The organism is Cryobacterium sp. Y11 (assembly GCF_002929535.1).
Classification (GTDB): Bacteria; Actinomycetota; Actinomycetes; order Actinomycetales; family Microbacteriaceae; genus Cryobacterium.
Genome location: NZ_PJJO01000061.1, coordinates 172,782 through 400,054, shown reverse-complemented (window position 1 = coordinate 400,054; position 227,273 = coordinate 172,782). Strand labels below are relative to the sequence as shown.

Here is a 227,273-nt window from a genome sequence, read left to right as displayed (position 1 = left end):
GGGTTGTGGCGGCACACGTTATAGCTCCGGCGCGTAGACGATTTGCTCGAGGGCATTGCCCGAGAGATCGACCACATTAAGTTCGATCACGCCCTTTTCCTTCAGTGCGTTCAGTACGCGCCATTGGATCGCAGTCAGCCGGCGCGCATCACCGTTGCCACTCACGCCCCAGACATCCGCGAATTCGATGCCGGCGATGGTGCGATAGCCGGTCCAGATGCGATTGATACCGTCCGGTAGCGGTGAACTGTTTTCGGTGGGCTTGAGATAGATAGTCATGGCGTCATCCTTCGGAACTATGGGCGGTGTTGCCCGAACTGCAATGGGAACTGTGGAGGCGGTGTCGCTGCCGAGGTATTTGAGCGGGTCGAGTTGCAGCCCGCCAGGAGACCAGAGCTCCTGGTGACTGTGCACATATTTGGTGCCGCTATTGCCCATGACGGCGATAAGTTCGGCCTGCGTGAGGATCTGCCCAACCGTGACCATTTGCGCGTCGTGATGAGCGAGCAGGGTGCGGCATCCGTCTGTGTGACGAATGACGATGCGGTAACCGTAGGACCCCTGACGCCCGACTGCCGTGACGACCCCGGCAGCAGGTGCCATGATTTGCAAGTCGTAAGCGGTGCCGTTGCTATGGCCTTGGTCAATGCCGTTGTGCAGGAATCCGCGACCGATGTCCTGCTGGTAGTAGGTGGTGATGCGACCGTGAGCGGCGAGGATGATGCTGGGCATGGGGTCTCTTTCGGGTCAGCCTGACCGGAGCGCTAGGCTTTCGGGGTGCGGCGCGTGCCGTTCAGGGGGATGGGTGAAATGACACAGGACACGACGCGTCGCATTGACGCGCTTAGCGGCGCACGTTCAATATCGATGGCGCTGGCTGGCGGCCGGAAGTCGTGGCTACTCGCCGGGTTGGCGGCATTCCTTATCGCGCTGTCGGGCGGACGCGCTGAAGCATTCGAATGGGACGCGGCTGTGTACTGGGGTGGCGCGGGGGCGCTCGTCACTGGCGGCGACTTCTTCACGGCCGGGGGGATGGACGTCCGCGGAGTCCTATCGTCGGTTCCGTACGCCCCGGCTGCCCTTCTCGCCAATCTCACGGACACGGGCGGGCGAGCTTTCGTCTTAGTTGAGAACGCACTGCTGATCGCTTTCATGGGTGCGGTCATCATCCCGGCCCTACTCCGCCGCCTGGTGCCTGTTACGCCAGCACATATCTGGTTGTCCGCAGTCCTGACCGCCGTCCTGCTGGCCGGGTTCGCTCCCTATCCGTTGATGGACCTCTGGGCGGCTAGTTTCGCATTGGGGGGCTTAGCGATCCTGCTCAACAGCCGGTGGTGGTGGGCGCTAATGGGAGGCGTCTCTTTCGGAATCGCGGTCAATCTGCGACCCGCCTACCTTCTCGCGATTGCCAGCGGTTACGTGATTTGGGCGTGCTTCAACTGGCGGAGGGCATATTGGCCGGCAGTGGGAGCTGCCGTAGCAACTGTCCCGCAATTGATCCTCAACTTGCTGCACCATGGGGTTTGGTCAGCTAGCCCTGTCCTGGTGGGTGTTGTCACCAATATTCAGTTGCAGTTCGCGGCTTACGTGGTGAGGTACGACACGGTTGCGTTCGTCGGTGCGAAGGTGCCGCAACAGTTCTACTGTAGCCCCGGGGCCGCTGAGGCATCCCTTCAGAGTACCCCCGCAAGTGTCGGCGAACTCGCACTCCACTTCATCAACAACTTCCCCACATCGCTGGCACTTCTCGCCCAGAAAACGGGAGCATCGCTTCAATGGGACACGCACACACCGTACGCAGCCGAGCCGTCCCAAGGAATCAGCGCCATGACGGTTCTCGTTGTGCTGGTGAGCGCGGCGGGGCTGCTTGCACTGGTCAAGCTCTGGGTCGAGCGGAAGGCGAACGCCCTCCCGATCGCTGTCGTGCTCGTTTTCTGGTTGGGCTCGCTGCTCACGATCCTCGGCTCAACACCAGAGGCTCGCTTCGCCCTGCCGCTCCTGCTGATTGGCATCGTTGGTTGCCTCGTGGCAATGCCCACTAACCTGCGATGGAGGCCCCGGCGCTCGCACGCCGCGGGCTGGGGCGTTGGCGTAGTGGTGCTTGCGGTGGCGTTGGTCGCATTGGGCTTAGCTGGTACGACAAGCCCAGCCCTAGCGGGCGCGGTCGATGCTTCGATCTGTGCCGCAGTCTAAGCGAGCCCAGGCCCCTTGCGTCCAGTTCGCAAGGGGCGCAACCCTCGGAGGTTACCGGTGGTCGGGGAAAGCTTTGAATGCGTCAATGAGGTATTGGCGCGGCACCTTGTCGACAGTCCACAGCCCGTAGTACTGTGACGGGTCCGGGTCTTGGTCGCGAATGGCCCACACCAATGCACCAGCGATATGACGGCCATCCTCCCTGACCAGAGCAACGGCGTTCCTGACGGCAGTGAAGCGGGCGAGTTGTGCAGGCTCTCCTGCCGCCGCCCCCAGCCCGAATTCCCCAATGAGGAAAGGCTTCGATTCGTTCGCGCGATTCCAGTAATCCTGAATGTCATTCACCGATACGTCGTAGTAGACGTGAAAGTCGTAGAAGTCAACCCACGGCCTGAACTGGTTGCGAGCGGCCACGCTGTTATCGTCCCAGGGTGCACCGGTCGGGATGGAGAACGTGAGCTTCCGATCACAAACGGCCCGGATCGACGGCACGAGGGTTTCCATGTTTGTGATCGCGAACGCGTACGACTCCTGCATGATGTCAAGGCCGATGACACGCTCGTCCCCGTTGATCTCTTTACCCAGCTCGACTAGCACCTGAGTGACAGCCGTGATGTCGTAGTTCGCATCAGGGATGCCGCCGCCGCACGCGTAAACGTACATATCCAGCGAGGCGCAGTAGTCGATGAGCTGCCGCCACCGCGCTCGGTACTCCGTGATGGTCATTATTGCGTACCGGGTGATTGCCATGACGTCGCCGATCACCCGGATAGTGTTTGCGCCGGCAGATTTGGCGTAATCGATCTGCCACTTGATGTCGGTCTCCCAAGCCCAGTTCGCCCAGAACAGATCCCAGCCCTGGTTGTACAGCACCACATTGGCACCCTTGACGACCTGCCTATTCGGGAGCATGAACAGAGAGTCGAGCGCCGGGTTATTGACAGCCCAGTCCAGAAGGACGCCATGGACGGCCCCATTCACCCCAGTTGACGCGATGGTCCAATGCACGGCAGGTTCGGGCAGGTCGACGGTGTACGGGGTGGACACTTCGAAGAACTCGGAGATCGCCGCGCTGGGGACGCTGTTTGCAAACGACGGCCCGCCGAAGTATCCGCGGAGGGTCATGGCCCGCTCTGCTGAAACCGCAAGCAGGTAGCGGCCCTTTGGCAGTTCTGTAGGCATAGCAAAGCCCGCGTCTGCAACCCCCACGCCCGTGACAGCGACGGTTAGCTGCTGAATGAGTTCCATGGGCTGCCAGAAGGCATCTACCGAATAGATGCCGACCGTCATGTAACAGGCGATGTCCGGCGATGTGGTCACCTCGAACTTTGCCCTCATCACGGTGAGTGACGCATCAACTTCGAACGGGTGGTAACGAACGGTGTTCGGCGAGAAGCCGAGGGTGGTGACGCCTCGCAGTTGCGCGTTGGGGATGCCCGACATGGCGACCCCAGACAAGTTTCGAGGCGTGCCCGAACTGGTAGTCGCTGATTCGAAAGCCGCCGACGCCACCCCCCTATCCGACAAGGATTGCGCGAGAACAGCTTTCGCAGCAAGGGCGGTCACAGCGGTGTTCGTAGCCGATACACCACTGACCGCTGAGGCGAATGCAACATCGTTGGCGACAGCTACAGGGCCCGCGAGACCCGGATCTCCCTGGTCTCCTTTGCGCCCTTTGAGGTTGGCGATAAATTCGTAGTCATCGTAAATGGTCATATTCAGGCCTTCTTTCGGAAGAGCTCGCCGGTGAATGGGTCGAGCACGTATGCGGTCTTCTGTTCAGGAATGCCCGAGGTTATGGAGACGGCGAGAGGGCTGCTCCAATCGCGCACCAGATCGGTGAACTTCCAGATGCCTTCTGGAATGCGTATCTTCCACGGGAAGTAATCGACTCGGGGCATTCCCAGCTCAGAGTCAAGCGATGTGCCCATGACCGTGTAATAGCGGTCTTGCCTCATGCCTTCGGTGGAGATGATAGGCATCGCCCATTCACCCGTAGCGGAATCCACAATGGCGCTGTGCGTGCGAGCCGACGACACAAGCGACTTGTCTGCTTGATCATGGGTCGCCGGCGCTGAAAGTTCGAACGTGATGGTCGACATCCAGATGCCCATGCTAAAGCCGCCAAGATCGAAGTAATTGCCGGAAACGACTGACATGTGCCCTCCAAGGGTCAGGGTGAAAAGGTTTGGTGCGGGTGCATGTCGCGGCGGTACACTGCGGGCATGGGGAAAATGGGAATCGTGCTAGCCGTCGCCGCCGTGCTTGCGATGGGTGGATGCAGTGCAGCCGTGGTTGAGCCGGTTGCGGAGAGTGAGCCGAGCGAGGTTGCGGTGAGCGCGACTCCCGAGCCGGTGGCTGCGCCGATTGAGATGAAGGCAGCGCCGACCGCTGATCCGACAACGCCGTGGGGTGAAGCCGGATTCGAGAGCGCCGACGCTTGGTACCTTGCATCGATGGATGCCGTGTGGACCGGAGAGCGCCCCAGCGACGCGCAGCTGCTCGGTGCTGCCATGCTCGTGTGCGAGCAGATAGCGGCAGGCACCGAACGACAGGACGTGACCGCCGTTAGCGGTGACGACCCGGACGACAACAATCAGAAGATCGTCACCTACGCGATAATCACGCTCTGCACGTAACTAGCTGGTACGCCATAATTTCCCGTTACCATCGACGTGCACATTCACGGCTGCGCCTGATTTCAACGGCAAAGTGACAGTAACGCCGCCGCCGCCGAGAGTTAGGATGGCCGACAGGTCAGGTGACACCAGGGTGAACTTTCCGAGGCCGGCGCTTATGCTGCCGCTTGGCAGAAAGTTGATCGCACCGCCACCAGCGCCGAGCGGCTCCAAGGTGAGGCCAGATCCAACCTTGATAATGCCGCCCGCCACGATGGATAGATCCGCGGATACTTCCGTCGCGCCCTTCACTGCGAGCGTGCCCGTGATGTCTTGGTTGCCCTGCACGTGGTGAGCGCCGACTTGCGTAGTGTCGCCCTCGAATCGGGTAGTGCCGCGCGCGGTGAATAACCCCGTGAATAGCGCCGTGCCGCTCGACGTGAGCGCGCCAGTTATAGTGGTGACGCCCTCAAGCAGGAATGCGCCCACGACCTTGAGCGTGCCCGTGACGATGAGCCATCCAGTGACTTTTTGCGAGCCCTCGACTAGCAAGGACTCGTTGCCGATGAACCGGGTGCGGCCTTCGACTGACGAGTTGTCCAGCGGAGACATGGTGCCCAGTTTGCGAACCGCAGCCCATAGGTTCTGACGGTCACGTTTTCCCGAAGCATCATCGATGTAACCCATTAGGCAACCTCCCCAATCATTTGCACGGTCGGTGTGACCCATTCGCCCTCGTCGCCCGTGAGCGTGACCACCCTCAGGGAATGCCAGCCGACCGGAATGTACGGGCTCGATTCGACGTAGACGCGGAGGATGTCGCCGAGCTCGATCGACTCAACGGGGGCCGCCTCAGTGGACGCCTGCAAAGTAAATGCCCACTGGAACGTCGGACTGTACCGGACCCGCGCAGCCTCCAATGACATGCCGGCAAGCACGTTTTGGTTCGCCTCGTTGTCGATTTTCTGCTGCGTATCACGCGCCGGAATTACCGGGGGCAGACCTGCACCAGATGGAATGCCGCCCACTGACATGTCAGCGCCGGACCCTTGCCCAATTGAGAACATGCCCGTGAACTGCTTCACACCATCGCGGCCAAACTTCACGTTTGACAGCACGGGCTGCTCCGCGTTCAAGTAGAAGTCGGCTGTCTTGCCGATGAGCAGAGGATCCGAATCTGAACCGGCAACCACCACCCACTCGAATGCGGTATCTGACTTCCACCGGGGCTTGAAGTAGAAGTCGACACCGCTCTCCACTTTGCGCCGGTCAGAGATCAGATCCGAGCACGTCTGGAAGTTGAAGTTCTCAGCAGTCAACGACTGCGAACCAGACTCGGTAAGCCAAGGCAGAACCACTGGCAGCGCGTAGTTTGACGTTGGACCGACCAAACCAGCGGCAATGACATTGCAGATGATCGAGCGGTGAGAACGTCCGGAGAGTTCAATCTTCCCTGGCCGGTGCGCAACCTCATCAGCCCAATACGAACCAATGCCGAATGGGTAACGCTCACTGAAGAACGACTCGAGATCAACATGCGCGACCGTGAGACGCCCAGTATCATGGTCGAAATCCGGGTCTGCGTTGATAATCCCCGCATACCGGATTACCTTGTTGCGCTCCACGATCAGTGTGCGTGAATGAGGGGCCGTAAAATCCCACCATTGCGCCTGCGTGAAGTCATCAGCGCCAAGCTGAAATACCGTACTCCCGTAATCGCCTCCGTCCAATGAGCACGACCATGGCCCAGAAACAGGGTCAGGGAGACGTTGAATCTTATCCCCGGTCTGCGTGTCGCAAATCCAATACCACCACATGGCTACTCCCTACATGAACGTGTCGAGCAGAAGCACCGACAGGGAAGCCGTGCCAGAAACAGGCGTCACAGAAACCGCCACCGACGCGCCGCCCGGAATGGCGAGCAGGTCAGCCCGACCCACCGAGTTCGAAACGATCAAGCCGTTGATGCGCAGATACCCGTCCGCCATGTCGATGACGTGCGGGACACCTGATGCCAACGGGACGGTCACCGTGTATTGCTTCCCGGCCGAAAGGTTGATCGTGTAGCCAGCCGGAGCAGAACCCGTCACAGTAAAGACCGGCGTCGCCGGAAAGTTACCGTAATGGAACGCGACAGGGGCGGCGCCAGTGAAGACTCGAGACTCGCCGAACTTGCGGGGGTTGGGGAAAAACAATTCCATCGATGCTCGGGCTAAGTCCACGCCACCGGGAGCACGTCGCCATCGCGGCGCTGCATTACCTCTGCGTGCCATTCCCCACAGGGTTTGACCATCCAGCTCAATGGTCACCATTCTTGAGGTGCCCTGTGCCAGCAACGCAGTGAACCCATGGCCTCGATGCGCGAGCTCCATTGGATTGCGAGCATACGCATCCGCCGTGAAATTGACGGTCCGCCCCTCCATGAAAGTGGGCACATCGAAATCGCCGTGGTTCTGCGGAATCGGCTGAGAGGAACGCCGCATAGAGACGCCGTCCTCCCAGCCATCCAGTGTGACCAAATACTCGCCATTGCCAAAACGCTCGCGAGTACCCTTGAAATGGAAATCATCGATGCTGAGAAGCGTCATGAGTACTGCCTGCTTTCCGCGTTGATTCTCGCCATGACACGGTTGACCAGTGATTCCACGGACTCGTTGGGAACACCGGTGATGTCGATCTGATACGAGTTGCCCGTCGATGCGGCCGGCCCGGGAGTGATACCGCCCGAAGCCATCGGCATTACGCCCATGCGGCGCATCGTCTCAAGAAGAATCGACATTGACCGAGCGGACCCATCGATGGGGATGAATGACTCGGGGACGTCGCCGCGGTCGCCAACAACCCGCCACGTCGACGGCGGCACAACCTGGGCGGTGTGCGACATCGGGGTGAGACCGCGCATGCCACCCTGCGCCATGAACTCGACGATGTTTCCCTGCGCCTGGTAGGCGGCGGCAACTTCCCCACGAGCTGCGCCCGTCTGCTGCACGACCTGGTTGATGATCACGTCGCGACGGCCGGGAATATTGTTTAGATCCAACAGGAACTGGGCGAGCTTCTCCTGGGCGGTCGCGATGTCTGCATTGATCACGACCGATCCATCGGGCAGAGTCGAGATGCGGTCCGCGAGACCCTGAACTTTCGTCTGCTGATCCTCGACATTCGATCCGAACTCGGTCGTCGCCGACACTGGAGTCTCCAATACCGTGTTGATCAGTGACCGCGCCTGATCCTCTGTCAGCCCCATTTGCGTGAGCTGACCCATGAGAGCATCCGTCGACGTGCGGTACCGCGCGGCGAGTTCGTCTTGACTCTCACCGGCTATTGCAGCCGCAGTCGCCTCTTCTCCCATGGCCGCTAGCGAGTTGCGCACCTGGTCCTCAAGTAACTTGCCCGAGTTCGACGCGCGAATTTGAGCCAGGTCGATTCCGTCTAGGCCATACTCTGCGCCCTCAGCATTGACGCCGACCTCGTCGATGGCGCCGGCAAGACGCAGTGTCGCGTCGTTGAGGAATCCCATGGCGACGGCGCCATCACCGAACTCATTGAGCTTGGTGCGGCTGTCGTCGAGCCCGTCATGCAGGCTGCGGATGGTGTCTGCGGCATCCGCCGAGGTGTCATCGAATCCGCGCATGCTGGCAGCGAGGCCGTCGAGTTCTTTCGGCCGGCCTGCGAAGCCGTTCATGACGTCGATGGCGCCGGCAATGCCGTCGACCAGGTCCGCGAGAGGCCCAGCAACGAATTCACCGAAGGCCTCGGCCCCGTCCGCCGCCGCGTCGATCGAGGCATCGCCGAAGTCGAGTGCCCCGTTTGCGAGGTCGAGGAAGAATTGCAGCATGGGGCCGCGGTTTGACGAGATCCACTCAGCCGCTTCTCCCAGGGGATCAGAGAAGGCCGCAGCGAGGGCGCCCTTCATGCCATCCGTCGCGACCTCGATATTCCGGGATGCCTGCTCAAGCTTGGTCGCGTCGTTGTCCGCGAGGGTGTCGAACATCGCCTGCGCTGCACCCGTCACTCCGTTGAGCTGATCGACGGCGGTAGACAGGTCCAGAGCAAATAGGGCTGCGCCCATATCCTCAGCCTTCGTACCAAACAGGCCCACGGCCGCCGCATTGCGAAGCACCGGGTCCTCGGTCTCGCGCAGCTTGATCAGTACCTCATCGAGCCCGTCTCGTGCATCAGCACCACCGCGGGAAATCTTTGCGGTCATCTCTTCCGCGTTGAAGCCAAGAGACTCGAAGGCGATAGTTGAAGCCTTCGACGCATCAGTGGCACGAATCTGGAACTCTTTCAATGCATCGGCGGCGATGTCGCTGTTGCGCGCACCCGCGTCTAGTCCCTGATTTATCAGACCGAGAGCTTCCTCGCCAGACAGGCCAAGTCGGGCGAACACTGCCGGGTATTCCGTGAAGGTATCGATTAGATCCTCACCACGATTTACACCCTCACGGGCACCGGTCGCGAGCAAATCAAAAGCGTTCTGCGCAGACTTCGCGATACCGGAACTGAGCAGCGTGGTGACCGCCGCAGCGATCGGGCGTACCTCCTCACCGAGAACATGAGAGATACCCGATAGACCCTCGACTACCTTCTGAGCACTCTTTGTGGAAGCGTCCTCGTCGATCAGGTCGAACTGCAGCGCCAGACGTGTCGTGTCCATGTTCGCTTCTATAGACTCGCCGAACACGTTCGCATACGCCTCGCCGGCGGCGCGCCCGAGACGGAGTGCGTCAGCCTCGCTGATGCCGGTCAGGGCTTGCAGCCGGTCGTACGAGGACTCCTGCGCCAACCCATCATTGAACGCGCCGACGAGCGCTTTCCCAGCCGCAACGCCGATACCAACAACAGCTCCGGCGATCGGGATCGAGACGAGCGCGGCAATGATGTTCCTTCCGAACTCATCGCCCGCTTCATCGCCAGCCTTACCGGCATCGCCTGAGACGCCGTCAAGAGCTCCCTCAGCCTGCGACGTGTCCGCCTCAACCACGATCTGAGTCCTGGACGTACGCAACCCGGTAAGGTTGCGCTCTACCTTCGACAGGGCAGCCTCAGCGCGGCGCACATCCGCCGTCACGTCCAGCCCGCCGAGCGCGCGCACCTCAAGATCCGCCAGACGCTGCGTCGCCCGGGCGAAACTCTTCTCGGCCCGAGTGATGTCCGCGTCCAGCCTCAGCGACGTGTCCTGCGATACCAGCTTCTTCGCGGCCGCCTCGACCCGGTCCATGCCGGCAAGCGCGCCCTTTTCGTCTGCGTTGATCTTCTGCGTGATCGGTTTCGACTCGACCTTGCGTCCGATCGTCTGGACGTCTTTATCGGCCTTCTCGATCTGCTTAGTGTCCGCAGTGAAAAGTACTTCCAACTCGGCAGCTCGGAGAGTAGCCATGGATCACCTCCGGGTAAGAACCGCACGCAACCGTGTCGGCGAATCGATCAGACTGAATATCACCGCCCGGATTCCGGGCCATGGTCGTGCAAGGACTTCGGGGGCATAGAGGTCAATGCCGCGCTCGGCGAGCTCAGCGACGACCAGCCGCCAGTTGGTGACCAGGGCCAGCAGCGACCCGTCGATATCAGCCGCCGGCGTCTTGGCTGCCAGGGCGTTGGGCGCCTCAGGTTTTAGATGTTGGGGCACCGGTCGATAGTCGGGGAACCACCCTTCGGCATCGGGGTCGCCGATACCAAAGGGTGCCCAATCTTCGGCGGTGCTCAGCCTTTTGGGGCCGCACCACCTGCAGTGCTGGGCGTGAGTTTGCGTGGCGTCCACAGAAGCGCCGCGAGAGTGTCGGCGTATTCTTTGCCACGCGCCCAGTAGAAGACCGCGTAGTAGGCCACACGGTCGATGGTCGCGGCAGATACCTTGTCGGCTACCATCGCTGCGTGAGCATCGCCCAGGGCTGGATGCTCGTCGCCGATACTGTCGAGCATTGCTTGTATCTCAGCGGGGATCTCATCTTTGACGAGACCTAGATTCACTTCGCCGCGCACCGCCGCCGCGAGGATCATCTTCGCGGCCTCGACCGTGGGAGGACGCACCGTATAAGTGCGTCCATCCAGCTCGAGTTTGAGGTCGGGCGCCACCCACTCGCCGAAGTCGATAGCACCCACGGGTTACGACACCACGGTGTAGTTGACCGCAGACGAGACACCCGTCGCATTGGTGATGGTGACGGGCTCGATCCCGGCAGAAAGCGGCGGGATCGTCGCGATGATCGTCGCGGCGCTCACCACGGTGTACGTGTCGACATCGAGGACAATCGCGTCGAACTTGAGCTGCGTGACTCCGATGAATCCCGTACCGGTGATGGTGACCTGATCGCCGATCGACTTGCCACTTGGGGTGATGGAGGTGAGAGTCGGTACTGTTGCTGCCGCCGCGGGGTACGGGTTGGTGATCTTCTCGTACTCGCCCTTACCGGTAAGGGCGATCGCGATGACCTCGATCTCACCGGCTGGCCCCGAGTTCTGACGGGTCGGAATAACGGTGAAGAATCCCTGCCCAGCGTCGGTCGGGTTTGGGGTCCCGACTGCAGGCTTGTGGTACCAGCGGGCTTCGAGGACGGCGGACTCACCGATCGCATCGGGACCGGTGCGGGCGAGCACAGCCTCGATCTCGGGCAGGTAAAGACCGGTGGACACGTTGCGGTTCACCTGAGCGTTGAATGCGAGGTTCATGCTCCATGCTGTGACGTCAGAGTTCGGCGTGCCGCGGTCGTCGTAGGTCTGAGAGTCCTGCGCGACTGGTGTCGGGCTCGGCAGGAATCCGCTGATGCGACGGAACGGCTGCCAGACAGGCGCGGATGACGTGCCAACGTTGATGTCACAGCCGTACTCGAAGCTCTTACCGAGCGTCGAGCCAGCGGGAAGGGTAACTGTATTGCTCATGTGAGAGCCTCCAAATTATCGAGAATGATGAGGTAGTTTTCGGTGCGTTCTTCACGACGGTTGTCGTCGGCACCAGCTGGTGCTATTGATAGACGGCTAATGCCGCTGATCCCTCCCACGCGGGAAAGTCCTTGAAGGGCCGCGAACGCCAAGGCCGCGAGAACGTCGGCACCATCGGGGCGGCCCTGCGCGCCGCGTACGCGGATCTGCACGCGTCGCCAGGCGACGTCAAGATCTTGGCCGGCGGCGTAAACCCGAACGCCGACCGCAGTATCTGGTGTGGTGCCCAGCGCACCGTAGAAGATGATCACGGGGTCCGACGAATAGACGTAGTCAGGGTCGCCGGGGTTCCAGTCCCAGCCGGGGATCTCGCCGAGGATAGAGCAGATCAGGATGGTGAGTGTGCGGTCATCCAAGGGCGGCACGCACCCTCGCAGCGATGATTGCGCCCGTGTCGACCTCGTCGGCGGCAGCCTCCAGGAACTTGGCCTGCTCGCCCGGCTGGTGCTGGTAGTCAAGGTTCTCGTGCTGCATGCGCGAGATGTGCGACCTGAACCCGACCTGAAGGGTGAGGTCGTCGACGCGGACGAACCCGGACTTATCCGAGCCGCCCTCGTCGGTCGGACTCAGTTCACGGGCACGCTTCAACACCGCACGACCAGCCTCACGTAGGCCGTCCTGCGCGGCCTTCTCAATGACGGAGACGGTCGGTACAAGTATTCGCATTGCGGTTTCCTTCCGGTGATACCTGAGGGCCGCACAGTTCTAGACCAGCGACAGAACCAGGAACGAATCGAGATCGGTGTCGCCGTTGTCGTCGGCGCTGACGGCGAGTACTTCCGCCTCACGCTCCCGGCTGGTACCGGGCCACACTGTGACGAGCGAACCGACCGGGACGTGCTCACTAATCGGCACGGTCACCGAGGACGACGACACCACCTCAGCCCCGGCAGAGTTGCGGACGAGGCGTTGCTCGTCCTTCACCTCCGCCCGGATAGTGCGTGGGTCGGAGTAACCTGCGCCCATGCCGCCGGACGGTAGTTTGTTTCGGACGCTCACCGTGTGCGGGTACCAGAACGGGTCATCCCAGCTCACGAGTACTCACCCTCGGCCCACTCGCGTCCGAAAGCTCGCGCCTTCGGAAAGCTGCCGACCGGGAGGCCGGCCGATGCCACGTCACACAGCGAGCGGAGACTCATGATGTCGTCGTCGCTGAACGCCCCACCCGGATCGTTGTAGCTGATCGACGTGCCATTGCGTCCCCGAGACTTCACTCGGCGGGCACCGGGCGCCGGCACCTCAGCAACGACACCCTTGAGGATCGCGATCGCGTCGAGTTTGCGTTCGTCGTCGTCGGGAATGGAACTGAGGCCGGGGGCGATGGAGCGCGCGCGCACCAGGATGCGTCGCGCGAGATCTTCGTCACTGCTAATTTCCCCTGGGTAGATCATCTCCACCGCCCCCTCTCACTATTTGTTGGCTTCGGCTGCGGCCTTGTCGGCTGCGGCCTTGTCGGCTGCGGCCTTGTCGGCTGCGGCCTTGTCGGCTGCGGCCTTGTCGGCCGCGGCCTGATCTGCTGCGGCCTGCTCTGCTGCCGACTTCTCAGCGGCCGTGGGTGCCTTGACTTTCTCGATCAGGCCCAGCGCGAGAGCGTGCTTGATGCCCTTGATGGTGAAACCGTCGCCAACCTGCGCGCCGCGGTACAGGTACCGCTCAGTGCCGCCCTCGATGGGGAGCACGACGGCTGCGCCCTTGACGACGTAACGATCAGCCATCAGAGAGTCGTTCCGGTGATGTGCAGACCGGCGTGCGACTCAAGCACGACGGGCACCACGACGCGGCGTGCACGGACGGTGTAGCTGTCCGTCTTGTTGCGCTGCGAGTAGGTCTCCACGTTGAAGTCGCCGGAGCGCGTGTAGTCGGGCGAGCCGAGGTCCTCGTCGGCCATGCCGCCGAGCTGCACACGGTCGACCAGCAGCGGGTTGGACCCGATGATGTGCGGCGAGGTCACCCACGTGTAGCCGAGCAGGTTCATCGGGAACTGGCCGCTGACGATGGGGTTACCATCCTCGCGAGGCAGCACGCCGGCGGAGGCGAACAGGCCCATGACCTTCGCCCACTGCGCGCCGCTGAGCGCAATCGTGTCGAGGTCGAGGCCGAGGGCCAGATCCTCACGTTCGGCCTTGGCCGCAGCAAGAGCCTTGACCACGTTGTCGATCGAGGTCCACGCGCTGGAAGCGAACGTGTCGGTGACCTTCGACGCGATGACGCTCATCGCAATGCCGTCGACATCGCGGATGACGCCGTTGACGATCTTGGTCAGGGCGCGGTCGACAGCACCGATGGCGCCGCGCTTGATGCGCTCGTCCGTGATGTCGGTCTCAAGGCCGCGCTTGTCGGTCTTAGCCGAAGCCATGCCACCATCGGTGATGACGGTCTTCGGGTACTCGCCACCGGGCGCGACGGACTGCGAGTTGTCGGTCGGGAAGATCTCTTCGCCGGTCTCGTAGAAGATGCCGCCACCCTCAGCGGTGTAGCGGCCCGAGAGCAGGAAGTCGGAGATGAAGCGCTGGTCGGTGAGCGTCGAAACGCGCTTTGCGATCAGCAGCGGATTGCGGAGCAGAAGGTGGATCTGCTCGGTGGTCAGCGCGCCCGAGGGTCGCGCAACCGGGTAGGTGTAAGACGCCATGTCTTCTTTGCTCCTTAGATGAACAGGACGTCGATGACGTCCAGGTCGGCGGCGGCAGCCTCAAGGGCGATACCGATCGGGTTGGCGCCAGCGCCCAGGGTGGCGATCTTTCCGGCAGTGGCCGAGATGACCTTCGCGCCGGCGGCGATGGCGCCGCTGGCAACGAGTCGCTGCACGCCGGAGGGCCGGGTGTAGACGGTGACGGCATCGCCCACGATGGTGTCGACTGAGGCGACACCCACCACGGCGGCAGAGTCGGCGCCCGCGGGACCCACGGTGAGATCGCCGGTCACAGCGACCAGGCGGCCACCGATGACGGCAGCGGAGGTGTTGAAAGTCACGGCCTTGCCAGCGGTGAACTTGGGGAGGTAGTCAGCCATGGTTAGGCCTCCTTCGTGTCGTTGCCCCACGCGGCGGCGTAGAGACTGGATGCGGCGGTCGGCTCGTCGGCGGTGCCGATCTCGGTGACCGGGACGGTGTTCTTCGACAGCGAGGCGATGACGGCAGTGGTGCCCTCTTCGCTAGCGGCGAGGTTGGTCAGCCACAGATCGCGCGAGGCGGGAGCGATGCGACCGTCTGCAACAGCGCTGTCGACGATCGCGGCGCGGCGAGCGCTGTCCTGTGCCTCGCTGGCCTTGCGGCCCAGCGCGGCCGAGGCCTGCAGGTCGCTGAGCACAGCAGAGTCGATCAGGACCGTGCCAGCAGGGACGGCGGAGACGGTGGGTGCAGTGGCCTGGTCGAGTACCACGTCGACGGCCGCAAGAAGCGACTCGTCGGTGATTGCGGAATCGGTAACGCCGAGCCGCTCGAGGAGGCCAGCCTTGAGAATGTCACTCATGTCGAGTGGGTCCTTTCGGTTGGGTATTCCCGGCTCGGACGAGCTCGGGAGATTAAGGGAGGCGATCGACGGAATCGCCGTTCGCGCTCGCGCAGAGAACCGCGCGCGGTCCACAGGCTGAGATGCGGGAGTGTCGACCCATTCGTCGGCGAGGCCAGCAGCGACGGCTTCCTCAGCCGTGTACCAGGTCTCGGCCTTCATGGCGTCGCGCCACCCGGCCCGGTCGGTGCCGGTGCGGCCCGCGTAGACATCCGCGAGGGAATCGGACAGCTTCTGCAGGATCACCGCTGTCTCTTCCATGTCCGTCGCGTTGCCGTAGACACCGCCGGATGCATCATGGATCATCAGCTGCGAGCCGCGATTCATGATGATCTTGTCGCCCGCCATGGCGATGATCGACGCGGCGGATGCTGCGAGGCCGTCGACGTACACCGTGACGAACGCGCGGTGCCGGCGGATCGCGTTCATGATCGCGATGCCGTCCCACGCTGCGCCACCCGGGGAGTTGATGTAGACGGCCAGGTTGTCGACGTCGAGCGCGGCGAGTTCAGTCGCCATGCTCGACGCGGATACGCCGCCTCCCCAAAAGCTCTCGCCGATCTCGTCGTAGATGAACACGTCGGCCGAGGTCACCTCATCGACTGCGGCTCGGGGTTCGATGCGGAACCAGTCCCGTGCCTTCGGTTTGATAGTCATGCCGCCTCCTCAGGCTGGTCGGTGTCGTTCGCTGCGTCGAGGTCAGCCCCGGAACGACGAACGATGTCGCGCGCCTCGGCCTTCGAGAGCACGGTGCCTACCCCGAGGTAGACCTTCTGGACCACCTCGGCGGCAGCCCGCGCCGACTCTGCATCGGTCGCAGACTCGGCGGTGTCTTCGCTCGGTTCGGCGATGTCCTTCACGGGCAAGCTGAACGCTGCCCGCATGAATGCTTCGAGCGTCTCGTCGGGCTTGATCACGCCCGCGTCGATGAGGCTCTTGAGCGCCTCCGCAGTGAGTCCGCCGGCACCGATGGGCTTGAACACAAGCCGCGGTGCAGGTTCGGTCTCGCCCCAGTTCCAGTCGACGAGGTCCTCGACCACGTGCGCTTGGGTGACGTCGCGGACGTGCTCAGCTACTGCGTTGAGGGACCCGGTGAAGAAGTCAGCCAGTGTTGAGCCAAGCGCCCATGATCCTGTTTGAGTACCGAGATTCAGGAAGTGGGCGAGCCCGCCGCGGGCGATCTGCTCGTCGTGGTACCGGATCGGCGCGTCCGTGTCGGGGAGTTTGCCGGTGACGCCCATCAGGACAAGGCCCGACGTGTTCGGGATCGACGCTCCCGCCGCTTCGCCACCGCGGAAACCCTTAGCGAGCTTGAGGCCAGCTTCCTTCTCTGACTTCTGCCACGCATCGCGCTCGGTAGCGTCCGCACCCTCGGGAACTTCAGCGGCCGTGTAGACCGGCACGCCGAGGCCGTTGCGCTCGACCGTCAAAGCCTGAGCGCGCAGCATGCGGTCCTTGAGCAGCCAGTTCTTGTAGACCGTACGCAGCAGCGACTCGCCGATCCAGTTGCCGCCCGCACGATCGTTCACATACGCCACGAGCCGGTCGACGGGAATGGGCGCCGTGAGTCCATGCTGATTGATCGAGACAAGGCCGCCGTCGCGTGCGACCTTGATGTTAGAGATGCTGCGAGGGGGACGCCATGCGAGCTTCTTGAGCCGCAGCTTCCCACCTTCCGGCTGGTAGACCTGCTCGAAATACGAGTGGCCATAGACCAGCTCCAGCAGCGCCAGCCGCAGGTGCTCGCCCCACTGGAAACGGCCCTTCGTGCGCAGCGGGGCGACCGGCTCTCTGCCCTTCACGGGCAGCCCGAGGTCCGTCGCCACCAGGTCAATGACCTCGTCGCGCGCGCCGGCCGGATCGATCATCCATTCCGCGCCACGAATCGGGAGCGTCACGGCGCGCATCACCGACGCAACCTGCGCGTCCTCGCGGCGCATCTTGTCGAACACCTCGACCGAAAACGGCCAGAACAAATCCGGGTTCGTCTCATGCGACTCCGCGGCCATGCTCGCCCACGACGACAGGCCGCTGACCTGATAACCCTGTTCGTCGGGCATGCGGTACCTACTTTCAGAATTGGGCTAAAAAGCCGCCGTCGCGAGGTTCACGTCGGTCGGTGCGACGTCGTCGCGGGTGACCATCTCGGCCTGCGGCGGAGGTGGCGGTGTAGCTTCGACAGGCTCGGGTTTGAGAAGTTCGAGCGCGTACAGCGCGATCGTCTCCGCGATGAGGCCAGAGATATCGATGGGCAGGGACTTCGGCCGCGACCACGCCATGTTGTCGGCGTACGGAACGACGACGCCGCCCTGCACCGCAAGGTCAATGTCAGGCTGAGCGCTGACGACGAGCTTCTCGTCGCGCACCGCGTCACGGTATCGGCCGGTGGCGATCGCATACTTCGGGCCATCGAACTCGTGCACGATGAGACCGAGCTTCTTGAGAGGCTCGATGAACTCCATCGCAGGGCAGCCCTTGGCATTCACTGCTACCTCGCGTTGCCCGGACGCCTCGGCCAGTTCGGCGAGGTAGTCAGGCAGCCACATCATGCCGGCGCGCGAGAGGCGCACCGTCACGAACGGGTCGCCGTCCTCGGTGAACACAGCAGCGGAGAGCCACGTCGTCTTGCGGTCATGCGAAACGTCGACGCCCCACACCGTGCGGGAGCCCTTCGGGATCACGATCTCATCGCCGGGCAGAACCCGAAGACGGTACTCCTTGACATCGATGAACGAATCCACATCGGCAACAACCCACTGGCACAAAACCTCAGTGCGATATCCAGCCTCAGTCATACCCCGGATATCCGAGAGCGCCGACTGCACCGTCATCGCACCGAAGCCAATGGAAGGGTTCGCCTGAAGGATTGCCTCGACGTCATCGAGCGCGCACCCATCGGGCGCCGACCACTCGAACAGGCCGAGTGTGACATCGTGCCCGTTAGCGAATTCCTCCGCCGATATAATGCCGGCCTCGACGTACTCTTCCCACTCAGCTATCGACTCGAGGCCCGCTGTCCGCTGCGTGCGGAGGACTACCGCCGACGAGTCGCCAGCGTTCGAGATGCCCCACATCTGTCCGGACCAGAACGACTTCAGAGTCTGAGAGACGGCGTTCCACGCGGTCCACGTCTTCTGCTCGCGCATCTCATCCATGAGCACCCGCGCGGCGGGCTTGCCTCGGGCATTCGCGGCGGCGCGGATCTCGTAGTGAGCACGCGACCGGGCGTAGATGCCCTCCTTGCCGTTCGTATCCGACACCTTCGCAGTCGCGTTCTGCAGGGCCGGCAGTGCGAGCTCCATCTCCTCGTCCGTGTTCGGCTCCGGATCGCACCACATCTTCACCGCGGCCCACGGCTCACGGGCGATGTCAAGGTTCTGCGCGACGCCGACAACCTTGAACTTCACCGGCGGAACCATGTCAGGGTGACGCTTCGAGTCAACGAACAGCCACCACGCGGCAAGAACAGAGGCGATAGTGGTCTTGCCTTGCTGCCTGGCGACCAAAACGATGACGCGCTTGAACCGGTACTGCCCATCAGGCATGATCTCTAACGCGTGAATCAGCAGGAATTTCTGCCACGGATAAAGATGGACGCCGAGAATTACCAGCGCAAACTTGATCACCTCGAACCCGCGCGACGTTTCCGGGGTCAATTCCCGCAGCGGCTTCGTGAAAATACGAGGCTCAGTACGGCCGAGAAGCTTCGCAGCCACGTGCACCTCCGCGAAAACTAACCGATACCGTGCTCCTCCTGGAAGGCAGAGAGCTCATCTTTGGGCGCAGGGGCCGGCTTCTTGCCAGCGACCAGCTCGCCACGGCCGCCAGGGGTCAAGCCGAGGGACTCGCAGTACTTCAAATAGGTGGGAAGAGAGACATTGTCCGATGCCGGCGGACGAACCTTCGACTCAGGGTCGCTCTCGATCTGATCAAGAATGTGATCGAGGATCGTGTCGTAGTCGTCGATCTTGTGCGCCAAGGCGAGCAGAGCCGCGATCGCGCCGGCGTCTTTGCCCTCACGGTCAAGGTGAGAAGCGGCAGCGACCGAAACGACAGTTCCCTCAACGACTGCACCCATTTTGGACCCCTTCTACGCGTGTGCGCGTGTGCGACCCCCGGTCAGAGGGTCGGGGAGAGAGGAAAGGTCCCCTTGGCTCTGTCCACCCCCCAACCCGGAGGCTGGATTTTATGGCGATTCCCCCTATTGAGGGCCATTCGGTGGTAAGTATCGGTGGTTCTCGATGTGTCCGCCGTTGAGTCCGTGCTCAATGGTGATCGTTGTGTCCATCACTCCGAGCTCGGCGCTACAGGTCGGGCAGACGGCGATGGTCTCGACGGTGGCAGGCGGGATGGTGGCGAGCAGTTCGTCTGCAGCTCCCATGAGTGCGGCGACCATGGCCGAGATGACCGAGGCGTTGGTCGCGCCTTCAAGGTGGACTGTGCCGGTCTGGCCGTCCATGGTCATGTGAACTGGGATGCTGAACGATCCGAGAGTCCGAGTCTCCGAGCCGTCGAATCCGATGCTCACGGTTCCGGTGATGGGTAGCATTGCGGCCATGGTCACTGTCCTGTCATTGGGTGGCGAATCGCTGCTCGTGCGGCCTTGCGGGCGTGCCCTCGGCGCTTCTCAGCCTGTTGTGCTGCCGTTCGTGCGTGTGCGCGAACCAACTCGTCCCAGATGGCTCTGGAGCGTGGGTTGTAGCGCGCCGGTATGTAGGCCTCGCTGCCTTCGGGTGTTCCCATCCACGGGTTGCCTGCGTTCGCCATTGTGTCCTCCCTTCGTTAGTAGCGGATGATCTCGCCGTGCGGGCTGGTTGCGATGACAGCGCGCACCTCGTCGGAGTGAGTGCGGCCGGCGTAGTCGTCTTCGACCAGGACGATGTCGGCGATGGTTCCGCGTAGACGGTCGCGCAGGCCGCGGTTATCCGAGAGGAACCGGATCGATCCACCTGACGGGAGTGTGACTCGCTGGTCGCCGTTGGTGAGTCGCCACTCGAGGTCGGGTGCCGAGGTGCGCATCTCATCGAACGCATCCCTGCGTGCCCGGGCGTGAGGTGACAGCACGATGATGCGCTTGCCCTCGGCGGCTGCGCTGAGTAGGCCGATTGCCGTGTACTTGTTCATGAGTGCTCCTGTCATCGTGTTCACCACCAGTCAGCGACAGCGTCACCGAGTCCGAGGCTTGGCGCCCGTGTGCCGCGGTTCAAGTTACAGAGTCGGTGGCTATGCCTGAAGTTGTCGACGTCTTCCTCAAGTTCGGGGTAGTCACGAACGATGTAGTAATGGTCGAGGTTGTGTGAGTCGTCGGTGCTGTGCGGTTCGGCTATGTAGTCGACGGGTGCCTTGCATAACCAGCAGTTGGATAACGCCCGGGTGTCGGGATCGTCGGAGGTTGACTGCGCTTTGCCCTGGTCAAAGAAGTCGGCGCGAAGTGTGTTCATGCGTCTCGTGTTCGTCCTGGCCATCGTGCTACCTCCGTGACTTCCGCGTCTTTCCGGGGTTGCTCCCCGAACGGGGAAGTCAAACCCCGTGTTTTCGGAGACCTTACGGCCTGTTATTGCTCGTCCACCAGGTGTTCGTCATCGAACTGCACGGCGTATGCTTCCTCAATCTCAGCGTCCGTCACGGCTGACCTCTCAGGTGTGGCCCCACCCATCCGTGCAGGTGCCCCAGCTGCAGAGAGTCAGCCTGTGGGGGTCCTTTGCCGCCAATGCAAACGGCGTTGACACGATGGGTGGGAAGCGTTGGGGGCGACTCAGGTGCGGCGCTTGCGCGGCTTGCGCTTCTGCTGAATCCGGCCCTTGGCTTTTTTGGAGGGCGGGGCGCTGACGTTGCCGCTGTACGAGTGCCAGATCATCAGGCTCGCTCAGGCCAGCGCCACTTGCCGTACTGGCCAATTGGTAGCTCGGCATCCTCGTGGTTGGCGCTGCACACCCAGAGAGTGTCATTGCCGTCGAGGAAAAGCTGCCCGTTCACTGACTCACCTGCCCACACGCGCACGACGATCAGTGGAAAGCTGTCGCCCTCGCGAGCGACGTTCCCGGTCTTGGTGGCGTGTCCTGCCTGGGTGCGCTGAGAGTTGATCTGTTTTGCCTGCTGCTCAGTGATGGTGAACTGGACGATGCGGCCGGGGGTTATGGCGGTCATGGTTACTCCTTGGTGTCGGTAACTGCTGGGTGATATTTGGTTGATCGGCAAATCACGATTCGCCACTAAGTGCCGCGCATCCCAATGGATCAGGGCGCGATTTGGTTGACGGGCGCGTTCGCGAGGCCGGTGGGTATACCGCCCGGCCCCGCTCTGCGCTCGATGTTGCCCGCTCTGTTGCCGCCGCTGGGCACCGCGGTGTACGGCCGTTCCGTTGGGGTTCGGTGGCAAGTTGTTCCCAGCCGAAGCACTCGACCGTGTTGGCCTATGACGAGGCTGCTAGGTGTCGGCGGTGCTCGACTGGGAAGTGTGAGGGTTGTCCCGTTGGGACACCTACGGGACATGCCCGGGTGTCCCAACGGGACAGGTAAAGCCCCGGTCACATCCGCTGTTCATGCGGGAAAGACGAGGGCTTGTTGAGCAGTTGATTCAGCTATGCTGCTGTCATCGATTGTAACATGAAGTGAAACATTTCCACCTATTTGCAAGCGAACTTGCTGGGTGGGTTTCGATCAGGTGCGTTTCGCGGGGATCTCGCCGTCGAATAGCACCCTCTCCGTCTCGGTGATGTCGGACCTCCGCACGAGCACTCGGTGGCTGCCGGGCGTCGTGAGCGTTCTCACGTACCCGGCTTCGACCCACCGCCAGATGGTCATGCGATGGCGCTTCGTGACTGCCGCGGCTTCCTTGATGCTCATCCACTGGGCTGAGGTGGTCACGCGGCCCCGCGGGCTTCGATCGCGGCATCCTCTGCGGCTCTCTCCACCGCCTTCCCGGCCGCAGTGATGCGCCGCTTCTCAATGGCCCGCGCCGCCCGCGCCTCGGCGAGCTCAGCGGCTTTCGTCTCCTTCATGGCCGACGTGACCTTCTCCAACTGCGACGCCGCGAGAACGGCGTAGAGCGTGTCGTCCACCACGAACCCGCACTCCGGGGTTGAGCACACGATGTGGATCGGCCCGTCGAAGTCGAGCGGCGGCTTCCACACGAGGTTCAACTGCCGGCACTCATGGCACCTGACGTTCTTCACCTTGTGCTCGACGTCGGCCATGGGGTGCTGAGCCATGGCGTTCTGCATGATGCGGAAGAATCGCACGGCAGCTTCGGCGCCGTCCTGGCGTGCGACCCACTCGTCGACGTCGATCGCGTCGAGGTAGCGCTCGGTGATCGCTTCGATCTCCCACACGACGGCATCGCTCGGGAATCCCGGCGCCGGATGCCCGAGCAGCATGATCAGCTCGTCGGCGGTGCGCCAGGTGTTGGGCACGGGGAGGATCCATGTTGCGGATGCGCGCACCCCGTTGTTGTCGAGTTGCTGGGCCCGAGAGATTGAACATAGGTGGGTGATCATGTCCAGGGCGATTTTCAGTGCATCCCGAGTCTTGGCGTAGCAGGACCAGCAGAGCATGCCGTGCTCGGCGGGCGCCGGCAAGCATCCGCCGCATTCGTTGTTCGTCGGGTAGGAGCATTCGGCCTCACGGTCGTACTGCCATTCCCGTCCGTCGCAGTTGCTGGCGTGCTGGCCGTTGACGACGCATGATCTGACGTCGTCTAGATCGTTCGTAATGCAGGTCAAGTAGCTCATTCTTCATCTCCATTCGTGATGGGGATCACCCATCGGTGTGGGTGGAATTTCTCGATAGATGGGCCGAGGTCATCGGGCCCGATGCGTCTGCCTCCGATGCGCAGGGCGCTGATCGCCGCGGTGAGTTCGCTCATGGTCAACCCGTCGATCTCGGATTGCCGGACGCGGATCTCGTGGCCGCCGCCGACCAGGGCGGTGATCTTCAACCGTGGGATGGGCGCCGGCGGCTGGCCGGATTCGATCGCGCGTGCCAGCTCATCCCGTGCGGCGGTCATGACTGCACCACCCACGGAGTCACTGTGCGCTTAGCGGCACTACGACTCTTGAGCCCGCGAGCCTCCTTCTCGCTCGAGGCCGCCTGGTAGTAGTTCGATCCGTCCGGGTAAAGTCCGACTTGCACCCCCCACTCAACAGTGGTCGGCGACTCAGGCTCATTCTCGACAGCAAGCTCGAGTGCATCCCTGATGAAGGTTCGAACGTCTGAGGCCGTCCACCCCTGAGCGCTGTCCTCGATGTTGTCGAGCGTCTTTTCGAGGTACGCTCGCACGTCGTAGAGCCGGGCCGTGCCATGCCCGTCGAGAGGAGTGGTCGGCGACTCAGCGGCAGCCTTGAGACTGGCAATCTCGGCGAGCAACGCTCGGACAACCTCAGCCGACCGTTCCGCGTTCTTCTGGATCGTGTCAGCGCCGCTCGTGCCGCCCACCAGCCCCGGTCGACCATCGGCGTAGTAGTCGTTCTCTTCACTCCAGCTTTCCGTGTGGTGCGATCCCTTCCCGGCGACCGCAACCGCCGACAGAATCGCGTCAACAATGCCGATTCCCGTCGGGTCGAATCCGAAGTAGTACCCGTCGAACCGTGCGTCGTCGGGCAGGGGCGCGATCAGTTCCGTGTGCTTGCTCACAGCGCCACCCCGTGCAGGTCGAATCGGTCTTCCCATGTCTCATCGATGTGCTCGCGGTATCCCTCGATCTCGCCGGTGCAGTTCTCCACGATGGGCAGCCACTCATCGCTCAACATTCCGTCCGGCAGAAGCTGGTCAAGCTCTGCAAAATACTTGCCCTGCGCAACCTCGATGGCCGCGTTCAGTTCGTTATCGCCCATGGTTCAAATCTCGTCTCTGGCCTCTATGGCCGTTGTTTGGGTTGGTGGGACCGGTTGTGCTGTGGTCTCGATTGGTTCAGCACGGGCGAGTATCGTCCGGCACAGAACGCATGTGACATTCGCGGGTTCACGCGCTGTGCGGTTGAACGAGGTCGCGCCGTTACCATGCAGGCTCGTCGGCGCGTCCCCGACCCAGTGGATTGGGTCAAGCACTAGCTGCGGGCTCACGACTCCTCCAGCAGGTCGAATAGCCCGCCACTCCATTCGCGTTCGATTGGACGTTCTGAGCCCTGAGGCCCGTAGTCTTCCGGGCCGAGCGTCCACCACTCATCCGTTCGCATGTCCCACACGCCGTCGGCTTTGCAGTCCGGGCAACGGAATGCGAACAGATCACGCAAGGGCCACGCAGGGACGAGCGTTGGACGTTCCAGCCAGCGCCCAAATCGGCCCATCACGCGTTTCGTGGATGCGAACATCTCGCCGGGTTTAGGTTCGCGGGCACCGGAAGCGAGCAGGGGTGCATTGCCGCTGCCACAGTCGCACCGGCTGGGCGGAGGTGGCGGGCAGATGAACGTTTTGGGCGAGGGCTCAAACTTGTCCCACTTGACGCGCTGCCCATCCCAAACGGGCGGCAGGCGATGCTTCACGAGCACCAGGCTCACGACTCGCCCCCTGACGTTGCGGGCGACTCAGGGGCCGGGAGCGGCCACAGGTTGCCAGCTTTGGTGCGCCACTGCTTGCGGAATCCGGCCATGTCGCGGGCCTCGCTCAGGTCGCGTGCGTCGCCGTCGCTTGCCCAGTCCTCGAACGAATCTGCGTTGTACTCGCCGTCCCCGAGGCCGTAGATCCGCAGCACCGCCTCACAGTGCAGGCACTCTTTCCATGACCACGCGGTGCCATCGAAGCCAGCGCCGCGCTTATAGACCTCGCCCGCGCCAATGACCCGACGGCACATTTCGCAGCGGTGAGCCTTGCGGGCGCGCGGGTGGCTGATCGACCAGTCGGCCACTACTCCACCGCCCGGTACTCGGCAGCACTAGCGCGGAGCCAATCGCCCGCGAACTGTGACGCGGCCATACGATCAGCAATGCGATCCGCACGACGCGGAGTCTTGCCCCACGCGCCATGCAGCCATGAGTCAGCCGCCACGTCCAGCGCCTTCGCAGCTACCTTCCGGTCATGCCCGGCCAGGGCTTCGGCGGGTGACTGCGCAAGAATCGGGGCCAAATCCTCAACCATGACCCACGAGTCGCCGTGAACCTCGTCAGGCATCGCCTCGTTGTTGACTACCTCCTGAACTGCCTCGATTACCGCATAGGCCGCGTCGCGTTCGCTCTCGATCCGGGTCATGTACCTCGTGTCCTCGGCAAGCGTCAGCTTGAGCGCCGCGACCTCCCGTTCCAGCCGCCCGCATTCTTCCTTGGCGACTTCCAGCATCTCGCGATCGTCGTTCATGCCCATCAGTTGCCCTCTCCGTCGTTTTTTTTCGTTCATGTCGTCTCCTTGGGGTACAGGAAAGGCACCGGCCAGACGGCGGGTGCCTTGTGAATAGGTGGTGAAAGCTAAACGGCTACGGGCTCAGCTTCCATCGCGAGGTCGATCAGGTCGAACAGCGTGGGCATGTCCTGCTTGGCCGATTCAGCCTCGAGGTACTTCACGCCGTCGTAGTAGCTGACCGGGTTGAGCTCGGCAGCACGGCCGCGGCGCCCCAGCTTGAGCGCGCGGAGCACGACCGTCCCCAGCCCGCCAAACGGGTCATAGATCAGGTCGCCCGGGTTGCTCTTCTCGGTGATCAAGCGGTCCACGATGTCGAACTGCAAGGGACACGTGTGCATCACGAGGTTTCGCCGCGACTGCTCACCGTTCAAGGTCAGCATCCGGTTCACGTCGTGCCACACGTCGGGGTGCCAGGACGCCGGCGCCAGGGACATGAACGTGGACGGGAGGCGCTTTCGACCTGCGAGCAGCTCGCCCGTTTTCACGTGGCTCTCGTAGTCGTAAACGCTCGTGGCCGTCTGCGCAGTGAACAGCCGCGACATGTCCTCAGGCTTGAGCTGCGACAGCTCCTCAGGGGTGAGGTGGCGGTCACCAGACGAACGCCAGAATGCGTGCGCGTCGATCTGCCAGCGTGCCAACGAGTAACCGTCGACTGGGTTGTTCGGCGCGGCAGGTTCGGCCTTCACTGGTCGCTCGTATTCCTCTTCCGCGTATTCTTCGTCGTCCTCATCCCTTGCGTAGACGAGCGGCTTTGTCGGGTCGTAAATGTCCTTCGTTACCCGCTCGTCGCCCCAGCCCTTCGACCGGTCTGTTTGCGGCTTGCGGAACAGCAGCACGTATTCCGGCATCCCCATACCCATGCTCGATGCGTCAGCGCGCATCTTCGTGTAGCCGAGGCGGTACGTCTGGTTGTTCTCGCGTACGACATCGGTGACGATCGTGTGCATGCCGAGGTAGTCGAACCCGTGCTTCCGGAAGTGGGCCAGCGTCTCCGCGTGGAACGGCTCCACGGTCGAGTTACCGGTACCCATGACGTTGCCGAACAGGATTCGGTCCTTCACGTGAATGGCGGCGACTCGGCCCGGCTTGAGTACCCGTAGTAGGTTCGGCGTCAGGTAGTCCATCTGCTCCCAGAAGTGCACGTTGTCGTCGGTGTGGCCGAAGTCGTTGTAGCTCGGGGAGTACTCATACTGCGTGCCGAACGGGATGGACGACAGGATCATGTCCACCGAATCAGTCGCCATGTGATCGCGAGTTTCCAGAACGCAATCGTTGAGCGCGAACTGCCAGTTCTCGCCGCTCACCTCGACGCGTTCAACGCCCATCGAACGGGTCAGCGCCTGCGAGATCGCGCCGGCATCCAGACCGAACTCACGGATGATGTCCGACATGCTTGCCGTCAGCTTCTTGTGCTGGTCCCACTTGGCCAGAAGGATCTCGATTACTGACTCTTCGGACTCGGCCAGGATCACATCGATCTCCACCCGCTCGGTCTGTAGGAATCGGTGCAGTCGGTGAACGGACTGGATGAAGTCGTTGAACTTGAAGTCGATGCCCGCGTAAATCGCCCGATGGCAATGCCGCTGAAAGTTCGACCCCGACCCGGAAAGGCTCGGCTTTGTGGCGAGGATCCGTGTCTCACCGTCAGCGAACTTCACCGCGCGATCCTCCCGTTCGTCGAGGTCGAGGCTGCCAAAGATTTCCATCGCCTCAGGCAGTGCCTTCTTGATCGCTTTTCGTTCGTCCTCCAGCGTGTGCCAGAGAATGAAGTGATCTGCAGGTGCTTCGTTGACCAGCTCGGTTAGCTTCTCGATTCGAGCGGAGAGGCTGTTGCGTTTCTCGACCGCGGCGCCGGACAGGCCGAGAGCGCCGTTTGCGAAGAGGACCGCTTGCCCGTCGCCGTCCATACGAACCTCACCGTCTTTCACCTCGACGCGATGGAACCGCACGTCGAGTTCGGGGAGGTCGTAGCCTTCGTCCGAATAGCCGAGGTCCGACGGCTTCTGGATGAAGCACGCCCAGGTGTTCAGCCATAGCCAGAATTCGCGCTCCTTGTGGGGATGCAGGGTGAGGTTGCCGGCCGACGATGAATCGCGTTGGAAGAACCGGGTGAGGATCTGCCCTGAGTCCATGATTCCGAGGTAGGCCGCGTAGTGCGACAGCTCCTTGAAACGGTTCGGCGATGGTGTCGCCGTAGCCACGAACCGAAACGCGATGTCCTTGAACAGGTGCAGGAAGGTCTGGAAGGTCTTCGATCCGTAGTCGCGCAACACGCTCGCCTCGTCCAAGCTGGTGGCCGTGAACAAATTCGGGTCGATCTTGCCGTCCCGCACGCTCTCGTAGTTCGTGACGAACATGCCCGTCTCGGGCAGCCCGAAAGCCGCCGTCTTGATGAACGTCACCTCGACGCCGAGACGGGCCCCGGATGAAATGAAGTCGTGCCGCATGCCTAGTGGAGCGACGATCAGCGAGCGCCCGCCCTTGTGCTCGGTGATCAGCCGCAGGGTTTCAATCTGTATGAACGTCTTGCCCAGACCGAACGCGGCGAACCATGCACGCCGCCCGCCTTTCACTCCCCACTGAACCATGTCCTTTTGGTGATCCTTGAGCAGCGGGTGGATCTCTGCGCGGTCGATCTCGAAGCCGAACGACTTATCGAAATTGACTTTCTCGCGCAGGAATGAATCGTAATCAGGTCTTGCTTCGGTCAATGTCATGGTGTCCCTTTCGTCTGCGTGGTGGTGGGTGAGCAACTGCTCAAAACGGGGTCTCGTCGCTGAAGTTGCCCGGGGAATTCCAGACGTCGCCGCCAGTTGCCGCTGCGCTCGTTGGCGCGGTCGGCGCCCACGGCTCGTCGTTGCCCTGCGCAGCTGGAGCGGGAGCATGCCCGCTGGACTGCGCGCGGGTCAGGCTCGCCGTCGCGTAGCGGAGGCTGGGGCCTATCTCGTCGATCTCCAACTCCATCGACGTGCGCTTCTCGCCTTCTTTGGTCTGGTACGACCGCTGCTTGAGGCGACCCGAGGCGATTACCCGGCTGCCCTTCGTCAGGCTGCCGGCCACATGCTCAGCGAACTCACGCCAGACGGATGCCCGAAGGAACAGAGCGTCGCCGTCGACCCATTCGTTCTTGGCCCGGTCGAAGGTACGCGGCGTGCTCGCGATGGTGAAGTTCGCGACTGCCAGGCCGTTCTGTGTGTACCGCAACTCGGGATCACTGGTCAGGTTGCCGACGACGGTGATTACAGTCTCGCCAGCCATGGTCAGTTGCTCATTTCTTCGAGGATTCCCGCAGCGTCCGCGGCTTCGGCGATTGTCTTGGCCCATACGCCGGGAGCCGGACTGACGCTGATTGTCACGCCCATGTCTTTCATCTTCTGCATCTGGTATTCCAGTTCCTGCTGTGGTGTTCTGCGTGCCATGTCGGTGCTCATTTCTTGGATCGGTTGGCGCTCTGTGCGCCCCTGTGAAGTCCGTAGATCGTTTGGACCTACGCCTGTGTGTATTTCGCCTGTAATCGCGTGAGGCGGCGACAAGCGCGTGATGAGTGGGTGAATGGGGATTACGCTCGCCCGGATTCGATCGCTCGTTTGCGGTCATTGAAGGCGAGCCACTCGGCAGTGGCCGCAGCCAGACGCTGATCGCCGTTCGCGTCGCCAGCAATCGACCGGTCCCGATCGCGGGTGTTGAACCTCGACACACGAATGTCATGCGCCATGACCATCAGCTCGTGATCCGGCGAGCCGAACGACTCGCGCAGTACCACGGACAGCGGCGGGAAACGTTCGGCCTCGATCTTCACCACGTCCGGGAATTCGAGGTAGCGGGCGAGCGTGAAGTCGGGGGCTACTGCGCCGGCGTCCATGGCCAATCGCCGCCCTTGTACATCCGGTTCGGCCAGTCCCGCTCATCACGGTCACCGCGCCACCGTACGACGTCGACCAGCTTCGGGTCGTCGGGGTTGTGACGCAGCCCGAGCCCGAACTCAGGCCAGCCCATGAGCGCAGCTGATCCACGCGGCGCCAGGTTGCGCTCACCGTCCGAACCGTTCGCCTTGCCCGCGTGGGCTTCCATGATCAAAGCCAGCCCGCGTTCACGCAGCGAGTCGAGTGCGACGATCAGCGGCGAGGCGTCGTCGTCGTTCGTGATCGCCTTCGGCACGAGCTTGTACAGCGGCCCGATAAAGAGAACATCCGGCTTGTGCAGATCGACCAGCCGGTGAATCTCCCCGAGGTGAGAACCCCGCGTCACGTCGATGCGTTTGCCCGCCGTGATGTGCATGCTCAGCCGAGGATCAGCCGCGCCAATCTCAGCCGCACGAGACGACATCCACCGCACTGCACGCCGCCACTGCCGTTCGGTGTTCTCGGCATCGACCACGAGCACGTTGACCGGATCGATCGGCGCGAACGTCGTCGGGTGAATCCCGGCCGCCGAAAGCACCGCCATCTGCCGAACCCACGTGGTTTTGCCCGCGCCCTCAGCGCCGGTGAGTACCAGACGATCCTGACGCTCAAGCAACCCCGGGATGATCCAGTCGTAAGCATCCTCACCGGCCAGGATCTCGGCCAGCGGTTTCGCCACGAGCGTGCCCGACGTTGACCCGGCCCGAAGTCCTTCCAGCGCCGTCGCCGCCATCGCTGCGATATCCAGCGGTGATGCTCCCGAGTCTGAAACGCCCGTCATCACGAGCCCGACAATGGACTTCAATCCACGCCGCACCGACGCGTCACGAACCGAGTGCGCGTACTCTGTCGCCGCTTGGGTGTAGACCTCGGCGCCGGTCCACTCGAAGACCTCGTTGGACTCGATACCGCGGATGCCCCACACCGGCCACTGATTCACAACCGTGATGTGATCCACCGGCAGGCCACGAGCAACCATGTCTCCAATGCCCGCGAAGACATCGCCCATGTTCGGATTCTCAAAGTCGGCACCCGAGACCAGATCGCGGACCGAACGGAACTGGCGCGGATCAAGAATCACCGCACCAATCAGATTCCGCTCAGCAGGTGAGCCGGTCACTTCTGCATCCAAGCGTCACGGTTGGACTTCGCCGGCCCCGGCGTGGCCTTGTTCAGCCACATCGTGAACGCCGCGCCCCATCGAACCGCTCGCCGATCGTGAGTCTCGGCATGCAGTCTGAAGTTCTCAGCCTCGGCCGTGATGTTTAGGTTTCGTTCTTTGGCTCGGTCGAAGTGAGCTTTGGATGGAACCCAGTCGGCAGGTATTCGAGTTTCGTTTCCCTTCGCGCCATCATCAAGGAACGAAGTTCCTGTAGCTGTAGTAGTAGCTGTTAATGTAGGCAACCCTTGAGCCTGCCCAGAGCTAGGGGTTAGCTCTGGGGTAACGTCTGGGGTAAACGCTGGGGTTAGCTCTGGGGTTAGCTCTGGGGTAAACAGTGGGGTTAGCCCCGGTGAAATCTCCCGAATGTCCTTCGCCTCGGCCCGAAGAATTGTCTCGGTCTGCGTGACCTTCCACGCGGCCATATTCGGATCTCGGTCGCGCATCTTCTGCACCTCGAAAGCGATCACATTCCGAATCAGCTTCGACGCGATCGCCGCGTAAGCATTGGTCATGGAGACAACCAGTTTTGGCTGCTTCAATATGCCGTCATGCTTCACATAGGAGCGCACGAGAACCTCCTCGGTCTGCTCGTCGACGACAATGAAAAATCGTTCCCCGAGCAATTGGCCAGCCCGCTCGATGCTGCCGGCGGTGAGGTCGCAAGCCATCGCAGCAAGTCGCCCAGGTCTCCACTCGGCCACGCCCGCATAGTTCAGAGTCGGATGCGATGTGAGCTGGAAGTAGAGCCGCTGTGCCTCGCCGGTCAGATCGCGGAAGTCCTGATCTGCCCAGATGTCGACGCGCACGTTCGCGCGGTCGCGGGCCACTACGGCACCTCGTCGAAGTCGCCGCGCTTGATACGCATCACGAGGCCCGAGTAGATCGCGAACACCACGACGTTCTCTGAGTTACCACGAGCTGAAAGCCAGGCGATTAGCTTGTCCCGATCGACGCCCATTAGGTGCCAACCAGAATGCTTTGCACGGCGGTCACGGTCAGCCCGGACCGCTGGGCAATCTCCGGGACCGTGACGCCGTACTTGAAAGCGAGATCGACGTAATAGCGGTCTTGCCGTGCGAGCGTGGCCCGTTCTTGACGGAGCAAATTCAGGTGGGTTTCGGCCGCGGCCGTCAGCCCGTTGTTAGACTTTTGCAAAGTCCCTCCAATGGTGTGATCCAGAGAGCGGATGAGAAGCGGCCTTCGTGTTAGAGCACAGGGCCGCTTCGCCTTTTCAGGCGCAGTCCAATATTCGTTTGATCGAACGCCTGTCCACAAATCGCCCTGTGGATAACCCTGTGGATAACTCTGTGGATAAAATGTGGAAACGCCGACAGCACTGTTGATAATCTGTGGAACGGGCTGTGGATAACTATTCAATTTTGCCTCCGATCCCTTGTGGATACAGGCCAAAACGACCTGTGTATGAATTAGTGAAAAAAAGATTCAAGTCAGTTCTGAATGTTCGAGTCAGAAAACGATGCCGTCACCGTTTCGAGCCGCTTTCGCCCGAGCCTCCGTGATGAACGCCCAGCCGCCGGCGTCGTCCAGTAGTACGTCCTGCCACACCCCGCCGACCCGCCTAGGGATAGGCCACTTAGCCGGATCTGCCCAGCGTGGGACACCCCATCCGGTGCGATAGGCCCACTCGGGATGCTCGGTCTTGTACAGGTGGCAGTCGAGGCATAGGCAGACCAGGTTCGACGTGACCGTGTTGCCCTGCTGCCTGTTCTGCCTGTGATCCCGCTGGATTTCACCGGGCCTCTTGCACATTTGGCACGTGGCGTTATCTCGCAGCGTGGCGAGTTCGTACGCCGTTGTCTCGTCGGCCTTCGAGGGCTTGGCGACCTTCGGGAGGATCATTCGATCCGCTCCACTCGCAGCGTCATGTGCGCGACGTGCCCGAGCTTCTTGTCGAGCCAGACGATCTCGGGCATGAGCTTGGTCATGTAGGCCGGCCGGTCGTCAACCACGACGCCGGCGTCGACGAGCCCATCGCATAGTGCTTTGAGCGTCGGGACTGGGTTCTCCTCGTCGCGTACCGTCTTCGTTACGACGTACCAGGTGAGCGTCACGCGACACTTCCCGAGCGCTGGGATCCGGTGCGCCATGAGCTTGCCAGCGAGTCGCGTCTCGGCCACGATGCGGTCGTGAGCATGATTGTTCATTCGCTGGTTGAGGTGCAGCGGCGGGGTCTTCCAATCGAATGTGAGCGTCTGCTCGAAGGGGATGAACCCGCCTTCAACGCCTGTCGTCGTCGGCGTCAGACCTTTGTCCATGCTGATCATGGGGTGCTCCTGTCCTGCGAGTAAATCTGAGCCTCGGCGCGTTCAGTGGACACCTCAGAGCGGAGCGCATCAGCGACCGCCTGGCACCAACGCAACCGCGCCTTGATCGCCTCGACAGTGGCCTCTGATCCCCGATACTCAAGATGCAAGGTGTTCGCCTCTGGGTCGGCATCTGCAAGAGTCTCAAGCCATGCCACGGCCACCTTCTCCACAGAGTTCTTTGCCGTGATCTTCACGATTGCCACGCGTTGCTCATAGCCAGCTTTTGACGTGCCGTAGTCGTGCACGGCTGCGTCGAACCGACGAATCTCTGCGTCCCATTTAGCAAGGTGTTCGTTGAGTCGTAGCTGCGCGCTAAGCACCGGTCACGGCTCGCTCTGCGGCGTACTCTTCGGCGCTCTCGCGCTCGTACCGCTGCAGCTCCGTCTCTTCGTCGTCGGGCTCGGTGGCGGGCACTGGGGCTTCGGGTGCCTCAGTGTGTTCGTCGTCGGGCACGATCACGGCGTCGACGACATCCTCGTCCGGGTCAACGGGGAGCGCGGTTTCCTCGGCCCGGCTGAGTTCGCCCTGCCTTGCGAGGAACATCGCCCGGTTGGCCGTGTATTCGTCGGCAGCGACCGCCCGATCCCTTATGTCCTTGAGGTCGGCGATTGTTGTCGCAGTGGCCACGAGTGCAGGCCAGTCCTCGGCAGGTTCGGCGGGCGCGGCATCCTTGTCCGGCGTGGACTGCAGCTCGCCTGCGTCGGTGACCAGCGCACCCATTTCCTCGGGGGTGTAGCTGACACCCATCAGCACATCCTCGCCGCCTTCGCGCACGACCTCGCCGATTGCACGGGCCTTGCACAACCCCTCGCTGTACGCCTCCCACGGGAGCGGATTGCCACTCTTCGAGCGGGCCGTTACCACCCACTTGCCATTCTTGACCTCGTACTTGCACAGCCCAGCGCGGGCGGCGCGGCTCGGCGTCCAGGTTGCCGAGTACGTGAAGTCTGGATCGTCTGAGCGGGTGATCGTGGCCGTGGCAGCGAAGTCGCCGCCCTCGATCGTTCCCTTCGTGGTCACCCGCAGCTTGTGGCCGGCCTTCCGCACGAGACCAGACATGAGGCCGGGTGAGATCGTCGGCTTGCCCTCGATCACATGGATGCCGCCGAGCGCCGCGATCGGGTGAATCCCGAGCATGGAACCGGTCTCGAAGACCAGCAGCACCTTGCCGGGGGACGGGGCGCCGCGGTCCCACAGCCCCTTGGGGATCAGATCACCGGCGGAGGCGAGCGTCTGCACGTAGCGCATCTTCTCGTCCAGCCCGGCGGCTTCGTACTGAGTTACTTCCTTGCTCATTACATGCCTCTTTCAAATTCGATTGCGGCGCGGAGCCGCTTGGATAGTTCAATGGCGATCGGCAGCATGGCGGCCAGCACGTCGGCGACGTCGGCGGGGTAGATGCGCAAGCTCTTGGGAACCTCGGTGCGCATCTCGCCGTTCACGATCTCGGCCCAGATGAACTCCGTGTAAAGGACGTCGGGACCAACGCAGTACTGCTGGAATGCGACCTGTCGGAATTCGCCCGGCGTAGGGCCGTAGACGATGCGATCGTGTTTGGCTTTTACCTCAGAAAGCACGATGCCCTCAGGCTTCACGAGCAGCCCGTCAGGGGTGGCCGCAAGTCCCGGGTGCTCTGCGGAATGAATCAGCAGGGTGTTCTGAGGGATGCCTGCCCAGGCGAGCATGATCGGCTCCCACTCGTTGCCGGATTCTGTGTACCGGTTGCCCGAGAACGCCGAGGGCTTGAGCTTCGCGGCAAGGTACGTCGGAACCGACGACATCTTTACGAGCTTTGCCGCGTCGCTCGCCCCGATGATTGGCTCTCGCGCAGTGAGCCACGCAGGCCGGTCGAGCGAGTCGGCCATGACGCGGTCCACGTAGCTCATGCCGCCGCCAGGATTCCCTCTTCGAAGACGAACCCGAAGTCAGCCGAGTTATCGCGGCCCCGGTCGGCGATGATCGTCCACTTGTTCTCAGCGGCGTACGCCTGGACCTTCGCAAGAGTCTTGTCGTCGAACGCGTCGCCATTCTTGAGGAAGATCAGCTTGAGCTTCGGGTTGCCGGCGGTCGCGATGCGGAGGGCAACCCACAGCTGCTCGCTCTCACTCAGCGACAGGAACGACAGGCCATTGACGGTGATGCCCTCGTCGCTCACGTTCAGGCCCTCGACAGGGAACTTGGCGGCGGCGAGGCCGTCAGCCTTGCGCTTGTCGATCGCGGCAATGCTCGCGGTCAGCGCGGCCTCTTCGGCGGTGCGATCCTCAAGCTCGGCGGCGAGGGCGGCCCGGGTGAGCTGCGCGCGCACCTTCACATTGGTCTCATCGATACTGGCCAGCCGTGCGGCGACGGCATCCGGCGATTTGATCTCACCTACTGCGGCGTCGGCGGCGATCTTCTCGGCAGCCGCGGCCGCTTTGTGGTCGGCACGTGCCTTATCGAACGCAGCGGCGGCCGCCCGCGCCGTCTGATCTGCCACGATTCGGGCGTTCATCGCGTCTATGTGTGCGTCGGTCAGTCGATCGACCTCCACGTTGTGCTTGCGTATCGCGTCCATCTCCTCGTACAGCGATGCGGCCGACACCTCGGCATCCGGCACGCGCGCGTCGGCCGGCGCGCATCCGTCGAGCTGTGCGGCCAGGCGCTTTACCTCGCGTGTCTTGTCGGTGCGGCCGTCGAAGATGCCCTTGCGCTCGGCGGCGAGCTTGTCGATGTCGAAGGGCAATTCCACCTGACGCAGCAGCTCGTCACGCTGCTTCTTCTCGTCGAAACCCACGAACTCGCTGGGGTCGATCAGATTGCCACCCATGAGTTCAGCGACCAGCGCGACAGCTGAGGGGTACTTGGCGCCGTCGAGAGCGTAAGCGCTGAACGTCGAGGTGATCGTGCCGTCTGCCTTGCGCTTCCACACCCGCAGGAGTCTCACGCCCAACTCGGTGTCAATGAACTCGGCGCGAGATTCCGTCTCGCCTTCGTGGATCGGATCGGGGATCAGCTTGGACGCGTACTTGAGGAGCGATTGCATCGCCTGGCGAAAGCTCGACTTACCCGATCTGTTTTCCCCGGCGAGCACGACGAGCTCGTTGCCGGATGGGGTGATAGTCGCCTCGCCAATGAGACGCTTGAAGTTCGTGGCGGTAAATGTCTGTGTCATTACATGTCCTTTATCTGTATGAAAGCGAGTACGACCATCGGCGCCATGAAGGCAAAGCCGAGGCAGATGATGGGGAGCGGCCAGAGCAGCCAGCTACCGGTAAAGATGAAGATGGCGCCGATGACCGCGAGGACGATGACCCAGTGCGTCGCGGTCATACGAACACGCACGGACGCCGTTGGATCAGGACGACACGGACTTCGCCGGCGCGATACGTAGCGCGCCACCAGTCCTCCGGCTTGTCTAGCCGGTTGTCGTCGACGGCCTCCGCGGCCACGCGGACAAAGCCGGGCGGCGCGGGCAGTTGGTATCCGATGATCCCGTCGCCATCGCTGTTCCTCGGAATCACCCGGACCCGGTCACCGTCGACAGCGACGGCCGGCGGGATGAAGCCCGGCGATGTCAGCACGGTCATGCGATGATTTCCCACTCGCGCCACCGCTGCAACTCCATCGGCTCATCGCGACTCGGCCCACGCTTATCGTCGCTGAGGGTCTTCGCTCTGATCTCGAACGTGCCGATCCAAGTAATCTCGATGGACACGTCACAGTGCTTGGTGCTGCTGGCAAGCTGCGAGCCGACCACGGGGCCATTAGCCCGGCAGGTTGCAGCGGAGGTGGATTCGATCTTGATGCTCATGCGATCCACCACACAACTAAAGTGGCAAAGCTGATAATGCATGCCCAGGCGATCGCAGCGAGAAGGAACGCGAGCAACCAGTCTCTGAGCCTGTTTATCATCTTGCGGCGGGCAACTCGCCGGCTGCGGGCAGATGCGATGAAGTGTGAGCCGTGCGGGGGTTCAGATGGGTACGGGGATGAAGGGCGGCGACCGTCGAATAGGTCGAGGTGGCTGAGGTCGTCGTCCATCCAGTGCGGATTAGGGTATTTGTTGTAGCCGGTAGTCTGTTTGGGCATGTGAATCTCGTTTCCGTGTCATGGCCCCCGACTGAACCTCGGGGGCCGTTCTCGTTTGTGGCCTATACAGTGCGAGCGGCCAACGCCCGGGCGACCTTCTTGGCGCTGCGCGGGCGGTACTCGCCGGAGCGTGAATTGAAGATCGGGAGCGCGAACCACGAGCGCTCGGCGACCGGAGTGGCTACCTTCACGGCCTTCTCGAACTTGATCCCGGCGATCTTGCGTGCCTTGCGTGCTGCAGTGCTCATGACGTTCTCTTTTCTGTGGGTGATACCTGTTGTTGAGTGGACGGTGCCGGGATCGAACCGGCATATCGGGTGGGGAAACCCGCGCTCTTCCAGTTGAGCTACCCGCCCATGTGCCCGTCGTGATGACCGAGCTACGCACCCCGGACCGAACCGGAATGGTGCGCGTTGCCGCAGTCGTCCGCCCTTGCGAGGGGTCGGTCAACGACTGCGGTGGCGTTCATACGCAGCGAATGGCTGCGCCTCTCCGGCCGGGTGCTAAACCGTGCGGAGGCTGGCCCCTTCTCATTTCGTTCGGGTGCCGCGCTGTGGAGTTATTAAGGAACGTGCTCCCCCTCCTATGCGCGGCCTTTGACAGCGGCGCACGGCCAGGGGAATGTGGTGCAGTTGCCGGATGCCCGAGGGCACGCCAGCGGATTCCCAGTCAGAGACCGGGAAAGAATGAAGGGGTTAGGTGCTGAGCCCTCGAGCTGCGCACCACTTCACGAGCAGCAACTCAGGCTCGCCGGGAATCACGCGCACGTGTTCGCGCCGGATCTTGTCTCGGTCGAGTTCAGAGTGCAGGTAAAAGAACGCCTTGCCCTGATAGGTAGGGTGGCGGTGCTGCTTGCCGTTGATGATCTTGCCCTTGGCGTTGCGCCCGCGTTGTCCGGTCTGATCGATCAGGAGACGGTGACGGTACAGGGCAGCGCTGAATTGGGTTTCTGTCACTCCGGGCAGATACTTCTTGTGGAAGTCGCGCGGGGTGATGCCGTCGTTCAGTTCGATGGCCTCTTTGAACTCTTCGGCAACCTCCGCACGAGCGGTCGCTGCAATCGCTCTCTGCTCCGACTCCATCGCAAGCTCGAGTATCTGCAAGCGAGTGAGTTCAGCCGGCGCCGGCGTTACCTGGCGTGCCATGTCGAAAAACGCCCGGACAAGAGCCTTCTTGAATGCCCTAATGCGATCCATGTTCCGCATGTAGGTCAGGATCAAGGTGGCCTGTGGCTCATTCAGGAAGAACACCTCGCGGACCTGCGACCCTCCGGATGTTTCGAAGGGTCGCGTTTCCGATTCCACCCTTCCAAATTCCTCAAGATCCTCGCGGTATGTGCGGATGAGCTGGAGCACATTCTTGTGTTGGTTCTCGGTGCCTTCAGCGATCGTCTCGGACGAGATGACGAGAGCGCCCGAGCGGGTGAAGATGTCGAGGGCGGTCATGCTGCCACGGCCACTTCTTGCGACTTCATGTAGGCGTCGACAGTTCCCTCGTCGTACCGAACGAGACGCCCAATCTTGGAGAACGGGATGTGCTTTTTTGTCCGGCGCCACACGCGGAGAGTTTCGACATTGATTCCCGTTTTGGATGCAACGGCATGCTCATTGAGCCAGTTGGCGGGGAGGGTGCACATCAGACGGCCAGTGCCGTGGTGTTGCCGATTAGGATTTCATCGAAATCGCAGTTGAGAACCCGGGCGATTGCACTTAGTTCCGCCAGGGTGAATTGTTCTGGAGCGGCGAACCGGCGGCTCAGGGTCTTCTCGGAAATCCCTGAGTTCATGGAGAGCCAAATTCCGGTTCGGTCAGCATCTTTTCGGGCCTTCGTGATGCGTGCTGCCACATCTGCCGCGGTGTTCTGAATGGTCATATGACAAGGATATGTGGTCGTATGACCAACCGCAAGCCTAAAAAACGGCCAATTTCATATAGACAATTGGTCAATTAGTCCATATGATGAGGCGCATGACCAAAGAAGATGACGCGCTCCAGTCCGCAATCATTGACCAGATCAATGCCGAACTCGGAGCATCTGGCATCAACATGAAACAGTTTGCCGCGATACTCGGCAAGCCCTATGACTCGACTCGGAACTACTTGAGGAAAGAGCGTTCCATGCCGCTCGGATTCTTTTTGGAGATCGCCGGAGCACTGAACGTAGATGTCACGGTCATCGTTGAGCGAGCGAAGCAGCGACTCGAGCGATGATTATTTCTAGTCTCACCCCGCTCTGGCGCGCCTCTGCGATCGCTTCTTTCAACGTCGAATCCGCATTCATCACCACGTCATACCCCCGCCTGATATCGAATATATCTTCGAGGTTATCGGGTGCCACTGACACTGTCCACCCAATAATCGAAGCGACTCATGCCTAGACCGCCCCTTGACCTCGATGCGTGGGGAAAGATTACACGCAGCACCGTCAACGGTCAGGCTCAGGCGTCCGCCTACTATCGCAATTCCAGTGGTCACCGGAGTCGCATGCAGCGGAACGGTAGAACTGAGCCCGAGGCCGCGCGCATTCTCGAGAAAGCACTCAAAGCGAAGATCGCAGAGCAAACGGGAGGCGACCTCCTGTCCCCCGAATCGACAATCGAGGAACTGGCCGGGAAATGGCTCGAAGAGCTCAAGATCAAGGAGACCGTAGCTGGAACGCTAACCACCTACCGCAGTAGCATCCGAAGCAAGATCATTCCCGGCATCGGCGAGGTTCGCCTGAGAGAGGCATCGATCCCCCGGCTCGACCGATTCCTCAAAGGACTTATGGTTACGCCTACGGCAGCGCGCACGGCGCGTACGGTCCTGCTCCAGATGTTCGCATTGGCTACTCGCCAAGGTGCAGTCAATCGCAATCCAGTAAAAGAGACGATGTCGATCAGCCCAAAGAAACGCGAAGTGAAGGTGATCGCGCTTTCAGATATCCACGCCATGCGGTCATTGTTCGTTGCCTATGATGAAGGCCACACGTCAGAGCTGCACGAGCTCAGCATGCTCTTGATGGCTACCGGATGCCGTCAGGGTGAGGCGCTCGCGATCCGGTGGGAAGACCTTGAGGTAGATACGGGCGTGCTCAGGATCACAGGGACGCTTGTGGTGGACGACGTGACCGGAAAGTTGCAGCGTCAGGCACACCCAAAATCCGAAGCGGGCCACCGCGGATTGACGTTGCCGGCGAGCGTGCTGGGCATGCTCACGCAGCGCCGTGTTGAATCCGTTTACCCTATGGTTTTCCCGTCGAGCACGGGTACCTATCGCTGGCCCAACAACTCGCGGCGACAGTGGCGTCAGGCAATCGACGGGACCGTCTATGAGGGCAAGACTCCCAGGGATTTCCGCAAGGCAGTAGCAACCCATTTGGACAAGCTGGTCGGTATCGAGGCGGCTCAGGCGCAGCTAGGTCACGGCTCGTCGGACATTACTGTGAAGTATTACGTGGAGCGCCAGCGGGAGGTTGCGGACTTCGCAGGAGTCATTGAAGGCATGTTTGAAAGTAGCGAGTAAGTCGCAGATTTCGCATCGCGACTGACTCAAAAGGGCATAAAAAAAAGACCCGATCAACTATCTGATCAGGTCTTTTGCAGTGCACCCCCCCGGACTTGAACCGGGAACCCACTGATTAAGAGTCAGTTGCTCTGCCAATTGAGCTAGAGGTGCATGTGAGGCAGCGGAACAACCCGCGGCAACGTGTAACCCTAACACCCCGAGAGGGCATGATGCCAATCGAGGCCGAAAGGGAGCGGTGACCGGCATCCGCTCACGGAATTACTATCCTTGAAACCGTGACTGAACCGCGAAATTACGCCCTGTCCGATGACCTCCAGCTGGCTCTCGCCCTCGCCGATGCCGCCGACGCTATTTCCCGTGCGCGTTTCACCGCGCTCGACCTCGTCGTGACGACCAAACCCGACCGCACCCCGGTGACTGATGCCGACCAGGCGGTCGAGTCCGCCATCCGCGGTCTGCTCGCCGAAAAGCGCCCCGAGGACGGCATTCTGGGTGAAGAGTTCGGCACGGCCGGGTCGACCACTCGCCAATGGATCATCGACCCGATCGACGGCACGGCCGGCTTCCTCCGCGGCATCCCGATCTGGGCCACCCTCATCTCGCTCGCCATCGACGGCGTTCCCGTGCTCGGCGTGGTCAGCGCGCCAGCCCTCGGCAAACGCTGGTGGGCCGCACTAGGCAGCGGTGCCTGGTCGAGCAATACGAGCACAGTACGTGCCAGCCAAGCGGATGCCGCCCCCACCCGCCTGCGCGTCTCCGGCATCGAGACCCTCGCCGAGGCATCCATCAGCTACGGCAGTCTGCAACAGTGGGACGCGGCCGGGCACCTCGACGAGCTCATCACGCTCTCGCGCCAGGTGTGGCGCACCCGCGCCTACGGCGACATGTGGTCATACATGCTGCTCGCCGAGGGTCACCTGGACGTGGCCGGCGAATTCGACTTGCAGCCCTACGACATGGCGGCCCTGGCGCCGATCGTGCAAGAGGCTGGCGGCACATTTACCTCGGTCGACGGCCAGAGCGGGCCGTGGCACGGCAGCGCACTGGCCACCAACGGCCTCCTGCACGCGGTGACGCTCGCCGTACTGAACCCGGCTTGACGGTCTGGCCCAGTAGCGCCCGGACCCCCACAGCCCGCGTCTGCGGTGTCGCTGCCGGTGGCTGCGAAACTAGACGCTGGCACCCGGATCGTCGGGATTCACACCGTTGCGGGCATTGCGGGCATCGAGACGGCGCTGCCGCCACGCCACGGGGTTCAGCAGCAAAATCGGCTTCGGAATGCGCAGCGCATAGCCGGTCGGCAGAATCCAGCCGTACCGTTTGGCCAGCAGCGACAGGGCGGCGCCGCTGAGAATGGCCACGCCGGTGCCGATTGCGACGAACCCGAGCTTGCTCAAAATAACCATTTCGCTGCTCGCGAGCAGCGCGCTCGTGGCATAGAGGGTATTGCCGCCAAAGATGGTCGGAACCTTGAGCAGCATGATGTCGCGCACCATGCCACCACCGACCGCGGTGATCATGCCCAGCAGAATGGCCGGAAGCCAGCCGAGACCGGCATCGAGCGCCTTTTGCACCCCCACCGCCGCCCAGCACCCCACGGCGAGCGCGTCAAGCAGCAACAGCACCCGTCGGGTCCACCGGCCGTTGAATGTGACGAAGAAGGCGATGACCCCACCGAGGATGGCAACGATCAGATAGGCCGGGTCGAGCAGTGCCGCCGGGCTGCCCTGCTGCAACAGCGTGTCTCGGATCATGCCGCCGCCGAGCCCGCTCATAATGGCAAGCACAACGAAGCCGACAATATCGAGGCGTGCGGTGCGCGCGGCGACGCCGCCAAGAATGGCGTTGGCGAGCACGCCCGCCAGGTCCACGAAGCGGATTACCTCAAACAGCGTCTCCGACTCAGTGTTCACTTGCCCCATTCTCTCTTACTCTCGCGGTGCGACCGGCGCATCTACAGTTAGAAGATGAGGATTAACGTTTTCTCCGACGTGTGTCTGCGGGTGCTCATGCTGCTGGGCGAAGCACCGGAGAGCGTCACGTTCACCTCGCGGGTCATCGCCGGCGACGTCGGCACGCCATACAACCACGTCAGTAAGGCCATCATGCGACTGCGCGAGCTCGGCTTGGTCGAGGTCATTCGCGGGCGCAGCGGCGGAGTGCGCATCAGCGACCTCGGTCGCTCTGCCACCGTCGGTGCCCTGCTGCGCCAGCTCGACACCCGCACCGATCTCGCGGCCTGCGACTCACCCAACGGACCCTGCCCGCTGATAAACGGATGCGGCCTCCGCGGCGCACTGCGCCGGGCCCGGGAATCCTTTTACCGCGAGCTTGACGGCATCATCATCGCGGCTCTCCCGCACGGAAAGTCCGCCACACCGGTTCTGGTGGAGCTCGGATTGGTGCGGTAGGACTAAAGTCCCTAATTTCTACGACTTGTAGAAAGCATCCGTTTATTTGGTATACGAAATGCTACTTTTGATGAAGGCCCCACAAACGGGTGCCGACACGCAGAAGGAGTATTCATGCTTTCGCCCCAGTCCCTCCCCCTCATCGAAGCAACCCTGCCGCTGGTCGGCGAGCGGATGCCCCAGATCGCGAGAAACTTCTACAAGCGCATGCTCACCGCTCACCCCGAATTGTTCGACGGCTTGTTCAGCCGGTCCAATCAGAAGAACGGCACGCAGCAGCAGGCCCTCGCCGGCAGCATCGCTGTCTTCGCAACCCACATGGTGCAAAACCCCGACATCACTCCGGAGGCCATGCTCTCCCGCATCGCCCACAAGCACGTCTCCCTCGATATTCAGCCCGAGCAGTATGACATCGTCTACAAGTACCTGTTCGAGGGCATCGCCGACGAACTCAGCGACGTCATCACCGCCGAAATCGCCGCCGCCTGGACCGAGGTTTACTGGCTGATGGCCCACGCGCTGATCAAGATGGAGAAGGGCCTCTACGCGGGACTTGCCAGCGACAAGCCGCTCGCCCCATGGACCGTTGTGAAGAAGGAAGCGGCGGGAACCGACGCCGTCACGTTCACCCTCGAACCGGCCGACGACACCCCCGTAACGCCAGCCCTGCCGGGCCAGTACGTCAGCGTCACCGCCGTCATGCCCGACGGCATCCGCCAAGTGCGTCAGTACTCCCTCTCAGCCGGCACGGCCACAACGCGAGTCTTCACCACCAAGCTCGACGCCGACGGCGAGGTCTCCCCCGTGCTGCACCGCGACGTACAGGTCGGCGACACGCTCATCCTCTCCGTGCCGTGCGGCGATATCACCCTAGATAATGGCACCGGCCCGCTGATCCTGGCCTCGGCCGGAATCGGCTGCACACCCAGCGCCTCCATCCTGCGTTCCCTGGTGGACACCGGCTCCACGCGTGAGGTGCTCGTACTCCACGCCGAAAGCAACCTCGAGCGCTGGGCGCTACGCGACCAGATGAACGAAGACGTTGCCCTGCTGGAAGCGGCCGAACTCGAACTCTGGCTGGAGATTCCGAGCGTGGGCCACCACGAGGGCTTCATGTCGCTCAAGAACGTGACGATCCCGGAGGATGCCTCGGTGTACCTCTGCGGTCCGCTCCCGTTCATGCGCAGCCTCCGCGCCCAGGCGCTGCAGTCCGGCGTGCCGGCCGATCGCATCCACTATGAGATCTTCGGCCCCGACCTCTGGCTCGCGGGCGTCTAACCCCGGCAGCCTGGCGCGGGTCCCGCGCTAGGCTGAATCGTGGACACTAACGGCGGCATCGAGACAGAACTCAAGTTTGACGTCGACGAAGCGGCGCTGCTGCCCCGGTTGACCGATATCCCCGGGGTGCAGACGATCGCTGCCCTGGTCACCCACGATCTTGAGGCCGTCTACTTCGACACGGCCGATCTCGTGCTCACCGCCGCGCACATCACCCTGCGTCGTCGCACCGGAGGCGACGACGCCGGGTGGCACCTGAAATTGCCACTGGCGGCCGGCCGCCGACACGAAATACATGCACCGCTGGGCAAGCACGTATTCGATAAAGCGGATGCCGTTCCCGAGTCGCTGACGCAGCTCGTGCGGTTTCACATACGGGACACCCAGCTCGTTCCCGTGGCCCAACTGCACACCCATCGGGTCGTCCATTCCCTGATTGGTGTGGATGGTGAGACCCTCGCTGTGCTCTGCGACGACCATGTACGGTCCGAGCGCCTCGTTCACGATCCGACGAACGCTGCCTGGCGTGAATGGGAGATCGAACTCGTCGATGGCCCCGACGACCTGCTCGACGCCGCTCGGTCCGTGCTCGCGTCCGGCGGCATCCTGGTATCGGTGCACGCCTCCAAACTGGCCCGCGCTCTCGGCGACCGGTTTCCCGGCCAGGCCGCTCAGCCCGGCCAGCTACGTGCAGCGCCCCGTCGACCTCGCCCCTCCGGCTGGGCTGGCGATGTACTGGTGCTCAGCCTGCACGAACAATTTGAGGTGCTGCGCGCGCAGGACCCCCAGGTGCGGCAAGCCACGGCAGGCGCCGTGCACGCGATGCGCGTCGCCACCCGCCGGCTGCGCTCGGTACTCGCCACGTACCACTCACTGCTCGACGCGACGGTGGTGCTGCATTTGCGCAGCGAACTCGTCTGGCTCGGGACCGTCCTCGGCGGCTCGCGCGACGAAGAGGTGCTGCAACGCCGCCTCATCGGTCACCTCGATCGCGAGCCCGATGGGCTGCTGCTCGGTCCGATTCGCGAGCGTCTGGGCAGTCGTTCCGATACCGATTCCGACGCGGCGCACCAGGCTCTGCTGACCGCCCTCGACACCCCCCGCTACTTTCGGCTGCTCGACGCCCTGTCGGCGCTCGTGGCCTCTGCGCCATTCACCGACGTGGCCCGCTCCGAGGCGCGCACGGTCGTGCCGAAGCTGATCAACAAAGAGTGGAAGAAGCTGCGCCGTGCGGTGCGAGCGGCCACCAAGACCACGCCGGGTGCCGAGCGTGACCTCGCCCTGCACGAGGCACGCAAACGCGCCAAGCGACTGCGCTATGCGGCCGAGACGGCGCATCCACTGCGCCCTAAGCGCGCCGCAGCGGTGAGCCGATTCGCGCAAAAGTTGCAGACCATTCTCGGTGACCAGCACGACAGCGTCATCGCCCGCCACCGCCTGCTTCAGCGCGGCGGCGTCGACGCATACCTCCGCGGCGAGAACACCTTCAGCTACGGTCGTCTGCACGCACTGGAACAGCAGAAGGCTGCTCACGCCGAGGCCCGCTTCTGGCGTGCCTGGAGTCGTCGCCCCTAGCTGCCAGCTACCCGAGTGCAGGTGAAAGCGTTAGTGTATGCCAAACGCAAGCCGCCACGTCACCGGACTGGGCTAGGCTCACTGCCACCACCTTAGGAAAGCAGACTTCATGACTGTTTCACCCCTCATCTGGGGCGCCACCATCGTTGTCATTGTGGCATTGCTCGCCTTTGACTACTTCTTCCACATCCGCAAGGCGCACGTTCCGTCGCTGAAGGAAGCGGCCGTGTGGTCCTCCATCTACGTGGGCCTCGCTATTCTCTTTGGCATTTTGGTGCTTATCTTCGGCGGTACCACGATGGGGTCGGAGTACTTCGCCGGCTACATCACGGAGAAGGCCCTGTCAGTGGACAACCTGTTTGTCTTCCTGATTATCATGGCAAGCTTCCGGGTTCCCCGCGAGGACCAGCAAAAGGTATTGCTGTTCGGCATCGTCTTCTCCCTGATCGCTCGAACCGGGTTCATTTTTATCGGCGCGGCGCTGATCAATTCCTTCGCCTGGGTGTTCTACATCTTCGGCTTGATCCTGCTGATCACCGCGGGCAATCTGCTCAAGCCCGAAGGCGACGGAGACAACCGGGCCGACAACCTGATGATCCGCTTGGCCAAGAGAAGCTTCCACACCACCGAGCATTACGACGGCGACAAGCTGTTCACCATGCACAATGGCAAGAAGGCGCTCACGCCCATGCTCTTGGTCATGGTCGCGATCGGCGGCACCGACATCCTGTTCGCGCTCGATTCCATACCTGCGATCTTTGGGCTGACCCAGAATGTCTACATCGTCTTCACCGCTACCGCGTTCTCACTGATGGGACTGCGCCAGCTGTACTTCCTGATCGACGGGCTGCTGGACCGGCTTATTTACCTCTCGTACGGCCTCGCGACCGTTCTGGCCTTCATCGGCGTCAAGCTGGTGCTTCATGCCCTCCATGAGAACAACCTGCCGTTCATTAACGGCGGTGAACCGGTTCCGGTCGTGGAAATCAGCACGGGCCTCTCCCTCAGCGTCATCATCGGGGTGCTCACCATTACCGTTGTGGCCTCGCTGCTCAGCAGGGCGGGCAAAGCCCAGACCGCCATCAACAATGCACGCCGCCATGCTGTCAGCTACCTGGATCTTGACTACACCGCTGACCTCGCCGAGCGTGAGCGGATCTACCGACTGCTGGCGGCTGAGGAAGCACAGGTTTCGGCCATGGACCTGAAATACCGCGACAAGGCCAAGGACGTCGACCGGATCCGTGAGCAGGTGGCGGAAGCGCACCGGCAGCATGATGCGTACTTGGCCCGGTAGAGCCGGTCGCGCACCAGTACGGTCCCTCATCGGCGGCAGGTGTCCTGCAGCGATGGAATGAGATCGCTCAACACGTCAGGCCGCCCACTGGGCGGCCTGACGTGAGCGAGAACAAAACAGCGTGTGACAAAACCGATGGTGGAGATGCGGGGAATTGAACCCCGGTCCACTGCTGTGGTCATATGCCTTCTACGGGTGTATCCAGTGAAGTCGCTTTCTCGGCCCCGGAATTTGCCACTGGCATCTACTCCGACAGGCCCAGCCTTCGTTTAAGTCCCTCTACGCCCCGTGGCTCAATGTAGAAGCAAGCTCTCTAAATGACGTCAGGATCCGGGTAGAGAGCATTCCCGGTCTGGCGGACTTCTTTAGTGCTTTCGCTTAGGCAGCGAGAGCGAAGTCAGTGCGGTTTGATTTGGCACTTATTGTTTTGCAGAGATCGTTTACGAGATAACCCTGCATCCTCGACCCGCTTCTCACAATTGCGCAAACAATGTCGAAACCGATCATCCCCATACACATCGCGCCCCGCGTCTTAATCAACACCGGGGCCGTCGATGGGTTCGTGTCACACGCTGTTGAGTTACCAAGCTGCACCAGTTTCGGTGCAGCCCTCTACACTACTACAAAAGTGACTTAGTCGCCGAGGTGTCGCTGCGCCGACATCGCGCGGTCCGATTCACGCTTGTCGGTGCGTTCCCGCAGCGTCTGACGCTTGTCGTACTCTTTCTTACCCTTGGCTACGGCGATCTCCACCTTGGCCCGACCATCCGCGAAGTAAATCCGCAACGGAATGAGCGTGTAACCGCCCTCCTTGGTCTTGTGGCTGATCTTGATAATCTCCTTCTTGTGCAACAGGAGCTTGCGCTTCCTCCGCGGCGGGTGGTTGGTCCACGAGCCGCCGGAATACTCCGGAATGTGCACCGCATCCAGCCACGCCTCGCCACCCTCAACGAAGGCGTATCCATCGACCAGGGTCGCCCTTCCGGCACGGAGCGACTTAACCTCGGTGCCACTCAAGACCATACCGGCCTCGTAGGTGTCACTGATGAGGTAGTCATGTCGGGCCTTGCGATTGGTTGCCACGACCTTTTCGCCACGTTCCCTGGGCATGTACCTCACCTCAATTCATATTGATCAGAGCGGATGCTGCCGGTCGATCCGGTAGACAGCCCACTAGTCTAGCCGCATCGGCGGCCCCCACCCACTGCATCCGTGTGCGGGCTAAACCTTGAGGTAGCGCGTGATCGCAAAGTTGGCCGAGAACGCGGCCAAGACCGCGCCAACGACCAACAAAATGGGCACCACAACGAGGGCATCGTCCATGCCGACCAGGGCGAAGCCGGTCAGCCTCGCGCCGAGATAGCCCTGCACGAAGAAGTACACCAGGGCCACGATTGCGCCGCCGGCCAGCAGCGAGCCCAGCAACGCCGCAAACACGCCCTCGAGAATGAACGGCGTCTGAATGAAGCGGTTGCTCGCACCCACCAACCGCATAATGCCCAGTTCCCGGCGCCTGGAGAAAGCTGACAAACGGATGGTCGTGGCAATCAACAGCGCGGCCGCGATCAACATCAACCCGGCAATACCGATGGCCGTGTAGCTCGCGACGTTGAGCACCGAGAAGATCTGGTCAAGGTATTTACGCTGGTCAGTGACATTTTCGACGCCAGCGATTCCCGACAGGCTCTCCACCAACACGGCCGATTTCGAGGGGTCCTTCAGGTTGACCCAGAAAGTCTGATTCAACTGGTCCGCGGTCACATAGTCGGCGACCGGGTTGCCGGCGAACTGCTTCTTGAAGTTCTCGAAGGCTTGCTCGTGCGTCTCGAAATAATAGGTATCGATGAATTGTGCAAGCGTTGGCCCCTCGAGCTGCGCCTCGACCGCTGCGATCTGCTCGGGTGAGGCGTCGCCGCCGGTGCAGGTTTCACCCGGCGAGATATCGGAGCACAGGTAGATGCCAACCTGCGCCTTGTCGTACCAGAAATTCTTCATCTGGCCGATCTGCATCTGCATGAGTATTGCCGCGCCGACGAAGGTGAGCGAGATGAATGTCACGAGCACGACGGACACGACCATCGACGCATTGCGCCGAAGGCCATTCGCGACCTCGGACAGCACCAGACCGAGCCTCATCGGGTTGGCCCCACATTCTGCTCGCCGGTATGGTCGGGTTTCTCTCCCGGTGCCCGCAGCCCGAGTTTCTCGGCCAGTGTGAGCTGTTCTGGGTCGTCGTTAGCGGTGACCGGAAGTACCGGACGGGTCATCGGCGGCGAGGCCGGGATCTGATCATGATCGACCTCGTCAGTCTGCGACGCTGCCACTGGTGCCGGCGCGGCCGGAGCCGCAGCCGGAGTCTGTACAGCCGGAGCCTGTACAGCCGGAGCCGGAGCCTCGACCTCAGTCGGCGCCTTGGCTGCCGCGACCGCTGCCGCAGCTGCGTGATGCAGCGACACCGACGTTTCTGGCACCGGCGCCGACGGATGGGTCAGCGACGGTCGAACAACGGCCGGCTGTGACACCGGAAGCTGAGAAACCGGCAGCTCAGAAACCGGCAGCTCAGAAACAGCTGGCTGGGCCAGCGCTTTGGCGGGCCGGGCATAGATCGACGCGACGGGCGGCGCCTCGTTGGTGGGGGCATCCGCCGCAGAACTATTCACGATGGTCGGGATGGATGCCGTGGCGTACCCGCCCTGACGTTCGTCGCGCACAATCTCGCCATGGACGAGTTCGATCACGCGACGCTGCATCTGGTCGACGATGCCGGCCTCGTGGGTAGCCATGATCACGGTGGTCCCGCCGGCGTTGATACTCGCGAGCAGGGACATGATCTCAGCGCTCGTGGTGGGGTCGAGGTTTCCGGTTGGCTCATCGGCCAGCAGAATCTGCGGCTTGTTCACGATGGCGCGGGCAATGGCCACGCGCTGCTGCTCCCCACCGGAGAGTTCGTGCGGCAGGCGCTGCGCCTTTTCGGCCAAACCGACCATCTTGAGGGTGTCCGGCACGGCTTCCTGAATGAAGCCACGGCTCTTGCCGATGACCTGCAGGCTGAAGGCGACGTTGTCGAACACGGTCTTGTTCGGCAGCAGGCGAAAGTCCTGAAAGACAACGCCCATGTTGCGGCGAAAATAGGGCACCTTGCGGTTGGAGATCGACCGCAAGTCCTGGCCGAGCACGTGAATGCTGCCGCTGGTCGGCTTCTCTTCCTTGAGCACGAGCCGCAGGCAGCTCGATTTGCCCGATCCGGAGGCGCCGACCAGAAAGACGAATTCGCCTCGCAAAATCTCGACGTCGATCGAGTTCAATGCCGGCCGAGTGGTGCCGGGATACTTCTTGGATATGTGATCAAAGCGGATCATAGCTCTTAGAGCCTAGGCATTCAGCAGCGTTTTCCCTACAGCGACATGCCCCGAGGGTGCCAAGCCTCAGTAACCGTTTAAGCGTCCGGCGCTTTCTTGCGCCAACGGATGCCGGCCGAGATGAATCCGTCCAGGTCACCATCGAAGACGTTGCTGGGGTTGTTCACTTCATACTCGGTGCGCAGATCCTTGACCATTTGGTAGGGCGCGAGCACGTAGCTGCGCATCTGGTCACCCCAGCTCGCGGTGATGTTGCCGGCGAGCTCTTTCTTGGTCGCGGCCTCTTTCTCGCGTTCCAGCACCAGCAAGCGCGACTGCAGCACGCGCATGGCGGCGGCGCGGTTTTGAATCTGGCTCTTTTCGTTCTGGCAGCTCACCACCGTGCCGGTGGGTAGGTGGGTGATGCGCACGGCCGAGTCGGTGGTGTTGACGGATTGGCCACCCGGGCCGCTGGAGCGGAAAACATCCACTCGAATGTCGCCGTCGGGTACCTCGATCGATTCGGTCTGTTCGATCAAGGGAACCACCTCGACCGCCGCGAACGAGGTCTGGCGTTTGCCGGCCGAGTTGAACGGACTCATGCGCACCAGGCGGTGGGTGCCGGCTTCGACGCTGAGCGTGCCGAAAGCGTAGGCCGCGTCAACCTCGAAGGTCGCGCTCTTGATACCGGCTTCTTCGGCGTAGCTGATGTCGAGCACGGTGGTGCGGTAGTCGTGTTGTTCCGCGTAGCGCAAATACATGCGCAGCAGCATCTCGGCGAAGTCGGCGGCATCCACCCCCCCGGCGCCGGCGCGAATGGTGATGACGGCGTTGCGTTCGTCGAACTCGCCGTTGAGCAGGGTCTGCACCTCGAGCTCGCCGAGTAGTTTCTGCAGGTTCGCGAGCTCTAGCGTTGCTTCGTCGGCCAGTTCCTGGTCGCCTTGGCCGTCATTGGCCATGTCCACGAGCACAACGAGGTCGTCGAGCCGGGCTCCGATGCTCTCGATGCGGGCCAGCTGGGATTGCCGGTGACTGAGGTCGCTCGTCACCTTCTGTGCGTGCTCGGTGTCGTCCCACAAATCGGGCATGCCGGCCTCGCCGCTGAGGTCGTCGATCTCCGCGCGCAGTCGATCAATGTCGATCACCGAGCGGATGTCGCCAAACGTGGTCCGCAGCGCGGCGATCTGTACTGAGAAATCCAAGTCAATCATGGTCCGTTCAGCCTACCGGGCGAAATTTGCGATGGGGCCGGGCGAGTGGCAACACCGGTCGACGATCACGGGCGGAATAGCCGAGGCCGGATAGCACGGGTGGAATGGCACTTCGAGTAGCATCGAAACCGATGAGCAACGCCGATAGCCCCTTCAGCCTGCGCTCGGTCGCACTGGTTGCGTTTCTGCCGACCCTGCTGTTTTCGATTGGCGAGGGCGCCATTATCCCCTTGATTCCGGTGGTCGCGAGCGACCTTGGCGCCTCCCTCGCCATTGCCGGCGTTATCGCCGCGATGGTCATGCTCGGCGAGCTGGTCGGCGATATTCCCAGCGGTTGGATCGTCTCGCGTATCGGGGAGCGCAACGCGATGATCTGGGCATCCGCTCTCACCATCGGTGCCGTGATCGTGTGCATGGCCGCGCCCAATCCGTTCGTGCTCGGCCTCGGCATTTTTCTGGTTGGGCTCGCCACGGCCATCTTTGCCCTCGCCAGGCACGCCTTCATGACCAACTATGTGCCGCTGGTCTACCGAGCCCGCGCGCTGTCAACGCTCGGCGGTGTGTTTCGAGCCGGCTGGTTCGTGGGCCCCTTTCTCTCGGCCGGACTTATCCACCTCACCGGCGGCACCCAGGCCGTGTTCTGGGTGTTCATCGTCTGCTGTGTCGGCGCGTCGGTCTTGCTGCTGCTCTTAGCCGACCCGTCAAAAACCTTCACCACTCCTTCCGCTGATAAGACCGTATTCGACACCACTGACACGAGCACGGGAGCGATCAGCAGCACCGGAACGGCGCGGCCGGCCGTAGCCGTGCAGGGGCTGTTCCAGACCATTTGGAGTCACCGCGAAGTACTCCTGCGGCTGGGCTCCGGCGCGGGACTGATCGGTGCGATGCGCGCCAGCCGCACGGTAATGCTGCCGCTCTGGGCGGTCAGCATCGGCATCAGCGCCCCCGATACCGCGCTCATCATCGGCATCGCCGGCGGCATCGACTTCGCCCTCTTCTATGTCAGCGGCCAGATCATGGACAGGTTCGGCCGCATCTGGAGCGCCCTTCCCTCGATGATCGGCCTCGGCGCTGGCCACCTGGCGCTCGCGTTCACCCACGACCTGCCGAGCAATGTGGAGTGGTTCATCGGCGTGGCCATGTTTCTCTCGCTCGCCAACGGTATCGGCAGCGGATTGCTGATGACGCTCGGCGCCGATCTGGCTCCGCGGCCGAATCCGGCGCCGTTCCTCGGTGCCTGGCGTTTCACGGCCGACTTCGGCAGCGCCGCAGCGCCCCTGGTCGTCGCCGGCATCACCGCTCTGGTCTCGCTCTCCGTGGCGAGCGGGGTGATGGGGGCGATCGGCCTCTGCGGTGCGGTTCTGCTGCGCCGCTACATTCCCCGGTACGCGCCGCACCGTCCGGGCCGTCTGCTCTAGCCGCACGAAAGCGACGCGAAGTTTTCCGCCCTCGACCAATGTTTTTCGTGCGCGGCAACTGGTCAGGTCTCGCCCGTGGCGAATTCAGGAAATTCACCGCGTGCGGGGTCCCGGGGCCCGGAATCGCACGGCTCGGGTTGACCAGGAAGTCGGATTTCCTGAATTAGCCACCAGGGTTGCTGGGCTACTCGCGACGCGTCGGTGCTGTCCGGGTGGAATGTTCCCAGCGGCCACGACGTTGTGGCAGGCATGCCCCTCATCGGAGAATACGAACCAAGCACCGCCCAGTGGGTGCGCGACCAGGTCGATCAGTACGAGAAGTCCGGTGGTACGGAGGGCACGACCCTGCGCGGCATGCCCGTCATCGTGCTGACGACGCTCGGTGTGAAAAGCGGCAAGTTACGCAAGGCGCCGCTCATGCGCGTCGAACACGAGGGCCACTATGCCGTCGTCGCCTCGCTCGGTGGCAGCCCGAAGAATCCGGTCTGGTACGCCAACGTCATCGCCCACCCCGAGGTTGAGCTGCAGGACGGCACGCAGAAGTGGGACATGCGCGCCCGGGAGGTCACCGGCTACGACAAGGCCATCTGGTGGGCGCGCGCCGTGGCGGCGTTCCCCGATTATGCCGATTACCAGGTCAAAACCGACCGCGAAATTCCGGTGTTCGTGCTCGAACCCATTACATAGGGGTGGCAAAACCTAGCACTCGAACCGGGTCCGGCACCCGCAAGGCGTCGATCGACCGCATCACGTTGCCCGAACTCGCCGACGACGGTGCGCGACTGCGCCCCGGTGACATCCGCGACACCGAACGCTACACAGGCGCGAACCTCGACGGCCGGGACCTGACCGGTATTTCGTTCCGGGAGTGTGAATTCGTGGGGGTATCCCTGCATGAGACCAAGCTGCGCGGGGCATCCTTTTCGGAGTGCCTGGCCACCGACCTGCACGCGCCGGTGTTCAGCGCGCCGCGATCCAACTGGCGTGACGTGCGCATCGACCATGCCCGACTCGGCTCGGTCGAGGCCTACGAGGCAATCATGCACTCGGTACACATCGACGGCTCCAAGCTCGATTTCGTGAACCTGCGAAACGCCACCCTGACCGACGTACTGCTCAGCAACTGCATCATCGACGAGCTCGACCTTGGAAGTGCCACCGTGCAGCGCCTCGAACTGCCGAACTGCCGCATCACCACGCTCGATGTTGGCGGCGCCAAGCTCAAGGACGTTGACCTGCGCGGGAGCGATTTCTCGGCTATCCACGGCCTCGATGGTCTGCGCGGGGCGACGATCGACGACGCTCAGCTCAGCCTGCTGGCGCCGCTACTCGCCGCCCACCTCGGACTGCGCGTCGAATAAAGCACCGTTTTCCCAGCGGATGCCCGGGGTCTCGACGTGCCCGCTCAGGGAATCGCGGTCGCGGTCAGCTCGAGGTCGGACGTTGGGCGATCGCGCTGGGTCGCGATCGCGGCCCCTGCGGCAACGCAGACCACGACGATGGCGATCTGTTGCAGCAGGGTGAACGTCTCTCCAAGCACGAGAACGCCGAAACCGGCCGCGATCACCGGGCCGAAGCTCGTAATGATCGCGTACAGGCGCGGGCTGATCCGCCGCAAGATATAGGTATCGAGCGTGTAGGGAAAGGCCGAGGAGACGACGCCGACGAGCAGGAGCAGTCCGACAACGCCCCAGGTGAAAGCCGACAGGTCGAGGGTGAACAACGCGATGGGAACCACGATCACGAGGCTGACCAGGCTCGCGATGGAAATGCCCTCGAGCCCGGGGAATTTGGTGGCCACCCGTCGGGTGAGCAGAATGTAGCATAACCAGGCGGCCGCCGCGGTGAGCGCGAGAGCAATACCGAGCAGGTTGAGCGTGCCGTCCGACCAGGTCAGCAGAAACACGCCGGCGGCCGCCGCCGCGGCGCAGATGAAGTCCAGAATGCGACGGCTGGTGACGAGGGCGAGAGCAAACGGTCCGAGAAATTCAATGGTCGCAGCAACGCCGAGCCCGAGCAGGCTAACGGCCTGGTAAAAACTGAGATTCATCACGGCGAGTACCATGCCCAGCGCCAGCGGCGGCCAGATCCGGCCCCAACTGAGATCCTTCAGTTGAGGCCTGGCCAGCGGCAGTACGACGATGACCATGACGATCTGCCGCGCCGCGACGACGACGGGCGAGCCGACCAACGGAATGAGTAGGCCGGCCACTGACGACCCGAAATTGATGCTGATCTCGGTGGCGACCTGAGCTCCCGCACCGCTCAGTTGGTCTCTCCTGGTACGCACACTGCTCCTGTCGGCGCCGTAATGGCACCTACAGAGGCTATCGCGCGCGGCATCCGCTCGTGGCCTGTGAACGCACAATGCATACGCGAGCGGTACCTACAGCTGCAGCGGAATGAACTGGTATTCGCTGGTCAAATGCTCATGCCGACAGGCGCCGCAATACAGCACGCCGAAGACGCGCATGGCGTCGACCCGCGAGGAACACTGAATCACCTTGGGGCCGCAGCAGGGCGATATCACCATGAACCCGCCTGATTCGGCCGGATCATGACCGCTCAATCCACGGTCGTGATGCACACCCTCGCACGGAAGTAGGGATTCAAAGTCAAGTTGCTCCAAGCTGCACTCATCAACGTCGTGTTCGTGCAGTAATGCATCCATGATTTCACAACCGTTCTTCGGTGGTGCTCAGCCGCCATATGAGCCACGTCAACCGGTGGCGACCTCCCGACTGAACGACGACCACAGGTCGCCGGCACTACCAACCGGGACCGGGGCTGGCACCTGTCGACTGCCGTACAAAGCGTGAAGCCCCCTACGAGGTAGGAGGCTTCCGTTGTCGACTACGTGTCTGTGCATCGTACGCTCCTAATCTGAAATTACCCGTGCGACTTTGCGGGGCTACCGGCCGCCTCACGCGAGAGCGGGATAAGTGTTGCTTCACGGGTGCTGAAGCACCACGTATCCCGCTCTCGCGGCCAGGGAAGAGTTAGTGGAATACCGCCCGGGAGACCACCGTGACCTCGAGCGGTACACCATCGGGGACCACGAGGGTGAGCACCGGCGGGCGCCACCACGATCGCAGGGTCACCGATGCGCTCAGCCCATCAACGGATGCCGCGCTCGTCACGACCAGGTCCTCGAACGACGCGTGCGGCACCAGAGCCAGATACTCGTCCACCGCCGCCGACACGTCGCCGGAACGCAGCAGCGGCCGCGGTCCGACGACGCCGACCTGCACCGCGTCGAGGGTGAACGCCTCCGATCCGGCGAGCACCGCACCATCGGCCAGGCTCAGCAGTCGTTTGTGGTCGAGGTAGAGCGACGTCGCGGACAGCGCCACGAGCACGAGGCTCAGGGCCAGAAAGCCGTAGAAGATGATCAGGAGTAGGGTCGAGCCGTCGTCATTTGCAGCGTGCATTCTGCTCATCCGGTGTTCCTAAACCGGGATACGATCTGCGTCGACGCCGCCTCTAGTGGCACGCTCGCACTCTGGCGGAGTGCCAGCAGGTCGGGAACGAGCGGCAGAGCAATGCCGATCCGCACAGTCACCGTCACCAGCCCGCGCGGGGCCAGACAGTGACTCGACCCGCCGGCGCACGTGATCCCGATCTCAGCGTCGCCCGCGTTCAGCCCGTAGTCCGCCAGCGCAAACGCGACGGCCCGCTGGGCCCGCGCGGTGGCCGTTACGCCATCCGGGGATTGCACGTACACCCGTGCCGCCTGCCGGGCTGCACCCTCTACAGCGAGCGCACCACCCTGCAGGGCCGACAGCGCGAGCACCAGATAGAAGAGGGGAACCAGCAAAATCATGCCGGCCGTGATGAACTCGAGCGAGGCCGAGCCGGCCTCCCGTACGCGCAGTACAGGCGCAAGCCACGAGCCAGGATCGACTTTCCTCAGCCTGTCACAGCGTTCACTCCAGCGATTCGACCGCTGCATGAGCGATCACCTCCAAGCCGCGCGGCGCACCGAGCAGTCCCATCAGCGGCAGCGGTGCGATCACGCGCACTTCGACGCTGGGGTACCCAGCACTCTCGCCGTACCGGGCCACGACATCGCTGGCATAGGTCGCTCCGACGGCCGTCGTAATCAGGTCCCGTGTTCGTTGCGCCCCCGCCGGCAGGCTGCTGTCGGCGAGGGTGGCGAAGCGTGCACCCTCGGCCGCGGCATCGAGCACGGTATTGCGAATGTGCAAGGCGAGGGCCAGCTGCATCACCATCAACGTCAGAAACGTCAGCAGTGACACCACCATGACGAACTCGGCCACAGCGGAACCCGCCTCGTCTCGCATCGAGTCGAGGCGCAGCATCCGCTTGCGGCGTGCGTACATGAACGGTCAGAAGCTGCTGACGCGATCCATGGCTTGCTGGAACACCCCGCTCAGGGCAGGGCCTGCGAGCCCCCAGATGATGATGACGAGCCCGGCCGTCATTAACGTAATCAGCACCCAGCCGGGAACATCACCGGTTTCGTCGCGGATGACACCCTTGAGGCGAAGCAGGATTCGGGACATGGCATTCTCTTTTCTCATAGTGGTGAGCGTGGTGCGTTTAGAATCCGGTCTGCAGAACCATCAGCCCGGGAAAAATAGCGAATAGTACGGTCATGGGCAAAATGAGAAAGACGAGCGGCACGAGCATCGCGACTTCTTTCTTGCCGGCTATCTCGAGCAGCGACCGCTTGGTCTGCTCGCGGGAATCCTGCGCTTGGGCGCGCAACACCTCGGCGAGCGGCGAGCCCCGATCCAGGGCACCGGTGACCTGATCAACGAACCGGGTCACTTCCGGCAACGCGATGGCGCGCGACAGTCCCTGCAGCGCGACCCCGATCGGCACGCCGGTGTGTACCTCGGCGATGACGCCACCGAATTCGCGGGACAGCTCCCCCGAACTCGTGCGGGAGACTCGTCGGATCGAATCGAGGATGCCTTCCCCGGCTGACAGGGACAGCGTGAGAAATTCGAGAATGGTCGGCAGCTCACTGCGCATGCGCGCCAACCGGGCGGTCGCCGCACGCTGCAGTAGCCAATCGCACAGTACCGCGCCGCCGATTCCGGCCAGGAACGGCACCACGAGTCGGGCTGGCAAGGGAAGCTGGGCCAGCACCGCGATGGTGATTACCGTTCCCGCGGCGAAGGCCAACAGGGCCCACACAAGTTGCCCCGAACGAAACTCATCCACCGTTTTGTGTGACCCGGACTGGTGCAGGCGCCGCGCGATGGTCTCGCTGCCGCCGAGCAGACTCGACAGGCCGCGGGTGAGCGCACCGAAGATCGGCCCGAACAGGCTCCCGAACACGGGGATCGGATTGACCGTTCGGCGGGCGGCGATGCTGCGTGCTTCGACGGAGACATCGAGAATATAGGGCACCACGCGATCGATCAGGCGCGGGCGGGTCAGGCGCGGCATCAGGCTCACCAGGGACCATAAACCAACGCCGAGGCAGCTGCCGCACAGCACGGCCCAGCCCAGCGCAGTTGAACTCAGCGCGGCGCTCATCGGGTGCGCCAGCCTTCTACGAAAACCATCGGCGTTCCTCCGGTAAGCGGCCGAGCGCGATCATGATGCGGTAGGCAATGACCGACAGGGCCAGGCCGCTCGCGATCACGGCAACGCCGGCCGAGGAGTTATAGGCGACGGCAGCTTCGGGCCGAGAGGCGAGCAGAACGAGGATGATCCAGGGCGCCGCCACTCCCAGTCTGGCAGCGCTCACCACCCAGGATTGGCGGGCTTCCACCTCGAGCCGCACCGCGGCATCCTGGCGCAGCCAGGCCGCGAGGCTGCGCAGCACCACCGTGAGGTCGGTGCCGCCGACCTCACGCGCCATGCGCAGGGTCTCTAAAATACGATCCGCCACCGGGTCGGCAAGGGAACGTTTGAGCTCGTCGACGCAGTAGCTGAAGTTGCCGGTCGCCCGGTATTCGCGCTCGAACTGGATAAAAGCGCTGCGGGTGGCGACCGGCCCGGCCTGCGCGAGGCTGCTCACGCTGTCTGGCAGAGCCAGGCCAGAGCGCAACGCCGAGACCAGATGGTCGACGACGTCTGGCCAGACCGTGCGGTTGGCCCGACGCCGGGCAGCTGCCCGCCAGGAGACAATCAACCACGGCAGCAGCAGCCCAACGAGGCCAGCGACCATGCTCAGGGCCCGCACCGCGAACAATCCATGTGCCAGGGCAGCGGATGCGACCCCCACGATGGCAGACACCGCTAGAAACGCCGATACCGGCACAGATCCGAGGCCACCCTGAACCAGGCGCACGCGCATCCGCTCGCCGACCCCGGTACGTTCGCCCGCGGGCGCTTTACCGCCCGGCCAGAGGAACGGCCCGAGCAGCAGCACCAGACCAGATCCGAGCAGGCACCCCAGCACGAGCGTCATGCGGCCCCCTGCCGCAGCACCAGTGCCGGGTCGACGCCGGCGGCACGAAACTTGGCGAGTTTGGTCGGGTGTGAGCCGGTCGGTTCCAGGTGGCCGTGCGGCGATAGAAACAGCGGACTCGCTTCGATCGTCGAACCGGCCAGCTGGCCGCTCGGCGCGATGATCTCGCTGACGCGACGGTGTCCGTACCGGTCGATCTCGCAGTGCACCACGATGTCGATGCAGCCAGCCACGGTCGGCAGCACGAACGACGAGTCGATATTGCGGCCGGCCAACAGCGGCAGCGTCGACAGCTTGGCGAGCGCATCCCTGGCGCTGTTGGCGTGAATGGAGCACATGCCGGGAAGTCCACTATTCAGAGCTATGAGCAGGTCGAGGCTTTCCGCCTCGCGCACCTCGCCGACCACGAGTCGGTCTGGCCGCATGCGCAGCGACTCCTTGATCAGTCGGCGCAGGGTGATCTCGCCGGTTCCCTCGAGGCTCGGTTGCCGGCACTGCATCGCCACGACGTCACGGGCCGACAGATCAAGTTCGAAGGTCTCCTCGACGGTCACGATGCGCTCACCGGGCCGAGTCGATGAGAGCAGGGCGTTCAGCATGGTCGTTTTGCCGGTCTGAGTGGCCCCGGAGACCAGAATGTTCTGCCCGCCCAGCACGCACACCCGCAGAAAATCGGCCGCCTGCTGGGTGAGCGCGCCGAGCCCGACCAACTGGTTTAGATCGCGGATGCGCCGGGTGAACTTGCGAATGTTCACCGCCCAATGTTTGCGCGTGATATCCGGAATCACGACGTGCAGCCTTGAGCCGTCAGGCAGCGATGCATCCACGAACGGCGACGAGAGATCCACCCTTCGGCCGGATGTCTGCAGCATCCGCTCGACCAGGTCGCGCACGTCTTGCTCGCCGAGCAGCAGCGTGGTCAGTTCAGACACCCCGTCGCGGGCGACAAACACCCGGCCGGGGCCGTTGATCCAGATTTCCTCAATATCAGGATCGTCGAGGAAGGGCTGCAGCACACCAAAGCCGGTCAGCACCGCCACGACTTCGCGAGCTGCCTGATGCTCGTCGGCGATCATCGGCGCGTGTCCGCTGAGGGCGCGCTCGCTGTAGCGGCGCACTTCGTCGCGCACATACTGCTCAGCGAGCGCGTTATTGGACGCGAGGTCGACGCCTTCGCGGCGCACTCGCAGCCGCACTTGCTCTGTGATGATACGAACGGCTTCGGTCATCCCAGCATGATGGCCTCATTTTCAATTCTTCGTAAAAGTTATCCACAGGGCTTGTTTTTCCGTATCGCGAGCACCAAAAATGGTCGCAACGGATGCCGCGGCATCCGTTGCGACCATCCGTCGCGATCAGAGCCGCGCGGTTAGTACACCGTTAGCGGGCCGACCAGCCGCCGTCCATCGTGTAACTTGACCCGGTGACCATCGCGGCCGCGTCTGAGGCCAGCCAGGCCACGAGCGAGCCCACCTCGTTCGGCTCGACCAAGCGCTTGATCGCACTCTCGGTGAGCATGATCTTGCTCAGCACCTCGGACTCCGGTATGCCGTGCACGAGAGCCTGGTCGGTGATCTGCTTCTCGACCAGGGGCGTACGCACATAGCCGGGAGCCACACAATTGCTAGTGACCCCGTGCGCGCCGCCCTCCAGGGCGGTCACCTTCGAGAGCCCCTCGAGACCGTGTTTGGCCGACACGTATGCACTCTTGAAGGGCGACGCGCGAATGCCATGGACAGACGACACGTTGATGATGCGCCCGAAATTCGCCGCATACATCTGCGGCAGTACCGCCCGAATCAGCAGAAACGGCGCCTCGAGCAGGAGCGTGAGAATGTTGTGAAAATCGGCCGGCTTGAAGTCCTGAATGGGGTTGATGCGCTGAATTCCGGCGTTGTTGACCAGAATGTCAACACCGGCCAGGGCTGGTGCCAAAACTTCGTCGGTGAGGGCATCGGTGTCCATGAGGTTGACGGTCCAGATCGACCCGCCTACCTCCTCGGCCAGGGCCGTGGCGCCTGTCTTATCAATGTCGGCGACGACAACATGGGCACCAGCGGCGGCGAGCGTCCGAACAACGGCGGCGCCAATTCCACTGGCACCGCCGGTGACGACGGCGCGCCGCCCTGCGAGGGGTTGTGTCGCGGCATTGGCGGCATCGGTGAGTTCAGTCATGATGTTCCTTTGATTGCGCGGGGCAGGTCGGAGAGAGTCGGGCACCATTGGCATCCCGCCCCTCCGGCTTGCAATGAGTTGAGCCGGGTTATTTTCCGGTGTTGACCGGATCGAGCCCGTGCTTGCGAGCATCCACGGCGTCGACCTCGCGCAGTGACACTCCCGCAGTCTCCTTGAGGGTGACCACGGCGACCACCGTAATGGCGCAGGCGATCATGATGTAGATCGCAACCGGAACCCAGGACTCATACCGCTGCAGCAACGCGGCTGCGATGATCGGCGCCATGGAGCCGGCCAGAATGGACGTGACCTGGTAGCCGAGCGACACTCCCGAATAGCGCATGCGAGTCGGGAACATTTCGCTCATGATCGCCGGCTGTCCCGCGTACATCAGGGCGTGGAAGCAGAGCCCGACCGTGACGGCGACAATAATGAGCAACGGGTTCAGGGTGTCGAACAGGGGGAAGGCGAAGAATGCCCAGCTGGCGCCGAGCACAGCTCCGGCGAGGTAGACGGGCTTTCGCCCCAAACGGTCGGAGAGGCGACCGACCTGCGGAATCACAATGAAGTGCACGAGGTGCGCGACCAGCAGGGCGATCAACAACTGGCCGGTGTCATACTCGTGCACCGTCTTCAGGTAGACGATCGTGAAGCTCACGATGATGTAGTACAGAATGTTTTCGGCAAAGCGCAGGCCCATGGCTCCGAGGATGCCCTTGGGGTACTTGCGCACGACCTCCAGCACGCCGTAATTGACGGCCTTTTCGGCCTCGACCTTCTCGCGGGCTTCGAGAAAGATGGGAGCTTCACTGACGTGGGTGCGAATGTAGTAGCCGATCACGACGATGATCGCGGAGAGCCAGAACGCCACGCGCCAGCCCCAGCTGAGAAACTGCTCTGGCGGAAGGAGCCAGGTCATGGTGAGCAGCACGATCGTGGCGAGCAGGTTACCAACCGGAACGGCGGCTTGCGGCCAGCTCGACCAGAAGCCACGGGACTGGTTCGGGCTGTGCTCGGCGACGAGAAGAACCGCGCCACCCCATTCACCACCGACGGCGAAGCCCTGGATGAAGCGCAGGGCCACGAGTAGCGCTGGCGCCCAGTAGCCGATGGTGTCGAATCCGGGCAGACAGCCCATCAGAAAGGTGGCGGCACCAACCATGATGATGGTCACCTGCAGCGTGTGCTTGCGGCCGAGTTTGTCACCGATTTGACCGAAGACGATGCCGCCAAGAGGCCGGGCGATGAAGCCGACCGCGTAGGTGAGGAAGGCGGCGATGATGCCGTCAAGCTCGCTGCCGGCGTTGGGAAAGAAAACCGTGCCGAAGACCAGACTGGCTGCCGTGGCGTACAAGAAGAACTCGTACCATTCCACGACCGTACCCACCATGGAAGCGGCGACGATCTTCTTCAGGCCGGACTTTTCAGTTTCGCTGGCAGCGTTGCGCGTGGCTTTGCCGGAACCGGCAGCCCCCACGCGTTGATTGACACTCATTGTCTGTCTCCTCTGTGTCGTCGATGACACGTAGTTGCGGTGAGATGGTGCGGGACGATTGCGGTCGTCTGAACAGAATCCCGACCTGACTGAGTATTCCCGCACAACGGGCCGGCCATCAAGGGCCAAAAAGACAGAGCCGATGTGCATAATTGCAGATCGCGCACCGCGGCGGGATGCCCGCCCCAAATTCACACAGGCGTTGCACGGCCAATTCATATCCGGTTCCTAAGAGTTCACTCACTGTTTACTCATCCGTACCTCACGGGCAAGCCGGAATCTGATTTTACGACCACGAGGGTCGACAGCCGGGAGGAATGCCATGGTCACCAGGATTGCTTTGTATTCGCACGATTCGATCGGACTGGGACACGTGCGGCGGAACCTCGCCATCGCGCACGCACTGTCGTTACACCTTCCGTCCATCACCGACGAACCGGTGAGCGGACTTCTGGTCACCGGACAGAGTGCCGCAACGTCCTTCCCCACTCCCGCCGGTTGGGACTGGTTGGTGCTGCCCGGCATCACCACCGGTGTTGACGGCTACCGCCCGCGTCATCTCACACTGGGCATCGACACGATGACGTCGATTCGCGCCAGCATTCTGCGCGTCGCCCTGCGCGAGTTCGCCCCCGACCTGTTGATTGTTGATCGGCACGCACTCGGCGCCCGCCGAGAACTCGAAAGCGCCCTGGTGAGCCTGCGCTCAACCCGGCCCGAGTGCGCCATCGTGCTTGGCCTTCGGGAAGTGCTCGACCGTCCCGCCGTCGCCCTCGCCGAGTGGCGGGCCATCGGCGGCGCCAGCGCCATCCGACGGTTGTTCGACGCGCTCTGGGTGTACGGCGACCCGCGCGTGCACAATGCGTTCGAGACCGGGGAAATCCCGTCCTCGCTACTCAACCTCGCGGTGCATACCGGCTACCTCGCCAACGGTCGGCCGATCGGGCACGCGCCGAGCGACAGCGAGCCCTTCATACTCACCACCGTTGGCGGCGGTTCCGACGGTCATCGTCTCGCCTCGGCTGCGGCCCGTGCGACCGCGCCACCCGGGTATCGACATTTGGTCGTGACCGGCCCACAGATGCCCGACGCCCATCATGCCGAGATCACGTCCGTGGCACGCGAGGGCACGAGCATCCTGCGTTCGGTTCCGGATGCCCTCGCCTTACTCCGCCGCGCAGCCGCCGTCGTGTGTATGGGCGGATACAACTCGATCAGCGAAGTGATGACGACCGCTGCGCCCACCCTGGTCGTACCGCGCGAGGCCCGACGGCAGGAGCAGACGATTCGCGCCGCAGCACTGGCCCGCCGCGGACTCGTCGAGACCGTGACGACAGACACCGCGACTCCGGCCTTCCTGTCGGCCTGGTTCGCTGCGAACGTCGGCCGGGTCGTTCCGCGCAGCGCGGTGAACCTCGACGGCCTCGAGACAGTCGCCGTGCTCGCGGCGGCACTACTCAATTCCAAACAGCGGGTTCGCGAACCCGCGGAGGTGCAACATGCTGTCTGACCATTCCGGATCCCCTCGGATCGGCTACGTGCTCAAAATGTATCCCCGGCTCTCGGAGACGTTCGTCGTGTCCGAGATCCTCGCCCGCGAAGCCGCCGGTGAGAATCTGGTCATCTTCTCCCTGCGGCCGCCGGTCGATTCGCGCTTTCATGCGGAACTGGCCCGCGTCGCTGCGCCGGTCGTCTATATCGACCGGCCGTGGAAGACCTCCCTGCTCTGGGCGGAATTCCAGTCCACAGCCAAGACCGGCGTCGGGTCGGCAATGTCCGCCTGTCTTGACGAGCTGCTGCTAGCCGACGTCGACGACGCGGTGCAGGCCGTCAGCCTGGCCCGAGCCGTCAGGGAACACGGCATCACCCATCTGCACGCCCACTTCGCCTCGGTCGCCACAACGGTGGCCCGCCTGGCGTCGCTGCTCACGGGGGTGCCGTACTCCTTCACGGCTCACGCCAAAGATCTCTTCCACGAGTCGGTGGACCCGGCGGACCTGGCTGTGAAGCTGGCCGGGGCCCATCATGCCGTCACGGTGAGCGAGTACAACTTCGACTACCTGTGTCGCCGGTTCCCGGCCGAGACCGTACGATTGCACCGGGTTTACAACGGACTGGAACTCGCCCGCTTTCCATTCACCGAGCACCGACCACGCAGTGGGCCACTCGCGGTGGTCGCTGTTGGTCGCCTGGTCGAGAAAAAGGGCTTCAGCCTGTTGGTCGATGCGGCGCACGCACTGCATCACAGCGGCGTCGCGCTGACCGTGGACATTGTGGGCGGGGGCGAACTAACCGGGGCTTTGAGCGAGCAGATCCATCGTCTCGGACTGTTCGGTATCGTGCGGCTGCTCGGCCCGGTCTCGCAGAACGAGGTGGTCGTGCGGCTGGCCACCGCTGACCTGTTTGTCGCGCCCTGCATCGTCGGCGGCGACGGAAACGCCGATGGGCTCCCCACCTCCATCCTCGAGGCGATGGCCCTCGGCGTTCCCTGCATTTCAACGGATGTGACGGGTATCCCCGAGATCGTCCGCGCGGGAGAGACCGGCATCCTGTGTCGCTCCGGCAGTCTTGACGACCTGGTGGCTGCCATGCGCGGGGCCGCCGATCCCGCCGCGAACCTCGGCCGGCTCGCCCGAAACGCCCGCCGGGTGGTCGAGGAGTCGTTCGATTCTGCCCGCCAGGCCCGAGCACTGGGCACGTTGTGTACCCGCACCGACTCCGATGCGAGCCAACCGGCGCATCAACCGGCGCCACTCGAACCGATGGCGGTGGCCTGATGCGCGTCGCCTATCTGTGCGTCGACCCCGGTGTTCCCGTCTTCGGCACGAAGGGCTCCTCGGTGCACGTGCAGGAAGTGGTGCGCACCTTCCGGGAACGCAATATGCCCGTGACCGTGTACTGCACCCGGCGTGGCAGCGACATACCGGCTGACCTGCATGACCTCCCCATCGTTGTGCGCACGGTAGCGGCCAGTCAGTCACCAGCCGAACGGGAACGCGCCATCGCCAGCGCCGCGCAGAGCCTCGCCGACGCCGCGATCGAAGACGGATGCGACCTCGTCTACGAGCGCTACTCCTTGTTCAGCACGGCCTCGGCCGTCATCGCCCGCGCGACGGGGTCCCCGGTGATCCTCGAAGTCAACGCCCCGCTCATCGATGAACAGCGCACGCATCGCACCCTCGTCGATGAGGCCGGCGCCCGTGCCGACACCAGGCGGGTGGTGACGGCCGCAGCCGTGGTCGTGTGCGTCTCCGAGCCCGTCGCCGCCTGGATTCGACCCTTCACACCATCGCCCGGTCGTATCACGGTCGTCCCAAATGGTGTGAATACCCGGCGTATCGTGCCCCGAGCGCACTCGTCGGTGACGACCGGGTTCACCGTCGGCTTCATCGGCACCTTGAAACCGTGGCACGGCGTCGATATATTGATCCGCGCCACGGCCCGGGCTGAATCTGCCGCACGCGAGCACTCCGGTCGGCTCGCCGCCGAACCGCCCTGGCGCCTGCGCATCGTGGGTGATGGGCCAGAACGAGCAGCGCTGCGCCAGTTGGCTTCGAAATACCCACTCGACGTGGAGTTCACCGGGGCTGTGGCTCCGGAACGGGTGCCCGAACTGCTGGCCGGCTTCGACGTGGCCGCCGCACCGTATCCGGTCGGCCACGATCAGTACTTCTCCCCCCTCAAACTCTACGAGTACCTCTCCGCGGGACTCCCCGTGATCGCTTCGGCGGTGGGCCAGATTCCCACTGTCGTCGTCGACGACTGCACCGGGCTGCTCGTGCCGCCCGGCGATGAGGTGGCCTTGGCGGGTGCACTCGGCCGGCTGAACGACGATCGTGCCCTGCGAGTGCGACTGGGCCGCGCCGCACGCACACTCGCCGTCGAGCGGCATGACTGGTGGGCAGTAGTAGGCCGGATCCTCGACCACCTCAGCGCGGCCGACCAGGCGCAACGGAAGACCGGGCCCGCCGCCGCGTTCGCGCCGCAACCCGCGCCGATGATCGGCGGCCGACGATGACGCGCTCACGCGAGCCCAGTGCCCTGCGCCAAAGCCTGCACATCGTCCGCCCCCATATCGGACGGCACTGGAAACTGGTCACCGGCGGCCTCATCGCGCTGCTTCTCGAGGTCGCGCTGTGCGTTCTCGAACCGTGGCCGGTGAAATTCGTGATCGATTCGGTCACGGCCAGTCTCGGCGCCACCCTGCCGGCCGGCTCAACCACGCCGCCGGCGACCATCGGGCTGCTACTCGCCTGCGGAGGACTTCTGGTCGCACTGACGGCGGGGCGCGCCGCGACCAGCTATCTGAGCACGGTGGCATTCGCCCTCGTCGGATCTCGCGTCGCGACCGACCTGCGCACGCGGGTGTTCGCCCACGTCCAGGAGCTCTCCCTGCGCTACCACGCGGCGACCAGGTCCGGCGATACCGTGCAACGCCTGGTCGGAGACATCGGCCGGCTGCAGGAAGTCGCCGTCACAGCCGGGCTTCCGCTGGTCGGCAACGTGCTGACGTTCTTCGTCCTCGCGATCGTCATGGTCGTGTTGGATCCGCTCCTCGCCCTCGTCGTTGTGGGCGCGGCGGTCGCGTACCTGTTGTCGTCGCGACGCAGTTCACGTGCCATCACCTCCGCCTCCCGCACTACCAGGAAGGGCGAGGGGTCGCTCGCTAATACCGCGGCCGAAACGCTCGATGCTATCCGGGTGGTCCAGGCATACGGTCTAGAGCACACCGTCTCCGGAGCCTTCCGCAGCGGCAATGAGACCGCGCTGCGCGAGGGGATCAAAAGTCGTCGTCTGGCTGCCGGGCTCGAACGCCGAACCGACATCATCGTCGGAGTCGCGACCGCGCTCGTGCTCGCCGGAGGCGGATGGCGCGTCATCGACGTGCAGATGACTCTCGGCGAACTGGTCATGTTCCTGATGTATCTCAAGATCGCCATGAAGCCGCTGCGCGACCTGGCCAAGTACACCGGGCGTATCGCGCGGGCCACGGCCTCGGGCGAACGCATCGCCGACCTCCTCGACGAACCCATCGAGGTATTCGATTCGCCGACCGCGCGGCCACTCGGCCACAGCGACGGACGGTTGACGTTCCATGACGTGCACGCTCCAGACGGCTACGGCCGGCCGTTGTTCGCCGGGCTGTCGCTCGAGATTCCGGCGGGGCAAAACGTGTGCCTGCTCGGTCCGTCCGGCTCAGGCAAGTCCACCCTGGTCGGACTGATCCTACGCATGGTCGACCCGACCTCCGGCAGCGTACGCATTGACGGCACCGACGTGCGTGAGGTGACGCTGAGCAGCCTGCGCGGGCAGGTGTCGATCCTGCTACAGGACTCCGTGCTGTTCGCCACGACCGTGCGGGAGAACATCCGCTATGGCCGCCTGGACGCGACCAACGCCGACGTCGAGGATGCGGCCCGGATTGCCAATGCCGAGGAATTCATCACGGCCCTTCCCAGCGGCTTCGAGACGGTACTCGGCGGCCGTGGCAACACCCTGTCGGGCGGCCAGCGTCAGCGCATCGCCATCGCCCGTGCAGTCCTGCGCGATGCCCCCATCGTCATCCTCGACGAGGCCACGACCGGGCTCGACCCCAGCGGTCGCAGCGTCGTCGAAGCCTCGATGGACACCCTCATTCGGGGTCGAACGGTCATCACGATCACCCACGCCTCCCACGCCGTGCATCGCGCGGACCGGGTGCTGTGGCTTGAAGACGGTCGGATCGTCGAGGATGGGTCCCCGACAGAACTTCTCAAGTCACCCAGCAGCCGGCTGTCCCAATGGCTGGCCGAGCAGGAGACGACCGATCGGATCCGGTCATGACGATCGCGGCCGGAACCGGCCCGCTGCCGAACGGCCGCGCCACAGCGCGGTCTCGCGCCGCTGAACAGGATCTGATCACGCGGGATCCCCGCGTGGCGGCGCTCCGAGTGGTTTTCAACGACGACGAGGAGCTGTCCGCCGCACTGAGCCACCCGGCACACGTCACCCGCATCCGCTACAAGCCGGCATCGAGCGTGGTGATCACCTATTCCAGCGACAGCACCGCCGACCCGCACGACCGGTGGGGTGACCACGGCTGGCTCGCCAGCTATGTCGACGACAGGAAGGTGAGCAAGAGTCTGGTGGCCGCGCGACGCGGCAACGCCGCTGCCGCGCGAGTGGAGGGCATCCAGGGAACCGTGCACGGCACGGCATCGGCTGACCGCAGGCTCGCCGGCACTCTCGCCCGGCTTGATCAGGCATGCCCTGAACTGACCGCAGCATCGACCCTGCTCCGGCACAACCCGCACCGGCGGTTGCTGCTGCGCACGACGGGGGCGACCGATCTCGTCGTCAAGGTCACGCCGCGCACCCACCGCGCAAGTACCGACCTGCAATTTCGTCAGATCGAATTTCTCGATCACCTCCTTTCCGAGGGGATTCCGGTCGTTGGGTTATGGCATCCCGGAGGCCTGCGTGATGTCGTCGCCGGGCAGTGGTGGGGTACCGGTGACCTCGCCGCCGTCCAAAGCACGGATGCGGCGGGTGCGGCCGGGCAGGCGCTGGCAGCGCTGCATTCCCTCCGCCTGGCACCCGGCCAGTTTGCGATCGGCGCCCGCATCGTCGACCCGGCGCTGGCGCGATCCGAATCCGTGCGCGCGGCCGGCGCCATCGCGGTCGTTCTGCCCGAATTCGCCCAACGCGCGCACCGACTGGCCGACGCGATCAACGATCGCCGTTCCGCATCGGACCGGCCCAGCGATCCAGTTCTCACTCACGGGGACTTCTCGCCCGATCAGGTGCTCGTCGGACCCGGCGAGATCCGTCTGGTTGATTTCGATCGGGCGGGCTGGTCGGATCCGGAACGCGACCTTGGTTCGTTCGCCGCGGCCGCCATCATGCTCAGGAGCCCGGACCTCGCTGTGGCCCTGTTTGACGGCTACGCCGGCGCGGGCGGCGAACTGCACCCGGATGCGATCCACGACTGGCTGGCTCACGCGCTGCTCAGCCGCGCCATCGATCCATTCCGATACCGGGCCCCGGACTGGGTCGGTGACGTCGAACGCATTCTCGCCGCTGCCGAACAGGTGCTGGAATGATGATGTCCTCACTCCCCCCCAGCGCCGACGACGACGGAACCACCTGGCAGATTGAACGCGCCTGGCCCGATCGTCATAGCGGAGCGACCTTCGAGGCGCGGGCCGCACACAACGGTCAGGTACGCGGCGGCCGTTGGACACCGTCCGGCGGCGCCGTCCTCGGCCGTTTCGGCCACGACGACCAGCTCCCTGACCTCGCCGCTGCCGCCCGATCGGGTTGGATTCTGGTGCACCGCCCCGGCCGTCGCGCCGTCGTGCGTTCCGCAGATGGCTCGAGCTACGCCAAGGTCTTTCGGCCGGGGCGCGCTGCAGCTGCAGTGGCGGCAATGCAGAACGTCGAGGGGCTGGCATCCGCTTTCCGACGGCCGCGCATCGTGGCGGTGACGAGAGATGTCGTCACCTGCTCCGCCGTTCCCGGACGCTCACTGCATGATCTCGGAGCGGATCCGGCCGCTGGCCACGAGTGGGGTCACGCCTGGCAAGCCTGGCGCAGCGCATGGGTGGATTCGATCGGCTCCGCGCCGGCAGATCCGTCACTTCCGGCGCACGATGCGTGCGCTGAAGCAGCCATCGTCCGGTCGTGGGCGTTGAACCTGACCAACCTCGACCCGTCACCCGCGTCGTCTCGCCTCGTGCAGGTCGCAGATCGAGTTGCCGCCGGGTTAATCGCTGGAACAGCCGACGCATTGCGCCCGGCCCATCGAGACCTGCACGACAAGCAGATTCTGTGGGATCCCTCGCACGGTATCGGTCTGATCGACTTCGACACCGCGGCGAATGCGGAGCCTGCTCTCGACCTGGGTAATTTGCGCGCGCACCTGGCGCTTCGCGAGCGGCAGGGACTTCTCAGCTCCGAACGCCGCAGGTACGCCACACGCCTGATCGATTCGGTCGCCGACGAGCTTCACGTCTCCCCCGAACGCGTGAACGCATACGAAACTGCGGCTTGGTTTCGTCTCGGCTGCCTCTATGCCTTCCGACCCCGATGGGCCGCCCTCGCCGCGGTACTGCGTGCCGAAGCCTGCCGACAGCCGAGTGCTTGTGCATAATTGCGTATGACCTTTCCGCCGGCTGGCACCGCTCCCAACCCCGATGATCTCCTCATCTTTCTCGCGGTCGCCCGCACCGGCCGATTCACGACCGCGGCTGAGACCCTGGGCCTGAACCACACCACGGTGTCTCGGCGCATCAGCGCCCTAGAAAGGGCCCTCGACGGCCGTCTGTTGGCCCGCGCGGTGGGTGGTTGGGAACTGACCGAGCTCGGAGAACGCGCCCGCACCGCGGCCGAGGGGGTGGAATCGGCCGTCAGCCTGCTGCGTGGTTCCGACGCCGAAGCCCAACAGATCTCCGGGGTGGTGCGCATGTCGGCGACGGACGGTTTCAGCGCCTATATAGCTGCCCCGGCCGTGGCCGTACTGCAGCGCCGGCATCCGCTATTGCGAGTCGAAATCGTCACCGTCACCCGCCGCGCCCTACAGCACCGTTCGGGGCTGGATATCGAAGTCGTGGTGGGTGAGCCGCAGGTGCATCGGGCCGAGTCGATCCTGCTCGGCTATTACAGCCTCGGGATGTACGCCTCACGGCGCTACCTCGAGGCCCACGGCACACCGGTCAGCATTGCCGAGCTGACCGAGCATCCGCTCGTCTATTTCGTGGATTCCATGCTTCAGGTCGACGACCTCGACGCCCCCCGGAGGCTTGTGCCGCAGATGCGGGAGTCGCTCAGCTCCACCAATGTGTTCGTGCACGTCGAGGGAACCCGGGCTGGAGCCGGAATTGGATTTCTGCCCTGCTTCATGGCCGATCAACATGCAGACCTGGTGCGCCTCCTTCCGGATGATTTTCAGGAACGACTGCCGTACTGGATGGTCTTACGCACCGAATCATTGCGGCTGCCGGCGGTCGCAGCGCTCGTAGCGGCGCTCCGCGCACAAATGGAGTCCTATGCGTCGGCACTGCTCGGCCGTAACGCACTGCAGGGACAGACCCAGCCAACTAGACCCCACCAACTAGATCCCGGCGCGCGGCTGGCCAACTAGACTAGGAAGGCACCAGCGGGAGTGGTGGAATTGGCAGACACGCAGGATTTAGGTTCCTGTGCTTTCGAGCGTGGGGGTTCAAGTCCCCTCTCCCGCACATGGTTCGCATTTCAGCACTGGACGGCAGGTTGAACGACGTCCTCTCCCGGAGGAGGGGCGCCGTCGCCTGCTTATTTGGAGCCTGGTCGTCGCCAAAACGACGCTTTTTCTCGGGCGTTCATCACGGGTGACTCGCTGCGGATGTCGCAGCCCACGGCCCTGGGACCAGCCCACAACGCCTGTCGTGCCCCCTGTTTCCACGGGTCGGCAGCCCGACGTTCTCTCACCATTGGGCGATACCCTGTGTCTCGGTATCCGCCGTCGTTACCCAAACGTCTACCCGTCGCCGACTGGAGTTCACCCGCGTGATTCACACCGCTTTGATTCCTTGGCTCGACCCGACCCAGATCATCGAATCCGCCGGGCCGTGGGCGTTACTCGTCGTCTGTGCGATCGTCTTTGCCGAGACCGGCCTGTTGGTCGGTTTTCTGCTGCCGGGCGATACCCTGCTCGTCATCACCGGCCTGCTCGCGTTCCCCGCCGCCGGAGTCATCCAAATCGACATCTGGTGGGTGGCATTGGCTATCGGGTTTGCTGCTTTTCTCGGCGGTGAAGTCGGCTACCTCATCGGACATAAATTCGGTCCGCGCGTTTTTGAACGCAAGGAATCCGGACTGTTCAGCATCAAGAACGTCGATCGCACCAACGCCTTCTTCGTTCGATTCGGCGGCGTCGCCGTCATCGTCGCCCGGTTCGTCCCGATCGTACGCACCTTTGCGCCGGTTGCCGCCGGCGTCGGGCATATGAACTACCGCAAGTACACGCTGTACAACCTGATCGGAGCACTGTTATGGGGCACCGGGCTAACCTTCGGCGGGTATTTTCTCGGGTACATTCCGCCGGTGGCCGACTTCGTCACGGCGTACATTGACCTCATTCTGCTCGGCGCGGTCGTCGTCACCCTGATTCCTACGGTGTATCACTACTTACAGTCGGTCCTGAAGGCCCGCCGCCTGCGCGATCAGGCCAGGGACGCGACCAGCAGCGCGCGACTGGCTTCCGACACATTCAACACGAACCACACTGGTCGTCACGAAGGCTAGGTCGTGAGCTGCGCGTCAGCGGTGCTGCGTATCTTCGTGCTCGGCGTGCTCGGCCGGTTCCAGCTGAAAGGTCGAGTGGGCGACGTCGAAGTGCCGGCTCAGGCATCCAGACAATTCGTCGAGCAGGGCGTCGGTGCCCGCAGCGAGCACCGTCGGCTCCACGACGATGTGCGCGGTGAACACGTGCGCTCCGCTCGTGATCGCCCAGACGTGCACGTCGTGCACGTCCACGACGCCGCTCGTGCCGAGCAGATGGCGCCGAATCTCGGAAACATCGGTGTCGGCCGGCGTTGACTGGCTGAATACGCGCACCACGTCTCGCAACAGCAGATAGGCTCGCGGCACGATCATGGCGGCGATGACCAGCGAGGCGATGGCATCCGCTTGACCAAACCCGGTTGAGAGGATGACGATGGCCGCGACGATCACGGCGACCGACCCCAGTGCGTCGCCGAGCACCTCGAGGTACGCGCCGCGCATATTGATCGACCCGGCTGCGGCGGGGCGCAACAATACCAATCCGGCGATGTTCGCCGCCAGGCCGACGATGGCGACGATGAGCATGGGCGTTGGCAGCACGGCGCTGTCGCTCGGGCCGATCAGGCGGCCGATCGCCGCGACCGAAACGCCACCGGCCACGGCAAGCAGAATCAGCCCGTTGACGAGGGCGCCGAATACCTCGGCCCGCGCAAACCCAAAGGTAGCCCGGTCGGTCGCCGGGCGCGCCGCCACCACCGTGGCGGTCAGGGCGACGATGAGTCCGAACAGGTCGGACAGCATGTGACCGGCATCGGCCAGGAGGGCGAGCGATCCGGTCAGCCACGCGCCGACCACCTCGAGCAGCAGCACGGCGGCCACGATACCGATGGCGAGGGTCAGTCGCCTCCGGTTCGAGCCGGTTCCGTGCGCGTGATCGTGGCCCATGGCTCAACGTTAGGGCCGCGCGGCTCCACTGGCCAGCTGGCAGGCTAGTTGGGAATGAATGCCGTTCTCAGCGCCAGCACGTGCTGGCCGCTTGATCAGGCGCCCAGCACCTCGCGGAGCACCGGAACGAGACCCTCGAAGGCGATAGCTCGGTGACTGACCTGATTTTTCACGTGCGCCGAGAGCTCGGCGGCCGAGATGGCGTAGCCCTCGGGCAGAAAAATCGGGTCGTAGCCGAAACCGTTCTCACCGGCCGGCTCGAACAGAAGCTGACCGGGCCATTCGCCGACCACGGTGCGCTCGGTACCGTCCGGCAGGGCCAGGGCGGCGACACAGGTGAAATGGGCGTCTCGGTGCTCCTCTGCAACATCACTCAGCTGCCAGAGCAGCAGGCGTAGGTTTTCGCCGTCGTCTTTGGCCGGGCCAGACCAGCGCGCCGAGAAGATGCCCGGCGCTCCACCGAGAATGTCGACGCAGATGCCGGAGTCGTCGGCAATGGCGGGCAGCCCGGTGTGGGCGGCGGCGGCGCGAGCCTTGATCAGGGCGTTTTCGGTGAAACTGACGCCGTCTTCGACCGGCTCAGGACCGTCATAGGCAATCACGTCGACGCCGGGTAGTTGTGGGGCCAGGATACGCCGCAACTCCTCGACCTTGTGGGTGTTGTGCGTGGCAAGAACAATCTGCACGTTTCAGCGCTCCAGCGCGTTGGTCTGAAACTCCGTCAGGGTGACGGCACCATTCAGGGCGAGGTCGAGCAGCGTGTCAAGCTCGCTGCGGTCGAACGGCGCGGCTTCGGCGGTGCCCTGCACCTCGACGAACTTGCCACGCCCGGTCACGACGACGTTCATGTCCGTATCGGCGCGCACGTCTTCCGTGTAGGCCAGGTCAAGCATGGGAACCCCACCGATGATGCCCACGGATACGGCCGAGACGCTGTCGATCAGCGGCTGCGCCTTCTGCGAGATGAACTTCTTGCTGCGCCCCCACTCCAGGGCGTCGGCGAGGGCCACGTAGGCGCCGGTGATGGCCGCTGTGCGGGTGCCACCGTCGGCCTGCAGCACGTCGCAGTCGAGCACGAGCGTGTTCTCGCCGAGCGCCTTCATGTCGACGACGGCGCGGAGGCTGCGACCGATCAGGCGGCTGATCTCGTGGGTGCGGCCGCCGATCTTCCCCTTGACCGATTCGCGGTCCATCCGGCTGTTGGTCGAGCGCGGCAGCATCGAGTATTCAGCGGTGACCCAGCCCTTGCCCTTGCCGCTCATCCAGCGCGGAACACCATTGGTGAACGATGCCGTGCAGAGTACCTTGGTGCGGCCGTAGGAAATCAGTGCCGACCCTTCGGCCTGATCGCTCCAGCCGCGCTCAATCGTGATCGGGCGCAGTTCGTCATTGGTGCGCCCATCGGCGCGCAGGGTCTCGGTCACGGTGTACTCCTAGAGGTTCGGGTGCAGGTGGGAATGGGTGGGTGTCGACAGTTCGTTCAGCTTGATCGCGCCGGTCTCGATCAGGTCGACCCTGCTGACCGCTGGACCGATCAGGCGATGAGCGAGGGCCAGAAAGTCCTCGGCGCTGTCGCCGGTGGCCTCGTAGCGGTAACTGGGCGGGGTCGAACGGTTGCGTTCGAGGCCCTGGCTTACCAGAACCCGGTACACATCATTGGCGGTCTCAGTGTCGCTGGAGACCAGGGTCACGCCCTCTCCGCAGACGTACGAGATGGCGCCACGCAGAAAGGGATAGTGGGTGCAGCCGAGTACTAGGGTGTCGATGTCCGCATCGCGCAGCGGCGCGAGGTATTCCTCGGCAACGGCGAGCACCTCGGTGCCGCTTGTGACGCCGGCCTCGACAAACTCCACAAAGCGGGGACAAGCCTGGCTGAACAGGGTGATCTGCGGCGCAGCAGCGAAGGCATCGTTGTAGGCGCGCGAGTTGATGGTGCCCAGGGTGCCGATCACGCCCACCCTCTGGTTGCGGGTGGTCGAAACGGCGCGGCGTACGGCCGGTTGGATCACCTCGATCACGGGCACGCTGTAGCGTTCGCGGGCGTCTCGCAGCATGGCGGCCGACGCCGTATTGCAGGCGATGACAAGCATTTTAACGCCTTGGGCAACGAGATCGTCGAGAACGTCGAGGGCGAAGCCACGCACGTCGGCAATCTTCTTCGGCCCATATGGCGAGTGCGCCGTGTCGCCGATGTAGAGAATAGATTCGCCCGGCAACTGGTCCTTGATCGCCCGGGCGACGGTCAGGCCGCCCACTCCGGAATCGAAAATACCAATCGGTGCATCTGTCACGGAGACCAAGCCTAGCCGGAGCGAGCGGATAAGCTGTGCCGGGTGACCCAGTCCCCCACCTTCCCCGTGCCAGCACACCGTGGCCTCACCGCCCGCACCCCCGCCTTTCGCACCGACCGGTACGAGCTCACCATGGTGGATGCCGCCATTCAGAGTGGAACCGCCGATCGGGAGTGCATGTTCGAGGCGTTTGCCCGCCGGCTACCGGCTGGCCGTCGCTACGGTATCGTCGCCGGAACCGGCCGTCTGCTGGAATTGATTCGACAATTTCGCTTCGAGACCGAGGAACTGACCTGGTTGGCTGAGAATTCGGTCGTGCGCACATCGACCCTGGACTATCTGGCCGACTATTCCTTCGGCGGCAACGTCTGGGGCTATCAAGAGGGCGAAGCCTACTTTCCTGGGTCGCCGCTGTTGTTGGTGGAGAGCACCTTCGCCGAGGGCGTCATTTTGGAGACGCTCATTCTCAGCGTGCTCAACTACGACATCTCGGTCGCCAGCGCCGCCGCTCGCATGGTCTCGGTGAGCCTCGGCCGCCCGATCGCCGAAATGGGATCCCGCCGCACCAACGAACATTCAGCGGTCGCCGCCGCTCGAGCCGCGTTCATCGCCGGCTTTGCATCGACCAGCAACCTCGAAGCCGGTCGCCAGTGGGGCCTGCCGACCATGGGGACCGCTGCGCACTCCTTCATATTGCTGCACGACAGTGAAGAAGAGGCGTTCCAGGCTCAAGTGGATGCCTTCGGCGCAGCCACAACGCTGCTCGTAGACACCTACGACGTACCGGCCGGCATCGCCCTGGCGGTCAAGGTCGCCGGCACCGAACTCGGCTCCATTCGCATCGATTCCGGCGATCTGCCCACCGTCGTCGCCGCTGCGCGGGCGCAGCTCGACTCGCTCGGCGCTGTGAACACAAAGATCACCGTCACGAGCGACCTCGACGAGTTCGCCATCGCTGCGCTCTCGGCCAGCCCGGTCGACGCCTTCGGAATTGGCACCTCGGTGGTCACCGGATCGGGCGAGCCAGCTGCCGGCCTGGTCTACAAGCTCGTCGCCCACAAGGGCCACGGCGACGACTGGATCTCCGTCGCCAAAACGTCGACCGCCAAGCTATCCGTTGGCGGTCGCAAGAACGCGCTACGCCGAGTGAATGCCGTCGGCACCGCCCAGGAAGAGATCGTGCTGCTGAACGCTGGCCCGGGGGGCGAGTTCGATTCGCGCAACGGGCTGGAACGCGCGCTGTTGATTCCGCTGATCGAGGGCGGTATCGTCGACGAACGATATCTGGGATCGGCCGGGACCCTGCGTGCACGCGCGCACAACGCATCCGTTATGCAGGAACTGCCCATTGAAGCGTTCAGACTCGGGCGCGGCGAGGCCGTCATCCCCACTACCTATCGATAGGTAGCGTCGAACTGCCTGCTACTTGGCCTTCATCTTTTCGTAGATAGCCTTGCAGGTCGGACACACCGGAAACTTCTCCGGGTCGCGGCCCGGCAACCACTTCTTGCCGCACAAGGCCTTGACCGGCTTGCCCGACATGGCCGATTCGAGAATCTTGTCTTTGGGAACGTAGTGCGAAAAGCGTTCATGGTCGCCCGGTTCGAGCTGCTCCTGCTCGATGAGTTCTTCGAGCTCACGGTCAAGCGTTGAGGTACCGCCACCGGGCTGGCCGGGCTCTGCGATGCTCGCGCGAATGATTTCAGTCATGAAACTAGTCTATGCAAAAGACGACGACCACGCCCGATCGGCCTCAGGCGCGCAGCGCGGAGGCGAGCATCTCTGGCCCGCTCCGGTCGAACCGGCGCGCGCCGAACCAGATGCCAACGACGACCGCGAGCAGACCGATGCCGATGCCGGCACCGAGGGCATGCAGGTGCCAGATCGGATCGTCGGTCATGCCGAGGTAAGCGAGGAAAAATACCGGCAGCGCCACCACGATGGATCCGACGAAGGTGAGGGATTGCACGAGCGCCGAGGCGGTGTCTGAGGCTTGCGGCTGCGCAAAGGGGCTATCACCGGGCTTGGTGACCGGGTATGGGAACCGGGTCGACGTATAGCTGGAGAAACCCAATCCAGCCAAGAGGATGCAGGTGCTCACCCCGAGCATGGACGGCAGCACGGTCCAGTCTCCGTAGACGGAGATGCTGACAGCTGAACCAATACCGATGATCGGAATCCCCATGACGGCTGCGGGGATGAGCCGGCCAACACGGTCAGCCAGCCCCCGCGTACCCGAGGCAACGTGCAGCCAGATCGCGGTGCTGTCGTAGGCAACGTCGTTGTGCATGGTCCAGCCAAGGAACACACACATGAGCGGCACAGGAACGAGAGCCAGGTAGTGCAACGGAACGCCCGCAATGCTCAGCGGCAGAATGGCGAGGATCGGCACGATCGGGATCATGATGAGCGACACCCAGTAACGCGAGTCGCGCGCCCAATAGGTAAAGGTGCGTGCGGCGATGGCGCCAACGGTGTTGTGCGGCATACGGTCGAACCAGCCAAGCCCCGAATACTGCTTGGCCGCGGCCTCCCGGCCGGGCGACACGAGCATGCGGGCCACGACCACCTCCCAGATCAGCCACAGCAGGTAGACCGACGCTGCGGCGATGACGAGCTTGAGAATAGCCGTGCCCCAGGCCCCGGTGGAGGCGTCTCCGGGCGCCGCCAAGGCAGCTCCGAGCGGCGTCCAGCCCAGAATCGAAGCCACGGTACCGAGCAGGGCTCGGCCGTGGCGTCCCCAGTCCGTGCCGAGCAGCACCACGACTACCGGCGACAGCATGACCAGCACAACGACACCGATCAGCCCGGTGAACTCGCGTGAGCGCCTGGTGGAGAGCAGAAAGGCGGCGAGGGATGCGCTCACCCGGGACAGCAGAATGCAGGTCACGAGCACGAGTACAGCCGAGACCAGGGCGAGCAGGGTCTCCACCACGCCGCGGGACCATGTGATGACCGTGCCCAGGAGCATGATGCTCAACGTCAGTGCTGGAACACCGATGAGCGCCGAACCGGCCAGGCCGAGTGACAGGGACCGGTTGGGAATGCCGAGGAACGCGAATTTGCGCGGGTCCATGGTGTCGTCAATGCCGACCACTATAGGGATAAGCAGAAATCCCAGCACCACCAGTGACCCGGCTACGACGAGGCTGTCACGAATCAGTGAAACGTCACCGACAAATCGCAGGGTGATCAGGGCGACCAGAATCGTGATGGCAACGCCGAGACCGTAGAGCAGACCGACGACCAGGCCGACGACTTGCCACGGGCTCCGTCGAAACAAATTAGCGAGAAGCCGAAGCTTCAGTCCGAAAAATTGTGTAACCACTCCATCCCCTCCGCTACTTTGCGCCCACCCGCGAGCTCAATGAACCGGTCTTCAAGCGTGTTCTGCCCGCGCACCTCGTCAACGGTTCCTGCCGCTAGGACGCGGCCCTGCACGATGATGGCCACGTGATCACAGACGCGCTGGATCAGGTCCATGCCGTGGCTGGAGAGCACGACGGTGCCGCCGGCTGCGACGTATTTCTGCAAAATTTCGGTGACGTTCACCGCAGACACCGGGTCGACCGATTCAAAGGGCTCGTCGAGCACCAGCACCCGGGGGGAATGAATCATCGCGCAGGCGAGAGCGATCTTCTTGGTCATGCCGGCGGAATAGTCAGCGACGAGGCGATTCAGCGCATCGTCGAGACCGAAGGCCGCGGCCAGATCGGCAGACCTGGCGCGCACGGTGTCGTTGTCGAGCCCTCGCAGAGTGCCGGCGTAGTAGAGCAATTGTGCGCCGGTCAGGCGATCAAAGAGGCGCAGCCGATCGGGCAGCACCCCGATGACGCGCTTGGCCTCATTAGGACGCTTCCAGACATCGATGCCATGCACGGTAACGGTTCCGGCTGCGGGTCGAAGCAATCCGGTGATCATCGATAAAGTCGTGGTTTTGCCAGCCCCATTCGGTCCGACGATTCCGTAGAACGAGCCGGCGCGCACGGTCAGGCTCAGGTCGGAGACGGCAACCTTGTGCCCGAACCGCTTAATCAGGCCTCGCGCCTCGATAACGATCGGGGCGGGCTCCGCTGCCGAAACGGGCACAACGGATGCCGTCGCGGCAGTAGTCGGTACGGCCTTCGGCGCCGCCTTCGCGGGAGTTGTCTGTACTACCTTCGGTACTGCTGTGGACGGTGTTCGCGGCGGCGTCTGGGGCTCGGCCTCGGTCTGCTGTTCCACTTCGGTCTGAGCGTCAGCTGGGACCTGTGATGCGATCTTCGCTGTGCGCGCAGCGGCCTGAAGTCCGCCCTCGAGCGCATCGCGGGTTGCATAGGGTCTGGTCGTCTCGTCGGTGGCGCTGTTGGCAAGCGACGACGCAAAGGCGGATGATGGTTTCACGGTGGTCGGCGCGGCAACTGTCGGTTTACGAACTCCTGGCTTACGAACGGCCGGCTTGCGAGCCGGGGGCTTTCGCGCGGTCGGCTTGGCGAGTGTGGCCGGTGCAACTGCCGTTTCAGGCGGCGTTACCGCCGCGGTTTCCTCGGTTGTTTGGGGCGCGACGATTTTGGGCACGGTCGTGCGTGCCGCGGCCGTTTTGGCCCCGGAGGTTTTTGAGGCCGCGGCCTTGGCGACCGCCGCTGTGCCCACGGATCCGGCGACTGGCTTGCGCGCGGCCGGCTTTCGAACAGCAGGCTTGCGAACGGTCGGCGTCGACGCGGCCGGTTTGATGGTCGCTGGCTGACCTTCGGGCTGGTCCACGACGTTGGGGTGCACGTCGCGCGCCGCTTTCGACTCAGTAGAACGGTCGGCGACAGATTCGTCGTCAGATTCGGAGTCGAGCGGCACAAATGTCACCTCGCTAACCTATCAAGGACCACCGACGCGAGGGTGCGGACGGCCAGCTGCCGGCCATTTCAACCTGTGAGTACGCTCCACACCGGGTCACGAATTGGACACGTGCTGCGCCGTTTTTTCCCGTGGAAGGACCCAACGGGTTATGGTGAGATTGACATAACGGTGTGTCTTGACGTGAACATGTGGGTGAATCCTTCGTAAACTCTTCTCATTGGAATGGGTTTTCAGGCCGAGCCTCAACCATTCTTGAGGAGATAATCGTGACGACGCAAGCACTTAAAGTGCAGGTAGTCATACTGGCAGCCGGTATGGGCAGTCGTCTTGGGCGCTCCCTACCGAAGCCGCTCACTGAGCTGAGCGACGGCCGCACAATCATGCAGCAGCAGTTCGACAACATCGCACACGCCTTCGGCAAGGCCGCCAAGGTGACGGTTGTCGTCGGATACAAGCTCGAGCACATCATCGAAGCGTTCCCGCAGGCATCCTTTGTTTATAACGAAGAGTACGACCAGACCAACACGTCCAAAAGCTTGCTGCGAGCCTTGCAGGCCTCGAAGCCGGGCGGCGTTTTGTGGATGAACGGCGACGTCGTCTTCGACCCCGCCATTCTTGACCGTGCAGCGACCATGATGGCCCGCGATCAGTCCTTCGTCACCGTAAACACTGACAAGGTGTCCGATGAAGAGGTCAAGTACACGACGAGCGCCGAGGGCTATATCAAGGAGTTGTCCAAAACCGTCAAGGGCGGCCTCGGTGAAGCCGTCGGCATCAACTACGTATCGAGCGCCGACAAGGCAACCCTGATCCGCCAACTGAGCAAAGTTGCCGACCAGGACTACTTCGAACGCGGCATTGAACTCGCCATCGAACAGAACCGCATGCTGGTCGAGCCGGTGAACATCTCCGACTTCTACGCCGTCGAGGTGGACTTCGCCGAAGACCTCGAGCGCGCCAACCTGTTCGTCTAGCTGACACACGCGCTCTCCACTGAAAAACCCCCGCGCCTCGGCGTGGGGGTTTTCTCGTACCTGGCGGGTGGCCGGAGCGCACGTGCGCCTCGGCCACCTTTGGTGATCGTGGTTAGTCTTTCGTGCCGTCTTCGACGGCGACGCCATTCATATCGTCGCTCGTGTTTTCGGTGCCAGATTCGGTGCCAGACTCCGTCGTGGACTTGGTGCCGGTTTCGTCGGCGGCCTCGCCGTCATCGGTGCCGTCTTCAACCTCGTTCTGTACGTTGTCGGTGTCGGCGGACGTTGCGCCGGATTCAACACTCGAGGATGACGAGGTGGCCGGGGACTCCTGGGCTCCGGCGGTGAGGGTGATGCCGCCGTCGTGTGCCTGAATGATCTGCTTCACCAAACTGAGGCCGAACCCATGTCCGGGATGTGACCTCGCTTGGTCGGATCGCCAGAACCGGTCGAAAACGTGCTGCAGGTCGTCGTCGGCTATGCCGATTCCGATGTCACGTACGGTGATACTGCAGATGCCGTTCTGGGTGCCGGTGCCGGTGCCGGTGCCGGTGCCGGTGCCGGTGCCGGTGCCGGTGCCCACGGTGACGGTGCCCGGCACCGGTGTCAACTTCAGATGATATTGGCGATGGCTCGAGCGAGCAACGCCGGGGAGCCCAGAACGACCGTGGCTTGCCCCAGGTGAATGTCCAGCCGAGCGGCTTCCACCGGGTTGCTGGCACGCGCGTCGATGTCGAGCCGGATGAGCTCGTTCAAGTCGACGACCTGATAGGTTCTTTTCAGGTCGGTTCCGGCGCCGCGCCGGGTCTCGACGATCTCGGTCTCGCCCGGCAGGGTGAGTTTTTGTCGCAGGTAACGGATGTAGGTTTGCATGACGTTGCTGAACCCCTCATGGTTACTGTCCCACGAATGATCGATCAGTTCGGTGGCGCTGATAATGGTGCCCGCGTTGCGCATCAAATATTCCAGCACGGCGAATTCCTTCGCCGTCAACTCGATGGTGCGTCCCGCACGCAGCGCGGTGCGGCTGGCTGGATCGCGGCTGACTCCCTGCGCCTATAGCACGGGTGCGTGGGCGCGCGGCGACCGTCGGAGCAGTGCACGCACACGGGCCAGTAGCTCGACCAGGTGGAACGGTTTGACGATGTAGTCGTCGGCGCCAGCATCGAGCCCCTCCACCTTGGTGTGCATCGAATCCAGTGCGGTGAGCATCAGCACCGGTACGTCGTTATTGAACGAACGGATGCGTCGGCACGCGTCCATCCCGCCTCCCGGCATTGAGGTGGAAGACAAAGTACGCCACGGCGACCAGGGCGATGGCTGCGGCGAAAACGAGAAGAGCCACGAAGAAGCCGAGATTCAGTCCCTCGGTGACGAGGTCGCCTGCCGCTGTGCCGCGGGCGAACGTGAACAGCACGGCCAGCCAATAGACGGCCGGGGTGTACTGCTGGAGTTTAAATTGCGCGATCAGTGCAGCGGTGAGGAGTGCGGCCATGATAATCGAGGTGATCGTGAGGCCCATTCCCAGGTTGACGTTCAAGAAGTCTGCTGCGGTCTCACCCACCGTGGTCGCGAGCACCTTGATCACCCAGAAGATAAGGGTCACCTCTGGAACCTTGATCAGTATGTGCCGTACCGGTGAAACGGTGGTCGAAAGGGTTGCGGTCGTGGACAAGAGTTTCTCCTTCGATGGGGTCGGTAGCACTAGCGAACATGGGGGCGTCTAAGACTTTTCACAGAAGGGATCTACTGGCGCACGAGATTCACGAATTCGCAGCTAAGAATCAGGCTCGCTTCGCTCGTAGAATGACCAACCGGATTACCGTGCCCGCGTCGGAACTATCGACGACGTTCACGGACCCGCACGGCATTGTCTAACAGAGCCACAACGCATCAGGTCAGGCTGGCCGCTGGCACGCGGGTGAACGCTGGCTCCAGAGCAGTGAGTTCAATGCTGAGGTGTTCTTCGACAGCGATGAGCACCATCGACTGCACGGCGGAATCACCGCAGCAGGCACATCGGTAATGACAGTGTCTTTCGCCGCCGCGCCGCCGATCTCCGCCGATTCGAGGAGGTCATGGATGATGTGGATGAGCTCCTTTGCATCGCTGCGCAGCTCAGTCACGATCGCGGAGGACGGGTCATCCGCTGGCGGAACTCGTTGCAGAATGTGCAGGCGGGCGTCGAACACCGCAGCAGCGCGCAGAAGCCCGACAGCGCCAACTCGCGAGTTATCGGCATCCGGCACCGGTTCAAACAGCTCACCGGCGGGGACCTCGGACAGGATATAGACGAAGACGGCAACGATGCCGACCACGACAACGGCGGCGCACGCTGTCGCGATTCGGATGCCGACGATTCGTGAGGCCCGAGGGACGGCGAGGCTATCGCTGTCGACGATGGAAAGTTTCTGGCGGGTCGTGAGTGGCCATCAACTGGCAAGTGCAGGTGGTACCCGACGCCGATGCGGCAGCCGTGCGAAACCAGGTACGCACCGCGGCCGGTGTCACCACGGCGCTGCCGGTGACCTTTGCCCACACGACCGGCCTGACCGCCACGACACAGGGCGCGACCCAGGCCACGGACCCGGGCGCCGTGCTCGGCCTCCCGGACGGCTATCTGAAGGCGATTCCGGGCGAGATCCGGCAGCTGACCGGAACGAGAACCGGCGTGCTCATCGCCCAGCAAACGGCAGCGAACCCGCACGTCGCTCCTGGCGACACCATCATGATCGGCCTCGCGGGAACTCAGCCGGTCGAGATGACCATCAGCGGTGTCGTCGACCTTCCTCAAGCCAATTCCCTATTTCAGACCGTCGGCGCGCCGGCCCAGTCTTAACCCACCGCCCCGCCAGACAATGTAGTACTCCTGCCCGAGTCCCAGTTTCGCAGCGTCACCGCCGGCCTCGCCGCCGCACGACCCAACCTCGTGGCCACCCAAATTCATGTCGACCACTCGCACGACCTCGCGACAGGCCCGGCCGTGTCGTTTGTCGATGTCATCGCCGCCGCCCACAACCTCGAGGCGACACTCGCCAACCAAACCGATGCCATTCTGGTCAGCGCCGAGACCGTCGCCGATTTTCAGCTGAACCCGGGCGACCTGATCCCGCTGCGATTACAGCAGGCCGACACGAAAACTCTCGTTACCGTGCCGTTTCAGTATGTGGGGGTGGCGAATGAGTTTTCGACCGCGCTCAAGAACAGTTTCTCCATCGCTAACGCCGACTACGTTGCGACGGCATCCCATGACACCGCCGCCAATGTGTTTCTGATCGACACGCAGGGGCAGAACACGTCGGCCACGGTCGCGCGCTTGCGCTCCGCCCTCGGCACGGGTCTCCCGCCAGCCGGCCATTGAATCGCTGCGGGACCTTTAAACCGCCGCGACTTGTTCCTACGCGGCAAGTCGCTGGTCCAACCAGCCACAAAGCATCCTCAATCGGAATTATCTCGCCGCAACACGAGCCTGTGATTCCGGGATAAAGGTGCCATCGGCTGAGCAACGAAGTTGCCGCCGCCTCGGGCTGGGCCGCACCGAAGTGGCATTACAACCGCTGCACTCGAGTTCGTATCGGGGTGAGGACGCCCCGTCAGGTGTAGCCGGATTTGGTCTCAGCTGGGCCTCAGAATGGCAGTACGGGCAAGTTATTCTCATGGAATGAACTCCTTCGTTCGGTCCCGCCCCACCGAATCTGAAGTTTGCAACATTTGACGGAACCGTCCACTAAGTGTGTTCCCCTTCGGCTAGCAACCGCTACCCCTTTCGTTCCTCGTACCACCCCCCGAAAGGGGTGCGATGCGTTCGTGCCCGGTGAGGCGTCAGCGTGTGCCTCCAGTTGCCATTTGCTCGCCGCCGCGCGAGGATCTCTGCGCTGGCGTAGATTTGAACCAGAGAACTTTCAGAGGATGGGCAGACGTGACGCAAGATAGCTTGGCCGAAGAACGCGACACTCTAGAGGTCGAGACCGTTGTGCTCGTCGCCGAGGATGGCACGCCGATCGGCACGGCAGCCAAGGTGATCGTGCACGATTTTGACACCGCCCTGCACCTGGCCTTCTCCTGCCATGTTTTTGATCAAAATGGGCGCATCCTGGTTACCCGCCGAGCCCTGACCAAGAAGGCTTGGCCGGGCGTGTGGACAAACTCGTTCTGTGGCCACCCGGCCCCGGGGGAAACACTCGTGCATGCTGTATCACGTCGTGCCGGGTATGAACTCGGCATCGACCTGACCGAGCTGACCCTGGCTCTGCCCGATTTTCGCTACCGCGCCATCGACGCGTCAGGAATTGTGGAGAACGAAATCTGCCCCGTCTTCACGGCGATTACGAACTCGTCGGTAGTGCCGCGCAACGACGAGGTCATGGAATGGCGCTGGGTTCCCCTGGCCGATCTCGTCACGGCTGTGCGCGCCACCCCGTGGGCGTTTAGCCCCTGGCTGACCCTGCAACTCCCCCTCCTCTTCCCCCAGCTCTAGGTTGACCCCGGCAAATTAAGCCGGAAATCCATGACCCGCTCGTTCCAAACCGGGCCTAGTATGACCTCGTGAACCCTGCATCGGTATCAGGAGTCGCCCGTAAGGCGGAGGGCAGCGCGCCACTGCGAGCGTTGGCTCGATTGGGGTTCGCGGTCAATGGGTTATTGCATATACTGATCGGTTTTCTCGCCATCAGCGTGGTATTCGGTGCTGCGAACGGCTCAGCCGACCAGTCCGGCGCTCTCGCCCAGCTCGCTTCCACGCCCGGTGGGGCATTTGTGCTGTGGGTCGTCGTGCTCGGCTTGTTCGCCCTCGGTCTGTGGCTGCTGATCTCGGCTTTTCTTGTGCAGGGTGACCCGAAACACAAATGGAGTCAGCGCGCTGCAAACATCGGCAAGGCAGCAGCCTACTTCTTGCTGGCCGGCACCTCCCTCACCTTTGCGCGGGGCGGCGCGACCAATTCAGCCAGCAGCACGAGTGACGCCAGCGCGAAACTGCTCTCCTCACCGGGCGGCGTGTTCATTTTGTTCGTCCTGGGACTGATCGTGCTCGCGATCGGCGCTTACTTTGTTTACACGGGTGCCACCAAGAAATTCACCGCCGACCTCGCCGTTCCAAGCGGCACGGCAGGCCGGGCCGTCATCACCCTCGGCGTCGTTGGTTACATCGCCAAGGGCATTGTGCTGGGCGTTGTCGCTATTCTCATTATGATCGCCGCTCTCACCGTCGACCCGAGCAAAAGCACCGGCCTCGACGGGGCCCTGAAAACGCTCGCTGGGCTGCCGTTTGGGAGCATTATTTTGATCGCCATCGGCATCGGCCTGATCGCCTACGGTGTCTACTGTTTCGCGCGGGCTTGGCGCGCCCAGCTCTAACTCGTATCTAGGTTCGGGCTCTTGTCGAGTACCTGAACGGTGTGTCTGGTGTCGAAGGCGATCACACAACCGACAATAATCAGCGAGAGCGACACGGATACCAGGGCATCGGTAGCCCAGTGGTAGCCCAGCTCTATGCGACTGAGCGCCGCAGTACTGATGCAGAAGGCTGCTAAGACACCAGCCAGCGCGGCTCCGAGAGCACCCTGACGACGTTATAACACCAGATAGACGATTGACAACAGGAAGTCTGATGCTCCCAGTACGTGGCCAGATGGAAATGAAAACGACGGGTCCGACCCGAACAGCCTGAGCTCAGTGGGTGGCCGGCTGCGATCGACCAGGCGTCCGATGACCTGCGCCAGCTCGACGCCGATCAGCATCGCGGCTGCCAGCGCCAACGGCCGCCACGCGTGTTTGACAGCATCGTCGCGTTGAGCCCGAGCCCGGCTATGACGAGAAAAGCGTTCCGCGAAACCGACTGATCAGCGCGTCGAATATCGATCAGGGGCAGGTGGATCCGGCGTTCCAGACCAGAGAAAGCCGTGTGCGCGGAGCCCGTCAGGTCATCCAGAGAAAGATCCAGATTTCGAGCCAACAGATTGCCGGTTCCCGACGGCAACCGCGCCAAGGATGCGGCGCTGTCGTACATCGCCTCGAGGAAGTGCCGGACGTGGCTAGATGCTTGGTCATGAGTGCTGCCTGAGGCCAGGAGGTTGGCCGCCTGGCCTCGATCGGATCAGGCCCGCGGATGAGAAATCGACGAAATGCAGAGAGTGTACTCGCGATACCCCGTGTGGGCTGGGTTCACGAAGCGGCGCGGCGGGGCCACAGCGGGCGATACACCTACCGAATCTCGGTCAAGAACGAGGCGTAGCCGGCCCGGCGCAGGGCTGTGCGGAGTGATTCGGTGCCGGCTGGCCCGGCCAGGGCGATCATCGCGCCGCCGCCGCCGCCGCCGGTCAGCTTTGCTCCGAGCGCCCCGGCCCGCCGGGCGATGGCGACCATCTGTTCAAGCTCGGGGCTCGACACCTGCAGGGCATTGAGCAGACCCTGGTTGATGTTCATCAGCTCGCCGAGTTCGGTCGTGTCGCCACGGCGCAGGGCGTCGACTCCGTCGACGACCAGGGCGTCAATCTGATCGAAGATCGCGTCGTAGCGTGCGGGATTCTTCTGCCACGCCGCCCGAACTGTAGCAACGGTATGCGCGGTGAGTGCGTGCACGCCCGTGAGGCCGATGACGATCGGGATCGGATTCGGTGTGAAAATGTCGCGAATTTCGTGTCCAGCCGGCGCATCCGTTTTTCGGAACAGGATCGGCCGACCGAAGGTGGCAACGGTGTTATCGATGCCCGACGGCGTGCCGTGCACGATTTGCTCGCACTCGAACGCCAGACTCGACACCTCCTCGTCACTGAGCGCAATGTCGAAGCAGTCGGCCGTTGCGCGGATGAGCGCGACCGCAAACGCGGCCGATGCGCCCAGGCCGCTCGCCCGTGGCAGGTGCGAGAACACGTCAACGCGCACGCCGGACGTCGGCAGGCCCAGTCGCTCGGCGATCAATGCGGCGACTCGATGCGAGATGTCTGCACTGATCGGTTCGTGCACAGAACCGTCCACATCCCAGTCCGTAATAACCGGATTCTGCCCTGACGGTCCCCGGCTCACTTCGGCACGGACCGTGAGTCCAATGGGCGCGGCAATGGCGTGCCGGCCATACACCACGGAGTGCTCACCCAGCAGGATGATTTTGCCGTAGCCGACATTACGATCTGCATCGACCTTGCTAACTGGATGCGGTGACAGTGCAGGCAGCACGTTATCGCTGCTGGCAACTACCCCGACACCCTCGAGGTTTGCCACAATTTGCCGAGCCTTCCACACCTTGATCTCGCCGTCGGCGACGAGTTTCTCGACGACCTCGTCGAACCGAGCACCGCTGGCACCGGCAGCAACAGCCACGGCGCGGGCATGCAAACGCATATGGCCATGCTGGATTCCGTTCGTCGACAGCGCTTTGAGCGCCGCCAGGTTTTGGGCCAACCCGACCGCAGCCATGACCTCGGCCAATTCCGGCGCCGAGCCGATGCCCAGGATTGTGTGTGCGATGCGCACGGCGGGATTTGACTCCACCTGGCCCCCGACCGTGCCTACCTTGAGCGGCATGGTCAATTCGCCGACCAGATCGCCGGCCTCGTTGGCACGCCAAGTTGCCAGTGGTGCGTAGCGATCGCCACGCGCAGCGTACGCGTGGGCAGCCGCTTCGATTGCACGCCAGTCATTGCCGGTCGCGATCGCGACGGCGTCGATGCCATTCATGATGCCCTTGTTGTGCGTGGTCGCCCGGTACCGATCCATCGCGGCGAACTCGGAGGCGAGAATGATTCCATCGCGAACTGTTTCGCCGGAAAATTCTCCGGTTTCCAGCAGGCCGTGCGGGACAACTGCGTTGGAACGCACCAGAGCCTGATCGGCCAGGTTCGACAAAATGCGCAGGACAACCCGGCCGGTGCTGATCTGCTCAATCAGGGACGCGATGCGTTCGCACATGGAGTTGACCAGGTTCGCGCCCATCGCGTCGCGGGTATCCACCAGCAGATGCACGACCAAGAGCTCACCGTTCTGGGCCGTCGCACCGCGCAGGAATACCTCGACACCGCGTGCGCCGCCGCCGCGAGCGACCATATTCGCGTGGCCACTGTTGGCCAGCTCCAGAATCTGCTCGGTCTGTGCGAGCAGGGCGCGGCGTGCCAGCGCCGGGTCGGCGACATCGACCACCTGCACTTGGCCAATCAGCAGCTGCTCATCGGAGGTGCTGCTAAAACCGCCAGCCTGCCGCACCAGAAGAGCGGTGGAACTAACCGCCGCGACAATGGACGGCTCTTCCACCACCATGGGAACCAGATAATCCCGACCGTTGATCTGAAAGTTCAGCCCGAGCCCCAGCGGCAGGGAGAACACGCCAATCACGTTTTCGGTGAGTCGATCAGCGGTGTCAGCGTCGAGCAGGCCGATCCCCGGCTGTAGCACGGCATAGTCGGCATCGTTCAACGTGCCGCGTTCGTGCAAAACCTTCAGTCGCTGCTGAACCGACAACTGGTAGAACTTCGCGATGCGGGAGCCGCTCATGACCGGGCCCCGGCTACCCCAAATTCAAGCGCCACAACGGATGCCCCGGCGTCGGCCAGGGCCGCCGCGAGTCGTTCCGCAGGCTCCCCGCTGGTACTAAAGGCGAGCCCGACATCTCCGCCACCGGCACCGGAGGTCTTAAACACTCCGCCAGCCCGCTCGGCCACCACGCGCAGCTCCCGGTGGCGCTCGGTCACGATGCCGGCCTCGGCGTGGTCGTCAAGCAGGGCCAGCGCTACGAAGTAATCGTCGACCAGTCGCAGAAAAGTGGCACGCTCGGTGAGCGCCGATTGCGCCTGGTGGGCGAGCCTGATCAGCCTGGCGAGATCCTGTTCGTGCTGCGCCGGACGCTGCGCGGCAAAGTCGTTGACCCGGCCGACCAGGTCGGTTGTCACCGAGCCCTCCCCGGTGACTACGGCCATGACGGTGAGATCGTTCGGCCAGTTCAGGGGTACCGGCGGACTGCCGACGGTGTAGGAAAGCACGCCGCCGTAGACGCTCGCGGCAACATCCCCGCCGCTACCCGTACCGTTTTGTGCGGCACGGTGGGCCGACTGGGCCAGCGTGAACAGTGCCTCCGGGTCGAGCTGAAGCCCGGAGGCCTCGGCTAGGCCTGCCGTGAGTGCGCTGGCCACGGCAGCGCTCGATCCGAGCCCCAATTTGTGGCCGTCGCGGGAGAAATCTGCGCTGTCGATGCTGATCTCGAACGGGCCGCCGCCTGCCCGCGCTTTCAGCACCGCGCGCACCGCGTCAAACAGACGCAGAGTTGATCGGGTCTGGGCATCGAGAGTGGCCGGCAGTCGCCCCTCATCGTCGAGGTCGAGGTGATGGATGCCAATGCTCGGGGCATGCAGGCGCCAAGACCGACCCGGTGCCACCGTCACGGTGACCCGGCGATCGACGGCCGCCAGCAGCGCCGGTGCGCCGTGCAGAACCGCGTATTCACCGAGCAGAAATAGTTTTCCCGGTGCCGACGACGTTACGGATGTCACGTCAGTCCAACCGGTAGGCGTCGGGGCCGAGCGCGCTGTGGCGTACCTCGAGCACTCCGGACACGTTCAACAGCGCGGCGTGCACCTTGGCCGAATCCGCCGGCAGGCAGAGCACCTTCACCTGTGGCCCGGCATCGATGGTGAAGTAGGCCGGCACTCCGGACGCGCGTAGGTCGCGAACGGCATGCATGGTCGCGACCGTCGCCGCATTCCAGTAGATCAGCGCCGGGCGAGTGGTGAGCATGAGCGCATGCAGTTTCAGGCAGTTGTACTCGGCGAGTTCGCCGAGGCGCTCGAAGTCTCGGGCGGCGATGGCAGCGGCTAGATCGGTGAGGTCTCCGGGGGCAGTCGCCAGCCAAGCCGGATAGAACGGCGAGCTGGCCGCAGAGGATCCCATGCCAACGGTGGAATTGATCGACTTGGCACCGTGCTCGGTGATGGCGATAACGATGGTGAGTGGCCAGTCGCCGCCGGCAAGCAGTTGTTCGGCGTAGGAATCCGAGCCATCGGCAGCGGTGCCGGCGTGCATCTTCGCGAAACCACCGAAAATGGATCTGGCGGCCGATCCGGAGCCGTGCCGAGCCAGAATCGACAGCTCGCGCTGGGTCAGTGTGAGTCCGGCCGCGGCGGTGGCGGCGAGCGCGAGGGCGGCAAAACCGGAGGCGGACGAGGCCAGCCCGGCTCCGGTGGGGAAGTTATTTGCAGACTCCACGGCGGCGAACAGTGTGGTTGCACTGGCGTTACGCACCAGGTCGAGAACGCGAGTGACCGTGTCGGCGTTTTCGCGGCATCCGTTTAGTTGTAGCTCATCGGAGGTGAGACCCGAACGAAAGGTGACCCTGGTATCGGTGTAGAGGGCATCGAGGGTGATCGAGATCGACCCGACCGCTGGGGTGTTGAGGACGGCATCGTTCTTGCCCCAATATTTGACCAGCGCAATATTGCTGTGTGCGCGGGCGCGCGCCGTGGCGCCGGCCTCGATGGTCTGTGACACAGGACTACTCCGATCGGTTCAGCCTCCATTTTAGCCGGGGCACCGAGGCCATCCGGCCGCAGCAGCCCACGCTGGTGACTCGCAGCCTCCCGGACTAAAATATGGTACGTGTGACCACTGCGGCCCCGCACATACCGGAAAAATTTTTCACCTGAAAGTTAAGTAGACACAGTTGGCTCCTGGAATTAGTGGTTTCTCCCTGTACCTCCCGCCGTACCGCGTGCAGCTCGAATCGTGGTGTGAATGGAATAACCAGTCGTGGGACAAATTCCGTTCGGTCGTCGGGCGAAGTTTTCGCATGCGCGCACCCCGGCAAAGCATCTATACTTTTGCCGCGAATGCCGTGTGGCGACTGATTCGGGACTACGACATCGACCCGACCCAGGTGGGGCTGCTCGCCCTCGGAACCGAATCGAGCACCGACAATTCGGCCGGGGCAGTCATCGTCAAGGGCATGGTCAATGATGCTCTCGCCGCGGCCGGCCTTCCCCTCTTGGCCAGGGACTGCGAAGTTCCAGAATTCAAGCAGGCCTGCCTTGGCGGCGTCTACGGCGTGAAGGCTGCGCTGCGCTATCTGGCAACGGATGGCCGTGGTCGCCAGGCCATCGTGGTGTGCGCCGACATCGCCGAGTACGCCCGCGGTGGCAGCGGTGAGCCCACGCAGGGCGCTGGGGCCGTTGCCATGCTGCTGGAGAGCGATGCCCGGCTGCTCGAAGTGGACCTCGCCGGGGCCGGCAGCGACTCCGACTACCGCGTGGCCGACTTTCGCAAGCCCTTTGCACGTTTCCGCAACCAGCCTGCGCGCGACGACGGCCAGGTGCAGGACCTGCCGATGTTCAATGGGCACTACTCCACGAGCTGCTACATCGACGCCACTCATCACGCTGTGACCTCGATGCTCGACAAGCGTCCCGGTCGAAACCTCGACTATTTTCACGAGGTCGACGCGGTCTTCATGCACCGTCCGTATCACCAGATGCCAACGACCGGGTGGGTCATGGCCTACCTGTTTGCTCTGGCGCACGACGACGAGGGTCGCGACCAACTGCGCGCACTGTGCGCGGACGCTGGTGTCGACGCCACCCAACTTATCGATGAGCTGCTCGCACCATCACCATTCCATGGCAACGGCGCCCATCTCTTTGAAAACACCGGTGACGTTTTTCCCCTGTCCCGCCGGGTGCGCAACCAGCTGCGCACAACACCACTCTGGGACACGCTCGTAGAGGGCAAGCTCGGACTCGGCTCCGAAGCCATGCGCGACCTGGGCAATCTCTACACCGCTGCCCTCCCGGCGTGGCTCGCCTCCGGCCTGCACGAGGCCGTCACCGACGGACTAGAACTGGCCGGCCAGGAGTGGCTGGCTCTGGGTTACGGCAGCGGCGACGCTGCGGAGGCCCTACCAATGCGGGTCGTGGCTGGCTGGGAAGAAGCGGCGGCGCGGATCAATTTTGAGACGGCACTGCTCGGCGCGACTGATCTGACCCAAGCACAATACATTGATGTGCACGAGGGACGTTTTACCGCAATAGCCGTGCAGCCCGCCCGGGCTGAGTTCATCGTCGATCATGTTGGCACGTCGAACGGGCCCGATTTCTTTGACGAGGGCGTCGAGTATTACCGCTTCGTCGGTGCCGAATAGACCACACTGCGCTGAATAGAGCGCACGGGGCCGCACCTCACCGGCCCCGTGCGAATGTGCTGTTACTCCGCTTCGCCGATCGCGGGCTCTCCTTGGGAATGCCGGGCACGCAACCACGGAATAAGGCCACCGACCAACAGCATCTCAATCTGGCGGGTGGAGAGTTCGTGCCGCACGGCGTAGACCTCGTCGCGAGTCGTGTTGCGAACGATAATCTCGGTGCCGTTCGTGAGGGCCTCCCGAATGCCGTCGAGTACCAGGACATCGTCACGCGCGATGCGATCGTGATCGGCGGCATCCGTGAATTGCAGCGCCAGCGCGCCGAAGTTCGCCAGGTTCTGCCAGTGGATGCGCGCAAACGACACCGCCAGCACCACCCGCAGACCGAGAAACCGGGGGGTGATCGCGGCGTGCTCGCGGGAGGATCCCTGCCCGTAGTTCGCACCGGCAACAATCATGTGCCCGGTCGTGTCGCGGCTGAGCGCGGCACGCGTCGGGTAGGTCGGGTCGACCTGATCAAAGGTGAACTCCGCCAGCTTGGGCACGTTGCTGCGAAAAGGCAAGACACGCGCGCCAGCCGGCAGAATCTCATCCGTTGAAATATCGTCTCCGACAATCAGGGCAACGGGCGCCTCAATACGCTCGGCGAGCGGCCCGAACACCGGCAGGGACGAAATATTCTCTCCCTTGACCAGGGCAATGCCGAGGGATTTCGCCGCCGGTAGCGGTGCCTCAAGCATGGTCAGGTTCACGCTGGAGAACTCGGGCAGGGTGATCTCGGGATAGTCCATGCCGAACAGGTCGGGGAGGTCCCTGGGATCGGTAATTTTTCCGGTCAGCGCGGCCGCAGCCCCGGTTTCGGGCGAACAGAGGTAGACGGAGTCTTCCTGGGTGCCGGAGCGGCCCGGAAAGTTGCGCGGCATGGTGCGCAGGCTGATGCTGCCGTTGGCTGGTGCCTGCCCCATGCCGATGCAGCCCATGCAGCCGGACTGGTGCAGCCGCGCGCCGGCGCCGATCAGGTCTAGGGTGGCGCCCATCTTGGTCAGATCCTGCAAAATTTGACGGGAGCTCGGGTTGACGTCGAGGGACAACCCAGGAAACGACTGCCGACCCTTGGTGATCGCCGCGACGATGGCGAAGTCGCGAAGCCCCGGGTTAGCGGATGATCCGATCACCACCTGCTCGACCGGCCGCCCGGCGACCTCACTGACCGGAACGACATTGCCGGGCGAACTCGGCAGTGCGATCAACGGCACGATCGTTGCGAGGTCGATCTCTTCGGTCACATCGTAGGTCGCATCCGCATCGGCAAGTAGTTCGACGAAGTCCTCCTCACGCGCCTCTGCGCGCAGGAACGTGCGAACCTGATCATCGGCGGGGAACACCGTCGTGGTGGCTCCGAGCTCTGCGCCCATATTGGCAATCACGTGCCGGTCCATCGCGGTCAGCGATGCCAGTCCCGGACCGTAGTACTCGACGACCCGGTTGACGCCGCCCTTCACACCGTGGCGGCGGAGCATTTCCAGGATGACGTCCTTGGCGCTCGTCCACGGCGGCAGTTGTCCGATGAGACGAACCCCCCAAATTTCGGGCATGCGAATGTAGAGGGGTTCGCCGGCGATGGCTAGCGCGACCTCGGTGCCACCGACGCCAATGGCGAGCATGCCGAGGGAACCGGCCGCCGGGGTGTGACTGTCCGAGCCAACCATGGTCTTACCCGGAATGCCAAAGCGCTGCATGTGCGTCGGGTGCGATACCCCGTTGCCAGCCTTGGAAAACCAGAGGCCGAAGCGCTGGCAGGCTGAACGGAGAAAGTCGTGGTCTTCGGCATTTTTGCTGTCGGCCTGGAGCAGGTTGTGGTCGACATACTGCACCGACACCTCAGTGCGCGCGTAGTCAAGGCCGAGCGCTTCCAGCTCCAGCATGACCAGGGTGCCCGTCGCATCCTGGGTGAGGGTCTGGTCGATGCGGATGCCGATTTCGGTACCCGGTTTCATCTCCCCCACTACCAGATGCGAGGCGATCAGTTTCTGGGCGACGTTATAGGCCACGCGGGCTCCCTTGCTCGTGTGCGGATGGCCGCATCGACAAGAACCCATCGACGTCGTCCGCAGGCATTAAATCTAATCCTTTGATGACTTGACGGCCACCATTTGAGGGTGTCTGGGCCAGAGACCAGTAGCCTGCGTTGGCCCGGGACGAAGTCAGGCTCCCATACGATAGACGGCGTGAGTAGTTACGCGCTGGTGCGCCCCGAACAGCGCACGCCGATCGCCCGCTATCGGCATTCGCTCTGGCTGCTGACGCAGCGCGACCTCCGGGTGCGCTATTCCACCTCGGTGCTTGGCTACTTCTGGTCCATCCTCGATCCGCTCGTGATGGCCGGGATTTACTGGTTTGTTTTCACCCAGGTCTTCGACCGCAGCGTCGGCAACGAGCCGTATATCGTCTTCCTGCTGGCCGGTCTGCTGCCCTGGATGTGGTTCAACGGCGCGGTCTCTGACTGCACCCGCGCTTTTTTGCGCGAGGCAAAACTCATCCGCTCCACCCGCATCCCCCGCACCATTTGGGTGAACCGACTGGTGCTGTCCAAGGGCATCGAATTTCTCGCATCGATTCCGGTGCTCGTCTTGTTCGCCATTGTGTACGGCGCCGAAGCCAACATCAACGCGCTATTTTTTCCCCTAGCCATTGTGATTCAGGCTGCCCTGACCGCTGGCGTCGGCCTGCTCGTCGCCCCGCTCGTCGTCTTTTTTCGCGATCTAGAACGGGCCGTCAAGCTCATCCTGCGGTTTCTGTTCTATGCCTCCCCCATTATCTATAGCACCGCCGACCTACCGTCTGACTTGCATTTCTGGGCCGCTTTCAACCCCCTCACCGGCATCTTCAGCCTTTATCGGGCTGCGTTTTTTCCGGAACAACTTGACTGGTTCACCGTGGCGATCAGTGCGGTCATGTCCGTGGCGTTTCTCGGCCTGGGCCTGCTCGTCTTTCGCCGCACCGAACGCGCCGTTCTGAAGGAGATCTAGTGCCGAACCTGGTAACCGGGGTGCAGCCGGTGATCTCGCTCGTGGATGTCGGCATCCGCTTTCGCAGGAATCGCCGCGGACGGCGCAATTTTAAGGACCTCTTTGGCGCCAAAAAGCGGCGCAACCGGCCCGGCGAATTTTGGGCCCTGCAGCACGTGAGCTTTACCGTGCAGCCGGGGGAAGCCATCGGCGTCGTCGGACGCAACGGTCAGGGCAAATCCACCCTGCTCAAACTCGTCACCGGCGTTGTACTGCCCGATACCGGAACGGTGCACGTGAGCGAGGGTGTTGCGCCGCTGATTGAGATCACCGGCGGGTTTGTGGACGACCTCAGCGTGCGCGATAACGTGTATCTCACCGCTGGCCTGCACGGCATGACCCGCAAGCAGATCGCCGCACGCTTTGATGAGATCATTGAATTCGCCGAGATCGCCGACTTCATCGACACGCCGTACAAGCATTTGTCGAGCGGAATGAAGGTGCGCATCGCGTTTGCGGTGATCTCCCGGCTTGAAGAGCCGATTTTGCTGGTTGATGAGGTTCTGGCCGTTGGCGACAAGGCGTTTCGGGAGAAATGCTATCGCCGCATCGAAGAGCTGTTGGCTGGCGGCCGCACCCTGTTTATCGTCTCGCATAATGAACGAGACCTGCGGCGTTTTTGCACGCGCGGCCTCTACCTTGACAAGGGCGATCTGGTCCTCGATGCACCGATCGAGGACGTACTCGCACGGTACAACGCCGATTACGGGGTCAAGCCCGCACCCTAACCGGGCGTGCAACTTCTGGGCTCAGCCGATCAGGCTGCACCATCGGCTCGGATGCACGCCGAAAATCGATGGCCATGTAGGTATCACGCGTTGGCGGCAGCTGCTCGACGGCCAGGCCGATCACGAGCTCGCTGAATTCCAGCTGCAGTACTGCGGCCAGACGAATGAGCGTGTACATGGTTGGGTTGCCGCAGCCTCGGTCGATTCGGGCATAGTTCGACACGTTGAGACCGGCCAGCAGGGCAACTGACTCCTGATTGAATCCGAGCAGTAGTCGGCGCTCGCGGAGGCGGAGTCCGAGGAGTCTGGATGCTTCTGATTTCGGCGCTGGCATTCCTCAGTTGTAACGGGACCGGCCAATCTTGACTAGCGGCTGGACATTTGAGGAAATCTAGTTTTTTTTCGTCGTTCGCTACCTCTGGTCGTACGATTCGAGTGTCCAGCCGCCACTCTGGTGCAGCACGTAAACTCGACCAGACCGGCGCGAGGAAGGCAATCAATGGCCAGGAAAAGCATCCCGATGCTGTCATCGACGGGCGGTTCGCCACAGGGCGGCGCCTTGCCGACCGGGTTCGTCAAAAGCTTCGATCGGGTGCTGGCCATCCACCGGCCCGTAGTTCTGGCCCATATTCGGAGCATCCGCCGCCGCAACCCCAACGCCTCGCCCGAGCAGATCGTGCGGATATTGGAGAAACGCTACCTCGCGGCGGTGACCGCTGGCGGCGCGGCTGTCGGGGCGACAGCGGTCATTCCCGGCGTCGGAACCGGAATCACCCTGGCACTGTCGGGAGTCGAGACGGCCGGTTTTCTCGAGGCAACGGCGCTGTTCGCCCAGTCGGTCAGCGAAGTGCACGGCATCGCCGTTGACGATCCGGAGCGGGCCCGCGCACTCGTCATGACCATGATGCTTGGCCGTGAGGGCAGCGATCTGGTGCGCCAGCTCGCCGGCCAGGCCACCGGCGCGGGAACGGCACGCACCACCTATTGGGGCGAACTCATCACCAACAGCCTGCCACGGGCCATTCTCCGCCCACTCACTGACCGGCTCAAAAGCACATTTTTGCGTCAGTTCGCCACCCGCGGCGGCGCCAGCCTGCTGGGCAAGGCCCTGCCTTTCGGCATCGGAGCGGTCATTGGTGGCGCCGGAAACCACATTCTCGGCAATAAGGTGCGGCACGCTTCGAGGCTCGCCTTCGGTCCGGTACCGACCTACTTTCAGCCAGAACTAGAGCCGCGCCCGCGGGCCAGCACAAGTGGGCACAGTACCGTGAGGGAAGCGCGGCGAGGCAACACCGCGGCACCGGCCGAGCCGCCCGCATCCGCTTCGCCGGACGCTGCCCCGTCGCCGCCGCTCGAATCACGACCGAACCCAGCTCCGGAGTAACGTGTCGGCGGGCAGCCGCTGCCTGCGCTACAGTAACCTGCGCGCGCGTGGCCTGCCGGGCGCGCAAGCAGCACATGGCCGCGTCGACGGACTACTCGTCGCCGCGGCTGGTCGCGGGATCGGGCATGATCGGGGCGTCGGCGTCGTGTACGGCGGCGAACCGGTCCCACTCGTCCATGAGGTGCTGCACAGCCTCGTGCAGGCGAGCTGTGGCGACGCCGTGGGTCGTGTCGCCAAAGTAGAGCTGAACCCAGCCCTGCAGCCGCCCCACTGCCTGGTCGTCGTGGGTGAGCCGGTCAACGTGGACGACGATGTCGGAGGTTTGGTCGGCCGACAGCCATTCGCAGTCGGAGAGGTAACCGCTGGTGTCGATCACGGCCGTGGGGTTTACGGGCCTGGTGATCATGAGCGGTTTGCCCGTGGCGAGCCGGTCGTAGACCATGGCGGAAATATCGACGATGGCCACATCCGCTGCGGCTAATTGCCAGCCGAGATCGGGGCTGAAGTCGTACACGTGCTGGGCGTGGGGATCACGAGCGTTGGCCGCAGCGATGGCAGCGATGATGGTCTTGTTGGCCGCCCCGTAGGCGTGATCGACGACGCCGCTGCGCGGGTGTGGGCGGTAGATCACGCGGTGGGTACCAGAGGCGAGAAGTGCGGTGACGAGAGCGACGCCGTGCGACGCGATCGAGCCGTACGCTGCGGCCGCGCGGTCGCCCTCCCAGGTGGGGGCGTAGAGCACGACCTGGCGTTCGTCGGGGGTGTATGGCAGCTCGCCGCTAAAGTAGTCGGCCTGCGGGCGCCCGATCGTGATGGCGCGCTTGTCGAAATCGTAGTCCCAGAGCACCCGGTCTAGTCGGGCCAGGGCTGCATCTCCGGCCACGAACGAATAGTCATAGGCCTTGAACTGATTGGTGATCATGTACATTTTGTCGCTTTCACCGTGGTTGATGAAAACGTGCCAGCACCGTCCATAGCGCATCATTTGAAAGTTACGCGGGTTCTGGTTGACGTAGAACACGATGCGGATGTCCTGCTCGGCAACGATCTGCTCGAGCTGCGGCACCGTGCGCGCATAGGCCACCGGAACCGGGGACTCTTTCATGAGTTTGAGGGTGCCACCGCCGGTGCGGCTCAGGACGAGCACAGGCCAGGTCTTCGCGAGGGTGGCCAGCGGCTGGAACCACTGCCGCATCTGATACATGTTGACCGGCCCGTCAGCAAAATAGACGGCGATCTTAAAGTGGTTATCTTCTCGTAATTCCCGCGACTTCAGTGGGCCTCGAAGCGCGCGCTGTGCCTTGCGGGATGCGATAACATCCTTGACCAGCTTGAGGGCACGTCTGACGTCTTTGCGAATTACCACCAAACCAGCCTACCCGTCAGACAATCGGTGGTCGCCCGGCGACGCTCATGCGCAAGACCGTGCGTGCTCGAAGCGGATGCCGCGCGCCCGGATCGCTGCGCCACCCTTCGCGCCAGCCGCCGAACCAGGCGCGCAGCGCTGGGCGATTGCGCAGGCCCCAACGCAGAACCTGAATTGCGGTCCAGGAACCCACGTACAGCGGCACGAACAGCGCCGGCAGGTTGCGGCGCGCCAACCAAACCCGATTGCGCGCGTTCAGCCGGTAGTAGTCGGCGTGCCGAGTCGGCAGGATCACCGGATGGTTGGCGACGAGGTCGCCCGCGTACCACGCGACTAAGCCCTGGTCCCAGACGCGCCAGGCCAGCTCGACACCCTCGTGGGCGTAGAAAAACGGTTCTGCCCACCCGCCGGTCGCGTCAAAGACCGCGCGCGGCAGCAGGACGGCGCCCTCCCAGACGGAGAACACTGGGCCGGGCTCTGTCGCTTCGCCCTTGCGAATTCGCGGGATCCACCGCCGGGGTGATTCGATTCCTGCCGGGTCTTCGACCCGGGGCTGCAGTAAGCCGATTGTGGGGTCGGCGCGCATCTTGCCGATCGCCTCGATGAGAAAATACGGGTCTGGAATGCTGGCATCGTCATCGAGAAAGAACAGGTACTCGCCGGTGACGAGCGACACCCCGCGGTTGCGCCCAGCCGGAATACCGAGATTCGTCGGCAGGGCGAGCGAATGCACACCGGTCGGAAGACCGGTCGGCTCCCAGCCATTGCCGACACAAACCACGTCGAGCGTGACGCCCTGCTGGGCTAGGACAGAGCGGATGCCCCGATCGAGATCTTCCGCCCGGGTGCCCTGGGTGAGCACCACGACACCGACAGTCGGCTGGGCAGTGCGCTCGTTAGGAACGGACACGTTTGGACGCCATGATGGCTACGAAGTGGCCGATGAGAGACAGAAACGCGAGCGGTACCAGAATGACAAGCACGGCCCGGTCGACGACTGGTTGGCCGAGGAACAGCCCGATCACGGCCGCGACGAAGATCACCATGGTCAGTTCGACCGAGTGATACAACCGGTGGAACGGCACGAAACGCACGAGGCGGCGAATCCGGGCGATCACGCTCGAGGTCGGGGTCTTCTCCCCGTGGGTGTCGGCCAGTTTCGTCAAACCGGCATTGGCCCGAGCGACATGCACCATATCGTTGAGCGCCTTGTTCAGCACAATAATAAGTGCAAGCAGCAGCGCCAGGCTGGTCCACAAGAAATCTTCCGGCGACTCGAACGGGTAGGACGCCGCTCGAATGCCCAGGGCAATGGGAATGAGCGACTCGGTCGAATAGTGGCCGACCTTGTCGAGAAAAACTCCAGCGGGCGACGAGCTACCGCGCCAGCGCGCCACTTCTCCGTCGCAGCAGTCGATCAGCATTTGCACCTGGCTCAGCACGAGCGCGAGCACGGCGCCCCAGATTCCCGGGATCAGCAGGGCTGCCGCAGTGGACCAGCCGGCCAGAATCATCAGTGCGGTCACGCCGTTGGCCGAGATGCGAGTCTTTAGGAGCATCCAGGTCAGGTACGGCGACAGATCGCGCAGGTACAGGCTCGCGGTCCAATGCTCGGCGTTGGCGCGCAGGCGCACCTCGGGCGGCTGTGCCACCGCGCGCAACTGGGCGATCGACTCCGGTCGGGCCCGCCCGTGATGTGCGGTACTGGACGAACTGGTCATCCGCTCACCTTCCCGTGTGTGCCGTGATGTTGCTGGTGAGTTTCAGGTAGCCGAGCACAAACCCGACCCCCCAGCAGAAGTGAATGCACGGCAAGACTACGAGAAAATTCACGGCGGCACGAAATCCGTCTGGTCTGGCCACCGTGAGTGTCGCGACGACGACGATGAGTAGATACCCGGCCGGAACGATCAGGCCCAGCAGCAGCCACGGCGCTTCGCCGAGCGCCAACTGCACGATTCCGCCCACTCCGAGGAGCAGTCCAATGGCCACGCCGAGCACCATGGCCGGTGGCACAAAATAGCGGATGCCGTTGGCCGCCGGGTAGCGCCGGGCCAGCTCGCCGCGCCAGAGGCCGGTCGACAGCATCTGCCTGGCCAGCTGAGCCAGGTTTGGGCGGGGCCGGTAGAGCACCCGGAGCTTCGGGGTGAACCAGACCAGGCCTCCAGCTTCCCGGAGGCGTCGGTTGAGATCCCAGTCCTGGCCGCGTTTCACTCCCTCGTCGAAGAGGCCGACGTTGATAATGCTCTCGGTGCGAAAACAGCCGAGGTACACCGTGTCGGCTGAGCCTTCCGCCCCGCCAACGTGGTGTGGCGTGCCGCCCAGGCCAATGCGGGTGCCGTAGGCACGAGCAACGGCCCGCTCGAAAGAGCTGATGCCGCGCGCATCCATGATGCCGCCGGCATTGTCGGCTCCGGTGCGTTCGAGGGTCTCCACTGCGATGCGGGCGTAGTCGGGCGGCAGTACCGAGTGCGCGTCAACGCGAATGACCACGGCGTAGTGCGAGGCTCTGATGGCGATGTTTAGGCCGGCCGGCGTCGAACCGATCTCGTTGGCCATGACGCGAATGCGCGCGTCAACGGCGGCCATCTCTTCGACCAGTTCGGTGGTGCCGTCGATGCTGGGGCCGAGGGCCAGGGTGACCTCGAAGGGGCCCTGATAGTCCTGCGCCAGCAGGCTCTCAACGGCGGCCCGTACGTGGGTCGCCTCGTTGAGCACGGGCATCACGTACGAGACCCCGGGCAGAAATCCCGTACTACCTTGGTGCACCTGGCTGGCCAGCTTTCCGATTATGGGGTAGGACGATCGAGCCTACCAGCCCGGCAAATGGCGAAATGCCGGGTTCGGGAAAGCGCGTACTGACAAACACATAGCGCCGCCGGAGTACCGGCGACGCTATGGCAGGGGCGGAGCGTGCCTTAGCTCGTGAGTTCGCCAACCGTGACGGAGATGGTTATTGACTTGCCGTCCCGCACGTAGGTGAGGTCGGCCGTTCCGCCGGCCGGGAGGACGCGCACCTGAGCGGTGAGGTCGATCGAATCCGTGATGGGAACACCGTTGAAGTTGGTGATCACGTCATCGGCCTTCAGACCAGCCTTGTCGGCCGCGCCACCCGAGCTGACCGTGCTGATCAGCGCGCCGACCGTGCTGCTGGTCGAGCTCGAGGCGTCTTTCACGCTCGCTCCAAGCAAGCCATGGGTGGCCGTGCCGTTGGCGATAATCTCGTCGGAGATGCGCTTGGCGAAGTTCGACGGAATCGAGAACCCGACTCCGATGCTGCCAGCAGCTGAGGAGGCCGTCGTGCTACCGGCGCTGGCGATGGCGACGTTGATGCCGATCAGTTCACCGCTGCCGTTGAGCAGGGCGCCACCGGAGTTTCCCGGGTTGATGGCGGCATCCGTTTGAATCACCGGGAGGGCGATGCTGGCGGTGGCCGTCTGACCGCCCTGGGATGGGGTGCCATCGGGGTTCGGAAAGTCGAAGAAGAAGGGGTTCTGCGATCCGCCGTTGTCGGGTGTCGTGGTGTCAGGTGAGGATGGTGCTGCCGAACTCGCGACGGTAATGCTGCGGTTGAGAGCGCTGACGATGCCGTCGGTGACCGTGCCGGAGAGGCCGAGCGGGGCGCCGATGGCGATGGCGCTGTCACCGACGTTGAGCTTGGACGAATCGCCCCAGGTGATCGGGGTCAGGCCGCTGGCGTCGGTCAGTTTGATGACAGCGAGGTCGGAGATGGGGTCTGTACCAACCAGGGTGGCCGTGTAGAGCTTACCGTCGCTGCTCTTCACCTCGATTTTCACATCGGAGGCTGCACCATCGAGGGTGACGACGTGGGTGTTGGTAAGCACATAGCCGTCGTCGGTGAGGATGACGCCAGAGCCGGTGCCGCCGGCCGAGCTGCCGGCTACCTCGATGGTCACAACGCTCGGCGAGGCCTTGGCCGCGACGGCGGTGATCTGGTTGACGCTCGCAGTGTTGTTGACGACAACGGTACTCGGGCCGGCAGCCTGGCTGACCGGCACTGCGTTATTCTGGTTGCTCATCATGAGGGCCGTAATGCCGGCACCGGAGGATCCGCCGACAAGCGCACCAATGGCGAGGGCAGCTACGAGGGCGACACTGCTCTTTCGACGACCGGATCCCTTATTCTTGCCGGCGAGAAACGGTTGCGCGGGGTAGGTATCCGCCGTGGCGTAGGCCTCCGGGGCGACGCTCGGTTCGTAGGTAGAGGTCGACGCGGTGGGGGTCTCGATGGGGCGACCGAAAGCATCCGTCGGGTAGGCAGCGGTCTGACTCGTGCTGGGGTAGCTGGGCTGGGTCGCGGCGGGCTCGTTCGCAGCGGACTCCGGTGAAACGGATGCTGCGTGCACGACCGGCACGGCGGGCTCGGAATTGGCCGGCGGTGCGACCTGCGGCGCCGTCGGTACAGGGGGCGTGGCCGGGGCGTCAGTGAGCGGCACGGTCGGTGGGGTTGTCTCGCCGGACTGATTCACGGCAAAGGTTGCGGCGTCATGGGGCCGGTCGGGGGTTGTGCCGGAATCTTTACTGTTGTCGGTCATCGGGTGCTCCTTCCAAGCAAATCCAGCTTTGCGCCCAAACCTGAACGTTCGATATGTACGCCCTGAGAGCATCCAATGATCGAGCCGAGACCTTGCCGGGGCGATAGTTTGGAGACCATGCAGGATTCTACTCAGAGACGTCAGGCTCAGGCACGACACACCGTACCCATTTCCGGCGCGTGGCGGCGCACAGCCCGCGGGGCCGGACTCCTCGACGACGACGGCAACGTTGCCGCAAGTATCTTCGCGGAAATGAGTGCCCTAGCGGTGCGCACACACGCCATCAACCTCGGCCAGGGTTTTCCGGATGAAGACGGCCCCGCCGAGGTGCTCGAGGCAGCTCACCAGGCTATCAGCGCCGGGGTGAATCAGTACCCGCCGGGCCGCGGGATGCCGGTGCTCTTGGAGGCAATCGCTCGGCACCAACAACGGTTCTACGGGCTGACGCTCGACCCGGAGACCGAAATTCTGGTCACGGCCGGTGCGACCGAGGCGCTCGCGGCAACCATTCTGGCGCTCATCGAGCCGGGTGACGAGGTTGTCACGTTTGAACCGTTCTACGATGCCTATGGCGGCGTGATCGGCCTGGGTGGCGGCATCCATCGCACCGTTCCGCTGCGGGCCCCGGATTTTCAACCGGACCTCGATGCCCTGTGTGCTGCCGTCACCGACCGTACCCGGCTGATTATCGTGAACGATCCACACAACCCGACCGGCGCGGTTTTTCCCCGGCACACCCTGGAGCTGATCGTCGAGCTCGCGCACCGGCACGACGCGATCATCGTCACCGACGAGGTCTACGAGCACCTCACGTTCGGGGCGCCGCATATTCCAATCGCGACGCTGCCGGGGGCGTGGGAACGCACGGTCACTATTTCGTCCGGCGGTAAAACGTTCAGCCTCACCGGCTGGAAGGTGGGCTGGCTCAGTGCGCCGGCGGCGATCGTCACGGCGATTCTCGCGGTGAAGCAATTTCTTACCTATGTTAATGGGGCGCCGTTTCAACCGGCCATCGCCGTCGGGCTGGACCTGCCGGACTCGTATTTTTCCAGCATCGCCACCGTAATGAAGGGCAAGCGAGACCTGTTGGCCGCCGGGCTGCGGGCGGCCGGCTTCGCCATCAGCGTTCCGCAGGGTTCGTATTTCATCGTGGCGGATGCGACGCCGCTCGGCTTCTCCGATGGCGCCGAGCTCTGCCGCCGGTTGCCGGCGCTGACCGGAATCGTCGCCGTGCCGATTCAGGCGTTCTGTTCCCGCGCGAACCGGGCCGAGTATGCGCCCCTCGTGCGTTTCGCCTACTGCAAAAAGGTCGAACTCTTGGAGCAAGCCTCCGCGCAGCTAGCGGCTCTGAGCTCTCGGTAGGTTTAGCGAGAGCGCAAAAAGTGCCCGATTGAGGTCGTCAATCGGGCACTTTTTGCGCTCTCGCGGGGTAGTTAGAACGTTACGAGGCTAGGGCTGGGTAGTCGGTGTAGCCTTCGGCGCCGTCGGCGTAGTAGGTGAGGGGGTTTGGCTCGTTGACGGGGAGGTCGTTCTGCCAGCGGCGCACCAGGTCGGGGTTGGCGATGGCCGCACGACCGACCACGACGGCATCGGCGAAGCCGTCGCGAACAAAAGCGAGGGCCTCGTCACGCGTGGTAATCACGCCGAATCCGCTGTTGACCAAGAAATTGCCACCGAAGCGGACACGCAGGTGCTGCACGAACTCCCCGGCCGGGTCGGCGTGAAGCACGCTCAGGTAGGCCAATTCGAGCGGGGCGATCCCGGTAACGAGGGCGCCGTAGGTGGCCGCGAGGTCGTCGGCATCCGTTTCGAGGGCATCCTGAATGTTGTGCGCCGGCGAAATGCGCAGGCCAACCTTGCCAGCACCGATTGCCGCAGCGACCGCGGTAACGACGTCGATGACGAAGCGGGCGCGATTCTCGGGCGACCCACCGAAGGAATCGTCGCGCACGTTAGAGGTCGGCGAAAGGAATTCGTGCAGCAGGTAGCCGTTAGCACCGTGCACCTCCACTCCGTCGAATCCGGCCGCGATGGCATTCTGCGCAGCGCGCACAAACTCGGCGATAATGCCGGGCAGTTCGTCTTCGCTCAGGGCGTGCGGAACCGGAAGCTCCTTCTTACCGTCGTAGGTGCGGGTTTGGCCGCTGATGGCGATCGCGCTCGGTCCGACAACCTGGTATCCGCCGGTGGTGGCCTCGTGGGTGACCCGGCCGGCGTGCATGATCTGCGCGACGATGCGACCGCCGGCAGCGTGCACCGAATCGGTCACTGCTTGCCAGCCAGCGAGCTGCTCCGGCTCAACCAGGCCGGGCTGGCCCGGAAAACCTTGTCCAGCATGGCTCGGGTAGGTTCCCTCGCTCACAATCAGGCCGAGCGTTGCGCGCTGGGAGTAGTGCAGGGCAACCAACTCGCCGGGAACACCAGACTGCCCAGAGCGGATGCGGGTCAGCGGCGCCATCACGAGGCGGTTGGGCAGATCGAGATCGCCCAGGGTCAACGGGGAAAAGAGGTTCACGGGTACTTCTTTCTAAAATATGACGTCACTCGGCCGGTGAGACCAAACAGGTTCGGGAAGCACGCGGCTACGATCGTCGCGTTTCGTACCTACGCGCCAACGGTCGCGGCGTACTCGATATTCCTGCCTGTTAATCGGCTCAACGTGAGGTTCGTGTGCGTTCTACCTGCGTCTTACATCTTTTGTGACCCCGCGGAGCAATCCGGCGCGGCCCCGGCACCGAACTATTCACATGAGCATCGTGATGACCCGACGAACGAGCAGAGACCTCTCCGTGGTGAGCGCCCTCGAGACCCCGCCTCAACGACCGAAGCCCGGCCCACTGCCTTCCCCCCAGCCGGCTCCGGCATCCCGCCCTCGGCCGGCCCCGCCGGCAACCGTGCTTGGCTACAGTCCCTTTGCCCTCGACTCTGATGCCCTCCACTTTGGTCTGACCACGAGTTCGATGCGCCTGCGTGGCGGTCCGGTTGTGGTGCGGCACGGTCGCCGCACCAACAGTGCGACCGCGACCATTCTGTTGCACGGCGCGGCCGGCTCGTGGACCACCTGGACCCCCCTGCTGCAAGCGGCCCACGCGACCGAACGCGACCTGGACGACCTGATCATTCCCGACCTTCCGGGCTGGGGCGACACCCCCCTTCCCGCCGACGAATCGACCCTCACCGTCGAGTCGATGGCGGAGACCGTCGCCGAAATGGCCCGCGCCCTCGGCTACGAACGGTGGAACGTCGTTGGTCATTCCATGGGCGGCTTCGTCGCGCTGCAGCTGGCGGCGAGCGAGACGCGGGCGACAGCATCCGTCGGCCTGGTCTCGGCCACATCGTTTTCGATCCAAGACAGCGTGCGTCACCCCATTCGTCATTTCTCGGTGTTGCCCGCGTTCTCCGCGCTGCTGCTGACAATGCGGCTGCTGCGGCTGGTGCGGCTCGGCGGCGGCGCGAGCTCTGGCCTGATCAGGGTCCTGGCACGGCTCAATCTGATGCGCGGCCTCGTTGCGCCGCTGTTTCGCCGTCCAGGAGTCATCGATTCGACCGTGGTCGTCGCCCTCGGCACCGAGGTACGCCCGGCCGGGTTCGTTCTCGCGGCCGTTCGCGCCGGTGCGTACGACGCACCAGGGCGTTGGGCCCAGATCGTCTGCCCGGTTCGCGCTGTGCACGGCGACAACGACGTGTTCGTCACGGCCGACGACGACGTGCGGTTGCGGGCTGCCGTGCCGCAGTGCGTGATCAGTACCATCGCGGGATCCGGGCACTTCGGGCAGATCGAGCGTCCCCTCGAAGTTCTGCTCCGGCTTGAATTCGCGGCTCCACTACCGGTCATCCCCTGCAGCACTGTGACGATCCCCTGAGCGCTTACTGAATCGCTTGTGTTTGCCCCCCGAACGGAGGACAGTGGTTAGTAGTACCCGGTTCCACAAACAAGTGCAAGCTTCGCTTTCGTTCCGGCTCCAGTGTTTCCATACCCTCCGTGTCTCGCTGAGGGCAGCACGTCCGACCGAAGGTAGCAGTTATGGGCTCGCTCACATATGATCGTGTCGTCGTGGAATTCGATGACCGGATGCTGGCCCATCTGCAGCTCGTCATTATTCAAAAACTGCGCCGCGGCGAAAGCTTTGTGCTCTCCTGGCGGGATGCGGCCGTGGTCGGCGACGGGCGCAGTTCGGCGTGGCTGCACCCGGCCATTCCGCTTTACTTCAAGTTTTCCGGCGGGCATGCCCCCACCATTAATCCGAATTGGGTTGCTCAGCTCACCCGTTCGGCCAACAGTTCCCAGGGGCTCGTCGTCACCGCGGAAGAGAGTGCGGCCCTTGACGCCCACCAGACGCCCAGGGTCGAACCGGCCATTGGCATTCGCGCGGCCACCCAAACCCACAAGACCAAGGCGAGCGTCAGCGAACACTAGATCCGGCGCAGCGCCAGCGACTGAATGGTTCGAGGCTGAACGGTTCAGCGCTCAATCACGGCAAACCGGCGCAGCGCCAGGGCCGGGTTGATCGCACGCACCGCTCTCACGCGGGCCGGCGCCAGGTAGGCGACCGCGACATCCGCTGCCTCACCGAGACTGGCCAGCGCAATGCCCATCGGATCAATGATCATGCTCGTGCCAACACCGATCGGCGGTGTGTGATCGGCGGCGGCAACAAAAATGGTGTTCTCGAGCGCCCTGGCCGTCAGCAGGGTGCGCCAGTGGTGTTCCTTGAGCGGGCCGCGCACCCACTCAGCCGGTACGACGGTCAGGGTAACCCCGGCATCGACGAGTCGACGGGTGACCTCGGGAAAGCGGATGTCGTAACAGGTTTGCAGTCCGACGCACAGGCCCTCGACCTCGAATGTTTCCGGCGCGTCGATGTCGCCCGGCAGCACCCAGTCGGATTCGCGGTCGCCGAAAGCATCGTAGAGATGCAGCTTGCGATAGGTCGCCACCAGGCTCCCGGTTGGATCGACGGCGACCAGGGTGTTGGAGAACCGTTCCGAGTCTTTGGTCGTTTCGATCATGCCTGCCACAATGTGTATTCCGAGCTCGGCGGCGAGCGCCGCGAGCGACGTCACGAAGTGCCCGGTGAGCGGCTCGGCGGCGGCCACGAACGCCGGCCCGAGTTTCGGTTCGAAGAAGGCGGAGTATTCGGGGAAGACGACGATGCGCGCGCCGCGCCGTGCTGCGGTCGTGGCGAGCTGACGTATCACCGCCCGGTTCTGTGCGCGATCGGGTCCCGGTGCAAACTGAGCGACCGCAACGCCAATCGCTGCGGGATCATCGGTCTGCGCGATAGGGTTCATGGCGATAGCCTAGCTGGCGGCGCTATGCCGAAGCCGGATGCTCATCGGATTGGTGTTTGCAGGGAACTCGGGGCCATTCGGAGGCTGCCATCAACCATTGCTGGGTAGGTTGACAGGGTGACCTCCGCTATCGCGCCCCACTCCGTGGTTTCTCGCGCGCTATACCCACGTCATTTCACGCTTCCGTCAACCAGATGGTCGACTTTTTTCGTGGGCCTGGTGGCTTTCGTGGTGTCGGTCGCCTGGTCGTGGCAGCCGTCGCATTGGGGCGATGAAGCGGCTAGCGTGATGTCGGCCGAGCGGTCAATCGCCTCGCTGTTTGGCATGCTCGGCAACATCGACGCTGTGCACGGCGCCTACTACCTGTTTCTGCACGGTTGGATTGACCTGTTCGGCGCTACCGAACTCTCCACCCGCTTGCCGAGCGCGATCGCCATCGGTGTCGCTGCCGCCGGCACCGTCGTACTGGCCGAAAAATTCGTGCCCCGACGCGTGAGTGTTGGTGCCGGCCTGATCTTCGCCATTCTCCCTCGGGTGACCTACATGGGGTCAGAGGCGCGATCGGCGGCAATCGCGACGGCCATGGGCGTGTGGCTCACCGTGCTGCTCGTGCACGCTGTGCGCAGCCGCACCGCGAGTCACCGCCGGCAGATCGCCCTATGGGGCGGCTACGCCGTTCTGCTCGCGGCCGGAATGTATGTCTTTCTCTACCTGGCCCTGCTGCTTCCGGTGCATGCCGTTGCAGTCCTGGCGCTGGCCCGCCAGCATCCGCTTCGCCAACCCACCGCACAACTGTGGCAGAGTCTGGTGTTCTGGCTGGGCGCGAGCATGCTCGGGCTACTGCTGGCCGTGCCCATCCTTCTCACCGGCGCAGCGCAGCGTGAGCAAATCGCGTTCATCGGCCGGCGGCCGCGGGTCACGGTCTTAGAAGCTGCGGTGATGCAGTGGTTTGACACCGTTCCGGTGGCGATCATGGCCTGGTCGCTCATCATCGTGGCCATCCTGGCCGTGTTCCTGCGGCGCCGCGGAACACATCGACGGGCCGGGCTGCCAAGCCGCAGCGCACTTTGCATCTTTGTGGCCTGGATGGTGCTGCCAAGCGGCATTCTGCTGATCGGAACCGCGCTGGTCACCCCGATGTACTCACTGCGTTACCTCTCGATCTGCGCGCCGGCGGTGGGAATCGTGATTGCCGTGGGAGTTTCAGCCCTGGCCAATAATTGGCTGCGGGCCGTCAGCATCGCCCTGATCGTGGCCGCCATCCTGCCGGCATACGCCGTGCAGCGCGGTGACTACGGCAAGAACGAGGGCAGCGACTGGCGGCAAGCGGCTGCGGTGCTGGCCGCCGCGGCCCGGCCAGGCGACGGCGTCGTCTTCGACCAGAGCGTGCGCCCGTCACGCATTCCGCGGCTGGCCATGCATCTCTACCCTGCCGCGTTCGCCGGCTTGCAGGACGTGACCCTGACTCGTTCCTACGGAGACACCGCCTGGCTGTGGGACGAAGTGGCCCCGCTGACCGACGTTCTGCCGGCCGTCGCAAACCTCAACACGGTCTGGCTGCTGCAATACTTTGGGAGTGCGGAATGGAAGAAACAAACGGATGTCCACACGCTGCAATTGCAAGGATTCCGCGTCGAACACACGACGCTGGTCAACCGCACCATCATTATTGAAATGACGAGGTAAGCCAGTGCCTATCAGATCAGCACCGACCACCCTGGTGATCATCCCTACCTACAACGAGGCCGAGAACGTGGCCAACATTGTCGCCCGGGTGCGTTCGAGCGTTCCGGCGTGCCATGTACTCGTCGTCGATGACGCCTCCCCCGACGGCACCGGCGCTCTTGCCGACGACATCGCTGGTTCGGATTCGGCCGTGCACGTTTTGCACCGCACCGACAAAACCGGCCTCGGTGCCGCGTACCTCGAGGGGTTTGACTGGGGCCTCGGCCACGGCTACACCCAGCTCGTTCAGCTCGACGCCGACGGATCCCACCAGCCAGAACAGCTCGCGAGCCTGCTGACGGCTGCCGAAACGGCCGACGTCGTGATGGGCTCACGCTGGGTGCCTGGCGGAGCCATCGAGAACTGGCCCTGGCATCGCCGGGCGCTCTCGCGCGGCGGATCACTCTACTCGCGGATGCTGCTGCGGCTGCCCCAGCGCGACGCCACCGGCGGTTACCGGGTCTATTCGGCCCGCGCGCTGGCGCGAATGGACCTCTCCAGCGTCGACAGCCTCGGCTACTGCTTTCAGATCGAGATGCTACTGCACGCCGTGCGCGCCAACCTGCGCGTGGTCGAGGTTCCAATCACCTTCGTCGAACGCGTGCGCGGCTCGTCGAAGATGAGCCCGCGCATCGCCATCGAGGCAATGATTCGGGTGACACTGTGGGGCATGACGGGCATGGGCATCAGTCGAGCCGGCGCGCGCGCCGCCGCGGCAGCCCGCGGAGCCTGACACCCCGCAAATGCGGCCCGTTGGTCGATCAGCAGGGGACGACCGCAGGTGAATGAGTTGTGCAATCGAGCACGGAGAACAACAAGGTTCTCGTCACATTCGGGGTTTGAGTCAGTTTGACTATATGATGGTTCCAGCAGTTAAAGTCAACCAGACCTTTACGACTGGATTCCCACGTGCTGGAAGATACCGCGCAGACACTACCGATCGCGAAGCAGAACCCGCTCGCCGTCGGAGGCGCCGCGGCGAGCGCTGCCGCGTCCAGCCTGGCCGTGTCGACCGTGATCTTCGCGCTCCGGCCCGACGAAGAATCCCACCTGAAGACCCTGTGGCTCCCTCTGGTGCGGCGCACACGTGACCCGCACCGGGATCTGTGGGCGCTGCCCGGCGGGTGGCTGCCGGCCGGCGAAGAGCTCGCCGCCGCCGCCGGGCGCACACTGCGCGAGACCACGGATCTGTCCCCGCGCTACCTGGAACAGCTGTATACCTTTGGCGACATCGATCGCTCCCCGGGACTGCGAGTGGTCTCCGTCGTGTACTGGGCGCTGGTGCGCTCGGAGGTCGCGGAGCGGGCATCCGTTGGTGACAACGTGCGCTGGTTTGCCGCCGACCAGCTGCCCCCACTGGCTTTTGACCACAACCGCATCGTGGAATACGCGCTCTGGCGACTGCGCACCAAGGTCGAATACGCCCGCATCGCTCATGCCTTTCTCGGTGACACGTTCACCCTCGCCCAGCTGCGCGAGGTGCATGAGGCCGTGCTGCAGAAGGCGCTCGACCCGGCCAATTTTCGTCGGTCGATCGAGGCGAGCGGCAACCTGATCAGCACCGATCAGCACGTGGCCGGGGCCAGGCATCGGCCGGCCCGGCTGTACCGCTACGACGATCGGGCCAATGACCACGACCCACCGGGGCCGGCGCTCTAGCCTTCGCACCCCTGACCCCATTACTTTTCAAGGAGCACGTTCATGACGATTCCCTCGGTCGAGACCACCATTCGTCTCATCAGCACCGGCACAGCCGCCGGCAGCACGTGCAGCCCCGACCTGGCGACGGCGCCGTGGGAATTCGATGCTGGCACGCCCGGCTACGGCCCCGGCTCGTCGATGGGCGACGTGATTCCCGCTGGTTCGCCGCGGCAGGGCGCCCTGCCGGAACGCTACCGCACCGCGTCACCCGAAGAACTCAGCGCCCGCATCGTCGAGGCCAAGAACGCGCTCGGCGACTCGGTGGTCATTCTCGGCCATTTCTACCAGCGCGATGAGGTGCTACGCCACGCCGATTTCGTCGGCGACAGCTTTCAGCTCGCCCGGGCCACCCAGAGCCGCCCCGACGCCGCAGCGATCGTGTTTTGCGGCGTGCATTTCATGGCCGAAACCGCCGATCTGCTCTCCGGCCCCGACCAGGCCGTGATTCTGCCGAACCTCGCCGCCGGCTGCTCGATGGCCGATATGGCCGACATCGATTCGGTGACCGAGTGCTGGGAGCAGCTCGAAGAGCTGTACGGCACCGAAGCGGATGCCTCTGGCCGGGTTCCGGTGATTCCGGTCACCTACATGAATTCCTCCGCCGCGCTCAAGGGCTTCTGCGGCGAGCACGGCGGCATCGTCTGCACCTCGTCGAACGCGCAAGCCGTGCTCACGTGGGCGTTCGAACGCGGTCAGCGGGTCTTGTTCTTTCCCGACCAGCACCTCGGCCGCAACACCGCCAAGGCCATGGGCGTTCCGCTCGATGCGATGCCGATGTGGAACCCGACCAAGCCGCTTGGCGGCAACACTGCCGAGCAACTGGATTCCGCCCGGGTGGTGCTCTGGCACGGATTTTGCAGCGTGCACCGCCGCTTCACCGTGCCGCAGATCGATGCCGCCCGGGCCGAGCACCCCGGCGTGCAGGTTATCGTGCACCCGGAATGCCCGATGGAGGTCGTCGACGCCGCTGACTCGGCCGGATCGACCGACTTCATCGCCAAGGCCATCGCCGCAGCTCCGGCCGGCACCACCTTCGCCATCGGCACCGAGATCAACCTGGTCAACCGGCTCGCCGCCCAGCACCCCGAGCACAAGATTTTCTGCCTCGACCCGGTGATCTGCCCGTGTTCGACCATGTACCGCATCCACGCCGGCTACCTGGCCTGGGTGCTCGAAGCGCTCGTCGGTGGCGGCGAACAACCCGGCGAGGTGCTCAATCAGATTACGGTGTCGGCCGACGTTGCCGGGTACGCCAGGGTCGCCCTCGAGCGGATGCTGGCAGCCCGGCCACCGGCATCCGCTGTGCCAGTAACCACTGCGCCGGTCTTGAGTGCCGTCGGCGCCTGACATGGCCTCAATACTCGTCATCGGCAGCGGTCTCGGCGGCCTGCTGGCCGCGGTGCGGGCAGCGGATGCCGGCCACCGGGTCGTGCTCGTGACCAAGTCGGTGCTGCCGGAGAGCAATACCCGCTACGCCCAGGGCGGCATCGCCGCTGCCCTGTTTCGCGACGACTCGGTCGACGCGCACGTGCTCGACACGCTGCGCGCCGGCGCCGGACTCTGCGACCCGGCCGCCGTGCGAGTGCTGTGCGAGGAAGGCCCGGCGCGGGTACGCGACCTCATCCGTTTCGGCGTGGACTTTGACCGGGACGAATCGGGCGTTGCCCGGGGGCTCGAAGCCGCCCACTCCCGCTCGCGGGTCGTGCACGCCGGCGGCGATGCGACCGGAGCCGCGGTCGAAGCCGCGCTCGTAGCCACAGTTCGACGCCGAGCTGCCATCGAGGTGCGGGAGCACACCATGCTGGTCGACCTGATTCTTGACCGGGGCGAAGTTGTCGGCGCCCGGGTGCTCGGTCCGAACGGCGGACAGCTCTCGCTGGCTGCCGATGCCGTGATCCTCGCCACCGGCGGCGCCGGCGCGCTATACACGCACACCACCAATCCCTCGGTAGCGACCGGGGACGGGGTGGCTGCGGCGTGGCGAGCCGGGGCATCCGTCGCTGATTTGGAGTTTTACCAGTTTCACCCGACCGCCCTCGCGGTGCCGGGCACTCCGCTGGTGTCGGAGGCGGTGCGCGGCGAAGGCGCCGTGCTGCGCGATCAACTAGGCGAACGCTTCATGCAGGGCGAGCATCCCGACGCCGAGCTCGCGCCACGAGACGTCGTTGCCCGCGCCATCGCCAGCCAGATGCAGCGGCAGGGCGGCGCTCCGGCGCTGCTCGACGCAACCGCGCTCGGGCGCGAATTGCTCGAAACACGGTTTCCGACCATCACCGCCGCCTGCCGCGCGGCTGGCCTCGACTGGGCGGTCGATCCGATTCCGGTAGCCCCGGCCGCGCACTATTGGATGGGCGGCATCGAAACGGATGACTGGGGTCGCACCAGCCTGCCCGGCCTCTTCGCCGTCGGCGAGGTCGCCCGCACCGGAGCGCACGGCGCCAACCGGCTCGCCTCCAACTCGCTGCTCGAGGCCGCCGTGTTCGCCGACCGCGCCGTGCGCGCGCTGGGGCAGCCCTGGCGTGCCAGCGCGACCCTCGACAACGCGACCCGACCCCACCCGCTGGTCGAGCCTGCCGTGACCGCCATCGGAACATCGTCAGCCAATCTGGGCACGCTGGTCAACCGCGAGACGCTCCAGCAGCTCCTCTGGGACCACGCCGGAGTACACCGCTCCGGCGTCGGCCTCAAGCACGCCGCCAGCACTCTCGCCACCTGGTCAGCTCCCGACCCCACCAGCCTCGACGTCGCCGCCGTCGAAGATCGAAACCTGCTCGACCTCGCCCGCCTGCTGGTCACCGCCGCTCTGGCGCGCGAGGAGTCCCGCGGCGCGCATTACCGCTCGGACTTCGCCGCCACCCGGCCAGAGCTCGCACGCTCAGTCTCGCAAGTACGTCGCTCACACTCACTCACTCTCGTTCCGGCCAAGGAGGCCATCGCATGCTGACCGCTCACTCCATTACCGTTGTCGTCCAAGCCGCCCTCGACGAAGACGCCCCCTGGGGCGACCTCACCTCGGCAGTACTCATTCCCGAAGACGCCGTCGCCACCGCCAGACTCGAAGCGCGCGAACCCGGCGTGTACAGCGGTAGCGCCGTGTTCACCGCAGCCTTTGCCCTCACCGATCCCCGCATCGAGGTACGCCAGTTCGTCACCGACGGCGACCGGTTTGAGATCGGCGCAACGCTAGCCGAGGTGACCGGCCCGGCCCGCGGCATCCTGCAGGCGGAGCGTATCGGTCTCAACTTTGTGCAGCGGATGAGTGGAATCGCCACCCTCACCGCCCAGTATGTCGCCGAAACGGCTGGCACCAGAGCCCGCATCGTCGACACCCGGAAGACCACCCCCGGCCTGCGCGCCCTCGAGCGCCAAGCCGTGCGGGACGGCGGCGGCCACAACCACCGGTTCAGCCTCTCCGACACCGTGATGGCCAAGGACAACCACCTCGCCGTGCTCGCGGCCGGACCGCTCGGCCTCACCGAGGCGCTGCGTGACGTGCGCGCGCGCCTCTCGCACACCACCCACTTCGAGGTGGAGGTTGACCGACTCGACCAGATCGACGACGTGCTCGCGGCGGGCATCGACACGATCATGCTCGACAATTTCAGCCCGGACGACCTACTTAAAGGCGTGCAGCAGGTTGCCGGCCGGGCGATCGTCGAGGCCAGTGGTGGTGTGTCGCTCGCTACGGTACGCGACATTGCGGCATCCGGCGTCGACGTCATCTCGGTCGGGGCACTGACTCATAGCGTGCAGTCGCTCGACCTCGGGTTGGACATCGCCATCAGGGTGAACGCGCCGGCCGGGTTCGCGCTTTGAACCCATGATCTACCTGGACAATGCCGCGACCACCCCGGTGCGCCGGGAAGCGCTCGAGGCGATGTGGCCGCACCTGACTAGCAGCTTCGGCAACCCGTCAAGCCACCACCAGGTCGGTGAGGCCGCAGCAGCAGCCCTGCGAGAGGCGCGGCAGAGCGTCGCCCGGTCGCTCGGCTGCCGCCCCGGCGAGGTCACATTCACCAGCGGCGGCACCGAAAGTGACAACCTCGCCATCAAGGGAATCGCCCTCGGCGCCCCACGCGGCCGCCACATCGTGACCACCCCGATCGAACACGAGGCCGTGCTAGAGTCCTGCGACTACCTACGCCGGCTGCACGGTTTTACGATCACCCTGCTGCCAGTGGATGCTGCCGGCCGGGTCGACCCCGATTCTCTCGCCCGCGCGCTCCGCCCAGACACCACCCTCGTCTCGGTGCACTACGCCAACAACGAGGTCGGCACCGTGCAGCCCGTCGCCGATCTCGCGGCCGTGGCTCGCGCGGCCGGCGTGCCGTTTCATACCGACGCTGTCCAGGCCGGCGGCTGGCTCGATCTCAACGTGACAACGCTCGGCGTTGACGCGCTGAGCCTCTCCGGCCACAAACTCGGCGCTCCCCCCGGAATCGGCGCGGTCTTTCTGCGCGGCCGCCTCGTAATCGAACCGCTGCTGCACGGCGGCGGCCAGGAGCGCGGCAAACGCAGCGGCACCGAGAACGTCGCTGGTGTGGTTGCCCTGGCCGTGGCGCTACGCCTGGCGGCCGAGGAACGCGAACTGACGGCCACCCGCACGAGCGCGCTCCGCGACGAATTCATCAGTACGGTGCTGCGCGAGACGCCATCGGCTCGGCTCACCGGCCACCCAACCGCACGTCTGCCCGGCACCGCGTCGTTCGTGTTTCCCGGCACGAGCGGCGAGGCGGTGCTGCTCGAGCTCGAAGCTCGCGGCATTGTCTGTTCGAGTGGGTCCGCCTGCGCGGCCGGAAGCAACGAGCCCTCGCACGTGCTCACCGCGATGGGGGTGTCGGGTGACCTGGCTCAGACGGCGGTGCGGTTCACGCTGGGTGCTGGCACGTTGGCGGCGGAGGCGGCCGAGGCGGCGGTATCCGTTCGCGCAGCTGTCGCTGCAGTGGCCGGCCTCGGCGTCTGACGCGGTGGCCGGTCGACCGGTCCGATAAACGCTAAGGTCATCGGTGTGAGCAAATCTCAGGTGATCCATGGGTTGGTGCTCGTGAGCCTGAGCATCGGAACTTTCGCGCTCGTGCTGAACGTGACAGGCTGCACTCCTCAGAACGCGACATCGGCGCCATCGTCGTCGACACTCAGCGCGACGCCCGCACCGCGACTGGCCGAGGTGCCTCCAGCACGCGGAGTCGTCGGATGCCCGCGCGCCACGGTCAACGTTTCATCCGCTGACGAGCTTTCTTTGGCACTGATCGACGCCGCCCCGGATGACGTTATCGCTCTGGCGGCCGGCAATTACCAGGGCAATTTCGTCGCAACGACCTCCGGCACCATCGACGCACCGATCACTCTCTGCGGCGAAATCGACAGCGTGCTCGACGGCGGCGATCCGATGGACGGCTACGTCGTACATCTCGATGGTGCAAAGTATTGGAATCTATGGGGATCTTCCGTCACCAATGGGCAAAAAGGTGTCATGGCTGATGGGACCGTCGGATCGACCATTCGCGGGCTGACCGTCTCGACCATCGGTGACGAAGCCATTCACCTGCGACGGTTCAGCACCGACAATATCGTGGCCGACAACACAGTTTTCGATACCGGGTTGCGTAAACCGAAATTTGGCGAAGGTGTTTACATTGGCACCGCCGAGAGCAATTGGTGCGATATCAGCGAATGCCAACCAGACCGGAGCGATCGCAACACGGTCACCGGCAATTCGTTCTCCCAGACCACGTCGGAAGGCGTCGACGTCAAAGAAGGTACGAGCAACGGAATCGTCAGCAACAATACCTTTGACGGGTCGGCACTCCGCGAGGCCGACTCGTGGGTGGATATCAAGGGAAACGGCTGGGTCATCGAATCCAACGTCGGCACTAATTCGCTCCAAGACGGTTTTCAGACCCACGAGATCCAAGATGGTTGGGGAACAGATATTGTCTTTCGCGACAACGTCGCCACCGTGAACGGTCCAGGCTTCGGCTATTCGCTGACACCGGAGCTGGACAATATTGTCGAGTGCAACAACACCGCGACCAATGCCGATGAGGGCGTAATGAACGTGATCTGCCAGATGCCCTGACAACATCGGCAGGACCTGATAATGTCATAACAAATAGCCAAAGCTCTTGGCTTGTCAGTGAGGGATTCAGATGAGCGTGCCGGACGAAAATACTCTCCCCATGGGCATGTTCATGGACCTCCAACGATCCGGCCCGATTCCCCTGTATTTTCAGGTTTCTCAGCGCATTGAGAAGGCCATCCTCAGTGGCGAGTTGCCCGCGGGGTCACGCCTGGAGAACGAGGTAGCTCTCGGCCAGCGGCTGGGTCTCAGCCGCCCGACCGTGCGCCGCGCCATCCAAGAAATCGTCGACAAGGGTCTGCTCGTGCGTCGTCGCGGCATCGGCACGCAGGTCGTGCACGGCCAGGTGACGCGCAAGGTCGAGCTGACCAGCCTCTACGACGACCTCACCAACACACACAAGGTTCCCTCGACGCATCTTCTCGCGCTCGAAACACGGGTAGCGGATGCGAAAACGGCCGAGCGACTCAGCGTCGACGAGGGTAGTCCCACGCTCTACATCCGGCGGGTGCGCCTGGCCGATGACGTGCCGGTCGCCGTGATGGAGAACTGGCTCCCCACGGAGTTCATCGGCATCGAATCCAATGATCTCGTCGAGCACGGCCTCTACCAGGTGCTGCGCTCGCGCGGAGTGACGATGCGGGTGGCCCGCCAGCACATCGGCGCCCGTAAGTCCACGAACGAAGAGTCCGTCCTGCTGGAGATTGAGAAGAACGCAGCCCTGCTAACAATGGACCGCACGGCGTTTGACAGCTCGGGTCGCGCGGTCGAGTTCGGTCAGCACTGCTACCGCCCCGACCTCTACTCCTTCGAAGTGACGCTGGTCGAGAAATAGGCGGCCGGGCTGCGATCAACCCGCCACTCTATGGCGAACCGGTCCACCATAGCCCTCACCCTCACTGAAGCTTCGCTCGGTGTAGCTATTTGTACGCTTGTCCTGACATACTTTGACTCGTCGACCTAGAACGGCTAGCGTGACTGATAAGTGTTGAACCGGTCCAATGTCGCTCAAGGGCCGGACCGGCGCACGCTCAGACAACTTTTACCTCCGAAGATGCAGGGACAGCTCATGAAAAACGTAACGCTCGGACTAATCGGTGTCGGTCGCATCGGAGTGATGCACGCCCGTAACATCGTGAGGCTCTCAAACACAGCCGGGACCGACCGCACAATCACCCTCAAGCTCACAGATGTTGCCGCACAGCACGCACAGACCGTCGCCGCCGACCTCGGTGCCGAATACCTCCCAGATCTCGACGCGCTCATCGCCTCCGGCATTGATGGACTCGTCATCGCCACGGGGACTGCGCTGCACCCTGAGCACATCCGCGCCGGTGTCGAGGCGGGTATCCCGGTCTTCTGCGAGAAGCCCGTAGCCGTGAACGTGGCCGAGTCGCTCCCCGTTCTCGACTTCATCCGCGAGCATGGCGGCGTTGTGCAAATCGGCCACCAGCGCCGCTTCGACGCCGGCTACCTCGAGGCCAAACGCGCATTTGAGGCCGGCGAGCTCGGTTGGATCCACTCCTTACGTGCCGTCACCTGCGACATGACCCCACCCCCGGTCGAGTTTCTCGCTAACTCCGGCGGCTTATTCCGTGACTGCTCCGTGCACGACTTCGACATTCTGCGCTGGGTCACCGGTCGCGAGATCGTTGAGGTCTACGCCCGCGGCAGCAACAACGGCGATCCCGCCATCGGTGCCGTCGGCGACGTCGACACAGCCCTGGCCGTGGTCACCTTCGACAATGGCATGATCGGAACAGTGAGCGCGAGCCGATACAACGGCGCCGGCCACGATGTGCGCCTCGAATTGCAAGGGTCCGCGGCGACCCTGCTCGTGGGCATGGACGACAAGAGTGCCCTGCTGTCGGCCGAACCGGGCGTCAGCTTTCCCGACGGCATGCCACACCTCACGTTCGCAGAACGCTTCGACCAGGCGTACCTCAGCGAAATGGCCGCTTTCATCGAACTCGTCATGGGCGAGCGCGACAACCCCTGCACGCCCGACGATGCCGTGGCCGCAAGCCGGGTAGCGGATGCTGCGCAGCTTTCTCTCGAGACTGGCCAGCCCGTGCGCGTCACCGGAGCTTCCGCTCTCGTGGGCTGAACCTTCAGCCAATCCCCCCTCAATAGCGTCCGCAACCATATATACGACCGGGCGCCGCCCAGTGCATTCGTCACCATCTCAAGATAGAGACAGCCTTCGTGCAACGACTATTCCTAGCCTTAATTATATTGACAGGACATACGAACAAATATAGAATTTAAAATGGAGCGTTCCGTATGGAGCCTCATCACCGCACCGGCGCCGTGAGTGGCCGGTCGTCTCTATTGGAGGGCTGTTGGCCAACTCAAGCATTGGCGTCGCCGTAATCGGCGCGGGTATGGCGGGCAAGGCGCACGCCGCGGCCTACCGCAACGCGCCGGCCTTGTACGAAAGTATTCTTCCCCCAATTCGTCTCGTATCCATTGCTGATGCCTTCGAACCGGTTGCCGTAGCGGCAGCAAAACGCTTCGGGTACTCCCGCCACGACACCTCGTGGCAAGCGATCGCCGAAGCCGACGACATCGATGTGGTCAGTGTCGTGGTCGCCAACCACCTGCATCGCGAGATTGTCGAAGGTCTCCTGGATGCCGGCAAGCACGTACTCTGCGAGAAGCCACTTTCCGACACGCTCGCCGATGCCCGTGCCATGGATGACGCCGCCGAAAAAGCAGCGACGATCGCGCGAATCGGCCTCACCTTCCGCCGTACCCCCGGAATCGCGTATATCCAACAGTTGATCCAGTCCAGCCAACTCGGCAAGGTGCTTCACGTGAGCATTCGCTACTGGACCGACTACGCTGCCGATCCAAAGTCGGCGATCAGCTGGCGCTTCAAGGGACGGACCGGCTCTGGCGCCCTCGCCGACGTGGGTAGCCACGCGAGCTATCTCGCCGAGTTCTTGGCCGGCTCCGCAAGCAATGTGAGCGGCGGCCGCTTCAGCACTGTCATCGCCAAGCGTCCGAAGCCGCTTGGGTTCGTCTCTGGACACGGCCACTCAGCAGTCTCCGACGAGTACGACACCGTTGAAAACGACGACTACGCCACCTTCTCGCTCGGTTTCGACAGCGGAGCCGCAGGCACCATCGAGGTGTCCCGCGTCGCCGCGGGCCACGCCAACGATCTGCAGATCGAGGTCTTCGCCGAGCGCGGTGCCGCGAAGTTCAACCAGACCCGCCCCGCCGAGATCGAGTTGTTCCTCACCGAGGGCGACCAGGCACAGCAGGGTTACCGCCGGATCCCGCTCGGCCACCCGCACCCCTACGTCGCTGGCGGCATGCCGATCGACGTCGCCGGTGTCGGTTTCGGCCAGAACGAGGGCTTTCTGTTTCAGGCTCGTGCGTTCCTCGAAGAGGTGGCCGGACTGGACGAATCCGTCTCGTTGCCCCGAAACGCGGGGTTCGACGAGGGTGTCCACAACATGGAATTGCTTGCCGCGGTGGCCGAGTCTGAACGACTCGGTGGCTCTGTCGTGCAGCTCGAAAAATAAGGAGAACCAAGAAATGCGACTAGGTCTGTACAACGCGATACTTCATGACCGATCCCTGCCCGAGGCCCTCAAGGTCATCGGTGACCTCGGCCTGACCGGCATCGAGCTCAACACCGGCGGGTTCCTGCCTGCCGTCCACGTACCGACGTTCGACGACATCCTCGTCAGCAACGCGGCACGTGACGACTTCCTCGCGATCTTCGAGGGTACTGGTGTCGAGATCGCCGGGCTTAACTGCAATGGCAACCCGCTGCACCCGACCAGCGCGATCGCCGACAAGCACAGCGAAGACATCCGTCGCGCCATCCGCTTGGCCGAACGCCTGGGCCAGCACCGCGTCGTGACGATGTCGGGGCTTCCCGGGGGTGAGCCCGGCTCGACGCGCGTGAACTGGGTCGTGAACGCCTGGAACTCCGCAGCACTCGAGGTACTCGACTACCAGTGGAACATCGCGGCGAACTTCTGGCGCGAGACCGACCGCCTGGCACGTGACCACGACGTAAAAGTCGCGCTGGAGCTGCACCCACAGAACCTCGTGTTCAACTCGGCGGATGTGCACAAGCTGATCGACCTAACCGGTGCTACGAACGTGGGTGTGGAACTTGACGCCTCGCACCTGTTCTGGCAGCAGATGGACCCGGTAGCGGTCATCCGCCACCTGGGCGAGCTCATATTCCATGCCGCGGCGAAGGACATTCGCGTCAACCCCGAATGGGCATCGCTCAACGGCGTGCTGGACAACAGCTTTCGCCGTCTCTCGGCTGACGAGCCACGCACCAACCTCGGTGGCGACGAATGGGTGAACGAATGGCCAAAGAACGCTGCGTGGGACTTCGTCGCACTCGGCAAGGGACACGACGTGGGTTACTGGACGGAATTCCTTCGGGCTCTGCACGACGTGGACCCCGAGATAATGGTCAACATCGAACATGAGGATGTCGAGCTGGGCCGCATCGAGGGCATCGCTGTCGCCGCTGACGTTCTCAAAGCAGCGGATGCCGCACTTCAGGATTCGCTGGTCGCGTGATCGCTGAGCGACCAGCGGATGCCGCACTTCAGCATTCGCTGGTCGCGTGATCGCTTGGCTACCCTCTACTGATTCGATTAGCAAGCGCATCGAAACCCAGATCGTTATTCTTATTGCGCGGAAAGAGCGCCTACAGCTTTTTGGTCGATTGAGCGTCGTGGTGATCGCATAATTCTCAGTGCCAACAAGAACCCGATGAAGGCCAGAGCGATGCCCATCCCGACCAATGCTGAGAAGCCGATGCCCGAGGCGATCACAAGTCCGCCCAGAGTGGCACCTGCCGCGTTTCCGAGGTTCATGCAGGACGAGTTTAGAGTTCCTCCCATCGAAGGATTGTCGCCTGCGGCATTCATGAGGCTCAGCTGGGTGAAGGGAGAAATTCCACTCAAAGCAAACATGAGGAGAGTCAGCCCCGCGATGGAGCCTACGGGTGTGTCGATCCAAACCAGCAGCACGGCGAAACCTGCGGCGGCGGTGAGGAATGCCATCCACATTGCTAAACTCATGCGAATATCTGCCACAATACCCCCCAACGCGTTGCCAAGCGTCATGCCGATACCGAGGATGACGAGGACCCATGGGAGGGCCGCCCGGCTCACACCTGCCTGGTCGACCAAGAGTGGCGCGGTGTACGTGATGACCGCAAAAATGCCAGCGGAACTAGCAGCGCCCATAGCAAGTACAAACCATAGGCGGGGCGTTGCGAAGACTCCAAGAGATCGGCGCAGCGATACTCGGCGATCCAGTGCATACGACGGGAGCCCATACAACACGCCCACGAATGCGACAAGAAAAAGCACTCCGATGATGAGGTAGCAGAGGCGCCAGCCAAATTCGTAGCCGATCCAGGTCGCGAGTGGTACTCCAACGACGTTTGCGAAGGCAAGACCACCAAGTACTAGCCCTACGCCACGACCCTCATGGCCTTTTCCCATCAATCGGCCCCCCGCAATGGCGGCAACGCCGAAGAAGGCCGCATGGGGAATCGCCGACAGCACCCGGAACCCCAGCAACAGTGCGATTGCAGGCATTATTGCCGTCAATGCGGTGCCGACGCCCATCGCGATCAACAAGACCAGCAGAAAAGGTCGCGGATTGGTGCGGGCCGCCAACGCACCGAGAATTGGGCCACCGATCACAACACCGACCGCGTAAAAGGATATGAATCGCGCAGCCTCGGCGTTTGCCGCCTCGGGATTCGCTACGGCAAGCGAGGGCCAAAATTCGGAAGCGATCTCAGGCAGCAGGCCGATTCCAACGAACTCAGAGCAGCCGATTGCAAAACCACCAAGGGCGAGAGCAATGAGTGCCACGGTACGTTTCACCGCAACCTGGCTGTCAACTGTGGCGAGCAAAGCCTGACCGTCACTTTTCCTAAACATCAAGTCCTTTCACGGTCGCGGTGCGTGCGATCTTGTCAGATGAAGAAGTCCGCTCGATCGATCGGCTGAATCCGCACGCACCCTGGAACACGATGTGCGCGCGATCAAGCTCCGCCGGAGCCGTAACCACCGGTGAACAGGCATACACCGACCCACTCGTCCGGGACGAGCGGGTCGGCTTCTTCCGTGCGGGTCAGTTGTGTCAGCGACCCAGAGACCGTTTGGTCGATACCGTGTAAATCGCGCCGGTCGTCACGCTTTCCTCGAGCTCCTCGAGGGTGCGACCACGGGTCTCCGGCGTTTGGGTTGCCACGAAGACCAGAGCGATGGCCCCGACCGCGGCGAACAGGAAGAATGTCCCCGTGATGCCTGCAGCCTCCACCAGGGTGAGGAAGTACAGCGAGAGGAACCCGTTCGTCACCCACAGGGCAAAGATCGACACGCCGATGCCGAAGCCGCGCATGTGCAGCGGGAAGATCTCCGACAGATAGACCCACACGGCAACGTTGAGGAATGTCTGCATGGAGCCGACGAACGCTACGACCAGGAACAGGATGATGTAGGGACGGATCGGGTTTCCAACGGGCAGCATCAGTGATGAAAACCCGATCAGCAGGTGGCACGTGGTGGTCAGCGCAAAGCCGATGATAAACGTCTTACGGCGGCTGATGCGGTCTATCATTGCCAGGGCGAGCAGACCACCGACGACCGCGATCACGCCGGGGGCGACATTGGCGATGAGCGCAGCATTCTGACTGAAGCCGGATTCAATGAGTACGGTCTGCCCGAAGTACATGATCGAGTTGATTCCGGTGAGCTGCTGGGCTACGCCCATTCCAACCCCGATGAGCAGGATGCGGACAAGGTTCTTATTGGTGAGGATCGAACGCCAGCCGGTCTGGTGCGTCTCGCCCTCTACACTGGCGAGGTCCTCCATGTCGGCGAGTTCGGCCTCAGCACGATTCTCTGGGCGAATGGTTCGGAGGATTGTGAGTGCCTCGTCACTGCGGCCCTTTTCCACGAGCCAACGTGGGGACTCGGGCATCCGTAACATCCCGAAAAAGAGGGCGATCGCGGGGAGGACGCAGACCGCCAACATGATGCGCCAGACACCCGGAACGTCACCCCAGATCGTGCCGATGAACGCATTAACGATGAACGCCGCCAGCTGGCCGACAACAATCATGAGTTCGTTGCGGCCGGCCAGCGATCCGCGGATCTCGTACGGTGCCATCTCCGCGAGGTACACCGGCACGACACCGGAGGCTCCACCAACCGCAAGCCCGAGGAGAACGCGTCCCACCACCAGGATTTCGAAGCTAGGCGTGAACACGCAAACCAGCGCTCCGATGAAGAAAAGCGTCGCGAGCAGGATGATCGTCTTGCGGCGACCCCACGAGTCGGCAATGTGACCGCCGACAAGGGCACCGATCGCCGCGGCGAACACGAGCGAACTGGTGACGACACCCTCCGTGAAAGCGGTCAGCCCCAGCTCTTCAGACATCGGGCGCAGGGCACCATTGATGACGCCCGTGTCATAGCCAAAGAGCAGGCCGCCGAACGTGGCGATGAGTGCGACGACGCCGAGGCGCCTGCGGTATGGGCCGGGTGTCAGCGGAGGCAAGGCGCGTGGCGTGCTGAACGTCCCACTATGTGTATCGGAACTCGTCATTTCGACTCCTATGTCTGGGACCACCGCGATGTAGCCCACAATATGTTCACGTTATAATCTCATATGACAGTATGTCCTGTCAAATGCACCGAATCTACGGGCTGGGCAGGGATGGCGAGCTCGCCTGTGAGGTACTGCGCGCGTCCGAACCCGAAGGACCAATCCTGCGGACCGTTCTCGACGTAGCCGATGAACACGTCTTCCCCCGCAACACCGACCGCTGCAAGGCGCACGGCGATCTCGCTGTAGAGGGCCTGCTTCTCTTCGCCGCTGCGACCGCGTTGCGTGAAGATCTGGATGATCACCGGATCGGTCCGCTCGAAACCGAGACCGGCATCTTCGGCGATAATCGTCGCCGCCGGGCGAACAGTTACAACCTGGAAGCGGTCACGGACGGGTATGCCGTAGACGGCGACGATGGCGACGTGCACGGCGTTGGCGACCTCGGCGGAGTTTGTGCGGGCTTCACTGTGGTCGATGCGAACAAGGGGCATGGGTTCTCCAGAAATTGCGAATTCGGTACGCTCGTGAGTGCGCGGCTCTTCCAACCAGAATTAGGCTTCCTCAGAGGCCGACCGCTTGATTGAGGCAACGGCATCCGTCATGGTTTCGCGCTGGTAGATGGCGGTCTCCGCGGCCGTCTCGTCTTCCGCGAACACGCTCGACACCATCACGGTGTCGTCGCGATCGAGAAACCCGATTTCCCTGAGCCCCCCGAAGAATTCCGGCCAGTTCACGTCGCCGTCACCCATTTTCAGGTGCTGGTGCACCCGCACGGCGTTTCCGGGCGGGTTGGTGATGTAGCGCAGGCCGTGCGAAGCCGTGTGATCCATGGTGTCCGAGATATGCACCAGGGCGAGCTTATCTCCGGCGGCACGCATAATCTCCAGCGGGCTATTGCCGTAGTGGAACGTGTGCGACGCCACGTAGACAAACCCGAAGTTCTTCGAGTTGATGCCGCGAATCACGCGCAGCGCGGCGAGGCCGTCTTCGACAAAGTCGTCGGGGTGCGGGTCGATCAACACGCGGATTCCTTCGTGCTCGATGATCGGAACGAGCTCCTCCATCGACCGATAGAACGCTCGTTCCGATTGTTCCGCGAGCTCGGGACGACCGTTGAACTCCGTGTTCATCGTATCGACCTCGAGCTCGACCGTGATCTGGATCGCGCGCTTCCAATAGCGCACCGCCGCCTCCCTGGCATCTTCGTCTGGCCCAGACCATCGCAAAACCGGCAGAACGGATGCGACGCCCACCCCAGCATCAGTGCACGCCTTCTTAAAGGCCTGCACGAGCTCGTCGTCGGCCTTCGGGTGGTTGAAGAACGGGATGAAGTCGGCGTGCGGCGTGAGTTGCAGCCACTCATAGCCGAGGTCCGCCGCGAGGCGGGGAAACTCGAGCAGCGAGTGCGAGTGGTGGAATGGGGTCGGGTCGAGCGCGATCTTCACGGCTAGCCTTTCGTAACGGGAGGGTAAAGGCTAGTTGTAGAAAACGGGGCGCGGCACGTAAACGACCTCTTCACGCTCGCCGGTCTGCTGGGCCTTGACGCCGGCCTCGCAGGACGCGGCGACAAGGTAGCCGTCCCACGCACTCGGACCGTCTATCTCGCCGCGCTTGGTGGCGTTCACCCAGCGCTGAATTTGCGCGTCGTACGCGTCGGCAAAGCGGGTCTTGAAGGTCGTGTGCTCCTCACCGAAGATGCGGCCATCCTGCCAGCGGGTGAGGCCGGCCGTGCGACCGATTTCGGCAACGCCCTTCTCGAACACGGCCTCGGTCTTCACCTGGTAGCCAAACTGAACATTCACGTTCATCTCGACATCGACGAGAATTCCGGACTCGGTCTCGAGCAGCACGAGGATGGGGTCGTTGAGCCAGCTCGGCGCGAGGGAGTTGCGCTTGGGGCGCTTGACCTCCACTGCCACGATCGGCGAGTCGGTAAGGTAGCGCACCACGTCGATCTCGTGCACGACCGAGTCGGTGATGAGCATGCTGTCGGTGTAGCCCTCACTGGTAGTGGGGTTGCGATGCGCGCAGTGCATCGCAAGCAGGGCTCCAGCGTCACCGGTCTCGATGAGTTCGCGCAATTGCATGTACTCGCGATCGAAGCGGCGCATGAAGCCCACCTGGATGAGATTCTTGCCGCCGGTCTGCTCGGCTTCGAGCACCCGAAGCGACGACACGGGGTCTTGCGTGAGCGGCTTCTCGCACAGGATGGGCAGGCCGGCCGCGAGCGCCGGCAGCAGTACGGTTTCATGGAACTGGCCGGGCGTGGCAACGAGAACGGCATCGATATCATCACGGTTGAGTGCCTCGGCGAAGCTGCCCAGGGCGACCGCCCCCGGTGCGTGGGCCGCCGCCGCAGCGCCGCGCGCGGCATCCGGCTCAACGACAACACTGACGCTCGCGCCTACAATGCGCTCGGTGATGCGGTTGATGTGGTCCGCACCCATCTGGCCGGCGCCGACAACGGCAATACGAAGATCTGTCATGGTTCTACCCTCTATGAGTGACGAATTATTAGCGGATGCGCGCAGCGAGCGTGCAGCCGAAGATGTGCTCACGCGTGCGCGTGGCGATGGGCAGGCCGTTGTCAATGGAGCAGCCGTACATATCCTGCTCAACGATGGCGAAGATGTCGGGATTGATGCGGCTGACGGCCTCGATGATCGGGCCGAGTTCCGGCACTCCCAGGGGCGGTTCGCACATCACACCACGGGTGACGGCCTCGGCGAATGGCAGGTCGTTCTTGAGCGCCTCGGCGAGGATGTGCGGCTCGACCTGCTTAAGGTGCAGGTAGCCGATGCGGTCGGGGTAGGCCTCGATGAGCTTGAGGTTGTCGCCAAGGTAGTACGCGAAGTGGCCGGTGTCCAGGCACAGGTTGGTGTACTGCTGGTTCGTCTCGGCCAGAAAACGCTCTACCTCGCGGTAGGTGCCAACGTGGCTGTCGGCGTGGGAGTGGAACTGCTGGCTGATGCCGAATTCCTCGAGCAGGGCCTTGCCGAGCTTGTCATGGCCGGCGGCGAGCTTGACCCACTGTTCCGTGTCCAGCGTACGAGATTCGAGCACCTCAGCCGTGGCGTCGCTGCGCCACAAATCGGGGATCACCACGAGGTGCTCGGCGCCGAGCTTGGAGACGAGGCCGGCGACGTCGAGGGCTTGGTCCCAGGCGCGCTTCCACTGGTCGTCGCCCTTGTGGAAGCCGGTGAAGACCGTGCCGGCGGAGAGCTTGAGGTCCCGCTTGGCGAGCTCGTCTTCGAGTTGTGCCGGGTCGGTGGGTAGGTAGCCGAAGGGGCCGAGTTCGAGCCAGTGATAGCCCGCGCTTTGCACCTCGTCGAGGAAGCGCTCCCAGGGGATTTGCCCGGGGTCGTTCGGAAACCAAACGCCCCAGGAATCGGGGGCGGTACCGATGCGCAGCTGCTCGGTGGTCACGAGGGACGAGGGCATGTTCAGTTCCTTTCAACGGCGCCGGCACCAAGGTGCGGCTTCTGGGTGATTTTGTGTGCGACGTAGTCGACCCGCGCAGCAGTGGTGGTATCGAGGGTGGACGTTGCGGCGACGGGTACGTCCCACCAACCTTCGCCGTCGGGGGCATACAGCCGGGGATCGTTGTTGATGTGGATCATGGTCGCCCGGGTGGAAGCCTTGGCTGTCTTCATGGCGGCGGCGAGGTCGGTGATCGCGTTGGCGGTGGGTTCGATGGAAATCACATCCAGGCCGTAGCTGGCGGCGTTCGCCGCCAGGTCGATCGGCAGAATTTCGCCCTGCTCGAAGTTGTTGCCCGCCTTGTCCTGGTAGCGGTACTGGGTTCCGTAGCGTTGCGATCCGACGCCTTCGCTGAGGTGTCCGATCGAGGCGTAGCCATGGTTCTGGATCAGCACGATGATGAATTTGATGCCCTCGGCAACCGCCGACACGATCTCGGAGTGCATCATGAGGTACGAGCCGTCGCCCACCATCACGATGGAGTCGCGCGTAGTGTCGGCCCTCGCCACTCCGATGCCGCCGGCGACCTCGTAGCCCATGCAGGAGAAGGCGTATTCCACGTGGTAGCCGAGGTCGTCGCGCACGCGCCACAGCTTGTGCAGATCGCCCGGCAGCGACCCGGCGGCACACACGATGACATCGCGGGGGTCGGAGGCCTGTTGCACGGCGCCGATGATCTCCGACTGACTCGGAAGTGACCGGCGACGGTCCACGAAGGACTCGTCAACAGCAGCATCCCAGGTGGCCTTGTGGCGCGTGTAGTCCGACTCGAAATCGGCCGAGACGTGGAATCCGGTCAGGGCGGCAGTGAGCTCGAGCAGCGACTCACGGGCATCCGCTACGACAGGGATGGCGCTACCGTGCTTGAAAGCGTCGAAGGAGGCGATGTTGATGTTGATGAAGCGCACATCAGCGTTCTGGAACGCGGTGCGGCTCGCGGCGGTGAAGTCACTGTAGCGCGTGCCGATGCCGATGATCAGATCGGCCTCGGACGCAGCACGGTTGGCGGCGGTCGTTCCCGTAGCACCGACCGAACCGAGGTTCTGGGCGTGGTCCCAGCTGAGCGAGCCAACGCCGGCTTGGGACATGCCAACGGGGATGCCGGTTGCTTCGACGAATTCGCGAAGCGCAGCGCTGGCATCGGAGTAGAGCACGCCGCCGCCGGCGACGATCATGGGGCGCTTGGCCCGGGAAATAGCCCGAGCAACCTCGGCGATGATGCCGCGGTCAGGGCGGGGGCGACGAATGTGCCATTCCCGGTCGGCCAGGAATTCTCGCGGAACCTCAACGAGTTCGGCCTGCACGTCTTCGGGGAGCGAGATCGTGACGGCGCCGGTCTCGACCGGGTCAGTCAATACGCGCAGGGCGCCGAGCGCGGCCGAGAACAGCTGTTCCGGACGGTTCACCCGGTCGAAGAAGCGCGAGAGCGGCTTGAAGGCGTCGTTGACGCTCATGCTCGCGTCGTGCGGAAGCTCAAGCTGCTGCAGCACCGGGTCGGAGACACGGGTGGCGAAGGTGTCGGCCGGCAGCAGCAGCACGGGCAGCCGGTTCGTCGTGGCCACGGCCGCACCGGTCAACATGTTGGTAGCGCCGGGGCCGACGGATGACGCGCAGGCAAAGGTGGACCGGCGACGGGTCATGCGGGAGTAGGCGATGGATTCGTGCACCATCCCCTGCTCATTGCGCGCCTGGTGATACGGCATCAGCGTCGGGTCCTCGACCGAGAGCTGTTTGAGGGCCTGGCCGATTCCGGCAACGTTTCCGTGACCAAAAATGCCAAAGGTTCCCACGATGGTGCGCTCGCGCACGTCGCCGTCGACCGTATACTGGTGGGCCAAAAACTCGATGAGGGCCTGGCTGACTGTCATGCGACGAGTAGTCACTGCGTTGTGTCCTTTCAGGGTGATGCCGGTCGCTGCTGGAAAAAACGGATTATGAGTTGTAGGGAAGCCGGGAATCGAATTCCTGGCCTGACCAGGTGCCCCGAATCCAGCCGTGCGCGGGATCATCGCTGATGCGCCACGAGCGGTCGGGATCGGGCCCGGCCATCACGTTGAGGTAGTAGAGGTCGTAGCCGGGGGCCGCGACGCAGGGGCCGTGCCAGCCAAAGGGCACCAGGGCGACGTCGCCGGTGTGCACCTCCGCCATGATGTCGATGTCTCCGGTCTTGGACGAGTAGGTGCGCATGAACCCGAACGGACTCGCGGTTTCCGGCGCGATTTGCCCGCGGGTGACGGCAGTTTCGAAGTAGTAGATTTCCTCGAGGCTCGATTCCGCTCCCTCCCGGTATTCGTCGTGCTTGTGCGGCGGGTAGCTCGACCAGTTCTCGGCCGGGGTAATCACCTCGCACACGATCAACCGGTCGGCCGCAAGGCTGGCCGGGGTGCCGAAGTTGTGCACCTGACGGCTCGACCGGCCGGCCCCACGCAACTCGATCGGGACATCCGTTTTCGGAATGTAAGCCACGGGAAGTGTCTGGTCGGTCGGCGCTTCGGCCACCGCCACACGGCCAGTACCTTCGATCGACAGCGCGGTGCCGGTCGGGAGGTACAGGGTGTCTGTGGGTCCGTGAAAAACGGATGCTCTTCCGGCGAGCTCCTGCACCCGCGTCTCGGTCTCCTCCGCGAGCGTGTAGCGCACCGAGAACGACCCGGCGAGGGGCACCACGATACGTTCCACCGCTTCTGCGGCGAGCGACACGGAGTCTCCCGCGGCGAGGACCGCGACGCGGATGCCGGTGTAACGCCATCCGCTGATGGACTTGTCGACGACAGATTCCCAACCGTCACGCTCGAGAGAGCCCTGGGCATAAAACCAATCAGCGGATGGCGTTGTCATCGTCTAGTTGTTCTCGGGGAAGCCGAGGTTGATTCCGCCGTGGCTCGGGTCGAGCCAGCGGCTGGTGATGGCCTTGCCGCGAGTGAAGAAGTGCACACCCTCAGCTCCGTGGGCCTTGGTGTCGCCGAACAACGAGTTCTTCCAGCCACCGAAGGAGTAGTACGAGACGGGTACCGGGATGGGCACGTTGATGCCAACCATTCCCACCTCAATCTCCTTCTGAAAACGGCGGGCCGCGCCGCCGTCATTGGTGAAAATGGCGGTTCCATTACCGAAGGCGCCCGAATTAATCAGGTCGACTCCCTCGTCGTAGCTTGCCACCCGTACGACCGACAGTACCGGTCCGAAGACCTCCTCGGTGTACGCCTTGGACGTTACCGGGAGGGCATCGATCAGGGTTGGGCCGAGCCAGAACCCGTTCGGGTCGCCGTCCACCTCGATGCCGCGGCCGTCGACGACGATGTTGGCGCCGTCTTCCTTCGCGATGTCGATGTAGCTGGCGACCTTGTCCCGGTGCACCTCGGTGACCAGCGGGCCCATGTCACAGGAGCGACGGCCGTCGCCAACGGTGAGGGTGTTCATGCGGGTGACGATCTTCTCGATCAGCACGTCGGCGACCGGTTCGACGGCGACGATCACGCTGATGGCCATGCAGCGCTCCCCCGCGCTGCCGAAGCCGGCGTTGATGGCGGAGTCAGCAACGAGGTCGAGGTCGGCGTCTGGCAGTACGAGCATGTGGTTCTTGGCTCCGCCGAGGGCCTGGATGCGCTTGCCGTGGCGGGTACCGGTCTCATAGACGTATCGGGCGATCGGGGTCGAGCCCACGAAAGAGATGGCCTTCACGTCGGGGTGCTCGAGCAGGCCGTCGACGGATTCCTTGTCGCCCTGCAGCACGGTGAACACGCCGTCGGGGAGGCCGGCTTCCTTGAGCAGCTTGGCCATCCAGATGGCAGCGCTCGGGTCCTTCTCGCTCGGCTTCAAGATGACCGAGTTGCCGGCGGCGAGGGCGAGCGGGAAGAACCACATGGGCACCATGGCCGGAAAGTTGAAGGGGCTGATCACGGCGACGACGCCGAGGGCCTGGCGGGTGGAGTAGACATCGACGCCTGTGGAGACGTTTTCGGAGTAGTCGCCCTTGAGCAGGTGCGGCATACCGCAGGCGAATTCCACGACTTCCTGGCCGCGGGAAATCTCGCCGAGGGCGTCGGAGAGCACTTTGCCGTGCTCGCTCGTGATGATCTCGGCCATTTCACCCTTGCGGGCATTCAGCAGTTCACGAAAGCTGAACATAACCTGTTGGCGTTTAGCCATCGACAGGTCGCGCCAGGCGGGGAATGCCGCCTTGGCACTCGCGATGGCGGCCGCAATCTCGGCCTGATCGGCGAGCGACACGTTCTTGCTGACCGTGCCGAGGGCTGGATCGAAGACCGGCGCGGTGCGGCCGGAGGTTCCCGGCTGTTCTTTTCCGTCGATCCAGTGCGCGACGAGGGCTAAATCAGTTGCAGTTGCGGGCATGGTTGCTTCCTTCTGTACGAGATTAGATGAGAGTTTTTAGGCGCCGTGTACGAGTTCAGCGGCGGTATCGATGGCCGCCTCGACGTTGCCGTCGCTCGGGTAGAGCAGGCTGCGGCCCACGACGAGGCCGCGAACGCCGGGAAGTCCGAGGGCCTGGTGCCAGGATTCGAACGTTTCGTCTTGGTCACCCACAGGGTCACCGCCGAGGAGCAGCGTCGGCAGCGTCGTCGCTGCCATCACACGCTCCATGTCGGCAACGACCGGCAGCTTCAGCCAGGAATACGCGCTGGAGTTGCCGAGGCCCTCGGCGATGGCGATCGAGAGGATGACGGCATCCGCTGTCAAGTCGTTCTTGACTCGACCGTTGACCCAACTGCTCATGAACGGCTCGAGCATAATCGGGATGCCGGCCTCGGCCGCTTCGCTCACTGCGAGTGCTGTCGCCTCAAGGGTGGCCAGCGAGCCGGCGTCTTCGAGGTTGATGCGCACGAGGTTCTTAGCGAAGTCGAGGCGGTCACGCTTGATGCGGTCGATGTCGTAGGCGGTGTAGCGGTCATCCATCTCGAATGACGAGCCCCACAGGCCGCCGCGGTTCATCGACCCGACCACGATCTTGTCGTCCAGCAGACCGAGCAGGGCCAGGTCGTCGATGATGTCGGGGGTACCCAGCACACCGTCAACGCCCGGGCGGGACAGCGCGGTGGCGAGGCTTTCGAGCAGGGCATAGCGGTTGGCCATGGCGTTGGAGTCACTCCGCACACCGAGGGCGCCACGAGCGCGGTGATCGGCGGCCACGATGAACAGCCGACCGTCGCCGCGAATCAGCTCGCGCCGGGTTCGGCCGCTAAGAATCTCGCCGATGCGCTCGGGGTGCACCGCACGGGCGTCCCGCAGCGCGTTGAAGTCCAGGCTGGTCATGCTGGCAGTCCCTTCATGATTTCTTCAACCTCAGTGGTCGTTGGCATGGCGGTCGAGCATTCCCGTCGGCTGGCGACGATGGCGCCGGCTACGTTAGCGAATTGCAGGATGCGGCGCAGCGGCCAGTCCTGCAGCAGTCCGTAACAGAGCGCCCCGCCGAAACTATCTCCGGCGCCGAGGCCATTGACTACGTCGACGAAGTACGGCGGCACTTCGACGGTCTCGGTGCGAGTCTTCGCGAGCACACCCTTTGGGCCCTGTTTGACGATGGCCAATTCGATGCCACGTTCCAACAGCGCGTCGGCGGCGCGTAGCGGTTCGGTCTCGCCGACGGCGACCTCGCACTCCTCCTTATTGCCGACCGCGACCGTGGCGTGGTCGAGGGCGAAGGTCACTTGGGCGCTCGCCTCCGCCGGCGATGCCCAGAACATCGGCCGGTAGTCGAGGTCGAGAATGGTCAGCGGGCTGCGCCCCCGGGCCCGCCAGGCCGCGAAGTGAGCGGACCGGCTGGGCTCTTCAGAGAGGCCGGTCACGGTCGACCAGTAGATGCGGGCGTTCTTGATCGCTTCGAGGTCGAGTTCGTCTGCGTTAATGACGAGGTCAGGGGCTTTCGGCGCACGGTAAAAGTAGAGCGGAAAGTCGTCAGGCGGAAAGATCTCGCAGAACACGACGGGGGTGTTGAGGTCGGGCACGCCAGAGACGTACTCATCGCTCACACCGAGGCGGCGCAGCTCCTGGTGAATGTAGTTGCCGAACGGGTCGTTTCCGGTGCGCGTGACGACCGCTGAGTTCAAGCCGTGGCGCGCAGCAGCGACGGCGACGTTGGTGGCGCTGCCACCGAGGTACTTGCCAAAGGTCGAGACGTCTTCCAGGCCGACACCGTCTTGCAGCGGATAGATGTCAACGCTGACGCGACCGATGGTCAGCACGTCGTGTGGGGTGCGGGGTGAAGTCGTCATACGTCGATGGGCAACTTTCAGAACTGGGAGCGGTCGGCGTTGCGCCGTTTCTCCACAGTAGCGCTCTTTACGCTTAATGTCATGACATATTCACAAATCAGTTCTTCAGACCGGATGCGGCGTGGCCGGGTTACCCAAATTGCTCGCGTTGGTCGACGGCGATCTCGATGGGCGAGCCTTGGATCGAGCTTGTCGAGATTTCGATCAGCGGCAGGGGTGGGGCATTCAGAGGAATGGCCGGAGCTCACGTCGCTCGTTCCGTCGGTCGAGGCTGCCGAGACCAGCGTCGACTAGCCTGCCCCGATTTCGAGAACGCGACAGTTGCGAAGCGGATGGCTGGGTTCGTCCTTCGCGCGGCAACCCGAGGGTACAAAAAAGCCCCCGGAACCTAGGGTTCCGGGGGCATCTGTTGCGGGGGCAGGATTTGAACCTACGACCTCTGGGTTATGAGCCCAGCGAGCTACCGAACTGCTCCACCCCGCGCTACAAGTACAAATTTAGCACACCCTGAAAGCTCGGTCGACCACTTGGGGTTGATATCGCCAATTGGGAACCGAATTGGGCTTCTCTTCTGGCATCAAACACCCTCGACCACAATGGCCGCAAGCCCCCATTTGCCAGCGGCAAACAAGTGCGCAGCGCCAGTAGCCATCCACCGTCACCCCGTTTCTCAGGTGCGGGCCCATCCACACCCGATCGCCAGAGTAGGCGGGCAGCGACGACACACTCATCGTGGTCGACTTCGGCCGCAAATTATTTGCACGCCCGAGCATTGCTTTGTCGAAGGCCCTCGACATCGATGCCTGCTGGCGAGATGAGTCCGTGCTGGGTGCTCGGGTCCACGTCGAATATCGGTGAGAGAGGCCACCCCTCGCCGCGCCTCAGGAAGCCGTGGTTCCTCCAGTGGTCGTCAACATTGTTGATGAGAATAGTGAGCGCAATGCGTCCAAACATTTCTTGGAGGTCCCGGCCCGGCCCGGCCTGATTTCGGCGATGCTGTCCGCGAACTGCTCGTAGGTGATACGGCTGTCGTCGTACCGTCCCAGGCTCATGGCTGTCGCGGCGGAAATATAGCCCAACCCATGGCCCGACTCCGTGCGGTCGAAACGCTCGACAACGAGCACGGACTTCTCTGACGAGGCCCGATATTCAGTGAATTCCGGAGTCTGAAATTCACAATTGCGCGCGAGCGTCAAGGCAAGCGCCTCCCAGCATTCGACGCCCACGTTGTCGTCCTTTAAAATATGGAAGCTTGGCGAGAGCAAGTCGCCCTGCGGAAATGACCACGTTGGCTTTGGAACGGGCACCACCCGGGGAAGTTGCAATAGGCGATTCGCGGTGACCCGCTGCCATTTTCAAGGTTGCACAGTGTCTCCCGGGTGATGAACGACCGAGCGGCCAACTCAGAGGCCGACATTCCGGGGACTTTTCGCCAACGTCGAATGTTGGCACCAAACGCTTTCATCAGCCGGTCGTGACGAACTGAACGTCGCTGAACCAGTCGACCTACCTCTAATTTGATAGCTCTAGGTAGCGATCTATCCATTAAATGTACTTTTTAGCTACCACACCCCGTGCGCAGCACAAAAGCCGCACGCCCCCACCCGAAACGGGTGGGGGCGTGCGGCTTGTGTACTGCGGTCTGACTACTCGCCGAGCAGGGCGAGCATGCTCGCGATGGTCTCGGCAAGCTTGGCATCTGCCGTGCCGTAGTCCGCGAAGTTACCGGCGGAGAGTGCGGCTGCCTTCTCCGTCAGCGCCGTCTGGGCGACGGCGAGCAGGGACTTGAGTTCGGCATCCGTTGTGGCGTCGCCGGTTGATCCGGTCGGCACATCGGTGCTGCCGGTCGCAGTATCAGTCGTATCGTCCGTGGTTGCACCAGCGGCGGCATCCGCCGCACCCGCGTCCGGCACGGCCGTGTCGCCGGCCGTGGCACCCGAGTCGCCGCCGAACAGCACATCGAGTGCACCGTCGAGGGTGTCCTCGAAGGCGATCTGGTCGCCGAAGGCCACCAGCACCTTCTGCAGCAGCGGATAGCTGGTCTCACCGGTGGACTTCACGTAGACCGGCTGCACATAAAGCAATCCGCCACCGACCGGGAGGGTCAACAGGTTTCCGTTCAGTACCGTCGACGATCCCTGGCGCAGCAGGTTGAGCTCGGTTGATACGGTCGGGTCGGCGTTGAAGACGTTCTGCACCTGACCGGGGCCGGGCACTGTGCCGTCCTTGGGTAGGTTGAGCAGTCTCAGTTGTCCGTATCCGTCCGCGCGCACACCGTCTTCCGATCCGGCGTCGGCGTCAACGGCAAGGTAGCCGTAGAGCACGTTTCGACTGGATGCACCGGTCGCTTCCGGCTGGAAGGTCGAGTACAACGAGAACGACGGCTTGTCAGATCCGGGTACCTGCATGGTGAGGTAGTACGGCGGCTGCAGCGTCGGGTTCTCCGGGGGTGAATCCGGGTCGTTTGGCGAGATCCAGGCGTCGTCCTTGGAGTAGAACGAGCCAGGGTCGGTAACGTGGTACTGCCCAAGGATCGCACGCTGCACCTTGAACAGGTCAGCCGGGTAACGAACGTGACTCATCAAATCGCCACTCATCTCGCTCATGGGCTCGAGCGTCGACGGAAAGATTTTCTGCCAGGTCTGCAGTACGGGCTCTTTGTCATCCCAGGCGTAGAGGGTGACCTCACCGCTGTAGGCGTCGACGGTGGCCTTGACCGAGTTACGCATGTAGTTGATGCTGTCGAGCGCGTACGGCTGTGCTGGCGTTTGCGTGTCGGCGATGGCTTCGCTGAGGCTGACCGGCGTGGAATACGGGTAGTTCGCCGACGTCGTGTAGCCGTCGATAATCCACTTCACGCGACCGTCAACGACCGAGGGGTAGGCCTCAGAGTCAAGGGTGAGATACGGCGCAACCTTCTGCACGCGGGTGACCGGGTCACGGTCGTACAGAATCTCCGACTGGTCGTTGACCGAGGCTGCGAGAAAGATCTGCTCGGACTGGAACTTTAGTGCATAGAGGAGTTTCTTGAACGCGTTGTCGAGTTTAGGTCCGCCGTCACCGGAGAACGTCGTGTAGGTCTGCCCAGCGCCCTCATCGCCCGACGGATAGTCGAGCTCAATCGGGTTGGCTCCCTCTTCTGCACCAACGATGGAGTATTCGGGTGAGGTCTCGCCGAAGTAAATGCGCGGCTCGAACTTGCCGAGCGCACCACTGGTGGGAATGCCGGACTCCAGGAACACCGGCTGCCCGTCGACCGAGCGCTGGTTGCCATAGGCGGCCACGACTCCGTAGCCGTGCGTATAGACGGTCTTTGAGTTGACCCAGGTATTTCCGGTGTTGAGCCCGTCAATGTTGAGGTCACGTACGGCGATGACGGTGTCCTGCGAAGTGCCGTCGATCATGTAGCGGTCGACGTCGAGGTTCTCGGGGAACTGGTAGTACTGGCGGAACTGCTCGAGCTGGCCGAAGGAGTCACTGACCAGGGCCGGGTCGAGAATACGAATGTTAGCGGTGGTCGCGGCGTCGGCGCGCAGGGCGCCCGGCTCCGCGGTGGTCTTTGCGTCGTACGCAATTTCCTCGATACCCGCGACGCCGTAGGCATCACGGGTGAGATCGATATTGCGCTCAATATATTGAGCCTCAAGCGACTTAGCGCTCGGCTCCACCTGAAAACGCTCGACCACCCAGGGGTAGAGCGAACCGATCAGCAGGCTCGAGACGATCAGGAGCGCGGTGCCGATAACCGGTAGACGCCAGCGACCGATGATGGCCGTGAGGATAAACAGCAGTGCGACGACGGCGGCGATGCCGGCGAGGATGGCGCGGCCGGGGATGGTCGCGTTGACGTCGGTGTAACCGGCGCCGGTGATGAGTGTGCCCTGGTTGGTCAGGGTGGAGTACTGGTCGAACCAAATGCTCACGGCCTGAAGCAGCAGATACAGGGCCGCCGTCACGGCGATCTGCACGCGGGCGGCCTTGGAGATGAGTACCTCACGGCCGGAGACCCGGATGGACCCATACAGGTAGCTGGTCGCGATCGCCACGAGTGCTGAAATGAACACGACAGCGGATGAAAAGGCGAGCACGGCCTGATAGAACGGTAGGTCCATCAGATAGAACGAGATGTCAAAATTGAACTGCGGGTCAACCCGACCGGTCTCGGTGCGATTGAGCCACATGAGCACGGTCTGCCAATTTGTGGCCGCCGCCACTCCGGCGAACAGTCCGAGAAGCGCGGGGATGCCGTACATTGCGAGGCGACGCAGCGGCTCAATGACCTGCTGGTACCGATCGAGCTGCGCGTTGAGCTTGGCGTAGACCGGGCGCAACCGATAGGCCAGCTGAATGCTCACCCAGACCGGCACGGCCATGGCGACGAACCCGATCAAAAACAGTACGGTGCCAGCGATCCACTGCGTGGTCAGCACGTTGAGGAACCCGAGTTGGTCAAACCACAGTACATCGGTATACAGTCCGGCGAAGATAAAGAATAGAATCACCAACCCTGCGATGATTGCTGCGGTGATTGCTAGCGGGGCTCGGCTGCGCCGGGGGGCGTTGTCGGCTGCTGATGAACTCACTTATTGGCCTCTTGCGCTCAGTCATTAGGTACAGGGTGATCATTAACTGCGTGATCAGGGTCGTCGTCCATCCTACTCAGGCGCCCCTGAGAGTGGCATCACTGCCACTCGTTCGCTCGCGTCAATCGGCCAGGCAGGCCGGCAGCTTGCTCGTGTCTGCTCCGGTCTTGATCGCGTCAAGGGCGTCGAGCGCCTGATCGAGGGTTGCAACCGCGAAGACGGTCAGACCGTCCGGGATGTTGCCGATCACCTCGTCGCAATTGTCGGCGGGGGCCAGGAACCAGTTGGCCCCGCTCTCCTTGGCACCGTGCAGCTTCTGCTGGATGCCACCAATCGGCCCAATCACGCCAGCCTGGTCGATGGTTCCAGTGCCGGCCACGCTTTCGCCGCCCTGCAGCTCGCCGGGGGTGAGCTTGTCGATGATGCCGAGGGCAAACATCATTCCAGCGCTCGGGCCGCCGACCTTGTCGAGCTGAATCTCCACCTCGAACGGAAAATCGTATGCCACCGAAACGTTGACTCCGGCCACAACCGCGCCCCGGTTCTCGACCGGGGTGACCGAGACGGTCTGGGCGACGCCGCCCCGAACAATGTCGAGGCTGGCCGCGCGGGCGGTACCGTTGGTCTGCAACGCGGCCCGCAGCTCGGCGACGGAATCCACCGCTGCGCCGTTGACTGCCGTCACCTGGTCCTGGGGTTCGATTACACCCTCGGCCGGGGAACCGTCGGGGAGGCTGACCACCGAGACCGTCGTGGGGTAGTCGTAGCCGAGATGAGTGAGTGCCGCAGCGATGGCATCCTGCTGGGAATTGATCATGGCGGCGCTACTTTGCGCATCGCGCTGTTCCGTGCTGACGTTGGCGGGAAAGACCTGGTCGATGGGCAGCACCGCCGCGCTCGGATCGATCCAGGCTCCGACGACGTCCAACCAGCTGGGGCGGTTCTCGCGATTGCCGAGCAGGGACACGGTGAGCAGGTCGAGGGTGCCCTCGGTTGCGTAGACCGTCTCGTCGGGGATAGTAATGAGCGCAGTCTCGACGTCGTCATAGGTGGCTGAGCCGAGCGTGTTGTAGACCGGGCCGGGCTTCTCAATGACGTAGGGGGCCGGCATAACGCCGAGGATCACCCCGGCGACCAGGGCGATCAGCAGTGCGGTCCAGCCAATCGATGGGCGGCGACGCCGTGCACCGTCGGGTGCCGATGAGTCGTCGGTGAAGAGAGACACCGTACTCCTTCCCTGTTGATTCTTGGTTTCGGGCCGTGTTCGCGGCGGGCGCACAGCAAGCGCTTCAGCCTAGGATATTTCCCAGCCCTGAGCGGGTTACTCGCACTAGCGTAGAAGTATGCAACTGAGAGGGGCCTGAAGTGGCCGACGACTCCCTACCCCCGAACGATCAAAACCCGGGCGAGCCCAGCGCTCACAACGACGGTGACGAGTTTCGTGACATGCTGCGCGACATTCTGAGCGGCAAGAGCGGCATTGACCCGAGCCAGCTAGCCGGCGCTGCCGGCCTGCCCAATGACCCAGCCAGCGTGGCCGCGCTCATGCAGCAGCTGCAGGGTGCCATGAATTCCCAAGGCACCGGCGTGGACTGGAAGATTGCCCTCACTCAGGGTGAGCAGCGAGCCGCCAACGGCCAGCTCAGCGCGACCGATGAGCAGCAGACGCAGCTGCGCCAGGCCTTTCACATTGCGGCGCTCTGGCTCGATGACGTCATCACGGTAGCCGAGCTCACCGTCGAACCGCGCCTGATGACCCGGCGTGAGTGGGTCACCGCAACCATGCCGCTCTGGACTCAGCTGGCCGAACCGGTGGCCACGAGCATTTCCGATTCCCTCACCCGGGTCTTCGCCGAACAGGTGCCCGAAGAGATGCAGGGCATGGTCGCCAACGCGAGCCAGCTCGTGCGCAGCATCGGCGGCACCCTGTTCGCCATGCAACTCGGCCAGGTCGTCGGCCAGCTGGCCAGCGAGGTCGTCAGCGGCGGCGATGTCGGCATTCCCCTGCTCGGCGAGCAGCAGGCTGCACTTCTCCCCCAGAACGTTGCCGACTTCGGTGCCGGCCTCGACGTTGCGCCCGATCAGGTGCAGATCTACCTGGCCGTGCGTGAAATCGCCCACGCCAGACTATTTCGCCACGCCCGCTGGTTGCGCCTACACCTGACCAGCGCGGTCACCTCCTATGCCCGCGGCATCAGCATCGACTCCAGCCGACTCGAAGAACTGGCCGGAAGCTTCGACCCGTCCAACCCCGAAGACCTGCGCCAGGCCATGGTCGACGGCTCGCTCATTCAGCAGAAATCCGAGTCACAGGTCGCCGCCCTGTCCCGCCTCGAAACCATGCTCGCCCTGGTCGAGGGCTGGGTCGACGTCGTTACAGCTCGCGCCACCATTCGACTTCCCAAAGCGGATGCCATCGCCGAGACGGTCAAACGCCGCCGGGCATCAGGCGGTCCAGCCGAATCCGCTTTCGCGACCCTTGTCGGTCTCGAACTGCGCCCGCGCCGCCTGCGGGAGGCCGCCGCGATGTGGCAAGCCGTGACGGATGCCGTCGGCGACGAGGCGCGCGACGCGCTCTGGTCTCACCCCGACCTGTTGCCCACCGAGCAGGACATCGACGATCCCCAGTCGCTGATCGCCCGGCTCACCAGCGCCGCACGCGGGGAACCCGAGGTGCTCGACGACGTCGACCAGGCCCTCGAAGACCTGTTGCGCGACGACGGTGCCGCGCGCCCGCACGAGGAGTAGCCCGCCTCGATCGACGTTCACGAGCGAGAACTCGGAGCGAGATGCCACCAGTGGCCCTCGGATTTTTCGAGCTGTCATTTCTGGCCCCCTGAATGCTGGCCATGGGGCCAAAACTGGCATCTCGCGCCGGGCGCGACAGGGTCTGCGATGAGATAAGCATCCGCACTCCCCTGCCTGCCTGTGGATAACTTTTACGCGTGGTCCCCATACGCGTCATCATGGCGGCATGGCCTTGAGACTGAACCCTCGGTATCCGCTGGTATGGCGCACACCCGATTGCGTACAACTCGGAATCGACCGCGCCATTGTCACGATTGACGGGTTGACGGTCGCGCACGAAGCCGTGTTATCGGCGCTGGCTGTTGGGGTGCATCGATCGGGCGCGATGCTGCTCGGAACAGGCGCCGGGGCATCCGCTGCCGAGGTGACGCACTTGCTTGAACTGCTCGAACCGGCGCTGCTGTACGTGGCTGACGATGCGCCAGCGCTGGTCACCCCACTGCCGCGCACCGTGCACGTCGACGGCGCCGGACCAACCGCACAGCACGTGCGCTCGCTGCTGGCCAACCTCGGAATCGAGGAACCCGCTCTTGGCGACGACCCGGAACTGGCCGTGTTAATCGGGCAGTATGTCTTCTCCCCCGAGCGTCACGGGCACTGGCTGCGCCGCGATATTCCGCACCTGCCGGTCGTCTTCAGCGACAGCGCCGCGCGCGTCGGACCACTCATCGAACCGGGCCGGGGGCCATGCCTGACCTGCCTGGAACTCGCGCACGTCGACGACGATCCGGCCTGGCCAGCCATGGCCTGTCAGCTTTCGCTGCGCCAGGCCCCGAGTGAAACGCCCAGATTGAGCTTTGAAGTCGCCGCCCGGGTTGTCGGGCTCGTGCAGGATCGCCTCGAATCGGGCCGATCAGCGGCCTTTGCGCTATCGCTGCGGATCGACGCCGTCACCGGAAGTGTTACGAGGCGCGTGCACCGGCTGCACGCGCGCTGCGGCTGCCAAGCTCTTCCAGAAAACGCGATCGCTCCCGAGCTGCACGTGCCTGCACACCCGACGACGACCAGCTCAGTGCAAGCCGTTTCCGGGCCCGGGTGATGCCGACGTAGAGCAGTCGGCGTTCCTCGTCGATTTGCTCGAACGTGCTCGCGTAGCTGATCGGTACCAGGCCCTCGCTCAGACCGACCACGAACACGGCATCCCACTCCAGACCCTTGGCCGAGTGCATCGTCGCGAGGGTCACAGCCGACACCGTCGGTTCGTGCTGGCCAGCCTGGCGTTCCATCAGCTCGTCGGTGAACGCTCGGAACGTGGTTCCCGGGGCGGCCTGGTCGACCAACCCCATCAAGGCATTGAGTGATTCCCACCGCGCCTGCACCGCGCCGCGCGTCTCCGGGGCGGTCTGGCTCCAACCGAGCGAGCGCAACACATCGCTGACCGATTTAAACAGCGGTTCCCCAATGATTGAAACGGATGCCGCGCGCAGGCTCATCACCGCCTGCTTCACCTCTGGCAGGTCGAAGAACCGTTTGGCACCTCGAATCTGATAGCTCACCCCCACCTCGGTCAGCGCCGTTTCGAGCAGCGCCGCCTGCACGTTCACCCGAAAGAGAACGGCCACGTCTTCGGGTTTGGTGCCCGTACCGATGAGCTGCAGAATCTGTTCGGCGACACCGCGGGCCTCGGCCATATCGGAGGCGTAGCCGCGCACCGTGGGATCTGGACCGGCGTCGGATTGCGCGGCGTGCAGGGTCAGGGCGCCCGAGCGGCCGCGCATGAGCTGGTTGGCGGTGGCTACGATGGGCGCGGTCGAGCGGTAGTTCTGCTCGAGCCGCACGACGGTGGCGTCTTCATAATGCTTGGGAAAGTCGAGGAGGTAGTCGCTGCGGGCACCGGCAAAGGAGTAAATAGTCTGGCTGGCGTCACCGACGACGCAGAGGTCGCGACGGTCGCCAAGCCAGAGCGCCAGCAGGTCATGTTGCAGCGGCGAGACGTCCTGGTATTCGTCGACGACGAAGAACCGGTACTGCTCGCGCACCTGCAGCGCCACCGAGGGTTCGGCCTCGATCATGCCGGCCATGGCGAGCAGCACGTCTTCGAAGTCAATCTGCTTGCGATCGTCTTTGAGCTTCTCATAGGTCTGTTGCAGGGCGACGACCTGGTCGACGTCGAGCCTTCCTGGCAGGCTGCGGCGGGCGATGCCGGCCGCGTACTGCTCGATGCTCAGGCCGCTGGTCTTGCGCCATTCCACCTCGGCGGCGAGGTCGCGCAGGGTGGCCGTGTCAAGTTTGAGGTGCAGGGCCTCGGCGGCGTGCCCGAGAATGCGGCCCTTGCCGTCGAGAATGCGCGGCGCCTGCCCGCCGACCACGTGCGGCCAGAAGTAGTTCAGTTGTGAGAGTGCTGCGGCGTGAAAGGTACGGGCGGCCACTCCCCCGGCACCGAGCTGACGAAGACGACCACGCAACTCGGCGGCGGAACGACTCGTGAAGGTGAGCGCCATAACCCGGTTCGGGGCGTAAGCGCCAGTCAGCACGCCGAGCGCGATGCGGTGCGTGATGGCGCGGGTTTTGCCGGTTCCGGCGCCGGCGAGCATGCAGACCGGGCCGATCAGCGCTTCGGCGGCAATGCGTTGCTGCTCGTCGAGACCGTGCAGCAGCGAGTTCGCTGTGATCGTCACGGGCGCATCAGTTCCGTCGCCGCCGGCAGGGGCATACCGAGCCAACGCTCGATCATGGCGTGCGCGATGGAGGACGGGCCGGGCAGCAGCATCCACTCGCCGGCGTCAAGCAGGTCTTGGCGGCTGAACCACCGCAGCGCCAGAATCTCGGCACCGTCGGGCAGTAGGTCGCTGGCCTGCTGGTCATCGGCGAGCCGAGCGGTGAAGCCACACATGATCGAGGCCGGAAACGGCCACGGCTGGGAGCCGACATAGACCGCTTCGGTGACGCGCAGGCCGGATTCTTCAAACATTTCGCGGATCACGGCCGCTTCGAGGGTCTCGCCGGGCTCGACGAATCCGGCCAGTAGCGAGTACCGGTTGTTCTCCCACATGGCGTTAGAGCCGAGCAGAATGCGATCGTCGGCGTCGGTGATGAGCACGATGACGGCCGGGTCTGTGCGCGGAAACACCTGGCTGTTATCGACCGGGCAGCGGCGCACCCAGCCGCCCTCCTCGACCAGGGTTGCGGCGCCGCAACGCGGGCAGTGCGCGTGCGAGGCATGCCAGTTCAGCACGCCAAGCGCCTCGGTGAACAGGCCGGCATCACGGTCATCGAGCACGGTGGCGAGGGTGCGCAAGGCCGCCCAGCGTGTCTCGTCCGGTTCTAGGCGGGCGGCGGCGTCATCCTCGAGCTGCACGGCAACGATGCGGGTACCGGCAGACTCGGGCAGATCAGCGGGCAAAGACCGGCCCAGGTAGACGCGCAGACCGGCGTTTTCCAGGCTCGTCGGGGACAACAGGGCGAGGCGCACGGCGGTCTTGGTCGCCTCGGTATTGGGCGCATCCTGCGGCGCGAGAAGAATTTTGCCGTGCCAGATGGGCACAAGGCGGGTGGCGGCATCCGCCCAGAGCTGATCGAACAGCTCGGGCAGGCCGCGGGTGAGGTGGTCGCGGTCAACCGCCTGGCGAGACAGCGGCAACCGCGTCGTGAAAGTGAACGACATGGTTTATCTCCGAGCTCTGCGAGAACGCGTACGTGTGTATGGAGGCGTGGCGTGGCGAATAACCGCCAGGCCGCAAGTCGATCTAACCTAGTAGGTATGGCCAGAACTCAACTCACTCTAGCCGCGTTAGCCACCTCCGCTGTTCCGGGGCTCGACGTGGCCTACGCCCGCAAGCACAGTGCCGGCGCGCACGGACTGTTCGACTCGGCGCTCGTCATTGACAAGGCGGGTCGGGCGCTGATTATTCGCGTTCCCACCAGTCAGTCGGCCGAAACCGAGCAGTCCGCGGACCTCGTTGCGCTGCGCGCACTCACCACCGGCAATCGCAGCCGGCTGCCGTTCGACGTGCCCGAATATGTCGGCCAGACTCCGATTCAGGGCACCCGCGCGATCGTCTATGAGCTGCTGGCCGGCGACAGCTTTGACGCGGATGCTCTCACCGGGCACGAGGGCGTCTCCGGGTCGATCGGGCGGGCCATCGCCGCGATCCACTCGCTGCCAAGCGCGTTTATCGGCACCGCCGGACTGCCCCAGCAGAGCGCCGAAGAGTGCCGCAAGGATGCCATCGATCTGATCGACCGGGCCGCCAACACCGGTTATTTGCCCGCAGCGCTGCTGCGCCGCTGGGAACAGGCCACCGACGACGACGCCCTCTGGCAATTTGCCCCGGCCGTGGTGCACGGGGCGATGTCGGCCGATTGCATTCTGATCACCGACGATGCCGTGTCGGGTATTCTCGGCTGGTCTGGCCTCGCCGTCGGCGATCCGGCGCGCGACCTGCACTGGCTGCTGGCCGCTCGCGGGAATGCCGCCGAAGTGGCCATCACCTCGTATTCGACGGCTCGTCAGGGTAGCGACAGCCACATCACCCAGCGCGCCATGCTCTACGCCGAGTTGGAATTGGCCCGCTGGTTGCTGCACGGCTCTACCAGTCACGACCAGACCATTGTCGATGACGCCGTCGCGATGCTCGACGGCCTGGTCGACACGGTGCACAGCCACACGCAGCAGCCTCTCTCCCCCAAGACCGGCCCGATCATGAGCGTCGGCGACGTGGAGAACATGCTCGACCACATGCCGCACGCTGCTCGTGATTACGACCAGCACGCGGCAATGCACACGGACAGCTACGACTTCTCGGGGCTCACCTCTGACGCTGACTCTGACTCTGACTCTGACTCTGACTCTGACGAAGCGGATTCCGACGACTCGCGCACCGGGGCGACCGCCGCTGACCAGGCCGCGAGAAGGTCAGCCTCCGAGTAGAGCCGATCGGGGGCGACGACCGTGTCGTCGGCCACGAAGTAGAACACCGCGTCGACGATGCTCGGATCGATCCCCTTCCAGCGCGCGTAGGCCAATCGATAGAGGGCGAGCTGGGTTTGTTTCAGCTCCAGATCGGCGGCGTTCTTGGGTGCACGCCCGGTTTTCCAGTCGACGACCTGGTAGCCGGTGTCGGTGCGATAGACGGCGTCGAGTTTGCACACAAAGACCTGCCCGGCGAGCACATGGTGAATTTCAATCTCAACGTCGACCGGCCGACGATCGGCCCATTCGGAACGTTCAAAGGTGGCCTGAAGCACCGCAAACTGCTCCTGCTCTGGCACGGCGAGGTCACCCAGCGTTCCGGTACCCCCGTCGTCATCGTCGACATCTAGTTCGTTCACGCCGGCGTCGACCCGGTCGGTGCCGGTAGCACCGCCGGCGCGACGTTCCACCCAGGAGTGGAACAGGGTGCCGAGCCGGGTTGCCCGATACGGGCGCTGCGGCATCGGACGGCGCAGTTCGGCGGCAACTCCCGCCGGGTCGTCGACGTAGTCCTTGAACCGCGAGGCCGGGATGCGGGTAGGGACGGGGGCAACCGCGCCGCCGGCCAGCCGCAGCGCGCGTTCTTCCAGGAGCAGGGTAACCGCGTGCGTCCAGCGAGTAGGCACATCCGCCTCGCTCGCGCTCACCAGCGTGGCCGCAGCCTCGACCACCGCCCGGCGGCGGCCGAGCGGGTCAAACGGCCACAGTTCGGTGCCGTCGTCCGCGGAGGCTGGTTTCTCGGGCTCGGCGCTCGTGTCCGGGATGGCCGGAATCAGGCCAGCTTCGACGAGTTCCGTGAGATAGCGGCTGGGCTTGCGCGCCGTCAGCCCTGCGCCCCAGAACGAGCCGGTAAGGAATAGCTCGCGCTTGGCCCTGGTAGTGGCCACGTAGATCAGGCGGCGTTCTTCGTCGTCGTGCCGCGTCGCCAGCTCCTCCTTGTACCTCTGATAGGCCAGATCGTAATCGAGCTGGCTGTCGTGCCCGGCCAGATCGAGCTCGGGCAGCTCTGACCGGTCGCCGCGAAAAGCGTAGGGCAGTTCGCCAAAGCGCAGCCACCCGCTGGTGTCGCGGGCTGCCGCTGGCAGGCTCTTCTCGACGAGGTTGGGAATGGCGACGAAATCCCATTCGAGGCCCTTGGCGCCGTGAATGGTCAGTAACTGCACGGTGCCGTGTTCAGAGGCTTCAGCGCGCGGGCCAAGGTCATCTTGCAGCTCGGCGCGTTTCAGCCAGCGCAGAAAGCTGGCCAGGGTGCCCTGTTCGTCACTGTCGAGAAAGGCCGAGACCGTGTCGTGAAAGGAATACAGGTTGGCCAGGCCGAGGTCGTTGGCCTCGTTTGCGATCAGTTCGATATCGAGCCGAAATTCCTGTTCGATCAGGCGTACGAAGTCGAGCAGTGGCAGCCCGGCGCGGGATCGCAGCCAGGCCAGCTGACGGCCGGCCGATTGTACGCGGGCTCGACCGAGTTCGCTGAACCCGGCGAACTGGCCGTGCGAATCGGGTGCGCTGCCCAGAAAATCGAGTGCGTCGACGAGGGAACTGCCCTCATCGCCGGCGACGGATGCCCGCAGCTTGCCGCGGAGATCGGCCGAGATGGCCTTCTGGGCCCAGTCGTGCCGGGCCAGCCAACTGGCAACGTCGGCGAGCGCCTGCAGGTCACGCGGGCCGACCCGGTAGCGGGCCCCGCTCAGCAGCCGCACCAGCTCGCTGCCGGCGGCTGGGTCGTGCACCACGCGGAGTACGCTCACCACATCGGCGACCTCGGGGGTGGAGAGCAACCCGCCGAGTCCCAGCACGTGGGCGCGCACGCCGTGGGCGCGCAGCACCTCGGCGAAGTATTCCATTTCGCGGCGCGCCCGAAACAGCATGGCGCCGCTGCGTTCGACCTGACCGTGGTCGCCGACCAGCCGCGCGGCGAACCAGTCGGCAATGGCACCGGCCTCCTCGGCGATGGTCTCGGCCATGAGCGCATCGACGGCGCCCGTCCGGGCTGTCGGCGGAACCTTGAGCGTTTCGACCTGGATTCCGCCCGGCTTGGCACGAAGCGCGGCGCTCAGCGGGTCGACGAGGGCGTTGGCGGTGTCGAGCACGAGCGCGGGGTTCCGCCAGGTGTAGGACAGCGACATGGTCGGGGCCGCTAGGGCTGGACTGACGTCGCTGGTGTTGAAATCACTGGTGTTGAAATCTCGACCAAAGCCGAGCAGGTTTGCACTACTGGCGCCGCGCCATCCGTAAATCGACTGGTGAGGATCACCGACGGCCATCACCGGGTGGTTGCGAAACAGGGTGTGCAGCAGCTCGGTTTGCAAGACCGAGGTGTCTTGGTATTCATCGAGGAGGACCACGCGGTATTGGTCGCGGTAGCGATCAACGACGATGTCAACCTTCTGACAGACCTGCAGCGCTAGGGCCACCTGGTCGGAGAATTCAATCAGGCCAAGGCGACGCTTCTCGCTGCTGTAGCGGGCGGCGAGTTCGGCCAACACCGGCAACGGGGCGACCGCGGCCAGGGACTCAACGACAGAACCGTACGGCGTCTTCTTGCGTGGGTTGCCGTAGGGCAGCTCGGGCAGATAGGCGAAGCTGTCGGCCAGTGCCCTGAGGTCGTGCGGTGCCCCCGGCCTGCCGCCGCGAAACTCCGGCGGATTTTCGGCCAGGGCGCGACTGAGCTGCAGCACGGCGTCGGTGACGAGGTCGAGGCTTTTACCGAACGGAACGAGCCTCCCGTCACCGTGGTCGATGACGACGCGTCGGGCGAGCAGCCAAGCGCTCGTTTCGCTGAGCAGCACCGACTCGGGTTCGCGGCCGAGGAGCAGGGCGTTGTCGGTGAAGAGCCGACTGGCGAAGGAGTTATAGGTCGACACGCTCGGGGTGTTGAACAGGTCGGAAGATTGTGCGCCGCTACCGTCAGCGTCGATCACCGGGATCAAGCCAGCTTCGTCGAGTTCGGTGATGCGCTTGTTGATGCGTTCGCTCAGCTCGCCGGCCGCCTTACGCGTGAAGGTGAGTCCGAGAATCTGGTCGGGCCGGGCATGGCCGTTCGCGAGCAGCCAGAGCACCCGGTTGGCCATGGTTTCGGTCTTACCGCTTCCCGCTCCGGCGACCACGAGGGTCGGTGTGAGCGATGCTTCAATGACCACCTGCTGTTCGAGAGTTGGCGGGGGCAGTTTGAGCGCGGCGGCAATGTGGAGGGCGGAGACCCCGGTGGTGGTAGGACTCATGAGCTGACCTGCTTGATGATGTGGATGCGACAGGACCCGTGAGCCCTGGGGTCGAGACAGTGCGCGGTGATCTCGGCAATGAAGGTGGCACCGCCCATACCGGCGGCGTCCGAACCGACCCGGGTGCGAAATGCCTCGAGTTGCTCCGGGGTGAACGCGGGCTGGGTGGGATTTCGGTAGTTCTGTTTGACCGTGCCGGAGGAAACGATGACCAGGCGCGCGCCGGCCAGAGCCATGTCCGAAGACACGCCATCGATGGCGCCCTCCTGGAAGGCCAGCTGGTAGGCGCCGAGTTGCGGATGCTCGGCGACACCGGCATCGCTGATCGCGTCACCCTTGCCCGTTTTCAGATCGACGATCACGGCCCGCCCGTCGGCCTGGCGTTCCACCCGGTCAATGGTGCCCGAGAGCACGGCTCCGCTGAGCTCTAGCTGAAACGTGCCTTCGGCGCTGAGCAACTCGCCGCCGCCGCTCTCGAAATCGAGCAGGTAGGAGGCGAGTCGGTCAGTCAGGGCGCGCGCTGCGACTTTCTGCACCCGGGACTGCCAGTCGGCGTCGAAGTCGAGTTCGTTCCAGCGCGCTTCGACCCCCTGCCAGAGGGCCTCGGGGCGCCGATCGGTGCTGTCTTCCATCACCTTGTGAATAATCGTGCCGAGGTTGGCTGCCGTATTGGAGTTGCCGCCGCCGACCTGACCGATCAGCCAATGCAGCGGGCAGGTTTCGAAGGCGGCCATCCGCGACGGCGAGACGCGCACCGGCGCATCGCCGGCCTCGGGATCGTTGAGCGGCCGCACAGTGCTCGGGTCGGTCAGACCGTACCACTCGCCCGGCGAAGCTCCTGGCACGTTTTCGGCGGCCAGCCGGGAGAGGGTTGCGGCGGCATCCGCTGCCCGAGTGGCCGAATCGGTGCGACCCGGCGAGTGGATGGCGCGGGTCAGGTCGCGGCGCAGCCGGCCGGCCAGGCCGCGCAGCGACACGGGATAGCGGGCCGGGTCGTCAACATCGAGGGCATCCTCGGGTTGGGGAAGCAGACGTAAAAACACGGACGGTTCGTTTTCTTCATTGTTGACGGCCGTGACGAGCAGTTCGGTCGTTGCCCGGCTGGCGGCCTGGGCGAACATGCGCAGTTCGTCGTGCAGCACCTGGGTGCGGGCATCGGTCGTCGCTGGGTCGTGACCGGAGACGAGATCGGCCAGATCGCCGGCGCCGAGCAACGAGCCGCGGATGCGCAGGTCGGGCCAGACGTTGGCCTGCACGCCGGCGAGCACGACGATGTCGAAATTGAGGCCGATAGTGCTGCTCGGGGTCGAGACGGTAACGGCCGCACCGAGGGCGCGCGGCGCGAGGGTGTCTTCGGGCACATCGGTGTCGACGAGGTGTTCCAGAAAGAGCACCGGCGGAGCGGCAGGAGTGCGTTCGACGTAACGCTGCGCGGCCGAGAACAGGGCGACGACGGCGTCGAGGTTGTGGTTGGCTTCGTCGGCGACGATTCCGGTTCCCGTGGATTGTTCCTTCCATTCACGGTCGAGTCCGCTGCGCTGCCAGAGGCCCCAAAGCAGTTCTTCGATGGTCGCACCGGCGGCGTATTCGACGCTCGCCTGACGCAGGCTCGCCCCGCAGCCGGCCGCACGGCGTGCCGTGCGGTTGTCGATAGTGGCGAGCAGGTCCGGGTCGTGCAGGGCTGCGACGAGCAATTCGTCGGCGCTGCGCGGGGCGGGCGGGCGGGCGGGCAGGTCTTGTTCGGCCAGCTCTGGCTCGGCCGGTTCGTGTTCGCCCGATTCGTGCTGGCCCGATTCGTGCTGGCCTAGTTCTTGTTGGCCTAGTTCTTGTTGGCCTAGTTCTTGTTGGCCTAGTTCTTGTTGGCCTAGTTCTTGTTGGCCTAGTTCTTGTTGGCGCAGTGCGGCGCGCAGCCGGCGCAGGGTGATCGGGTCGAGTCCGCCGAGCGGGCCGCGCAGCAATTCGATCGCCGACTCCGCGCTGAGCGGCTTGCGCCCCAGCGTGACCTCGAGGGCAAGAATGAACGCCTTGACCGCGTACTCATCGCGCAGCGCAGTGCTCGCGGTCGACACCTGGGTCGGCACCTCGAGCGCGGCAAGCCCCTTAGAGATCGACGGTACGAGCGAACCGGTACGAACGATCACGGCCATCCGCGACCACGGAGTGCCGTCGATGACGTGACGTTCGCGCAGCAGCCGGGCGATGACGGCAAGCTGGTCGGCTGGGCTGGTCGCGACGACGGTGTGCACCGAGGGGTCTGGCGCGGACTCGGGCGCGGCAGCGGCAGTAGCGGTAGCGGATTCAGCCAGAGTTAGATTGCTGTCGAGCTTTGAAATAGTGGAAGGTTCGGCCGACCCACCGAGTGCGAGTGCATCGTCGCTGACCGTCGGCCCACCGTCACCGTCGGGCTCAGCGAGCGCACTGGCCGCGGCACGCTGGGTACCAGCCGCAGCAGCGCCGATGCGACTAGTGATCTGCGCAATGACCTGGCGGATGCCCGCCCCGTGCCGGTAGACCGTCTTCAGCACGATCGGCCCGGCCACACGGCCTCCCCCCGAGCTCCCGGCAGCATCAGCGAGGTACTCGTCGAGGCGACCCAGGGCGTCCGGATGCGCACCGTGGAAGGACCCGGTACTGATATCGGGGTCGCCGACGGCAATGATCGCGACTCCACGCGCACGAAATTGCGCGAGCAGGGTTAGCGTGGCCTGGGTCACTTCTTGAGCGTCGTCGAGCACGATCAGTCGTAAGCCGGCCAGCGTGCCGAGCGTTACCGCGCCGGCCAGCCCGGCCTCGGCTCCCGCCACAATCGCGGCGGCATAGCGGGCGAGTTCGGTGGAGTCATACTGCCCGGGCCTGGCCTGGTCCTTGGACTCTTCGTAACCGCGTATGAATTCGGCGGCGGCAACCCACTCCGGCCGGCCCAAGGCAAAGCGCTCCAGCTGGGTCGGGGTCACGCCGTACTCGACGGCGCGCATCATGAGGTCGCGCAGTTCGGTGCGAAACCCCCTCAACTGACGCACGTCGGCGCCGAGGGTATCCGGCCAGATCGGGCCGGTCGGCGCCCCGGCGGCCTCGTCGTCGAGGTGGCCCTGCAGCAACTCGGCGATGATCTGGTCTTGCTCGCCGCCGGTGAGCAGCGTGGGCACCGGCCCGCCGGCCCGGGCTACAGCCGAACGCACAATCTGGAACGCGACGGAATTGGCGCTCCGCGCGAGCGGCCCATTGGTCGGCACCGCCAGGCGCAGGGCCAGCCGGTCGCGTAGCGCCGTGGCGCCGGTGCGGGTCGGCACCAAAACGAGCACCTCACTCGGCGAATACCCGCGGTTCAAGACCCGGTCGGCGACAAGTTCAACGAGCGTGCTGGTCTTGCCGGAGCCGGGCGCACCGATCACGGCGACGCTCACCCCGTCGGGGAGGTCGAGAACGGCCTGCTGGTCGGTGTCGAGGTTGTGGTTGGTCACAATTCAACGGTAACGGGTTGCGCCGACAGTGAAATCGGTCAGGGCGGTGGTGCGTTCTGTCGTAATCTGGGCGCAAGGCTACGAAAGGCAATTCGGTGGATATTCGCATTGGTATTTTTAACTCTCCCCGGGAGATCGGTTTTGAGACTTCGCAGCCAGCGACCGAAATTGAGGAGACCGTTGCGGCGGCCCTCTCCGGTCAGACCGGCTATTTGAAGCTCAGCGACAGCAAGGGTCGCGTCTACATCGTTCCGACCGTCGGCCTCGCCTACGTCGAACTCGGCAGCGAAGAGTCGCGTCGCGTCGGCTTCGTCGCCTAAAACACCATGGAGCTGTTGTTTGTCGCGCTGTTCGGCGCGATCATCGGGCTCGGCGCACGGTATTTTCTGCCCGGACGCTCCACGCAGGGTTCCGTGCTGGTGCCTGCGATCGGAACGGTCGCGGCATCCGCTCTGTGGGTGGGACTGACCTGGCTCGGCTGGAATTGGGCCGGTGGATGGATCTGGTGGGTGTCCCTCGGGGCGTCCGCCGCAGCATCCGTCGTCGTAAATCTATTGATCAGCCGGCGACGCATTCACGCTGACCAGCGGATGCTGCAGACCCTCGCCAAGGTCGGCACCGCGTAGCTGTTAGTCAGTGAGCCACCGCCTGTACCCGCCGGACGCGGGTCAGGCGGTGAGGCCCAGGCCGTCCATGCGACGGGTGTGCGCGGCGATCAGCTCGGTGAAGACCGGCTCGATGCGCGCCTCGTTGCTGCCAGCTCGGCCGCTGGCCGGATCGGCAGCCGGCATGGCCGAACGCGCAACGAGCAGGGTGTCCCCGACCAGTCGGCGGCCCCACATGGCGAGGCGGGAACGGAGGGCTTGATCGTCTTCGATGGCGCTGTGCAGCTCCTGCACGAGCACGCTCGTACCGGAATCCTCGCCGAGCAGTTGCGCAACCCGAGGCCCGATGTCCCGCGGCAGGCCGTCAGACAGGCGAATGAAAAAATCGTCGAGCAACCCGCCGGCTAGATAGCAGCTCAGAAGCAGTTCGTGCCAATCGGCGCCGCTGATCTTGGCCCGAAACTCGTCGAGCCCTGCAACGAACGGTGCCATCTCGGTGGCCGGTTCATGGCCGCGACGACGAATCTCCGTGATCAGACCGTGGTGTTTGCTCAAGGCCCGCCCGGCAGCGGCGCTGAGGCCTTCCTTCACGGCAAGGTTCGGCGCGGTGGCGACGGCCCTGGCCAAACTGTCAAACTCGCCAAGCTCGCTGTAGGCGGCCTGACCGAGAAAATGCTGTATTCCCGGCGCGAGCGCACTGATGTCTACTTTTTCGGTTGGTTTGAACACCCCACGGGCGGAAAGCCGTGGAGCTTCATTGCGCTGCGGGCGCCGACCGAACCACGTGACCACGGGCTTAGCTTAGAACAGCGCGCCTGTGGGCGCTGTACAGGCGGGGCAGTAAGGTGGAATTACGTCGCCGACAAGGATCGGCGGCCGCTGCCCGAGACGCAAAAACGGGCGCATTTCGCTTCCAGTTAATGACAGGCATACATTCGTGACTTTCTCCGAACTTAATATTGACCAGGATATGGTCGACTCCCTTGCTGCCAAGGGCATCCTCGAACCCTTCCCCATTCAGACCCAGACCATTCCCCTCGCCCTCGCCGGCCAGGACATCATCGGCCAGGCCAAGACCGGCACCGGCAAGACCTTCGGCTTCGGCCTTCCGGTCATTCAACGCCTCGGCCTCGATCCCGAGCCCGGCGTGCAGGCGCTCATCGTCGTTCCGACCCGCGAACTGTGCGTCCAGGTCTCCGAAGACCTCGAGCTCGCAGCCGCCGGCCGGGGCACCAAGATCGTCTCCATTTACGGCGGCAAGGCCTACGAAGGCCAGATCGAACAGCTCAAGGCCGGCGCGCAGATCGTCGTCGGCACCCCCGGACGCCTGCTCGACCTGGCCAGCCAGCGCCTGCTGAGCCTGGCCAACGTTCGCGAAATGGTGCTGGACGAGGCCGACAAAATGCTCGACCTCGGTTTTCTGTCCGACATTGAGAAGCTCTTCGCGCAGACTCCGGCTACCCGCCACACCATGCTGTTCTCGGCGACGATGCCCGGACCGATCGTTGCCCTGGCCCGCCGCTTCATGAACCGCCCCATTCACATTCGCGCGACCGATCCCGATGAGGGCCTGATGCAGGCCAACATCGAGCACCTCGTCTACCGCGCCCACAACATGGACAAAGACGAGGTCATCGGCCGCATCCTGATGGCTGAGGGACGCGGCAAGACCATCATCTTCACCCGCACCAAGCGCGCGGCGGCGAAGCTCGTTGAAGAGCTCGGCGACCGCGGCTTCAACGCCACCGCCGTACATGGCGACCTGAACCAGGAACAGCGCGAACGCGCCATGGCCAGCTTCAAGAGCGGCAAGAAAGAAATTCTGATCGCAACGGATGTCGCCGCTCGCGGCATCGACGTGGAAGACGTCACCCACGTGATTAACCACACCATCCCCGAAGACGAGAAGGCATACCTGCACCGCGTTGGCCGCACCGGCCGCGCCGGCAAGACCGGAATCGCCGTGACCTTCGTCGACTGGGACGACCTGCACAAGTGGTCGTTGATCAACAAGGCGCTCGATTTCGGCCAGCCGGAACCGCTGGAGACCTATTCTTCGTCACCGCACCTCTACACCGACCTGAACATTCCGGCTGGCTCCAAGGGCCGCCTGCGCGCCACCCCGGTGAAGAATGTCGGTGCCGGTGAAGGTCGCGCCGGCGACGGTCGCACCGGTGGTGCCGGTCGTTCCGGCGGGGCACGCTCCGGCGGCCGTTCTGACTCGGGCCATGCAGACTCGGGTCGGTCAGACTCCGGTCGGTCGGGCGCTTCGCGCTCCGGTCGCGGCGCGGGTCGCGGCGAGTCCACTCGCACCGCCGCGCAGCCGGCTACCACCCCGGTGGCCACGGGTGCCGACGATTCGACCCGCCCACCCCGGTCGCGCACCCGCGTGAGTTCCAGCACCAACCCGGATGCCCCGGCCGCGACGCCGGCCGCCGGCACCCACGACGGCGGCGGAGCCGAGCACCACGACGGCAACAATGCCCCGCTGCGTCGCAGCCGCACCCGTCGTCGCTCGCCGCAGACCGGTAGCACGATCTAGTAGCTCGCAGACTCATGACCGTCCGGCATCCGGGCTGCCCCGCTTCGGCCGTGGCAGTCTCGGGGCCGGGCGTTTCGGTGTGAGCAGCGCCGCGGCATCCGCTGAGAAAAGCAGTTAGCCGTAGACGGGGGCGGAGCCGCGGCCCTGCTCGATAATGCGCTCGAGCACCTCGGGGGCAGTCGAGTTTTCGCCGAGACGGTTGGGCTTGCCAGCACCGTGGTAGTCGCTGGAGCCGGTCACGAACAGCCCGAACTTGGCGGCGAGTTCACGCAGCCGCGCCGTGGGTTCCGGTTGGTTCTCGCGGTGGTCGAGTTCGAGGCCGAACAGTCCTGCCTCGACCATCGTCTTCAGGCTGGATTCGGCCACGACGTCGCCGATGCCGCGCGTGGCGGGGTGGGCAATGACCGGCACTCCCCCGGCGGCGCGCACGAGCTTGATCGCTCGGAGCGGTTCGGGAGCGTAATGGGGCTGAAAGTAACCGGCCTTCCAATGCAGGATGTCGGCGAAGGCCGCGCTGCGATTGAGCGCGTGGCCTCGGGCGACAAGGGCGTCCGCGATGTGCGGTCGGCCGACGGTGGCATTGGGGGTGGTTTGGGCGAGCACGTCATCCCAGCTCAGTGCGTAGTCGACTCCGATGCGCGCCACCATCTTTTCGGCCCGAGCAAGTCGGGCGGCACGCACCCGGGTCATTTCGGCGAGTAGGGACGAATCGGCCGGGTCAAAGAGATATGCCAAAAGATGCACACTGGCGTAGTCCACCCTGGTACTGAATTCCATTCCCGGAATAAATGTCAGATGCTCAGCACGCGCGGCAGCGGATGCTCCGGCCCAGCCCGCCGTCGAATCATGATCGGTCAGGGCGATGGTGCCGAGCCCGGCAACGGCGGCAGCGTGCACAAGTTCGGCGGGGGTCTCGGTTCCATCCGACACGCTCGAATGCGCGTGAAGGTCGATCGGACCGTGAAACTGCCGTGCAACTACCATGACCCCATGCTACTTGGACAGGTCAGCTCACCGGCCGCGGCCAGCTGCCTCGGGCCGACCGCCAGCATCCGCTCGTCTCAGCGTCTGCGACGCTCCGGTCGGGCGTCGCCCAGGGTGCGGTGCGAGAATGGGCAAATGGCTGATATCACTGCTTCCGCTCTTATTCCCGCCGCGCGCTCGAACGAGAACCGTTCGACGACACCGGGATCCACCGGCTTCAAGGCCTTCATCGCGAGCGGATGGGCGGAACGCACCGACGTGCTGCCCCCGACCCGAGAGCAAGCCCCCTTCGCCGCAGCGCGCCGCGAGCGTCTCTCCGTGAAGTATCCGGGGCAGCGCCTGATCATTCCGGCCGGCCGGCTTAAGCAGCGCTCCAACGACACCGACTATGCCTTCCGCGCCCATTCCGCGTTTGCGCACCTCACCGGCTGGGGCAGCGACAGCGAACCCGGCGCCGTGCTTGTGCTCGAACCGGCTACGGGCGGCGGCCACGAGGCCACGGTGTACTTTCGGGAGCGCGCCGGTCGCGATTCCGACGAGTTCTACGCCAACCCCGATATCGGTGAATTCTGGATCGGCCCGCGCCCGTCGGTCGAGCAGGTCGCCAGCGACTTGGCCCTGTCCGTGCGCGGAATCGCCGACCTCGCCGCCGTGCTGCAGGCCGTCGACACCGAAACACTCGTGCTCCGCGAAGCCGACCCCACCTTTACCGAGCAGGTCGATGAGGCGCGCCTGCGCTTTGCCGCCGAACGAGTGCTCAGCAGCAATGCCTCCGATGCGCCGTTCAGCATCGAGATCAACGCCGAGCACGAGCCAGACAAGGCGCTCGCCCGCGACGTCTCCGAGCTGCGCCTCGTGAAGGACGCCTGGGAGATCGCCCAGATGCGCCTCGCCGTCGCCGCGACCGCCCGCGGATTCGACGATGTCATCGCCGACCTACCCCGCTCCAGCGTGCACGCTCGGGGCGAACGCCTCGTCGAGGGTGTGTTCAACACGCGCGCCCGCAGCGATGGCAACACGGTCGGCTACGACACCATCGCCGCGTCCGGCCCGCACGCGTGCATTTTGCACTGGACCCGAAACGACGGTGTCGTTGCTCCCGGAGACCTGATTCTCATCGACGCCGGCGTCGAACTCGACAGCTACTACACCGCGGACATCACGCGCACCCTGCCCGTCAACGGTGTCTACAGCGAGGTGCAGCGTCTGGTCTACGAGACCGTGCGCGAGGCAGCGGATGCCGCCCTGGCCGTCGTTCGCCCCGGCGCCATTTTCCGAGATGTGCATGCCGCTGCCATGACCGTCATCGCGAAGCGCACCGCCGAATGGGGCATGCTTCCGGTCACCGCCGAGGAGGCCCTGCAACCCGAGAACGGTCAGCACCGCCGGTACATGGTGCACGGCACCAGCCATCACCTCGGCATCGACGTGCACGATTGCGCGCAAGCTCGTCGTGACATGTATATGGACGGCGTACTCGAGCCCGGCATGGTCTTCACCATCGAGCCGGGCCTGTACTTTCAGCCCGACGACCTCACCGTACCCGCCGAATTCCGCGGCATCGGAGTTCGCATAGAAGACGACATCCTCGTAACCGCCACCGGAGCCGAGAACCTCTCAGCCGCTATCCCCCGCACCGCCGCCGAAGTCGAGGCCTGGATAGCCGCACAGCAGCACTAACAGGTTCGTGAGAGCGCACAAAGTGCCCGATTGAGAGTGTCACTGGGCTCTTTGTGCGCTCTCGCGTGATTACACGGGGGGCGTTGGGGGGATGGTGGGGTCTACGGGTGCTGGGTCGGGGTCGTGGACGCCGGCCAGCAGGTTTCGGGCTCGGTTGACCAGGTCGGGCGTGACGATGATCTGGTAGTTGCTCGCGATGACCTGCATCGTCGAGGTGAAATCGCGGCGGCGCCGGTTGATCGCGTAGCTCGCTATGCCGAGCAGCATGCCGAATCCGGCACCCATGATGAGGGCCGCGAACACGAATGGCAGGCTCGACCCGGTCGGCGAAAACAAAAAGAACAAAATCCCGAAAAAGATTCCCAGCCAGGCACCGGATGCCGCGCCAGCGAGCGCGACGCGCCCGTAGGTCAGTTTGCCGGTGACGCGCTCGACACTCTTCAGGTCATTGCCGACAATCGAGAGCGTTTTCACCGGAAAATCGGCCTTAGCGAGCGTGTCGACGGCGCCCTGCGCGTCGGCATACGTGTTGTAGGTCGCAAGAACCTCACCACGTGGCAACACCGGGGGCAGGACCGGGCGACGCCGGGAGAATAGGCCTTGGTTACTCATGACGCCATTCTTTCACGCCCGCCTGTTCGTCTCTGGTGCGCCGCCGCAGGGTATCGCGCCCGCCACCTTGCCAACTGTCATGCGCGCCCGACCGCCATTGTCAGTCGAGTGGCCTACATTTATATTGTGAGTGCCACCAGAGTTTTTGTTGCCCGACTGGCCGGGTGCACCGTTTTCGACCCCGCGGGTGACCGCGTGGGCAAGGTGCGCGATGTTCTTGTGGTGTATCGAAAAAACGACCCGCCCAGCGTGGTCGGTCTGATCGTGGAGATCCCCGGCAAGAGGCGCGTCTTTGTGTCGATCAACCGCGTCACCAGCATCGGCAGCGGTCAGGTCATCACGACCGGCCTGATCAACGTGCGTCGCTACGAACAGCGCGGCGGCGAAGTGCGCGTCATCGCTGAACTTCTCGGCCGCAAGGTACTGTTCACCGACGGGTCCGGTGAAGCCACGATTGAAGACGTCGCGATTAAAGAGGGCACGGAAGCCGACTGGGCAATCAGCCAACTGTTCGTGCGGCGCCCCAAGACCAGCGCCTCGCCATTCGTCAAGGGCGTCACGACCTTCGCCACCTGGGCCGAGGTGCGCGAGAAAGAGACCGAGGGCCAGGCGCAGTCCGCCGAGCACCTCATTGCGACCTACTCCGACCTCAAGCCAGCCGACCTCGCCAACACCCTGCTCGACTTGCCGCGTGAGCGCATGTTCGAGGTGGCCGGCGAACTGCCGGATGACCGCCTCGCCGATGTGCTCGAGGAGATGCCCGAAACCGATCAGGTCGGCATTCTCACCAGCCTCGGTGATGCCCGCGCTGCCGACGTTCTCGACCAGATGCAGCCAGACGACGCGGCCGACCTCATCGCCCAGCTGCCAGAAGAGCGCGGCGAGCAGCTGCTCGACCTCATGGAGCCCGAAGAAGCAGAAGACGTTCGTTTTCTGCTCTCCTACGCACCAGACACCGCTGGCGGACTCATGACGACCGAACCGATCATCGTCTCGGCCGACGCCACCGTCGCCGAGGGGCTGGCGCGCATCCGTCGTCACGATCTGGCGCCGGCCCTCGGCGCGGCGATCTGCGTGACCCTGCCCCCGTACGAAGCACCCACCGGCCGTTTTCTGGGCATGGTGCATTTTCAGCGGATGCTGCGCTACCCGCCCCACGAACGCCTCGGCACGCTGCTCGACGCCGGCCTCGATCCGGTGACCGCAGACACCTCGGCCGCCGAAGTCAGCCGCATTCTTGCGAGCTACGACCTCGTTTCGGTGCCGGTGGTCGACGAGAAATACCGATTGGTGGGGGTGGTGACGATTGATGACGTACTCGACTACCTGTTGCCAGACGATTGGCGCAGCCACGATGGCAATGATGATGTACGCCGCCGCGCAGCAGCCCGCAGCGAACTAAGAACCGGTAGCATTCCGCTGCCCGGAGCGCACAGGACGACTCGTGGCCCGCAATAACCGCGCCGACCTGCGCTTAGACGCGCCCAAGGGTCTGCGCTCCAGTAATCTTGTTGGCCGTGGGCGCGCTGGCCAGGGTCGTGACCGGTTCGGCCGTTTTACGGAGTCCATCGCTCGCGGCATGGGCACCCCGTGGTTTCTGCTCGGACTCACCCTGTTTGCCGTGGCGTGGATCTCCTGGAACACGCTTGCCCCTGTATCCTGGCGATTCGACTCCGTCGCGCTCGGTTTCATCGCGCTGACCCTGGTGCTCTCGATGCAGGCGTCCTATGCAGCACCCATGATTCTGCTGGCGCAGAACCGTCAGGACGACCGCGACCGCGTGCAATTCGAGCAAGACCGGCAGCGGTCAGAGCGCACCCTCGCCGACACCGAGTACCTCGCCCGTGAGGTTGTGGCTCTACGCATCGCAATCAAGGACATGGCCTCGAAAGACTTCATCCGCGCGGAATTGCGGGCGTTGCTCGAGCACCTGGACGAGCGCAGTCACCTCGACGAGCGCAGTCACCTCGACGAGCGCAGTCACCTCGACGAGCGCAGTCACCTAGCTGGGCACAGTGACGAACGCCCCGACTCAGACAGTACCAACGAAAGCCGCCCAACCGAATGACTCCGGCCCCATTGACTCCTGCCCCATTGACACCAACGATTGAGCGTATCCGCTCCCGCGTGTTCACCGCCCTGGCCGGGGTGACCGACCCCGAGATTCGTAAACCGATCACCGACCTCGACATGGTGTCGGGCGTCACGGTGACCGACGACGGGCAGGTGAGCGTCGGCATCCGCTTGACCATTGCCGGTTGCCCAGCCGCACAACGCATCGAGAGCGACGTTCTCGCAGCCGCGGAGTCGGTGTCAGGACCCGGGCGCGCGAGCGTCGAGGTGGCCGTCATGACGCGCGAGCAGCGCACCGCGCTGACCGAGAAGCTGCGCGGCGGCCAGGTCGAGCGCACCGTGCAGTTCGGACCTGAGTCACTCACCCGCGTCTATGCGATCACGAGCGGCAAGGGCGGCGTAGGCAAGTCCACCGTCACCGCGAACCTAGCAGTCGCTCTGGCCGGCGAAGGGCTTCGGGTGGGCATCGTCGATGCCGACGTGCACGGCTTCAGCATTCCGGGCCTGCTCGGCCTCGTGCACGACGGCCTCGCGGTCAAGCCGACCCAGGTCGGCGACATGATTTTGCCGCCGATCGCGCACGATGTGAAGGTCATCTCGATCGGCATGTTTATCGATGACGCATCGGCCGCAGTGGCCTGGCGCGGCCCCATGCTGCACCGCACCATCAAACAGTTTCTCACCGACGTGTACTTTGGCGACCTCGACGTACTCCTGCTCGACCTGCCGCCGGGCACCGGCGACGTTGCCATCACCGTTGGCCAGCTGCTGCCCCACGCTGAGGTTATCGTCGTGACCACCCCCCAGTCGGCGGCGGCCGATGTGGCCGAACGCAGCGGCGTCGTCGCCCGGCAGACCGGGCAGAGCGTCTACGGCGTGATCGAAAACATGTCGGCGATGCTTCAGCCAGACGGCACAGTGTTTGAGCTGTTCGGCTCTGGCGGCGGCGACGAGGTCGCCCGGCGCCTGTCGGTCGGTCAGGATGCACCGGTGCCGGTGCTCGCGCAGGTTCCGCTGAGCTTGGCCTTGCGCAGCGGCGGCGATTCCGGACTGCCGGTCGTTCTGGGCGCGCCGGATGACCCGGCAGCGCGCGCCATTATCCAGCTCGCCCACCAGATGAAGACTCGGGCCCGCAGCTTGGCGGGGCTCAGCCTCGGCCTCCGGCCGACTCAGCGTCCCTAAAACTGCGGTTTAGGTGGCCTCGAAATCAAACGGGGCCGGCTCAAGCGCGGCCAGGGCTGCATCCCTGGCACGTTTGCGTTTAAGATAGGCGCCTTCGGGGTTGGGCTCTGCACGAGAAATCGCTGCGGACGCTTCCTTGAGCGGATCCTCCTCGGCGAGAGCTTCCCGGATAATGCGGCGCGGATCATACTGGCGCGGGTCAAGTTTTTTCCAGTCCAGATCGTCGAATTCCGGACCCATCTCGTCGCGCATGCGGTCCTTGGCCCCATTAGCCATGTCGCGCAATTGGCGAACGAGGCGACCCAGCTGGGCGGCATAGTGCGGCAACTTATCGGGCCCGAGCAGGAAGACAGCGATAATCCCGATCAGAAGTATCTTTTCGAATGTCAGCCCAAACATGTCCCTAGAGTAACTGTCCGGCGAGGCATCCACGAACCATACGCGCCTCGGCCCTAGTCTTGACCTAACCATCTACTGGAGTTACTTGTGTCTGACATTGAACTGAACTGGAAATTCACCGACGACTACGTCGTGGAGTCCGAAGCCATCCTTCGCGCACGCCAGCAATCCCTCGAACTGGGCATCGACGCGATCGCGCCGTCCGTCGGGGCCCAATCCGCCGTCATCGCCGCCGCCACCGGGGCGCGCAGCATTCTTGAGGTCGGTACAGGGGCGGGAGTGTCCGGCATCTGGCTGCTCACCGGAGCGCCCGGCGCGACCCTCACCTCGATCGATACCGAGGTCGATCACCTGCAGCATGCCAAGGCGAATTTCACCGAGGCGAAAATTCCGGCCAACCGGGTACGCCTCATCACCGGCAAGGCTGGTGAGGTGCTGCCGCGTATGAATGAAAATTCGTACGACATCGTTTTCATCGACGCCGACCCCCAGTCGGTCATTGAATACGTCGAGCACGGATTGCGGCTGGCCCGTCCCGGCGGAACGGTGCTCGTCGCCCACGCCCTGTGGCGGGGGCGCGTGGCCGATCCGGCCCAGCGCGACGACGTCGCGACCGGCTTTCGCACGTTACTGACCGAGATCGCCGCGTCGAGCGCCGTGATCAGCGCGCTCTCCTCCGTCGGAGATGGCCTGCTGCAGATCACCAAGCTGCGCGCCTAAACCACCGCACATACACGAACGGCTGTGCAGTTATCTGCACAGCCGTTCTTGCTTACAGGAACGTTATTTCACCGCGGCGACAACCCCGGCAAGTGCATCGTGAAGTTCCTTGGCCTCAGCGTCGTTGACTGAGACAACGAGCCGACCCCCACCTTCGAGCGGTACACGCACGATGATCAGGCGCCCCTCTTTTACCGCCTCCATTGGACCGTCTCCGGTGCGTGGCTTCATGGCCGCCATGAACTCCCCTTCCATTCGTCTATGTATACCTATTATCGACCATCTCGGGCTGAGACGTAAATTAGGCGTAACCGCGGTCGTCTCCGGCGGAGTCCAGTCGTACCCGTGCACGCCCCAGCAAATCAGCAGCCAGCCCCACTGGCCGGCCACGCAGAGCACAATGATAGCCACCCGATAGGCCAGGCCCCGCGGCAGGGCGGCCGCGCTGAGGAGCGGAAACATCGGCATGAGCAGCCGAAAGGTGCTCGACTGCGGAAAGAACACCGCGAGCAGGTACAGGGCCGTAGCCGGCCAGCCACAGCCGCAGATCGACCCCGAGCGGGCGCACCGCCGGGGTGAACAGCACCAGCTCCACGTATCCGATATACGGTGCCCGCCAGGCCAACTCGGTGTCGGTGTACGCCATCAGGTCGCCGTGGCCGCCCACGCAGCCACCGGCGGAGCTAGTCCCATCAACGCGCTGGACAGGGCGACGGATGCCGTCAGCATCCGTTCTGCAGGCGCAAACGGGTCGCTTGAGCGCGTGACGAAGCGGTAGATCACGTGCAAGCCAAGGGCAAAGGCGAAGGCCAGCCCGCTTGGCCGGGTCAGGGCCATCACCGCGATCACCGGAAACAGCAGCCCGTAGCGGCGTTCGAGCAACAGGTAAAGGGCGAGGGTCAAAAAGAACAGGTACCTCGACTCGGCGTAGGCAAATTGCAGAATCGGCGGCAGTGGGGCTGTTCGCGTGGCGAGCATCAGGATCGACGGTGGAAATCACCCGGTCATACGCGACCTTGCGGGCGGTTTTCCACCGACCGTCGGTGCCGACATCGTAAATCTCACGCTGACCATCATCACAACCCTGCGTCACCCCAGTCTTCACGACCATGAGCCAACCCCCGGCAGGCGCGCCTTAAAGGAGACGAAATCACACCCAAAGCTGTTCGAGGGTCTCAAGGGACGATGCTTCTCGCACAACCGCATATCAGTGCCGTCCATGAAAAAACAGGAAAAGACCTTCTCGGCTATTGCTTTTGAAGCAACGGCGCGTTGAATGAATTCATGACATCCACCGTCGCAGATCAACTCATTGGCCAACTCCTGCAGGCCGGAGTGCACCGCATCTACGGGATCGTCGGCGACAGCCTGAATCCGATCGTAGATGCGGTGCGGCGAACAGGCGGGTCGGCCACGGGCGGCATCGACTGGGTGCACGTGCGCAACGAAGAGGCCGCCGCTTTCGCGGCCGGTGCGGAGGCGCAACTCACCGGAGAGATCGCTGTTTGCGCCGGAAGCTGCGGGCCAGGCAATCTGCACCTGATCAACGGTCTCTATGACGCCCACCGCAGTGGCGCCCCTGTTCTTGCGATAGCCAGCCATATCCCCACTTTCGAGATCGGCAGCGAATACTTCCAAGAAACCCATCCCGACCGCCTTTTCGTTGGCTGCTCCAATTACTGCGAACTGATCTCCACCGCGGCGCAAGCTCCGCGGGTGGTCAACTCCGCCCTTCGGCATGCGATCAGCCTCGGGGGTGTCGCGGTCATCAGTCTCCCGGGCGACATCGCCGAACAAGACGCCGTCGGCGTAGCGCCAGACTTGGCTCGTCCGGGTCGGCCCGCGCTGGTACCTGCCGATACCGACGTGGTGGCTCTCGCCGATGCCATCAACGAGTCAGAGCGAATAGCGATCTTCGCCGGAGCTGGGGTGGCCGGCGTCCACGATGAGGTCGTGGCGTTCGCTGATCTGCTGGCCGCTCCGGTCGGGCATACCCTACGCGGCAAGGAATGGATCCAGTACGATAACCCCTTCGACGTGGGCATGACTGGCATGCTTGGCTACGGCGCTGCGCACGCCGGCATCCACGACGCCGACCTCCTCATTCTCCTCGGCACCGACTTTCCCTACGACCAGTTCTTGCCGCACGGTACAGCTGAACGGATAGCCCAGGTGGATTCCAGAGCCGAACACCTCGGTCGTCGCGCAAACGTGCACCTCCCGGTGCACGGCGACGTGGCATCCACCATCGCGGCCGTGACTCCTCTTGTCGCGCCGCGCAACGACCGGCGATTCCTCGACAAGACCCTGAAGCGCCACGATCGGCTGCTGAACAGCGTGATCGGCGCCTATGCGAAGAACGTGGACACGAAGATACCGATCCATCCGGAATTCGCAGCATCCCTGCTCGATGACCTCGCGGCGGAAGACGCCATTTTTACCGCAGATACCGGCATGTGCAATGTCTGGCAGGCCCGCTACATCAACCCGAACGGCTCGCGGCGGCTGATCGGTTCCTTCCTGCATGGGTCGATGGCCAACGCCTTATCCCAGGCCATCGGCGCCCAGTTCAGCCACCCGAGCCGGCAGGTGATCGCCATGTGCGGCGACGGAGGGCTGTCGATGCAGATGGGCGAATTGATCACCGTTGCCGCCAACGCACTGCCAGTGAAGATCATCGTCTTCAACAACTCCACTCTCGGCATGGTCAAGGTCGAGATGCTCGTCGACGGTTTCCCCGATTTCGGCGTCGATATGCCGTCCGTCGACTACGCGGCCGTGGCCAACGCTCTCGGGATCTTCGGCCAACGCGTAGAGAAACCCACCGACATCCGTTCCGCCCTCGAAACCGCTCTCGCGCATGACGGGCCGGCACTCGTCGACCTGGTCACCGATCCAATGGCGCTCTCGCTACCGCCAACGATCACCGGAGAGATGGTTCGCGGTTTCGCGCTGGCTGTATCGAAGGTGGTCATGAATGGAGGAACGGGCGAGGCAGTGAAGCTCGCCAAGAGCAATCTGCGACTACTTCCTGGCCGCCGTTAGATCGGCCGGTTGACCAGCCGGAGTCGCAAACGTGCTCCTCGAGTCCAGGCACGCAGCCGGACCGATTCTGGACACGATCATGACAGATTCGCGTGACGTTCGGTGCAACGGGCAGTTCTACTAGCCGTCAGCGAGCAATTGTGTGGCCGCCTATGCGCAGCTTCTCATGTCTGCCGACACGGCTCGCGCAGTCAATAGCTGTCAAGGACGCGCCGCCGTGCTGGGTGACGGGTCGACGTCTGGTCGCGGTCGATGGGAGCTGCCTGGACCGGCCTGACACGCCTCCGCCCATTTCAGGTAGACAACGCAGGCTTGCGTGCAGTGAATCGCAGCACTCGACCGCCGAAGGAATACCTCAGCCCGACAGCATCGAGTCTGACTTGTGCGAGGACAGGTTCGAAGGCCCCGCGTTCGATGAGGCGATGCGGGGAGCGATCGGCGAGGTGCACCCACGAAGCTGCTCGGGAGGCAGTGAGGTCATAACCGGTGAAAATGCCGCCGGGCCGGAGCACGCGCGCGACCTCTGCGATTGCCTTCTCCCAGTCGACAACGTGGTGCAACATCAGGAAACTTACAACGAAATCAAAAGTTTCGTCATCGAAGGGAAGCTGTGTGGCGTCGCCTTGGCGCGCAGCCGCGTGCGAATACTCTGCGAGACGTTTCCGTGCGGCGCCAACCATCACAGGGTCATAGTCGATCATCGTCAGGCGCAACGACGCATTTGCCCGCGCCAACTCGGCGGCCGTCGCGCCATTACCCCCTCCGATCTCAAGAACGTCACCGGTAAGCGAAACACCCTGTATTACCCACCGGACGACTCGACGCGCCGCAAGACGCCATGGTGCACTGCGGCAGAACGCACCTTCAAGCGCAGACATTGTCGGCATGACCACCAGCCTTCCTGACACACACTATTGCACCTTTACGTCCTGGTCGAAGTGGGGTCTGAGTAGTAGTGGAACGAAAACGTCCGCTAAGGGCTTGGTCGTTCAGTCTTGGCTGAAGGCTCATCGCATTCCAGGGTGTAGGTGGGGTCTGAATCCTCCGGCTTCGAGGAGCGAGCGACGTAGTTGGTGACATTGCGGAATCCGAGTGCGTCACCACTTTGGCAGCCTGCTACGCCAGGCTCCGTTGCAGACCTTGCCCCCAGGTAGGCCAGGGCACCGGTGATAGTTCTTTGGGCAGGTAGAGCGGATGACTCGGATACCCTCGCTTCGTTGTCCGCAAGCAGGTGAGCCTGTCAAATCCGGGAATCGAAAGCACCTCTTGGACGCGCTCTTGCTTCGCGTGCGCTCCCCATGCGGCGACAAGTACCTCATTGTTCGCGGCAGCGTCTTCCAGGTAGCGGTTGTTCTCGGGACCGATAGGATCCGCTGCCGTCCACAAGTCGGCCGGCTTCGTTGCCCGGAACGCGTAAACGTTCACGACGTTGAGCCCGCCGAGGCCCCAGTGCCGCGCGAATCCGATACACCGGCGAAGCGTCGGATCATCCGAGTACTCATCTGCGGTAGACGGGTTCAGCATCACGAACGTCGCGCGCGGTCCGTCAGACCAAACTCTGGAGAGACGATAACGATACGTTCGATCCTCCGAGAGTTCGGCTCGGCTATCGACTTCGGTCACACATCATCATCCCATAGTGTCCCGTGGCGGGGAAAAAGGTCGTACTCGCCTGTGCTGTTGCCAAGGAAAGCACAGGTCAAGAGGCAAATGCCCGCTGCTAGGCTGAGCGCATGTTACGCCGCAGCCTGATCACACCGACCGTTTTGCTCGCCATCGTGGTCCTCAGCGGATGCACCGTGGGCTCCCCGGTAGAACCGACAGGGTCAGTCGCACCAACACCAGTGGCAGCGAGCATCTACACCTGCGACGACATTGCAGCTCTTGATGTCGTCGCGCCCGTTTTCGTCACCGCCGACGGAACCGCGCCGACCCCGATTGCCGCGATCCAGCCGGCTTATGCCCTCACCGAATACGCCGTGCCAGCCCTGGGCGGTCTGTCCTGCTCCTGGCGGGTCGGCCCCGCAATCACCAACCCGATGTACGACTCCGTTGGTTCCGACTGGGCTTACGTCAGCGTCAAGGTCGTTCCCGGCGGCGCAGACTCCTGGACGCCCTACGTGGTGGGCGACGGCTTCTCGCTCGGCGACGGCCCCTCCGACGCCCCGATGACCCTCGTGGGCATAGAAGCGGCGACCGGGTGCAGCTACGACTCCGGCTGCTTAATCAGCGCACCGGTCGGCGATGACTGGGTCGAAATCGTGCTGAGCACGCGCTGGTATGGCCTCGACGGTGGATATTATTCCGGGCTGACGCCCGACGCGATCCTGGCGCAGATGCAGCCACTCGCGGCATCCGTTTTCACCGCTCTGACGGATGCTCAGCCCGGCCAGTTGGTTTGGCCGGCGGTCGAGCTGGTCGAACGCGAACCCGACTGCACCGGCGCGCTCGGGTCGCAGGACATCGCCACGGCCCTCGGCGTCGACTCGTTCGAATACGAAGTCTGGCCCGTAGCAAGCGGCTCGACCTCCTTCGAGAACTACGTGGCGCAGCGGACCGGGGTATTCCGCTGCGGCGTGCGGGCCGACGGCGTCCCGGTCGACTTGATGGCCGCCGGCATCCCGGGCACCTCGGTCATGGTCGGCTACGACCTGGCCGGACTCGTCGACACGATGGTCTCCACACCAGACAGCCAGGCCCTGCCGACGATTGCGCTGGAGGGCGCGGTCGAGGGTGAGCACGCCGTGCAGATCTGCTCCGACATCGGGCCGTTCTGCATCATGATCTTCTCACTCGGCCAGTCGGCCTACCAGGTCGAGTCGAACAGTGACACGGTGGCGATCGCCGAGGCGATCATCGCCCACACCCGCTAGTGGTCATGTTTGTAAGTTCGTCAGCCGCATAGTCAGCCGTGCAGATCAGCTGATTTCAATACGAACCATCCGTTCGAACTCGCCAAATATAAGCAGGCTACGTTGGATGTAATTGAGCCAAACTCTCTGCCTTAAAACGCCAGTATCGCAGATCGGGCTACATTCCCTACCTGTGGAAGGTGACGTTAAAACCTCACTGTATTTCTCGTCACAGAGATGTTTCCCCACTGGGCGATAACCCGAGGGTGGCCCGAGCTTCGCGGATCATTTGGTGGGTGAAGCCCCATTCGTTGTCGTACCAGGCCATGATCTTGATCAGGGTGCCGTCCACCACCTGCGTCAAGTCGAGGTTCACCACGGACGCGCGTGAATCGCCGATGATGTCGGAGGAGACCATCGGGTCCGCCGAAACGCCCAGGATACCCTGGTACCTGGCTGTTTTCGCCTCCTCGGTGAACACGGCGTTGATCTCCTCGACGCTGGTCGGGCGGGAGGTGACAATGACAATGTCGGCAATGGAACCAACCTCGATCGGAGCGCGGATCGCAATCCCGTCAAAGAGCCCGGTCAGCTCCGGCAATGCCCGGATTGTCGCCTGCGCAGCACCAGTCGGCGCGGGTACCAAGTTAGCCCCACCTGCGCGGCCACGTCGGAAATTGTTGTTCGGCGAGTCGACCAAGCGCTGGGTCGCGGTGTGAGCATGAATTGTGGTCATGATCGCACGCTCCATCCCCAGCCGCCGTGTCGCGATCTCGATGACCGGTGTGATGCAGTTCGTCGTGCAACTCGCACACGAGATGATCTGCGGATGCCCGTCCGGCCTGTTCACCCCGTGCACCACCGTCGGGACGGAGTCGGACTTCGTCGGGGCAGACAAGATGACGAACGACGCGCCGGCCTGAATATGTTTGGTCAGGTCATCCGCCTGGGTGAAAGCACCAGTACATTCAAACACTAGGTCGACTGCGAGTTCTTGCCATGGCAGCGCCGCTGGGTCTCGTTCGGCAAGGACCACCACCCGGTGGCCGTCGATGACCAGCGCATCAGCCTCTACAACAATCTGACGGTGGTACCGGCCGTAGACCGTGTCGAATCGCAACAGGTAGGCAAGATTCTCAATTGACGCCACATCGTTGACCGCAACAAGTTCCAAATCCTCCGACTCGAGCACAATTTTCAACGCAGCCCGCCCGATTCGACCCAACCCATTGATCGCAACTTTCGGCATCTGAAATCCCCTACTTCTACTCGTCGGTGTTCTACTCGTCGGTGTTCCACTCGCAGGTTTGCACGACAAGATAGGTACCCTTTCATGCTGCTCCCCTCCATCAGCTGCCGTCAACAAGCGCAAGCACATTGCCGGGATGACTTGTCGGTAGCACGTACCGGATGTTTATTGGGGTCATGTCAGTCTCGAGGCTGCATGTGCTCATTCTCGGTGGCGGTTACGTCGGCCCCCACACCGCGTGAGGGTTGCGGAAACACCTGTTCTCGATACCAATAACGATCACCCTCGTTGCGCCCACTGCGCACATGACCTACCAGTCGCTACTTCCAGAAATGGCAAGTGGTGAAGTTCAACCGCGCAATGCGACCGCGCAACTGCGCTGCGCGCGGCGTAAGGTCGAACCTGCACTACGACCGTTTTCTGGACTGCACCCATGTACACAAGCTGGACTGCGGCTCAAAGACGACAGCCCTCATCTCCCTCGACGGGGAAATCCGCATCATGCATGACGAACATGTGGTCGTCGCATTGGGTGCAATTACGCGCACCTTTCCCACACCGGGCCTCGGAGCCTGCTGAATGACATGAGCACAGATGGCCCGGCGAGTCTCTGGACTGTTTTTTTGTTCCGGGCTGGGGCGTTGTGAGGTTGGCTGAGCGGTCGGCACCGGTATCGGGATGTAGCGTTGCGTCCGCTCGAAGGGTGCGTAGTCGGCGGCTGTGCCGCGTCGGCCGCTCTGTCGAGGTGATGGTCGTGCTCTGGGGTGTTAGCCACGGGCCCAAAGCCCGTTTTCGCTGGTTAATCCCAGGTTGAGGAGGCGTTTGAGGTTGATGGTACCGGCCCTGTTCGACCACCACGCGTGGTTCTTCACGACGCCCCGCTAGAGCACTCTGCACGCTCCTCGGGTCATCCATGCCGAGGACCGTTCAACCATGGGCCGGTGTTGCTTGTAGACGCGTTGAAACTCGGCATCTTGAGCTCGAACGCGGTGTTCACGCCGGAGCCGGTCGTGCGGGTGAATGACAAGGTTGCGGCCGGTCTGAGCTGTGGTGCACTGAGCCATCAGCGGGCAGCTCTGGCAGGACCAACCAAAACCAACTCGGTCTTTGGGGCTGATCGGCCGAACGATGCTCGCCAGGCACGTCACCGTGTGCGCTTCGTCGTTGATGGTGACGTCATCGACGGTGCAGCCACCGGGCACGGCCCGGCCCAACGGCATCGGTTTAATGGTCGGGGTGTAACCGGCCGTCGGTGCCGTCGAACCCGTCGGCGGTTCCACGTCGTGACCAGCGACCAACGCCAGCAGGGCAACAGTTTCCTGCTGCTTCTTGGTCAAAATATGGATGTTGATGCCGTCCAGCAATACAAGCGCATCAGTGACCAGCCAGGAGACGAGCTCATCGCAGGCGTCGCGATCATCCCACGCGATGTCGGGCTTGCCCGGCTGGGCATAGTCGTGACCGGGTAGGTTGGCGACGGTCGCAGCCGCGCCGGGAACCTCCCGGCCGACGCGCCGGATCTGCGCGATCAGCTGGCGTGCCAGGCCGCGGGGAGCCGACGCGCGGGCAGTCGGCCTTGACGGAGCATCCGCTGGTTCGGCGTTAGCGAACGGATGCGCTCAGCCACGCCCGCAGACCGTTCTCGCAGGCCGTGATCTCGGCAATGGCCACCCGCTCATCGTCGGCGTGTGCCTTGAGCGGGTCGCCGGGACCGTAATTGACGGCCGGAACTCCGAGCGCCGAGAAGCGGGCGACGTCGGTCCAGCCGTATTTGGGCTTGGCCACGCCGCCGACAGCGGCGAGGAACTCCCGGGCGAGCGGGGCGTCGAGGCCTGGGCGGGCGCCCTCTGCCCGGTCGACGACGGTCAGATCGTAGCCGGCGAACAGCTCGCGCAGGTGGGCGACGGCTTCGTCGCCACTGCGGCTCGGGGCAAATCGGTAGTTGACGTGCACCATGCACTCGTCGGGGATGATGTTTCCCGCGACGCCACCGGTGATGCCGACAGCGTTGAGGCCTTCGCGGTAAACGAGCCCCTCGACCTCGACCTCGCGGGCCTGATATTCGGCCAGAATGTTCAGAATGGGCGCGGCCTTGTGAATGGCGTTCTCGCCGACCCAGCTGCGCGCCGAGTGCGAGCGCTTGCCGAAACAGCGAATTTCCACGCGCAGATTGCCGTTGCAGCCGCCCTCGATCTGGCTTTTGGTCGGCTCGCCGAGAATGGCGAAGTCGCCGGCGAAGAGGTCTGGGCGGTTGCGGGCCAGACGGCCGAGGCCGTTGAGCTCGTCGGAAACCTCTTCGTGGTCGTACCACATCCACGTCACGTCGACCTCAGGATCGCTCAATTCGGCGGCGAGCTTGAGCTGCACGGCCACGCCGGCCTTCATGTCGGTGGTGCCGCGGCCCCACAGGTAGTCGATGCCGTCGATGCTCTCGTAGCGGGTGGGCAGGTTGTCGTTGAGCGGCACGGTGTCGATGTGGCCGGCGATCACGACGCGCTGGGCACGATTCAGGTTCGTTCGGGCGACGACGGTGTCGCCGTCCCGAATGATCTCCAAGTGGTCGAAGCCGTCGAGCGCTGCGACGATCGCGTCGGCGAGGGCGGTTTCTTGGCCAGACACCGACTCCATGTCGCAGATTTGCCTGGTCAGTTCGATCGACGTCGCCGTGAGGTCAAGCACGGTGCGATTGGCGGGAGAGGAAGAGGCCGGAAGTCTAGAAGTCACTCTACTAATCTAAGGGTATGCCCTCTGATCTTTCCGAAAACGTCACAGCCGCACCGACCCAGGCCTGGGGGTACGGCCTCGCGACCGTCGCCAGCGATGGAACCGTGCTCGATACTTGGTTCCCGTCTCCAGCTCTCGGCACCCTGCCGACCGGCCGCGATCGCTGGATCGTTCCGGCCGACCTGGGCGAAGCAACCGGCGATGATGCCCGCCGCGCGGTGTGCCTCGAAGCCGTCACGGTCGAAATTACGCTCGACGCGGCACCGGCGAGCACCTCGGATGCCTACCTGCGGCTGCATCTACTCTCGCACCTGCTGGTGCTGCCGAACAGTATCAACCTCGACGGCATCTTCGCGCACCTACCCACCGTGGTCTGGACCAATGCCGGCCCGATGCTGCCGGTCGTCTTCGCCCGGCTGCGCCCCACCCTGCAGCGCGCCGGAATTCAGGCCAGCGGCGTTGACAAGTTTCCGCCGCTGCTCGACTACGTCGTGCCGACCGGCGTGAGGATAGCAGATGCCTCGCGCGTGCGGCTCGGCGCCCACCTCGCCCCGGGAACCACCGTGATGCACGAGGGCTTCGTCAACTTCAACGCCGGAACGCTCGGCTCTTCAATGGTCGAGGGCCGCATCTCGCAGGGCGTCGTGGTCGGTGACGGCGCGGATATCGGTGGCGGAGCATCCATTATGGGCACCCTGTCTGGTGGCGGAACCCAGCGCATTTCGATCGGCGCCCGTGCCCTGCTCGGCGCCAACTCCGGCGTGGGAATCGCAATCGGCGATGACAGCGTCGTGGAGGCGGGGCTCTACGTCACGGCCGGAACGAAGGTCATTCTTGTCGGCGAACCGGTCGGCGACGACGGCTCCCGGCCGACCGTGAAAGCCGTCGAACTCTCCGGTGTGTCGAACCTGCTGTTTCGCCGCAATTCCATCTCGGGTGCCGTCGAGGTGCTCGCCCGCAGCGGCAGCGGCATCACCCTCAACGCCGCGCTGCACGCCTAGGCTGCCGCCGATAAGCGGATGTCGGTGGGTTCCGCTAGCATCCGGGTAGCGGCATCCGCTCGGCTGGAGATGGCACGATTCACGAAGGAGTGATGTGGGAACCGACGCACCGAGAAGCCATGGCCACCGGCGAATCCGGCGCGTGCTGATCGCGTTCGGGGTGGTGGTGAGCGTCGTCGTGGTGGCTGCTGGGCTCGGAGTCTGGACGGTGACGCGGTCGTTTCCAACGATGAACGGCACTGTAGACATCACGGGGTTGGCGAACGCGGTCACGGTAACGCGCGACGACGCCGGGATTGCCCAGATCACGGCAAAAACTGCGGCCGACCTCTTTCTGGCCGAAGGCTACGTGCATGCGCAGGACCGTTTCTGGGAGATGGACTTTCGTCGGCACGTGACGAGTGGCCGGCTGTCTGAGCTGTTCGGCGAAAGTCAGATCGGTACCGACACGTTCGTGCGCACGCTCGGCTGGCGGGCCGTCGCCGAACAGGAGGTGGCCCTGCTCGACCCGGTCACTCTCGGCTATTACCAGTCCTACGCCGACGGCGTCAACGCCTACCTCGACACCCACCAGGGCGCCGATCTCTCGCTAGAGTATGCCGTTTTGGGCCTGCAGAACCCCGGCTATGAGGTCGAACCGTGGGCCCCGGCGGACTCCGTCGCCTGGCTCAAGGCGATGGCCTGGGACCTGCGTTCCAACCTCGACGATGAGATCGACCGGGCACTGCTGTCGACCACGCTCACACCGGCCGAAGTGACCCAGCTGCACCCCGAGTATCCCGCGAGCGCGCACCCCACAATCACCGGCAGTCAGACTGTCGTCGCTCCGGCTGCCGGGGCGCCTGCGGCCAGCGACGAACCGACTGCTGAGCCGTCCGCCAGCGCTAGCCTCGACGTGACGAATACACCTGTGCCCGTCGGCTCCTACGCAGGGGCACTCTCCGAGTTGCGCGCCGCACTCACCTCGACTCCCGAGCTGCTCGGGCCGGCCGGCGGCGAAATCGGGTCGAACTCTTGGGTCGTCTCCGGCGCCCTCACCGACACCGGCCTGCCGTTGCTGGCCAACGACCCGCACCTCGGGCCCGCGCTGCCGTCGGTCTGGTATCAGGTGGGGCTGCGCTGCCAGTCGATCACCGCCGACTGCCCGTTCGACGTTGCCGGGTATAGTTTCTCAGGATTGCCCGGCGTCATCATCGGCCACACCGAACGCATCGCCTGGGGATTCACCAACCTCGGCCCCGATGTCGCCGACCTTTACATTGAAAAAATCACCGGAGACAGCTACGAATTTGATGGCGCGGTGAAGCCCCTCCTGCTGCGGGATGAGAAGATCTCCGTGGCCGGCGGTGACGACGTCAAAATTGAGATTCGCGCCACAGAGCACGGACCACTCCTGAGCGGCTTCGACGGCACTACCTACCAACGCATCGCAAGCGACTACCCGACAGCGGCCGGGCTGCCAACGGCCACCCCGGCTGGCGACGTCGGCACTGATCCGACCGGTGTTAATTTAACGACGTACGAGCTGTCATTGCAATGGACAGCGTTGACGCCGGGGCGAACGGCATCCGCTATTTTCGCCCTCAATCAGGCCACCGACTGGACCAGTTTTCGAGCGGCCGCCGCTCTGTTCGAAGTGCCGGCGCAGAATTTGACGTATGCCGACGTCGAGGGAAATATCGGCTATCAGGCGCCGGGGCTCATCCCCATTCGGGCCAGCGGCAACGGCACACTGCCCGTTCCCGGGTGGACTAGCGAATACGGCTGGACCGGTTACATTCCCTTTGACGCACTGCCGAGCACGTTTAATCCACCGAGCGGATACATCGTCACGGCCAATAACGCCGCCACCGACTCGAAGTATCCCTATCTGTTGACCGCCGATTGGGATCTGGGCTATCGGGCCAACCAGATCACGGCACGCCTGCAGCAGCTCATCGCGGCGAACACTCCGCTCACCGCGGCGCTGATGAGTGAGATCCAGGGCGACAATTACAGTGCCATCGCCGCGGTGCTCGTACCGAAGCTGCAGGGAATACGCCTGACCGGCGAGGCCGCAGAAGCACAAAAACTGCTCGACGGCTGGGACTATCGGGTCGACGCCGACAGCGCAGCGGCCGCCTACTTCAACATCGTCTGGCGCGTGCTGTTGGTCGATATGTTCACCGGAAAGATCGACGACGGGGCAGCCCTGACCGGCGGCGACCGCGCGTTCTCCGTGGTGATGAGCCTGCTCGACCAGCCGGACTCCCCGTGGTGGTCAAACCCCAGCTACGGCACCGTCGGTCAGGAGAGCACGCTGCGCCACGCACTCACGACTGCGGCCGCCGAGAGCGCCGACCTGATGGGATCAAACCCGGCCGATTGGAAATGGGGCAGCATCCACACGCTTGAACTCACCAACCCGAGCTTCGGTGAGTCCGGGATCGCCCCGCTCGAGTTCGTTTTCAATCGAGGACCCTACGAACTCTCTGGTGGCTCGGCGGTAGTGAACGCGGTCGGCTGGGATGCCACGCAGGGCTACCAGGTGGACTGGGTTCCGTCGATGCGCCAGGTGATCAGCCTGGAGAACTTCGACGAGTCTACCTGGATCAACCTCACGGGGGCATCCGGCCACGCCTTCCACCCCAACTACACCGACCAGGCGCCGCTGTGGCGCGACCACGAGACCCGACCGTGGCTGTTCACCCCCGCCGCCATCGACGCCGACGCGAGCAACACGCTAAACCTCGAGCCGGCCGCATAGCGCCGCCGCTGACACCCACGAGATGCCACCTCTGGCCCCATGAGAGTTCGCCACGCGGCCAGAAGTGGCATCTCGCAAAAACCAGGGGGCTCAGGATGGCATTTCGCGGCCACCGCACCGCCCCAGCCACCAATACACGATCAAGGGCACCAATCCCGTCGTGCTCACGGTCACTCACCACGCCGACTACAGCTTCGGCGACCAAGACTGGCGCCCCGTCGACAAAACCGTCACCGTGCCCTCGGCACCATTCACCGTCGTCGCCGCGAAAGAACCCACCGGACTCGTTGCCGAGGACTGGCACGCCAACCCTCACAGCCCCGGCTGCTGACGACGCCGCACCCGGGTTCCTGCCGTTCGCGTCAACCCTCGAGGTAAGCCACTGCGTCCGCAGCAGTCCAGCCCTCCGGGTGCGCGGCGAGCAGGACAGTGACCCCGACGAGATCGGTGCCGAGAGTGACCAACGGCACCTCCTCGTATCCGTCGCGCCGGGTCTGACTGAGACCCACGTTGGCGGTGAGTGCGTTGCAGAGGCACTTCCGACCGGCAGCCTCCCCGGCGGACCCACCCTTGCGTACGAAAGTCGCGACCGGCTCGGCTGGGCACCGGTAGCCGAGCACTCCGGGCGTGCGTTCATAAGGCACCCGGAGGTAACCGAGATCGCACAGGCGCGGTCGCTCCTCGTATACGGCGGCATCGGAGAGGGTTCCGGGTAGCGTCACGACTTTGAAGGGGAATCCCGTCGAGGAGGCGAGCGGGTCGGTGCGGATCTGTAGCCCGGGGCCATCCAGCTCGCCCAGCACCCGCGCCCGTAGGGGCTCGTCGAGGCCGGACTCGGCTGCGAGGGCGAACAGGGTGCCGACCTGTACACCAGCGGCGCCGAGTGCGAGGGCCTCGGCCACCCGCTCGGGCGTGCCGTAGCCGCCCGCAACCCAGAACGGCAGGCCGACCGCGGCAACCTTCGCCAGGTCGGCGTCATCCCGAGGTCCGTAGACCGGCTGACCGTCGTCGTCGAACACACCACGTCCGCGCGGCGGTGCGTTGTGCCCGCCAGCACCTGGGCCTTCGATGACAAAGCCGTCCGGACGGGTCGACGCCTCCCGCGTCAGGTACACCGCGAGCACGTGGGCGGCGACGATTGCGAGAAACAGCGGTCGGCGCAGCGGGGGCAACCCGCCGCCGGTCAGGGCCTCGGGAACGAACTCGACGGAGTACCTGCTCGTGGAATTTTCGACGTGCAGGTCGAGCGCGCAGGTCTCGTGCCGGGCCAGGCCGGTCAGGAGCGCGGGAATCTCGGCGGGGATTCCGGCTCCCATCAGCACATAATCGACTCCGGCTAGCATGGCTCCGTAGGCGGCGCTCGGCGTGGCCAGCTGCACCTTCTCGAGAAAGTTGATGCCAACGAGGCCGTCATGGCCTTCCTTGGCCAGCCAGACCTCGGCAAAGTTGGCGACGACCGACAGTTCAAGCGATTTCACGAGCGGATGCTGGCTGAGCTTAGCGAGCGGCAGGTACGGCACGCCGGGGCCGCGTCCGCCGGCCCGAAAGTACTTCCGCAGTACCCGGCCGGCGAGAGCCGGCACCGGGAACTGCGCGAACGCGCGGCGCAGGTGTCCACCCTCATCGCCGTCCTGCAGGCGCCGAGCGATAACCGAGTCAAGGGCTGTACCACTGACGACACCAAGCTGTCCGGCCTGGGACACCGCGCGAGCGAGCTGCCACGAAGACACGGCAACGCCCATGCCGCCCTGGATGATGGTGGGCAGCGCCGTCGGGCGCGTTATCGAAGACGCAATCGTATCGAGCAGAGTCATGGCGAACCTCTCAGTAGCGGACACCACGGCTATGGGTCCCCCCGTAGCGTATTCCCGTGCATATTCCGCCTGGCGAATACGTTCTGCGGTGTTACCTGAGAGGGTAGTCGCGTGCCGGGGAGCCCACGTAGAGTTGCTGCGGGCGGCCGATCTTGGTGGCCGGATCCTCGTTCATCTCACGCCAGTGCGCGACCCACCCAGGCAGCCGGCCGATCGCAAATAGCACGGTGAACATGCGCGTCGGAAAGCCCATTGCTTTGTAGATGACGCCCGTGTAAAAGTCAACGTTGGGGTAGAGGCGCCGTTCCTTGAAGTAGTCGTCGTTCAGGGCGATGTGTTCGAGTTCTTGGGCGATGTCGAGCAGGTCGTCCTTGACGCCGAGGGCGGCGAGCACCTCGTGGGCACTCTCTTTGACCAGGGTGGCACGCGGGTCATAGTTCTTGTAGACCCGGTGGCCGAAGCCCATGAGCTTGACGCCCTGCTCCTTGTTCTTGACGCGTTCGACGTACTTCTCGACACCCTGACCGGATGCTTGGATCTCGCCGAGCATCGCCAGCACGGCTTCATTGGCGCCACCGTGCAGTGGGCCAAACAAGGCGTTAATGCCGGACGAGACGGATGCGAACAGGTTGGCCTCGGTCGAACCGACCAGACGCACCGTCGAGGTGCTGGCGTTCTGCTCGTGGTCTTCGTGCAGCATGAGCAGGCGTTCGAGCGCCTTACTGACGACCGGATTGATCTCATACGGCTCGGCCATGTTGCCGAAGTTGAGCTTGAGAAAGTTATCGACGAAGCTCAGCGAGTTGTCGGGGTACAGAAAGGCCTGCCCGACGCTCTTCTTGTGAGCGTACGCGGCCATGACCGGCAGCTTGGCCAGCAGGCGAATGGTTGAAATCTCGACCTGCGCCGGGTCCTTCGGGTCAAGCGAGTCCTGGTAGAACGTCGACAGGGCCGAAACCCCCGAGGCAAGCACGCTCATCGGGTGCGCCTTGTGCGGCAAAGAATCAAAGAACCGGCGCATGTCTTCGTGGAGCAGCGTGTGGTGACGGATGCGATCGTCAAAGTTAGCGAGTTCGCTGGCGCTGGGCAACTCACCGTAAATGAGCAGCCAGGCCGTCTCGAGAAAGTTTGAGTTCTTGGCGATCTGTTCGATCGGATACCCGCGATAGCGCAGGACGCCAGCATCGCCGTCGATGTAGGTGATCGCGGACCGGGTAGCCGCCGTGTTCACGAAGCCATAGTCCAGAGTGGTGAGGCCAGTCTTCTTGGTCAGGGTGGAGATGTCGATGCTCGACACGCCATCCACACTGGTCAAAAGTGGGAACTCTGCGCTACCGCCGGGAAAGGTAAGTGTGACCTTGTTGGGGTCAGCGCTCAACGGTGCGCCGGATGTTGCGTGCTGCGCGACGTCGGTCACGGAGCCTCCTCGGGTCTCACTGACGGATGAAATGTAGCGACGCGTCACTGAGTCGACTCTTAAACTTACTGCCGAGGTCGACCCTGTCGCGAGTACAGCCTAATCTGCCCAGCCGCCTACTGTTGCATCAGCTAAGAGTTCTGGCGATTCGTTGGCTATCATCCACAATTTACGCGCGCAGGCGAGCTGCGGCAGCAGCGATGCGCTCGTCGGTCGCTGTCAGCGAGAACCGCACGTGTTCGGGGTAGACGTCACCATAGAACGGGCCGGGGCCGGCGAGGATGCCGAGAGCGGCCATCCGTTCAATGGATTGCCACGCTGGGCACCCTTCGGTAGCCCAGAGATAGAGCCCGGCTTCGCTGTGGTCAATTCGAAAACCGGCCTGTTCGAGTGCTGGCCGCAGCAGTGCACGCCGTGTCCGATAGCGTTCCTTTTGCGCCGCGACGTGTTCGTCGTCGCCGAGAGCGGCGATCATGGCGGCCTGCAGCGGTGCCGGCAGCATGAGTCCGGCGTGCTTACGCACGGTGAGTACCCGCTCGATCACATCGCTGTCGCCGGCAGCGAAGGCAGCGCGATACCCGGCCATGCTGGACTGCTTGCTCAACGAGTAGATTGCGACGACTTTGCGCTGGTCGCCCTCGATCACGCGGGGGTCGAGAATGCTGGGGATCGGCTCGGTGTCATAGGGAGCATCCCAGCCGAGCTCGGCGTAGCACTCGTCGTTCACGATGACGGCGTCGAGTTCACGCGCACGGGCAACGGCCGCGTGCAGAGCTGGGGCGGAGAGCACCCGGCCGTCAGGGTTGCCCGGACTGTTCAGCCAGATCAGCTTGGTGGAGCCTGGCCATTCGGCAGGATCATCGGAGGCCAGGGCAGTAGCCCCCGCGATGGCGGCGCCGATCGCGTAGGTCGGGTAAGCGGCCAATGGGTGCACGATCGTGTCGCCTTCGCCCAGGCCCAGCATGAACGGCATCAGTGCGACGAGTTCCTTGGAACCGATCGTGGGAAGCACATTTTTCCCCGTCAGGCCGGTGACACCGCGGCGGCGGGCATACCAGGCGATGATCGCCTGCTGCAGGGCCGGCGTGCCAACGGTTTGCGGGTAGGCGTGGGCATCCGCAGACGTGCGCAAAGCGTGCTGCACCACGTCCGGAGTGGCATCGACCGGCGAACCGATCGAGAGATCGACGATGCCATCGGGATGCTGCCGTGCCCGCGTAGCAAAGGGGACCATCTGGTCCCAGGGGTAATCCGGGAGCGGCTTCAGCATGAAAACCGCTTAGTGCGCTACCTGCGGGGGCAGCGCGGAGATGATGGGGTGGTCCTTGGCGATCACGCCAACCTTGGCCGCGCCTCCCGGGGAGCCGATGTCGTCGAAGAATTCAACGTTGGCCTTGTAGTACTCGGCCCATTGCTCGGGCAGGTCGTCTTCGTAGTAGATGGCCTCGACCGGGCAGACCGGTTCGCAGGCTCCGCAGTCCACGCACTCGTCCGGGTGAATATAGAGGGAGCGTTCCCCCTCATAAATGCAGTCCACCGGACATTCGTCGATGCAGGCACGATCTTTCACATCGACGCAGGGAAGAGCGATCACATAGGTCACAGGCTGGGGATTCCCTTCGAGAGCGGACTCCTAATTCTACGCCCCACCGCCCTGGTGCGGAGGCCGACGGCCCTGCGGCAGCTTCGGCCAAGCCACAACGAACGCCGCGATCAGGGCCGGAACCACGGTCCACAGGGTTCCGGGCAGTCCGGCCGGAACGAGCACCGATCCCCCAGCACCACGCAGGGACAGTAAAAAAATAGTAACCAGCAGCCCGGCCGCGGCCAGGCCAACGACAAACCGGTCACCGACGACAAGACGCAGACCGAGCAGCAGGGCGCCTATTCCGACGAACGCGGTGGTCAGGCCGATGGGCAGCAGAACACCGAAAAGCGGCAGGGTGCTCTGGTGCGCGACGGTTCCGAGCACACCGAAGAGGATACCCAGCAGCAGGCCGCCGAGACCGGCCAGCGACCGCCGCGCGAGCCGCGCCCACGCCGAAACGCTGGTCTGGTCGCGATCGTGCCGCGCAGCATCCGTCTCGCCGATGCTGGACCTGACCATGGACTTACGCACCGTTTCTGCATCTATCTGGACGACTTCTGTGCCCAAATCACATCATAACTAGACATTTGCGAGGGCCGCGGGCTAGAGTCAGCATCGGTAAGGTTAGCCTTACCAAATTCGACCGAAAAACCTACGAGGAATCCACGTGCTCGCAAACTACCTGATTGGCCTGCGCGAAGGCCTTGAGGCCGCTCTGATCGTGACAATTCTCATCGCCTACGTCGTGAAAATCAACCGGCGTGACGTGCTGCCACGCATCTGGCTCGGTGTCGGTCTGGCCGTGCTGCTCGCCCTCGGCATCGGTGCCCTGCTCACCTTTGGCACCTACGGGCTGTCGTTCACCGCGCAGGAGACTATCGGCGGCGTGCTATCCATCGTCGCGACCGGCCTGGTGACCTGGATGGTGTTCTGGATGCTGCGCACCGCGCGCGATCTCAAGGGACACCTGCAGGGCAATATCGACAAGCACCTCGTCGGCGCTGGCCTCGGACTCGTACTTGTGGCTTTTCTCGCCGTCGGTCGAGAGGGCATCGAAACGGCCCTATTCATCTGGGCCGCCGTGCAGGCCACCGGAGCAACGACCATGCCGCTGATTGGCGCGGCCCTCGGCATCGTGACCGCCATCGGTCTGGGCTGGCTCATCTACTCCGGCATGCTCAAGATCAACCTGTCGAAGTTCTTCACCTATACCGGCGCCATTCTCATCATCGTCGCCGCCGGTGTACTCAGCTACGGCGTGCACGACCTGCAAGAGGCCGGCATCCTTCCCGGCCTGCACGCCCTCGCCTTCAACGTGAGCGCCGCCGTGCCGCCGGACAGCTGGTACGGCACGCTACTCAAGGGCGCCCTCAATTTTTCACCCGCTACTACCTGGCTGGAGATGTTCGCCTGGCTGGCCTACGCCGCGCCCACCCTGACCGTCTTCATCACGAAGAGCCGCCTCGGGCGCCCCGGTGCTCGCCAGCTCTCAGTCGCGCCGCGCGCACGCGTCCCTGCCCACTAATTCTGTTCAAAGGATCTCCATGCCCCGTGTTATTCACTCTGTCAGTCTGCGCAGTGTCAGTCTGCGCAGTGTCAGTCTGGTCGGTGTCGGTCTGCTCGGTATTGTCGTGCTGAGCGGCTGTGTCGCCAATGACCCGGCGTCCACGCACACGGCGCTCACCGTGGATAGCAGCGCGACCGGCTGCGCGGTGAGCGCGAACGAGGCGCCGGCCGGCAGCATCCGTTTCACGGTCGCCAATTCCGGCGACCAGGTGACCGAGTTCTACCTGCTCGCCGAAGACGGTCTGCGCATCGTCGGCGAGGCGGAAAACATCGGTCCCGGCCTAAGCCGCGACCTCGTCGTGCAACTCGAAGCCGGCAGCTACTTCACAGCCTGCAAGCCGGGCATGACCGGAGACGGCGTCGGCAAAACCGAATTCACCGCCACCAAAACGGATGCCGCAGCCACCGTCAACAGCAATCTCGCCTCCCACATCGACACGATCACCACCAATTACGGCTCCTCCGTGCGCAACCAGATCGACTAGCTCGTCACCGGCACCGACGCGTTCGCCGCGGCCCACTTGGCCGGGGACGACGACACGGCCCGCAGCCTGTACGCCAGCACCCGGGTGCACTGGATCCTAGCTGGTAGCGCGCCGCATCCAGATGACCGTTGAGACCGGGGATCGCACGATGCTGCGCGAGTAAGAGGCGGTGTTCGGCCGCAGCACGGGGGCTGACGCTCCGCTCTCCGGCGGCACCGAGTTCCGCGAGCCCGACTTTACGCTGGCCGGCGCAGAAGGCGAGTCGCTGATCGGAGCCGCGTCGCACGTGCGCCTGACGCATCCGACCCGGAACCAGGGAACCAAACTGCTGCGCCGCGGCTACACCTGTGTCGATGGCAAGGACGATCTGGGCCGGCTCGAGAAAGGGCTGTTCTTCACCAGCTTTCAGCGCTCGCCTGACCCGTTCACCACGGTTCACCACGGTTCACCACGGTTCACCTCAGCCTCGCCCAGCACGATGCGCTCAACCAGTACATTCGCCACGTCGGGACTACCCTGTTCGCGGTACCGGCTGGTGCCCACGCAGGGGGCTACGTGGGCGCGCCGCTCTGCGTCTAACCGAGCGCGGGCACCGGTGTCACCGTGTAGAGAACGCCGTCGGGATTGCCGGCTACCACGACGCCATAGTTCTCGTTGGCCACGGTGACGACGTCCACGTCGACCCCGGCCACCACTTCGGTGAAGCCGGCTTCCACCAGCTGAGCCCTGGCATCGTCTACGGGGGTCGTCGACGTGGCATTGACGGTGACCACCCAGCCACTGACCCCGCTCTGCCCGACGCCACCGCTCGCGAAAAGAACCTCGCCGTCGAGCACGGGAATTTCGGCCGGCCAGTCCGCGGGAAGCTCGCCGCCGAGGCTGACGTTACCGCCCGTTGCGTCCTGTACGGCACCGTCTACGGCGCCGTTCACCGTATCGCGCACGCTGTCGCCCAGGGAGCAGCCGGCCAGGAGCGTGAGCCCGGCTGCGGCAACAACGAGGGCAAGGCCGACTCGTCGCAGAGGTGCGCTGGTGGTCATCTGGAACCTTTCAAGTTCTGCGAGAGTGTAAAAGTGCCGCTTCGACCAAGTCGAAGCGGCACTTCTTCACTCTCGCGGGAGGCTAATGCTAGTTAGCGTCCATCTTCTTCACGCGCGAGACCTGGCGTGAGCGAGCGGCTGCGGTGAGCTCGACCTTGCGGATACGCACGGCGGCCGGGGTGACCTCGACGCACTCGTCTTCGCGAGCGAATTCGAGGCACTGCTCAAGCGAAAGCTGCTTAGGCGGCGTCATCGACTCGAACGTATCGGAACTGGACTGACGCATATTGGTCAGTTTCTTTTCTTTGGTGATGTTCACGTCCATGTCGTCGGCGCGCGAGTTCTCGCCGATGACCATGCCTTCGTACACCTCGCTGGTGGGCTGCACGAAGAACGACATGCGCTCCTGCAAGTTGATGATCGCGAACGGGGTGACCGCACCGGAGCGGTCGGCCACGATGGAACCGTTCGTGCGGGTGTTGATGGTACCGGCCCAGGGCTCATAGCCGTGCAGGATCGCGTTGGCGATACCGGTACCGCGCGTGTCGGTGAGGAACTGGGTGCGGAAGCCGATCAGGCCGCGCGAGGGAACGATGAATTCCATGCGAACCCAGCCGGTGCCGTGGTTAGCCATATTCTCCATGCGACCCTTACGGGCGGCGAGCAGCTGCGTAATGGCGCCGAGGTACTCTTCGGGAGCGTCAATGGTGAGGTGTTCGAAGGGCTCGTGCACCTTGCCGTCAACGCGCTTGACAACTACCTGCGGCTTGCCGACGGTGAGCTCGAAGCCTTCACGACGCATCTGCTCGACCAGGATGGCCAGGGCCAGTTCTCCACGGCCCTGCACTTCCCAGGCATCCGGACGTCCGATGTCAACGACCTTGAGCGAGACGTTACCGACGAGTTCGCGGTCGAGGCGGTCCTTGACCATGCGGGCGGTGAGCTTGTGGCCCTTGACCTTGCCCATGAGCGGCGAGGTGTTGGTTCCGATGGTCATCGAGATGGCCGGGTCGTCGACCGTGATGGTCGGCAACGGGCGCACGTCGTCTGGGTCGGCGAGGGTCTCACCAATGGTGATGTTCTCGATACCGGCAACGGCCACGATGTCGCCGGGGCCGGCGCTCTCGGTCGGGTAGCGATCCAGCGCCTTCGTGATGAGCAGTTCGGTGATCTTCACATTGCTGACGGTGCCGTTCTGCTGCACCCAGGCCACGGTCTGGCCCTTCTTGATGGTGCCCTGGAAGATGCGCAGCAACGCGAGGCGGCCAAGGAACGGCGAGGCGTCGAGGTTGGTGACGTGCGCCTGAAGCGGATGCGTGTCATCGTAGGTCGGTGCCGGGATGTGCTTGAGGATTGCATCGAACAACGGCTCGAGGTCATCGTTGTCTGGCAGGGTGCCGTCTTCGGGCTTGTTCCAGCTGGCAGCACCGTTACGGCCCGACGCGTAGACGACGGGTACGTCAAGCACGGCGTCGAGGTCGAGGTCGGGAAAGTCGTCGGCCATGTCGCTCGCGAGGCCGATCAGGAGGTCCTGGCTCTCGGCCACGACCTCGTCGATGCGCGCGTCGGGACGGTCGGTCTTGTTGACCAGCAGAATAACGGGAAGCTTGGCCTCGAGCGCCTTGCGGAGCACGAAACGGGTCTGCGGAAGCGGGCCCTCTGAGGCGTCAACGAGCAGAACGACGCCGTCAACCATGGACAGGCCGCGCTCGACCTCGCCACCGAAGTCAGCGTGGCCCGGGGTGTCAATCACGTTGATCGTGATGGGACCGTCTGCGGCGTGGATGCCCTTGTACGAAACCGCCGTGTTCTTGGCGAGAATAGTGATGCCCTTTTCGCGCTCGAGTTCGTTCGAGTCCATCGCGCGCTCTTCAACGTGTGAGTGGTCAGCGAAGGAGTCGGTCTGCTTGAGCATCGCGTCGACCAGCGTCGTCTTACCGTGGTCAACGTGAGCAACGATTGCAACATTTCGGAGGTTATTGCGTGTAGCAATCGCCATAAAAATAGATCCTTACGAAGAATGAGTGCCGCAGAGTCTCGCGCGCGACGAAGAATGGATACCAGGAGTCATAATGTGACCCAAAGTACTATCCTACCGTATGATTTCGACGCCTTGGCGGGATCGCTCCCTCAGGAGCGACCCCTGGCCGAGTCGTCGGTGATTCCGTTGAAGTTCGGCTGAATCTCGGCATCCGTTCGATCATGAACGGTTTGGTACGCGCCGACGGTGGACGAAATGTAGAGAACATCAGTTTTAGAGTTGCCCACAATGCCGCCTGGGAAGCGCCGCTCCCAACCTTCACGTCGATGGTTTCTAATTTGGGACCGTCCCCACCAGACAGGGTTGCGTGTTCCGGCTACCGGCCGAACTCGAAGTGAGCTCCGGGAATCGCCGCGAGCAGTTCTTGGGTGTACAGCTCACGAGGGTTGTCGAACACATCATCGGTAGACGCTGCTTCCACGATGCGCCCCTTCTGCATGACGCAGACGTTGTCGGCCACCAACCGCACGACGGCAAGGTCGTGGGTGATGAACAGGTACGTCAGGCCCAGCTCGGACTGTAATTCGGTGAGGAGATTGAGAATCTGCCCCTGCACGAGCACATCCAACGCAGACACAGCCTCGTCGAGCACCAGCACGTCTGGTTTCAACGCTAGGGCGCGCGCAATCGCGATGCGCTGGCGCTGACCGCCCGACAGCTCACTCGGATAGCGAAATTGCGTCGCGGCTGGCAGGGACACTTGATCCAGGAGCTCCAGCACTCGCTTCTGTCGCTCCTTACTGGATCCCACTTTGTGTGCAAGTAGGGGCTCCGCAATGGTGTTGCCCACGTTGTACTGCGGGTCAAGAGAGCCATACGGGTCTTGGAAGACCGGCTGCACACGGCGACGAAAGTTCAGCAGCTCGCGTCCCTTCAAACCGGCAAGATCGCGCCCATCGAATTCGATCCGCCCGCTCGTGGTGTTCTCTAGCTGCAGAATGAGCTTGGCCACGGTGGATTTGCCGGAACCAGACTCCCCTACGATTGCCGTGGTGGTGCCCTTCTTCACGCCGAACGACACGTCATTGACGGCGAGGAGTTCGTCATACTTCAGACCGGACTTGCGGATGCGATACATCTTGGTGATGCCCACAACCGAAATGAGGTCTGTGCCCGATGCCGCCAGTTCACGATCCGTGGCGCGTCGAATCAGCGCGGTGTCGGTGCCGCCGGCCGAGAATATTGCGGGCGCCGCGGCATCCTCATTCTTCTTGGCCTGAATGCGCCGCGAGGCAAGGCTTGGAGCCGCTGCGACGAGCCGCTGGGTGTACGGGTGCTGTGGGTCGGCGAGGATTTCCTGCGACGGCCCCGACTCGACGACCTTGCCCTGGTACATCACCACGAGCTGCTCGGCCCGTTCGGCCGCGAGGCCGAGGTCGTGCGTGATGAACAGAACGCTCGTGCCGTAGTCACGGGTGAGGGTGGCCAGGTGATCGAGAATCTGGCGTTGCACGGTGACATCGAGCGCGCTCGTCGGCTCGTCGGCGATGAGTAACTTCGGTCGGGCCGACAGTCCAATGCCGATCAGCACACGTTGACGCATGCCGCCGGAGAACTGGTGCGGAAATTGCTTGAGGCGATCCTCAGCATCGCTGAGACCGGCCTCCTTCAGCACCTCGATCGTGCGCTGACGCGCGTCCCTACCCCGAAGACCGCTGTTGGATTTGATGGCCTCTTCGACCTGATAGCCAATGTTCCATACCGGGTTCAGGTTGCTCATCGGGTCCTGTGGCACGTAGCCAATCTGACGACCTCGAACGGCCTGCATTTCGTTCGCCGACAGCTGGGTAAGGTCGCGGCCTTCGAAGAGAATCTCGCCGGCAGTGATCTTTCCGGTTCCGGCCAGCAGGTTGATAATGGCCTGAGCGGTCGTCGTCTTTCCTGACCCGGATTCGCCGACGATAGCCAGGGTCTGTCCCGCATACAGGCTCAGACTGACGCCACGGACAGCAGGAACAAGGCCACGTTGGGTTTGAAACCCCACCTCGAGATTGGTGATCTGAAGTAGGGGGGTGTGGGCACCATTAGTGTTCTGGCCCACAGTTTCGGTTACGGTCTCGGTCATCGGCGCGCCCTCGCTTGGGGATCAAGTGCATCTCGAACAACGTCGCCGAGCATGAGGAAGGCGAGCACGGTGACCGACAGCGCTGCTGCCGGGTACATGAGCACCTGGGGGGCTGTACGGATGCCGGTCTGCGCCTGGGAGATGTCATTTCCCCAGGACATGATTCCGCCTCCGAGGCCGATTCCGAGGAACGACAGGGTTGCCTCAGCCACAATGAATGTTCCGAGCGACACCGTGGCGATCACAATCACGGGCGCGATGGCATTGGGAACGACATGGCGAATCAGAATCTTGAATTTTGACACTCCGAGCGCGACCGACGCATTGACATAATCCGAGTTGCGTGCCGAAAGAACGGCACCACGCATAATCCGTGCAATCTGCGGCCACGCAAAGATCGACAGCACCAGAGCGATCACGATCGGCGAGCGGTCCGGGAGCACAGAGAGAAGAACAATGGCGCCCAGAACTGTTGGGATGGCGAAGAAAATATCGCCGATCCGCGACACGATGGCATCCAGAAATCCTCCGTAGTAGCCCGCGAGCGATCCGACAATGATGCCGAACAGCGTGACGATCACGGTCGCGAGAAGGCCCACGGTAACGGACGCCTGCGTGCCAAAAATCACCCGCGCGTAGATATCGCAGCCCTGGCGGGTAAACCCAAACGGGTGATCAGCCTCGGGTCCACCATTGCTGTTGCCTAGCAAGCAGTTAGCTGTGGGAGACGTCTGGGTGAACAACGTCGGGAAAAGTGCGACGATCACAACGAGGAGGATCAATGCAGACGAGATCCAAAAAGTTGGACGACGTCGCATCGAATCCCAGGCGTCCGACCACGTACTGCTAGCTTTCTGGGTTTCATCCAGTCGGTCGATTGCAACGATCGGGGTGTCTTCGAGGGCGGCGACAAAGTGCGGCTGCCTCCCCTGCGTGCTACTTGGCATAACGAATCCTCGGGTCAAGTGCTGCGTACAACAGGTCGACGAGCAGGTTGGCCACAACGAAGATCACGACCATGACTGCGATGAAAGACACCACGGTCGGTCCTTCGCCGAGCCTGATCGCCTTGAAGACGGTGCCACCAACACCGTTGATGTTGAAGATGCCCTCTGTGACGATGGCACCGACCATCAGGGAACCAAGATCAACGCCCAGGAATGTGACGACCGGTACGAGAGAGTTGCGCAACACATGTACGGTGACCACCCGCGGTCGCGACAGCCCCTTTGCTGTCGCGGTGCGAACGAAGTCCGCGCTGAGATTGTCTGACACGCTCGCGCGGGTGAGCCGAACGATGTACGCGAATGAGACGGAGGCCAGCACGAGCGCGGGAAGGATCAGTTCGCTCCACGGGGCAGCACCGCTCACCGTCGTACGGGCCCATCCAAGGTTGATGGCAAAGACGTACTGCAGCACAAAACCAATGACGAATGTCGGCACGCTAATGAGCAGCAAGCTCACAACGAGCGCGCTCGCGTCGAAAAACTTGCCCTTTCGCAATCCTGCAACGAGTCCCACGAATATGCCAGCGACAGCCTCCATCGCAAGGGCCAGGAGCGCCAGACGAGCGGTAATCGGGAACGCAGCAGCCATCACGTCGGAGACGGCTCGTCCGGAGTAGGTTGTTCCGAGGTCGCCCTGGAAGAACCCACCGATGTAGATGAGGTATTGCACAAAAAACGGTTCGTCAAGGTTGTACTCGGCGCGAATCTGCTCAATGACCGCAGGGCTCGGTGGGTGGTCGCCAAAGAGAGCGGCAATGGGATCGCCCGGTAGGGAGAAAACCATGAAGTAGATGAGGAAGGTGGCCCCGAAAAAAACCGGGATCATCTGTAAGAGACGCTTGCCGGTGTACCAGAGCATCAGGTTGCCATAATGGATCGAATATGCATGAACATCACAATCACTTCGCGATTCTAACCATGGGAATACCCGGGGGCGCGCGCCCCCGGGTATTCATGTATTAAGTAATTCTTACGGCTTTCTTAGCCCTTAGTGATCTCGCTGTACAGGGGCACGCCATCCCAACCAAACGCGACGTTGCTGACGGTGTCGGCTGACCAGACTGCGGTCACGTTGGAATACCACAGCGGGATGGTCGGCAGGTCCTTGAGCAGGACTTCCTGTGCTTGCTGATACTTGGCGGTCGCTGCCTCAACGGATGAAGCTGCTGCACCTTCCTTGAGGAGGGTGTCGAACTCCGCGCTGCTGTATCCCTCGTAGTTGGATCCGGCACCGGTCTGGTACAGCGGAGAAAGGAAGTTGTACAGCGAAGGGTAGTCGCCCTGCCAGCCGGCGCGGGTGGCACCGGTCAGCTTTTCATTCTCACGGTCATCGAGGGCTGCAGCAAACGTGGGATACGGCTTGCCGACTGCGTCGATGCCAAGGGTGTTCTTGATGCTGTTGATGACAGCGTCAACCCATCCTTGGTGGCCACCGTCTGCGTTGTAGGCGATGTCAAAGGTGCCGGTGTAGGGTGAAATCGCGTCTGCTTCGGCCCACAGTTCCTTGGCCTTGGTTGCGTTGAATTCGAGAACGTCCGCACCCTTGAGCTGGTCCGAGTAGCCGGCGATGACCGGGGAAGTGAAGTCGGTCGCCGGGGTGCGAGTGCTCTGGAAGATGACGTCGGTGATTTCCTTGCGGTCGATGGACATGGAGATAGCAGCACGACGGAGCTTGCCCTCGTCACCGCTCCAGTGCGCGAGGTAGTACGGCATGTTGAATGCCTGGAAGACCGCTGCAGGCTGGTTCACGTAGCTGTCTGGGAAGTCGCTCTGGTAGGTCTGGAATGCGGAGTCCGGAACGGCGTCGAGAACGTCGAGGTTTCCACCCTGCACGTCGGCGTAGGCCGCATCCTGCGTGGCGTAGAATACGATGCTCAGGCCACCGTTGACGGGCTTGCGCACGCCGTCGTAGGCGGGGTTGGTCACGAGCTCAATCTTGACCTCGTGCGTCCAAGCACCGTCGGAGGCGAGCATGTACGGACCGTTACCGATCGGATTTTCACCGAAAGCGGCCATGTCCGCAAAGGCCGCTTTCGGCAGCGGCGAGAAGGCTGTGTAGCCGAGGCGCAGCGGCCAGTCAGCCTCGGGGGAAGCGAGTTCCACCGTGAAGGTTTTGTCATCGACGACCTTGAGGCCGGTCAGCTCGGAATCAGCGGCCCCGTCGTAGCCGACAATGTCATCAAAGAAGTACGAGGAGCTCTGGGCGTTACTGAGCAGTGCGCCGTAGTTCCACGCGTCAACGAACGACTCGGCCGTTACGGGCTCATCGTTCGTGAAGGTCCACCCGTCCTTCAACGTGACGGTCCAGGTGGTTGCATCGTCGGACTCAATGGAGTCGGCAACCTCGTTCTGGATCTCGCCCGTTGCCGAGTATGAGACGAGCCCGGCAAAGAGCGAGGTGACAATCTTTCCGCCACCGGTCTCAGTTGTGTTGGTCGGGATCAACGGGTTTTGCGGCTCAGAGCCATTCGTGCTGACGATTGCCGAAGCATCACTGCTTGCGGCGGGCTCCGCAGTTCCGCCTGCGCAGCCGGAAAGCGTCAATGCTCCCGCCGCGGCGAACGCGATTGCAACTACGCCAAGTCTCTTGATTCTCAATGTTCCTCCAGTGAAAAGGTGCACGCTCTGCACAATTGATGACCATGCCGTCGTTCTACTCAGGATCGACACTAGGTGGCCCAGCCCCAAAACAGTCATCAGCGCTTCAACCGTTACGTAGGTGAGACCTTTGACGCAGGTATTGTGCGTCAAATCGGTCGGAAATCGGTAAATAGTGCAGGAAAGGCCTACTTTGAAACGATCCCTTTCGTTACGGTAACTGGGACGAGCGCAAACATGGAGCCGCACACTGGCAGGATGGAGGGCATGATCGCATCCCTCCGCGGCTCACGCAACGCCCGGCTGTACTGGGAAATCGGCATTGCGCTCGCCCTGTCGCTCGGGGCGTCGGCCGTGTACTCGATCGTGTCGATCGTGGCCCGATTGACCGACGTGACACCGCTCGCCGAGCAGTCGGCGACACTGAACGGCTCTCAGTCGCCGCGCGAATGGCTCGACTTTACCTACCAGTTTCTCGGCATCACGTTCGGACTCGCGGCGGTTGCCCTGGTTCTGTTTCTGCTCTGGCGGCCCGGGCAGAGCCCGTTCAGCACACTCGGCTTCGACCTGACCCGACCGGGACGCGACGTGCTCGGCGGGTTCGGACTACTGCTCGTCATTGGCATTCCGGGGCTAGCGCTCTACCTGGCCGGGCGGGCGTTTGGGTTTACGGTGGCCGTCGTGCCGTCGCCGCTCGACACCTTCTGGTGGACCATCCCCATTCTGGTGTTCGCCGCCCTCAAAGCCGCGCTGGTCGAAGAGCTCATCGCGGTCGGGTATCTGTTCACTCGGCTGCGCGAGCTCGGCTGGTCGACCTGGACCATCATTCTGAGTTCGGCCGTGCTGCGCGGCAGCTATCACCTGTACCAGGGCGTCGGGCCGTTCTTCGGAAACGTCGCCATGGGCGTCGTGTTCGGCTGGTGCTATACCCGCTGGGGGCGCACCATGCCGCTCGTGGTGACGCACTGGCTGCTCGACATTCTCTCCTTCGTCGGCTACCCGCTCGCGCTGGCCTGGTGGCCGGGGCTGCTCGCCCCGACCAGCTGACCCCGCCGGGCTTGGCACGAGCGATCGACCAGCGTGGCTTGGTCTCGATCGCTTTTTCGTCGCGCCTCGACCCGCGGGGCACAAGCGGGGCGCAAGCGCGCGGGTGGGCTATTACTCAAAGGCTTCCGGCGGGGGGCAGGCGCAGACCAGATTGCGGTCGCCGTAGGCGTTGTCGATGCGGCGCACCGGCGGCCAGTACTTGCCCCGCACCAGCGATGCGAGCGGGTACACCGCGGTGGCTCGGTCGTACGGGTGCTCCCACTCCCCCTCAATCACCGACTGTGCGGTGTGGGGGGCGTTATGCAACGGGTTGTCGTCGGCGGGCCAGCGGCCGGCGGCTACGGCATCCGCTTCGGCCTTGATTGCGATCATGGCGTCGATGAACCGGTCGATTTCGCCGAGGTCTTCGCTCTCGGTGGGTTCGACCATGAGCGTGCCAGCCACCGGAAAGCTCATCGTCGGCGAGTGGAAGCCGTAGTCGACGAGGCGTTTGGCCACGTCGTCGACGGTTACGCCGGTGGCCGCGGTGAGCGGGCGCAGGTCGAGAATGCACTCGTGCGCGACCAGGCCATTGTCGCCCGAATACAGCAGCGGGTAGCTGTCTTCGAGGCGCTTGGCGACATAGTTAGCGGCAAGCACCGCTGCGCCGGTGGCCTGCTTGAGGCCGTCGATGCCCATCATGCGCACGTAGGCCCAGGAGATGGGCAAAATGCTCGGGCTGCCGTACGGTGCGGCCGAGACCGGTCCGCCGGCGTGCACGACCGTCGCCGTGGTTCCCGCAGCGCCGAGCAGGTAGTGCTCGTCACTCTGGGCGAGCGGATGCCCGGGCAAAAACGGCGCGAGGTGGGCCTTGGCCGCGACGGGGCCGACACCGGGCCCGCCGCCGCCGTGCGGGATACAAAAGGTCTTGTGCAGGTTCAGGTGCGAGACATCGCCGCCGAAATCGCCGTAGCGGGCGAACCCGAGCAGCGCATTGAGATTGGCACCGTCGACGTAGACCTGCCCGCCGGCGGTGTGCACGGCCGCGCAAATGGTAGCGACCTCGTGCTCGTAGACGCCGTGGGTGGAGGGGTAGGTGATCATGAGCGCAGCGAGATTCTCGGCGTGCTCGGTGATTTTTGCGTGCAGGTCGGTCAGGTCGACGTTGCCGAGCTCGTCGCAGGCCACGACCACGACGCGCATGCCGGCCAGGGCAGCGGATGCCGCGTTGGTGCCGTGCGCGCTCGACGGGATCAGACAGACCGTGCGGTCGGCCTGCCCGTTGGACTGGTGGTATCCGCGGATGGCTAGGAGACCGGCCAGCTCGCCCTGGCTGCCGGCATTGGGCTGCAGCGACACGGAGTCGTAACCGGTGACATCACTGAGCCAGGTTTCGAGCTGGCGCACGAGGTGTAGGTAACCCTCGACATCCGCTGTCGGGGCGAAGGGGTGGATTCCAGCAAATTCGGGCCAGCTGACGGCCTCCATTTCGCTCGCCGCGTTGAGCTTCATGGTGCAGGAGCCGAGCGGGATCATACCCCGGTCAAGGGCATAGTCGTAGTCGGCGAGGCGCTTGAGGTAGCGCATCATGCTGGTCTCGGAACGGTGCGTATTGAACACCGGGTGGGTGAGAAACGCGCTTTCGCGGCCGAGGTCGGCCGGCAGGCCGTGCTGCACGGCGTCGAAGTCGACATGGCCGAAGGCGTCGCGGCCACCGAACGCTCCGACGATGTAGGACAGGTCGGCGAGAGTGGTGGTCTCATCGACAGACACACTGACGGTGTTCGCATCGACCTGGTGCAGGTTGTAGCCGCTCGCGGCCGCCTTCTCGACAACCTCGGCGGCGTTCGGCACGGAGACCCGGATCGTGTCAAAGAATGTGTCGTTGGTCACATCGACGTCGATCGCGCGCAGGGCGGCGGCGAGCGCTCCGGCTCGTTCGTGCACCCGGGTGGCGATCACCGTGAGGCCCTGGGGCCCGTGATAGACCGCGTACATGCCGGCCATCACGGCGAGCAGCACCTGAGCGGTGCAAATATTCGAGGTGGCCTTGTCGCGCCGAATGTGCTGTTCGCGCACCTGCAGGGCGAGGCGGTAGGCCGGGTGGCCGGCGGCATCCACGCTCACTCCCACGAGACGTCCGGGAAGTTGGCGTTCGAGGCCTTTACGCACGGCCATGTAGCCGGCGTGTGGTCCGCCAAAGCCCATCGGCACGCCGAAGCGCTGGCTGGTGCCGACGGCAACGTCGGCGCCGAGGTCGCCGGGCGACTTGAGCAGGGTGAGCGCGAGCAGGTCGGCAGCCACGACGGCGAGCGCCTTCTGTTCGTGGGCGAGGTCGATGACGTTGGTAGGGTTCCAGATGCGACCGGAGCCGGACGGGTACTGCACGAAGACACCGAAATAGTCGCCGAGATCCTCGGCCGTGGTCTGCTCGTTCAGGTCAACCTGGGCGAGCTCGATACCGAGTGCGGCGGCGCGGTTGGTGAGCAGCGCGTGGGTCTGGGGGAAGGCATCCGTGTCGACGATGAAACGGCGTGAGCCCGACTTTGAGGCGCGCAGGGCGAGCAGCATGCCCTCAACGACGGCCGTTGACTCGTCGAGCATCGAGGCGTTGGCCGTCGTTAGGCCGGTGAGGTCGGCGATCATGGTCTGAAAGTTGATCAGCGCTTCGAGTCGGCCCTGCGAGATCTCGGGCTGGTACGGCGTGTAGGCGGTGTACCAGCTGGGGTTCTCGAACACGTTGCGTTTAATCACGGCCGGCGTGAAGGTGTCGTAGTAGCCGAGGCCGATCATCGAGCGTTTGACCGTGTTGCGGCCGGCGAGAGCGCGCAGCTCGGCGACAGCCTCATTCTCGGTCGCGGCAGGCGGCAACGCGCTACCGGCGTCCTGTCGAAACAGATCGGCGTGAATGGATGCTGGCAGGGCGGCCGAGACGAGGTGCTCGACCGAGTCGTAGCCAAGCGTGGCGAGCATGTGGGACTGGGCGTCGGCATCCGTTCCGATGTGACGCTGCGTGAAAGGGCTCTGGGTGAAGGGCTGGCTCATAATGCGATTACTCCCCGATCAAGGCGGAGTACTCGGCAAAGCTGAGCAGGTCGGGCAGGGTTTCAAACTCGACCTTGATCAGCCAACCCTCGCCGAACGGGTCGCTGTTGACGAGTTCTGGACTTTCGACTACCTGACCGTTGGTGGCCGTGACGGTGCCGTTGACCGGAGCGAACAGCTCACCGACCGACTTGGTTGACTCGATCTCGCCGACGACCGTGCCGCTGGCGACCGTGCTGCCGACGCCCGGCAGTTCGACGAAGACGACGTCGCCGAGCTTTCCGGCCGCGTAGGCGGTGATGCCGACGGTCGCGATGCTGCCGTCAACCAAAACCCACTCGTGCTCGGGCGTGTACTTCAGTGTGGACTGCTGCAGTTTCGATGTGTCTGTCATGGTGTTGCCTTTCGCAGGTTGAGGGTCTATTTGACGCGCTTATAGAAGGGAAGCGAGGTGACGGTCGCCGGAAGGCGGGTGCCCCGCACGTCGACGTACACCTCGGTGCCGAGCCGAGCGAGGTCCGGCGTGACGTAGGCCATGGCAATCGGGTAGCCCAGCGTCGGCGAGAGGGCGCCGCTGGTGATCACACCGTCTGCGCTGGCCGCGCCCGGGCTGCGGAAGATCTCATAGTCGGCGCGCCCGGCCCTTTTTCCGGCGGCAATCAGACCGACTAGAACGGATGCCCCCTCCGCCGGCCCAGCCTCGCTCGCGGCCCGGCCAACGAAGTCGTTCTCCTTCTTCAGGTTGACCACGCGGCCAAGTCCCGCCTGGGCCGGGAAGGTGTTCAGGGTCAGTTCGTGGCCGTAGAGCGGCATGCCAGCTTCAAGACGGAGCGTGTCGCGGCTGGCCAGCCCGGCCGGGACCAGTCCCTGATCGGCGCCGGCACTCGTGAGTGCATCCCATAGTTCGCGGGCATGCTCGGCCGCGAGGTAGAGCTCGAAGCCGTCTTCGCCGGTGTATCCGGTGCGCGCGACCAGCAGCGGTTGGCCGCGGAAGAAGGCATCCGTGATGCGGTAATACTTCATGAACAGCAGATTGGTACCGACGTCGGTCAGGCCATCGGTGGCGCCCAGAATGGCGAGGGCGTTCGGACCCTGCACGGCGATCAGGGCGTAGTCATCGCTCTGGTCGATGACGTTCACGTCAAAATCGGCGGCACGCGCGAGCAGCGCCTCGAAGGCGGCGAACCGGTTGCCGGCGTTGGCCACGACGAGAAACTTGGCCTCATCGAGGCGGTAGACGACGAGGTCGTCGATGATGCCGCCGTTCTCGGCCAGGAGCAGGCTGTACTTGGCCTGCCAGAGCTCTACACCTGAGAGTTTGCCGGCCAGCGCGTAGTCGAGGTAGGCGGCGGCATCCGTACCTTCGACCAGAATCTCGGCCATGTGCGACAGATCGAACAGGCCGGCCGCGGTTCGCACGGCGTGGTGTTCGGCGAGGTCACTGGAGTAGCGCACCGGCATCTGCCAGCCGGCGAAGTCGGTGAAGCTCGCACCGGCGTCGACGTGCGCCTGGTGCAGCGGGGAAAAACGGTCTGAGCTTGCTGGGGTGCTGGAATCGGCCGTAGTCATGAGTTCTCCGGGTCACAGAATGGTGTGCACGGCTCGATTGAGCCGCCTGGGAACTCCCCCTCTGTCGCTCGTGCCTGAGAGTTTCACCAGCGCGCTAGCACTGACTTTCACCGTGGGCGAGATTGTCGGTCACGCACAATCTACTTTTCAGAGTGGCCAGTTCGATGCGGTACGAGTACCTGAGAGATTGTCGGGGAGGATTGCTCCTTCGGTGTTCGTGCGCCTGCGCGTCGAACTCTCCCGCATCGTCCATATGGCCCGATATTCAGTTGGTAGCGCTCAGCCTAGCGCCACACCCCGCTGCTGCCGCGACGGTGACTGCCCAGCAGGTGGGTGTCGATCATGCCGATTGCCTCCATCAGCGCGAACATCGTGGTGGGGCCGACGAAAACGAAGCCGACCTTCTTCAGTGCCTTCGACAGGGCGACGGATGCGTCGGAGCGAGTTGGCACCTCGGCTTGCATTCGCGGCTGCGGGGTCTCGGCAGGCTGAAACGCCCAGACGAAGTCAACCAGTCCGCCCTGCTGGCGCAGCGCGATCGTGGCCTGCGCGTTCGTGATCGTCGCTCGAATCTTGAGGCGGTTGCGCACGATCTTCTCATCCTGGAGCAACCGCGCCACGTCGTTTTCGTCGAAGCCGGCGATCCGGTCGGGGTCAAAGTCGGCGAATGCCGCACGGAACCCGGGGCGCTTGCGCAAAATGATGGCCCAGGACAGCCCGGACTGGAACGCCTCGAGGCTGATGCGCTCGAACAGAGCATGCTCATCGCGCACCGGCATGCCCCACTCCGTGTCGTAGTAGTTGCGCAGCATCGGGTCGACCGATGCCCACAGCGGGCGGGCCAGGCCGTCGAGGCCGACGATCGCGTCGGAAGCTGGTGGGGCGGCATCCGCTGGTGAAGTCATCTACTCCATTAGACACCGCTCGCCGCGGGCTGCGGTTGCCGAGGTGTCCGTTCAGTCAATTTTCGGGTCACACTGACGGCCCGGCGAGTATTACCAGGCCAGGGCCTCGGCCGCTGCCTCGGTCAGCTCGATGATGTTGTCGAGCAGGGCTTCCATCGTTGGTGAGCGCAGGAGCGCGATTTGGTCGAGCGGGCCGACCGGGGCGATCGCGGCGAGCTGCCAGGCGGCGGCGGTCGGATCGGGGGAGAGCGCCACATCGGGCGCCCATTCCTGGTCGCTGAACTCGCTCGCGAGCGACAGGGTGCGGCGCACGAGGCGCTCGGCCTGTTCGCGGCGCGGCAGCAGCGCGTCGTCCCATTCGAGGTCGGGCAGCGCTCGTACGCTGGCGAGCGGATGCGGGTTCTCCGGCATCCACTCGTTCACCTCGATTCTGCGTTCGCCCTGCACGGTCAGCCCCAGGTAGCGCTCTGGCGCTTCGAGGTGGGTGACCCGGGCCACGGTGCCGATGTTGAAGCGACGTTCGCCGCCGCCGACTTCTTGGCCGCGCTCGATCAGTACGATGCCGAACTCGGCCGGCTCGGAATCGAGAACCCGAGCCATCATCACCAGGTAGCGTTCCTCGAACACGCGCAGTTGCAGCGGCATATAGGGAAACAGCACGGATCCCAGGGGAAACATCGGTAAGGTCGTCATGGTTCCAGCGAACCACGTCGGCGGCGTTGCGCCAACCCTGGTTAATTAGAGTGGGCCGCATTCGACGCGTAGCCTATGAGGTCTACCGCGCAATCTGCGGGAGCGACGAGAGGCTTTTTGTGGACATCACCCTGCTGGGACGCTTCGTGGCTGCTGCGGAGGCACCCGATTTTGCCCGCGCCGCCGCGATCCTCGGCATCTCGCGCGACACTCTGAGTGCATCGGTCAAGCAGGTTGAGGCCGAGCTCGGGTATGCGCTGTTCGACCGTTCCGCCCAGAGTACGACGCTGACCCAGATCGGCATTGCTTTTCTGGAGGACGCTCGCGTTGAGCTTGCCCAGGCCTCCAGGCGCGGTGCGGCGTCCGGCGGCGGCTCGGGCGGTTCCAGCGGCGGTTCGGGCGGTTCAGGCGGTTCGGGCGGTTCCGGCGGCGGCAAGGCGAAGGCCAACAAAGGCCGGGGCCGCGCCCCCGCGGTGAAGGGGCAGCCCAAGCTCGGCAAGAAGCGCCAGTCGCGGTAGACCTGGGGGCCGTCACGGTGCGCGGGACTTGCGCCAGTGCGCGGGAGGCCGAACTCGCGCGCAGCGGCGCAGCTCCCGCGCATCGTGTTACGCGGGACTTCTGGGCAGACCGAAAGTCCCGCGCAGTGGCGTAGCTCCCGCGCAGCGAGCTCTGCCGCGAACGCCATGCCACCGAAAGTCCCGCGCAGCGGCGCAAGTCCAGCGCAGCGAGCTCCGCTCGAACGGATGCCCGCCGCCCGGCTTCCCGCGCAGCGGCGCAGGTCCCGCGTACTGGCGTGTCTCCCGCGCGTCGCAGCGAGCGAAACGCACCCACCCCGGCGGTCGAGCTAGCGAGAAGCAGCGAGCAGACAGCATCCATTCCGCCGGTCGCGACCGCAATCGACCAGCGCGAGCCGGCCTGCGGAAAGCGGAATCAGTCGGAACAGTTAGAGCTCGGTGACCTGGCCAGCCTCGACATGCCAGTGCCGGTCGGTACGCACGTTGGCGAGCATGCGCCGGTCGTGGGTGACGAGCAGCAACGTGCCCTCGTAAGAGTCGAGCGCTTGTTCGAGTTGCTCGATGGCTGCGAGATCAAGGTGGTTGGTCGGTTCGTCGAGCACGAGCAGGTTGACCCCGCGTGCCTGCAACAGAGCCAGTCCAGCCCGGGTACGCTCCCCCGGCGACAGCTCGTCGACCGGGCGGTTTACATGATCGGCTTTGAGGCCGAACTTGGCAAGGAGCGTGCGCACCTCGGCGGGCGGAAGCTCAGGAACGAGCAGCTCGAAGCTTTCGGCCAGAGGCCGCTCGCCGGCCAGGAGCGCCCGGGCTTGGTCGATCTCGCCGATCGAGACGCTGGCGCCGAGGTGAGCGCTACCAGCATCCGCTTGCTGACGACCGAGCAGAGCGCGCAGCAGGGTGGATTTGCCGGCGCCGTTCGGGCCGGTGATGCCGATGCGTTCGCCGCCGTTGATCTGCAGCGAGACCGGGCCGAGCACGAAGTCGCCCTGCCGAAACTCAGCGTTGCTCAGGGTCGCCACGACGGCGCTCGAGCGCGGGGCAGCTCCGATGGTGAATTCAAGCTGCCATTCCTTGCGGGGCTCGTCAACTTCTTCCATGCGCGCGATGCGACTCTCCATCTGCCGCACCTTTTGGCCCTGCTTCTCGCTCGATTCGGCCGAGGCCTTGCGGCGGATTTTGTCGTTGTCTGGCGCCTTCTTCATGGCGTTGCGCACGCCCTGGCTCGACCATTCGCGCTGGGTTCTGGCTCGGCCAACGAGGTCGGCTTTCTTGGCGGCGAACTCTTCGTAGTTCTCCCGATTGTGCCTGCGCGCTGTTTCGCGTTCCTCGAGGTAGGAGTCGTAGCCGCCACCGAACACCCGGTTCGCTCCCTGGGCAAGGTCGAGTTCGAGCACGCGGGTGACGCAGCGGGCGAGAAACTCGCGGTCGTGACTGACCAGCACGACGCCGCCGCGGAGGCCGGTCACGAAGGCTTCGAGGCGTTCGAGTCCGTCGAGGTCGAGATCATTCGTCGGCTCATCGAGTAGCACGATGTCGAAGCGGGAGAGCAGCAACGCGGCGAGCCCGACCCGCGCGGCCTGGCCACCAGAGAGCGCGGTCATCAGGCTGTCGAGCGTCACGGTGTTAGTGGGCGCCGCCGTGGTGCCGAGCGTGAGGCCGAGGTCGGCGAGCACGATCGGCACCCGTTCGTCGAGGTCGGCGGCGCCGCTGGCTAGCCAACGTTCGAGCGCACTCGAATAGGTGTCGGCCGGGTCGATTCCATCGGTGCGCTGTTCCCCATCTCCGAGAGCGGATGCTGCGGCATCCATTTCGCGCGTTGCCGCGGCGCACCCCGTGCGCCGGGCAATGTAGCCGGCGATCGTTTCGCCGGGCACGCGTTCGTGCTCCTGCGGGAGCGCGCCGACGAAGGCATCCGCTGGGCTGAGGCTGACGGTGCCGGCCTGCGGCTCGGTGAGCCCGGCCAGCAGGTTTAACAGGGTGGATTTGCCCGCGCCGTTAGCTCCCACCACGCCGACGACATCGCCGGGGGCGACCGTGAGGTCGAGCGATTCAAAGAGAGTGCGGTGCGCGTAGCCGCCAGCTAGGCCCTTGGCCACGAGTGTTCCGGTCATTGCTCCATAGTCTCATTACTGCACGGTTTCATTGCCTCAGGCGCCCGGGCGACCTCCCGTGAGCTCTGCGAGCAGTGATCGTGTGCCTGGTCGTCACCTGTCACGAGTGCGGCTAGCGCGCTGCTTCCGTAGAGTGACTTCAGGCGGTGGAGCAGCATCACGCGCACGCCAGCGCAAAGCTGCGATCAGGAGAGTCACAAACCATGAAGAATGACACAGCGGCAGCGCAGGCAACACTCGTCTGGCACACCGCGTTGCAGAAGCGCGTTGTGCGAGTGCTGATCACCGGGCAGATTCTCGGCGGCATCGGCATGGGGGCGACCCTGTCGCTGGGCGCGCTGCTCGCTGCAGAGCTGTCGGGATCGAGCGCCTGGTCGGGTATGGCCGCGACCATGAGCACCCTCGGGGCTGCGATCGTGGCCGTGCCGCTCGCCCGCTTGGCGCAGGCGCGCGGCCGCCGCGTATCGCTGGCGACCGGGTCGCTTGTTGCTGGCACGGGCGCCGTGCTTGCGATCGCCTCGGTCTCCGTCGACAATTTCGTGCTGCTTCTTCTCTCCCTGATGATGCTCGGTGCCGGCTCGGCGACAAACCTGCAGGCTCGTTTCGCCGCCACCGACCTCGCCTCCGAGCGCTTCCGAGCACGGGACCTGTCGATTGTGGTCTGGTCGACGACGATCGGCGCCGTGCTCGGCCCAAACCTGTTCGGACCGGGCGAGACGCTCGGCGCTGCCCTCGGGCTGCCAGCGATGACCGGGGCGTTCGCTTTTTCCTTGGCCGCAACGGTCGCCGCCGCGTTCGTCTACGCTCTGGGGCTCCGACCCGACCCCCTGCTGACCGCGCTCGCCGCGCGTCCGGCGAGCGCCGGCATTCGCGCAGCCAACGGAGGTCTGGCGATTTTGCACGGCAATGTGGCGGCCCGGTATGCGGTTGTCGTGATCGCGCTCAGCCACGCGACGATGGTGGCCCTGATGTCGATGGCGCCGGTGCACCTGCGCGACCACGGCGCCACCCTCACCGTTGTCGGCCTGACCATCAGCCTGCACGTGGCCGGAATGTACGCCCTCTCGCCCGTCTTTGGCGCGCTGTCCGACCGGCTGGGCCGGCTTCCGGTCATTCTCGGCGGACAGCTGTTGTTGCTGGTCGCGCTCGTGGTGGCTTGGCGGAGCGACGGGTCACAGGGCACGATGACGCTCAGCCTGGTCTTTTTGGGACTGGGCTGGTCGGCATCCGTTGTCGCCGGCTCTACCCTCGTCTCTGAGGCCGTCGAGATTGAGGATCGCTCCGCATTGCAGGGCTTCTCCGACCTCTCGATGAACGCGGCCGGCGCCCTCGGCGGAGCCGTCGCCGGACCGATTCTGGCGCTAGTCGGGTACTCGGGGCTCGGCCTCGCCGCCATGGCACTGGTTGCCGTGGTCATCGTCTGGTCGGTGGTTCGACTACGCGCGTAGCGGCTACGAGTCGGTTACCAGAATGCCGAAGCTCTTGAGCTTGCGGTAGAGAGATGACCGGGCGATTCCCAGAGACTCGGCCGCGCGCATCCGGTTGCCGTCGGCTTTGTGCAGAGCACCCACGATGAGGTCGCGCTCACCAGCTTCGAGCGCCGACAACAGGCGGGGCGCACCACCGTGGCAGTAGGCGGGCAAGTCTTCGGCCTGGATGGCGCCAACCGGACGCGTGAGCAGGGCGATGTCGATGGCCTCTTCGAGCTGACGAATGTTGCCTGGCCAGGGGTAGCGGGAGATTACCCGCATCGCTCCGGCGCTCACTGTGGCTGGGCGCAATCCTGCCCGCCGCGAGAGCACTCGCGTGACGATGTCTGAGAGGTCGCCCTGGCGATGCCGCAAGGGCGCGACCGTAACGGAGGTTTCGAAGTGGTGCAGCAGTGTGGTGAATGGGCGACCGGAAGCCAGCTCGTTCTGGAGATCGGGTTGTGACACGGTCACGGCGACAGCTCCCGCGCTCGCATTCGCCTCCCGCGCGGCGAGGTATGCATCGAATTCTGCGACAGCGGCCGCGCTCAACCGATCGACATTGCGAAAAATATACAGCGTGGGCAGGGCCGCAGCGTTCACTAGGTCTTTGTCAATGGTTGATTGCACACCCTGTTCGTTGAGCTCTTCAGCGGAGCATTCCACGCTTCGACCCAGCGGCACGACGTGGCCATAAAGTTCGGCAAGGAGCGATACCTTGCCGCCACCCGCCTCCCCCAGCACGAGCAGGGCCGCACCCGCAGTGAGAGCAGAGACAATGCTTCGCGACGCGCGTTTGCCGAGCAACGATGACACATCGGTCAGAATTGACGAGGACGCTTGAGTGTCGCTCGCCTCAGGTTTGCGCACCCGGCGTACTCGTTTCGGTAGCAGTTTCACACCAGGCCCACCCAGCAAAGTCGGCACGTCTTCGGAAATGATTTCGACGACCACCACGATGCCCGCAACGAAGGGTCCGATCACGACGCGTTTGCCGCGAATATGCACGACCTTGCCCGATGACAGCTCGATCTGGTCGACCGGCTGGCCCGGAGAAATCAGCAAATAACGAGCGTGCTCCTGAACGGTCCACTGTTCATCGGGAGAAAACGAACTCTGCGCCACGGCGTTACCCATCACGAAAGTGCCGCCAATCGCCATGACGGCGCCGCGGGTGCGGGCATCCACACGCATGTAGGCCTCGAACAGGGCCTGCTGTTGCTGGCTGCGATCGGCGAGCAGGTTGCGCTCGATCTCGTGGGCGGCCGACCGCACGAGTGAATGCATGAGCGGGCTCGCGTCTTCGATAAGGCAGCTCAGGTCAAGCACCCCCTCGACCCGGCCGGTAAGCGGGTCACGAATGGGACTCCCGGCGCAGGCAAACGGTTGCAGGTGTTCCAGAAAATGCTCAGGACCCACAATAAACAACGGCTGACCCGACTCAAGCACGGTACCGATTCCGTTGGTTCCCACACTGGTCTCGGCGTAGTTGAACCCCGGCGCCAGCGACACTTCATCGAGCAGGGTTCCGATCGTCTTGTCGGTTTCGGAGCGGCTCAAAATTCGCGCCTTGTAGTCGGTCAGCACGATCGATAGCGGCATCTCGGCCATTTCGTCACTCAGCCGGTCGATGACCGGTTCTGAGCACCGCATCAAGCGCCCGGTGAGATCAAGATCGCTGTGGTAGTCCGCGTGCGACGACGACGCATCCACGCCGGCGGTCGCGGACCGCTGCCAGGAAGCTGCCACTAATCCGGGGACCGATTGGGTTTCGGCGTGGCCAAATCGCAGAAAATCGGCGCGCGCAGCGGCAATCTTGATTCGCCGATCGGCGACTCTGTGCATATCTACTCCCTTGTGGACTCCTCCAGCATGCCCGCTTCGACCCCGCAAGCGCCAGCCGTGAGGTGTCCCAATCTGGGACACGCCGCTTGTCGATTGCGGGGTCAGTCTTGATGCTGTGGCTCCCCCAGGAGCACCGGTCACTCACGACAACCCGCAATGGAGCGCTCATGGAACGATTGATCAACATCGACAACGGTGGAACCCTCACCGATATTGTCGTCGCCAGCGGCACCGATTTCACGTTCACCAAGACCCTCACCACCCCGGTCGACCTGTCCCAGTGTCTCTTCGACGCCATGACGAAGGCCTCGACCCAGCTGTACGGACAGCCCAACCTGGCCGATCTGCTGCACTCGACCCGACACATCCGCTATTCGTCAACGCAGGGAACCAACGCACTCGTGCAACGGAAGGGTCCACTGATCGGACTGATTACCGATGATCCCGCCCTGCCAGACTCGCTCGGCACTTCGACAGAGACGGCCGGGCTGTTCGCGGATCTGATCGGCGCCCGCGTCGGTATTGTTGCAGCTGACGGCACCCCCGAAGAGCTCGCCCAGCAGCTCGTCGCCGAGATCAACCGGCTGACCACAGCAGGGGCCGAGCGACTCGTCGTCGCCGCCGCGAGCGCCGAACGCGAGCACCTGTTCAAGCGCACCATGCTCAAGAATTTTCCCCGACACCTGCTCGGTTCCGTTCCAATTCTGTTCTCTCGCGAGTTCGCCTCGGACACCTCACGCGAGCGTCAGGTCTGGTCGGGAATTCTCAACTCCTTTTTGCACCCCACCGTCGAGCGTTTTCTGTACAGCGCCGAGCACCGACTGCGCGCCTACAAGGTGAAAAACCCACTGCTGATCTACCGCAACGACGGCGCTTCCTCCCGCGTTGCAAAGTCTGTTGCGCTCAAGACCTACTCCTCGGGGCCGCGCGGTGGACTCGAAGGCACGCGCGCCCTCGCTGAGGCTTACGAACTCGACAACGTACTCATGATCGATGTCGGTGGCACCACAACGGATGTCGGCGCCGTTGCGAACAAGGCGATCGCCGTCGACCGGCGCGGATCGATTCAGGGCATCGACATCTCTTACGAGATGAGTGACGTACGCTCAACCGGCGTGGGCGGCAGCTCAATCATTGCCGTGCACGACGGTGAGATCACCGTCGGACCCGAGAGCGTAGGCGCCGCCCCCGGACCGGCCTGCTTCGGTTTCGGCGGAACGCAAGCTACCATCACCGACGTCAACCTGCTGCTGGGCATTCTGGACCCAGCCACCTACCTCGATGGCGAGATGGCACTGGACGCCGAACGGTCTCGCGCGGTCATCACGAAGACCGTCGCCGACCCCCTCGGCATCAGCCTCGAGGAGGCGCTGATTCGCATGGAAGGGAGCTATTCCAGTCACCTTGCGCGGACCTTCACCGACTTGGTCAGCCCAACCGGCGAAACGACTCTAGCTGCGTTCGGCGGCGGCGGACCGATGAGTGCGTGCAGCGCTGCCCGCCTGGCCGGCGTACGCCATGTGCTCGTGCCGCGGCTGGCCGCGGTGTTCTCGGCCTACGGCATCAGCTTCTCCGACATCGCCCAGTCGTATGAAACCAGTGTCACGGGCTTCTCGGCCGAAAAACTGACCGCAACGCGTCAGTCGATGCAAGCGGATGCCGGCCGGGACATGTTCCAGGAAGGGCATGACCTGAACGAGTGCGAACTCGAATGGTCGACCATCATCGAAGACGGTGAAGAGATTCTCGCCCTCAAGGCCATTTTCAGGCTGCCACACCCGACCATCGACGCCGGCCTGCCTCAAGCGGCGAGCGCCGCCGTCGCTGCCGGAACGCGGCAGGTGCGCTCCTCGGAAGCGCAGGTCGAGAGCGTCTCGGTCTACGAACTCGATGCTCAGGTGGCCGGTGCCACGGCAGCCGGGCCAGCCATTGTCGAAGGTCCCTTCTTTACCGCACGGGTACCGCTTGGCTGGACCCTGTCGGTCTCCACCGCCGGCGATCTGCAACTCACCGACACCCTCTAACCCTCGACCCGCTGTGTTTCCCAAGGAAGGTACAAACAACATGCGCGTTCCCATGACCGAATACCTGCTCATCGACCTCGACACGGAGCGGTGGATCTGCCGCATCTGCGCCCACGATTTCGGCGATGCTCGCGGCAATTACAAGGAGGGCACCCTGGTCTACGACCGAGACCCCCAAGAGATTCATCCCCCGGTGATCGACCCGGAAAAGTACGAATTTACGTTCTCCCCCGACCCGATTTTCTGCCGCATCCTAGAGTTTTACTGCCCCACCTGTGGAACCCAGATTGAAGCCGAATACCTTCCGCCGGGGCATCCGCCGACCGTCGACATGCTGTGGGACATCGACTCCCTGCGCGAGAAATGGGAAGCCCATGGCGGTAACCCTGAAGAGGTCGTCAACTATGGCCCCGGCGAAAACGCCGTAACCGATCTGAGCGCCCGATTCGACTCCGTGGCACCCCACTCGCACCAGACTGAAGGGCGCTGACCGTGAAACGGATCTCGGTAGACATCGGTGGCACGTTCAGCGACTGTTTCTTCGTCTGGGACGACATTTACATCGAATCGAAGGCTCTCACCACCCACCACAACCTGGCGCTCGGCTTCAACGAGGCCCTTGACCGGGCCTGCGAGCGCGCTGGAATCAGCCGCGAAACCGCCCTCAAAGAGGTCGACTCGGTGCGGTATGCCACGACTCTCGGCACCAACGCCCTGATCGAGGGCAAGGGCCCCCGGGTCGCGGCGATCGTCACCCACGGCTTCGAAGACACCATCCCGCTCTCGCGCGGCCGTGGCTACGGCGAGGGGCTCGACGCGGTCAAGCAGGGCGACATGCCGGATGCTCAGCGACCCGAACCGCTCGTGCCGCGCCGGCTCATCCGTTCGGTGCGGGAACGCATTGATTCGGTCGGCGAGGTGCTCGTGCCACTCATGTACGACGATGTGCGTACCCAGGTGCGCGAGCTCGTCGACAACGGCGCAGAGGCGATCGTCATTGCATTGACCAATGCCACCGAGAACTCGGTGCACGAGGAACGCATTCTGGAGATCATTCTCGACGAGTACCCCACGCACGAACTCGGGTCCATTCCGGTGCTGCTGAGCAGCCAGGTGTCTGGCCGTAAGGGCGAGTACGTACGGGCAATGGCCACCGTCGTCGACGCGTTCTTGCACGAGACCATGTTTCACGCACTCAATCAGCTTTCTAATAACCTGCGCGACTCCGGGTACGAGAAGCCGATGCTCGTCATTCACAATTCGGGCGGCATGGCCCAGCCCAATTCAACGGATGCCCTACAAACGATTCACTCGGGACCGATCGCCGGCGTCGGTGCGGCCCAGCATCTGTCGGAGTCGACCGGCCTCGGCGACGTCGTGTCAATGGACATGGGCGGCACCTCGTTCGACATCGGACTAGTGCCAGAAGGTGGTGTGCGGCACTACGACTTTCAGCCCACCATCGGGCGCTGGATGGTCTCGGCACCGATGATTCACCTGAACACACTTGGCGCCGGCGGCGGATCTATCGCCGCCTACAACCGAATTCACCATGCCCTCCAAATCGGTCCGGAGTCAGCCGGAAGCGACCCGGGCCCGGCCTGCTATGACCGCGGTGGCCTGCGCCCAACGGTCACCGACGCCGACCTGGTACTCGGCTACCTCGACCCGGACAATTACGCCAACGGGCATATTAAGCTCAACAAAAAACGTTCGATCTATGTCATCGATGAGACGCTCAGCGACGAGCTCGACCTGGACGCGGTTGAGGTTGCCAAGGTTATTAAGAAGACTGTCGACGAACAGATGGCGATCGGCATCGAGAAAGAGCTGCGCTCGCGCGGCGGGCTGATCGAGGACTACACGATGCTCGCCTACGGCGGTAACGGTCCGCTGCATGCCTGCGGCATCGCGGCGAGCGCCGGCATCAGCCGTATCCTGTTTCCGCCGTTCGCCTCGGTGTTCTCCGCGCTCGGGGCCGGCAATATGCGTCCGCTGCACATTCACGAACGCAGCGCCTACGTCGTGCTCTACGAACCGATTAAACGCAGCCTCTACGCCCAGTATGAAGCGCTCAACGGGTACATCGAAGAGCTTGAAGCGAAGGGCGCCGAAGACCTCGTGCGCCAGGGGTACGACCGCGCCGACGTGCGCTACCGCCTCGAAATGGACATGCGCTACGGCAACCAGCTCGTCACCACTGCTGTCGCGTTCAACATTAACCGGGTCAACGGAGTTGCCGACGTGCTGCACCTGATCAAGACGTTCTCCGAGCTCTTTGGCGAACGCTACGGCGCGGGCACCCAGGCGCCAGAGGCGGGCGTCCGTGCGCAGACCATTCGCGTTGCGTCCTATATCGAGGGCGAAGTCATTGCCTTCGAGTCGATTCACACCGGCGGCGAGAAGATCAAGCCGGTACCAGTCTCGCGGCGTTCGGTGCACTTCACGAGCATCGCCGGCCCGGTCGATACCCCTGTCTACGACGCCGACGCGCTCAAACACGAATACGTGATCCACGGACCGGCGATCGTCACGACCGAAAACACCACGTATCTGGTGGAACCGGGCTGGCGCCTGGAACCGACAGTGCAGGGGGCGGTATGGCTCCTGAGCGATTGACTGTAGCGCACCTGAGCAGCTTTCTTACCCTCGCAACACTTCAAATAAGCAAAGGAGCTTGAGCACCATGACATTGACAACTGACCAGTTCGTACCCACCAGCGGAAGCGACGACGACGCGTCCCAGCTGCTCACCGACCAGGAACAGCAGTGGGTCGACAAATTCATGGACGAGACTACCCTCTTCCTGGGGCCAGACCCGGCCATCATGCGTACTCACCAGATCATGCCGCGCACCGCTTATGAAGAAGAGTGCATCGCGCAGGGCATCGACCCGCTCGAGGTCGACCGGATTCGCAAACGCCTGGCCGGTGCACTTGATGAGGCTTTCGAGATGTGCGAGAGCATGGGTGCGGCGCCCGGAGCGAAGTGGGCCGACCTCTCCTGCGCGGTGTACACCGCCGAGGGCGATGTCACGTATCTCTCCAACCGGGGCGTGATCGCCTTCTCCGCGGTGCTGCACCACCCCATCCGTTACATCATGAAGAACTGGAAGGATGAGCCCACCGTCGGTATCAACCCGGGTGACGGCTTCTTCCACAACGATTCCCGCTTCGGTATGGTGCACAACACGGACCAGTCGATGCTCGTGCCGGTCATGCGCGACGGAATCATCATCGCCTGGGTGGGTGCGACCATCCACGAAGGCGAGAATGGAGCGTGCGAACCGGGTGGCATGCCGTCGGGTTCGGAGTCACCATTCGATGACGGTCTGCGGGCCTCGCCGATCAAGATCGTGGAGAAGGGCCATCTGCGCCGCGACCTGCTCACGTTCTTGCAACACTCCACGCGCGACCCGAAGCTCATGCTCGCCGACATCAAGGTGAAGATGGGCGCCACGCGGCGCATCATGGACACCGTCGACCGGCTCATCGACGAGGTGGGTCAGGAGACCTTCGTCGCGTCGCTTCGCGTCACCGTCGAGGACGTCGAGACCGAGGTACGCCGCCGTATTAGCGAGCTGCCCGACGGCACCGTCACCTTCAATCAGTTCGTGGACTCCACTCTCAAGGAGAACATTCTGATCAAGTTCGCCTGCAAGATCACCGTCAAGGGCGAACGGATGATTATCGACCTCACCGGAACGGGCCCCGAGATTCTCAATCGGGCCCTCAACTCGCCGCTCGCGTCGACGAAATCGTTCATGTCCCAGGCCGTTCTCTCGTATTGGTGGCCTGACCTGCCGCGTAGCACTGGAGCGCTGTCGCCGATCGAAATTATCACGGAGGAACACACCTGGGCGGATGCTGGTTACGATGCGCCCGTCGGCCAGTCGCTGCAGGCATCCTTTCGAGGTTTCTCCGCTCTGCAGTCGGCCTTCGCCAAGATGCAGTTTTCGGCGCCGCAGAAGTACTCGAACGTTGTGGCTCCCTGGTTCAACCAGATCAACGACTTTCTCTGGGGCGGCACCACGCAAAACGGTGAGCAGGTCGGCAACCTGTGCGCCGACCTCAACGGCATGGGTGGCGGGGCGAAGGCGTTCCGCGATGGTGAGGATGCCGTGGCGCCGTTGTTCTGCGCGATGGCCGACCTCGGCGAGCAGGAAGTTATGGAAGAGGAGGTTCCGTTCTTGCAGCTGGTCAGCAAGCGACTGGTGCGCGACAACCAAGGTTTCGGCAAATTTCGCGGCGGTATGGGTTACGAGATGATGGTGGCCTCCCGCGGCACACCCAGCTGGGGTTTCATGACCGTCACCTCCGGATCGAAGTTCTCCTCCGTTCCCGGGATGTTCGGAGGGTACGGCTGCCCGGTGTACCCCCTGGCCATGGTCAAGGACATCAACATCTACGACATCATCAAGAAGGACCCTTCGCAGTTCAACCTGTCGATGGAACGGGTCATGAACGAGCAGCCTTTTGAGGGCGGCGACTACCAGACCGGACACATGGGGCTGCAGTTCGACGTGGCGAAGGAGGGCGAGCTGTACATGATCGCCCAGGGTGCTGGCGGTGGCTACGGCGACGTGCTGGAGCGCGACCCCGAACTCGTCGTGACCGACCTTGAGCTGGACCGGATCTCGGCCCAGGTCGCCACGAACGTTTACGGCGTCGTCTGGGAAGCGGACACCTTCGTGGTGCACGAGCAGGCAACGATTGAGCTGCGGGCCCAGATGCGTCGGGATCGAATCAGCCGCGGCAAGCCGTACAAGGAGTTCGTTGCGGAGTTCGTTCAGGAAGAGCCGCCCAAGGACCTGCTCTATTACGGCTCGTGGGGCCAGGACAACGATGAGGAACTGCTGGCGACGCACTGGGGCAAAATTGAGCCCGAGCGGGTCAAGGGCAAGATCGCAGAACTGCCCCTCATCATGGTTCCCGACCGCCGAGTGCTGAAAATCGGCAAGCTGGAGGCGCGGGTGCGCGAACTTGAGCAGAAGTACGGCGAGGTGGCCGTACACAAGTCCTAATTTTCACCTTCTGACCCGGTCTGCGGGGCCGTCTCCCTACGGCCCCGCAGACCGGGTTGCACATCTTGATTAATCGATGGGAAACACCATGGCACTGTCACTACATGAGCTTCTGGCCGAACCGACCTCTGGCCGCAGTCGGGCCGTGGTATTGGACAGCCACGATTATGCCCAATCCGTTTTTCTGCAGGGCAAGCCCGTACCGTGGCAGGAGCCGATGGCGTACGCAAACTTTTTCGGCCAGGTTCAGGGCGTGCTGAAGTCCGACCTCGCACTGCTGAGCCTCGACCGGTTCTACGCGCACCGGGTCGCATCCGATCCAGCTCTTCAAACCGCGATGAGCGCCAAATCCCGAACCGGCTATGCCCTGCGCACCCTGCTCAGCGATGTCGAGACGACCGCGTTCGTCATTGAACTCGCCACGATCTTCAGCAAGACCCAACGCGTGCCCGTCGTGGTGCAGATTCCGTCACCGATGCAGTGGCTGGCGCGCACGCATCCGTTTTCGGGGTCGGCCGACGTGTCAGGTCTCGACGCCGATAATGCCGAAAACGCGTCAATGTATGTCGCCGATTGGCTGCGTGGATTCGCCGCACTACCCTTGATCGCGGTATTGCTCGACGACCGTGGCCCAGCTACCGGCGCTGAATCGGTGCCGTTGTCGACCTATTCGCCGGTCTCCAACGTGACCGAGCACTACCGGTGGGCGCTCGGGCAGCGGCACGACGATCAGGTCGAGCTGCACGGCAGCGCGCTTCGCGGATCGGTGATCGGCGCGGATTTCTGGTCGACCGACACCGGCACGCTGCCGGACGGCGATTTTCTGCTCGGCGAGGTACCGCGCGAGGCGGTTCCGGAGCAGGTATTAAGCCGCATCACGGCGCTGACGTAGTAGACCTACGCTTATGCACGCCGAAGTCAGAGCGCGCCGTCAATTAGTTCGGGGCGTTGAGTTTGAAGCCCAGCTTCAGCTGCACCTGAAAGTAGTCAACGGCGCCGTCCACAATATGGCCCCTGGTCTGCACAACCTCGAACCAGTCAAGGTTCTCTACCGTCTCGGTGGCGCGCCGAACCGCGTTGGCGATGGCCTCATCGGAACCGACCCTCGACGTTCCGACCACTTCGATAACGCGATAGGTATTGTCAGCCATTGTGAGCTCCCTGGTTGTTCGACGTTGAACGAATAGGGCCACGGTACCGCGGACGAACGACGTACAACAGGTGGTCCAGCTGTTCCGTTTCATGGATGCGATCCCCGGGCGGTGATTGCTCGTTCAGGGAGCCTCTACACGATCAAGACGTGCGAGCCCGAGGTCGTCGTGGTCGCCCGTGAGGTCGTCTTATCTGCGCTCTGGTCGGTCGGGCCCAGACGACGGTCCGAATAAAACCGGGACTCTCGCCCCAGTTTAAAAGGATGATCATGCTAAATATTAGGTGAGTCGGTAACGGCCCCGAGCACAGGCTCCGCGGAAACCCCGAAGTCGCTCGAAACCACAGGCGTGATCGCCCGGCAATCTCCGGAGCGCACACGCCTGGGCGAGGATCCATACATGACTGACACCCCGCGCAAGCGCCCGGTGCGCCTGCTGCATCACGACGCCGCCGAACGGCCATTTATCGTCATTTGGGAGGTGACGCGGGCCTGCCAACTGGTCTGCACGCACTGTCGCGCCGATGCCATCCGCACCCGCAATCCCTTTGAGCTCAGCACCGCGCAGGGCAAGACCCTGCTCGACGACCTGGCCTCGTTCGGCACGCCGCGCCCACTCGTTGTGCTGACCGGCGGCGACCCCTTCGAACGCCCCGATCTGCCCGAACTCGTCGCCCACGGCACCGCGCTCGGCCTGAGCATGGCCCTGTCCCCCTCTGTAACTCCGAAGCTGACCCGTGAGGTACTCGTCGAACTGCACGACGCCGGGGCGAAGGCCGTCTCGTTGTCGCTGGATGGGGCATCCGCTGCCACGCACGATGCCTTCCGCGGCGTGGATGGCGTCTTTGACGAGACCATGATCGCGGCCCGTCTGGTGCGCGAGATCGGCTACCGCCTGCAAATCAACACGACGGTTACCGCCAACAACGTGCACGAGCTTCCGGCGATTCTGAAGACCGTGCTCGAACTCGGTACAACGCTCTGGAGCGTGTTCTTTCTGGTGCCGACGGGCCGCGGCAAGCTGCTGCAGGCTCTCACGGCCGAGCAGGAAGAAGAGGTGCTGCACTGGATGCACGACGTTTCTGAGCTCGTCGCCATCAAGGCGACCGAAGCGCCGCACTACCGTCGCATCGCCATTCAGCGTGCCGGAGTGGCTGACCTCGACGCGGCATTCCCGGTCGGCCCGCTGCGGACCGTGCTGCGCCGGGACACCGCCGAACTGCTCACCGGTGACGAACCGAAACGACGCGCGGCCCGGGCCCCGATCGACGTCAATTCGGGTCGAGGGTTCGCCTTCGTGGACCATGTCGGCATGGTCTATCCCAGCGGGTTTCTACCGGTCGCCGTCGGCTGCGTGCGAGACCAGCCGTTCCCGGAAATCTACCGCGACGCCGATCTGTTGCAAGACCTGCGCTCCCCGGACAATTTTGGGGGCCGCTGCGGCCGCTGCGAGTTTCGCGTGGTCTGCGGCGGGTCGCGCTCGCACGCCTTCGCCGTCACCGGTGATCCGCTCGCCGCAGACCCGAGCTGTGCCTACGAACCACTGCGCGAGTAGCCAGCGCTGCCTGACAGACAACCGCGCAGACGTAATGCCCGACCGTTTTTTAGGCCGGGCATTACATATGTTGTGCGTTCCGTTAGGTCAGGTTGTGCCTGCCTTTGACCCACTGCATGGCGCCCACAATGGCGACGCCGGCGCCGGCCATGCCCACGAACATGCCGATCAGCATCCAGAACAAGATCGGCTCCAGACCTCCGACGGTGACGTCGGCCCGCACGATCGTGCCGCCCAGAAAGCCGAAGATCGGCGCAAACAGAGCGATGAACCCTCCAACCAGCATCAGACGGATGCACCGGGTGCGGTGCGCGGGCGAGCCCGTAGCGTTCTTCTTCCGCAGAACCTCGCTCACGAGTGGCCCCCTACCGGAACCGGAACACTCACCGGTGAGGAGACCGGTACTGTCGGTGCCGGGACATTACCGGGGGCCGGCATGGTCCCGGCGGCCCCCTGTTTATCCAGCCATTGCGGAACCTTGTTTAGGAACGGACCGATAATGTCCATCGGCAGTGGGAAGACCACTGTCGAGTTGTGGTCGGCACCGAGTTCGAGCAGGGTCTGCAGGTAGCGCAGTTGTAGCGACGCCGGGTTGCGGCTAAGGATCTCGGCAGCCTGGCCGAGTTCCTCTGAGGCCTGCAGCTCACCGTGGGCATTGATGATCTTCGCACGACGCTCGCGTTCGGCTTCCGCCTCGCGGGCCATGGCTCGCTGCATCGCTTGAGGAATCTCCACGTCCTTGATCTCGACGACCTTGACCTCGACGCCCCACGGTTCGGTTTGGGCGTTGATATTGCGGGCTAGATCCTCGTTGAGGTCGGCCCGGTGCGCCAGCAGGGTGTCGAGATCGGCTCGCCCAACCACCGACCGTAGCGTGGTCTGGGCCATCTGTGAGGTAGCCACGGAATGGTTTTCCACGCCCATGACCGACCGAATCGGGTCGGTGACCTGAAACAGTACGACCGCATTCACGCGCGCCGGCACGTTGTCTTTGGTGATGACATCCTGCGGCGGAATAGTCAGCGTCACGATGCGCAGATCGACCCGCACCATGCGATCGATCCCGGGAAAGACGATCTGCACCCCGGGCAGGCGAATCGGTCGGAGCCGGCCAAATCGAAACATGACGCCTCGTTCGTACTCTTGCAGAACCTTGAACGAGGCTGTGAGCCAGATCAGAAACAGCCCAACGACGACCAGAACGGCAATCAGCCACGCCATCATCGGTTCTCTCCTCGGGTCCACTCGGTGCGCGCATCTGAGCGGCCGGGGTCCTCTTCCGCTTCCCGTTCGGCCCAGAGGGCCGAGAATGACGAACGCACGGTATTTCCTTTCGTTGGGGCGGGGCCAGGAACGTGTCGCGGACCGGTTTTTCTGATGTTGCCGTAGCCGCGGGCTATCTCCGCGACGCGGGAGACCTCGCGAGCGGCAACGCTCTCGTCGAGATTCTCCTGACGCAGATGCGCGGGAAACCCGGCCGGGCTGCGGCGCAGGTGCGACCACAGCGGCCAGCTGCCCAGGGCGATGAAAACGGATGCCGACCCCAGGATCACGAGTTCGACCCCGGTGCGATGTTCCAGCATGGTGGCCAACGGCCAGACCAGACCCAGCACCACGACCGCGCAGGCAATTCCGCGGTGGAATCGCTCGGCCTCCGAGCTCGGCCAGGGATCAATGTTACGAGCCAGCTGACGCCCGGAGTCCGACGTCGTGCAGGTGCCTTTCACCGGGCACGGGTTGCACACAGTCGGGCTCGCCTGATATCGAGTCACCCGGTTGTCCGGGTCAAAGGAAATCGGCCACAGCCACTGGTCCTCCGAACATTTCCACGCGTCGTGGTCTTCGTGATAGCTGAAGCCCCCCGACCGCGCGGCGGTCGTCTTGGTGGCGGTCCGCCGTGCGAGCAGGTCCAGGAGGTGTGCCACGATCAGCAGAAAACCGCCATAAGCGAGCGCGAACCAGACCTCCGAATTAATGGCGTCCATCAGGATTCGCCCAGCGGGCGCTTCCCGTCGTCGGAATCCGTGCCGGGGTCGCCGGCCAGTCGGGCGTCCGAGGCGTATCCGCTCGTGGACCCGTTCCCGGGCGTCGGTTCGGCACGGTACGGAGTCACGGATGCCGCCGGTTGCGCTTCCACGAACAGTGCTTCGATCGGCACGTCCTGGGTACTGCCCTTGATACGGTAACGCACACCGAGCCAGGCGATCCAGACGAACGGCATGACCCCGCCGACGATGAAGAGCACGTCGCCGGGCAGCCGCAGCCACTCAAGCACGGCGTTTCCCGGTTCGGTGATGAAGTTCAGGCTGCGTGCCTCAAAGTATCCGTCGTTGATGGAGTGCCACAACTGAATGACGCCGAGCGGAAGCAGAGTCGCGAAGGTCATCCAGGCGAGGCCGATATTCAAGCACCAGAACGACAGTTTCGCGAGTCGATCGGGCCACCGGTTAGCCGGAATCAGGTAGCGCAGGGCGAACAAAGCCAGACCGACACCGAGCATGCCGTAGACACCCATCATGGCCGCATGGGCGTGATTGGCGGTGAGGGCAGTACCGATCTCGTAGTAAGAAATGATCGGCAGATTAATCAGGAACCCAAAGACGCCCGCGCCGAGGAAGTTCCAAAACCCGACCGCCACGAGAAACATGACCGCCCAACGGTGCGGGAACGGGGCCGAGCTGCGGGATTCCTGGCGGGAACCAAGTTGCAGAAAACTCCACGCCTCGATCGTCAGGAATGTCAGCGGAATCACTTCGAGGGCGGAGAAGAATGCTCCGAGCGCCATGTGCTCCACGGGAGTTCCCGAGAAGTACAGGTGGTGCATGGTACCGAGGATTCCGCCAGCCGAGTAGAGGATGACGTCGAGCAGAATGATCTGCATCGCAATTTTGTGCCGTACGACGCCGAGCATCACGAAGATATACGCGACCATTACGGTCGTGAACAATTCTAGAAAGTCCTCAACCCACAGGTGTACCACCCAGAAACGCCAGAACTCCGCCACGCTGAGGTGAACCTCCGTACCAGCCAGCATGCCCACCGCGTAGAACGCGGGAATCGCGAGGCCCGAGTAGAAGAACAGCCACGGCAGGTTGAAGCGGTGCTCCGACTTGAGCCGAGCACGAATACCGCGATAGATGATGATAATCCACAGCGTCAGACCAACTACGAGCATGCCCTGCCAAACCTTTGGCAGGTCGATGTACTCCCATTGCATGCCCCAGAAGATCGAATCCTTGGCCGCTTCGACACCGAACACACTCATTGCTTCGCCGACGAATGAGCCGGCGATGACAACGGCGAGCGCGCCGAGCAGTCCATAAGTCAGCCAGTGCTGACGTTTGGGTTCCCGGCCGGAGATGTACGGCGCCAGAAAAATACCTGCAGCGAGGAACGATGCAGCCGTCCACAGCAAGGAGAGCTGCACGTGCCAGGTGCGCGCGAGGTTGAACGGCAGGAGCTGCGCGAGGTCGATACCGAAGAAGCTGGTCAGGTCGGCCCGATAGTGCTCGATGGCGGCCCCGAGGAACGCCTGGGCGAGAAACATTAACGCAACAACGAAGAAGAACCAGGCAGTGGCCGACTGCGCCGGGGTCACCTTCACCTCGCCCGGCTGTCGGAATGACAGCGCCGGGGTTTCTTCCCCGTGTTGCCATCCCATTTTTTTGCTCCATCGGCTGTAGAGGCCGAACAGCGCTCCGAGGGCGACCATCAGGGAGATGAGCGAGAGAGCGCTCCAGACAATGATGTCCGCGGTAGGCGCGTTGTCGACGAGCGGCTCGGCGGGCCAGTTGTTGGAGTATGAGTAGTTGTGTCCGGGCCGCTCGGCGGCGGATGCCCACGCGGTCCAAGCGAAGAATGCCGTGAGTTCATGCACCTCCGCCGGGTCGGTGATGGCGTAGGGGATGAGCCCGTACTGCGTGGTCGGCGAACCAAAATAGTCCGCGTAATGCTGGGTGATCTCATCAAAGGCCGCGATTTGCAGGTCGGTGAAGACCAGGTCGCCAGAGGCGGCGTCGTAGCGGTTGGTGCGCATCATTTCGACGAGTTCACCGTGCGGGTCCTGCACGCCCGAGGCAGTGAGGGCTTCGAGCACGAACTCGGCCGATCGACGAAGGTAGTCGGCCGTGTAGTCCGGCCCTAGGTAACCGCCGTGGCCCATGATCGAGCCGTACTGCTGCAGCCCACGACCGGCAAAAATCTGCTGGCCGTCGGTTATTTCGACGCTCGTGAAGACGACCTCACCCTGGGAGTCAACCACCTGGTTGGGCTGGGGCATGGAGTCAGTGTAGGTCCTCAGCGCGAGGAATCCCATGACGGCAAAACCGAAGACCATGACCAGGGCGACGCCCTGGATCCACCCTTTGGAGACCATCAACTCCGATCGTGCCTGTCTTACTTTGGTTCGTATGCGGACCACGAATGGGCCCCTTTCCTTTCGCCTGACTATTCCTCGAACGAGGTACAGCCGTTTTCTGAGGTTAGTGCTTATTAAACGGAATAAATTACCTTTAATTCACGATTTGGGTTTCAGACGACGTAGGCTCGAACCACCCGATGTCACGGAGGAACTCAGTGCCAGAACAGACCCACATCACCATCGTTGGCGCCGGAATCAGTGGCCTGACCACCGCCTATTATCTGCAGCGCCGGCTCGGCGACAACGTGCAGATCACTCTCGTCGAGAGCGCCGATCGGCTGGGCGGCAAGATTGTCACGCGGAACGTTGCGGGGCATCCGCTCGATACCGGCCCCGACGCCCTCATGGTGCGGGCGCCCGTCGCCGCGGCGCTGATCAAGGACCTCGAACTGAGCGACCGGGTCGTGGAGCCGAACGGCGGCGGGGCGCGCATCTGGAGCCGCGACCGCCTGCGCTCTTTGCCGGAAGGCACCATATTTGGCGTTCCTGGCGCACTCCTGCCGCTCATTCGGTCCCGGCTGCTCTCACCACTGGGGCTCCTTCGCGCAGCCCTTGACCTGGTGCTGCCGCGCAGCCGATCTACCGCAGCCGATCCTTCGATCGGTGAACTGGTGCGCACCAGAATGGGCGCCGAGGTCTTCAACCGCTTAGTCGAGCCGCTGCTCGGCGGCGTGCATGCCGGCCGCGCCGACACTCTCAGCGCCCACAGCACCGCCCCGGACATCGCTGCCCTTGCCCGCACTCACCGAAGCTTGTATCTCGGCATGCGTCGCCGGTCTGCGCGTGCAACCGGCGGCGGCCCCGTACTCGTGACCCTGAACACCGGGCTCGGCGCTCTGATCGACGCCCTCGCTGCACAGCTGACGGATGCCGCGGTGCGGCGCGGCAGTGCTGTCACGTCGGTAACACCCACGGCTGGTCCCCTGACGACGTGCTACCGGGTCGACCTCGACGACGGCAGCGCCATCGACGCCGACATGGTCGTGCTGGCAACGCCAGCGTTCGTGTCGGCCAGGCTCATCGCCGCGGCTGCTCCACAGCTCGGCGCACTGCTGGACGAAATCGAGTATGCCAGTGTAGCCACGGTCTGCCTGGCCTACCCCCGGTCCGCGTTTCCGGTGGACCTCGTCGGCACCGGTTTTCTGGTGCCGCCCGAAGAGGGCCGGCTGATTGTTGGCTGCACCTGGTCCAGTTTGAAGTGGCCGCACCTCGCCGACGGCAACGTGGTGCTGCTGCGCTGCATGGTCGGCCGATCCGGCGATAACCGCTGGGTCGCCATGAGGGACACGACACTCGTTCGACGCGTGCGCGACGAACTTGACGAGGCGATGGGACTGGTCGGCAAGCCGCTCGAGCAGTTGGTGCAACGCTGGCCGCAGGGCATGCCGCAATACGTGGTGGGACACCAGACCCATCTCGACGCCATAGCCACGCAACTTTGCGTGCTGCCCGGACTGTTCCTGACCGGCGCGGCCTATCGGGGAGTGGGCCTTGCCAGCTGCATCGCCGACGCCGAACGCACGGCGGATGCTATCGTCAGCGCCCGAATGGATCGAGCCGACGGCGAGCGCAACCTGCGCGTGCCCGCGCACCGCGCACTAGACCATCAAGGGGAACGATGAACAAGATCCAACCGCATGGCTGGGACCCGCGATCTCCGGCAGTGCTCCGCGACCAGATCGCCGCCTATGACGAACTGCGCGGGCGCTGCCCGGTCGCGCACAGCGATTTTCTGGGCTGGTCGATCTTGCGGCACGACGACGTGGTGCGGGTGCTCGACGACCCAGAGAAGTTCAGCAACGCGCTCCCGCACCGTCTGACGGTGCCAAACGGGATGGACCAGCCCGAGCACACCGAGTTTCGGCGCATCCACGACCGATACTTCACCCCCGATCTCATGGACGCCCTCGAACCGTCCTGCCGGCAGATCGCCGCCCACCTCGTCGACGGCCTGACACGCCGCGTTCCGATTGATCTCATGCCCGCCCTCGCCGAAATCTTTGCGCTACGTGTGCAGAATGCGTTCCTCGGCTGGCCAGCCGAGCTCGAGGAGCCACTACGGCGTTGGACGGCCAAGAATCGCGCGGCGACGCTCGCGCAAGACCGGCCGGCGATGGCGGCGATCGCAGTCGAGTTCGACGGCTTTATCCGCGATCTTCTCAGTGCCCGTCGCCACGCTGGCGACGCCGCACCGGACGACCTGACCACCCGCCTGCTCGGTGAGCGGGTGTGGGACCGCCCGATGACCGACGACGAGCTCGTCAGCCTGCTGCGCAACTGGACCGTGGGCGAGTTAAGTACGATCTCGGCGAGCGTGGGGATTCTGGCGCACTACCTGGCAACGCACTCCTCGATCCAGCAGCTGCTCCGGGATGACCCCACGTTGATCGGCGCAGCGAACGATGAGATCCTGCGCCTGCACGCGCCGCTTATCGCCAACCGTCGCGTGACGACCCAGCCGGTCGAGGTCGGTGGTCAGCTCATCGGCGCCGGCGAGCGGGTCACCGTGCTCTGGGCATCAGCCAACCGGGACGAGCACGTATTTGGTGACCCGGACGAGTTTCGGCTCGACCGTGACCCGGCGGACAATCTCTTATATGGCCGGGGAATCCACGCATGCCCCGGCGCTCCCCTGTCCCGCCTCGAGCTTCGGGTTTTGATCGAGGAGCTACTCGCACGCAGCACCGAGCTGACGCAAGCGGATGTCGCGCCGACGCGCGCCCACTACCCCGGAAGTGGCTTCGCCACGCTCCCCCTCATGTTGCGGTGACCGCTGTCCTTGATTTCCAACGTGGGATCGCTGCACCGGTCAGGTAGGTCTTAGCGCTGGCGTTTGTGGCTCACGCAGTTGGCAGACCACGCGCGCGAGCCGCCCGAGCCAGCGCTCACAGCAAACGACCGCGCGATCACCTGAATTCAGGTGGTCGAGCGGTCGCTCGGGTTGTTCCATCACGTTTCGTCACCGATCACCATCAGAGAAGTGACTTTGCTCTCGCCGTACAGTCCACTAGAGAGTAGCAGCGGCTAGTGCCCTACTCCCGACCGTCCTCAAGCGGAATGAGCATGGTGCGGAACGGACCGGCCACGGCGTGGAGGTCCCAGATGCGATCCGCGACGCCGTCGATGCCGTTGGCAAGCTGAAG

At 63.7% G+C, this 227,273-nt stretch carries 224 protein-coding genes, 4 tRNA genes, 1 other RNA gene, 2 pseudogenes and 1 riboswitch (1 of these 232 only partly in view); of the genes and pseudogenes, 78 read left to right on the top strand and 153 right to left on the bottom strand.

What is annotated here, in order from left to right:
• Positions 1-18: 18 nt before the first annotated feature.
• Positions 19-732: a M23 family metallopeptidase gene (locus CXY75_RS18590; RefSeq protein WP_104084258.1), complete on the bottom strand. Its 714-nt coding sequence runs from the start codon at positions 730-732 to the stop codon at positions 19-21.
• 78 nt (positions 733-810) lie between these two features.
• Between CXY75_RS18590 and CXY75_RS18585 the strand changes: the two genes are divergently transcribed.
• Positions 811-2,193 (top strand): hypothetical protein, encoded by a 1,383-nt coding sequence (locus CXY75_RS18585; protein WP_146069537.1) that lies wholly within the window; start codon positions 811-813, stop codon positions 2,191-2,193.
• Between the two features lie 51 nt (positions 2,194-2,244).
• Here the strand turns inward: CXY75_RS18585 and CXY75_RS18580 are convergent, their stop codons facing one another.
• Both CXY75_RS18580 and CXY75_RS18575 read right to left on the bottom strand, forming a co-directional pair.
• Complete coding sequence (locus CXY75_RS18580; RefSeq protein ID WP_104084256.1) at positions 2,245-3,909, bottom strand: hypothetical protein; 1,665 nt, start codon at positions 3,907-3,909, stop codon at positions 2,245-2,247.
• A 2-nt stretch (positions 3,910-3,911) separates the two neighbouring features.
• Positions 3,912-4,352 (bottom strand): hypothetical protein, encoded by a 441-nt coding sequence (locus tag CXY75_RS18575; RefSeq protein WP_104084255.1) that lies wholly within the window; start codon positions 4,350-4,352, stop codon positions 3,912-3,914.
• A gap of 66 nt (positions 4,353-4,418) precedes the next feature.
• Between CXY75_RS18575 and CXY75_RS18570 the strand changes: the two genes are divergently transcribed.
• Positions 4,419-4,832: a hypothetical protein gene (locus CXY75_RS18570; protein ID WP_146069536.1), complete on the top strand. Its 414-nt coding sequence runs from the start codon at positions 4,419-4,421 to the stop codon at positions 4,830-4,832.
• Here CXY75_RS18570 and CXY75_RS18565 read toward each other — a convergent pair whose 3' ends face one another.
• The 52 genes from CXY75_RS18565 to CXY75_RS18325 form a co-directional block, all read right to left on the bottom strand.
• Positions 4,833-5,498 (bottom strand): hypothetical protein, encoded by a 666-nt coding sequence (locus CXY75_RS18565; RefSeq protein ID WP_104084253.1) that lies wholly within the window; start codon positions 5,496-5,498, stop codon positions 4,833-4,835. It abuts the gene before it with no gap.
• Positions 5,498-6,628 carry a hypothetical protein gene (locus CXY75_RS18560; RefSeq protein ID WP_233202016.1) on the bottom strand — a complete coding sequence of 377 codons (1,131 nt, stop codon included), beginning with the start codon at positions 6,626-6,628 and terminating at the stop codon, positions 5,498-5,500. Before CXY75_RS18560 ends, CXY75_RS18565 begins: the two co-directional genes overlap by 1 nt.
• A 9-nt stretch (positions 6,629-6,637) precedes the next feature.
• Positions 6,638-7,399 carry a hypothetical protein gene (locus CXY75_RS18555; protein WP_104084251.1) on the bottom strand — a complete coding sequence of 254 codons (762 nt, stop codon included), beginning with the start codon at positions 7,397-7,399 and terminating at the stop codon, positions 6,638-6,640.
• Complete coding sequence (locus CXY75_RS18550; RefSeq protein WP_104084250.1) at positions 7,396-10,194, bottom strand: phage tail tape measure protein; 2,799 nt, start codon at positions 10,192-10,194, stop codon at positions 7,396-7,398. Before CXY75_RS18550 ends, CXY75_RS18555 begins: the two co-directional genes overlap by 4 nt.
• A 3-nt stretch (positions 10,195-10,197) precedes the next feature.
• Complete coding sequence (locus CXY75_RS18545; protein ID WP_104084249.1) at positions 10,198-10,443, bottom strand: hypothetical protein; 246 nt, start codon at positions 10,441-10,443, stop codon at positions 10,198-10,200.
• A 74-nt stretch (positions 10,444-10,517) separates the two neighbouring features.
• On the bottom strand, positions 10,518-10,916 hold the full coding sequence (locus CXY75_RS18540) for a hypothetical protein (protein WP_104084248.1): 399 nt from the start codon (positions 10,914-10,916) through the stop codon (positions 10,518-10,520).
• A gap of 3 nt (positions 10,917-10,919) precedes the next feature.
• Positions 10,920-11,693: a phage tail tube protein gene (locus tag CXY75_RS18535; RefSeq protein ID WP_104084247.1), complete on the bottom strand. Its 774-nt coding sequence runs from the start codon at positions 11,691-11,693 to the stop codon at positions 10,920-10,922.
• On the bottom strand, positions 11,690-12,118 hold the full coding sequence (locus CXY75_RS18530; RefSeq protein WP_233202015.1) for a minor capsid protein: 429 nt from the start codon (positions 12,116-12,118) through the stop codon (positions 11,690-11,692). Before CXY75_RS18530 ends, CXY75_RS18535 begins: the two co-directional genes overlap by 4 nt.
• A complete protein-coding gene (locus CXY75_RS18525) occupies positions 12,102-12,419 on the bottom strand; it encodes a hypothetical protein (protein ID WP_104084246.1) in 318 nt (105 codons plus the stop codon). The genes CXY75_RS18530 and CXY75_RS18525 overlap by 17 nt, the downstream gene beginning before the upstream one ends.
• A gap of 39 nt (positions 12,420-12,458) precedes the next feature.
• The gene (locus tag CXY75_RS18520; protein ID WP_104084245.1) at positions 12,459-12,788 is read right to left on the bottom strand and encodes a hypothetical protein; all 330 of its coding nucleotides are present in this window, start codon (positions 12,786-12,788) and stop codon (positions 12,459-12,461) included.
• On the bottom strand, positions 12,785-13,144 hold the full coding sequence (locus CXY75_RS18515; RefSeq protein ID WP_104084244.1) for a hypothetical protein: 360 nt from the start codon (positions 13,142-13,144) through the stop codon (positions 12,785-12,787). Before CXY75_RS18515 ends, CXY75_RS18520 begins: the two co-directional genes overlap by 4 nt.
• A gap of 18 nt (positions 13,145-13,162) precedes the next feature.
• On the bottom strand, positions 13,163-13,468 hold the full coding sequence (locus CXY75_RS18510; protein ID WP_104084243.1) for a hypothetical protein: 306 nt from the start codon (positions 13,466-13,468) through the stop codon (positions 13,163-13,165).
• Entirely contained in the window at positions 13,468-14,382 is a 915-nt protein-coding gene (locus tag CXY75_RS18505; protein ID WP_104084242.1) for a hypothetical protein, read from the bottom strand. The genes CXY75_RS18510 and CXY75_RS18505 overlap by 1 nt, the downstream gene beginning before the upstream one ends.
• A 14-nt stretch (positions 14,383-14,396) precedes the next feature.
• Complete coding sequence (locus CXY75_RS18500; RefSeq protein WP_104084241.1) at positions 14,397-14,762, bottom strand: capsid cement protein; 366 nt, start codon at positions 14,760-14,762, stop codon at positions 14,397-14,399.
• Between the two features lie 2 nt (positions 14,763-14,764).
• Positions 14,765-15,916, bottom strand: coding sequence for a head maturation protease, ClpP-related (locus CXY75_RS18495; protein ID WP_104084240.1), 1,152 nt, complete (start codon positions 15,914-15,916; stop codon positions 14,765-14,767).
• Positions 15,913-17,319: a hypothetical protein gene (locus CXY75_RS18490; protein WP_104084239.1), complete on the bottom strand. Its 1,407-nt coding sequence runs from the start codon at positions 17,317-17,319 to the stop codon at positions 15,913-15,915. The genes CXY75_RS18495 and CXY75_RS18490 overlap by 4 nt, the downstream gene beginning before the upstream one ends.
• A 24-nt stretch (positions 17,320-17,343) precedes the next feature.
• The gene (locus tag CXY75_RS18485; protein WP_199182504.1) at positions 17,344-18,975 is read right to left on the bottom strand and encodes a hypothetical protein; all 1,632 of its coding nucleotides are present in this window, start codon (positions 18,973-18,975) and stop codon (positions 17,344-17,346) included.
• 17 nt (positions 18,976-18,992) lie between these two features.
• Positions 18,993-19,337 (bottom strand): hypothetical protein, encoded by a 345-nt coding sequence (locus tag CXY75_RS18480; RefSeq protein ID WP_104084238.1) that lies wholly within the window; start codon positions 19,335-19,337, stop codon positions 18,993-18,995.
• Positions 19,338-19,460: 123 nt separating this feature from the next.
• Positions 19,461-19,817, bottom strand: a complete 357-nt coding sequence (locus CXY75_RS18475; protein WP_104084237.1) for a hypothetical protein — start codon at positions 19,815-19,817, stop codon at positions 19,461-19,463.
• Positions 19,818-20,041: 224 nt separating this feature from the next.
• A complete protein-coding gene (locus tag CXY75_RS18470) occupies positions 20,042-20,383 on the bottom strand; it encodes a hypothetical protein (RefSeq protein WP_104084236.1) in 342 nt (113 codons plus the stop codon).
• 20 nt (positions 20,384-20,403) lie between these two features.
• Positions 20,404-20,700: a hypothetical protein gene (locus tag CXY75_RS18465; RefSeq protein WP_233202014.1), complete on the bottom strand. Its 297-nt coding sequence runs from the start codon at positions 20,698-20,700 to the stop codon at positions 20,404-20,406.
• Positions 20,701-21,115: 415 nt separating this feature from the next.
• Positions 21,116-21,406, bottom strand: coding sequence for a hypothetical protein (locus tag CXY75_RS18460; RefSeq protein ID WP_104084234.1), 291 nt, complete (start codon positions 21,404-21,406; stop codon positions 21,116-21,118).
• 512 nt (positions 21,407-21,918) lie between these two features.
• Positions 21,919-22,125, bottom strand: coding sequence for a helix-turn-helix domain-containing protein (locus tag CXY75_RS18455; RefSeq protein WP_104084233.1), 207 nt, complete (start codon positions 22,123-22,125; stop codon positions 21,919-21,921).
• Positions 22,122-22,988: a hypothetical protein gene (locus CXY75_RS18450; protein ID WP_104084232.1), complete on the bottom strand. Its 867-nt coding sequence runs from the start codon at positions 22,986-22,988 to the stop codon at positions 22,122-22,124. The genes CXY75_RS18455 and CXY75_RS18450 overlap by 4 nt, the downstream gene beginning before the upstream one ends.
• The gene (locus tag CXY75_RS18445) at positions 22,985-23,263 is read right to left on the bottom strand and encodes a hypothetical protein (protein WP_104084231.1); all 279 of its coding nucleotides are present in this window, start codon (positions 23,261-23,263) and stop codon (positions 22,985-22,987) included. Before CXY75_RS18445 ends, CXY75_RS18450 begins: the two co-directional genes overlap by 4 nt.
• Positions 23,260-23,889: a hypothetical protein gene (locus CXY75_RS20155; protein WP_199182503.1), complete on the bottom strand. Its 630-nt coding sequence runs from the start codon at positions 23,887-23,889 to the stop codon at positions 23,260-23,262. The genes CXY75_RS18445 and CXY75_RS20155 overlap by 4 nt, the downstream gene beginning before the upstream one ends.
• Positions 23,886-24,089, bottom strand: coding sequence for a hypothetical protein (locus CXY75_RS18435; RefSeq protein WP_104084230.1), 204 nt, complete (start codon positions 24,087-24,089; stop codon positions 23,886-23,888). Before CXY75_RS18435 ends, CXY75_RS20155 begins: the two co-directional genes overlap by 4 nt.
• A 224-nt stretch (positions 24,090-24,313) precedes the next feature.
• Positions 24,314-24,751: a hypothetical protein gene (locus CXY75_RS19570; RefSeq protein WP_146069533.1), complete on the bottom strand. Its 438-nt coding sequence runs from the start codon at positions 24,749-24,751 to the stop codon at positions 24,314-24,316.
• Positions 24,748-25,098 (bottom strand): hypothetical protein, encoded by a 351-nt coding sequence (locus CXY75_RS19925; protein ID WP_158251256.1) that lies wholly within the window; start codon positions 25,096-25,098, stop codon positions 24,748-24,750. The genes CXY75_RS19570 and CXY75_RS19925 overlap by 4 nt, the downstream gene beginning before the upstream one ends.
• The gene (locus CXY75_RS18425; protein WP_146069532.1) at positions 25,098-25,583 is read right to left on the bottom strand and encodes a hypothetical protein; all 486 of its coding nucleotides are present in this window, start codon (positions 25,581-25,583) and stop codon (positions 25,098-25,100) included. Before CXY75_RS18425 ends, CXY75_RS19925 begins: the two co-directional genes overlap by 1 nt.
• A 68-nt stretch (positions 25,584-25,651) precedes the next feature.
• A complete protein-coding gene (locus CXY75_RS18420; protein WP_104084228.1) occupies positions 25,652-28,303 on the bottom strand; it encodes a DNA methyltransferase in 2,652 nt (883 codons plus the stop codon).
• 40 nt (positions 28,304-28,343) lie between these two features.
• Complete coding sequence (locus tag CXY75_RS18415) at positions 28,344-28,844, bottom strand: single-stranded DNA-binding protein (protein WP_104084227.1); 501 nt, start codon at positions 28,842-28,844, stop codon at positions 28,344-28,346.
• A 2-nt stretch (positions 28,845-28,846) separates the two neighbouring features.
• Entirely contained in the window at positions 28,847-29,005 is a 159-nt protein-coding gene (locus CXY75_RS19920; RefSeq protein WP_158251255.1) for a hypothetical protein, read from the bottom strand.
• A 140-nt stretch (positions 29,006-29,145) separates the two neighbouring features.
• Complete coding sequence (locus CXY75_RS18410; RefSeq protein WP_104084226.1) at positions 29,146-29,448, bottom strand: hypothetical protein; 303 nt, start codon at positions 29,446-29,448, stop codon at positions 29,146-29,148.
• The gene (locus CXY75_RS18405; RefSeq protein WP_158251254.1) at positions 29,430-30,608 is read right to left on the bottom strand and encodes an AAA family ATPase; all 1,179 of its coding nucleotides are present in this window, start codon (positions 30,606-30,608) and stop codon (positions 29,430-29,432) included. The genes CXY75_RS18410 and CXY75_RS18405 overlap by 19 nt, the downstream gene beginning before the upstream one ends.
• Positions 30,605-31,477 (bottom strand): hypothetical protein, encoded by an 873-nt coding sequence (locus CXY75_RS18400; protein WP_104084224.1) that lies wholly within the window; start codon positions 31,475-31,477, stop codon positions 30,605-30,607. Before CXY75_RS18400 ends, CXY75_RS18405 begins: the two co-directional genes overlap by 4 nt.
• Positions 31,477-31,608 carry a hypothetical protein gene (locus CXY75_RS20785; protein ID WP_255411809.1) on the bottom strand — a complete coding sequence of 44 codons (132 nt, stop codon included), beginning with the start codon at positions 31,606-31,608 and terminating at the stop codon, positions 31,477-31,479. The genes CXY75_RS18400 and CXY75_RS20785 overlap by 1 nt, the downstream gene beginning before the upstream one ends.
• The gene (locus tag CXY75_RS18395; RefSeq protein ID WP_104084223.1) at positions 31,608-31,805 is read right to left on the bottom strand and encodes a hypothetical protein; all 198 of its coding nucleotides are present in this window, start codon (positions 31,803-31,805) and stop codon (positions 31,608-31,610) included. The genes CXY75_RS20785 and CXY75_RS18395 overlap by 1 nt, the downstream gene beginning before the upstream one ends.
• A gap of 312 nt (positions 31,806-32,117) precedes the next feature.
• Positions 32,118-32,510 (bottom strand): HNH endonuclease, encoded by a 393-nt coding sequence (locus tag CXY75_RS18390; protein WP_104084222.1) that lies wholly within the window; start codon positions 32,508-32,510, stop codon positions 32,118-32,120.
• The gene (locus tag CXY75_RS18385) at positions 32,507-32,935 is read right to left on the bottom strand and encodes a hypothetical protein (RefSeq protein ID WP_104084221.1); all 429 of its coding nucleotides are present in this window, start codon (positions 32,933-32,935) and stop codon (positions 32,507-32,509) included. The genes CXY75_RS18390 and CXY75_RS18385 overlap by 4 nt, the downstream gene beginning before the upstream one ends.
• Positions 32,932-33,180, bottom strand: a complete 249-nt coding sequence (locus CXY75_RS18380) for a hypothetical protein (protein ID WP_158251253.1) — start codon at positions 33,178-33,180, stop codon at positions 32,932-32,934. Before CXY75_RS18380 ends, CXY75_RS18385 begins: the two co-directional genes overlap by 4 nt.
• 109 nt (positions 33,181-33,289) lie before the next feature.
• A complete protein-coding gene (locus CXY75_RS18375) occupies positions 33,290-34,273 on the bottom strand; it encodes a hypothetical protein (protein ID WP_104084219.1) in 984 nt (327 codons plus the stop codon).
• Complete coding sequence (locus tag CXY75_RS18370; RefSeq protein WP_104084218.1) at positions 34,273-34,863, bottom strand: hypothetical protein; 591 nt, start codon at positions 34,861-34,863, stop codon at positions 34,273-34,275. Before CXY75_RS18370 ends, CXY75_RS18375 begins: the two co-directional genes overlap by 1 nt.
• Positions 34,860-36,128 (bottom strand): hypothetical protein, encoded by a 1,269-nt coding sequence (locus CXY75_RS18365; RefSeq protein WP_104084217.1) that lies wholly within the window; start codon positions 36,126-36,128, stop codon positions 34,860-34,862. Before CXY75_RS18365 ends, CXY75_RS18370 begins: the two co-directional genes overlap by 4 nt.
• Positions 36,128-36,286, bottom strand: coding sequence for a hypothetical protein (locus tag CXY75_RS19915; protein WP_158251252.1), 159 nt, complete (start codon positions 36,284-36,286; stop codon positions 36,128-36,130). The genes CXY75_RS18365 and CXY75_RS19915 overlap by 1 nt, the downstream gene beginning before the upstream one ends.
• On the bottom strand, positions 36,283-36,543 hold the full coding sequence (locus CXY75_RS18360; RefSeq protein WP_104084216.1) for a hypothetical protein: 261 nt from the start codon (positions 36,541-36,543) through the stop codon (positions 36,283-36,285). The genes CXY75_RS19915 and CXY75_RS18360 overlap by 4 nt, the downstream gene beginning before the upstream one ends.
• Complete coding sequence (locus CXY75_RS18355; RefSeq protein WP_104084215.1) at positions 36,540-36,767, bottom strand: hypothetical protein; 228 nt, start codon at positions 36,765-36,767, stop codon at positions 36,540-36,542. The genes CXY75_RS18360 and CXY75_RS18355 overlap by 4 nt, the downstream gene beginning before the upstream one ends.
• 340 nt (positions 36,768-37,107) lie before the next feature.
• Positions 37,108-37,293 carry a hypothetical protein gene (locus CXY75_RS18345; RefSeq protein WP_104084213.1) on the bottom strand — a complete coding sequence of 62 codons (186 nt, stop codon included), beginning with the start codon at positions 37,291-37,293 and terminating at the stop codon, positions 37,108-37,110.
• A 37-nt stretch (positions 37,294-37,330) separates the two neighbouring features.
• Positions 37,331-37,401 (bottom strand) — tRNA-OTHER (locus CXY75_RS18340).
• A gap of 339 nt (positions 37,402-37,740) precedes the next feature.
• Positions 37,741-38,490: a Rha family transcriptional regulator gene (locus CXY75_RS18335; RefSeq protein WP_104084212.1), complete on the bottom strand. Its 750-nt coding sequence runs from the start codon at positions 38,488-38,490 to the stop codon at positions 37,741-37,743.
• Entirely contained in the window at positions 38,487-38,681 is a 195-nt protein-coding gene (locus tag CXY75_RS21165) for a helix-turn-helix domain-containing protein (RefSeq protein ID WP_104084211.1), read from the bottom strand. The genes CXY75_RS18335 and CXY75_RS21165 overlap by 4 nt, the downstream gene beginning before the upstream one ends.
• Entirely contained in the window at positions 38,681-38,917 is a 237-nt protein-coding gene (locus tag CXY75_RS18325) for a helix-turn-helix transcriptional regulator (RefSeq protein WP_104084210.1), read from the bottom strand. The genes CXY75_RS21165 and CXY75_RS18325 overlap by 1 nt, the downstream gene beginning before the upstream one ends.
• Positions 38,918-39,012: 95 nt before the next feature.
• Here CXY75_RS18325 and CXY75_RS18320 point away from each other — a divergent pair, with 95 nt between their 5' ends.
• Positions 39,013-39,255: a hypothetical protein gene (locus tag CXY75_RS18320; RefSeq protein ID WP_104084209.1), complete on the top strand. Its 243-nt coding sequence runs from the start codon at positions 39,013-39,015 to the stop codon at positions 39,253-39,255.
• 273 nt (positions 39,256-39,528) lie between these two features.
• Positions 39,529-40,548 carry a tyrosine-type recombinase/integrase gene (locus tag CXY75_RS18315; RefSeq protein WP_158251251.1) on the top strand — a complete coding sequence of 340 codons (1,020 nt, stop codon included), beginning with the start codon at positions 39,529-39,531 and terminating at the stop codon, positions 40,546-40,548.
• Between the two features lie 80 nt (positions 40,549-40,628).
• On the opposite strand, the gene CXY75_RS18310 is transcribed toward CXY75_RS18315, so the two are convergent.
• Positions 40,629-40,701 (bottom strand) — tRNA-Lys (locus tag CXY75_RS18310).
• A gap of 125 nt (positions 40,702-40,826) precedes the next feature.
• Here CXY75_RS18310 and CXY75_RS18305 point away from each other — a divergent pair.
• A complete protein-coding gene (locus tag CXY75_RS18305) occupies positions 40,827-41,651 on the top strand; it encodes an inositol monophosphatase family protein (protein WP_104084207.1) in 825 nt (274 codons plus the stop codon).
• Between the two features lie 69 nt (positions 41,652-41,720).
• On the opposite strand, the gene CXY75_RS18300 is transcribed toward CXY75_RS18305, so the two are convergent.
• Positions 41,721-42,464 carry a trimeric intracellular cation channel family protein gene (locus CXY75_RS18300; protein ID WP_199182501.1) on the bottom strand — a complete coding sequence of 248 codons (744 nt, stop codon included), beginning with the start codon at positions 42,462-42,464 and terminating at the stop codon, positions 41,721-41,723.
• 54 nt (positions 42,465-42,518) lie between these two features.
• On the opposite strand from CXY75_RS18300, the gene CXY75_RS18295 reads away from it, so the two are divergent.
• The 4 genes from CXY75_RS18295 (at position 42,519) to CXY75_RS18280 (ending at position 47,112) form a co-directional block, all read left to right on the top strand.
• The gene (locus CXY75_RS18295) at positions 42,519-42,962 is read left to right on the top strand and encodes an Rrf2 family transcriptional regulator (protein ID WP_104084205.1); all 444 of its coding nucleotides are present in this window, start codon (positions 42,519-42,521) and stop codon (positions 42,960-42,962) included.
• A 114-nt stretch (positions 42,963-43,076) separates the two neighbouring features.
• A complete protein-coding gene (locus tag CXY75_RS18290) occupies positions 43,077-44,240 on the top strand; it encodes a globin domain-containing protein (protein WP_104084204.1) in 1,164 nt (387 codons plus the stop codon).
• A gap of 39 nt (positions 44,241-44,279) precedes the next feature.
• Complete coding sequence (locus tag CXY75_RS18285; protein ID WP_104084203.1) at positions 44,280-45,815, top strand: CYTH and CHAD domain-containing protein; 1,536 nt, start codon at positions 44,280-44,282, stop codon at positions 45,813-45,815.
• A 109-nt stretch (positions 45,816-45,924) separates the two neighbouring features.
• Entirely contained in the window at positions 45,925-47,112 is a 1,188-nt protein-coding gene (locus tag CXY75_RS18280) for a TerC family protein (protein ID WP_104084202.1), read from the top strand.
• A 136-nt stretch (positions 47,113-47,248) separates the two neighbouring features.
• Here the strand turns inward: CXY75_RS18280 and ssrA are convergent.
• The 5 genes from ssrA to prfB all read right to left on the bottom strand — a co-directional run bounded on the left by ssrA (position 47,249) and on the right by prfB (position 51,661).
• Positions 47,249-47,623: a transfer-messenger RNA gene (gene ssrA / locus CXY75_RS18275) on the bottom strand.
• A 122-nt stretch (positions 47,624-47,745) separates the two neighbouring features.
• Positions 47,746-48,222, bottom strand: coding sequence for an SsrA-binding protein SmpB (gene smpB / locus CXY75_RS18270; RefSeq protein ID WP_104084201.1), 477 nt, complete (start codon positions 48,220-48,222; stop codon positions 47,746-47,748).
• A gap of 111 nt (positions 48,223-48,333) precedes the next feature.
• Positions 48,334-49,248, bottom strand: coding sequence for a permease-like cell division protein FtsX (gene ftsX, locus CXY75_RS18265; protein ID WP_104084200.1), 915 nt, complete (start codon positions 49,246-49,248; stop codon positions 48,334-48,336).
• Positions 49,245-50,471 carry a cell division ATP-binding protein FtsE gene (gene ftsE / locus CXY75_RS18260; protein WP_104084199.1) on the bottom strand — a complete coding sequence of 409 codons (1,227 nt, stop codon included), beginning with the start codon at positions 50,469-50,471 and terminating at the stop codon, positions 49,245-49,247. The genes ftsX and ftsE overlap by 4 nt, the downstream gene beginning before the upstream one ends.
• Positions 50,472-50,548: 77 nt before the next feature.
• A complete protein-coding gene (gene prfB, locus CXY75_RS18255; protein WP_104084198.1) occupies positions 50,549-51,661 on the bottom strand; it encodes a peptide chain release factor 2 in 1,113 nt (370 codons plus the stop codon).
• A gap of 131 nt (positions 51,662-51,792) precedes the next feature.
• Between prfB and CXY75_RS18250 the strand changes: the two genes are divergently transcribed.
• The 3 genes from CXY75_RS18250 to CXY75_RS18240 all read left to right on the top strand — a co-directional run bounded on the left by CXY75_RS18250 (position 51,793) and on the right by CXY75_RS18240 (position 54,443).
• Complete coding sequence (locus tag CXY75_RS18250) at positions 51,793-53,082, top strand: MFS transporter (protein WP_104084197.1); 1,290 nt, start codon at positions 51,793-51,795, stop codon at positions 53,080-53,082.
• 249 nt (positions 53,083-53,331) lie between these two features.
• Entirely contained in the window at positions 53,332-53,769 is a 438-nt protein-coding gene (locus CXY75_RS18245; RefSeq protein WP_104084196.1) for a nitroreductase family deazaflavin-dependent oxidoreductase, read from the top strand.
• 2 nt (positions 53,770-53,771) lie between these two features.
• Positions 53,772-54,443, top strand: coding sequence for a pentapeptide repeat-containing protein (locus tag CXY75_RS18240; RefSeq protein WP_233202013.1), 672 nt, complete (start codon positions 53,772-53,774; stop codon positions 54,441-54,443).
• A 44-nt stretch (positions 54,444-54,487) separates the two neighbouring features.
• Here the strand turns inward: CXY75_RS18240 and CXY75_RS18235 are convergent, their stop codons facing one another.
• The 11 genes from CXY75_RS18235 to CXY75_RS18185 all read right to left on the bottom strand — a co-directional run bounded on the left by CXY75_RS18235 (position 54,488) and on the right by CXY75_RS18185 (position 63,143).
• On the bottom strand, positions 54,488-55,372 hold the full coding sequence (locus CXY75_RS18235) for a DMT family transporter (protein WP_104084195.1): 885 nt from the start codon (positions 55,370-55,372) through the stop codon (positions 54,488-54,490).
• 96 nt (positions 55,373-55,468) lie between these two features.
• The gene (locus CXY75_RS18230) at positions 55,469-55,753 is read right to left on the bottom strand and encodes a hypothetical protein (protein ID WP_104084194.1); all 285 of its coding nucleotides are present in this window, start codon (positions 55,751-55,753) and stop codon (positions 55,469-55,471) included.
• A 328-nt stretch (positions 55,754-56,081) separates the two neighbouring features.
• On the bottom strand, positions 56,082-56,522 hold the full coding sequence (locus CXY75_RS18225) for a pilus assembly protein TadG-related protein (protein WP_104084193.1): 441 nt from the start codon (positions 56,520-56,522) through the stop codon (positions 56,082-56,084).
• Positions 56,519-57,034 carry a hypothetical protein gene (locus CXY75_RS18220; RefSeq protein ID WP_233202012.1) on the bottom strand — a complete coding sequence of 172 codons (516 nt, stop codon included), beginning with the start codon at positions 57,032-57,034 and terminating at the stop codon, positions 56,519-56,521. The genes CXY75_RS18225 and CXY75_RS18220 overlap by 4 nt, the downstream gene beginning before the upstream one ends.
• Positions 57,009-57,425: a TadE family protein gene (locus tag CXY75_RS18215; protein ID WP_233202011.1), complete on the bottom strand. Its 417-nt coding sequence runs from the start codon at positions 57,423-57,425 to the stop codon at positions 57,009-57,011. Before CXY75_RS18215 ends, CXY75_RS18220 begins: the two co-directional genes overlap by 26 nt.
• Before the next feature lie 6 nt (positions 57,426-57,431).
• A complete protein-coding gene (locus CXY75_RS18210; protein WP_199182500.1) occupies positions 57,432-57,608 on the bottom strand; it encodes a hypothetical protein in 177 nt (58 codons plus the stop codon).
• A 37-nt stretch (positions 57,609-57,645) separates the two neighbouring features.
• Complete coding sequence (locus tag CXY75_RS18205; RefSeq protein ID WP_104084191.1) at positions 57,646-58,593, bottom strand: type II secretion system F family protein; 948 nt, start codon at positions 58,591-58,593, stop codon at positions 57,646-57,648.
• Between the two features lie 16 nt (positions 58,594-58,609).
• The gene (locus CXY75_RS18200; protein WP_104084190.1) at positions 58,610-59,473 is read right to left on the bottom strand and encodes a type II secretion system F family protein; all 864 of its coding nucleotides are present in this window, start codon (positions 59,471-59,473) and stop codon (positions 58,610-58,612) included.
• Entirely contained in the window at positions 59,470-60,702 is a 1,233-nt protein-coding gene (locus CXY75_RS18195) for a CpaF family protein (protein ID WP_104084189.1), read from the bottom strand. The genes CXY75_RS18200 and CXY75_RS18195 overlap by 4 nt, the downstream gene beginning before the upstream one ends.
• Positions 60,703-60,853: 151 nt before the next feature.
• Positions 60,854-61,648 carry a 3-hydroxybutyrate dehydrogenase gene (locus tag CXY75_RS18190; protein WP_104084188.1) on the bottom strand — a complete coding sequence of 265 codons (795 nt, stop codon included), beginning with the start codon at positions 61,646-61,648 and terminating at the stop codon, positions 60,854-60,856.
• Positions 61,649-61,736: 88 nt separating this feature from the next.
• Entirely contained in the window at positions 61,737-63,143 is a 1,407-nt protein-coding gene (locus tag CXY75_RS18185; protein WP_104084187.1) for an MFS transporter, read from the bottom strand.
• Between the two features lie 322 nt (positions 63,144-63,465).
• Here CXY75_RS18185 and CXY75_RS18180 point away from each other — a divergent pair, with 322 nt between their 5' ends.
• From CXY75_RS18180 to CXY75_RS18140, 9 genes are all read left to right on the top strand, one after another.
• A complete protein-coding gene (locus CXY75_RS18180) occupies positions 63,466-64,653 on the top strand; it encodes a glycosyltransferase family protein (protein ID WP_104084186.1) in 1,188 nt (395 codons plus the stop codon).
• Positions 64,643-65,920, top strand: a complete 1,278-nt coding sequence (locus CXY75_RS20655) for a glycosyltransferase family 4 protein (RefSeq protein WP_104084185.1) — start codon at positions 64,643-64,645, stop codon at positions 65,918-65,920. Before CXY75_RS18180 ends, CXY75_RS20655 begins: the two co-directional genes overlap by 11 nt.
• Complete coding sequence (locus CXY75_RS20650) at positions 65,920-67,161, top strand: glycosyltransferase family 4 protein (RefSeq protein ID WP_104084184.1); 1,242 nt, start codon at positions 65,920-65,922, stop codon at positions 67,159-67,161. The genes CXY75_RS20655 and CXY75_RS20650 overlap by 1 nt, the downstream gene beginning before the upstream one ends.
• Complete coding sequence (locus CXY75_RS18165; RefSeq protein ID WP_104084183.1) at positions 67,158-68,966, top strand: ABC transporter ATP-binding protein; 1,809 nt, start codon at positions 67,158-67,160, stop codon at positions 68,964-68,966. Before CXY75_RS20650 ends, CXY75_RS18165 begins: the two co-directional genes overlap by 4 nt.
• Positions 68,963-70,225 (top strand): aminoglycoside phosphotransferase family protein, encoded by a 1,263-nt coding sequence (locus tag CXY75_RS18160; RefSeq protein WP_158251250.1) that lies wholly within the window; start codon positions 68,963-68,965, stop codon positions 70,223-70,225. The genes CXY75_RS18165 and CXY75_RS18160 overlap by 4 nt, the downstream gene beginning before the upstream one ends.
• Complete coding sequence (locus CXY75_RS18155; protein ID WP_146069531.1) at positions 70,222-71,274, top strand: phosphotransferase; 1,053 nt, start codon at positions 70,222-70,224, stop codon at positions 71,272-71,274. The genes CXY75_RS18160 and CXY75_RS18155 overlap by 4 nt, the downstream gene beginning before the upstream one ends.
• Before the next feature lie 6 nt (positions 71,275-71,280).
• Positions 71,281-72,264, top strand: coding sequence for a LysR family transcriptional regulator (locus CXY75_RS18150; protein ID WP_104084180.1), 984 nt, complete (start codon positions 71,281-71,283; stop codon positions 72,262-72,264).
• Positions 72,265-72,279: 15 nt separating this feature from the next.
• Positions 72,280-72,361: transfer RNA gene (locus CXY75_RS18145), tRNA-Leu, on the top strand.
• A 310-nt stretch (positions 72,362-72,671) separates the two neighbouring features.
• Positions 72,672-73,406, top strand: a complete 735-nt coding sequence (locus tag CXY75_RS18140; RefSeq protein WP_199182518.1) for a DedA family protein — start codon at positions 72,672-72,674, stop codon at positions 73,404-73,406.
• 15 nt (positions 73,407-73,421) lie between these two features.
• Here CXY75_RS18140 and CXY75_RS18135 read toward each other — a convergent pair whose 3' ends face one another.
• The 4 genes from CXY75_RS18135 to murI all read right to left on the bottom strand — a co-directional run bounded on the left by CXY75_RS18135 (position 73,422) and on the right by murI (position 76,621).
• A complete protein-coding gene (locus CXY75_RS18135) occupies positions 73,422-74,330 on the bottom strand; it encodes a cation diffusion facilitator family transporter (protein WP_104084178.1) in 909 nt (302 codons plus the stop codon).
• Between the two features lie 95 nt (positions 74,331-74,425).
• On the bottom strand, positions 74,426-75,016 hold the full coding sequence (gene rdgB, locus CXY75_RS18130) for an RdgB/HAM1 family non-canonical purine NTP pyrophosphatase (RefSeq protein ID WP_104084177.1): 591 nt from the start codon (positions 75,014-75,016) through the stop codon (positions 74,426-74,428).
• Between the two features lie 3 nt (positions 75,017-75,019).
• Entirely contained in the window at positions 75,020-75,754 is a 735-nt protein-coding gene (gene rph, locus CXY75_RS18125) for a ribonuclease PH (protein WP_104084176.1), read from the bottom strand.
• A gap of 9 nt (positions 75,755-75,763) precedes the next feature.
• Positions 75,764-76,621 carry a glutamate racemase gene (murI, locus tag CXY75_RS18120; protein ID WP_104084175.1) on the bottom strand — a complete coding sequence of 286 codons (858 nt, stop codon included), beginning with the start codon at positions 76,619-76,621 and terminating at the stop codon, positions 75,764-75,766.
• Positions 76,622-76,663: 42 nt separating this feature from the next.
• Here murI and CXY75_RS18115 point away from each other — a divergent pair, with 42 nt between their 5' ends.
• Positions 76,664-78,025 carry a nicotinate phosphoribosyltransferase gene (locus CXY75_RS18115; RefSeq protein ID WP_369826752.1) on the top strand — a complete coding sequence of 454 codons (1,362 nt, stop codon included), beginning with the start codon at positions 76,664-76,666 and terminating at the stop codon, positions 78,023-78,025.
• An 18-nt stretch (positions 78,026-78,043) separates the two neighbouring features.
• Here CXY75_RS18115 and CXY75_RS18110 read toward each other — a convergent pair whose 3' ends face one another.
• From CXY75_RS18110 to CXY75_RS18100, 3 genes are read right to left on the bottom strand one after another with little or no spacing between them, the layout of a single operon-like run.
• On the bottom strand, positions 78,044-78,331 hold the full coding sequence (locus CXY75_RS18110; RefSeq protein ID WP_199182499.1) for a DUF3039 domain-containing protein: 288 nt from the start codon (positions 78,329-78,331) through the stop codon (positions 78,044-78,046).
• Positions 78,332-78,374: 43 nt separating this feature from the next.
• Positions 78,375-79,949 (bottom strand): hypothetical protein, encoded by a 1,575-nt coding sequence (locus CXY75_RS18105; protein ID WP_233202010.1) that lies wholly within the window; start codon positions 79,947-79,949, stop codon positions 78,375-78,377.
• On the bottom strand, positions 79,925-80,845 hold the full coding sequence (locus CXY75_RS18100) for an ATP-binding cassette domain-containing protein (RefSeq protein WP_199182517.1): 921 nt from the start codon (positions 80,843-80,845) through the stop codon (positions 79,925-79,927). Before CXY75_RS18100 ends, CXY75_RS18105 begins: the two co-directional genes overlap by 25 nt.
• Before the next feature lie 875 nt (positions 80,846-81,720).
• On the opposite strand from CXY75_RS18100, the gene CXY75_RS18095 reads away from it, so the two are divergent.
• Positions 81,721-82,428: an NTP transferase domain-containing protein gene (locus CXY75_RS18095; RefSeq protein WP_255411808.1), complete on the top strand. Its 708-nt coding sequence runs from the start codon at positions 81,721-81,723 to the stop codon at positions 82,426-82,428.
• A 112-nt stretch (positions 82,429-82,540) separates the two neighbouring features.
• On the opposite strand, the gene CXY75_RS18090 is transcribed toward CXY75_RS18095, so the two are convergent.
• From CXY75_RS18090 to CXY75_RS18075, 5 genes are all read right to left on the bottom strand, one after another.
• Positions 82,541-83,029, bottom strand: coding sequence for a HAMP domain-containing sensor histidine kinase (locus CXY75_RS18090; protein WP_233202039.1), 489 nt, complete (start codon positions 83,027-83,029; stop codon positions 82,541-82,543).
• An 11-nt stretch (positions 83,030-83,040) separates the two neighbouring features.
• Positions 83,041-83,427 (bottom strand): winged helix-turn-helix domain-containing protein, encoded by a 387-nt coding sequence (locus CXY75_RS20645; RefSeq protein ID WP_255411811.1) that lies wholly within the window; start codon positions 83,425-83,427, stop codon positions 83,041-83,043.
• 57 nt (positions 83,428-83,484) lie between these two features.
• Complete coding sequence (locus tag CXY75_RS20640; protein WP_233202008.1) at positions 83,485-83,691, bottom strand: response regulator transcription factor; 207 nt, start codon at positions 83,689-83,691, stop codon at positions 83,485-83,487.
• Complete coding sequence (locus CXY75_RS18080) at positions 83,657-84,103, bottom strand: hypothetical protein (protein ID WP_104084405.1); 447 nt, start codon at positions 84,101-84,103, stop codon at positions 83,657-83,659. The genes CXY75_RS20640 and CXY75_RS18080 overlap by 35 nt, the downstream gene beginning before the upstream one ends.
• Before the next feature lie 223 nt (positions 84,104-84,326).
• Complete coding sequence (locus tag CXY75_RS18075) at positions 84,327-84,746, bottom strand: hypothetical protein (RefSeq protein ID WP_104084172.1); 420 nt, start codon at positions 84,744-84,746, stop codon at positions 84,327-84,329.
• A 107-nt stretch (positions 84,747-84,853) separates the two neighbouring features.
• Here CXY75_RS18075 and CXY75_RS18070 point away from each other — a divergent pair, with 107 nt between their 5' ends.
• The 4 genes from CXY75_RS18070 to CXY75_RS18055 all read left to right on the top strand — a co-directional run bounded on the left by CXY75_RS18070 (position 84,854) and on the right by CXY75_RS18055 (position 87,780).
• Positions 84,854-85,267: a hypothetical protein gene (locus CXY75_RS18070; RefSeq protein ID WP_104084171.1), complete on the top strand. Its 414-nt coding sequence runs from the start codon at positions 84,854-84,856 to the stop codon at positions 85,265-85,267.
• 90 nt (positions 85,268-85,357) lie between these two features.
• Entirely contained in the window at positions 85,358-85,789 is a 432-nt protein-coding gene (locus CXY75_RS18065; protein WP_104084170.1) for a hypothetical protein, read from the top strand.
• A gap of 558 nt (positions 85,790-86,347) precedes the next feature.
• Entirely contained in the window at positions 86,348-86,905 is a 558-nt protein-coding gene (idi, locus tag CXY75_RS18060) for an isopentenyl-diphosphate Delta-isomerase (protein ID WP_233202007.1), read from the top strand.
• Positions 86,906-86,973: 68 nt separating this feature from the next.
• A complete protein-coding gene (locus tag CXY75_RS18055) occupies positions 86,974-87,780 on the top strand; it encodes a DUF1206 domain-containing protein (RefSeq protein WP_104084168.1) in 807 nt (268 codons plus the stop codon).
• 376 nt (positions 87,781-88,156) lie between these two features.
• Here the strand turns inward: CXY75_RS18055 and CXY75_RS18050 are convergent, their stop codons facing one another.
• From CXY75_RS18050 to mvaD, 4 genes are all read right to left on the bottom strand, one after another.
• Entirely contained in the window at positions 88,157-88,432 is a 276-nt protein-coding gene (locus CXY75_RS18050) for a hypothetical protein (protein ID WP_104084167.1), read from the bottom strand.
• Positions 88,433-88,626: 194 nt separating this feature from the next.
• A complete protein-coding gene (locus CXY75_RS18045; protein WP_104084166.1) occupies positions 88,627-90,909 on the bottom strand; it encodes a hydroxymethylglutaryl-CoA reductase, degradative in 2,283 nt (760 codons plus the stop codon).
• Positions 90,906-91,901: a mevalonate kinase gene (locus tag CXY75_RS18040; protein WP_104084165.1), complete on the bottom strand. Its 996-nt coding sequence runs from the start codon at positions 91,899-91,901 to the stop codon at positions 90,906-90,908. The genes CXY75_RS18045 and CXY75_RS18040 overlap by 4 nt, the downstream gene beginning before the upstream one ends.
• 1 nt (position 91,902) lies before the next feature.
• The gene (gene mvaD / locus CXY75_RS18035) at positions 91,903-92,895 is read right to left on the bottom strand and encodes a diphosphomevalonate decarboxylase (protein WP_199182497.1); all 993 of its coding nucleotides are present in this window, start codon (positions 92,893-92,895) and stop codon (positions 91,903-91,905) included.
• Between the two features lie 172 nt (positions 92,896-93,067).
• On the opposite strand from mvaD, the gene CXY75_RS18030 reads away from it, so the two are divergent.
• A complete protein-coding gene (locus CXY75_RS18030) occupies positions 93,068-94,537 on the top strand; it encodes a hydroxymethylglutaryl-CoA synthase family protein (RefSeq protein WP_104084164.1) in 1,470 nt (489 codons plus the stop codon).
• A gap of 62 nt (positions 94,538-94,599) precedes the next feature.
• Here CXY75_RS18030 and CXY75_RS18025 read toward each other — a convergent pair whose 3' ends face one another.
• Positions 94,600-96,588 carry an aconitate hydratase gene (locus CXY75_RS18025; RefSeq protein ID WP_104084163.1) on the bottom strand — a complete coding sequence of 663 codons (1,989 nt, stop codon included), beginning with the start codon at positions 96,586-96,588 and terminating at the stop codon, positions 94,600-94,602.
• 177 nt (positions 96,589-96,765) lie between these two features.
• Here CXY75_RS18025 and CXY75_RS18020 point away from each other — a divergent pair, with 177 nt between their 5' ends.
• The gene (locus tag CXY75_RS18020) at positions 96,766-97,566 is read left to right on the top strand and encodes an ABC transporter permease (RefSeq protein WP_233202006.1); all 801 of its coding nucleotides are present in this window, start codon (positions 96,766-96,768) and stop codon (positions 97,564-97,566) included.
• The gene (locus CXY75_RS18015; protein ID WP_369826751.1) at positions 97,566-98,333 is read left to right on the top strand and encodes an ABC transporter ATP-binding protein; all 768 of its coding nucleotides are present in this window, start codon (positions 97,566-97,568) and stop codon (positions 98,331-98,333) included. The genes CXY75_RS18020 and CXY75_RS18015 overlap by 1 nt, the downstream gene beginning before the upstream one ends.
• Here CXY75_RS18015 and CXY75_RS18010 read toward each other — a convergent pair.
• Positions 98,317-98,667: a helix-turn-helix domain-containing protein gene (locus CXY75_RS18010; protein ID WP_104084162.1), complete on the bottom strand. Its 351-nt coding sequence runs from the start codon at positions 98,665-98,667 to the stop codon at positions 98,317-98,319. The two genes, CXY75_RS18015 and CXY75_RS18010, sit on opposite strands and share 17 nt — an antisense overlap.
• A 165-nt stretch (positions 98,668-98,832) precedes the next feature.
• On the opposite strand from CXY75_RS18010, the gene CXY75_RS18005 reads away from it, so the two are divergent.
• Complete coding sequence (locus CXY75_RS18005; protein ID WP_233202005.1) at positions 98,833-99,717, top strand: hypothetical protein; 885 nt, start codon at positions 98,833-98,835, stop codon at positions 99,715-99,717.
• Between the two features lie 91 nt (positions 99,718-99,808).
• Here CXY75_RS18005 and CXY75_RS18000 read toward each other — a convergent pair whose 3' ends face one another.
• The 5 genes from CXY75_RS18000 to CXY75_RS17980 all read right to left on the bottom strand — a co-directional run bounded on the left by CXY75_RS18000 (position 99,809) and on the right by CXY75_RS17980 (position 105,639).
• Entirely contained in the window at positions 99,809-101,083 is a 1,275-nt protein-coding gene (locus tag CXY75_RS18000; protein WP_104084401.1) for a CDP-glycerol glycerophosphotransferase family protein, read from the bottom strand.
• Positions 101,084-101,099: 16 nt separating this feature from the next.
• Positions 101,100-101,993 (bottom strand): glycosyltransferase family 2 protein, encoded by an 894-nt coding sequence (locus CXY75_RS17995; protein WP_104084161.1) that lies wholly within the window; start codon positions 101,991-101,993, stop codon positions 101,100-101,102.
• On the bottom strand, positions 101,980-102,804 hold the full coding sequence (locus CXY75_RS17990) for a CDP-alcohol phosphatidyltransferase family protein (RefSeq protein WP_104084160.1): 825 nt from the start codon (positions 102,802-102,804) through the stop codon (positions 101,980-101,982). The genes CXY75_RS17995 and CXY75_RS17990 overlap by 14 nt, the downstream gene beginning before the upstream one ends.
• Positions 102,805-102,808: 4 nt before the next feature.
• A complete protein-coding gene (locus CXY75_RS17985) occupies positions 102,809-103,864 on the bottom strand; it encodes a glycosyltransferase family 2 protein (protein ID WP_369826756.1) in 1,056 nt (351 codons plus the stop codon).
• A gap of 137 nt (positions 103,865-104,001) precedes the next feature.
• Positions 104,002-105,639, bottom strand: a complete 1,638-nt coding sequence (locus CXY75_RS17980; RefSeq protein ID WP_104084158.1) for a S1C family serine protease — start codon at positions 105,637-105,639, stop codon at positions 104,002-104,004.
• A gap of 117 nt (positions 105,640-105,756) precedes the next feature.
• On the opposite strand from CXY75_RS17980, the gene CXY75_RS17975 reads away from it, so the two are divergent.
• Positions 105,757-107,001 (top strand): aminotransferase class I/II-fold pyridoxal phosphate-dependent enzyme, encoded by a 1,245-nt coding sequence (locus tag CXY75_RS17975; RefSeq protein WP_104084157.1) that lies wholly within the window; start codon positions 105,757-105,759, stop codon positions 106,999-107,001.
• Positions 107,002-107,080: 79 nt separating this feature from the next.
• Here the strand turns inward: CXY75_RS17975 and CXY75_RS17970 are convergent, their stop codons facing one another.
• The gene (locus tag CXY75_RS17970; protein WP_104084156.1) at positions 107,081-108,154 is read right to left on the bottom strand and encodes an alkene reductase; all 1,074 of its coding nucleotides are present in this window, start codon (positions 108,152-108,154) and stop codon (positions 107,081-107,083) included.
• Between the two features lie 232 nt (positions 108,155-108,386).
• Between CXY75_RS17970 and CXY75_RS17965 the strand changes: the two genes are divergently transcribed.
• Positions 108,387-109,502, top strand: a complete 1,116-nt coding sequence (locus CXY75_RS17965; RefSeq protein ID WP_104084155.1) for an alpha/beta fold hydrolase — start codon at positions 108,387-108,389, stop codon at positions 109,500-109,502.
• Between the two features lie 161 nt (positions 109,503-109,663).
• Positions 109,664-110,056, top strand: coding sequence for an ATP-dependent DNA ligase (locus CXY75_RS17960; protein WP_233202004.1), 393 nt, complete (start codon positions 109,664-109,666; stop codon positions 110,054-110,056).
• Positions 110,057-110,100: 44 nt separating this feature from the next.
• On the opposite strand, the gene CXY75_RS17955 is transcribed toward CXY75_RS17960, so the two are convergent.
• Positions 110,101-110,931 carry a carbon-nitrogen hydrolase family protein gene (locus CXY75_RS17955; protein WP_104084154.1) on the bottom strand — a complete coding sequence of 277 codons (831 nt, stop codon included), beginning with the start codon at positions 110,929-110,931 and terminating at the stop codon, positions 110,101-110,103.
• A 210-nt stretch (positions 110,932-111,141) separates the two neighbouring features.
• Here CXY75_RS17955 and CXY75_RS17950 point away from each other — a divergent pair, with 210 nt between their 5' ends.
• From CXY75_RS17950 to CXY75_RS17895, 12 genes are all read left to right on the top strand, one after another.
• Positions 111,142-112,617, top strand: a complete 1,476-nt coding sequence (locus CXY75_RS17950) for a glycosyltransferase family 39 protein (RefSeq protein WP_104084153.1) — start codon at positions 111,142-111,144, stop codon at positions 112,615-112,617.
• Between the two features lie 4 nt (positions 112,618-112,621).
• Positions 112,622-113,389, top strand: a complete 768-nt coding sequence (locus CXY75_RS17945; protein ID WP_104084152.1) for a polyprenol monophosphomannose synthase — start codon at positions 112,622-112,624, stop codon at positions 113,387-113,389.
• A gap of 206 nt (positions 113,390-113,595) precedes the next feature.
• Positions 113,596-114,315, top strand: coding sequence for an NUDIX domain-containing protein (locus CXY75_RS17940; RefSeq protein ID WP_104084400.1), 720 nt, complete (start codon positions 113,596-113,598; stop codon positions 114,313-114,315).
• A 42-nt stretch (positions 114,316-114,357) separates the two neighbouring features.
• Positions 114,358-115,704, top strand: coding sequence for a quinolinate synthase NadA (gene nadA, locus CXY75_RS17935; protein ID WP_104084151.1), 1,347 nt, complete (start codon positions 114,358-114,360; stop codon positions 115,702-115,704).
• A gap of 1 nt (position 115,705) precedes the next feature.
• Entirely contained in the window at positions 115,706-117,301 is a 1,596-nt protein-coding gene (nadB, locus tag CXY75_RS17930; protein WP_104084150.1) for an L-aspartate oxidase, read from the top strand.
• The gene (gene nadC, locus CXY75_RS17925) at positions 117,295-118,173 is read left to right on the top strand and encodes a carboxylating nicotinate-nucleotide diphosphorylase (protein WP_104084149.1); all 879 of its coding nucleotides are present in this window, start codon (positions 117,295-117,297) and stop codon (positions 118,171-118,173) included. Before nadB ends, nadC begins: the two co-directional genes overlap by 7 nt.
• 4 nt (positions 118,174-118,177) lie before the next feature.
• Positions 118,178-119,320: a cysteine desulfurase family protein gene (locus CXY75_RS17920; RefSeq protein WP_104084148.1), complete on the top strand. Its 1,143-nt coding sequence runs from the start codon at positions 118,178-118,180 to the stop codon at positions 119,318-119,320.
• Between the two features lie 45 nt (positions 119,321-119,365).
• Complete coding sequence (locus CXY75_RS17915) at positions 119,366-120,436, top strand: right-handed parallel beta-helix repeat-containing protein (RefSeq protein ID WP_233202003.1); 1,071 nt, start codon at positions 119,366-119,368, stop codon at positions 120,434-120,436.
• Positions 120,437-120,506: 70 nt separating this feature from the next.
• Positions 120,507-121,271: a GntR family transcriptional regulator gene (locus tag CXY75_RS17910; protein ID WP_104084146.1), complete on the top strand. Its 765-nt coding sequence runs from the start codon at positions 120,507-120,509 to the stop codon at positions 121,269-121,271.
• Positions 121,272-121,505: 234 nt separating this feature from the next.
• The gene (locus CXY75_RS17905) at positions 121,506-122,543 is read left to right on the top strand and encodes a Gfo/Idh/MocA family oxidoreductase (RefSeq protein WP_104084399.1); all 1,038 of its coding nucleotides are present in this window, start codon (positions 121,506-121,508) and stop codon (positions 122,541-122,543) included.
• Positions 122,544-122,820: 277 nt separating this feature from the next.
• Entirely contained in the window at positions 122,821-123,969 is a 1,149-nt protein-coding gene (locus CXY75_RS17900; protein ID WP_199182513.1) for a Gfo/Idh/MocA family protein, read from the top strand.
• Between the two features lie 13 nt (positions 123,970-123,982).
• Entirely contained in the window at positions 123,983-124,996 is a 1,014-nt protein-coding gene (locus CXY75_RS17895) for a sugar phosphate isomerase/epimerase (protein ID WP_104084145.1), read from the top strand.
• 110 nt (positions 124,997-125,106) lie between these two features.
• Here the strand turns inward: CXY75_RS17895 and CXY75_RS17890 are convergent, their stop codons facing one another.
• From CXY75_RS17890 to CXY75_RS17815, 15 genes and pseudogenes are all read right to left on the bottom strand, one after another.
• On the bottom strand, positions 125,107-126,378 hold the full coding sequence (locus CXY75_RS17890) for an MFS transporter (RefSeq protein WP_104084144.1): 1,272 nt from the start codon (positions 126,376-126,378) through the stop codon (positions 125,107-125,109).
• 202 nt (positions 126,379-126,580) lie between these two features.
• Positions 126,581-128,050, bottom strand: coding sequence for a sugar porter family MFS transporter (locus CXY75_RS17885; RefSeq protein WP_104084143.1), 1,470 nt, complete (start codon positions 128,048-128,050; stop codon positions 126,581-126,583).
• 59 nt (positions 128,051-128,109) lie between these two features.
• Positions 128,110-128,544, bottom strand: a complete 435-nt coding sequence (locus tag CXY75_RS17880) for a tautomerase family protein (RefSeq protein WP_104084142.1) — start codon at positions 128,542-128,544, stop codon at positions 128,110-128,112.
• A gap of 60 nt (positions 128,545-128,604) precedes the next feature.
• A complete protein-coding gene (locus tag CXY75_RS17875) occupies positions 128,605-129,498 on the bottom strand; it encodes a sugar phosphate isomerase/epimerase family protein (protein WP_104084141.1) in 894 nt (297 codons plus the stop codon).
• 30 nt (positions 129,499-129,528) lie between these two features.
• Positions 129,529-130,539: a Gfo/Idh/MocA family protein gene (locus tag CXY75_RS17870; protein WP_104084140.1), complete on the bottom strand. Its 1,011-nt coding sequence runs from the start codon at positions 130,537-130,539 to the stop codon at positions 129,529-129,531.
• 28 nt (positions 130,540-130,567) lie between these two features.
• Positions 130,568-131,494, bottom strand: coding sequence for a sugar phosphate isomerase/epimerase (locus tag CXY75_RS17865; protein ID WP_104084139.1), 927 nt, complete (start codon positions 131,492-131,494; stop codon positions 130,568-130,570).
• 2 nt (positions 131,495-131,496) lie between these two features.
• A complete protein-coding gene (iolD, locus tag CXY75_RS17860; RefSeq protein ID WP_104084138.1) occupies positions 131,497-133,401 on the bottom strand; it encodes a 3D-(3,5/4)-trihydroxycyclohexane-1,2-dione acylhydrolase (decyclizing) in 1,905 nt (634 codons plus the stop codon).
• Between the two features lie 64 nt (positions 133,402-133,465).
• A complete protein-coding gene (gene iolB, locus CXY75_RS17855; protein ID WP_104084137.1) occupies positions 133,466-134,371 on the bottom strand; it encodes a 5-deoxy-glucuronate isomerase in 906 nt (301 codons plus the stop codon).
• Positions 134,372-134,374: 3 nt separating this feature from the next.
• Positions 134,375-135,886: a CoA-acylating methylmalonate-semialdehyde dehydrogenase gene (locus tag CXY75_RS17850; protein ID WP_104084136.1), complete on the bottom strand. Its 1,512-nt coding sequence runs from the start codon at positions 135,884-135,886 to the stop codon at positions 134,375-134,377.
• Positions 135,887-135,922: 36 nt separating this feature from the next.
• Positions 135,923-136,804 carry a class I fructose-bisphosphate aldolase gene (locus CXY75_RS17845; RefSeq protein WP_104084135.1) on the bottom strand — a complete coding sequence of 294 codons (882 nt, stop codon included), beginning with the start codon at positions 136,802-136,804 and terminating at the stop codon, positions 135,923-135,925.
• Positions 136,801-137,763, bottom strand: coding sequence for a 5-dehydro-2-deoxygluconokinase (gene iolC / locus CXY75_RS17840; RefSeq protein ID WP_104084134.1), 963 nt, complete (start codon positions 137,761-137,763; stop codon positions 136,801-136,803). Before iolC ends, CXY75_RS17845 begins: the two co-directional genes overlap by 4 nt.
• A 409-nt stretch (positions 137,764-138,172) precedes the next feature.
• Positions 138,173-138,246: transfer RNA gene (locus tag CXY75_RS17835), tRNA-Met, on the bottom strand.
• Between the two features lie 270 nt (positions 138,247-138,516).
• Positions 138,517-138,989: pseudogene (locus tag CXY75_RS17825) on the bottom strand (HipA domain-containing protein).
• Between the two features lie 420 nt (positions 138,990-139,409).
• On the bottom strand, positions 139,410-142,346 hold the full coding sequence (locus tag CXY75_RS17820; RefSeq protein WP_199182496.1) for a UPF0182 family protein: 2,937 nt from the start codon (positions 142,344-142,346) through the stop codon (positions 139,410-139,412).
• Between the two features lie 121 nt (positions 142,347-142,467).
• Entirely contained in the window at positions 142,468-143,571 is a 1,104-nt protein-coding gene (locus tag CXY75_RS17815; protein WP_104084131.1) for a PDZ domain-containing protein, read from the bottom strand.
• 221 nt (positions 143,572-143,792) lie between these two features.
• Between CXY75_RS17815 and CXY75_RS17810 the strand changes: the two genes are divergently transcribed.
• Positions 143,793-145,094, top strand: a complete 1,302-nt coding sequence (locus tag CXY75_RS17810) for a zinc-dependent metalloprotease (protein WP_104084397.1) — start codon at positions 143,793-143,795, stop codon at positions 145,092-145,094.
• 962 nt (positions 145,095-146,056) lie between these two features.
• Here the strand turns inward: CXY75_RS17810 and CXY75_RS17800 are convergent.
• Together CXY75_RS17800 and nudC are read right to left on the bottom strand one after the other, a co-directional pair.
• Positions 146,057-147,772: an ATP-dependent helicase gene (locus CXY75_RS17800; protein WP_369826750.1), complete on the bottom strand. Its 1,716-nt coding sequence runs from the start codon at positions 147,770-147,772 to the stop codon at positions 146,057-146,059.
• Positions 147,769-148,758, bottom strand: coding sequence for an NAD(+) diphosphatase (nudC, locus tag CXY75_RS17795; protein ID WP_104084129.1), 990 nt, complete (start codon positions 148,756-148,758; stop codon positions 147,769-147,771). Before nudC ends, CXY75_RS17800 begins: the two co-directional genes overlap by 4 nt.
• Before the next feature lie 96 nt (positions 148,759-148,854).
• On the opposite strand from nudC, the gene CXY75_RS21160 reads away from it, so the two are divergent.
• A complete protein-coding gene (locus CXY75_RS21160) occupies positions 148,855-150,024 on the top strand; it encodes a phosphotransferase (RefSeq protein ID WP_104084128.1) in 1,170 nt (389 codons plus the stop codon).
• A gap of 20 nt (positions 150,025-150,044) precedes the next feature.
• On the opposite strand, the pseudogene CXY75_RS17785 reads toward CXY75_RS21160, so the two are convergent.
• Together CXY75_RS17785 and CXY75_RS17780 are read right to left on the bottom strand one after the other, a co-directional pair.
• Positions 150,045-153,284: pseudogene (locus CXY75_RS17785) on the bottom strand (UvrD-helicase domain-containing protein); the annotation flags it as partial.
• On the bottom strand, positions 153,281-156,745 hold the full coding sequence (locus tag CXY75_RS17780; protein WP_104084126.1) for a UrvD/REP family ATP-dependent DNA helicase: 3,465 nt from the start codon (positions 156,743-156,745) through the stop codon (positions 153,281-153,283). The gene CXY75_RS17780 and the pseudogene CXY75_RS17785, both read right to left, overlap by 4 nt.
• A 95-nt stretch (positions 156,746-156,840) precedes the next feature.
• Between CXY75_RS17780 and CXY75_RS17775 the strand changes: the two genes are divergently transcribed.
• Positions 156,841-157,065 carry a DUF3107 domain-containing protein gene (locus CXY75_RS17775; RefSeq protein WP_092108379.1) on the top strand — a complete coding sequence of 75 codons (225 nt, stop codon included), beginning with the start codon at positions 156,841-156,843 and terminating at the stop codon, positions 157,063-157,065.
• A 6-nt stretch (positions 157,066-157,071) separates the two neighbouring features.
• On the top strand, positions 157,072-157,371 hold the full coding sequence (locus tag CXY75_RS17770; RefSeq protein ID WP_104084125.1) for a hypothetical protein: 300 nt from the start codon (positions 157,072-157,074) through the stop codon (positions 157,369-157,371).
• A 42-nt stretch (positions 157,372-157,413) separates the two neighbouring features.
• Here CXY75_RS17770 and CXY75_RS17765 read toward each other — a convergent pair whose 3' ends face one another.
• Positions 157,414-158,142: a ferritin-like fold-containing protein gene (locus CXY75_RS17765; protein ID WP_104084124.1), complete on the bottom strand. Its 729-nt coding sequence runs from the start codon at positions 158,140-158,142 to the stop codon at positions 157,414-157,416.
• Between the two features lie 145 nt (positions 158,143-158,287).
• On the opposite strand from CXY75_RS17765, the gene CXY75_RS17760 reads away from it, so the two are divergent.
• Positions 158,288-159,892: a DEAD/DEAH box helicase gene (locus CXY75_RS17760; RefSeq protein ID WP_104084123.1), complete on the top strand. Its 1,605-nt coding sequence runs from the start codon at positions 158,288-158,290 to the stop codon at positions 159,890-159,892.
• A 114-nt stretch (positions 159,893-160,006) separates the two neighbouring features.
• Here CXY75_RS17760 and CXY75_RS17755 read toward each other — a convergent pair whose 3' ends face one another.
• The gene (locus tag CXY75_RS17755; protein WP_104084122.1) at positions 160,007-160,876 is read right to left on the bottom strand and encodes a PHP domain-containing protein; all 870 of its coding nucleotides are present in this window, start codon (positions 160,874-160,876) and stop codon (positions 160,007-160,009) included.
• A 135-nt stretch (positions 160,877-161,011) separates the two neighbouring features.
• Between CXY75_RS17755 and CXY75_RS17750 the strand changes: the two genes are divergently transcribed.
• Positions 161,012-162,556, top strand: a complete 1,545-nt coding sequence (locus tag CXY75_RS17750) for an aminopeptidase P family protein (protein WP_104084121.1) — start codon at positions 161,012-161,014, stop codon at positions 162,554-162,556.
• 69 nt (positions 162,557-162,625) lie between these two features.
• Here CXY75_RS17750 and CXY75_RS17745 read toward each other — a convergent pair whose 3' ends face one another.
• Positions 162,626-163,168 carry a general stress protein gene (locus CXY75_RS17745; RefSeq protein ID WP_233202002.1) on the bottom strand — a complete coding sequence of 181 codons (543 nt, stop codon included), beginning with the start codon at positions 163,166-163,168 and terminating at the stop codon, positions 162,626-162,628.
• Between the two features lie 126 nt (positions 163,169-163,294).
• Here CXY75_RS17745 and CXY75_RS17740 point away from each other — a divergent pair, with 126 nt between their 5' ends.
• From CXY75_RS17740 to CXY75_RS17730, 3 genes are read left to right on the top strand one after another with little or no spacing between them, the layout of a single operon-like run.
• Entirely contained in the window at positions 163,295-164,626 is a 1,332-nt protein-coding gene (locus CXY75_RS17740) for a magnesium transporter MgtE N-terminal domain-containing protein (protein WP_104084120.1), read from the top strand.
• The gene (locus CXY75_RS17735; RefSeq protein WP_104084119.1) at positions 164,613-165,236 is read left to right on the top strand and encodes a DUF1003 domain-containing protein; all 624 of its coding nucleotides are present in this window, start codon (positions 164,613-164,615) and stop codon (positions 165,234-165,236) included. Before CXY75_RS17740 ends, CXY75_RS17735 begins: the two co-directional genes overlap by 14 nt.
• Entirely contained in the window at positions 165,233-166,423 is a 1,191-nt protein-coding gene (locus CXY75_RS17730; protein ID WP_104084118.1) for an Mrp/NBP35 family ATP-binding protein, read from the top strand. Before CXY75_RS17735 ends, CXY75_RS17730 begins: the two co-directional genes overlap by 4 nt.
• Before the next feature lie 9 nt (positions 166,424-166,432).
• On the opposite strand, the gene CXY75_RS17725 is transcribed toward CXY75_RS17730, so the two are convergent.
• Complete coding sequence (locus tag CXY75_RS17725) at positions 166,433-166,822, bottom strand: sec-independent translocase (protein ID WP_104084117.1); 390 nt, start codon at positions 166,820-166,822, stop codon at positions 166,433-166,435.
• Positions 166,823-166,909: 87 nt separating this feature from the next.
• Between CXY75_RS17725 and CXY75_RS17720 the strand changes: the two genes are divergently transcribed.
• A complete protein-coding gene (locus CXY75_RS17720) occupies positions 166,910-167,542 on the top strand; it encodes an O-methyltransferase (RefSeq protein ID WP_104084116.1) in 633 nt (210 codons plus the stop codon).
• A 63-nt stretch (positions 167,543-167,605) separates the two neighbouring features.
• Here the strand turns inward: CXY75_RS17720 and CXY75_RS17715 are convergent, their stop codons facing one another.
• Both CXY75_RS17715 and CXY75_RS20140 read right to left on the bottom strand, forming a co-directional pair.
• Entirely contained in the window at positions 167,606-167,782 is a 177-nt protein-coding gene (locus tag CXY75_RS17715) for a DUF3117 domain-containing protein (protein ID WP_104084115.1), read from the bottom strand.
• A gap of 405 nt (positions 167,783-168,187) precedes the next feature.
• Positions 168,188-168,520 carry a hypothetical protein gene (locus CXY75_RS20140; RefSeq protein WP_199182522.1) on the bottom strand — a complete coding sequence of 111 codons (333 nt, stop codon included), beginning with the start codon at positions 168,518-168,520 and terminating at the stop codon, positions 168,188-168,190.
• Here CXY75_RS20140 and CXY75_RS20135 point away from each other — a divergent pair.
• Both CXY75_RS20135 and CXY75_RS17705 read left to right on the top strand, forming a co-directional pair.
• The gene (locus CXY75_RS20135) at positions 168,510-168,818 is read left to right on the top strand and encodes a hypothetical protein (RefSeq protein WP_199182521.1); all 309 of its coding nucleotides are present in this window, start codon (positions 168,510-168,512) and stop codon (positions 168,816-168,818) included. The genes CXY75_RS20140 and CXY75_RS20135 overlap by 11 nt on opposite strands.
• 8 nt (positions 168,819-168,826) lie before the next feature.
• The gene (locus CXY75_RS17705; RefSeq protein ID WP_104084113.1) at positions 168,827-170,587 is read left to right on the top strand and encodes a pyruvate dehydrogenase; all 1,761 of its coding nucleotides are present in this window, start codon (positions 168,827-168,829) and stop codon (positions 170,585-170,587) included.
• 293 nt (positions 170,588-170,880) lie between these two features.
• On the opposite strand, the gene CXY75_RS17700 is transcribed toward CXY75_RS17705, so the two are convergent.
• Together CXY75_RS17700 and CXY75_RS21155 are read right to left on the bottom strand one after the other, a co-directional pair.
• Positions 170,881-171,465, bottom strand: a complete 585-nt coding sequence (locus CXY75_RS17700; protein WP_233202036.1) for a class I SAM-dependent methyltransferase — start codon at positions 171,463-171,465, stop codon at positions 170,881-170,883.
• A 238-nt stretch (positions 171,466-171,703) separates the two neighbouring features.
• Positions 171,704-172,210, bottom strand: a complete 507-nt coding sequence (locus tag CXY75_RS21155; RefSeq protein ID WP_104084112.1) for a DUF1643 domain-containing protein — start codon at positions 172,208-172,210, stop codon at positions 171,704-171,706.
• 110 nt (positions 172,211-172,320) lie between these two features.
• Between CXY75_RS21155 and CXY75_RS17690 the strand changes: the two genes are divergently transcribed.
• On the top strand, positions 172,321-173,460 hold the full coding sequence (locus CXY75_RS17690; RefSeq protein ID WP_104084111.1) for a hypothetical protein: 1,140 nt from the start codon (positions 172,321-172,323) through the stop codon (positions 173,458-173,460).
• Between the two features lie 208 nt (positions 173,461-173,668).
• On the opposite strand, the gene CXY75_RS17685 is transcribed toward CXY75_RS17690, so the two are convergent.
• Positions 173,669-174,688: a type I glyceraldehyde-3-phosphate dehydrogenase gene (locus CXY75_RS17685; protein ID WP_104084110.1), complete on the bottom strand. Its 1,020-nt coding sequence runs from the start codon at positions 174,686-174,688 to the stop codon at positions 173,669-173,671.
• Positions 174,689-175,027: 339 nt separating this feature from the next.
• Here CXY75_RS17685 and CXY75_RS17680 point away from each other — a divergent pair, with 339 nt between their 5' ends.
• A complete protein-coding gene (locus CXY75_RS17680) occupies positions 175,028-175,267 on the top strand; it encodes a hypothetical protein (RefSeq protein ID WP_104084109.1) in 240 nt (79 codons plus the stop codon).
• Positions 175,268-175,569: 302 nt separating this feature from the next.
• Here the strand turns inward: CXY75_RS17680 and CXY75_RS21150 are convergent, their stop codons facing one another.
• Complete coding sequence (locus tag CXY75_RS21150) at positions 175,570-175,752, bottom strand: transposase (protein ID WP_369826755.1); 183 nt, start codon at positions 175,750-175,752, stop codon at positions 175,570-175,572.
• Positions 175,753-175,971: 219 nt separating this feature from the next.
• Here CXY75_RS21150 and CXY75_RS21145 point away from each other — a divergent pair, with 219 nt between their 5' ends.
• Positions 175,972-176,157, top strand: coding sequence for a hypothetical protein (locus CXY75_RS21145; RefSeq protein WP_146069528.1), 186 nt, complete (start codon positions 175,972-175,974; stop codon positions 176,155-176,157).
• 133 nt (positions 176,158-176,290) lie between these two features.
• Here CXY75_RS21145 and dapE read toward each other — a convergent pair whose 3' ends face one another.
• Entirely contained in the window at positions 176,291-177,412 is a 1,122-nt protein-coding gene (gene dapE, locus CXY75_RS17670; RefSeq protein WP_255411806.1) for a succinyl-diaminopimelate desuccinylase, read from the bottom strand.
• 17 nt (positions 177,413-177,429) lie between these two features.
• Between dapE and dapD the strand changes: the two genes are divergently transcribed.
• The 3 genes from dapD to CXY75_RS17655 all read left to right on the top strand — a co-directional run bounded on the left by dapD (position 177,430) and on the right by CXY75_RS17655 (position 181,490).
• The gene (gene dapD, locus CXY75_RS17665; RefSeq protein WP_104084106.1) at positions 177,430-178,413 is read left to right on the top strand and encodes a 2,3,4,5-tetrahydropyridine-2,6-dicarboxylate N-succinyltransferase; all 984 of its coding nucleotides are present in this window, start codon (positions 177,430-177,432) and stop codon (positions 178,411-178,413) included.
• Between the two features lie 142 nt (positions 178,414-178,555).
• Positions 178,556-181,159, top strand: a complete 2,604-nt coding sequence (locus tag CXY75_RS17660; protein ID WP_233202000.1) for a penicillin acylase family protein — start codon at positions 178,556-178,558, stop codon at positions 181,157-181,159.
• A 64-nt stretch (positions 181,160-181,223) separates the two neighbouring features.
• Positions 181,224-181,490, top strand: coding sequence for a hypothetical protein (locus tag CXY75_RS17655; RefSeq protein ID WP_104084104.1), 267 nt, complete (start codon positions 181,224-181,226; stop codon positions 181,488-181,490).
• Positions 181,491-181,521: 31 nt separating this feature from the next.
• On the opposite strand, the gene CXY75_RS17650 is transcribed toward CXY75_RS17655, so the two are convergent.
• From CXY75_RS17650 to CXY75_RS17630, 5 genes are all read right to left on the bottom strand, one after another.
• Positions 181,522-182,973, bottom strand: coding sequence for a nitronate monooxygenase (locus CXY75_RS17650; RefSeq protein WP_233201999.1), 1,452 nt, complete (start codon positions 182,971-182,973; stop codon positions 181,522-181,524).
• A 91-nt stretch (positions 182,974-183,064) separates the two neighbouring features.
• Positions 183,065-184,351 (bottom strand): citrate synthase, encoded by a 1,287-nt coding sequence (locus tag CXY75_RS17645; RefSeq protein WP_104084393.1) that lies wholly within the window; start codon positions 184,349-184,351, stop codon positions 183,065-183,067.
• A gap of 208 nt (positions 184,352-184,559) precedes the next feature.
• Positions 184,560-185,660, bottom strand: a complete 1,101-nt coding sequence (gene dapC, locus CXY75_RS17640) for a succinyldiaminopimelate transaminase (protein WP_104084103.1) — start codon at positions 185,658-185,660, stop codon at positions 184,560-184,562.
• A 9-nt stretch (positions 185,661-185,669) separates the two neighbouring features.
• Positions 185,670-185,993 carry a ferredoxin gene (gene fdxA / locus CXY75_RS17635; RefSeq protein WP_104084102.1) on the bottom strand — a complete coding sequence of 108 codons (324 nt, stop codon included), beginning with the start codon at positions 185,991-185,993 and terminating at the stop codon, positions 185,670-185,672.
• A gap of 36 nt (positions 185,994-186,029) precedes the next feature.
• Positions 186,030-186,497, bottom strand: coding sequence for a hypothetical protein (locus CXY75_RS17630; RefSeq protein ID WP_104084101.1), 468 nt, complete (start codon positions 186,495-186,497; stop codon positions 186,030-186,032).
• A gap of 148 nt (positions 186,498-186,645) precedes the next feature.
• Between CXY75_RS17630 and efeU the strand changes: the two genes are divergently transcribed.
• The 3 genes from efeU (at position 186,646) to CXY75_RS17615 (ending at position 188,696) form a co-directional block, all read left to right on the top strand.
• Positions 186,646-187,503 carry an iron uptake transporter permease EfeU gene (gene efeU, locus CXY75_RS17625; RefSeq protein ID WP_104084100.1) on the top strand — a complete coding sequence of 286 codons (858 nt, stop codon included), beginning with the start codon at positions 186,646-186,648 and terminating at the stop codon, positions 187,501-187,503.
• Positions 187,504-187,522: 19 nt separating this feature from the next.
• Positions 187,523-188,029 (top strand): cupredoxin domain-containing protein, encoded by a 507-nt coding sequence (locus tag CXY75_RS17620; RefSeq protein WP_233201998.1) that lies wholly within the window; start codon positions 187,523-187,525, stop codon positions 188,027-188,029.
• A 169-nt stretch (positions 188,030-188,198) separates the two neighbouring features.
• Entirely contained in the window at positions 188,199-188,696 is a 498-nt protein-coding gene (locus CXY75_RS17615; protein ID WP_233201997.1) for a Dyp-type peroxidase domain-containing protein, read from the top strand.
• On the opposite strand, the gene CXY75_RS17610 is transcribed toward CXY75_RS17615, so the two are convergent.
• From CXY75_RS17610 to CXY75_RS17585, 7 genes are all read right to left on the bottom strand, one after another.
• The gene (locus CXY75_RS17610) at positions 188,605-189,069 is read right to left on the bottom strand and encodes a hypothetical protein (RefSeq protein WP_104084099.1); all 465 of its coding nucleotides are present in this window, start codon (positions 189,067-189,069) and stop codon (positions 188,605-188,607) included. The genes CXY75_RS17615 and CXY75_RS17610 overlap by 92 nt on opposite strands.
• 88 nt (positions 189,070-189,157) lie before the next feature.
• The gene (gene typA, locus CXY75_RS17605) at positions 189,158-191,068 is read right to left on the bottom strand and encodes a translational GTPase TypA (protein WP_104084098.1); all 1,911 of its coding nucleotides are present in this window, start codon (positions 191,066-191,068) and stop codon (positions 189,158-189,160) included.
• Positions 191,069-191,199: 131 nt separating this feature from the next.
• Positions 191,200-191,337 carry a hypothetical protein gene (locus CXY75_RS19905; protein ID WP_158251247.1) on the bottom strand — a complete coding sequence of 46 codons (138 nt, stop codon included), beginning with the start codon at positions 191,335-191,337 and terminating at the stop codon, positions 191,200-191,202.
• An 89-nt stretch (positions 191,338-191,426) separates the two neighbouring features.
• Positions 191,427-193,175 (bottom strand): ABC transporter ATP-binding protein, encoded by a 1,749-nt coding sequence (locus CXY75_RS17600; RefSeq protein ID WP_104084097.1) that lies wholly within the window; start codon positions 193,173-193,175, stop codon positions 191,427-191,429.
• On the bottom strand, positions 193,172-194,122 hold the full coding sequence (locus CXY75_RS17595; protein ID WP_104084096.1) for an ABC transporter permease: 951 nt from the start codon (positions 194,120-194,122) through the stop codon (positions 193,172-193,174). The genes CXY75_RS17600 and CXY75_RS17595 overlap by 4 nt, the downstream gene beginning before the upstream one ends.
• On the bottom strand, positions 194,112-195,041 hold the full coding sequence (locus tag CXY75_RS17590) for an ABC transporter permease (RefSeq protein WP_104084095.1): 930 nt from the start codon (positions 195,039-195,041) through the stop codon (positions 194,112-194,114). Before CXY75_RS17590 ends, CXY75_RS17595 begins: the two co-directional genes overlap by 11 nt.
• Positions 195,042-195,163: 122 nt before the next feature.
• Positions 195,164-196,780, bottom strand: coding sequence for an ABC transporter substrate-binding protein (locus tag CXY75_RS17585; RefSeq protein ID WP_104084094.1), 1,617 nt, complete (start codon positions 196,778-196,780; stop codon positions 195,164-195,166).
• A 267-nt stretch (positions 196,781-197,047) separates the two neighbouring features.
• Between CXY75_RS17585 and CXY75_RS17580 the strand changes: the two genes are divergently transcribed.
• Positions 197,048-197,827 (top strand): CPBP family intramembrane glutamic endopeptidase, encoded by a 780-nt coding sequence (locus CXY75_RS17580; RefSeq protein WP_233201996.1) that lies wholly within the window; start codon positions 197,048-197,050, stop codon positions 197,825-197,827.
• Positions 197,828-197,938: 111 nt separating this feature from the next.
• Here the strand turns inward: CXY75_RS17580 and gcvP are convergent, their stop codons facing one another.
• The 5 genes from gcvP to CXY75_RS17555 form a co-directional block, all read right to left on the bottom strand.
• Complete coding sequence (gcvP, locus tag CXY75_RS17575) at positions 197,939-200,851, bottom strand: aminomethyl-transferring glycine dehydrogenase (RefSeq protein WP_104084092.1); 2,913 nt, start codon at positions 200,849-200,851, stop codon at positions 197,939-197,941.
• Between the two features lie 7 nt (positions 200,852-200,858).
• A complete protein-coding gene (gene gcvH / locus CXY75_RS17570; protein ID WP_104084091.1) occupies positions 200,859-201,245 on the bottom strand; it encodes a glycine cleavage system protein GcvH in 387 nt (128 codons plus the stop codon).
• Positions 201,246-201,271: 26 nt separating this feature from the next.
• Complete coding sequence (gene gcvT / locus CXY75_RS17565; protein ID WP_104084090.1) at positions 201,272-202,420, bottom strand: glycine cleavage system aminomethyltransferase GcvT; 1,149 nt, start codon at positions 202,418-202,420, stop codon at positions 201,272-201,274.
• Positions 202,421-202,577: 157 nt separating this feature from the next.
• Positions 202,578-202,673, bottom strand: a riboswitch (glycine riboswitch).
• 31 nt (positions 202,674-202,704) lie between these two features.
• Positions 202,705-203,325 (bottom strand): DNA-3-methyladenine glycosylase I, encoded by a 621-nt coding sequence (locus CXY75_RS17560; RefSeq protein WP_104084089.1) that lies wholly within the window; start codon positions 203,323-203,325, stop codon positions 202,705-202,707.
• A 90-nt stretch (positions 203,326-203,415) separates the two neighbouring features.
• The gene (locus CXY75_RS17555) at positions 203,416-204,018 is read right to left on the bottom strand and encodes an LON peptidase substrate-binding domain-containing protein (RefSeq protein WP_104084088.1); all 603 of its coding nucleotides are present in this window, start codon (positions 204,016-204,018) and stop codon (positions 203,416-203,418) included.
• A 119-nt stretch (positions 204,019-204,137) separates the two neighbouring features.
• Here CXY75_RS17555 and CXY75_RS17550 point away from each other — a divergent pair, with 119 nt between their 5' ends.
• The gene (locus tag CXY75_RS17550; protein WP_104084087.1) at positions 204,138-204,536 is read left to right on the top strand and encodes a LysR family transcriptional regulator; all 399 of its coding nucleotides are present in this window, start codon (positions 204,138-204,140) and stop codon (positions 204,534-204,536) included.
• Positions 204,537-204,961: 425 nt separating this feature from the next.
• On the opposite strand, the gene CXY75_RS17545 is transcribed toward CXY75_RS17550, so the two are convergent.
• A complete protein-coding gene (locus CXY75_RS17545) occupies positions 204,962-206,644 on the bottom strand; it encodes an ABC-F family ATP-binding cassette domain-containing protein (protein WP_104084086.1) in 1,683 nt (560 codons plus the stop codon).
• A 203-nt stretch (positions 206,645-206,847) separates the two neighbouring features.
• Between CXY75_RS17545 and CXY75_RS17540 the strand changes: the two genes are divergently transcribed.
• The gene (locus CXY75_RS17540) at positions 206,848-208,092 is read left to right on the top strand and encodes an MFS transporter (protein ID WP_104084085.1); all 1,245 of its coding nucleotides are present in this window, start codon (positions 206,848-206,850) and stop codon (positions 208,090-208,092) included.
• A gap of 3 nt (positions 208,093-208,095) precedes the next feature.
• Here the strand turns inward: CXY75_RS17540 and CXY75_RS17535 are convergent, their stop codons facing one another.
• Positions 208,096-209,958: a sigma-54-dependent Fis family transcriptional regulator gene (locus tag CXY75_RS17535; RefSeq protein WP_104084084.1), complete on the bottom strand. Its 1,863-nt coding sequence runs from the start codon at positions 209,956-209,958 to the stop codon at positions 208,096-208,098.
• 167 nt (positions 209,959-210,125) lie between these two features.
• Here CXY75_RS17535 and CXY75_RS17530 point away from each other — a divergent pair, with 167 nt between their 5' ends.
• The 5 genes from CXY75_RS17530 (at position 210,126) to CXY75_RS17510 (ending at position 217,897) form a co-directional block, all read left to right on the top strand.
• A complete protein-coding gene (locus CXY75_RS17530) occupies positions 210,126-211,982 on the top strand; it encodes a hydantoinase/oxoprolinase family protein (RefSeq protein ID WP_104084083.1) in 1,857 nt (618 codons plus the stop codon).
• A 40-nt stretch (positions 211,983-212,022) separates the two neighbouring features.
• On the top strand, positions 212,023-212,472 hold the full coding sequence (locus CXY75_RS17525) for an acetone carboxylase subunit gamma (protein ID WP_104084082.1): 450 nt from the start codon (positions 212,023-212,025) through the stop codon (positions 212,470-212,472).
• A gap of 2 nt (positions 212,473-212,474) precedes the next feature.
• On the top strand, positions 212,475-214,601 hold the full coding sequence (locus tag CXY75_RS17520; RefSeq protein ID WP_104084081.1) for a hydantoinase/oxoprolinase family protein: 2,127 nt from the start codon (positions 212,475-212,477) through the stop codon (positions 214,599-214,601).
• A 67-nt stretch (positions 214,602-214,668) separates the two neighbouring features.
• Positions 214,669-217,005, top strand: coding sequence for a hydantoinase B/oxoprolinase family protein (locus CXY75_RS17515; RefSeq protein WP_104084080.1), 2,337 nt, complete (start codon positions 214,669-214,671; stop codon positions 217,003-217,005).
• A gap of 88 nt (positions 217,006-217,093) precedes the next feature.
• Positions 217,094-217,897 (top strand): hypothetical protein, encoded by an 804-nt coding sequence (locus CXY75_RS17510; protein WP_104084079.1) that lies wholly within the window; start codon positions 217,094-217,096, stop codon positions 217,895-217,897.
• A gap of 43 nt (positions 217,898-217,940) precedes the next feature.
• On the opposite strand, the gene CXY75_RS17505 is transcribed toward CXY75_RS17510, so the two are convergent.
• Entirely contained in the window at positions 217,941-218,156 is a 216-nt protein-coding gene (locus CXY75_RS17505; RefSeq protein ID WP_104084078.1) for a dodecin, read from the bottom strand.
• A gap of 399 nt (positions 218,157-218,555) precedes the next feature.
• On the opposite strand from CXY75_RS17505, the gene CXY75_RS17500 reads away from it, so the two are divergent.
• Positions 218,556-219,710 carry a TIGR04053 family radical SAM/SPASM domain-containing protein gene (locus CXY75_RS17500; RefSeq protein WP_104084077.1) on the top strand — a complete coding sequence of 385 codons (1,155 nt, stop codon included), beginning with the start codon at positions 218,556-218,558 and terminating at the stop codon, positions 219,708-219,710.
• Between the two features lie 82 nt (positions 219,711-219,792).
• Here CXY75_RS17500 and CXY75_RS17495 read toward each other — a convergent pair whose 3' ends face one another.
• The 4 genes from CXY75_RS17495 to CXY75_RS17480 are packed head-to-tail and all read right to left on the bottom strand — an operon-like array spanning position 219,793 to position 224,085.
• Complete coding sequence (locus CXY75_RS17495) at positions 219,793-220,065, bottom strand: hypothetical protein (RefSeq protein ID WP_104084076.1); 273 nt, start codon at positions 220,063-220,065, stop codon at positions 219,793-219,795.
• Positions 220,062-220,934 (bottom strand): slipin family protein, encoded by an 873-nt coding sequence (locus CXY75_RS17490; RefSeq protein WP_104084075.1) that lies wholly within the window; start codon positions 220,932-220,934, stop codon positions 220,062-220,064. Before CXY75_RS17490 ends, CXY75_RS17495 begins: the two co-directional genes overlap by 4 nt.
• Complete coding sequence (locus CXY75_RS17485) at positions 220,931-221,695, bottom strand: hypothetical protein (protein WP_104084074.1); 765 nt, start codon at positions 221,693-221,695, stop codon at positions 220,931-220,933. The genes CXY75_RS17490 and CXY75_RS17485 overlap by 4 nt, the downstream gene beginning before the upstream one ends.
• On the bottom strand, positions 221,695-224,085 hold the full coding sequence (locus tag CXY75_RS17480; RefSeq protein ID WP_104084073.1) for a nitric-oxide reductase large subunit: 2,391 nt from the start codon (positions 224,083-224,085) through the stop codon (positions 221,695-221,697). Before CXY75_RS17480 ends, CXY75_RS17485 begins: the two co-directional genes overlap by 1 nt.
• A 200-nt stretch (positions 224,086-224,285) precedes the next feature.
• Between CXY75_RS17480 and hemG the strand changes: the two genes are divergently transcribed.
• A complete protein-coding gene (gene hemG / locus CXY75_RS17475; protein ID WP_158251246.1) occupies positions 224,286-225,752 on the top strand; it encodes a protoporphyrinogen oxidase in 1,467 nt (488 codons plus the stop codon).
• Positions 225,749-226,900 carry a cytochrome P450 gene (locus CXY75_RS17470; RefSeq protein ID WP_104084071.1) on the top strand — a complete coding sequence of 384 codons (1,152 nt, stop codon included), beginning with the start codon at positions 225,749-225,751 and terminating at the stop codon, positions 226,898-226,900. The genes hemG and CXY75_RS17470 overlap by 4 nt, the downstream gene beginning before the upstream one ends.
• A 262-nt stretch (positions 226,901-227,162) precedes the next feature.
• Here CXY75_RS17470 and CXY75_RS17465 read toward each other — a convergent pair whose 3' ends face one another.
• Positions 227,163-227,273, bottom strand: the end of a protein-coding gene (locus tag CXY75_RS17465; protein ID WP_104084070.1) for an SDR family oxidoreductase. It continues 564 nt past the right edge of the window; the window shows 111 of its 675 coding nt (coding positions 565-675); the start codon falls outside the window, past its right edge — the gene reads right to left on this strand; its stop codon occupies positions 227,163-227,165.

Excerpts from the sequence above, each read along its gene's own strand:
- CXY75_RS18590 (WP_104084258.1), bottom strand. The coding sequence starts at position 732 with ATGCCCAGCATCATCCTCGCCGCTCACGGTCGCATCACCACCTACTAC.
- CXY75_RS18585 (WP_146069537.1), top strand. The coding sequence starts at position 811 with ATGACACAGGACACGACGCGTCGCATTGACGCGCTTAGCGGCGCACGT.
- CXY75_RS18580 (WP_104084256.1), bottom strand. The coding sequence starts at position 3,909 with ATGACCATTTACGATGACTACGAATTTATCGCCAACCTCAAAGGGCGC.
- CXY75_RS18575 (WP_104084255.1), bottom strand. The coding sequence starts at position 4,352 with ATGTCAGTCGTTTCCGGCAATTACTTCGATCTTGGCGGCTTTAGCATG.
- CXY75_RS18570 (WP_146069536.1), top strand. The coding sequence starts at position 4,419 with ATGGGGAAAATGGGAATCGTGCTAGCCGTCGCCGCCGTGCTTGCGATG.
- CXY75_RS18565 (WP_104084253.1), bottom strand. The coding sequence starts at position 5,498 with ATGGGTTACATCGATGATGCTTCGGGAAAACGTGACCGTCAGAACCTA.
- CXY75_RS18560 (WP_233202016.1), bottom strand. The coding sequence starts at position 6,628 with ATGTGGTGGTATTGGATTTGCGACACGCAGACCGGGGATAAGATTCAA.
- CXY75_RS18555 (WP_104084251.1), bottom strand. The coding sequence starts at position 7,399 with ATGACGCTTCTCAGCATCGATGATTTCCATTTCAAGGGTACTCGCGAG.
- CXY75_RS18550 (WP_104084250.1), bottom strand. The coding sequence starts at position 10,194 with ATGGCTACTCTCCGAGCTGCCGAGTTGGAAGTACTTTTCACTGCGGAC.
- CXY75_RS18535 (WP_104084247.1), bottom strand. The coding sequence starts at position 11,693 with ATGAGCAATACAGTTACCCTTCCCGCTGGCTCGACGCTCGGTAAGAGC.
- CXY75_RS18525 (WP_104084246.1), bottom strand. The coding sequence starts at position 12,419 with ATGCGAATACTTGTACCGACCGTCTCCGTCATTGAGAAGGCCGCGCAG.
- CXY75_RS18515 (WP_104084244.1), bottom strand. The coding sequence starts at position 13,144 with ATGATCTACCCAGGGGAAATTAGCAGTGACGAAGATCTCGCGCGACGC.
- CXY75_RS18510 (WP_104084243.1), bottom strand. The coding sequence starts at position 13,468 with ATGGCTGATCGTTACGTCGTCAAGGGCGCAGCCGTCGTGCTCCCCATC.
- CXY75_RS18505 (WP_104084242.1), bottom strand. The coding sequence starts at position 14,382 with ATGGCGTCTTACACCTACCCGGTTGCGCGACCCTCGGGCGCGCTGACC.
- CXY75_RS18500 (WP_104084241.1), bottom strand. The coding sequence starts at position 14,762 with ATGGCTGACTACCTCCCCAAGTTCACCGCTGGCAAGGCCGTGACTTTC.
- CXY75_RS18495 (WP_104084240.1), bottom strand. The coding sequence starts at position 15,916 with ATGACTATCAAACCGAAGGCACGGGACTGGTTCCGCATCGAACCCCGA.
- CXY75_RS18490 (WP_104084239.1), bottom strand. The coding sequence starts at position 17,319 with ATGCCCGACGAACAGGGTTATCAGGTCAGCGGCCTGTCGTCGTGGGCG.
- CXY75_RS18480 (WP_104084238.1), bottom strand. The coding sequence starts at position 19,337 with ATGGGTGCAGTCGTTGAGGGAACTGTCGTTTCGGTCGCTGCCGCTTCT.
- CXY75_RS18475 (WP_104084237.1), bottom strand. The coding sequence starts at position 19,817 with ATGGCCGCAATGCTACCCATCACCGGAACCGTGAGCATCGGATTCGAC.
- CXY75_RS18470 (WP_104084236.1), bottom strand. The coding sequence starts at position 20,383 with ATGAACAAGTACACGGCAATCGGCCTACTCAGCGCAGCCGCCGAGGGC.
- CXY75_RS18465 (WP_233202014.1), bottom strand. The coding sequence starts at position 20,700 with ATGAACACACTTCGCGCCGACTTCTTTGACCAGGGCAAAGCGCAGTCA.
- CXY75_RS18460 (WP_104084234.1), bottom strand. The coding sequence starts at position 21,406 with ATGACCGCCATAACCCCCGGCCGCATCGTCCAGTTCACCATCACTGAG.
- CXY75_RS18450 (WP_104084232.1), bottom strand. The coding sequence starts at position 22,988 with ATGAGCTACTTGACCTGCATTACGAACGATCTAGACGACGTCAGATCA.
- CXY75_RS18445 (WP_104084231.1), bottom strand. The coding sequence starts at position 23,263 with ATGACCGCCGCACGGGATGAGCTGGCACGCGCGATCGAATCCGGCCAG.
- CXY75_RS18435 (WP_104084230.1), bottom strand. The coding sequence starts at position 24,089 with ATGGGCGATAACGAACTGAACGCGGCCATCGAGGTTGCGCAGGGCAAG.
- CXY75_RS18425 (WP_146069532.1), bottom strand. The coding sequence starts at position 25,583 with ATGAACGAAAAAAAACGACGGAGAGGGCAACTGATGGGCATGAACGAC.
- CXY75_RS18420 (WP_104084228.1), bottom strand. The coding sequence starts at position 28,303 with ATGACATTGACCGAAGCAAGACCTGATTACGATTCATTCCTGCGCGAG.
- CXY75_RS18415 (WP_104084227.1), bottom strand. The coding sequence starts at position 28,844 with ATGGCTGGCGAGACTGTAATCACCGTCGTCGGCAACCTGACCAGTGAT.
- CXY75_RS19920 (WP_158251255.1), bottom strand. The coding sequence starts at position 29,005 with ATGGCACGCAGAACACCACAGCAGGAACTGGAATACCAGATGCAGAAG.
- CXY75_RS18410 (WP_104084226.1), bottom strand. The coding sequence starts at position 29,448 with ATGGACGCCGGCGCAGTAGCCCCCGACTTCACGCTCGCCCGCTACCTC.
- CXY75_RS20785 (WP_255411809.1), bottom strand. The coding sequence starts at position 31,608 with ATGGGCGTCGATCGGGACAAGCTAATCGCCTGGCTTTCAGCTCGTGGT.
- CXY75_RS18390 (WP_104084222.1), bottom strand. The coding sequence starts at position 32,510 with ATGATCCTCCCGAAGGTCGCCAAGCCCTCGAAGGCCGACGAGACAACG.
- CXY75_RS18385 (WP_104084221.1), bottom strand. The coding sequence starts at position 32,935 with ATGATCAGCATGGACAAAGGTCTGACGCCGACGACGACAGGCGTTGAA.
- CXY75_RS18375 (WP_104084219.1), bottom strand. The coding sequence starts at position 34,273 with ATGAGCAAGGAAGTAACTCAGTACGAAGCCGCCGGGCTGGACGAGAAG.
- CXY75_RS18370 (WP_104084218.1), bottom strand. The coding sequence starts at position 34,863 with ATGAGCTACGTGGACCGCGTCATGGCCGACTCGCTCGACCGGCCTGCG.
- CXY75_RS18365 (WP_104084217.1), bottom strand. The coding sequence starts at position 36,128 with ATGACACAGACATTTACCGCCACGAACTTCAAGCGTCTCATTGGCGAG.
- CXY75_RS19915 (WP_158251252.1), bottom strand. The coding sequence starts at position 36,286 with ATGACCGCGACGCACTGGGTCATCGTCCTCGCGGTCATCGGCGCCATC.
- CXY75_RS18360 (WP_104084216.1), bottom strand. The coding sequence starts at position 36,543 with ATGACCGTGCTGACATCGCCGGGCTTCATCCCGCCGGCCGTCGCTGTC.
- CXY75_RS18355 (WP_104084215.1), bottom strand. The coding sequence starts at position 36,767 with ATGAGCATCAAGATCGAATCCACCTCCGCTGCAACCTGCCGGGCTAAT.
- CXY75_RS18345 (WP_104084213.1), bottom strand. The coding sequence starts at position 37,293 with ATGAGCACTGCAGCACGCAAGGCACGCAAGATCGCCGGGATCAAGTTC.
- CXY75_RS18335 (WP_104084212.1), bottom strand. The coding sequence starts at position 38,490 with ATGACCGCCCTCGACATCTTCACCCGCTCGGGCGCTCTCGTCATCTCG.
- CXY75_RS21165 (WP_104084211.1), bottom strand. The coding sequence starts at position 38,681 with ATGTGCACCCTCCCCGCCAACTGGCTCAATGAGCATGCCGTTGCATCC.
- CXY75_RS18325 (WP_104084210.1), bottom strand. The coding sequence starts at position 38,917 with ATGACCATTCAGAACACCGCGGCAGATGTGGCAGCACGCATCACGAAG.
- CXY75_RS18320 (WP_104084209.1), top strand. The coding sequence starts at position 39,013 with ATGACCAAAGAAGATGACGCGCTCCAGTCCGCAATCATTGACCAGATC.
- CXY75_RS18315 (WP_158251251.1), top strand. The coding sequence starts at position 39,529 with ATGCAGCGGAACGGTAGAACTGAGCCCGAGGCCGCGCGCATTCTCGAG.
- CXY75_RS18295 (WP_104084205.1), top strand. The coding sequence starts at position 42,519 with ATGAGGATTAACGTTTTCTCCGACGTGTGTCTGCGGGTGCTCATGCTG.
- CXY75_RS18290 (WP_104084204.1), top strand. The coding sequence starts at position 43,077 with ATGCTTTCGCCCCAGTCCCTCCCCCTCATCGAAGCAACCCTGCCGCTG.
- CXY75_RS18280 (WP_104084202.1), top strand. The coding sequence starts at position 45,925 with ATGACTGTTTCACCCCTCATCTGGGGCGCCACCATCGTTGTCATTGTG.
- smpB (WP_104084201.1), bottom strand. The coding sequence starts at position 48,222 with ATGCCCAGGGAACGTGGCGAAAAGGTCGTGGCAACCAATCGCAAGGCC.
- ftsX (WP_104084200.1), bottom strand. The coding sequence starts at position 49,248 with ATGAGGCTCGGTCTGGTGCTGTCCGAGGTCGCGAATGGCCTTCGGCGC.
- ftsE (WP_104084199.1), bottom strand. The coding sequence starts at position 50,471 with ATGATCCGCTTTGATCACATATCCAAGAAGTATCCCGGCACCACTCGG.
- prfB (WP_104084198.1), bottom strand. The coding sequence starts at position 51,661 with ATGATTGACTTGGATTTCTCAGTACAGATCGCCGCGCTGCGGACCACG.
- CXY75_RS18250 (WP_104084197.1), top strand. The coding sequence starts at position 51,793 with ATGAGCAACGCCGATAGCCCCTTCAGCCTGCGCTCGGTCGCACTGGTT.
- CXY75_RS18245 (WP_104084196.1), top strand. The coding sequence starts at position 53,332 with ATGCCCCTCATCGGAGAATACGAACCAAGCACCGCCCAGTGGGTGCGC.
- CXY75_RS18230 (WP_104084194.1), bottom strand. The coding sequence starts at position 55,753 with ATGGATGCATTACTGCACGAACACGACGTTGATGAGTGCAGCTTGGAG.
- CXY75_RS18225 (WP_104084193.1), bottom strand. The coding sequence starts at position 56,522 with ATGAGCAGAATGCACGCTGCAAATGACGACGGCTCGACCCTACTCCTG.
- CXY75_RS18220 (WP_233202012.1), bottom strand. The coding sequence starts at position 57,034 with ATGCAGCGGTCGAATCGCTGGAGTGAACGCTGTGACAGGCTGAGGAAA.
- CXY75_RS18215 (WP_233202011.1), bottom strand. The coding sequence starts at position 57,425 with ATGTACGCACGCCGCAAGCGGATGCTGCGCCTCGACTCGATGCGAGAC.
- CXY75_RS18210 (WP_199182500.1), bottom strand. The coding sequence starts at position 57,608 with ATGTCCCGAATCCTGCTTCGCCTCAAGGGTGTCATCCGCGACGAAACC.
- CXY75_RS18205 (WP_104084191.1), bottom strand. The coding sequence starts at position 58,593 with ATGAGCGCCGCGCTGAGTTCAACTGCGCTGGGCTGGGCCGTGCTGTGC.
- CXY75_RS18200 (WP_104084190.1), bottom strand. The coding sequence starts at position 59,473 with ATGACGCTCGTGCTGGGGTGCCTGCTCGGATCTGGTCTGGTGCTGCTG.
- CXY75_RS18195 (WP_104084189.1), bottom strand. The coding sequence starts at position 60,702 with ATGACCGAAGCCGTTCGTATCATCACAGAGCAAGTGCGGCTGCGAGTG.
- CXY75_RS18190 (WP_104084188.1), bottom strand. The coding sequence starts at position 61,648 with ATGACTGAACTCACCGATGCCGCCAATGCCGCGACACAACCCCTCGCA.
- CXY75_RS18185 (WP_104084187.1), bottom strand. The coding sequence starts at position 63,143 with ATGAGTGTCAATCAACGCGTGGGGGCTGCCGGTTCCGGCAAAGCCACG.
- CXY75_RS18180 (WP_104084186.1), top strand. The coding sequence starts at position 63,466 with ATGGTCACCAGGATTGCTTTGTATTCGCACGATTCGATCGGACTGGGA.
- CXY75_RS20655 (WP_104084185.1), top strand. The coding sequence starts at position 64,643 with ATGCTGTCTGACCATTCCGGATCCCCTCGGATCGGCTACGTGCTCAAA.
- CXY75_RS20650 (WP_104084184.1), top strand. The coding sequence starts at position 65,920 with ATGCGCGTCGCCTATCTGTGCGTCGACCCCGGTGTTCCCGTCTTCGGC.
- CXY75_RS18165 (WP_104084183.1), top strand. The coding sequence starts at position 67,158 with ATGACGCGCTCACGCGAGCCCAGTGCCCTGCGCCAAAGCCTGCACATC.
- CXY75_RS18160 (WP_158251250.1), top strand. The coding sequence starts at position 68,963 with ATGACGATCGCGGCCGGAACCGGCCCGCTGCCGAACGGCCGCGCCACA.
- CXY75_RS18155 (WP_146069531.1), top strand. The coding sequence starts at position 70,222 with ATGATGATGTCCTCACTCCCCCCCAGCGCCGACGACGACGGAACCACC.
- CXY75_RS18150 (WP_104084180.1), top strand. The coding sequence starts at position 71,281 with ATGACCTTTCCGCCGGCTGGCACCGCTCCCAACCCCGATGATCTCCTC.
- CXY75_RS18135 (WP_104084178.1), bottom strand. The coding sequence starts at position 74,330 with ATGGGCCACGATCACGCGCACGGAACCGGCTCGAACCGGAGGCGACTG.
- CXY75_RS18110 (WP_199182499.1), bottom strand. The coding sequence starts at position 78,331 with ATGACTGAAATCATTCGCGCGAGCATCGCAGAGCCCGGCCAGCCCGGT.
- CXY75_RS20640 (WP_233202008.1), bottom strand. The coding sequence starts at position 83,691 with ATGGACGCGTGCCGACGCATCCGTTCGTTCAATAACGACGTACCGGTG.
- CXY75_RS18050 (WP_104084167.1), bottom strand. The coding sequence starts at position 88,432 with ATGTACGACAGCGCCGCATCCTTGGCGCGGTTGCCGTCGGGAACCGGC.
- CXY75_RS18045 (WP_104084166.1), bottom strand. The coding sequence starts at position 90,909 with ATGAGCGGCTCCCGCATCGCGAAGTTCTACCAGTTGTCGGTTCAGCAG.
- CXY75_RS18010 (WP_104084162.1), bottom strand. The coding sequence starts at position 98,667 with ATGCCAGCGCCGAAATCAGAAGCATCCAGACTCCTCGGACTCCGCCTC.
- CXY75_RS18005 (WP_233202005.1), top strand. The coding sequence starts at position 98,833 with ATGGCCAGGAAAAGCATCCCGATGCTGTCATCGACGGGCGGTTCGCCA.
- CXY75_RS17990 (WP_104084160.1), bottom strand. The coding sequence starts at position 102,804 with ATGACCAGTTCGTCCAGTACCGCACATCACGGGCGGGCCCGACCGGAG.
- CXY75_RS17980 (WP_104084158.1), bottom strand. The coding sequence starts at position 105,639 with ATGACCGACAACAGTAAAGATTCCGGCACAACCCCCGACCGGCCCCAT.
- CXY75_RS17975 (WP_104084157.1), top strand. The coding sequence starts at position 105,757 with ATGCAGGATTCTACTCAGAGACGTCAGGCTCAGGCACGACACACCGTA.
- CXY75_RS17965 (WP_104084155.1), top strand. The coding sequence starts at position 108,387 with ATGAGCATCGTGATGACCCGACGAACGAGCAGAGACCTCTCCGTGGTG.
- CXY75_RS17960 (WP_233202004.1), top strand. The coding sequence starts at position 109,664 with ATGGGCTCGCTCACATATGATCGTGTCGTCGTGGAATTCGATGACCGG.
- CXY75_RS17955 (WP_104084154.1), bottom strand. The coding sequence starts at position 110,931 with ATGAACCCTATCGCGCAGACCGATGATCCCGCAGCGATTGGCGTTGCG.
- nadA (WP_104084151.1), top strand. The coding sequence starts at position 114,358 with ATGACGATTCCCTCGGTCGAGACCACCATTCGTCTCATCAGCACCGGC.
- nadB (WP_104084150.1), top strand. The coding sequence starts at position 115,706 with ATGGCCTCAATACTCGTCATCGGCAGCGGTCTCGGCGGCCTGCTGGCC.
- nadC (WP_104084149.1), top strand. The coding sequence starts at position 117,295 with ATGCTGACCGCTCACTCCATTACCGTTGTCGTCCAAGCCGCCCTCGAC.
- CXY75_RS17920 (WP_104084148.1), top strand. The coding sequence starts at position 118,178 with ATGATCTACCTGGACAATGCCGCGACCACCCCGGTGCGCCGGGAAGCG.
- CXY75_RS17910 (WP_104084146.1), top strand. The coding sequence starts at position 120,507 with ATGAGCGTGCCGGACGAAAATACTCTCCCCATGGGCATGTTCATGGAC.
- CXY75_RS17905 (WP_104084399.1), top strand. The coding sequence starts at position 121,506 with ATGAAAAACGTAACGCTCGGACTAATCGGTGTCGGTCGCATCGGAGTG.
- CXY75_RS17900 (WP_199182513.1), top strand. The coding sequence starts at position 122,821 with ATGGCGGGCAAGGCGCACGCCGCGGCCTACCGCAACGCGCCGGCCTTG.
- CXY75_RS17895 (WP_104084145.1), top strand. The coding sequence starts at position 123,983 with ATGCGACTAGGTCTGTACAACGCGATACTTCATGACCGATCCCTGCCC.
- CXY75_RS17890 (WP_104084144.1), bottom strand. The coding sequence starts at position 126,378 with ATGTTTAGGAAAAGTGACGGTCAGGCTTTGCTCGCCACAGTTGACAGC.
- CXY75_RS17885 (WP_104084143.1), bottom strand. The coding sequence starts at position 128,050 with ATGACGAGTTCCGATACACATAGTGGGACGTTCAGCACGCCACGCGCC.
- CXY75_RS17880 (WP_104084142.1), bottom strand. The coding sequence starts at position 128,544 with ATGCCCCTTGTTCGCATCGACCACAGTGAAGCCCGCACAAACTCCGCC.
- CXY75_RS17870 (WP_104084140.1), bottom strand. The coding sequence starts at position 130,539 with ATGACAGATCTTCGTATTGCCGTTGTCGGCGCCGGCCAGATGGGTGCG.
- CXY75_RS17865 (WP_104084139.1), bottom strand. The coding sequence starts at position 131,494 with ATGCCCTCGTCCCTCGTGACCACCGAGCAGCTGCGCATCGGTACCGCC.
- iolD (WP_104084138.1), bottom strand. The coding sequence starts at position 133,401 with ATGACAGTCAGCCAGGCCCTCATCGAGTTTTTGGCCCACCAGTATACG.
- iolB (WP_104084137.1), bottom strand. The coding sequence starts at position 134,371 with ATGACAACGCCATCCGCTGATTGGTTTTATGCCCAGGGCTCTCTCGAG.
- CXY75_RS17850 (WP_104084136.1), bottom strand. The coding sequence starts at position 135,886 with ATGCCCGCAACTGCAACTGATTTAGCCCTCGTCGCGCACTGGATCGAC.
- CXY75_RS17845 (WP_104084135.1), bottom strand. The coding sequence starts at position 136,804 with ATGACCAGCCTGGACTTCAACGCGCTGCGGGACGCCCGTGCGGTGCAC.
- iolC (WP_104084134.1), bottom strand. The coding sequence starts at position 137,763 with ATGACGACTTCACCCCGCACCCCACACGACGTGCTGACCATCGGTCGC.
- CXY75_RS17810 (WP_104084397.1), top strand. The coding sequence starts at position 143,793 with ATGCTGCGCGACATTCTGAGCGGCAAGAGCGGCATTGACCCGAGCCAG.
- nudC (WP_104084129.1), bottom strand. The coding sequence starts at position 148,758 with ATGTCGTTCACTTTCACGACGCGGTTGCCGCTGTCTCGCCAGGCGGTT.
- CXY75_RS21160 (WP_104084128.1), top strand. The coding sequence starts at position 148,855 with ATGGCCAGAACTCAACTCACTCTAGCCGCGTTAGCCACCTCCGCTGTT.
- CXY75_RS17770 (WP_104084125.1), top strand. The coding sequence starts at position 157,072 with ATGGAGCTGTTGTTTGTCGCGCTGTTCGGCGCGATCATCGGGCTCGGC.
- CXY75_RS17755 (WP_104084122.1), bottom strand. The coding sequence starts at position 160,876 with ATGGTAGTTGCACGGCAGTTTCACGGTCCGATCGACCTTCACGCGCAT.
- CXY75_RS17750 (WP_104084121.1), top strand. The coding sequence starts at position 161,012 with ATGGCTGATATCACTGCTTCCGCTCTTATTCCCGCCGCGCGCTCGAAC.
- CXY75_RS17745 (WP_233202002.1), bottom strand. The coding sequence starts at position 163,168 with ATGAGTAACCAAGGCCTATTCTCCCGGCGTCGCCCGGTCCTGCCCCCG.
- CXY75_RS17730 (WP_104084118.1), top strand. The coding sequence starts at position 165,233 with ATGACTCCGGCCCCATTGACTCCTGCCCCATTGACACCAACGATTGAG.
- CXY75_RS17725 (WP_104084117.1), bottom strand. The coding sequence starts at position 166,822 with ATGTTTGGGCTGACATTCGAAAAGATACTTCTGATCGGGATTATCGCT.
- CXY75_RS17715 (WP_104084115.1), bottom strand. The coding sequence starts at position 167,782 with ATGGCGGCCATGAAGCCACGCACCGGAGACGGTCCAATGGAGGCGGTA.
- CXY75_RS20140 (WP_199182522.1), bottom strand. The coding sequence starts at position 168,520 with ATGCTCGCCACGCGAACAGCCCCACTGCCGCCGATTCTGCAATTTGCC.
- CXY75_RS17705 (WP_104084113.1), top strand. The coding sequence starts at position 168,827 with ATGACATCCACCGTCGCAGATCAACTCATTGGCCAACTCCTGCAGGCC.
- CXY75_RS17700 (WP_233202036.1), bottom strand. The coding sequence starts at position 171,465 with ATGTCTGCGCTTGAAGGTGCGTTCTGCCGCAGTGCACCATGGCGTCTT.
- CXY75_RS17690 (WP_104084111.1), top strand. The coding sequence starts at position 172,321 with ATGTTACGCCGCAGCCTGATCACACCGACCGTTTTGCTCGCCATCGTG.
- CXY75_RS17685 (WP_104084110.1), bottom strand. The coding sequence starts at position 174,688 with ATGCCGAAAGTTGCGATCAATGGGTTGGGTCGAATCGGGCGGGCTGCG.
- CXY75_RS21150 (WP_369826755.1), bottom strand. The coding sequence starts at position 175,752 with ATGGCTCAGTGCACCACAGCTCAGACCGGCCGCAACCTTGTCATTCAC.
- dapD (WP_104084106.1), top strand. The coding sequence starts at position 177,430 with ATGCCCTCTGATCTTTCCGAAAACGTCACAGCCGCACCGACCCAGGCC.
- CXY75_RS17650 (WP_233201999.1), bottom strand. The coding sequence starts at position 182,973 with ATGACTCTGCTCGATACGATTGCGTCTTCGATAACGCGCCCGACGGCG.
- dapC (WP_104084103.1), bottom strand. The coding sequence starts at position 185,660 with ATGCTGAAGCCGCTCCCGGATTACCCCTGGGACCAGATGGTCCCCTTT.
- CXY75_RS17630 (WP_104084101.1), bottom strand. The coding sequence starts at position 186,497 with ATGGTCAGGTCCAGCATCGGCGAGACGGATGCTGCGCGGCACGATCGC.
- CXY75_RS17620 (WP_233201998.1), top strand. The coding sequence starts at position 187,523 with ATGCCCCGTGTTATTCACTCTGTCAGTCTGCGCAGTGTCAGTCTGCGC.
- CXY75_RS17610 (WP_104084099.1), bottom strand. The coding sequence starts at position 189,069 with ATGACCACCAGCGCACCTCTGCGACGAGTCGGCCTTGCCCTCGTTGTT.
- typA (WP_104084098.1), bottom strand. The coding sequence starts at position 191,068 with ATGGCGATTGCTACACGCAATAACCTCCGAAATGTTGCAATCGTTGCT.
- CXY75_RS17600 (WP_104084097.1), bottom strand. The coding sequence starts at position 193,175 with ATGACCGAGACCGTAACCGAAACTGTGGGCCAGAACACTAATGGTGCC.
- CXY75_RS17595 (WP_104084096.1), bottom strand. The coding sequence starts at position 194,122 with ATGCCAAGTAGCACGCAGGGGAGGCAGCCGCACTTTGTCGCCGCCCTC.
- CXY75_RS17590 (WP_104084095.1), bottom strand. The coding sequence starts at position 195,041 with ATGCTCTGGTACACCGGCAAGCGTCTCTTACAGATGATCCCGGTTTTT.
- CXY75_RS17580 (WP_233201996.1), top strand. The coding sequence starts at position 197,048 with ATGATCGCATCCCTCCGCGGCTCACGCAACGCCCGGCTGTACTGGGAA.
- gcvP (WP_104084092.1), bottom strand. The coding sequence starts at position 200,851 with ATGAGCCAGCCCTTCACCCAGAGCCCTTTCACGCAGCGTCACATCGGA.
- gcvH (WP_104084091.1), bottom strand. The coding sequence starts at position 201,245 with ATGACAGACACATCGAAACTGCAGCAGTCCACACTGAAGTACACGCCC.
- gcvT (WP_104084090.1), bottom strand. The coding sequence starts at position 202,420 with ATGACTACGGCCGATTCCAGCACCCCAGCAAGCTCAGACCGTTTTTCC.
- CXY75_RS17560 (WP_104084089.1), bottom strand. The coding sequence starts at position 203,325 with ATGACTTCACCAGCGGATGCCGCCCCACCAGCTTCCGACGCGATCGTC.
- CXY75_RS17555 (WP_104084088.1), bottom strand. The coding sequence starts at position 204,018 with ATGACGACCTTACCGATGTTTCCCCTGGGATCCGTGCTGTTTCCCTAT.
- CXY75_RS17545 (WP_104084086.1), bottom strand. The coding sequence starts at position 206,644 with ATGACCGGAACACTCGTGGCCAAGGGCCTAGCTGGCGGCTACGCGCAC.
- CXY75_RS17540 (WP_104084085.1), top strand. The coding sequence starts at position 206,848 with ATGAAGAATGACACAGCGGCAGCGCAGGCAACACTCGTCTGGCACACC.
- CXY75_RS17535 (WP_104084084.1), bottom strand. The coding sequence starts at position 209,958 with ATGCACAGAGTCGCCGATCGGCGAATCAAGATTGCCGCTGCGCGCGCC.
- CXY75_RS17530 (WP_104084083.1), top strand. The coding sequence starts at position 210,126 with ATGGAACGATTGATCAACATCGACAACGGTGGAACCCTCACCGATATT.
- CXY75_RS17525 (WP_104084082.1), top strand. The coding sequence starts at position 212,023 with ATGCGCGTTCCCATGACCGAATACCTGCTCATCGACCTCGACACGGAG.
- CXY75_RS17515 (WP_104084080.1), top strand. The coding sequence starts at position 214,669 with ATGACATTGACAACTGACCAGTTCGTACCCACCAGCGGAAGCGACGAC.
- CXY75_RS17510 (WP_104084079.1), top strand. The coding sequence starts at position 217,094 with ATGGCACTGTCACTACATGAGCTTCTGGCCGAACCGACCTCTGGCCGC.
- CXY75_RS17505 (WP_104084078.1), bottom strand. The coding sequence starts at position 218,156 with ATGGCTGACAATACCTATCGCGTTATCGAAGTGGTCGGAACGTCGAGG.
- CXY75_RS17500 (WP_104084077.1), top strand. The coding sequence starts at position 218,556 with ATGACTGACACCCCGCGCAAGCGCCCGGTGCGCCTGCTGCATCACGAC.
- CXY75_RS17490 (WP_104084075.1), bottom strand. The coding sequence starts at position 220,934 with ATGATGGCGTGGCTGATTGCCGTTCTGGTCGTCGTTGGGCTGTTTCTG.
- CXY75_RS17485 (WP_104084074.1), bottom strand. The coding sequence starts at position 221,695 with ATGGACGCCATTAATTCGGAGGTCTGGTTCGCGCTCGCTTATGGCGGT.
- CXY75_RS17480 (WP_104084073.1), bottom strand. The coding sequence starts at position 224,085 with ATGGTCTCCAAAGGGTGGATCCAGGGCGTCGCCCTGGTCATGGTCTTC.
- CXY75_RS17470 (WP_104084071.1), top strand. The coding sequence starts at position 225,749 with ATGAACAAGATCCAACCGCATGGCTGGGACCCGCGATCTCCGGCAGTG.